The sequence below is a fragment of the Burkholderia sp. AU45388 genome, assembly GCF_030481585.1.
GTDB lineage: Bacteria > Pseudomonadota > Gammaproteobacteria > Burkholderiales > Burkholderiaceae > Burkholderia > Burkholderia sola.
The window spans coordinates 1-176,915 of record NZ_JAUJPV010000016.1; the positions used below are offsets into that span (position 1 = coordinate 1).

General features: G+C 67.5%; 154 protein-coding genes and 5 pseudogenes. 75 read left to right on the top strand and 84 right to left on the bottom strand.

What is annotated here, in order from left to right:
- Positions 1-279: 279 nt before the first annotated feature.
- The 8 genes from QZM72_RS23170 to QZM72_RS23205 all read right to left on the bottom strand — a co-directional run bounded on the left by QZM72_RS23170 (position 280) and on the right by QZM72_RS23205 (position 5,483).
- Positions 280-702: a DUF6691 family protein gene (locus QZM72_RS23170; RefSeq protein ID WP_301739336.1), complete on the bottom strand. Its 423-nt coding sequence runs from the start codon at positions 700-702 to the stop codon at positions 280-282.
- A 1-nt stretch (position 703) separates the two neighbouring features.
- Entirely contained in the window at positions 704-1,138 is a 435-nt protein-coding gene (locus QZM72_RS23175) for a YeeE/YedE family protein (protein WP_301739337.1), read from the bottom strand.
- Positions 1,128-1,478: a helix-turn-helix transcriptional regulator gene (locus QZM72_RS23180; RefSeq protein ID WP_301739338.1), complete on the bottom strand. Its 351-nt coding sequence runs from the start codon at positions 1,476-1,478 to the stop codon at positions 1,128-1,130. The genes QZM72_RS23175 and QZM72_RS23180 overlap by 11 nt, the downstream gene beginning before the upstream one ends.
- 99 nt (positions 1,479-1,577) lie before the next feature.
- Entirely contained in the window at positions 1,578-1,712 is a 135-nt protein-coding gene (locus QZM72_RS23185; protein WP_301739339.1) for a hypothetical protein, read from the bottom strand.
- Between the two features lie 88 nt (positions 1,713-1,800).
- Entirely contained in the window at positions 1,801-3,069 is a 1,269-nt protein-coding gene (locus tag QZM72_RS23190) for an FAD/NAD(P)-binding oxidoreductase (protein WP_301739340.1), read from the bottom strand.
- Positions 3,066-3,299: a 2Fe-2S iron-sulfur cluster-binding protein gene (locus QZM72_RS23195; RefSeq protein WP_012338331.1), complete on the bottom strand. Its 234-nt coding sequence runs from the start codon at positions 3,297-3,299 to the stop codon at positions 3,066-3,068. The genes QZM72_RS23190 and QZM72_RS23195 overlap by 4 nt, the downstream gene beginning before the upstream one ends.
- 127 nt (positions 3,300-3,426) lie before the next feature.
- Positions 3,427-4,554, bottom strand: coding sequence for an FAD-binding oxidoreductase (locus QZM72_RS23200; protein ID WP_301739341.1), 1,128 nt, complete (start codon positions 4,552-4,554; stop codon positions 3,427-3,429).
- Entirely contained in the window at positions 4,551-5,483 is a 933-nt protein-coding gene (locus QZM72_RS23205; protein ID WP_301739402.1) for a 4-hydroxyproline epimerase, read from the bottom strand. The genes QZM72_RS23200 and QZM72_RS23205 overlap by 4 nt, the downstream gene beginning before the upstream one ends.
- A 251-nt stretch (positions 5,484-5,734) precedes the next feature.
- Here QZM72_RS23205 and QZM72_RS23210 point away from each other — a divergent pair, with 251 nt between their 5' ends.
- The 5 genes from QZM72_RS23210 (at position 5,735) to ilvD (ending at position 13,431) form a co-directional block, all read left to right on the top strand.
- The gene (locus QZM72_RS23210; protein WP_089469594.1) at positions 5,735-6,655 is read left to right on the top strand and encodes a dihydrodipicolinate synthase family protein; all 921 of its coding nucleotides are present in this window, start codon (positions 5,735-5,737) and stop codon (positions 6,653-6,655) included.
- 226 nt (positions 6,656-6,881) lie between these two features.
- Positions 6,882-8,507, top strand: coding sequence for an APC family permease (locus QZM72_RS23215; protein ID WP_301739342.1), 1,626 nt, complete (start codon positions 6,882-6,884; stop codon positions 8,505-8,507).
- A gap of 84 nt (positions 8,508-8,591) precedes the next feature.
- Positions 8,592-10,184, top strand: a complete 1,593-nt coding sequence (locus tag QZM72_RS23220) for an aldehyde dehydrogenase (NADP(+)) (protein WP_301739343.1) — start codon at positions 8,592-8,594, stop codon at positions 10,182-10,184.
- Entirely contained in the window at positions 10,177-11,199 is a 1,023-nt protein-coding gene (locus tag QZM72_RS23225) for an Ldh family oxidoreductase (RefSeq protein WP_089469591.1), read from the top strand. Before QZM72_RS23220 ends, QZM72_RS23225 begins: the two co-directional genes overlap by 8 nt.
- 372 nt (positions 11,200-11,571) lie before the next feature.
- A complete protein-coding gene (ilvD, locus tag QZM72_RS23230; RefSeq protein ID WP_089469590.1) occupies positions 11,572-13,431 on the top strand; it encodes a dihydroxy-acid dehydratase in 1,860 nt (619 codons plus the stop codon).
- A gap of 108 nt (positions 13,432-13,539) precedes the next feature.
- Here the strand turns inward: ilvD and QZM72_RS23235 are convergent, their stop codons facing one another.
- On the bottom strand, positions 13,540-14,379 hold the full coding sequence (locus QZM72_RS23235) for an SH3 domain-containing protein (RefSeq protein ID WP_301739344.1): 840 nt from the start codon (positions 14,377-14,379) through the stop codon (positions 13,540-13,542).
- A 33-nt stretch (positions 14,380-14,412) separates the two neighbouring features.
- Positions 14,413-14,853 carry a hypothetical protein gene (locus QZM72_RS23240; RefSeq protein WP_089469588.1) on the bottom strand — a complete coding sequence of 147 codons (441 nt, stop codon included), beginning with the start codon at positions 14,851-14,853 and terminating at the stop codon, positions 14,413-14,415.
- 297 nt (positions 14,854-15,150) lie between these two features.
- Here QZM72_RS23240 and QZM72_RS23245 point away from each other — a divergent pair, with 297 nt between their 5' ends.
- Together QZM72_RS23245 and QZM72_RS23250 are read left to right on the top strand one after the other, a co-directional pair.
- Positions 15,151-16,680 carry a sigma-70 family RNA polymerase sigma factor gene (locus QZM72_RS23245; protein ID WP_089469587.1) on the top strand — a complete coding sequence of 510 codons (1,530 nt, stop codon included), beginning with the start codon at positions 15,151-15,153 and terminating at the stop codon, positions 16,678-16,680.
- Between the two features lie 180 nt (positions 16,681-16,860).
- The gene (locus tag QZM72_RS23250; protein ID WP_301739345.1) at positions 16,861-17,742 is read left to right on the top strand and encodes a helix-hairpin-helix domain-containing protein; all 882 of its coding nucleotides are present in this window, start codon (positions 16,861-16,863) and stop codon (positions 17,740-17,742) included.
- A gap of 137 nt (positions 17,743-17,879) precedes the next feature.
- Here the strand turns inward: QZM72_RS23250 and QZM72_RS23255 are convergent, their stop codons facing one another.
- The gene (locus tag QZM72_RS23255) at positions 17,880-18,305 is read right to left on the bottom strand and encodes a helix-turn-helix domain-containing protein (protein ID WP_089469585.1); all 426 of its coding nucleotides are present in this window, start codon (positions 18,303-18,305) and stop codon (positions 17,880-17,882) included.
- Between the two features lie 140 nt (positions 18,306-18,445).
- Between QZM72_RS23255 and QZM72_RS23260 the strand changes: the two genes are divergently transcribed.
- Positions 18,446-18,943: a DUF2938 domain-containing protein gene (locus QZM72_RS23260; RefSeq protein WP_301739346.1), complete on the top strand. Its 498-nt coding sequence runs from the start codon at positions 18,446-18,448 to the stop codon at positions 18,941-18,943.
- A gap of 116 nt (positions 18,944-19,059) precedes the next feature.
- Here QZM72_RS23260 and QZM72_RS23265 read toward each other — a convergent pair whose 3' ends face one another.
- On the bottom strand, positions 19,060-19,500 hold the full coding sequence (locus tag QZM72_RS23265) for a MarR family winged helix-turn-helix transcriptional regulator (RefSeq protein ID WP_011547936.1): 441 nt from the start codon (positions 19,498-19,500) through the stop codon (positions 19,060-19,062).
- A 135-nt stretch (positions 19,501-19,635) separates the two neighbouring features.
- Here QZM72_RS23265 and QZM72_RS23270 point away from each other — a divergent pair, with 135 nt between their 5' ends.
- Positions 19,636-21,165: a DHA2 family efflux MFS transporter permease subunit gene (locus QZM72_RS23270; RefSeq protein WP_301739347.1), complete on the top strand. Its 1,530-nt coding sequence runs from the start codon at positions 19,636-19,638 to the stop codon at positions 21,163-21,165.
- Positions 21,166-21,215: 50 nt separating this feature from the next.
- Here QZM72_RS23270 and QZM72_RS23275 read toward each other — a convergent pair whose 3' ends face one another.
- Positions 21,216-22,730 (bottom strand): acetyl-CoA hydrolase/transferase family protein, encoded by a 1,515-nt coding sequence (locus QZM72_RS23275; protein WP_301739348.1) that lies wholly within the window; start codon positions 22,728-22,730, stop codon positions 21,216-21,218.
- 653 nt (positions 22,731-23,383) lie between these two features.
- On the opposite strand from QZM72_RS23275, the gene QZM72_RS23280 reads away from it, so the two are divergent.
- From QZM72_RS23280 to QZM72_RS23325, 10 genes are all read left to right on the top strand, one after another.
- Entirely contained in the window at positions 23,384-24,079 is a 696-nt protein-coding gene (locus QZM72_RS23280; RefSeq protein WP_089469581.1) for a CDP-alcohol phosphatidyltransferase family protein, read from the top strand.
- Positions 24,076-24,891, top strand: a complete 816-nt coding sequence (locus QZM72_RS23285) for a 2OG-Fe(II) oxygenase (protein ID WP_301739349.1) — start codon at positions 24,076-24,078, stop codon at positions 24,889-24,891. The genes QZM72_RS23280 and QZM72_RS23285 overlap by 4 nt, the downstream gene beginning before the upstream one ends.
- Complete coding sequence (locus QZM72_RS23290) at positions 24,888-25,889, top strand: HpnL family protein (protein WP_089469579.1); 1,002 nt, start codon at positions 24,888-24,890, stop codon at positions 25,887-25,889. Before QZM72_RS23285 ends, QZM72_RS23290 begins: the two co-directional genes overlap by 4 nt.
- Positions 25,890-25,924: 35 nt before the next feature.
- On the top strand, positions 25,925-26,692 hold the full coding sequence (locus QZM72_RS23295) for an NTP transferase domain-containing protein (protein WP_089469578.1): 768 nt from the start codon (positions 25,925-25,927) through the stop codon (positions 26,690-26,692).
- The gene (aepX, locus tag QZM72_RS23300; RefSeq protein WP_301739350.1) at positions 26,689-28,374 is read left to right on the top strand and encodes a phosphoenolpyruvate mutase; all 1,686 of its coding nucleotides are present in this window, start codon (positions 26,689-26,691) and stop codon (positions 28,372-28,374) included. The genes QZM72_RS23295 and aepX overlap by 4 nt, the downstream gene beginning before the upstream one ends.
- The gene (gene aepY, locus QZM72_RS23305; RefSeq protein ID WP_301739351.1) at positions 28,371-29,552 is read left to right on the top strand and encodes a phosphonopyruvate decarboxylase; all 1,182 of its coding nucleotides are present in this window, start codon (positions 28,371-28,373) and stop codon (positions 29,550-29,552) included. Before aepX ends, aepY begins: the two co-directional genes overlap by 4 nt.
- Positions 29,552-30,616: a 2-aminoethylphosphonate aminotransferase gene (locus QZM72_RS23310; RefSeq protein ID WP_069618296.1), complete on the top strand. Its 1,065-nt coding sequence runs from the start codon at positions 29,552-29,554 to the stop codon at positions 30,614-30,616. The genes aepY and QZM72_RS23310 overlap by 1 nt, the downstream gene beginning before the upstream one ends.
- Positions 30,617-30,807: 191 nt before the next feature.
- The gene (locus tag QZM72_RS23315; protein ID WP_301739352.1) at positions 30,808-31,215 is read left to right on the top strand and encodes a hypothetical protein; all 408 of its coding nucleotides are present in this window, start codon (positions 30,808-30,810) and stop codon (positions 31,213-31,215) included.
- Between the two features lie 137 nt (positions 31,216-31,352).
- A complete protein-coding gene (locus QZM72_RS23320; protein ID WP_301739353.1) occupies positions 31,353-32,021 on the top strand; it encodes a Type 1 glutamine amidotransferase-like domain-containing protein in 669 nt (222 codons plus the stop codon).
- 143 nt (positions 32,022-32,164) lie between these two features.
- Complete coding sequence (locus tag QZM72_RS23325) at positions 32,165-32,983, top strand: multidrug ABC transporter ATPase (RefSeq protein ID WP_301739403.1); 819 nt, start codon at positions 32,165-32,167, stop codon at positions 32,981-32,983.
- A gap of 29 nt (positions 32,984-33,012) precedes the next feature.
- Here the strand turns inward: QZM72_RS23325 and QZM72_RS23330 are convergent, their stop codons facing one another.
- Positions 33,013-34,164 carry an acyltransferase gene (locus tag QZM72_RS23330; RefSeq protein WP_301739354.1) on the bottom strand — a complete coding sequence of 384 codons (1,152 nt, stop codon included), beginning with the start codon at positions 34,162-34,164 and terminating at the stop codon, positions 33,013-33,015.
- Between the two features lie 331 nt (positions 34,165-34,495).
- On the opposite strand from QZM72_RS23330, the gene pip reads away from it, so the two are divergent.
- Positions 34,496-35,428: a prolyl aminopeptidase gene (gene pip, locus QZM72_RS23335; protein WP_301739355.1), complete on the top strand. Its 933-nt coding sequence runs from the start codon at positions 34,496-34,498 to the stop codon at positions 35,426-35,428.
- A 10-nt stretch (positions 35,429-35,438) separates the two neighbouring features.
- Here the strand turns inward: pip and QZM72_RS23340 are convergent, their stop codons facing one another.
- The 8 genes from QZM72_RS23340 to QZM72_RS23375 all read right to left on the bottom strand — a co-directional run bounded on the left by QZM72_RS23340 (position 35,439) and on the right by QZM72_RS23375 (position 47,662).
- A complete protein-coding gene (locus QZM72_RS23340) occupies positions 35,439-36,335 on the bottom strand; it encodes a hypothetical protein (protein ID WP_301739356.1) in 897 nt (298 codons plus the stop codon).
- A gap of 74 nt (positions 36,336-36,409) precedes the next feature.
- Positions 36,410-36,682 (bottom strand): hypothetical protein, encoded by a 273-nt coding sequence (locus tag QZM72_RS23345; protein WP_089469567.1) that lies wholly within the window; start codon positions 36,680-36,682, stop codon positions 36,410-36,412.
- Positions 36,683-36,859: 177 nt separating this feature from the next.
- The gene (locus tag QZM72_RS23350; protein ID WP_301739357.1) at positions 36,860-37,897 is read right to left on the bottom strand and encodes a transglutaminase family protein; all 1,038 of its coding nucleotides are present in this window, start codon (positions 37,895-37,897) and stop codon (positions 36,860-36,862) included.
- Entirely contained in the window at positions 37,891-40,497 is a 2,607-nt protein-coding gene (locus QZM72_RS23355) for a circularly permuted type 2 ATP-grasp protein (protein WP_301739404.1), read from the bottom strand. The genes QZM72_RS23350 and QZM72_RS23355 overlap by 7 nt, the downstream gene beginning before the upstream one ends.
- A gap of 214 nt (positions 40,498-40,711) precedes the next feature.
- Entirely contained in the window at positions 40,712-44,125 is a 3,414-nt protein-coding gene (locus QZM72_RS23360) for a DUF2126 domain-containing protein (RefSeq protein ID WP_301739358.1), read from the bottom strand.
- Between the two features lie 93 nt (positions 44,126-44,218).
- Positions 44,219-45,232, bottom strand: coding sequence for a transglutaminase family protein (locus QZM72_RS23365; protein WP_301739359.1), 1,014 nt, complete (start codon positions 45,230-45,232; stop codon positions 44,219-44,221).
- 8 nt (positions 45,233-45,240) lie between these two features.
- Positions 45,241-46,182 carry an alpha-E domain-containing protein gene (locus QZM72_RS23370; RefSeq protein ID WP_089469562.1) on the bottom strand — a complete coding sequence of 314 codons (942 nt, stop codon included), beginning with the start codon at positions 46,180-46,182 and terminating at the stop codon, positions 45,241-45,243.
- 64 nt (positions 46,183-46,246) lie between these two features.
- Positions 46,247-47,662, bottom strand: coding sequence for a circularly permuted type 2 ATP-grasp protein (locus QZM72_RS23375; RefSeq protein ID WP_301739360.1), 1,416 nt, complete (start codon positions 47,660-47,662; stop codon positions 46,247-46,249).
- 583 nt (positions 47,663-48,245) lie between these two features.
- On the opposite strand from QZM72_RS23375, the gene QZM72_RS23380 reads away from it, so the two are divergent.
- The 3 genes from QZM72_RS23380 to QZM72_RS23390 all read left to right on the top strand — a co-directional run bounded on the left by QZM72_RS23380 (position 48,246) and on the right by QZM72_RS23390 (position 51,131).
- Complete coding sequence (locus tag QZM72_RS23380; protein ID WP_089469560.1) at positions 48,246-49,241, top strand: LysR substrate-binding domain-containing protein; 996 nt, start codon at positions 48,246-48,248, stop codon at positions 49,239-49,241.
- A gap of 632 nt (positions 49,242-49,873) precedes the next feature.
- A complete protein-coding gene (locus QZM72_RS23385) occupies positions 49,874-50,299 on the top strand; it encodes a hypothetical protein (protein ID WP_301739361.1) in 426 nt (141 codons plus the stop codon).
- Positions 50,300-50,351: 52 nt separating this feature from the next.
- Positions 50,352-51,131 carry a hypothetical protein gene (locus tag QZM72_RS23390; RefSeq protein ID WP_301739362.1) on the top strand — a complete coding sequence of 260 codons (780 nt, stop codon included), beginning with the start codon at positions 50,352-50,354 and terminating at the stop codon, positions 51,129-51,131.
- An 86-nt stretch (positions 51,132-51,217) separates the two neighbouring features.
- On the opposite strand, the gene QZM72_RS23395 is transcribed toward QZM72_RS23390, so the two are convergent.
- Positions 51,218-51,454 (bottom strand): hypothetical protein, encoded by a 237-nt coding sequence (locus QZM72_RS23395; RefSeq protein ID WP_301739363.1) that lies wholly within the window; start codon positions 51,452-51,454, stop codon positions 51,218-51,220.
- 15 nt (positions 51,455-51,469) lie between these two features.
- Between QZM72_RS23395 and pgaA the strand changes: the two genes are divergently transcribed.
- From pgaA to QZM72_RS23430, 7 genes are all read left to right on the top strand, one after another.
- Positions 51,470-53,755, top strand: a complete 2,286-nt coding sequence (gene pgaA / locus QZM72_RS23400; RefSeq protein ID WP_301739364.1) for a poly-beta-1,6 N-acetyl-D-glucosamine export porin PgaA — start codon at positions 51,470-51,472, stop codon at positions 53,753-53,755.
- A 13-nt stretch (positions 53,756-53,768) separates the two neighbouring features.
- Positions 53,769-55,862, top strand: a complete 2,094-nt coding sequence (pgaB, locus tag QZM72_RS23405; RefSeq protein ID WP_301739365.1) for a poly-beta-1,6-N-acetyl-D-glucosamine N-deacetylase PgaB — start codon at positions 53,769-53,771, stop codon at positions 55,860-55,862.
- Complete coding sequence (gene pgaC / locus QZM72_RS23410) at positions 55,859-57,130, top strand: poly-beta-1,6-N-acetyl-D-glucosamine synthase (RefSeq protein ID WP_089469555.1); 1,272 nt, start codon at positions 55,859-55,861, stop codon at positions 57,128-57,130. Before pgaB ends, pgaC begins: the two co-directional genes overlap by 4 nt.
- Complete coding sequence (locus QZM72_RS23415; protein ID WP_089469554.1) at positions 57,108-57,596, top strand: Biofilm PGA synthesis auxiliary protein PgaD; 489 nt, start codon at positions 57,108-57,110, stop codon at positions 57,594-57,596. Before pgaC ends, QZM72_RS23415 begins: the two co-directional genes overlap by 23 nt.
- A gap of 118 nt (positions 57,597-57,714) precedes the next feature.
- Positions 57,715-59,538, top strand: a complete 1,824-nt coding sequence (glmS, locus tag QZM72_RS23420) for a glutamine--fructose-6-phosphate transaminase (isomerizing) (protein WP_301739366.1) — start codon at positions 57,715-57,717, stop codon at positions 59,536-59,538.
- Complete coding sequence (locus tag QZM72_RS23425) at positions 59,535-60,800, top strand: hypothetical protein (protein ID WP_301739367.1); 1,266 nt, start codon at positions 59,535-59,537, stop codon at positions 60,798-60,800. The genes glmS and QZM72_RS23425 overlap by 4 nt, the downstream gene beginning before the upstream one ends.
- Before the next feature lie 275 nt (positions 60,801-61,075).
- Positions 61,076-61,912: a cytochrome c gene (locus tag QZM72_RS23430; RefSeq protein WP_301739368.1), complete on the top strand. Its 837-nt coding sequence runs from the start codon at positions 61,076-61,078 to the stop codon at positions 61,910-61,912.
- Positions 61,913-61,947: 35 nt separating this feature from the next.
- On the opposite strand, the gene QZM72_RS23435 is transcribed toward QZM72_RS23430, so the two are convergent.
- The 3 genes from QZM72_RS23435 to QZM72_RS23445 are packed head-to-tail and all read right to left on the bottom strand — an operon-like array spanning position 61,948 to position 64,929.
- A complete protein-coding gene (locus QZM72_RS23435; RefSeq protein ID WP_301739369.1) occupies positions 61,948-63,204 on the bottom strand; it encodes a Zn-dependent hydrolase in 1,257 nt (418 codons plus the stop codon).
- Complete coding sequence (locus QZM72_RS23440; protein ID WP_089469549.1) at positions 63,197-63,721, bottom strand: L-2-amino-thiazoline-4-carboxylic acid hydrolase; 525 nt, start codon at positions 63,719-63,721, stop codon at positions 63,197-63,199. Before QZM72_RS23440 ends, QZM72_RS23435 begins: the two co-directional genes overlap by 8 nt.
- A 41-nt stretch (positions 63,722-63,762) precedes the next feature.
- Positions 63,763-64,929: a branched-chain amino acid ABC transporter substrate-binding protein gene (locus QZM72_RS23445; RefSeq protein ID WP_301739370.1), complete on the bottom strand. Its 1,167-nt coding sequence runs from the start codon at positions 64,927-64,929 to the stop codon at positions 63,763-63,765.
- Between the two features lie 178 nt (positions 64,930-65,107).
- Here QZM72_RS23445 and QZM72_RS23450 point away from each other — a divergent pair, with 178 nt between their 5' ends.
- The 5 genes from QZM72_RS23450 (at position 65,108) to ahpF (ending at position 69,195) form a co-directional block, all read left to right on the top strand.
- Positions 65,108-66,004, top strand: a complete 897-nt coding sequence (locus tag QZM72_RS23450; RefSeq protein ID WP_301739371.1) for a LysR substrate-binding domain-containing protein — start codon at positions 65,108-65,110, stop codon at positions 66,002-66,004.
- A gap of 89 nt (positions 66,005-66,093) precedes the next feature.
- On the top strand, positions 66,094-66,312 hold the full coding sequence (locus tag QZM72_RS23455; RefSeq protein ID WP_089469546.1) for a ribbon-helix-helix protein, CopG family: 219 nt from the start codon (positions 66,094-66,096) through the stop codon (positions 66,310-66,312).
- A complete protein-coding gene (locus QZM72_RS23460) occupies positions 66,306-66,671 on the top strand; it encodes a type II toxin-antitoxin system VapC family toxin (RefSeq protein ID WP_089469545.1) in 366 nt (121 codons plus the stop codon). Before QZM72_RS23455 ends, QZM72_RS23460 begins: the two co-directional genes overlap by 7 nt.
- Before the next feature lie 238 nt (positions 66,672-66,909).
- On the top strand, positions 66,910-67,473 hold the full coding sequence (gene ahpC / locus QZM72_RS23465) for an alkyl hydroperoxide reductase subunit C (RefSeq protein ID WP_034179823.1): 564 nt from the start codon (positions 66,910-66,912) through the stop codon (positions 67,471-67,473).
- A 123-nt stretch (positions 67,474-67,596) separates the two neighbouring features.
- Positions 67,597-69,195 (top strand): alkyl hydroperoxide reductase subunit F, encoded by a 1,599-nt coding sequence (gene ahpF / locus QZM72_RS23470; protein WP_089469544.1) that lies wholly within the window; start codon positions 67,597-67,599, stop codon positions 69,193-69,195.
- 95 nt (positions 69,196-69,290) lie between these two features.
- On the opposite strand, the gene QZM72_RS23475 is transcribed toward ahpF, so the two are convergent.
- The 9 genes from QZM72_RS23475 to QZM72_RS23515 form a co-directional block, all read right to left on the bottom strand.
- Positions 69,291-70,067, bottom strand: a complete 777-nt coding sequence (locus QZM72_RS23475) for an extensin (RefSeq protein ID WP_301739372.1) — start codon at positions 70,065-70,067, stop codon at positions 69,291-69,293.
- 166 nt (positions 70,068-70,233) lie between these two features.
- Positions 70,234-71,133 carry a lipid A hydroxylase LpxO gene (gene lpxO, locus QZM72_RS23480; protein ID WP_301739373.1) on the bottom strand — a complete coding sequence of 300 codons (900 nt, stop codon included), beginning with the start codon at positions 71,131-71,133 and terminating at the stop codon, positions 70,234-70,236.
- A 207-nt stretch (positions 71,134-71,340) separates the two neighbouring features.
- Positions 71,341-71,895, bottom strand: a complete 555-nt coding sequence (locus QZM72_RS23485) for a carboxymuconolactone decarboxylase family protein (protein WP_089469541.1) — start codon at positions 71,893-71,895, stop codon at positions 71,341-71,343.
- Positions 71,896-71,920: 25 nt separating this feature from the next.
- Positions 71,921-73,255, bottom strand: coding sequence for an aspartate aminotransferase family protein (locus QZM72_RS23490; protein WP_301739374.1), 1,335 nt, complete (start codon positions 73,253-73,255; stop codon positions 71,921-71,923).
- 15 nt (positions 73,256-73,270) lie between these two features.
- Positions 73,271-74,320, bottom strand: a complete 1,050-nt coding sequence (locus tag QZM72_RS23495) for a C45 family peptidase (protein WP_301739375.1) — start codon at positions 74,318-74,320, stop codon at positions 73,271-73,273.
- 20 nt (positions 74,321-74,340) lie between these two features.
- On the bottom strand, positions 74,341-75,069 hold the full coding sequence (glnQ, locus tag QZM72_RS23500; protein ID WP_011547980.1) for a glutamine ABC transporter ATP-binding protein GlnQ: 729 nt from the start codon (positions 75,067-75,069) through the stop codon (positions 74,341-74,343).
- Complete coding sequence (glnP, locus tag QZM72_RS23505) at positions 75,066-75,773, bottom strand: glutamine ABC transporter permease GlnP (protein ID WP_179233505.1); 708 nt, start codon at positions 75,771-75,773, stop codon at positions 75,066-75,068. Before glnP ends, glnQ begins: the two co-directional genes overlap by 4 nt.
- Positions 75,774-75,788: 15 nt before the next feature.
- The gene (gene glnH, locus QZM72_RS23510; RefSeq protein WP_301739376.1) at positions 75,789-76,541 is read right to left on the bottom strand and encodes a glutamine ABC transporter substrate-binding protein GlnH; all 753 of its coding nucleotides are present in this window, start codon (positions 76,539-76,541) and stop codon (positions 75,789-75,791) included.
- 518 nt (positions 76,542-77,059) lie between these two features.
- Positions 77,060-80,599: an ABC transporter ATP-binding protein gene (locus QZM72_RS23515; RefSeq protein WP_301739377.1), complete on the bottom strand. Its 3,540-nt coding sequence runs from the start codon at positions 80,597-80,599 to the stop codon at positions 77,060-77,062.
- Positions 80,600-80,717: 118 nt separating this feature from the next.
- Between QZM72_RS23515 and QZM72_RS23520 the strand changes: the two genes are divergently transcribed.
- Positions 80,718-81,665 (top strand): LysR family transcriptional regulator, encoded by a 948-nt coding sequence (locus QZM72_RS23520; RefSeq protein ID WP_089469535.1) that lies wholly within the window; start codon positions 80,718-80,720, stop codon positions 81,663-81,665.
- Between the two features lie 49 nt (positions 81,666-81,714).
- On the opposite strand, the gene QZM72_RS23525 is transcribed toward QZM72_RS23520, so the two are convergent.
- Positions 81,715-82,086 (bottom strand): MAPEG family protein, encoded by a 372-nt coding sequence (locus QZM72_RS23525; protein ID WP_089469534.1) that lies wholly within the window; start codon positions 82,084-82,086, stop codon positions 81,715-81,717.
- A 274-nt stretch (positions 82,087-82,360) separates the two neighbouring features.
- Here QZM72_RS23525 and alr point away from each other — a divergent pair, with 274 nt between their 5' ends.
- Positions 82,361-83,482, top strand: a complete 1,122-nt coding sequence (gene alr, locus QZM72_RS23530; RefSeq protein WP_089469532.1) for an alanine racemase — start codon at positions 82,361-82,363, stop codon at positions 83,480-83,482.
- A 300-nt stretch (positions 83,483-83,782) separates the two neighbouring features.
- Here alr and QZM72_RS23535 read toward each other — a convergent pair whose 3' ends face one another.
- Positions 83,783-84,577, bottom strand: coding sequence for an enoyl-CoA hydratase (locus QZM72_RS23535; RefSeq protein WP_089470549.1), 795 nt, complete (start codon positions 84,575-84,577; stop codon positions 83,783-83,785).
- A gap of 193 nt (positions 84,578-84,770) precedes the next feature.
- The gene (locus QZM72_RS23540; RefSeq protein ID WP_301739405.1) at positions 84,771-86,210 is read right to left on the bottom strand and encodes an MFS transporter; all 1,440 of its coding nucleotides are present in this window, start codon (positions 86,208-86,210) and stop codon (positions 84,771-84,773) included.
- Between the two features lie 137 nt (positions 86,211-86,347).
- On the opposite strand from QZM72_RS23540, the gene QZM72_RS23545 reads away from it, so the two are divergent.
- Complete coding sequence (locus QZM72_RS23545) at positions 86,348-87,226, top strand: LysR family transcriptional regulator (protein ID WP_179233504.1); 879 nt, start codon at positions 86,348-86,350, stop codon at positions 87,224-87,226.
- A 23-nt stretch (positions 87,227-87,249) separates the two neighbouring features.
- On the opposite strand, the gene QZM72_RS23550 is transcribed toward QZM72_RS23545, so the two are convergent.
- From QZM72_RS23550 to QZM72_RS23585, 8 genes are all read right to left on the bottom strand, one after another.
- Positions 87,250-88,203, bottom strand: coding sequence for a hypothetical protein (locus QZM72_RS23550; protein ID WP_089469530.1), 954 nt, complete (start codon positions 88,201-88,203; stop codon positions 87,250-87,252).
- 40 nt (positions 88,204-88,243) lie between these two features.
- Entirely contained in the window at positions 88,244-88,696 is a 453-nt protein-coding gene (locus tag QZM72_RS23555; protein ID WP_089469529.1) for a DUF3592 domain-containing protein, read from the bottom strand.
- A gap of 9 nt (positions 88,697-88,705) precedes the next feature.
- Positions 88,706-89,290, bottom strand: coding sequence for a hypothetical protein (locus QZM72_RS23560; protein WP_144030142.1), 585 nt, complete (start codon positions 89,288-89,290; stop codon positions 88,706-88,708).
- 142 nt (positions 89,291-89,432) lie between these two features.
- The gene (locus tag QZM72_RS23565) at positions 89,433-89,798 is read right to left on the bottom strand and encodes a response regulator (RefSeq protein WP_089470548.1); all 366 of its coding nucleotides are present in this window, start codon (positions 89,796-89,798) and stop codon (positions 89,433-89,435) included.
- 36 nt (positions 89,799-89,834) lie between these two features.
- Entirely contained in the window at positions 89,835-90,794 is a 960-nt protein-coding gene (locus QZM72_RS23570) for a chemotaxis protein CheX (RefSeq protein WP_089469527.1), read from the bottom strand.
- Positions 90,795-90,816: 22 nt separating this feature from the next.
- On the bottom strand, positions 90,817-91,398 hold the full coding sequence (locus QZM72_RS23575) for a hypothetical protein (protein WP_089469526.1): 582 nt from the start codon (positions 91,396-91,398) through the stop codon (positions 90,817-90,819).
- Positions 91,395-92,123, bottom strand: coding sequence for a methyl-accepting chemotaxis protein (locus QZM72_RS23580; RefSeq protein WP_089470547.1), 729 nt, complete (start codon positions 92,121-92,123; stop codon positions 91,395-91,397). Before QZM72_RS23580 ends, QZM72_RS23575 begins: the two co-directional genes overlap by 4 nt.
- 22 nt (positions 92,124-92,145) lie before the next feature.
- Positions 92,146-94,533, bottom strand: coding sequence for an MCP four helix bundle domain-containing protein (locus tag QZM72_RS23585; protein ID WP_089469525.1), 2,388 nt, complete (start codon positions 94,531-94,533; stop codon positions 92,146-92,148).
- A 585-nt stretch (positions 94,534-95,118) separates the two neighbouring features.
- Between QZM72_RS23585 and QZM72_RS23590 the strand changes: the two genes are divergently transcribed.
- The gene (locus tag QZM72_RS23590) at positions 95,119-95,802 is read left to right on the top strand and encodes an alpha/beta hydrolase (protein ID WP_089469523.1); all 684 of its coding nucleotides are present in this window, start codon (positions 95,119-95,121) and stop codon (positions 95,800-95,802) included.
- Positions 95,803-95,885: 83 nt separating this feature from the next.
- Here QZM72_RS23590 and QZM72_RS23595 read toward each other — a convergent pair whose 3' ends face one another.
- Positions 95,886-97,391 (bottom strand): amino acid permease, encoded by a 1,506-nt coding sequence (locus tag QZM72_RS23595; RefSeq protein WP_089469522.1) that lies wholly within the window; start codon positions 97,389-97,391, stop codon positions 95,886-95,888.
- 77 nt (positions 97,392-97,468) lie between these two features.
- Positions 97,469-98,875: an aspartate ammonia-lyase gene (gene aspA / locus QZM72_RS23600; protein ID WP_301739378.1), complete on the bottom strand. Its 1,407-nt coding sequence runs from the start codon at positions 98,873-98,875 to the stop codon at positions 97,469-97,471.
- 142 nt (positions 98,876-99,017) lie between these two features.
- Here aspA and QZM72_RS23605 point away from each other — a divergent pair, with 142 nt between their 5' ends.
- Complete coding sequence (locus tag QZM72_RS23605; RefSeq protein ID WP_089469520.1) at positions 99,018-99,992, top strand: LysR family transcriptional regulator; 975 nt, start codon at positions 99,018-99,020, stop codon at positions 99,990-99,992.
- A 57-nt stretch (positions 99,993-100,049) separates the two neighbouring features.
- On the opposite strand, the gene QZM72_RS23610 is transcribed toward QZM72_RS23605, so the two are convergent.
- Entirely contained in the window at positions 100,050-101,120 is a 1,071-nt protein-coding gene (locus tag QZM72_RS23610; protein ID WP_089469519.1) for an asparaginase, read from the bottom strand.
- A gap of 986 nt (positions 101,121-102,106) precedes the next feature.
- Here QZM72_RS23610 and QZM72_RS23615 point away from each other — a divergent pair.
- Positions 102,107-102,208, top strand: a pseudogene (locus tag QZM72_RS23615) (nuclear transport factor 2 family protein); the annotation flags it as partial.
- Positions 102,209-102,249: 41 nt separating this feature from the next.
- Here the strand turns inward: QZM72_RS23615 and QZM72_RS23620 are convergent.
- The 4 genes from QZM72_RS23620 to QZM72_RS23635 all read right to left on the bottom strand — a co-directional run bounded on the left by QZM72_RS23620 (position 102,250) and on the right by QZM72_RS23635 (position 105,374).
- Positions 102,250-102,573, bottom strand: a complete 324-nt coding sequence (locus QZM72_RS23620) for a hypothetical protein (RefSeq protein ID WP_089469517.1) — start codon at positions 102,571-102,573, stop codon at positions 102,250-102,252.
- A gap of 122 nt (positions 102,574-102,695) precedes the next feature.
- Positions 102,696-103,718, bottom strand: a complete 1,023-nt coding sequence (locus QZM72_RS23625; protein WP_089470546.1) for a DUF2891 domain-containing protein — start codon at positions 103,716-103,718, stop codon at positions 102,696-102,698.
- Between the two features lie 19 nt (positions 103,719-103,737).
- Positions 103,738-104,688, bottom strand: a complete 951-nt coding sequence (locus QZM72_RS23630; RefSeq protein WP_301739379.1) for a DUF979 domain-containing protein — start codon at positions 104,686-104,688, stop codon at positions 103,738-103,740.
- On the bottom strand, positions 104,685-105,374 hold the full coding sequence (locus QZM72_RS23635) for a DUF969 domain-containing protein (RefSeq protein WP_301739380.1): 690 nt from the start codon (positions 105,372-105,374) through the stop codon (positions 104,685-104,687). The genes QZM72_RS23630 and QZM72_RS23635 overlap by 4 nt, the downstream gene beginning before the upstream one ends.
- Positions 105,375-105,649: 275 nt before the next feature.
- Between QZM72_RS23635 and QZM72_RS23640 the strand changes: the two genes are divergently transcribed.
- Positions 105,650-105,874, top strand: coding sequence for a hypothetical protein (locus QZM72_RS23640; RefSeq protein ID WP_050013757.1), 225 nt, complete (start codon positions 105,650-105,652; stop codon positions 105,872-105,874).
- A 54-nt stretch (positions 105,875-105,928) separates the two neighbouring features.
- On the opposite strand, the gene QZM72_RS23645 is transcribed toward QZM72_RS23640, so the two are convergent.
- Positions 105,929-106,357, bottom strand: coding sequence for a hypothetical protein (locus tag QZM72_RS23645; protein WP_301739381.1), 429 nt, complete (start codon positions 106,355-106,357; stop codon positions 105,929-105,931).
- Between the two features lie 315 nt (positions 106,358-106,672).
- Between QZM72_RS23645 and QZM72_RS23650 the strand changes: the two genes are divergently transcribed.
- Together QZM72_RS23650 and QZM72_RS23655 are read left to right on the top strand one after the other, a co-directional pair.
- On the top strand, positions 106,673-107,671 hold the full coding sequence (locus tag QZM72_RS23650; RefSeq protein WP_089469513.1) for a chemotaxis response regulator protein-glutamate methylesterase: 999 nt from the start codon (positions 106,673-106,675) through the stop codon (positions 107,669-107,671).
- Positions 107,672-107,738: 67 nt separating this feature from the next.
- Entirely contained in the window at positions 107,739-108,800 is a 1,062-nt protein-coding gene (locus QZM72_RS23655; protein WP_301739382.1) for a diguanylate cyclase, read from the top strand.
- Between the two features lie 28 nt (positions 108,801-108,828).
- Here QZM72_RS23655 and QZM72_RS23660 read toward each other — a convergent pair whose 3' ends face one another.
- Complete coding sequence (locus tag QZM72_RS23660) at positions 108,829-111,078, bottom strand: bifunctional diguanylate cyclase/phosphodiesterase (RefSeq protein WP_089469511.1); 2,250 nt, start codon at positions 111,076-111,078, stop codon at positions 108,829-108,831.
- Positions 111,079-111,543: 465 nt separating this feature from the next.
- Between QZM72_RS23660 and QZM72_RS23665 the strand changes: the two genes are divergently transcribed.
- Positions 111,544-112,266, top strand: coding sequence for a haloacid dehalogenase type II (locus tag QZM72_RS23665; RefSeq protein WP_089469509.1), 723 nt, complete (start codon positions 111,544-111,546; stop codon positions 112,264-112,266).
- Positions 112,267-112,332: 66 nt separating this feature from the next.
- Here the strand turns inward: QZM72_RS23665 and QZM72_RS23670 are convergent, their stop codons facing one another.
- Both QZM72_RS23670 and QZM72_RS23675 read right to left on the bottom strand, forming a co-directional pair.
- Positions 112,333-113,124, bottom strand: coding sequence for a uracil permease (locus QZM72_RS23670; protein WP_089469508.1), 792 nt, complete (start codon positions 113,122-113,124; stop codon positions 112,333-112,335).
- A 93-nt stretch (positions 113,125-113,217) separates the two neighbouring features.
- A complete protein-coding gene (locus tag QZM72_RS23675) occupies positions 113,218-114,177 on the bottom strand; it encodes a LysR family transcriptional regulator (protein ID WP_301739383.1) in 960 nt (319 codons plus the stop codon).
- A 155-nt stretch (positions 114,178-114,332) separates the two neighbouring features.
- On the opposite strand from QZM72_RS23675, the gene QZM72_RS23680 reads away from it, so the two are divergent.
- From QZM72_RS23680 to mmsB, 3 genes are all read left to right on the top strand, one after another.
- Positions 114,333-115,652 carry an MFS transporter gene (locus QZM72_RS23680; RefSeq protein WP_301739384.1) on the top strand — a complete coding sequence of 440 codons (1,320 nt, stop codon included), beginning with the start codon at positions 114,333-114,335 and terminating at the stop codon, positions 115,650-115,652.
- Between the two features lie 115 nt (positions 115,653-115,767).
- The gene (locus QZM72_RS23685) at positions 115,768-117,294 is read left to right on the top strand and encodes a CoA-acylating methylmalonate-semialdehyde dehydrogenase (protein WP_301739385.1); all 1,527 of its coding nucleotides are present in this window, start codon (positions 115,768-115,770) and stop codon (positions 117,292-117,294) included.
- A gap of 17 nt (positions 117,295-117,311) precedes the next feature.
- Positions 117,312-118,202, top strand: a complete 891-nt coding sequence (gene mmsB / locus QZM72_RS23690) for a 3-hydroxyisobutyrate dehydrogenase (RefSeq protein WP_301739386.1) — start codon at positions 117,312-117,314, stop codon at positions 118,200-118,202.
- A gap of 114 nt (positions 118,203-118,316) precedes the next feature.
- Here mmsB and QZM72_RS23695 read toward each other — a convergent pair whose 3' ends face one another.
- From QZM72_RS23695 to QZM72_RS23710, 4 genes are all read right to left on the bottom strand, one after another.
- Positions 118,317-118,649 carry a hypothetical protein gene (locus QZM72_RS23695; RefSeq protein ID WP_089469503.1) on the bottom strand — a complete coding sequence of 111 codons (333 nt, stop codon included), beginning with the start codon at positions 118,647-118,649 and terminating at the stop codon, positions 118,317-118,319.
- 226 nt (positions 118,650-118,875) lie between these two features.
- The gene (locus QZM72_RS23700; protein ID WP_301739387.1) at positions 118,876-121,290 is read right to left on the bottom strand and encodes a c-type cytochrome; all 2,415 of its coding nucleotides are present in this window, start codon (positions 121,288-121,290) and stop codon (positions 118,876-118,878) included.
- On the bottom strand, positions 121,280-121,783 hold the full coding sequence (locus tag QZM72_RS23705) for a (2Fe-2S)-binding protein (RefSeq protein WP_089469501.1): 504 nt from the start codon (positions 121,781-121,783) through the stop codon (positions 121,280-121,282). Before QZM72_RS23705 ends, QZM72_RS23700 begins: the two co-directional genes overlap by 11 nt.
- A 178-nt stretch (positions 121,784-121,961) precedes the next feature.
- Positions 121,962-123,119: an FAD-dependent monooxygenase gene (locus tag QZM72_RS23710; RefSeq protein ID WP_301739388.1), complete on the bottom strand. Its 1,158-nt coding sequence runs from the start codon at positions 123,117-123,119 to the stop codon at positions 121,962-121,964.
- A gap of 298 nt (positions 123,120-123,417) precedes the next feature.
- On the opposite strand from QZM72_RS23710, the gene QZM72_RS23715 reads away from it, so the two are divergent.
- The 5 genes from QZM72_RS23715 (at position 123,418) to QZM72_RS23735 (ending at position 129,300) form a co-directional block, all read left to right on the top strand.
- Positions 123,418-124,170, top strand: a complete 753-nt coding sequence (locus QZM72_RS23715) for an Asp/Glu racemase (RefSeq protein ID WP_048246304.1) — start codon at positions 123,418-123,420, stop codon at positions 124,168-124,170.
- 27 nt (positions 124,171-124,197) lie between these two features.
- Positions 124,198-125,028: an alpha/beta fold hydrolase gene (locus QZM72_RS23720; RefSeq protein WP_301739389.1), complete on the top strand. Its 831-nt coding sequence runs from the start codon at positions 124,198-124,200 to the stop codon at positions 125,026-125,028.
- A 47-nt stretch (positions 125,029-125,075) separates the two neighbouring features.
- Positions 125,076-126,116 carry a 2,5-dihydroxypyridine 5,6-dioxygenase gene (locus tag QZM72_RS23725; RefSeq protein WP_301739390.1) on the top strand — a complete coding sequence of 347 codons (1,041 nt, stop codon included), beginning with the start codon at positions 125,076-125,078 and terminating at the stop codon, positions 126,114-126,116.
- A 19-nt stretch (positions 126,117-126,135) separates the two neighbouring features.
- Positions 126,136-126,783 (top strand): isochorismatase family protein, encoded by a 648-nt coding sequence (locus QZM72_RS23730; protein ID WP_301739391.1) that lies wholly within the window; start codon positions 126,136-126,138, stop codon positions 126,781-126,783.
- 231 nt (positions 126,784-127,014) lie between these two features.
- Positions 127,015-129,300: a xanthine dehydrogenase family protein molybdopterin-binding subunit gene (locus QZM72_RS23735; RefSeq protein ID WP_301739392.1), complete on the top strand. Its 2,286-nt coding sequence runs from the start codon at positions 127,015-127,017 to the stop codon at positions 129,298-129,300.
- Positions 129,301-129,318: 18 nt separating this feature from the next.
- Here QZM72_RS23735 and QZM72_RS23740 read toward each other — a convergent pair whose 3' ends face one another.
- A complete protein-coding gene (locus tag QZM72_RS23740) occupies positions 129,319-129,765 on the bottom strand; it encodes a MarR family winged helix-turn-helix transcriptional regulator (protein ID WP_089469495.1) in 447 nt (148 codons plus the stop codon).
- A gap of 538 nt (positions 129,766-130,303) precedes the next feature.
- Between QZM72_RS23740 and QZM72_RS23745 the strand changes: the two genes are divergently transcribed.
- On the top strand, positions 130,304-131,611 hold the full coding sequence (locus QZM72_RS23745; protein WP_089469494.1) for an MFS transporter: 1,308 nt from the start codon (positions 130,304-130,306) through the stop codon (positions 131,609-131,611).
- A gap of 294 nt (positions 131,612-131,905) precedes the next feature.
- Positions 131,906-132,667: a DUF4397 domain-containing protein gene (locus QZM72_RS23750; RefSeq protein ID WP_089469493.1), complete on the top strand. Its 762-nt coding sequence runs from the start codon at positions 131,906-131,908 to the stop codon at positions 132,665-132,667.
- A 98-nt stretch (positions 132,668-132,765) separates the two neighbouring features.
- Here the strand turns inward: QZM72_RS23750 and QZM72_RS23755 are convergent, their stop codons facing one another.
- Together QZM72_RS23755 and QZM72_RS23760 are read right to left on the bottom strand one after the other, a co-directional pair.
- Positions 132,766-133,317 (bottom strand): DUF3005 domain-containing protein, encoded by a 552-nt coding sequence (locus tag QZM72_RS23755; protein WP_301739393.1) that lies wholly within the window; start codon positions 133,315-133,317, stop codon positions 132,766-132,768.
- A 193-nt stretch (positions 133,318-133,510) separates the two neighbouring features.
- Positions 133,511-133,774, bottom strand: a complete 264-nt coding sequence (locus QZM72_RS23760; RefSeq protein WP_179233503.1) for a hypothetical protein — start codon at positions 133,772-133,774, stop codon at positions 133,511-133,513.
- A gap of 250 nt (positions 133,775-134,024) precedes the next feature.
- Between QZM72_RS23760 and QZM72_RS23765 the strand changes: the two genes are divergently transcribed.
- Positions 134,025-135,206: a LysR family transcriptional regulator gene (locus QZM72_RS23765; RefSeq protein WP_256979726.1), complete on the top strand. Its 1,182-nt coding sequence runs from the start codon at positions 134,025-134,027 to the stop codon at positions 135,204-135,206.
- A 35-nt stretch (positions 135,207-135,241) separates the two neighbouring features.
- On the opposite strand, the gene QZM72_RS23770 is transcribed toward QZM72_RS23765, so the two are convergent.
- Positions 135,242-136,813, bottom strand: a complete 1,572-nt coding sequence (locus QZM72_RS23770) for an MFS transporter (RefSeq protein ID WP_089469490.1) — start codon at positions 136,811-136,813, stop codon at positions 135,242-135,244.
- A gap of 100 nt (positions 136,814-136,913) precedes the next feature.
- On the opposite strand from QZM72_RS23770, the gene QZM72_RS23775 reads away from it, so the two are divergent.
- The 4 genes and pseudogenes from QZM72_RS23775 to QZM72_RS23790 all read left to right on the top strand — a co-directional run.
- Entirely contained in the window at positions 136,914-137,792 is an 879-nt protein-coding gene (locus tag QZM72_RS23775; protein ID WP_089469489.1) for a LysR family transcriptional regulator, read from the top strand.
- Between the two features lie 42 nt (positions 137,793-137,834).
- Positions 137,835-137,939, top strand: a pseudogene (locus QZM72_RS23780) (ABC transporter substrate-binding protein); the annotation flags it as partial.
- A 242-nt stretch (positions 137,940-138,181) separates the two neighbouring features.
- On the top strand, positions 138,182-138,589 hold the full coding sequence (locus tag QZM72_RS23785) for a DUF427 domain-containing protein (RefSeq protein ID WP_069230921.1): 408 nt from the start codon (positions 138,182-138,184) through the stop codon (positions 138,587-138,589).
- A 7-nt stretch (positions 138,590-138,596) separates the two neighbouring features.
- A pseudogene (locus QZM72_RS23790) lies at positions 138,597-138,894 on the top strand (ABC transporter substrate-binding protein); the annotation flags it as partial.
- Here QZM72_RS23790 and QZM72_RS23795 read toward each other — a convergent pair.
- Entirely contained in the window at positions 138,852-139,448 is a 597-nt protein-coding gene (locus QZM72_RS23795) for a putative glycolipid-binding domain-containing protein (protein WP_089469487.1), read from the bottom strand. The pseudogene QZM72_RS23790 and the gene QZM72_RS23795 overlap by 43 nt on opposite strands.
- Before the next feature lie 197 nt (positions 139,449-139,645).
- On the opposite strand from QZM72_RS23795, the gene QZM72_RS23800 reads away from it, so the two are divergent.
- A complete protein-coding gene (locus QZM72_RS23800; protein ID WP_089469486.1) occupies positions 139,646-140,542 on the top strand; it encodes a LysR family transcriptional regulator in 897 nt (298 codons plus the stop codon).
- A 15-nt stretch (positions 140,543-140,557) separates the two neighbouring features.
- On the opposite strand, the gene potE is transcribed toward QZM72_RS23800, so the two are convergent.
- Together potE and QZM72_RS23810 are read right to left on the bottom strand one after the other, a co-directional pair.
- Positions 140,558-141,943, bottom strand: coding sequence for a putrescine-ornithine antiporter (potE, locus tag QZM72_RS23805; RefSeq protein ID WP_089469485.1), 1,386 nt, complete (start codon positions 141,941-141,943; stop codon positions 140,558-140,560).
- 78 nt (positions 141,944-142,021) lie between these two features.
- Positions 142,022-144,285 (bottom strand): annotated as a pseudogene (locus QZM72_RS23810) (Orn/Lys/Arg decarboxylase N-terminal domain-containing protein).
- Positions 144,286-144,827: 542 nt separating this feature from the next.
- On the opposite strand from QZM72_RS23810, the gene QZM72_RS23815 reads away from it, so the two are divergent.
- The gene (locus tag QZM72_RS23815; protein WP_301739394.1) at positions 144,828-147,008 is read left to right on the top strand and encodes an ornithine decarboxylase; all 2,181 of its coding nucleotides are present in this window, start codon (positions 144,828-144,830) and stop codon (positions 147,006-147,008) included.
- A 41-nt stretch (positions 147,009-147,049) separates the two neighbouring features.
- On the top strand, positions 147,050-147,571 hold the full coding sequence (locus tag QZM72_RS23820) for a hypothetical protein (RefSeq protein ID WP_089469482.1): 522 nt from the start codon (positions 147,050-147,052) through the stop codon (positions 147,569-147,571).
- Positions 147,572-147,608: 37 nt separating this feature from the next.
- Here QZM72_RS23820 and QZM72_RS23825 read toward each other — a convergent pair whose 3' ends face one another.
- The 3 genes from QZM72_RS23825 to QZM72_RS23835 all read right to left on the bottom strand — a co-directional run bounded on the left by QZM72_RS23825 (position 147,609) and on the right by QZM72_RS23835 (position 150,058).
- Positions 147,609-148,766 carry an iron-containing alcohol dehydrogenase gene (locus tag QZM72_RS23825; RefSeq protein ID WP_089469481.1) on the bottom strand — a complete coding sequence of 386 codons (1,158 nt, stop codon included), beginning with the start codon at positions 148,764-148,766 and terminating at the stop codon, positions 147,609-147,611.
- Positions 148,763-149,098 carry a putative quinol monooxygenase gene (locus QZM72_RS23830; protein ID WP_089470544.1) on the bottom strand — a complete coding sequence of 112 codons (336 nt, stop codon included), beginning with the start codon at positions 149,096-149,098 and terminating at the stop codon, positions 148,763-148,765. The genes QZM72_RS23825 and QZM72_RS23830 overlap by 4 nt, the downstream gene beginning before the upstream one ends.
- A gap of 240 nt (positions 149,099-149,338) precedes the next feature.
- A complete protein-coding gene (locus QZM72_RS23835) occupies positions 149,339-150,058 on the bottom strand; it encodes an SDR family oxidoreductase (protein WP_089469480.1) in 720 nt (239 codons plus the stop codon).
- A 133-nt stretch (positions 150,059-150,191) separates the two neighbouring features.
- Between QZM72_RS23835 and QZM72_RS23840 the strand changes: the two genes are divergently transcribed.
- Entirely contained in the window at positions 150,192-151,169 is a 978-nt protein-coding gene (locus QZM72_RS23840; RefSeq protein ID WP_089469479.1) for a LysR family transcriptional regulator, read from the top strand.
- A gap of 21 nt (positions 151,170-151,190) precedes the next feature.
- Here QZM72_RS23840 and QZM72_RS23845 read toward each other — a convergent pair whose 3' ends face one another.
- Positions 151,191-151,742 (bottom strand): SDR family oxidoreductase, encoded by a 552-nt coding sequence (locus QZM72_RS23845; RefSeq protein WP_256979725.1) that lies wholly within the window; start codon positions 151,740-151,742, stop codon positions 151,191-151,193.
- Between the two features lie 107 nt (positions 151,743-151,849).
- Here QZM72_RS23845 and QZM72_RS23850 point away from each other — a divergent pair, with 107 nt between their 5' ends.
- Positions 151,850-153,238, top strand: coding sequence for a nucleobase:cation symporter-2 family protein (locus QZM72_RS23850; protein ID WP_089469477.1), 1,389 nt, complete (start codon positions 151,850-151,852; stop codon positions 153,236-153,238).
- A 214-nt stretch (positions 153,239-153,452) separates the two neighbouring features.
- On the top strand, positions 153,453-153,878 hold the full coding sequence (locus tag QZM72_RS23855) for an NUDIX hydrolase (protein ID WP_089469476.1): 426 nt from the start codon (positions 153,453-153,455) through the stop codon (positions 153,876-153,878).
- A gap of 57 nt (positions 153,879-153,935) precedes the next feature.
- Here the strand turns inward: QZM72_RS23855 and QZM72_RS23860 are convergent, their stop codons facing one another.
- Positions 153,936-154,142, bottom strand: coding sequence for a hypothetical protein (locus QZM72_RS23860; RefSeq protein ID WP_089470543.1), 207 nt, complete (start codon positions 154,140-154,142; stop codon positions 153,936-153,938).
- Between the two features lie 239 nt (positions 154,143-154,381).
- Here QZM72_RS23860 and QZM72_RS23865 point away from each other — a divergent pair, with 239 nt between their 5' ends.
- Both QZM72_RS23865 and tkt read left to right on the top strand, forming a co-directional pair.
- Positions 154,382-154,534, top strand: coding sequence for a hypothetical protein (locus tag QZM72_RS23865; RefSeq protein ID WP_179233501.1), 153 nt, complete (start codon positions 154,382-154,384; stop codon positions 154,532-154,534).
- Between the two features lie 98 nt (positions 154,535-154,632).
- The gene (tkt, locus tag QZM72_RS23870; protein WP_301739395.1) at positions 154,633-156,687 is read left to right on the top strand and encodes a transketolase; all 2,055 of its coding nucleotides are present in this window, start codon (positions 154,633-154,635) and stop codon (positions 156,685-156,687) included.
- Positions 156,688-156,829: 142 nt separating this feature from the next.
- Here tkt and QZM72_RS23875 read toward each other — a convergent pair whose 3' ends face one another.
- The 6 genes from QZM72_RS23875 to mdlC form a co-directional block, all read right to left on the bottom strand.
- Positions 156,830-157,648, bottom strand: a complete 819-nt coding sequence (locus tag QZM72_RS23875) for a hypothetical protein (protein ID WP_089469474.1) — start codon at positions 157,646-157,648, stop codon at positions 156,830-156,832.
- Positions 157,649-157,696: 48 nt separating this feature from the next.
- Entirely contained in the window at positions 157,697-157,906 is a 210-nt protein-coding gene (locus QZM72_RS23880; protein ID WP_089469473.1) for a hypothetical protein, read from the bottom strand.
- Positions 157,907-158,298: 392 nt separating this feature from the next.
- Positions 158,299-159,645 carry an MFS transporter gene (locus tag QZM72_RS23885; protein ID WP_089469472.1) on the bottom strand — a complete coding sequence of 449 codons (1,347 nt, stop codon included), beginning with the start codon at positions 159,643-159,645 and terminating at the stop codon, positions 158,299-158,301.
- Positions 159,642-159,866 (bottom strand): hypothetical protein, encoded by a 225-nt coding sequence (locus QZM72_RS23890; protein WP_144030140.1) that lies wholly within the window; start codon positions 159,864-159,866, stop codon positions 159,642-159,644. The genes QZM72_RS23885 and QZM72_RS23890 overlap by 4 nt, the downstream gene beginning before the upstream one ends.
- 40 nt (positions 159,867-159,906) lie before the next feature.
- A complete protein-coding gene (locus QZM72_RS23895) occupies positions 159,907-161,358 on the bottom strand; it encodes an aldehyde dehydrogenase (protein WP_089469471.1) in 1,452 nt (483 codons plus the stop codon).
- A gap of 55 nt (positions 161,359-161,413) precedes the next feature.
- Positions 161,414-163,003 (bottom strand): benzoylformate decarboxylase, encoded by a 1,590-nt coding sequence (mdlC, locus tag QZM72_RS23900; RefSeq protein WP_301739396.1) that lies wholly within the window; start codon positions 163,001-163,003, stop codon positions 161,414-161,416.
- 311 nt (positions 163,004-163,314) lie between these two features.
- Here mdlC and QZM72_RS23905 point away from each other — a divergent pair, with 311 nt between their 5' ends.
- On the top strand, positions 163,315-164,253 hold the full coding sequence (locus QZM72_RS23905) for a LysR family transcriptional regulator (protein ID WP_301739397.1): 939 nt from the start codon (positions 163,315-163,317) through the stop codon (positions 164,251-164,253).
- Between the two features lie 43 nt (positions 164,254-164,296).
- Here the strand turns inward: QZM72_RS23905 and QZM72_RS23910 are convergent, their stop codons facing one another.
- Positions 164,297-165,343: an AraC family transcriptional regulator gene (locus tag QZM72_RS23910; RefSeq protein ID WP_301739398.1), complete on the bottom strand. Its 1,047-nt coding sequence runs from the start codon at positions 165,341-165,343 to the stop codon at positions 164,297-164,299.
- A 278-nt stretch (positions 165,344-165,621) separates the two neighbouring features.
- Complete coding sequence (locus QZM72_RS23915; RefSeq protein WP_089469467.1) at positions 165,622-166,530, bottom strand: LysR family transcriptional regulator; 909 nt, start codon at positions 166,528-166,530, stop codon at positions 165,622-165,624.
- Positions 166,531-166,643: 113 nt separating this feature from the next.
- Here QZM72_RS23915 and QZM72_RS23920 point away from each other — a divergent pair, with 113 nt between their 5' ends.
- The 5 genes from QZM72_RS23920 (at position 166,644) to QZM72_RS23940 (ending at position 172,675) form a co-directional block, all read left to right on the top strand.
- Positions 166,644-167,993, top strand: coding sequence for an MFS transporter (locus QZM72_RS23920; protein ID WP_089469466.1), 1,350 nt, complete (start codon positions 166,644-166,646; stop codon positions 167,991-167,993).
- Positions 167,994-168,001: 8 nt separating this feature from the next.
- Positions 168,002-169,030: a hypothetical protein gene (locus QZM72_RS23925; protein ID WP_179233500.1), complete on the top strand. Its 1,029-nt coding sequence runs from the start codon at positions 168,002-168,004 to the stop codon at positions 169,028-169,030.
- 24 nt (positions 169,031-169,054) lie between these two features.
- Positions 169,055-170,707, top strand: coding sequence for a tannase/feruloyl esterase family alpha/beta hydrolase (locus QZM72_RS23930; RefSeq protein WP_089469464.1), 1,653 nt, complete (start codon positions 169,055-169,057; stop codon positions 170,705-170,707).
- A 309-nt stretch (positions 170,708-171,016) separates the two neighbouring features.
- The gene (locus QZM72_RS23935; protein WP_089469463.1) at positions 171,017-172,072 is read left to right on the top strand and encodes an aldehyde reductase; all 1,056 of its coding nucleotides are present in this window, start codon (positions 171,017-171,019) and stop codon (positions 172,070-172,072) included.
- 126 nt (positions 172,073-172,198) lie between these two features.
- A complete protein-coding gene (locus tag QZM72_RS23940) occupies positions 172,199-172,675 on the top strand; it encodes a RidA family protein (protein WP_089469462.1) in 477 nt (158 codons plus the stop codon).
- A 352-nt stretch (positions 172,676-173,027) separates the two neighbouring features.
- Here QZM72_RS23940 and QZM72_RS23945 read toward each other — a convergent pair whose 3' ends face one another.
- Positions 173,028-174,581, bottom strand: coding sequence for a carbohydrate porin (locus QZM72_RS23945; protein WP_301739399.1), 1,554 nt, complete (start codon positions 174,579-174,581; stop codon positions 173,028-173,030).
- A gap of 347 nt (positions 174,582-174,928) precedes the next feature.
- Here QZM72_RS23945 and QZM72_RS23950 point away from each other — a divergent pair.
- A pseudogene (locus QZM72_RS23950) lies at positions 174,929-175,018 on the top strand (ATP-binding cassette domain-containing protein); the annotation flags it as partial.
- Positions 175,019-175,025: 7 nt separating this feature from the next.
- Here QZM72_RS23950 and QZM72_RS23955 read toward each other — a convergent pair.
- Positions 175,026-176,291 (bottom strand): MFS transporter, encoded by a 1,266-nt coding sequence (locus QZM72_RS23955; RefSeq protein WP_301739400.1) that lies wholly within the window; start codon positions 176,289-176,291, stop codon positions 175,026-175,028.
- 127 nt (positions 176,292-176,418) lie between these two features.
- Positions 176,419-176,915: hypothetical protein (locus QZM72_RS23960; protein WP_301739401.1), on the bottom strand; the 497-nt coding region annotated here is incomplete at its 5' end.

Here is a 176,915-nt window from a genome sequence, read left to right on the forward strand (position 1 = left end):
CTGGGGACGCGCCGCGCACGACTGGAAGGCGGCAATGAACCAGTTTGCCATCCTCTACGAAGAACGTTTTGTCCGGCCATCCGTGTGATGCTCAACCCGCCTCGAACACGGAAATTCTGACAGGCCCCGTTCGAGTGACGATCGCGGCCGCGCGCCGCGCCTTTTACCACACGAAACGTAATTTCAAAGCGGTGCCGATAAATCCAGCCAACGGCCCACGGAATCCCGGATTTATCTCACTCCCCATCAGCAACCGTACCCAGCGAGCGCACCCCTGCCTCACCGCCCCTTCCGCCGGCGCTCGATCCACTCGAACACCGCCATCCCGGCCAGCATCGCGACGACGAACCCGATCCCCTTGGCCGACCCGAAGCCGATCGACACGATCGCGGGCCCCGGGCAGAACCCGGCAATCCCCCAGCCGATGCCGAACACGGCGCTTCCGGCGACGAGGCGCACGGTAATCGTCCGGGCGGCCGGCAACTGCATCGGCAGGCCGAGCCACGACCGTGTCCGGCGCTTCGCCCACGCGAACGCGAATACCGCGACGCCGATCGCGCCCGCCATCACGAACGCGAGCGACGGATCCCAGCGGCCCGCCAGGTCGAGAAAACCCAGCACCTTCTGCGGATTGGCCATGCCCGACACGATGAGGCCGATGCCGAACAGCAACCCGGCCAGAAACGCGAATCCTGCCTGCATGTCAGCCTCCCGGCACGTGCAGCCGCACGAAGACGGTCGCGAACCCCGCGACCATGAAAATCGCCGTCGCGACCACCGAACGCAACGCCCCGCGCGATATGCCGCATACGCCGTGACCGCTCGTGCAGCCGCCCGCGTACCGCGTGCCGATCCCCACCAGCAGCCCGGCCGCCAGCAATTCCGGCCAACTGGCGTCGACCTGCGGCGTCCGGCCGCTCCCGGCGAAACGCATCGCGACGGGCGCGGCGATCAACCCGGCGACGAACGCGACACGCCAGCCGCGTGCTGCGTCGCCCGCCGTCAACAAGCCGCCGACGATCCCGCTGATGCCGGCAATCCGGCCGTTGAACGCCACGAGCCACGCGGCGGCAAGCCCGATCAGCACGCCGCCGGCCAGCGACAGCCAAGGCGTGAAATGAAGCGCATCAAACTGCATCGCGCGCCTCCTTCGCGGTCGCCCCGCAAAACTGTTCGTACAGCACGCCCATCACCGCGACCACGGCCGGACTGTCGAGCGAATAGCGGATGGACTTGCCTTCTCGGCGCGTGCGGACTAGCGCGTTGTCCCGCAACACGCCGAGCTGCTGCGACAGCGTCGGTTGACGGATGTCGAGTCGCGCCTCGAGATCGCTCACGCCGCGCTCGCCCTGAGACAGTTCGCACAGCAGCAGCAGCCGGTCGGGATTCGACATCACCTTGAGGAGCGCGCACGCCGATTCGGCGGCGGTGCGCATCTGCTCGGGCCCGGGCAACCCGGCGGGAAAATCGTCGTTCATCGGAGCAGGAATACGATTAAAGAATGAATATTCTATAACTTTATATATTATTTTATTCCGCTGCTTGCCGAATCGGCAGTCCGAGCGCCCTTCCTTCTATCAGGCCTGCTTGCCCACCATCCCGTCGGCAGCCACCGCGCATACCGCACCGGCGCGAACCACGCCGCGCGCCAGCCCTGCAACCGCCGCGATCACGCATGGCGCGGCAACGACGGCGAACGCGGTCGACGGCATTGCGTCACCCGCCATCGATGCGAAGTGAAGGAAGAGTGAAGACGCGGCCCGCCCTGAACCGGGCCGCTTCACCGCGGCGCTGCACGCGTCATGCGCCGTCGCAAGGCCCCGTACCGTCGAGCATCAGCGTGCCGACCCGCGCGGGCACGAGCGGCGTGCGCGGCGCCGGCGGCGTCCAGCCGAACAGCGCCTGCGCGGCCGCGCCGCACACGCGGCCCTGGCATGCGCCCATCCCGCAGCGCGACTGCAGCTTGGCGGCCGTCCAGCCCGGTTCGCGTGCGACCGCATCGAACCGCACGTCTTCGCAACGACACAGCAGCGTGTCGGGCCGCGCGAGCCGGCGGATCGGTTCGCGGATCGCGAAGCGCTCGCGTACCGCATCCGCGAATGCCTGCCAGTGCGCGCGACGTGCGACCAGCGCGGCCAGTTGTACGGTCTGCCCCGTCGCCGCGTATCCGGCGATCTCGCCTTCAACCATCGCCAGCTCGCTGCCGCCGACGCCCGTGCACTCGCCCGCCGCGAAACATCCGTCGCGGCTCGTGCGCTGGTGCGCGTCGACCGCCACCGCGCCGTTTTCGATCCGGCAGCCGAGATGGCGCGGCAACACGGTATTCGGCACGAGGCCGAAGCCGCACGCGAGGCGGTCGCAGTCGACGTCGAATTCGCGATCGCCTTGACGGATCCGCACGCGTTCGAGCCGCTGGTCGCCAAATGCCTCGACGACGTGCGCATCGGGCCGATACGCGGCCGTGACGAGCTTCGCGGCCTGCGCGAGCTTCGACGGCCAGCGCCACAGCCCCGCACCGAAACCCGCCACGTCGCCCCATGCCGCCTGTTCGAGCACGTGCGACACGCGCGCGCCGGCCTGCCGGGCCGTCGCCGCACTCGCCAGCAGCAGCGGCCCGCTGCCCGCGATCACCGTGCGCTGCCCGCGCACGTCGAGCCCGTACTTGATCAGCGCCTGCAAGCCGCCCGCGCCGGTCACGCCCGGCAGGGTCCAGCCCGGAAACGGCAGCAGCAGCTCGCGGGCGCCGCAGCAGAGAATCAGCGTCCGGAAATCGAGCAGCAACCCGCGTTCGTCGTCTTCGAGCAGCAGCGTGCCCGGCTGCGTTTCGGCGACGATGCGCGTCGCCGCGAGATGCGTGACGTTCGGCCGCCGCAGCACGGCGAGGCGTTCGGCGGCGGCCGGCGTCGGTGCGGCCGCGGCCGGCTGTCGCCAGATCTGCCCGCCCGCGCGCGGGTTGTCGTCGACGATCGCAACGGTCGCGCCGCTTCGCGCGGCGGCCCGCGCGGCCGACAGCCCGGCCGGGCCCGCGCCGACGATCGCGACGTCGACGCTCAGTCGTTCCTGTTTCATCGCGTGCGCTCCACCTGCATGCCGTCGCGGCACAGCGTCTGGCACGCCAGCCGGCGCCGGCCGTCGATCGTCATCCGGCATTCCTGGCAGATGCCCATTCCGCAAAACGGCGCGCGCGCCGCACCCGTGCACGACACGCGCGTCGTGTCGTCGCCGCTCGCCGCGACGGCGGCCGCGACGGTCGCGCCGTCGGCCACCGTCAGCGCGCGGCCGTCCAGATGAATGATCATGTCAGCCTCCGCCGGGCCGCCCCAAGGAGGCTGACAACCCACTCGCGAGGCGCCTTGCATGGGACCGGAGTAAGCGCTGAAGCGCCACCTCCGGTCGCCAGCGAACGCAGTGAGCGTAGGGGTCGTTTCATGTCAGCGCTCCGGTGACGAGGGACGCGGTCAGGAAGCGTCCCGGCAAATACGGTTCGATATCGATGGGCGGCCGCTCGCCGGCCATCAGCGCGGCGACGAGCCGCGCGCTGCCCGGCGCGGTCGTCACGCCGAGCCCTTCGTGCCCGACCGCGAGCCACACGCCCGGCCGCGCCGGGTGCTCGCCGAGCAGCGGCAGGCCGTCGGGGCTCGCGCAGCGGAAGCCGGTCCATGCGCGGATGCCGTTCAGGTCGGCCAGATCCGGCAGATAATCGACCGCGCGACGCAGCATGCGCGCGAGCACCGGCGGCTCGACCTGCGCGTCCTCGGTGTCGAACTGGCGCGACGAGCCGATCAGCAGCTGGCCGGTCGGCCGCGGCTGCACGTTGAACGCGACCGAGGTGCCATCGCTGGCGTGCGCGCTCGCCGCATAGCCGAGCTCGACGAGCTGGTGCGACACGTGGCCCGGATAGCGGTCGGTAATCAGCAGATGGCCCTTTTTCGGGCGCAGCGGCAGTTCGGGCAGCAGCGTGCGCGCCGCGACGCCGTTCGCGACGATCACACGCTCCGCGCGCAGCACGTCGCCGCTCGCGAGCGTCACGCTCGGGCCGTCGACCGCGACCGCCCGCTCGCGGCGCAACGTGACGCGCGGCGCGCGCTGCAGCAGCCAGTTCGCGGTGACGGGCGCATAGAGAATCGCATCGCCCGGAATCTTCAGCGCGCCGCCGAGGCCCGCGCGCAGCATCGGCTCCAGTCGCGCGAGCGCCGCCGCATCGATCAACTCGCCGGCCACGCCGTGCGCGCCGAGCGCCGCCTGCTTCGCGCGCGCGAGATCCATCTCGTGCGCATCGGCCGCGAGCCACAGCGTGCCGCAGTTGCGATACGCGCAGCCGTCGGGCATCTCGCCGCTCAACGCGCGCCACAGTTCGATCGAGTAATGGCTCAGCGCGAGCTCGGCCGCGTTGTCGTCCATCGCGACGAGGTGCCCCATGCCCGCGCCGGTCGCGCCGCCGCTCGCGTCGTCGACGACGAGCACGCGCAGCCCGCGCTGCGCGAGTTCGTGCGCGCACGCCGCGCCGACGATGCCGGCGCCGATCACGACGACGTCGGTCTTCGTTTCGCTCACGCCCCGATACCCCAGCCGAACGGATCGTCTTCCTCGATCAGCAGCGTCGCTTCCGCGCTCAGGTGCGCGCTGCCGCGGATCGTCGGCACGATGCCGCCGTCGGCCAGCTCGTAACTTGCATGAAACACGCTGCCGATCACGCTCGCCTGCCGCCACACAGCGCCGGGCGCAAGCTTGCCGTCGGCCGCGAGACACGCGAGCTTCGCGCTCGTGCCGGTGCCGCACGGCGACCGGTCGTACGCGAGGCCCGGGCATAGCACGAAGCTGCGGCTGTCGTGCGCGGGATCGTCGGCGAACAGCTCGATGTGATCGATCTCGCCGCCGTTCGCGCCGGTGATGCCCGCGCGTTCGAGCCCTTCGCGCACGGCCGACGCATATGCGGTGAGCGCCGCGACGTTGTCGCCGGCGACACGCTGCCCGTGGTCGCTGATCAGGAAGAACCAGTTGCCGCCCCACGCGACGTCGCCCTTCACGGGGCCGTATCCCGGCACGTCGAGCGCGACGCCTTGCGCGTGGCGATACGCGGGCACGTTGCGCACGCTGACCGACAGGTCGTCGTGCAGCGTCGCCTCGACGGTGCCGACCGGCGTCTCGATCCGGTGCACGCCGGGCGCGATGCGCCCCATGTGATGCAGCGTGCGCACGACGCCGATCGTGCCGTGCCCGCACATCCCGAGATAGCCGCTATTGTTGAAGAAGATCACGCCGGCCGCCGCGTCGGCCGACACCGGGTCGCACAACAGCGCGCCGACCAGCACGTCGCTGCCGCGCGGCTCGAGGATGCACGCGGTGCGGTAACGGTCGTGCTCGCGCGCGAGCACGTCGCGTCGCTCGGCCATGGTGCCGTTGCCGAGCGACGGAAAGCCGGACACGACGAGCCGAGTGGGTTCGCCGCCCGTGTGCGAATCGATGATCTGGATGCGCTTCATCATGAGCCGTCCGAAGTGGGGAAAGGAGCATAGCTTCCTCCGTCGCGCGTCCGTCCGCTTGTGGCTTTTCGATGAGGACGACGACGAAATCGGCATAGTGCGACGCGCCCTTCGCCCCCCTGCCGGCCGCTGTGCCGATTTCGTCATTTTGCTCCGCGATACGACTCAAGCGTGATGGGCGTTTGCGCGGCGATACTGGTTGCCACACCGACATACCCGTCGGCCGACCGATACGAACGTAGGAGATTTCAGTGAGCCGAAACGCCATTCAGTGGACCGGGGTTTTCCCGGCCGTCAGCACCCAGTTCAAGCCGGACTTTTCCCTCGACATCGACGCCACGCACCGCGTGGTCAAGAACCTGGTGAACGACGGCGTGTCGGGCCTCGTGGTCTGCGGCACGGTCGGCGAAAACACGTCGCTGTCGACGAGCGAGAAGCTCCAGGTGATCGAGGCCGCACGCGACGCGGCCGGCGGCAAGATTCCGGTGATCGCCGGCATCGCCGAATTCACGACCGAATTCGCGCGCAATACGGTGCGCGAAGCGCAGCGCGTCGGCGTCGACGGCGTGATGGTGATGCCCGCGCTCGTCTACTCGGCGAAGCCGCACGAAACCGCCGCGCACTTCCGCGCGGTCGCGACGAGCACCGACCTGCCGGTGATGGTCTACAACAACCCGCCGATCTACAAGAACGACGTGACGCCCGACGTGCTGATCGCGCTGCAGGATTGCGAGAACATCGTCTGCTTCAAGGATTCGTCGGGCGATACGCGCCGCTTCATCGATCTGCGCAATGCGGTCGGCGATCGCTTCGTGCTGTTCGCGGGCCTCGACGACGTCGTGGTCGAGAGCATCGCGGTCGGCGCCGAAGGCTGGGTGTCGGGCATGTCGAACGCGTTCCCGAAGGAAGGCGAGACGCTGTTCCGCCTCGCGAAGCAGAAGCGCTTCGACGAAGCGCTCGCGCTGTATCGCTGGTTCATGCCGCTGCTGCACCTCGACGCACGCCCCGACCTCGTGCAGTGCATCAAGCTGTGCGAGGAACTGGTCGGCCGCGGCAGCGCGGTCACGCGCCCGCCGCGCCTCGCGCTGCAAGGCGACACGCTCGCTGAAGTGAAGGCCATCGTCGCGAAGGCGCTCGACACGCGCCCGGCGCTGCCCGACGTCGGTCTCTGATCGACGCCCCGCGGCGGCGCACGGGTTTGCACCGTGCGTCGCCGTCCGCGGTCCGGCATGGCTCGCGGCCCCGCTCACCCCGGCGCCACCCCACGCAGCGCGTGAACGGGCCGCGGCCCGCCCCGGTCGTTCGAACCGGGCGACGCCGGCCGGCAGGCGTGCGCACTGCTCCGTCGGAGCGCGCGCCACGCGCGCCTGCACCGACATTCCCCCAGGAGACACGCCCATGCCAGGCCAAGGCAATGCACACCCGTCTGTCCCGCTTTCCCGTTCCGCGCGCCCCGGCGCGGGTCACGGCAAGTTCAAGAAACAGCTGTCGCTGACCGATCTCACGTTCATCGGTCTGGGCGCCATTTTCGGTTCGGGGTGGCTGTTCGCCGCGAGTCACGTATCGACGATCGCGGGCCCGGCCGGCATCTTCTCGTGGCTGCTCGGCGGCTTCGCGGTGCTGCTGCTCGGCATCGTCTACTGCGAACTCGGCGCCGCACTGCCGCGCGCGGGCGGCGTGGTGCGCTACCCGGTGTTCTCGCACGGCCCGCTGCTCGGCTACCTGATGGGCTTCATCACGCTGATCGCCTTTTCGAGCCTGATCGCGATCGAAGTCGTCGCCGCGCGCCAGTATGCGGCCGCGTGGTTTCCGGGCCTGACGGTCGAAGGATCGAGCGACCCGACCACCGTCGGCTGGCTCGTGCAGGCCGCGCTGCTCTGCTTCTTCTTTTACCTGAACTATTCGAGCGTGAAGACGTTCGCGAAGGCGAACAACGTCATCAGCGTCTTCAAGTTCATCGTGCCGCTCGCGGTGATCGGCGTGCTGTTCACGTTCTTCAAGCCCGCGAACCTGACCGTGCACGGCTTCGCGCCGTTCGGCATGCCGGGCATCGAGATGGCCGTGTCGGCCGGCGGCATCATTTTCGCGTATCTCGGACTCACGCCGATCGTGTCGGTCGCGAGCGAGGTGCGCAATCCGCAGCGCACGATCCCGATCGCGCTGATCCTGTCGATCCTGCTGTCGACGCTGATCTACGTGCTGCTGCAACTCGCGTTCATCGGCAGCATTCCCACCGACATGCTCGCCGCCGGCTGGCACGACGTGAGCAAGGCGTTCTCGCTGCCGTACCGCGACATCGCGCTTGCGCTCGGCGTCGGCTGGCTCGCGGTGATGGTCGTCGCCGACGCGATGATCTCGCCGAGCGGCTGCGGCAACATCTACATGAATGCGACGCCGCGCGTGGTCTACGGCTGGGCGAAGACGGGCACGTTCTTCAAGGTGTTCACGCGCGTCGACGAAGCGTCGGGCATCCCGCGCGCGGGCCTGTGGCTCACGTTCGGCCTCGCGATCTTCTGGACACTGCCGTTCCCGTCGTGGGAAGCGCTGATCAACATCGTGTCGGCCGCGCTGGTGCTGAGCTATGCGGTCGCGCCCGTGTCGGTCGCCGCGTTGCGCCGCACCGCGCCCGAGCTGCCGCGGCCGTTCCGCGCCAGCGCGTTCGGCCTCACCGGCCCCGCGTCGTTCGTGATCGCCGCGCTGATCGTCTACTGGTCGGGCTGGAGCACGGTGTCCTGGCTGCTCGGGCTGCAGATCGCGATGTTCGTCATCTATCTCGCGTGCCGCCGCTGGGTGCCGACCGCGCACCTGAGCCTCGCCGAGCAGGTGCGTTCGTCCGCGTGGCTGATCGCGTTCTATGCGGCGATGATCGTGCTGTCGTATCTCGGCGGCTTCGGCGGCACGGGCCGGCTCGCGCATCCGTACGACACGGTCGTCGTCGCGGCCGTCGCGCTCGTCATCTACTACTGGGGCGCGAATACCGGCGTGCGCGCCGACAAGCTGCAACTCGACGACGACGAGGACTGACGCGCCCGCGCACTTTTCCCGTCCTTTTCCCCTTCCATCGGCCGGGCGCACCACGCCCGGCCCTGCTTTTTTCCGAGGAAAACCATGCAACTCACAGGTCAGCTCCTGATCGGCCAGTCGGCCGTCGCCGGACAGAACGGCACCCTCCACGCGCTCGCCGCCGCCACCGGCGAACCGCTCGACCCCGCGTTCGGCGGCGCGAGCCTGCACGATCTGGAAACGGCGTGCGCGCTCGCCGACGACGCGTTCGACACATATCGCGAAACGTCGCTCGAAGCGCGCGCCGCGTTCCTCGACGCGATCGGCCGCCGCATCATGGCGCTCGGCGACGACCTGATCGAGCGCTGCGTCGTCGAAACGGGGCTGCCGCGTGCGCGCATCGAAGGCGAACGCGGCCGCACGGTCGGCCAGCTCGCGCTGTTCGCGTCGCTGGTGCGGGACGGCGGCTTTCTGGACGCGCGGATCGACCCGGCGCGCCCCGAGCGCAAGCCGCTGCCGCGCGTCGACCTGCGCCTGCGCAACGTCGCGGTCGGGCCGGTGGCCGTGTTCGGCGCGTCGAACTTCCCGCTCGCGTTCTCGGTGGCCGGCGGCGACACGGCGTCGGCGCTGGCGGCCGGCTGCCCGGTGATCGTCAAGGCGCATTCGGCGCATCCGGGCACGTCGGAACTCGTCGGCCGCGCGATCCAGCAGGCCGCGCGCGAATGCGGGATGCCGGCCGGCGTGTTCTCGCTGCTGTTCGACGCGTCGCGCGAGATCGGCCAGGCCCTCGTCGCCGACCCGCGCATCAAGGCCGTCGGTTTCACCGGCTCGCGCCGCGGCGGCGTGGCGCTGATGCATATCGCGGCGGCGCGAGCCGAGCCGATTCCGGTCTACGCGGAAATGAGCTCGATCAATCCCGTGCTGCTGTGTCCCGCCGCGCTGGAGGCCCGTCACGACACCATCGCACCGCAGTTCGTCGCGTCGCTCACGCTCGGCGCCGGCCAGTTCTGCACGAATCCGGGCCTCGTGCTCGCGGTCGACGGCCCCGCGCTGCGCGCGTTCGAAGCCGCGGCGGCCGACGCCGTGCGTACCGTAGCCGCGCAGACGATGCTGACTCCGGCCATCCACGCGAGCTATGCGCTAGGCGTCGCGGCGCTGCGCGATCACGCGGCCGTCGAACTGTTGGCCGAAGGCGTCGGAGGCGGCCCCCATCAGGCCCGCGCGGCGCTGTTCGCCACCTCCGCCGACGCGTTCATCGCCCACCCCGAACTGCGCGACGAAATGTTCGGCCCCGCGTCGCTGATCGTGCGCTGCCCGGACGCCGACACGTTGCATCGCGTGCTGAAATCGCTCGAAGGCCAGTTGACGATCGCCGCGCATCTCGCCGACGGCGACGCGGCGCTGTTCGCCGCGCTGCGTCCGACGCTCGAACGCAAGGCCGGCCGCATTCTCGTGAACGGCTTCGGCACGGGCGTCGAAGTCGGCCACGCGATGGTGCACGGCGGCCCGTTCCCGGCGACGTCCGACACACGCACGACGTCCGTCGGCGCGCGCGCGATCGAGCGCTTCCTGCGCCCCGTGTCGTACCAGGACGTACCGGACGCGCTGCTGCCGGACGCGCTCCGCAGCAGCAATCCGCTGCACGTGCCGCAACGCATCGACGGCGTGCCCGCCGCGCGCGAGGTGGAGCATGTCTGAGCACACCGCCGAAGTCGTGCTGTCGCTCGACGAAGTCCACGCGCTCGCGCTGCGCGTGCTGACGCACCACGGGATGTCCGACGCGCACGCGCGGGCCATCGCCAACGTGATCACGCAGGGTCAGCGCGACGAATGCCATTCGCACGGCGTGTACCGGCTGCTCGTCTGCGTGCGCTCGCTGAAGAAAGGCAAGGTCGATCCGCAGGCCGTGCCGACGTTGCGCAAGCTGTCGTCGTCGATCGTCGCGGTCGACGCGCATCGCGGCTTCTCGCTGCTGAGCTTCGAAACCGGGCTGCCCGTGCTCGTCGAGATGACGAAGCAGCACGGCATCGCCGCGATGACGATCAACCGCTGCTACCACTTCTCCGCGCTGTGGCCCGAGGTCGAGGCGATCGCGGCCGAAGGGCTGGTCGGCATCGCGATGAACCCGAGCCATAGCTGGGTCGCGCCGGAAGGCGGCCGCGAACCGGTGTTCGGCACCAACCCGATCGCGTTCGCGTGGCCGCGCCCGGGCGGCGAGCCGTTCGTGTTCGATTTCGCGACGAGCGCGATCGCACGCGGCGACATCGAACTGCACGCGAAACAGGGCAAGGCGATTCCGGCGCACTGGGCGATCGACGCGGACGGCCAGCCGACCACCGACCCGAAGGCCGCGCTGCAAGGCGCGATGCGCACGTTCGGCGGCCACAAGGGCTCGGCGCTCGCGGCGATGGTCGAGCTGCTCGGCGGCGCGCTGATCGGCGACATGACGAGCCGGGAATCGATGGACTTCGACGAAGGCGTCGGCGCGACGCCGTGCCACGGCGAACTCGTGATCGCGTTCGATCCGAAGGTGTTTCTCGGCGACGATCTCGACGCGGGGCTCGCGCGCGGCGAGCGGATGTTCGAATCGATCGTCGCGCAGGGCGCGCGGCTGCCGTCGCAACGGCGCTTCGACGCCCGCGCGCGCAGCATCGCGAACGGCGTGCGGATTCCGAAGCCGCTATACGACGAGATCCTGACGCTGCTCGACTGACGCGCGATCGAGCGGCGCGACGCGGCTCCGTCGTCGGGGCAACCGGCGATGAAGCCGCCGCCCGGTTGCGCCGGGGATGGCCTGCGTCGGGCCGCTACCTGCTTGGTGGGCTTGCTGGCCTTGCTGGCCTTGCTGGCCTTGGGGGCCTTGGGGACCTTGGGGACCTTGGGGGGCCTTGGGGCCTCGGTGCACTCGGCCGCCCCACCCGCGCCGCTCGCCCGCTCCCGCCGCCGCCGCCGCGGGCCCGGCGGCTGTGGGATAATCGTGGAGTTTGCCCAGGGCGCAGCTCAAGAGGTTGTTCGCACGGGCGCGAGAGAGGCCTTTATTCCGGTGCCTCCACCCTTTTCCCGCGATATTTCTTCAGCCATCACCATGCCCACTTACCGTTCCAAAACCTCCACCGCCGGCCGCAACATGGCAGGTGCGCGCTCGCTGTGGCGCGCCACCGGCATGAAAGACGACGATTTCTCGAAACCGATCATCGCGGTCGTCAACTCGTTCACGCAATTCGTGCCCGGGCACGTGCACCTGAAGGATCTCGGCCAGCTCGTCGCGCGCGAAATCGAGGCCGCAGGCGGCGTCGCGAAGGAATTCAACACGATCGCGGTCGACGACGGCATCGCGATGGGCCACGACGGCATGCTCTATTCGCTGCCGAGCCGCGACATCATCGCCGACTCGGTCGAATACATGGTGAACGCGCACTGCGCGGACGCGATGGTGTGCATCTCGAACTGCGACAAGATCACGCCGGGGATGCTGATGGCCGCGATGCGCCTGAACATCCCGGTGATCTTCGTGTCGGGCGGCCCGATGGAAGCCGGCAAGACGCGCCTCGCGAACCCGGTCACCAAAGCCATCGAACTGAAGAAGCTCGACCTCGTCGACGCGATGGTGATCGCGGCCGACCAGTCGTATTCGGACGCCGACGTCGCCGAAGTCGAACGCTCGGCGTGCCCGACCTGCGGCTCGTGCTCGGGCATGTTCACCGCGAACTCGATGAACTGCCTGACCGAAGCGCTCGGCCTGTCGCTGCCCGGCAACGGCACGGTGGTCGCCACCCACGCCGACCGCGAACAACTGTTCAAGCGCGCCGGCCGCCGCATCGTCGAACTGACGCGCCAGCATTACGAGCAGGACGACGAACGCGTGCTGCCGCGCTCGGTCGGCTTCAAGGCATTCGAGAACGCGATGACGCTCGACATCGCGATGGGCGGCTCGACCAACACGATCCTGCACCTGCTGGCGATCGCGCGCGAAGCCGGCATCGACTTCACGATGAAGGACATCGACCGCCTGTCGCGCATCGTGCCGCAGCTGTGCAAGGTCGCGCCGAACACGAACAAGTACCACATCGAGGACGTGCACCGCGCCGGCGGCATCATGGCGATCCTCGGCGAACTGGACCGCGCCGGCAAGCTGCACACCGACGTGCCGACCGTGCACGCGCCGACGCTGAAGGATGCGCTCGACCAGTGGGACATCGTCCGCACGCAGGACGAAGCGGTCCGCACGTTCTATCAGGCCGGCCCGGCCGGGATTCCGACGCAGGTCGCGTTCAGCCAGAACACGCGCTGGCCGAGCCTCGACCTCGACCGCGCCGAAGGCTGCATCCGCTCGTACGAACATGCGTTCTCGAAGGAAGGCGGCCTCGCGGTGCTGACGGGCAACATCGCGCTCGACGGCTGCGTGGTGAAGACGGCCGGCGTCGACGAAAGCATCCTCGTGTTCGAAGGCTCGGCGCACGTGACCGAATCGCAGGACGAAGCGGTCGAGAACATCCTGAACGACAAGGTCAAGGCCGGCGACGTGGTGATCGTGCGCTACGAAGGCCCGAAGGGCGGCCCGGGCATGCAGGAGATGCTCTACCCGACCAGCTACATCAAGTCGAAGGGGCTCGGCAAGGCGTGCGCGCTGCTGACGGACGGCCGTTTCTCGGGCGGTACGTCGGGTCTGTCGATCGGCCACTGCTCGCCCGAAGCGGCAGCGGGCGGCGCGATCGGCCTCGTGCGCGACGGCGACCGGATCCGCATCGACATTCCGAACCGCACGATCGACGTGCTCGTGTCGGACGAGGAACTGGCGCGCCGCCGCGACGAGCAGAACGCGAAGGGCTGGAAGCCGGCGCAGCCGCGTCCGCGCAAGGTGTCCGCAGCGCTGAAGGCGTACGCGAAGCTCGTCATGTCGGCCGACAAGGGCGCGGTGCGCGATCTGTCGCTGCTCGACGACTGACGCGTGACGGCCGGTCGTGCGAACGGCCTGCCCCGCCCGATCGCAAAGCCGCTCTCCGGAGCGGCTTTTTTTCGTCCGGAGCCCGGCGCGCCCGCGGCGCCGGCGCGATCAGTGCCGGGGTTCGTCCGGGCCGCCGCCGTGGTTACCGCCGCCGTTTCCGCCGCCCTGCGGCCGCGCATAACCGTCGCCGCCCCTGCCGCCCTGCCGCACCGGTGGCATCGTGCGGACCTCGCCGCCCGGCGCGGGCGGCGGGCGCAGCACGGCCGGCGGCGGACCGGCGGGACGCGCATTGCCCGCGCCACCCGGCATCGGCGTCGGCGCGGGCGCCGGACTGGCCGGTCGCGCATTGCCGGCCCCGCCCGGCATCGGCGTCGGCGCGGCCGGCGGCGGCATGCGGTTCGCACCGTTCCAGCCGCCGCGCGTCGCCGACGGCCGCGTGTCATGCACGGGCGGCGGCCCGCCCGGCGCGACCTGCATCGGCGCGCCCGGTTGCGGACGCCCTTGCCCAGGCGGCATGCCTCCTGGGCCGAGCCTCGGCTCGGGACGATGCGCCCACCGATCGCGCTCGGGATACCACGGGCGGTGCCGGTAATAGCGATCCCAATACGCGCCGATCGCGAATCCGGTCACCGGCACGCCGATGATCGCGCCGTACTCGAGCAACGGCACGTAGCTGCCCTGGTACGGATAGTCGAGCAACTGCGCATCGATCCAGCCGCGCACGCCCGGCAGCGCGACGTCGCACCACGTGTAGTCGCTCAGGCAGCCGAATACGTCCAGCGCGGTGCCGGGCGGAATCTGCGCGACCACCGGATAATCGGGCGCCGGCCCCGCAAACAACTCGGCCGGCGAGTTCGTGTAAGCGCTGCTCTGCGCATCGGCCACGCCCGGCGCGGCCACCAGGCCGGCCAGGACGACACACAGACTTCGGATAATCGTGTTCCTCATGATGCTCTCCCGCGCAGCGCCGCCGCGCGCCGGTCAGTGTCGATGGCCGCCGCCCCAATGGCCACCACCCCCGCGGCCCCCGCCCCAATGCCCGCCGCCCCACGGACGATGCCAGTAGCCACCTCGCCCGCCCCAGTATCCGCCACCGCCCCAGCGGCCCCAGAAGCCGATCGTCACGGGCGGCCCGTACCAGCCGGAGTAGTACGCCGGGTAGTAATACGGATACGGCGGCGGCACGTAGGCCGGGGCGACATACACCGGCACCGCCGTGCCGGCGTCGACCTGCGCCTGCGGCACGGTCGACGGGGGTGGACCGGGCGCAGTCGGTGCGGCCGGAATCTCGCGCTGCGTCACCGTGGCGGGCACCGGCGCGTAATAAGGTGCATAACCATAAGGGCTCGTGTAGTAGCAGCCGCCAAGCGTCAATGCGGCCAGCGCGACGACGGCGGGCCTCGCGGCGGAAATCGGGTTCATCTCGTACTCCGGCAGAATCGGCGCGCCGCCGCCGGGCGCGCGCGTCACTCTAGCTTACGTCCGCTGCAGATTTCCGCGCGTATGATCGGTTACTTTTTGTTTCCTGCTCCGGAAGGCTGCGCGGGCACGCCGCGTGCTGGCCCGTCCGCGGCGCCGGCGTTGAAGTTGGCGCAAATGCCCTCAACTTGAACGATGTCGGGCTGACCGGCGCGGACGGGCGTCCGCGACCCACCGGCACCCGCAAACCGGCGAGCTTCGGCCCGCCCTGACAGGAACGCGGCTCGCGCCGCCATCGACATGACTACGCCACGCCCCACTCCCCGGGCGGACACACCGCTCGATCCGATCATCCAGCTGCTGGCGCTCGCCGGCGAGCAGGGTTATCTGACGCACGCCGATCTCGTCGACGCACTGCCGCCCGAAAGCGACAGCCCCGACGCGCTCGAGGTCGTGCGCGCCGCGCTGGCCGACATCGGCATCGCGGTACTCGACGAGCCGGCCGTGCCTGCACCGTTCGCCGGCGCGGCGCCGGCCGAGGTCGATCGCGACGCGCTCGACGAAGGCCGGGCCATGCTCGGCGACCTCGCGCGCGGCACGAGCGCGTCGACCGATCCGCTCGCGCTCTACATGCGGCGCATGCACGCGGTGCCGCTGCTCACGCGTGAAGGCGAAATCGTGCTCGCGCGCGAGATCGAGACGGGACGACACCAGGTACTGCATGCGATTGCCGGTTATCCGCCCGCGGTCGACGCGCTGCTACAGCGCCATCGCGCGACGGGTACAAGCGGATCGTCCGATGAAGAGGATGGCGAAACGCCCGCGCCCGCCCGCTACGACGCGCTGCACGCAGCGGTATCGGCGTTGCGCGGCGCATTGCATGCGCAGGGCAGCCGTTCGGCCGAGTACCGCGACGCGCGCAACCACGTGGCGACCCTGCTCGGTTCGCTCGCGTGGGTGGCGCCGGCCGTCGACGACGCTAGCCGTGCCGTGCGCACGCTCGCCACCGCTCGCGACGATCCGTCGGCGGCCGACGACGCCGCGTGCTTCGACGCGGTCGCGCGGCGCGCACTCGCAGCCGCGTTGAGCGACGGCCAGCAGAAAGTGCGCGATGCCACGCGCGCGATGCTGGAGGCGAACCTGCGGCTCGTGCTGTCGATCGCGCGCAAGTACCTGAACCGCGGCGTCGACCTGTCCGACCTCGTGCAGGACGGTTGCCTCGGCCTGATGCGCGCGATCGAGAAATTCGAATACCGGCGCGGGTTCAAGTTCTCGACCTATGCGACCTGGTGGATTCGCCAGGCGATCGCGCGCGCGGTCGCGGATCGCTCGCGCACGATCCGCGTGCCGGTGCACGTCGGCGACCAGTACCAGCGCGTGCAGCGGCATGCGCTGCGCTTTCGCCAGCGCACCGGCCGGCGGGCCACGCCGGCCGAGCTCGCGGCCGAAGCCGGCCTCGACGAAGGCAAGGTGCGCGCGGTGCTCGCGCTGCCGGCCGAGCCGGTCTCGCTCGACACGCCGCTGCCCGACGCGGACACCGGCCTCGTGGAGCTGATCGAGGATCAGGCATCGGCCAGCCCGTTCGAGCAACTGGCCGACACGCGCATGCGCGAATGCGTGCGGGCGCTGCTGCGCTCGGTCACGCCGACCGAGGCCGACGTGCTGCGCCGGCGGTTCGGCCTCGGCGGCGCCGAACCCGACACCTACGACGCAATCGCGCAGGATGCGGGGATGTCGCGCGAGCGCGTGCGGCAGATCGAGAAACGGGCGCTCGCCGCGCTGCGTACGGCCGCCGAGGCCGAGAACGCGCAGTCGTTTCTCGACGCGTAACCGCCTCGCGCAGCGCACGGTCATGCCCCATTCCGGCACGACCGTGCGCTGCGCGCCTGTGTTACGTTTGCCATTGACGCGCATCAAGTTTCCTTGATCGCGCGTCGCGACAATGGTTGACAGCCGACCGGCGCATCGTTCGCCGCGTCCATTCCGTTTGAGCTTTCCGGGTCCCTTGCCATGCAGTCGACCGTCAGCCAGACGTACGAGGAAAACCGGCCTGTCGCGGCCTGCCTGCGCGAGGCCGCGCAGTGGCTCGTCGACCAGGGCGCGAACCCTTACCGGGCCGCCGCGTACCGCGCGGCAGCCGATACGGTCGACGCGCTCGACCGCGACATCCGTACCGTGTTCGATACCGGCGGCGTCGAGGCGCTCGGCGCGCTGCCCGGCATCGGCGCGGGCGTCGCGCAGGCGATCGCCGAACTGCTGGTGACGGGGCGCTGGCGCCAGCTCGACCGCTTGCGCGGCGACGCGGAACGCGCGTCGGCCTTCGAAGCGGTGCCGGGCATCGGCCACGCGCTCGCGCTGCGCATTCACGATGCGCTGCACATCGATACACTGGAGGAACTCGAGCGCGCGGCCCGCAACGGCCAGCTCGAAACGATCGCGGGCGTCGGCCCGCGACGCGCGGCCGGCATCCGCGCCGCGCTCGACGACGTGCTGAGCCGCCGCCGGCGCTGGCAAGGTCACATGCAACACGCGGGCCGCGGCACGGAACCGCCCGTCGAACTGCTGCTTTACATCGATCGCCAGTACCGCAACAAGGCGGCAGCCGGCGTGCTGCCGACGCTCGCGCACCGGCGCCTGAACGCGGACGGTTACGTGCCGCCGCCCGTGATGCACATGACCAAGGGCGGTTGGCATTTCACGGTGCTGAGCCAGCATGCGGCCATGCGCACGCCGGAAGCCGAGCGCCCGACCGACTGGGTTTCGCTCTACTTCTACGACGCCGTGCAATGCGAGCATCAGCGCACCGTGTTCACCGAAACGGACGGCGCGCTCGCCGGCAAGCGGATCGTGCGCGGGCGCGAGATGGAGTGCCGCGTGTATTACGCGGGGTGAATCAGGCGTCTGCGGTTTCGAGGCGGTACGGGGGGCATCGCCTTCTCACGATTCGGCGCGTCGCCGCCGTTAGGTCGCACGTCGCCGCCCTCCTGCCGAACCGCTACCGTATCGCCCGCCTCGCGCCCGCTCGCCGCCTACGCACCTTCCGCCTTCGCGCGGCGCGCCGGATGACGATGCGCGGCAATGCGCAGCAGCTTCTGGAACGACGGGCATTCGAGATGGTTCGCGGCCGGGCACACGGCCGCATGCCGCAGCGCATCGCGCACCGCGCCGAGACGGCGGATCGTGCGGTCGAGCTCGTCGGCCTTCCCGTCGAGTTTCGCACGATCGATCGCGGGCCGCCCGTCCGCGCCGACCATCGCGAGGATGTCGTCGAGCGAGAAACCGGCCTCGCGGCCGAGCGCGATCAACGCCAGGCGTTCCAATACCGACGCGTCGTATTGCCGCCGCAGCCCGTGCCGGCCGATCGGAACGATCAGCCCCTTTTCCTCGTAATAGCGCAGTGTCGACGCGGGCAATCCCGTGCGCCGCGCGACGTCCGCAATATCCAGTCGGCTCATGCTTGACCTCAAGTGAACTTGAAGCTGCAAGATAGTCGCCCGAGTCCATGAAGACAAGCCCGGCCCATCATGAAACCGCTGAATCCGCGTCGTATTCCGCTGTACTGCATCCCCATCGCCGCCCGCTGTGGAGGGGCGCGATGAGCATGCCCGACGTCCTGCTCGAACTGCCGTTGATCGGCGCGGGGGCCACGCTCGTGATGGATCTGTGGACGCTGTTCCGGCGGCGCGCGTTCGGCATTCCGTCGCTCGACTACGCGCTGGTCGGCCGCTGGCTCGGCCACATGACGCACGGCCGGTTCCGGCATGCGTCGATCGTCGCCGCCGCACCCGTGCGCGGCGAACGCGCACTCGGCTGGATCGCGCATTACGCGATCGGCATCGCGTTCGCGGCACTGCCCGTGCTGATCGCCGGCCCCGCGTGGATCAGCGCGCCGACGCCGCTTCCCGCACTCGTCGCCGGGCTCGCGAGCGTGGTCGCGCCGTTCTTCGTGATGCAGCCGGCGTTCGGCTTCGGTATCGCGGCGTCGCGTACGCCGCAACCGGGCGTCGCGCGCCGGCGCAGCGTCGTCACGCATCTGTCGTATGGGGTGGGACTCTATCTCGCGGCGTACACACTCGCGGCGCTGGCCGGTTGACCCGCGCCCCGGCGTACGCCCAGCCGCCCGTGCGGCGCGCCTTCACTGTCGTTCTACGCGCGGCCGAGACTGCATAAAGCATTCTCGCTGCCCTGTGCACCGACCGGGCGCCCACGTCACTCGCCGCCGCAGTCGATCAGGTTGCGGCGCACGCGCCCGAGCAACCGCACCAGCGTATCGCGCTCGTCGGGCGTGAAGCCGCGCAGCCCGTCGTCGGCGACCGTATCGCCCACCTCCAGCATCTGCGGAAAGATCTCGCGCGACTTGTCGGTGAGCCGGATCACGAACGCGCGGCGGTCGTCGTCGTTCGCGATGCGTTCGATCCAGCCATAGCTTTCCATCCGATCGAGCAGCCGCGTGAGCGAGATCGGCGTGATCTCGAGCCATTCGGCGAGGCGTGCCTGGTTCATCTCGCCCTTCCACGTCAGGTAAGCGAGCACGCGGCTTTGCGCCCGCGTCAGCCCGATGCGCTTCGCGCGCCGGTCGAACAGGCGACCGTTCAGGCGGGCCACGTCGGCGATCAGATAACCGATCCGGTTCTCGTAGGTCTTGTCCATGCGGCGATTATAGGGTCAACCCGGAACCGGCCCACGGCTCGCGCCCCGGACATAAGCGAATATATAATAAGCACACTTATAATTTGCGCCACACCGGATCGCCGACCACGCCGACCACCCCACGGAGACACGCGCTTGAACCCCGCCGCCGCCGCGCCCGCCGCGCCCGCCCTGAACCGGCCGATGCTGACCTTGTCGATCATGCTCGCCACGCTGATCCAGACCCTCGACAGCACGATCGCGAACGTCGCGCTGCCGCACATGCAGGGCACGCTGTCCGCGTCGCAGGACGAGATCACGTGGGTGCTGACCTCCTACATCGTCGCCGCGGCGATCGCGACGCCGCTCACGGGCTGGCTGTCCGACCGGTTGAGCGTGAAGCGGCTGCTGATCGTGTCGATCGCGGGCTTCACGGTGGCGTCGGCGCTGTGCGGTCTGTCGGAGACGCTCGTGCAGATCGTCGGCGCGCGATTGCTGCAAGGCGTGTTCGGCGCCGCGCTGGTGCCGCTGTCGCAGTCGATCCTGCTCGACATCAACCCGCGCGAGAAACAGGGCCAGGCGATGGCGATCTGGGGAATGGGCGTGATGGTCGGCCCGATCCTCGGCCCGACGCTCGGCGGCTGGCTCACCGACAGCTACAACTGGCGCTGGGTGTTCTTCATCAACGTGCCGATCGGCGCATTCGCGCTGGCCGGCGTGATGACCTTCCTGCCCGGGCGCCCGCCGCGCCCGCACGTGAAATTCGACGCATTCGGCTTCGCGACGCTTGCGCTCGCGATCGGCGCATTCCAGGCGATGCTCGACCGCGGCGAACAGCTCGACTGGTTCGGTTCATACGAGATCCGCATCGAGGCACTCGTCGCGGCGCTCGGCTTCGCGTTCTTCCTCGTGCATACGGCGACCGTCGGCAAGGCGTCGTTCTTCAAGTCGGAACTGCTGCGTGACCCGAACTTCGCGACCGGCACGCTGTTCATCTTCGTGGTCGGCGCGGTGCTGTACGCGACCCGCGCGCTGCTGCCGCCGATGCTGCAGAACCTGATGGGCTACCCGGTCGCGACGACGGGCCTCGTCACCGCGCCGAGCGGCGCCGGCACGATGATCGCGATGCTGTTCGTCGGGCGATTGTTGAAGTACGTGGACGCGCGGGCGCTGCTGTTCGCCGGGCTGGCGATTTCCGCGCTCGCGCTGTGGCAGATGATGCAGTACACGATCGTGCTGTCCGAGGCGGACATCGTGTGGCCCGGCGTGATCCAGGGCTTCGGACTCGGGCTCGTGTTCGTGCCGCTGAGCGCGCTGTCGTTCTCGACGCTGCCGCCCGAGCTGCGCGCGGACGGCACGGCCACCTACAGCCTGATGCGCAATATCGGCAGCAGTATCGGCATCTCGATCGTGCAGACGCTGATGACGCGCAATACGCAGGTCGCGCACGCCGACCTCGCGACCCACGTCACGCCGTTCGACCCGGCCGTGCAGGCGCTGGCGGGCAGCCGCGTCGACATCGCGCTGCTCGACCGCACGATCAACCAGCAGGCGGCGATGATCGCGTACCTGAACGACTTCAAGCTGATGTTCGTCGCGACGCTGCTGATGATCCCGCTGTTGCTGCTGATCCGCCCGCCGCAGAAAACGGCGAGCGTCGACGTCGCGCATGCGGCGATGGATTGACGATGCATAGGACGTGCGCGCAGCGCGTGCGCCGCACGCATGCCAGTCGCTCAGGCCTTCATCGAGCCGGTCCGCACGTAGCGCTCGTGCCACGACAGCGCCTCGGCGAGCAGATGCGGGGTGTGCTTGCCGAAACTCTCGCGCGACGCGCGCTCGAAATAGTCCTCGAGCATCGGCCGGTAGTCCGGGTGCGCACAGGTCGCGATGATCTTGCGCGCGCGCTGCTTCGGCGACAGGCCGCGCAGGTCGGCCAGCCCCTGCTCGGTGACGACCACCGCGACGTCGTGCTCGGTATGGTCGACGTGGCTCGCCATCGGCACGATGCGCGAGATCGCGCCGCCCTTCGCGGTACTCGCCGACATGAAGCACGACAGATAGCCGTTGCGCGCGAAGTCGCCCGAGCCGCCGATGCCGTTCTGGATCTTCGTGCCCATCACGTGCGTCGAGTTCACGTTGCCGTAGATGTCGGCCTCGATCATCCCGTTCATCGCGATGCAGCCGAGCCGGCGCACGAGTTCCGGATGGTTGCTGATCTCCTGCGGGCGCAGCACGATCTTCTCGCGGAACGTCGCGATCTCGTCGGCGAAACGCTGCACGGCGGCCGGACTCAGCGACAGCGCGGTGGCCGACGCGAAGCTCAGCGTGCCGTCGTCGAGCAGGTCGAGCATGCCGTCCTGGATCACCTCGGTGTAGGCCGTCAGGTTCGAGAAGCCGGCCGAGCTGAGTTCCGCGAGCACCGCGTTCGTGATGTTGCCGACGCCCGACTGCAGCGGCAGCAGGTTTTCCGGCAGGCGGCCGCGCTTCACTTCGTGGCGCAGGAAGTCGATCAACTGCAGCGCGATCTGCTTGGACGTCGCATCCGGCGCGGAGAATGCATTGCTGCGATCGGGCGCGTCGGTCTCGACGATCGCGACGATCTTGTCGGCCGGGCAACGCAGATACGGCTCGCCGATCCGGTCGTCGCTCTTCGTCAGCGGAATCGGCTTGCGGTGCGGCGGCAGCGCGGTGCCGTAGTAAATGTCGTGCATCCCGTCGAGGCCGAGCGGCTGGCGCGTATTCACTTCGAGGATCACGTGCTTCGCACGCTCGAGCCAGGTCTTGTTGTTGCCGATCGACGCGGACGGGATCAGCAGCCCGTCCTCGCGGATGCCCGCGACTTCGACGATCGCGACGTCGAGATCGCCGTACAGCCCGAACCACGCGTATTGCGCGACGTGGCTCAGGTGGACGTCCTGGTAATCGACTTCACCGCCGTTGATCTTGTCGCGCAGCGTCGGGTCGGACTGGTACGGCAGCCGCATCGAGATGCCGTCGGTGCGGGCGAGCGCGCCGTCGAGTTCGGGTGCGGTCGACGCGCCCGTCAGCACGTTGATCCGGAAGTCCTCGCCGCGCGCGTGCGCCGCGTCGATGTGGGCGGCAAGCGCGGCCGGCACGGCCTTCGGATAGCCCGACCCGGTGAAGCCGCTCATGGCGACGGTCATGCCGGGGCGGATCAGCGCGGCGGCTTCGTCGGCGGTGCGGACGAGCGAACGCAGGGCGGGAGCGAGGATGCGTGAAGAAGACATGGCTGGTTATCTGACGCTTTGGTCTGTCGTTGACGTCGCGGGGGGTGTCTCCTGAGCGACGCGAAGCCCTTGAGGCCGCGAGGGGCGGCCCGGCACCACGGGCACGGTCGGAGTATCGCAGAGGCCATCGCCGCGAAATGTCCGCCGGATGCAAAAGATCCTTGCCGGATTTGCCGGGTATCGAACGAGCGTTCTGTGACAGGCGATCCGCCCGCGCCGGACGCGCGCGAAAGGGACGCGAAAGCATCGGGCGAATCGCCGGTTCGCGATCGCCGGCCGTCGCGTATCGATCGGCCGATTTGAATCGACATTGACGACCTTTGGCTCGGTAATCGCCGATACCCGCCCGGCGCGGCCGATTGTCGCCCGATGCGGTTTTTCCGGCGCTGACGGAGATCAAGCTCGCATGGGCTGCGCCACACCCGCCGGGCGGCGCGAAAAACACCGCCTCGTCGGCCCGCGAGGGCCGTCCGGCCTTGACAGGCGCGCGACGCGAACCACACTGGAAGCGGGCCCGGCCGCCGGGTTGGCCGCCTCGTTCGCAGGTGCGTTTTTGAACCGGCCGATGCCTGCAAGACGCGGTAACACTCCCGCATGTCAGGACATTGATCGAATAAAAAGCACCAAATTACAATTCCGTATATATTTCGCCGATGGACCAAAGAAAAACCGCCAAACGCCCCGAGCCGCCCCCGCCACGCACCTGGGATGCGCGGCTCGCGCGCTCGCTTGTCCGGCCGCTCGTCGATACGCCGGTCACGCCGAATCACCTCACCACCCTTCGTCTGCTGATCGGCCTCGCCGGCGCCTGGTGCCTCGCGCACGGCGGCTTCGGCTGGAGCAATGCAGGCGCGTTCCTGATCGTGCTGTCGAACTTCGTCGATCACACCGACGGCGAACTCGCGCGCATCAGCGGCAAGTCCAGCAAGATCGGTCATTTTTACGACCTCGCGGCCGATGCGCTCGTCACGGTCGCGCTATTCGTCAGCATGGGCGTCGGCATCGTCGCCCAGGGCGGCCAGATGGCCGCGTCGCCGGTGCTGCTCGGCGCGGTCGCCGGCGCGGCCGTCGCGCTGATCTTCTTCCTGCGCATGCGGATCGAATCGATCGCCGGCAAGGCCGGCACGAAGCAGGCGTTCGCCGGCGGCTTCGAGACCGAAGACGTGCTGTACCTGCTGCCGATCGTGACGCTCGTCGACGGCGTCGAGCCGTTCCTGCTCGCGGCGTCGATCGGCGCCCCGCTGTTCGCCGCCTGGGTCGTGATCGACTGGTGGCGCATCGTGCGGCGCGGCAACCTCCCGCAGAACCCGGCCGCGCAGAACCCAACCGAAATCCAGGCTTCCAAATGACTCCTAGCACGCGCGACGATTCCGTGCTGAGCCCGGCACGTCCCGCGCCCACGCCCGTGCGCGCGGCCGTGGCCGATCCCGATCGCACCGTGGCCGACCGCGTCGGCCAGCTCGACCTCGACCGCCTGCGCGGCGACTACACGCGCCAGGGTTCGTTCCTCTACCTCGACACCTTCCTGCCGGCCGACGCGCACGCGAAGCTCGCGAACGCCGCCCGCGCGATGCAGGCCGGCCTGAACCGCAACTACCTGCCCGGCCACAAGCAGGGCGGCAGCGTGAGCCGCCATACGATCGACGAGCAGGCGCCGTACATCGCCGAGCTGTATCGCTCGAAGGCGCTGATCGGCTTCCTCGAGAAAATCACGGGCGACAAGCTGATGCTGTCGCCGGACGACGATCCGCACGCGTACGCACTGTATTACTACACGAAGCCCGGCGACCACATCGGCTGGCACTACGACACGTCGTACTACGATGGCCGCCGCTACACGCTGCTGATCGGCGTGATCGACGAATCGTCGTGCCGGCTCGACTACGAGCTGCATACGCGCAACCCGGACGTGCCTGACCAACCGGGCTCCGTGCAGATCGCCGACGGCGGCATCGTGCTGTTCGACGGCGACAAGCTGCGCCACCGCATCACGCCGCTCGGCCAGAACGAGATGCGCGTGTCGCTCACGTTCGAATACGTGACGAACCCCGGCATGCGGCCGTGGAAACGCTTCATCTCGAACATGAAGGACGCGATCGCGTATTTCGGTTTCCGCCAGGTGTTCAAGCAACTGGCCACGCGACGCACGAGCGGGTCATGACACGCGCGGGCCTCATCCTGCTGTCCCTCGGGACCGCACTCTTCGTCGCACTGCTGGCCTGGCAGGGCGTCGGCGCGGTGGCGTCCACGCTGCTCGCGGCCGGCTGGGGCCTCGCGCTCGTCGCGGCGTTCCACGTCGTGCCGCTCGCGATCGACGCGGTCGCGATCTCCGTGATGTTCCGCCGCGGGCAGCCGGGCGCCGAGTTCGGCAACGCGCTGCGCGCGCGCTGGGTCGGCGAATCGGTGAACAGCCTGCTGCCCGCCGGGCAGATCGGCGGCCCCGTGCTGATGGTGCGCTACCTCGCGCAGCGCGGCACGCGGATGGCCGACGCGGCCGCCGCCATGACCGTCGGCACGACGATGCAGGCGCTCGCGCAGATGGCGTTCGCGCTGATCGGCATCGCCGCGTTCAGCCTGTATGCGACGCACGAGTCGGTCGCGTACCTGCGCACGCCCGCGCTGATCGCCACCGGCGTGCTCGGCGCCCTCGCCGTCGCGTTCTACGCGGCGCAGCGGCGCGGGCTGTTCGGCCGCGGCCTGCGTCTCGCGTCGAAGCTGCTCGGCCCGCGCGACTGGTCGTCGCTGGCCACGCGCGCCGACGCGATCGACGACGCGGTCGGCGCGCTGTACCGCGATCGCGCGAAAGTCGCGAAGACCTTCGCATTCAGCCTCGTCGGCTGGATCGTCGGCACCGCGGAAGTGTGGCTCGCGCTGCACTTCCTCGGACACCCGGTCAGCTGGCTCGACGCGCTGCTGCTCGAAAGCGTCGGCCAGGCGATTCGCGGGGCGGCCTTCGCGATCCCGGGCTCGCTCGGCGCGCAGGAAGGCGGCTATCTGCTGCTCGCGCCGCTGGTCGGCCTGCCGCCCGACGCGGCGCTCGCGCTGTCGCTCGCGAAGCGCGCGCGCGAACTCGCGCTCGGCCTGCCCGGCCTGCTCTATCTGCATTTCAGTGAAAGAAACTGGCAGCGGCGCCGTGCGCCGCAGCCGCTCGCCGACTGATCGTTCAGATCGCCGGCTTTTTGGTTGGAGAACCCATGCGAGCCATCATTCTTGCGGCAGGCCTAGGCTTGCGCCTGCAACAACCGCCCGAGGCGCAGTTCCCGAAGTGCCTGCTGCGCTTCGACGACGTGTCGCTGCTCGAGCGCCATCTGCGCGTGCTCGACGCCGCGGGCGTCGACGAAATCGTGCTCGGGCTCGGCTTCCAGCACGAGAAAGTCGAGCAGGAGCTGAAGCGCCTCGGCCGTACCGCCGAGATCGTGATCAACGACCGCTACGACCTCGGCAGCGTGCTGACCGTGCATACCGTCGCCGATGCGATGACGCGCGGCGGCGACGTGCTGCTGATGGACGCGGACGTGCTGTACGACGAGAACATCCTGCACGCGCTGGTGGCCGATGCCGACAAGACGGTCGACCGCCTGCTGATCGACCGCGACTTCGAGGCCGGCGACGAGCCCGTCAAGCTGTGCCTGAAGAACGGCGTGCCGGTCGAGCTGCGCAAGCAGCTCGCGGTCGACCTCGACTACGACACGATCGGCGAATCGGTCGGCTTCTTCCGCTTCACCGAAGGCACCGCGCGCCGCCTCGCGACGATCGTCGCGGGCTACGTCGACAGCGGCCGCGCGAACATGCCGCACGAGGAAGCCGTGCGCGACCTGCTGCTCGAAGGCGGCCATTCGTTCGACGTCGCCGACGTCACCGGCTCGCCGTGGATCGAGATCGACTTCCCGAACGACGTCGCACGCGCGACGCAAGACATCCTTCCCCTGATTCAACGCACCACTGCCGGAGCCGCACGATGAACGCACGCGAACCCAACTTCACCGAATCGCGCAGCGCGCGCCTGCGCCGCATGCTCGTCAGCAGCGATCTCGAATTCCTGATGGAAGCGCACAACGGCCTGTCCGCGCGGATCGTCCGCGAGGCCGGCTTCAAGGGCATCTGGGCGTCGGGCCTCGCGATCTCCGCGCAGTTCGGCGTGCGCGACAACAACGAAGCGAGCTGGACCCAGGTCGTCGACGTGCTCGAGTTCATGGCCGACGCGAGCGACCTGCCGATCCTGCTCGACGGCGACACCGGCTACGGCAACTTCAACAACGTGCGCCGCCTCGTGAAGAAGCTCGAACAGCGCGGCATCGCGGGCGTGTGCATCGAGGACAAGCAGTTCCCGAAAACCAACAGCTTCATCGGCGGCGAGCGCCAGCCGCTCGCGGAGATCGACGAGTTCTGCGGCAAGATCAAGGCCGGCAAGGATTCGCAGACCGATCCCGACTTCTCGATCGTCGCGCGCGTCGAGGCGCTGATCGCGGGCTGGGGGATGGACGAGGCGCTGCGCCGCGCGAACGCGTACGCGGAAGCCGGCGCCGACGCGATCCTGATCCACAGCAAGCTGTCGCGCCCGGACGAGATCCTGCAGTTCGCGCGCGAATGGAGCGGCAAGGCGCCGCTCGTGATCGTGCCGACCAAGTACTACAGCACGCCGACCGACGTGTTCCGCCAGGCCGGCATCAGCACCGTGATCTGGGCGAATCACCTGATCCGCGCGTCGGCATCCGCGATGCAGGCGACCGCGCGCGAGATCCACGAAAGCGAAACGCTGATCAACGTCGAGGACCGCGTGGCATCGGTCAACGAGATCTTCCGCCTGCAGGACGCCGACGAGTACTCGGCCGCCGAGCGTATCTACCTGTCGTCGTCGTCGCGCGCGTCGAATGCCGCGATCGTGCTTGCCGCGAGCCGCGGCAAGGGCCTCGAAGCCGTGACCGAAGACAAGCCGAAGGTCATGCTGCCGGTCGCCGGCAAGCCGCTGCTGCGCTGGCTCGTCGACGGCTTCAAGACGCACGGCGTGAACGACATCACCGTGGTTGGCGGCTATCGCGCCGATGCGATCGATACGTCGGGCATCAAGCTCGTCGTCAACGAGCGCCACGCGCAGACCGGCGAGCTCGCGTCGCTCGCATGCGCGGCCGAACGCCTGACCGGCGACACCGTGATCTCGTACGGCGACCTGCTGTTCCGCAGCTACATCGTGCGCGACCTCGCGGAGAGCGAGGCCGAGTTCAGCGTGGTGGTCGATTCGTCGCTCACCGAGACCAATCAGAGCGTGCGTGACTTCGCCCTCTGCTCGGCGGCCGACGACCGCGGCCTGTTCGGCCAGAAGACCTATCTGCAACGCGTGTCGAGCGACGTCGCGACGGGCACGCCGCACGGCCGCTGGATCGGTCTGCTGAACGTGCGCGGCGCCGGCGTCGATCGCCTGAAGGCGATGCTCGCGACGCTGCAGACGCGTCCTGACTTCGACACGCTCGACATCCCGTCGCTGCTGAACGAACTGATCGCCGCCGGCGAGAAGATCGAGGTGCAGTACGTGCACGGCCACTGGCGCGGCGTCAACGATCTGGAAGACTTCCGTCGCGCGGGCGACTTCGCGCACGGCCAGACGCCGCTGTCCGAACCGGGCGCCGGCAACGGGGGCGCGCAATGATCGAAGCGGCCCAGTTCGTCGAGGCCGCGCGTGAACGCGGCTTCGACTGGTACGCGGGCGTGCCCTGCTCGTACCTGACGCCGTTCATCAATTACGTGCTGCAGGACCCGACGCTGCACTACGTGTCGGCCGCGAACGAAGGCGACGCGGTCGCGCTGATCGCGGGCGCGACGCTCGGCGGCAAGCGCGGGATCGCGATGATGCAGAACTCCGGGCTCGGCAACGCGGTGAGCCCGCTCACGTCGCTCACGTGGACGTTCCGCCTGCCGCAGTTGCTGATCGTCACGTGGCGCGGCCAGCCGGGCGTGGCCGACGAGCCGCAGCACGCGCTGATGGGCCCGATCACGCCGGCGATGCTCGATACGATGGAGATTCCGTGGGAGACGTTCCCGACCGACCCCGAACAGGTCGGCCCGGCACTCGACCGCGCGATCGCGCACATGGACGCGACGGGCCGCCCGTACGCGCTCGTGATGCAGAAAGGCAGCGTCGCGCCGTATGAGCTGAAGGCGAACCCGGCCGCGAAGCCGCGCGCGCACGTCGCCGCCCAATCGTCGTCGCGCGCCGCATCGGCCGACGCATGGCCCACCCGTCACGACGCGCTGCAGCGCGTGATCGCGCACACGCCGGTCGATTCGACCGTCGTGCTCGCATCGACCGGTTTCTGCGGCCGCGAACTCTACGCGATCGACGATCGCCCGAACCAGCTGTACATGGTCGGCTCGATGGGCTGCGTGACGCCGCTCGCGCTCGGTCTCGCGCTTGCGCGCCCCGACCTGCGCGTGGTCGCCGTCGACGGCGACGGCGCCGCGCTGATGCGCATGGGCGTGTTCGCGACGCTCGGCACCTATGGCCCGGCCAACCTCACGCACGTGCTGCTCGACAACGGCGCACACGAATCGACGGGCGGCCAGGCAACGGTGTCGCAGCATGTGTCGTTCGCGGGTGTCGCGGCCGCCTGCGGTTACGCGTCGGCGGTCGAAGGCGATACGCTCGACGTGCTCGATGCGACGCTGGCCGCGTCGGGCGATGGCGCGCAATTCGTTCGCGTGGCGATCCGCACGGGCGTGCCCGACGGCCTGCCCCGCCCGACCGTCACGCCGGTCGAGGTCAAGACGCGTCTGATGCGGCACATCGGCGCCGAGCAGGCCGAAGCCCACGTTGAAGGAGCCCATTGATGCTGCTGCTGAACCCCGGCCCGGTCACGCTCACCGAGCGCGTGCGCCGCAGCCTGCTGCAACCCGATCTGTGCCATCGCGAAGGCGAATTCTTCGACCTGCAGGATGAAGCGCGCGCGCGCCTCGTCGCCGCGTACGAGCTCGATCCGGCCGAATGGGCCGCCGTGCTGATGACGGGTTCGGGCACGGCCGCCGTCGAGAGCATGATCGCGGCGCTCGTGCCGCAGGACGGCAAGCTGCTCGTGATCGAGAACGGCGTGTACGGCGAGCGGATCACGCAGATCGCCACGCAGTACGGCATCGCGCATGACGTGTTGAAGCATGAGTGGATGCAGGCGCCGGATCTCGCGCAGATCGCCGCGAAGCTCGATGCGGGTGGGTACTCGCATGTCGCCGTGATCCATCATGAAACGACGACGGGCCGGCTGAACGATCTCGATGCGATCGCCGAAGTCTGTCGCGCGCGCGGCGTGAAGATGCTAGTCGATGGCGTCAGCAGCTTCGGCGCGGAAGCGATCGATTTTGCAGGCGGCGTCATCGATGCGGTTGCCGCGACCGCGAACAAGTGCCTGCACGGCGTGCCGGGCGCGGCGTTCGTGATCGTGCGCCGCAGCGCGCTCGTGAAGGCCGCGAGCCGGACTTACTACCTCGATCTCGGCCGGCTTGCGAAGCTGCAAGATCAGCGGAATACGCCGTTTACGCCGTCGGTGCATGCGTATTACGCGCTCGTCGAGGCGCTGCGTGAGTTCGATGAGGCCGGCGGCTGGCGCGCGCGGCATGCGCATTACAAGGCGCTTGCCGATCAGGCGCAGGCCGGGCTTGCGGCGCGCGGGATGCCGCTGGTGCTGCCGGAAGGTGCGTCGTCGGTCGTGCTGCGTGCGTATCGGCTGCCGCCGGGTGTGACATACGAAGCGCTGCACGACGGGCTGAAGGCACGTGGCTTCGTGATTTATGCGGGGCAAGGCGGGCTGTCGAAGGAACTGTTCCGGATCTCGACGATGGGCGCGATTCAGGCGGCCGATGTCGAGCGGTTGCTGGAAGGGTTTACGGCGCTGACGCGGTAAGCGTTGTCCGTAACTTCGTCGACGAAAGGCCCGCAAGGGCCTTTTTTGTTGTCATTTGCACATTCTTGGGGCGTGGAACACGTTGTCGGCATTCGGCCAGACGCTGCCATCCGACGACCCTGCCTCAAAGGAGTCGCTCATACTTCCGATAGGCTCGAAGTCGGCGCCCTGCAACTGAGATGTAGAACGATATGGTTGAAGGCTGGCACGGAGACGATTACATCGTCCTATTTGTAGACGAAGAGGCATCGGCCACGGCGAGCGCCTGCGGATTCAACACGGCGCTTCCCGGCTTCTCACTTCTGGGGCTCCGAGGTTGGCAAGATTTCATCGTCGAAGATGAGGCCGGGGCGACTTTCACGATCCCCTGTGTTCCGCTGGATACACGTTACCTTGCATCGTTCAATCTTCCGGTTCCGGATGACCTCGAGCCTGATCCGCGACTCGCTGGAAAGGTCAAATGGCTGGTAAAGCCACTGATTTTCGGTGGACGCGCAGACGCCGAGGAGAACGTGTCATGGATCACGCATCAGCAGCACGGAGAACTCGTGCGATGGTGGAACGAGCAGTACAGGTTCGCCAAGACCTCGCAGACTTAACGAAGCCAACGCCTCGGATCGGCCACTAAGAGCCATTCGACCGAAGTGTTAGGATGAACGACATTTCACGGTGACGTGAGCGCGCCGCGTGCCTCGGCAACAAAATCCAACCAGTTCGAAACGAATTCGAGAACCGCATGTCCTTTTATCGAAAACTGGCGTTATACAGTGACCAGGAGATTCCAGCTAATGAAGAAATGGATGATCGCCTTCTACGGTTGATCGGGCGACCGCAGCCAAGGATTGGGTATATCCCTGCGACAAGTGATCTCGAGCGCGCTTACTTCCAGCGTAAAGCTGACTACTATGCTGGGATCGGTGCGAATTTGGCTGTGTACGTAGACCCTAGTCAAGAGACATCGGAAGCAGAATGGAAAACTCTGTTGTCATGTGATGCGATCCATCTCTCAGGCGGAAATACGTTCTCGTTCTTATCGTGGCTACAGCGACAAAACGTACTGCCGATCCTGACCCGATACGTATCGGAAGGAGGCGTGCTGGTCGGTGTAAGCGCGGGTGCTATCTTGATGACACCAAGCGTGGATTCGGCGTTACTGTGCGGCGACGTTCGGGATGAGCCGTTAATCGATCATGCGGGACTTGGCCTTGTCGATTTCCATTTTTGGCCACACTTCAATTCTGACAGTGTTACCCGAGATCAGTTGAGATTGTCTTCTACAATCCCGCATCTCTATGCATGTCCTGACGGTGCAGGGATTGTCATCGATGGCAACGAAGTCGAGCTATTCGGACAGGTTCATCGATACGATTTCGGAGAAATTCGTCCTACGTCGCATGAGGATTGAAGTTGCCCCTTCTCTCGCATCAATTGTGCGGATGGACCGTGTTCGGTTTTTGAATGTTTGCTTCGTAGAAAAGCGACTGTCCCTTGTGGGTCGGTAAGCGACTCTCACGCATATCAATGAAAACAACATCTCCGATCACGACAATGAGAATCCTTCGCTTCGCCCCGCTGCTGGCGCTCGCCGCCGCCCCCATGGTTCACGCCGCCGACAGCCAGTCTTGCAGCGACGAAACCGTCACCGCCGTCGCCCGCTGGGCCGGCATCGCGAGCGCACGCATCGCCACGCGCGACGCGGACCGGCTCGTCGTTGCGTCGGCGTGCAAGGCCATGCCGAATGCACCGGAAACGACGATCGCGGCCGTCGCGTTCGATTCGCTGCCGAAGAGCAAGAACCCGGACGAAAGCAAAAAGGTGCAGGTCGTCGCGCTCGTCGAGGGCGGCAAGGTTATGGCGGCCGATCGGTCGCTGGTTGAAGAGGATGCGGCGACGGAGATCGGCGAGAACAGCTATCGGATCGACACGGCGCCCTACCGTTTGTCGCCCGACGTGCGCGCGTTCGGCGTCGTGTTTACCAGCAGCGCACGCGGGCCGAGTTGCCCGGATGCCAACGCCGGTGAAGAGTTGACGCTGTGGGTGCGCGAAGGCGACCGTATCCGCCCGGTGTTCGGTACGAATCTGTACGGCTGGGTCAGCGTCGAAGGCGACGCCTGCGGCCCCGGTGCCGGCGATGCGCGCAGCGAAGAGGCCCGCATGACCATCGCAGTCGAGAAAACGTCGAGCCATGGCTTCGCCGATCTATCGATCACGGCACACATCACGAAGACGCAGCGCAAGAACGGCGATTACTCGGATACGGGCAAGCGCACGGCGCGCACGATCGTCCGCTACGACGGCAAGTCCTATGGAATCGACATGTTCCGGACCTTCTGGTATTCGCCGGCCGCGATGAAACTTTTCAAGTAACGCCATGGGCACGACGTCACTCCGCCCGCCTACTCCACCACCTTCGGCCCGATCGCCTCGGTCGGCGCCGGCATCCGCAACGCGTCGTCCCGCACGCGTCGCGCCTCGCGCGCCGTGTAGCGATCCTTCAGCCGCAGGAACGGTTTTTCGACGAGAAAATAGCTGGCGGTCGCGGCCATCGACGCCCACACGATGCCGAGCGGAAACCCGTGCGGCACCGGCAATCGCGGGTTCGCAAAAGGCTGCTGCCACAGATACAGGCTGAACGAGATCGTGCCGACGAACACCACCGGCCTGGCGCGCAACCAGCGCGCGCACCAGAACTCGCCGCGAAAATTCAGCACGACGATCACGATCGCGATCAGCGCGGCTTCGAGCGTCACGCCATACGTCGCATTCCAGAAGCCGCCAAGCCGGTGTTCGGCGAGCGGCATGCCGAGCAGCACGCTGAAGACGAGCGCCGTCACGATGCGCGCCTCGCCGCGCCACGAGCCGATCCATGCTTCGAGCCGCTCGCGGTTGAGCGACGCATAGCAGCCGATCAGGATCGGATCGACACCCGTATGCAGCATCATCCCGAGTTGTCCGCGCAGCGCGGGCGCGAGGAAATACGTGGTCGCACGCACCAGCGGCACGATCAGGATCAGTGCGGCCAGCCAGCGCGTGCCGGCGCGGCGGATGCCGAACACGAACAGCAGCGGCCAGAACCAGTAGAACTGCTCCTCGAGCGCGAGCGACCAGAAATGGCCGAGGTACCACGCGCCGTCCGGATGCAGCGCGTTGTCGCCGGTCAGCCCGAACCACGCCGAGTAATTCCACAGGTGTAGCGCAGCATAAAGCCACTGCCGGCGATCGACGTCGAACCCGCCGGCGAACGCCACGATCGCGACGGCCGCGAGATAGACGTAGCAGGCCGGCCAGATCCGCAGCGCGCGGCGCACGTAGAACGACGTCAGCGCGATGCCGCCCGTGCGCGCGAACTCGGCGCGCAGCACGTTGGTGATCAGGAAGCCGCTCAGCACGAAGAAGATCAGCACGCCGAGCCGGCCGTCGGCGATCAGCCGCAACGGCGCGTACCAGCCGGTATAGCCGCCGGGCAGCACATGCTCGGCATGACCGACGACGACCATCGCGACCGCGACGGCGCGCAACCCGGTCAACTGCGTGACGCGATGGTTCATCGGCTGGTTTCCGTTGGCACGGTGAAGGAGCGGGAACGGGCCGGCGCCCAATCAGCCCGCCGACCTGCCGCCGGATTTTGTATGAAAAATATCGGAATGAAATTGCTTCAAAAATCCACGTGATACGTGCCGTCGACGAGGCGACGCCGCGCCACGACGCACCAACGTCAGTCGCGACGAATGGGCATAATGACGAACCTTGTCCGACGGCGGCCGGTCCGATGCCCACGCAACGATTTTTGCGGTGCAGCAATCTCCGCGGCACCGTACCGGCCCGCACACCGGCCCGCGCCTCGTCGGCGCCCTGTCGCCCCTCATCCGGAGTCTGCCTGTGTATCCACCGATCGAACCTTACGCCCACGGCCACCTCGACACCGGCGACGGCCACTGCCTCTACTGGGAGCGCTGCGGCAATCCGGCCGGCAAGCCCGCCGTGTTCCTGCACGGCGGCCCCGGCGCCGGCTGCGGCCCCGACCATCGCCGTCTGTTCGATCCCGAGCGCTACGACATCCTGCTGTTCGACCAGCGCGGCTGCGGACGCTCGACGCCGCATGCGAGCCTCGAGAACAACACGACGTGGGATCTGGTCGCCGATATCGAACGCCTGCGCGAAATGGTCGGCGCCGAGCAATGGCTGGTGTTCGGCGGCTCGTGGGGCAGCGCGCTGGCGATCGCGTACGCGGAGACGCACCCGGAACGCGTGAGCGCGCTGATCGTGCGCGGCATTTTCACGATGCGTCGTGCGGAACTGCTGTGGTACTACCAGGAAGGCGCGTCGTGGCTGTTCCCCGATCTGTGGGAAGACTTCGTTGCGCCGATTCCGGAAGCGGAGCGCGGCGACCTGATGGCCGCCTACCATCGCCGGCTGACCGGCGACGACGAAGCCGCGAAGCTGGAAGCCGCACGCGCGTGGAGCATCTGGGAGGGCCGCACGATCACGCTGCTGCCCGATCCCGCGCTCGCCGCGCACTTTGCGGACGGCCATTACGCGCTCGCGTTCGCGCGGATCGAAAACCACTACTTCGTGAACAAGGGCTTCGTCGAGGAAGGCCAGTTGTTGCGCGACGCGCATCGTCTCGCCGGCATTCCGGGCGTGATCGTGCAGGGCCGCTACGACATCGCGACGCCGGCGCGCACCGCATGGGAGTTGTCGAAGGCGTGGCCGGACGCGACGTTCGACATCGTGCCGGGCGCCGGGCACGCGTACAACGAGCCGGGGATTCTGGAGGCGCTGGTCGCGGCGACGGACCGGTTCGCGAGCTGACGGCTCGGTATCAGCGAGTCGTTTCCCGGCGCGTCGACTCCGCTGACGCGTCGGGATGGAGGCCTTGCTCCCAGTCACTCCGTTTCGGCGGCTTCGTCACGCGAATCGACACCAGCGCAACGCAGAACGTGAGGGCCGCGTACTGCGTGATCGGACTCCACGGAATCGCCACACGCGAATATTCGTGCGGCATGTAGCGAATCAGCGACGTCGCCACCGGCACGTAGCTCAACAGCATGGACAGCATCGCGATGGCGGACGTCATCAACGACATGCCGCAATACCATGCGCGCTGCCCGCGCGGCGCAACGGCGGTGCCGAGGAGCAGCGTTGCCGCGGCCGCAATCAGCAAATCCATCGGCGGCGTATTCGGCAACACGTAGCCGAACGTGCCGGTGCGCATCGTCGCGTACGCGATCGCCCAGTAATGCAGCGTGGACGACGCAACCAGCAGGCCGACGAACGCGAAGCGCCGAGCGGTCGGCGCTGTCGTGGCGTGCGGCAGGCTCAGAAAGTCATTGCTCGTCCGGTTGTATATCAGCGCGAACGTCGCAAGACCCAGCGGCAACGCAATGACCACCGCGATCCACGACGACAGCATCAGCATCGCGGCACTCAACGCGATCCAGACCGCCACGTTCAGCGTTCGACCCCAGCGGCGACGCAATGCAAGCGCGACGTAACCGATGAGGCCTGCAAGCATCGCCGCGAACGACACCCCCTGCAGCGCCCAAAGCTGCCACGACCACGACGGAAGCGCGGCCATCGACCGATCATGCAGGATGAACCTGGCGAACGGGACGAAGGCCAGCAAGGCCGTGACGTTTTGCAGGATGCCATGATACGCGATCACGCGAATCGTCGTATAGCGGCGAGTACCAGGAATGGCGGCGTCGGTCGTGGACATCGGACAGGCAGGAATGAGCGGATCGGACCCGCAGCATACTCCTCGATCCGCCCCCTTCGCAGCCGCCTATGGCATCACAGGGCGGCTTCGACGATCGTCCGGCCGCTGATCGCCCGCTCGACGAGCTGTTCGTCGCCGACCTTTCGGATCGCGTCGTCGAGCAGCCCTTCCGGTTCCTCGGTCGCGACCTTCAGCAGGCCCGATAGCCCGCGCGCATCGAGCACCACGAGCGTTTCCATCGAATCCGCACGGCTCACGAGCACGCGGCGGAATGCCGGGCCCGCGCCGAAGCTCGCGCAAAGCTCGATCGTCTCGTTGCCGAGCGTGTAGTCGAAGTTCTTGATCATGTCCGCCGCCGTTGCATGAAAATGGCGACGCGCGACGGCGCGGCGCCGTGACGTCGACGCACCCGCGCGTGCCGCCGGCGCGCCGGACCAGAGGCCGGACCGTTCGCCGACATCGCCATGGTAGGCGTGCAGAATTAACGAAGACTTAAAGCGGGCGAGCCCCGTCCTGCGGTACCGTCAAGCCGCATCGAGCGGCTCGACCGTCACGCCGACCTTCAGCTCCTGATCCGCGCCGCCGCCGCGGATCACGCCGCGCAGCGGCGTCACGTCGGCATAATCGCGGCCGACCGACAGCATCACGTAGTCGTCGCCGGGCGCTCGATCGTTGGTCGGATCGAGTTGCAGCCAGCCGCCGTCCTCGGGCCACGCCGGGTCGTACACGTCGACCCACGCATGCGACGCGTCGGCGCCGATCAATCGCGGCTGGCCGGGCGGCGGCTGCGTGAGCAGGTAGCCGCTGACGTAACGCGCGGCCAGCCCGAGCGAGCGCAGCGCGCCGATCATCACGTGCGCGAAATCCTGGCAGACGCCCTTGCGCAGCCGCAATGCGTCGAGCGCCGACGTCGTGATGTCGGTGCTGTTCGGCGTGTACGCGAAATCGGCATGCACGCGCCGCATCAGGTCCCACGCCGCCTGCACGAGCGGGCGTTGCGGCGTGAAGCTCGCGGCCGCGTACGCGGCGAGTTCGGGGTCGCACGCCACGTGCGGCGACGTGAACACGAACTCGCTCGCCGGGTCGTATGGCTGCCCCGCGCGGAACCGCAGGCGGTCGCGCACGGCCTCCCATGCGGTGGCATGCGCGGCGTCCGGGTTCGCGATCGCGGGCGGCGGCGCGCCGCGCGCGCCGCGCGACCATACGGGCGGCGTCACGCGCACGGTGCTGCGGCTGCGCACCAGCAGCGTGTCGTGCGGCAGGTTCAGCGCGAACGACGCGCGCGCATTGCCGAACGCGTCGACTTCGGTGCAGACCGATTCCGGTGCGGGTTCGATGTCGAGCGAGAACGACAGCACCTGCTGGCGCGGGGTCGCGAGCGGTTGCAGGCGTGCCTGGTGCTGCGCGGATTCGACGCGCGCCGCGTACCGGTATTCGGTGTCGTGCGTGACACGCAGCAACCGGCCCGGCGCGACGGGGGCCGGTGCGGCAGCCGGGGCGGCTGCCTGCCGTGCGGCGCCGGAACCGGGCGGCGTCCTGGCCGCGCCTTTCGTCGTCACCATAACGTCCTGCCCGCCTCGCGCACGTGGCTGAAATAGCGCTCGCCGATCCGGTTCGACAGTTCCCAGACGGCCTTCACCGCCGTGTCGAGCGCGGCGAGCAGCTTGTCGTGCCGGCCGTCTTCGGCGGTCTCGCACAGCTCGTGCAGCGACCACGCGGGGATGTCCGGAACCGTCTCGGCCAGCTCGGACAGCGCGTAGCCTTCGCCGCGCTCGACCTTCGTCAGCCGGCCGCGCAGCGCCTGCACGACCCAGCCGAGCGAGCGCGGGTTGTCGGTATCGAGCACGACGAGCGACAGCAGCGGCGCGACGTCGAAGCCGCGCTGAAATCGCGAACGGAACGTGATCGTGCTGTCGAACAGTTCGAGCACGAGTTCGAAGCCGTCCTGACGATGCACCGCGCCTTCGTCGAACGCGAACTTCAGCACGCTGCACAGGAAGTCGAGCCGGTCGATCTGCCGGCCGATCGACAGCAATCGCCAGCCGTCGTCGCGCGTCATGTTGTCGGTCTGCGCGCCGGTGATCGCGCCGAGCAGCAGGCCGAGGCGCTCCAGCAACTGCAGCGCGTCGTTGCCGACCTGCTCCTCCGCTTCCTGCTGCCCTGCGCTGTCGGCGAACAGTTGGGTCGCGTCGTCGATCAGCCGCCACTGATCACTCGACAGCCGCTCGCGGATCGCGGCAGCCGCGCCGCGCATGCCGAACAGGCACGACGCGATCCCCGACGTGCGGTCGGCGCCGCGCGTCAGCGACGTCGCCAGCTCATGCTGGAACGCGCGCGGCGCATCGACGGCGTGCGGCGCATCGGCCACGATCAGCCCGGTGTCGCGGCACAACGTGTCGATCAGTTCCAGATGCGCGGGGCTGTCGACGTCGTCCTCGCCGCGCAGACGTTCGAGCGCGGCGCGCGCCAGGCGCATCAGGTTGGTCGCGCGCTCGGTGTAGCGGCCGAGCCAGAACAGGTTCTCGGCCGCCCGGCTCGCGATCGCGCGGGGCCGTTCGACGAGGTCGTCGGGGCCGAGGTGCGTTTGCAGCAGCGTCGTCGAATCGACGATGCCCTCGGTCATCACCCACGTGTCGACGGTGCTGCCGCCGCGCGGCATCGGCGCATTGAACAGCGTGTCGCGCGTGCCGACCCGCGACAGCCCGCCCGGCAGGAGCCGCCAGCGCTGCGCGCCGTCGGCGAGCGCGAACACGCGCAGCAGCAGCGGCTTCGGCACGATGCGCGCGCTGTCGTTGCCGTCGGGCGCGTCGGGCCGCGGCCACGTCGGCGCCTGCGACAGCGGCAGGTCGGCCTGCACCGTGTAATGTTCGGGCTGCGCGAGAATCCGCGCGCGCCATTCCGCCAGTTGCGCCTGCGTGAGCCGCGCGCCGATCACCGGCTCGAATGCACCGCCTTCCTGCACGTCGGGTGGATAGGTTGCCTTGACGATGCCGCGCGCGACCTGCGGCAGCGCATCGTCGCACGCGGCCGCCTCGCCGCACCACCACGAATGCACGGCCGGCAGCGTCAGCGTTTCGCCGAGCAGCGCTTCCGCGAGACGCGGCATGAAGCCGAGCATCGCCGGCGACTCGAGGAAGCCCGAGCCCGGCGCGTTCGCGAGCAGCACGTTGCCCGCACGCACGGCCTGCAACAGCCCCGGCACGCCGAGCATCGAATCGGGCCGCAGTTCGAGCGGATCGAGCCATGCATCGTCGACACGCCGCAGGATGCCGTGCACCGGTTCGAGCCCGCTCAGCGTCTTCAGGAATACGCGGTTGTCGCGCGCGGTCAGGTCGCCGCCTTCGACCAGCGTGAGGCCGAGATAACGTGCGAGATACGCGTGTTCGAAATAGGTCGCGCTGTGCGGCCCCGGCGTCAGCAGCACGATCCGCGAATTCTTCGCGGCGGGGCTGAGCGACTGCATGCTCTGCAGCAGCGCACGGTACGCGGACGCCAGCCGCTGCACGCGCAGCCCGCGAAACCCGCGCGGAAAGAGCCGCGACACGATCAGCCGGTTCTCGAGCAGGTAGCCGAGCCCGGCCGGGCCCTGCGTGTGCTGCGCGACGATCCGCCATTGGCCGTCGGGGCCGCGCGCGAGATCGAACGCGACGACGTGCAGCCAGGTATCGCCCGGCACGCGCGCGCCGCGCATCGCGCGCAGATAGCCCGGGTGGCCGGTGACGAGCGCGGGCGGCAGCAGCCCGCGCGCCAGGATCGTCTGCGGCCCGTACAGGTCGGCCAGCGTCGCATTGAGCAGCCGCACGCGCTGCAGTACGCCGCGCTCGATCCCGACCCAGTCCTCGGGCGTGACGATCAGCGGCAGCAGGTCGAGCGACCACGGGCCGACCGCGCCGTCGCCGGCGCGCTGCTCGTGCAACTGGTAGAACAGGCCGTTCTCGCGCATGCGCCGGTGCAGCGCGTCGGCGCGGCGGTCGAGGTCGGCCACGCCGTCGCTGCCGACCGACGTGAAGAAGCTGCGCCACGCGGGCGCCAGCGCAGGCGCGGTCAGGCCGGCCGCGCTGCCGCGCAGTTCGTCGTAGCGGCCGGCGGCGGCCGGCGCCGCGAGCGCGGCGGCCAGTTCGGCGGCGTCCGGCTGCGCGCCGGTATCGAAAAGCGTGGGCATCGCGTCGAAGGCGGCGGGATGGTCGAGGTCAATGGGCGGCACGATGTCGTTCCGTCGTCAGGGTGCGGCCGCGCATGCGCGCCGCCAGTCAGGCGGCAAGCCGCAGCGCGGAACCGCATTCTGCCCGCATCCTAGCATTCCGGCGGGGCCGCGACCGCCCGGTGCGCCGGGCAGTCGCGAACCGCGCATCGTCGTCCGCCCTGTCATCGATCGATCACGGCCGCCGCAAGTCGAGCGTGAACGGGAATTCACGGCTCGGCGAGGCAGCCGCGACGTCCATCCTGCCCGGCGTGTGCCCGATCTCGACGAAGCGCGCGAGCCGGCGGCTCTCGGCCTCGTACGCATTGACCGGGAACGTCGCGTAGTTGCGCCCGCCCGGATGCGCGACGTGATACCGGCAGCCGCCAAGCGAGCGTTGCAGCCACGTATCGACGATGTCGAACGTGAGCGGCGCGTGCACGCCGATGGTCGGATGCAGCGCCGACGGCGGCGACCAGGCCTTGTAGCGCACGCCCGCGACGTATTCGCCGACGGTGCCGGTCGGCTGCAGCGGCAACGCGCGGCCGTTGACGGTCACGACGTGCCGGTTGTCGTTCAGCCCCGTCACGCGCACTTCGAGCCGTTCGACCGACGAATCGACGTAGCGCACCGTGCCGCCTGGCGCACCCTCCTCGCCCATCACGTGCCACGGTTCCAGCGCGCCGCGCAGCGACAGCTCCATCCCATTCACCGCGATCTGCCCGAACAGCGGGAAGCGGAATTCGAAGTGCGGCGCGAACCATGCCGGGTCGAACGCGAACCCGGCGTCGCGCAGCTCGGCCAGCACGTCGTCGAAATCCATCTGAAGAAATTCCGGCAGCATGAACCGGTCGTGCAGCGCGGTGCCCCAGCGCGTGAGCGGCGTCGTGTACGGCGCGGCCCAGAAGCGCGCGACCAGCGCGCGCAGCAGCAGTTGCTGCACGATGCTCATCCGCGCATGCGGCGGCATCTCGAACGCGCGCAGTTCGAGCAGGCCGAGCCGCCCGGTGGACGAATCGGGCGAATACAGCTTGTCGATGCAGAACTCGCTGCGGTGCGTGTTGCCCGTCACGTCGATCAGCAGGTTGCGCAGCACGCGGTCGACGAGCCACGGCGGCATGTCCTGCCCGAACAGCAGCTTGTTGCGCTGGATTTCCGCGAACGCGATGTCGAGCTCGTAGAGCTGATCGTTGCGTGCTTCGTCGACCCGCGGCGCCTGGCTCGTCGGCCCGATGAACAGCCCCGAGAACAGGTAGGACAGCGACGGATGGTTGTGCCAGTACGCGATCAGGCTCGCGAGCAGATCGGGGCGGCGCAGGAACGGGCTGTCGGCCGGCGTCGCGCCGCCGAGCACGAAGTGGTTGCCGCCGCCCGTGCCGACGTGCCGCCCGTCGACCATGAACTTCTCGCTGCACAACCGCGATTGCCACGCGGCGTCGTACAGGAATTCAGTGTGGTCGACGAGTTCGTCGAAACTCGCGGCCGGGTGGATGTTCACTTCGATCACGCCGGGATCGGGCGTCACCTGCAGCAGCTTCAGCCGCGCGTCGCGCGGCGGCGGATAGCCTTCGAGCACGAGCTTCACGCCGAGCGCATGCGCGGTCAGCTCGATCGCGCCGAGCAGGTCGAGATAATCCTCGAGCGCGGCGAGCGGCGGCATGAACAGGTACAGGATGCCGTTGCGCACTTCGACGCACAGCGCGGTGCGCGTGATCCATGCGGCCGATTCGAAGCGCTCGGGCCGGCGATGCGGGTCCGCGGCGCCCGGTCGGCCGTGCGCGGCCGCGCCGTCGTCGCGCCACTGCATCACGGTCTGCGCGGACGCTTCGCGATGCACGCCGGCCAGATACCGCGGCGCGTCGGCCGGGCCCGCGTAGCGGGCGCGAATGGCGGCGGCGTCCGGCAGCACGTCGCGCGGCGCGAACGGATCGCGCTCGACGAGGTACGGATAGTCGGCGCGCGCCGCCCACGGCAGCGAATCGAGCGGCAGCCGATAGCCCATCGGCGAATCGCCCGGCACGAGATACATCCGCTCGTCGCGGAAGAACCACGGGCCGGTCTGCCAGCGCGGCCCGTCGAGGCTTGGCTCCCCGTCCGTGCGCTTCACCGGCAGCACGTAGCCGACCACGCTGTCGAGCTGCTGCTCGAACACCTTGCGCAGTCGCGCGCGTTCGAGCTCGTCGTCCAGGCGCGCGTCGAACGGATCGACGTTGACCGGCAGCCGGCGCTCGCGCCACAGGTAGTACCAGACGTCCTCGTAGCCGGGCTGGATGAATTCGCCGGTCAGGTTCAACCGCGCGGCGAGCGCATCGATGAAGCGCTTCGCGTCGTCGGTGGTGTACGACGACGGCTCGCGCTCGTCGGCGAACAGCGACGGATCGTGCCACACGGGCTGGCCGTCTGCGCGCCAGAAGATCGACAGCGCCCAGCGCGGCAACTGCTCGCCCGGGTACCACTTGCCCTGCCCGAAATGCAGGAAGCCGCCGTCGCCGTATTCGGCGCGCAGCCGCTGCACGAGTTCGGTCGCGTAGCCGCGCTTGGTCGGGCCGAGCGCATCGGTGTTCCACTCGGCGCCGTCGCGATCGTCGATCGACACGAAGGTCGGCTCGCCGCCCTGCGTGAGCCGCACGTCGCCGGCGGCCAGCGCGCCGTCGACCCGCGTGCCGAGCGCGAGCACGGCTTCCCACTGCGATTCGGTATACGGCTTCGTCACGCGCGGCGATTCGTACACGCGCGTCACGCTCATCTCGTGCTCGAACGACACCTCGCACTCGTCGATCAGCCCTTCGACCGGCGCGGCGCTCGTCGGCTGCGGCGTGCACGCGAGCGGGATGTGCCCTTCCCCGGCGAGCAGGCCCGACGTCGGATCGAAGCCGATCCAGCCGGCGCCCGGCAGGTAGACCTCGCACCAGGCATGCAGGTCGGTGAAATCGACCGACGTGCCGCTCGGGCCGTCGAGCGATTTCACGTCAGGCGTGAGCTGGATCAGGTAGCCCGACACGAAGCGCGCGGCGATGCCGAGATGGCGGCACAGCTGCACGAGCAGCCACGCGCTGTCGCGGCACGAGCCGGACGCGAGTTCGAGCGTTTGCGCGGGCGTCTGCACGCCGGGCTCCATCCGCACGAGATAGCCGATGTCGTGCTGAAGCTGCTGGTTCAGCGCGACGAGGAAGTTCACGGTGCCGGCCGGCGTGCGGTCGACGCCGTCGAGATACGCGCGAAACAGCGGCGCGGCGCTCGTCTGCGGATCGCATGCGAGATACGGCGCGAGTTCGGTCTTCAACGCGTCGTCATAGCTGAACGGATATTGCTCCGCGCTCGCTTCGAGAAAGAAGTCGAACGGGTTGTACACCGACATCTCGGCGACGAGATCGATCGTGATCTCGAAGTGCTCGGTGCGCTCCGGAAACACGAGCCGCGCGAGATAGTTCGAGAACGGATCCTGCTGCCAGTTGATGAAGTGCTGCGCGGGCTCGACCGTCATCGAATACGCGAGGATCGGCGTCCGGCAATGCGGCGCGGGCCGCAGCCGCACGACCTGCGGGCCGAGATTGACGAGCCGGTCGTAGCGATAGCGGGTGGTGTGATGCAGCGCGACGTGGATGGACATGGGAGCTCGAGTCGGGTTGGGCCGGCCGCGCACGCCGCGTCGATTGCGACGCGGCGGCCCGGCATGGCGGATGCGGCGAAGGCGCGCCGCGGGTCAGACGAGTTCCGGCGTCTGCACGACGCTGATCTCGACGCCGACGGCCGTCGCGCCGAGCCCCGTCACCGGCTGTGCGTCGCGATGGTCGAGACCGACCGCGATGCGCACGTAGCGTTCGTCCGGGCAGCGGTTCATGAACGGATCGAAACCGACCCAGCCAAGGCCTTCGACGTATGCCTCGGCCCATGCATGGCCGGCCGGCTGCTGCGTCAGCACCGTGGGCTGCGGCTGCGCGCCGAGCGCCGCGTGCGGCCGCCCCTGCGATTGCGACTGCGACTGCGATTGACCTTGCGACTGCGATTGCGCGGCATGCGATGCACCGAGCACCTGCTGCATCCCGTCGCCGCTCTGCAGCGCGAGCGCTTCCTCGTCCTCGACGTCGGCCCCATTCTGCTTCGCGTCGGCGATGCGCTGCATCGCGCTGTCGGCCAGCACGTAACCCGAGATGTAGCGCGCGGGGATCTTCAGCACGCGAGCGGCCGCGATGAACGCATGCGCATGGTCGCGGCTCGTGCCCTCGCCGCTTTGCAGCGCGGTTTCCGCATCGACGGGCGCGTCGGCGGCCAGGTTCGGCGCATACGCGATGCGGCCGTGCACTTCCGTCATCAGCCAGTGCAATGCGTCGAGGCCGTACGGCTCGATCGGCAACGCCTGCGCAAGTGCGCGCACGGTATCGCCCGCCTTCGTGAGCGCGGTCTCGCGCTCGAAGATCCACGGCGGCGCATAGCCTTCGGGATTGCCGACGATACCCGCCCGGTCCTGCGTCTCGACGACGCCGGCCGCCACGACGACGACCTCGGCCTTCTCGCCGCGATCGTGGCGCACGAGGTCGATCCGGTTGCCGAGCCCGTCGGCGTAAGACAGCGTCGGCTCGACGCCGTCGATCGTGACCTGCCACGCGCGCACCGTCTGCCCGGGGCCCGACTGCGGGCGCAGCCGCAACCGTTGCAGTGCATGGGTGGCCTGATCGTCGAACTGATAACGCGAAATGTGTCGGATGGCGAGTCGCATGGCAAGTCTCAGTCGAAGTTGTAAGCCTGGGCGATTTCGAGCCCGAGGCTGTTGTTGCGGCCGATGAAGTCGGTCAGGAACTCGTGCAGGCCGCTCTTGAAAATCCGCTCGACCGACGTATCGGACAGCATTTGCAGGATCTTCGTAGCCGTGTCGTGACACGGGTGTGTCACGCCGTAATCCTTCGCGAGCAGGTTCAGGCTCGACACGACGCGCCCGTAGCAATAGCGCAGCGAACGCGGCATGCGGCCGTTCAGGATCAGGTAGTCGGCGATGTTCAGCGGTTTGTACTGCACGTCGTACACCCAGCGGTACGAGCGATGCGCGGCCACGCAGCGCAGGATCGTCTCCCATTGGTAGTTGTCGAGGATCGTGCCGACGTGCGATACCGACGGCAGCAGCAGGTGGTATTTCACGTCGATGATCCGCGCGGTGTTGTCCGCGCGTTCGATGAATGCGCCGATCTGCGCGAAATCGAAGATCTCGTTGCGCAGCATCGTGCTGTAGAAGCTGCCGAGGATCAGCGCGGTTTCGCGCTTCACTTCGTCGAGCACGGCCGGCAGTTCGCTTTCCGGCACCGGCTGCGCCAGTGCGCGGCGCAGCGCGAGCCACGCGCCGTTCACGCTTTCCCACGCCTCTCGCGTCAATGCCGTGCGCACCATCCGCGCGTTCGAGCGCGCGGCCTCGATGCACGACAGCACGCTCGACGGGTTGTCGCGGTCGCGCAGCAGGTAGTCGGTCACGGTATCGGCCGCATACGCGTCGTATTTCTGCCGGTAGCCGTCGTCCGCGCCCGAGCTGACGAGCACCGACGACCATTCGGCCGGCGCGTCGGCCGTGCGCGTGAGCGCCATCCGCAGCCCGGCATCGACGATGCGCGCGATGTTCTCCGCGCGCTCGATATAGCGGTACATCCAGTAGAGACCGCTTGCAGTACGTCCCAGAAGCATCTCGTGTCCACTCCGTCTTCGTTCGGTTCGCGCGCCGGCTCCGGCGCGCGCGGTCGTGCCCGGCTCAGTCGGCCAGCACCCAGGTGTCCTTGGTGCCGCCGCCCTGGCTCGAGTTGACGACGAGCGATCCTTCCTTCAGCGCGACGCGCGTGAGCCCGCCCGGCGTGATGCGGATCCGGTCCGACACCAGCACGAACGGCCGCAGGTCGACGTGGCGCGGCGCGAGGCCGGCGTCGGTCAGGATCGGCGTCGTGGACAGCGCGAGCGTCGGTTGCGCGATGTAGTTCGCGGGACGGGCGCGCAGCTTCGCGGAAAACGCGTCGAGTTCGGCCTTCGACGCGCACGGCCCGACCAGCATCCCGTAGCCGCCCGAGCCGTGCACTTCCTTCACGACCAGTTCGTCGAGATGCGCGAGCACGTACTTGAGGCTGTCGGCCTCGCCGCAGCGCCAGGTCGGCACGTTCTCCAGCAGCGCCTTGCGGCCCGTGTAGAACTCGACGATCTCGGGCATGTACGAGTAGATCGCCTTGTCGTCGGCGATGCCGGTGCCCGGTGCGTTCGCGATCGTGATGTTGCCGGCGCGGTACACGTCCATGATGCCGGCCACGCCGAGCACCGAATCGGGGCGGAACGTGAGCGGATCGAGGAACGCGTCGTCGACGCGGCGGTACAGCACGTCGATCTGCCGGAAGCCTTCCGTCGTGCGCATCGCGACGCGGCCGTCGACCACCTGCAGGTCGCTGCCCTCGACGAGGTGCACGCCCATTTGATCGGCGAGGAACGAATGTTCGTAGTACGCGGAATTGTGGATGCCGGGCGTGAGCACCGCGATGGTCGGGTTGTCGGCGTTGCCGCCCGGCGGGCACACGGCCGCGAGCGACTGGCGCAGCATCTGCGGATAGGTTTCGACCGGACGCACCTTGACCTGCTGGAACAGCTCGGGGAAGAGCTGCATCATCGTTTCGCGGTTTTCCAGCATGTACGACACGCCGGAGGGCGTGCGTGCGTTGTCCTCCAGCACGTAGAACTCGTTTTCGCCGGTGCGCACGATGTCGACGCCGATGATGTGCGTGTAAACGTTTCCGGGCGGCCGGAAGTCGATCATCTCGGGGATGAATGCCTCGTTGTGCGCGATCAGGTGTTTCGGCACGATGCCCGCGCGCACGATTTCCTGGCGGTGGTAGATGTCGTCGAGGAACGCGTTCAGCGCCATCACGCGCTGCTCGATGCCGAGCGACAGCCGGCTCCATTCCGCCCCCGCGATGATGCGCGGGACGATGTCGAACGGAATGAGCCGCTCGGCGGCCTCCGCGTCGCCGTAGACGGCGAACGTGATGCCCGTCCTGCGGAATACGCCTTCCGCGTCGTGGGCCTTCTGGGCGAGGCTCGCAGGGTCCTGCGTGTCGAGCCATTGTTTCAGGCGCGCGTAAGGCGCCCTCACCATGTCGCCGGATTGCAGCATTTCATCGAATGGCTTCATCGATCTTCTCTCCATCGATCGTTTTCCCCGGCATTGCGCATGCCGGACCGGCGTACTGATTGCTTTGCAAGGAACGTGCCTTGCTCGATCCCTTCGATATCCCCCTGTTTCGCGCCGCCCAGGCACGCCTGCGCGGCATCGCGCACCACAACGGTGCAACGGCGGAGGCGACGGGCGCTCGCGGTGCGTCGCGAGCGCGCACGGCCGATGCTGCGCCGCATCCGACGAACATAGTTCCCCCGCGTGTCACGAATGTGCAATCTGCACTGCACCAAAAACGGCGAGCCGGGCCCCCGGAACGACCGTGAACGGGCGGGCCGGCACGCACACGGCGCAGCCGGCCCTTGGGAAAGCGCCGTCCCGGCGGCCGGGACAGTCCGACGCGGTGAACCGTCCGGTTAACTGGTCCGGCCCCTCAACGCTATGCAGCCGTAATCCCGCCGACAACGCCCATGCATATTTCGACTGACACCGATCGAAAAAAAACATCGGCCCGACCGGCGCGATGCGGGGTACGCTAGAACGTTGGTGCAGCAGACGGCGCCGCCTTTCAGGCGCCCGACTATAAAAAGCGAAGATCGAAATGGAAGCAAAGTGGCTGGAAGATTTCCTGAGCCTGGCGGATACCAAGAGCTTTTCCCGGGCCGCGCGTCACCGGCACCTGACGCAGTCGGCGTTCAGCAGACGAATCGCCGCCCTCGAAACCTGGATGGACGCGAAGCTGGTCGACCGGAGCATCAACCCGGTCGCGCTGACGCCCGCCGGCCAGATGTTCCGCGGGCTCGCCGCGGACATCCTGCGCAGCATGTATGCGGCGCGCAATCTCGTGAACGGCTACGACCAGTTCGCGGCGAGCGACCAGGTCGTGCGCTTCGCCGTCGCGCACACGCTCGTGTTCACGCTGTTTCCCGAATGGCTCAAGCAGCTCAATAGCGAGGTCGGCCACGTGACCGCCCGCGTCAATGCGGTGAACGTGCCGGAAGGCGTGCAGCAACTGGTCGAAGGCGAATGCGACCTGCTGCTCGGCTATCACCACCCGCAGTTGCCGATCGTGCTCGACCCGAACCATTTTCCGTTCGTCAGCCTCGGCGTCGAGCGGATCCTGCCGGTGTCGTCGCCCGACGCGCGCGGCAAGCCGGTGTTCCAGCTGCCCGGCACGGCCGACGCGCCGCTGCCGCTGCTCGCGTATTCGTCGGGCGCATTTCTCGGCAACATCGTCGAGATGCTGCTGCTGAACGCGACCGAGCCGTATGTGCTGCACCGGTGTTTCGAGACGCACATGTCCGAGGCGCTGAAAGGCATGGTCGTGGCCGGGCACGGCATCGGCTGGCTGCCTGAAAGCTGTGTCGCGAAGGAGCTCGCGGACGGCACGCTCGTGTGCGCGGGCAGCGGCGACTGGATCACCGAGCTCGAAATCCGCCTGTATCGATCGGCGCGCAAGCGCGGGCTCGCGGCCGAACAGCTGTGGGCCTACATCATGAACCGGCCGCGCACGGCGCTCGACGGTGCGATCGGTATTGAAGAGGCGGCCGCGCCGCCGATGCGCGGCGCGCGGCGAAGCGCGGGCGGCAGCCGCTGACCGCGCATTCGCGCCGTGAACGTCCACGGCGCGAATGCGCGTGGTTTCAATAGCATTCGATAATCCTGCCCGACTCCATAAAATCCCTCGCCGACCTGTAATCGATCTGGAGAAAACGCAAACGTTTGCGATTCACGTCGTATTTTTTACTGTTTTCCGTATTAAGTAAGAATATTCAGCCTTATTTTCAGGCAGAAATACCTTGTTACACAAGTTTCCAATTACCTGTAACCACTGGAATCATAGAAAATATCGCACCCTCATTTCTCAATCCGTGACCTGTATCCCGACATTCATAGATTCTCCTTGAATACAGACGCAATAGTTTCTTTTATCAGTCGTTATTCTTCGGCATGAAAGTCGATACCTCCGACGTGATTCAAAGCGTGCTCGATCATCGCTACCGGCGAGCAATTTCCATGATCGGAATTATCGACTTTATTCATAATTAACAAATCCTCACCAATCCGCCTTAATCCTATTTAGATAGGATCTTTTCACCTCGTCCCATTCGGGCCACACGCGGTTGTTGGTTCAAAAACCATCGTGTATCAATAGCGTGTCGCAAAAAGAACGTTGGCAAATTCGACTCGACGTCGATGCGCGTCATCGCGTCTGGACGGGAGATTGCAATGTCACCCTCGCTTCGACAGCAGGCTCGCCCTTTCTTCGGCATCGTGCTTTCCACGCTGTGCATGAACGCCCTGGCCCAGACACCGGCGGCCGCGTCGCCGGCGTCCGGGCCGGGGGCAAACCGGTACGTGATTTCGTATATCTGCGGCGATGCGCGGATCGACGGCACCGCGCCGCTTCCGCCTGACGGGCGCCCGTACAACCTGGGCGTGTCGTTCCTGTCGGGGAGCACCGGACAGCCGCTCTCCAACGTGCAGGTGCGCCTGCGCCGGCATGGGCGCGTGCTCGTCGAATTCAATGCACCGGGGTCGCGCTGCCTGTTCAGCGTGCCGGATGCGAGCTACCGCGTCGAAGGGACCTATCAGGGCGCAACCCAGTTCGCGATCGTCGAGACGGGCACGCTCACGACGCAGTTGCGATGGTGAGCGTCGCGCCGATCGCGTCATTCGTCCAACGTATCGAATCAAGGAGTCTTGCATGTCCCGTGCAGAACGACCGGACGACTCGCCCGCCCGTGAGCCGAAACCCTCGTGGGGTCCGGGAAAGAATGCGGCGCTCAGCGTCGCCGCATTTGCCGCGATCTTCGGCGCCTTCGCGTATGTCGAGCGAGACACGAGGGTCGGCCATGCGAGCGTGACGCACGATGTCGCCGGCGTGATCGAAAACGCCGTCGGCAAGTACCGCGAGTTCATCGTGGCGGCGACGGGCGGCGCGTCCGGCAAGGCAGCGCCCGCGGGCTCGACGGCGCCAGCCGGCTCGATAGAGGCCGTCGCGCAGGCCGGGCCGGTTCCGCCGTCTGCCTCGGCGACGCCGGCCATGTCGGCCGCAGCCGCACCGCCCGCACCGCCGCCAACGACGAGGGCCCGTGCCGACGTGAAACCCGCACCGCCCGCGCACGTGCCGGCGACGACGCTCGCCGCCGAGCCGCATGCCGCCTCGACCGTCAGACGCACGGCGCGCCCGGGCGACGCGCACCGGACGTCACGTTCGCAGGCGCTGGCGCGGACGAGAAAACGCCCCGCCCCCTTGCCGAAACAGCAACCGCAGTCGTATCTCGCCGGCACGTCGCACATGGAAAACGCCCGCGTCACGCACGACGATCTGGAAGGCGCCCGCGCGCTGGCCAAGGCACGCTGGTGCGCACAGATCGACGAATGGATCTGTGTGGAGCAAAACGCGAGTCGCGCGCTCGCCATCGACCCGACGAACAGCGAATCGCGCGCGCTGCTTGGACAGGCGATCCGCAATCGCCTGTGAGCCGGTCGAATGCCGCCGGGCCTCGCCGCCCGGCGGGACGACGGCCGGTGACGCGCGCCGTCGGGCGTGCAACGGATGTGAACGTTTCACAGTGAGGAGACATCGTGGCTAACAATCGTCAACAACAATGCACCACCGTCGTTCCGCCGACCCGGCGGCTCCTCCTGCATGCGCCGCTGCTGTGCCTGCTCGTCGCGTCCGGCCCATGCCTTGCCGCCGAAGGCGACGCGAAGCCGCAGGTCGCCCTGGGTTCGGGTACGCAGCCTCCTCAAGCGCCGACGCCGATCGCGCGGGCCTCGGATGCGTCGATGCGGATAGCCCATGGAGCCGCTCCGGCGATGCCGACCACGGTCGTGGTGGACCCCGATGCGCCGCAGCCGAGCGCACCATCATCGGATGCACCCATGCTGCTTGCGCAGGCATTCGTCGACACCGCGCCGCCGGATGCGCCGGCGCCACGTGCGCGCACGTCGGATGCCCCACAGCAACTCGCCCAAGCCGCGCCCCCCGCCTCGCCGGATACGCGCACTACGCCGACGCTCATCGCGCAGGCATCCGGCACGCCGATGCCGAATTCGCCCGCGCCCGTGACCCAGCCATCCGGCGCCGAGCCGCCATCGTCCCGGCAACCGAATTCGCAGTCGCCGGGCGCGCAGCTCCCCGGCGAGCCGATCCAGCGATCGCAAGGACCCGACGTCGAGGCGCCGAATGCGCAGGCGCCGAATCTGCGCACCGCCGACGTCGCGACGGTGCGCAACGACGTGTTCGGTCTTGCCGCGAGCGGCGGCGCGGTCAAGGCGCTCGAAGAAGCGAAGGCCCGGCCCGATGCGTTCTCCCCCGTCGACATCGCGCAACTGGAAGAACTGTCGATTCGCCAGCAAGTGCGCGGCGGACGCGACAAGTCGCGTTCGATGACGAGTTCGGACCGCTTCGACGGCATCGACAATGCCCTGCGCGAGGCGAACGACCTCGACAAACGGATCCCGCCCACGCCCGAGTACACCCCGGTCCGCACCGCACTCGCGGGCGACCGGGTCGTCGCCCTTGCGGCGCGCGGCGACATGAAGCAGGCCGTCGCGACGTTCGAGACGATTCCGTCCAACGCGGAGATCTCGATCGACGCGCTCGCGGCCGTCGGCGATGCGTACCTGTACCTGAGCGAACCGGCCAAGGCGAACGCCGTCTACGCGCGGGCGCTGCAGCAAGCCACCGCGTCGCCGACCGATCGCGCGACCCGCGGCTTCCAGTACGGCGCCCGCACGCAGCCGATCGAGCTGCGCGAAGGGCTGTTCTGGTCGTACGTCGACCAGGCGCGCGCGCCGGAAGCGAAGCAGGTGCTCGACGACATGGAGAAATCGCTGCCGCCGGTCAAGCAGGTGACCAACGTCGGCCCGGGAGAAAGCGACTATCTGCGCTACTACCGGCTGCGCGCGCAGTACCTGATCTTCACGGGACACGTCGATCAGGGAATCGCCGCGCTCGAAGCGCTCGAGCAACAGGTGCCCTTCAACGCGGAAATCCGCGCCGCGCATGCCGACGCCGTGTCGGGCCAGTCGCATCCGCGCCAGGCGATCTCGATGTATCGCGCGTCGCTGACCGATCATCCGGACAGCGTCGAAATGCTCGCGGGCCTCGGCCGCGCATCGCTCGTGGCGGACGACTACGCGAGCGCGAAGACCGTCGACCAGACGCTCGGCGACACGTTCCCGGACAGCGGCGCCGTGCGCGGCTTCAAGCGCGACTACAAGGCTTACCGCAGCCCGGTGTTCACGACCGACCTGAGCTTCGAGCACGGCAACAGCGCGCTGGCCGACAACAGCTTCACGTCGGACAGCTATGTGTATTCGCAACCGTTCGGCGACAACTGGCGCGTGTTCTCGCACACGTTCTACGGCTTCGCGCAGACCGACGGCGGGAACCTCAGCCGCACGCGCACGGGCATCGGCGGCGACTACCGGCACGGGCCGCTCACGGTGCTGGGCGAAGTCACGCGCTCGCTGGGCTCGGACGGCCGAACCGGCGGCCGCGGGACGATCGCATACGCGCTGAACGACTACTGGACCGTCAGCGCGGGGCTCGACACCAACGACAACTCGCTGCCGTGGAAGGCTTATGCCACGCACATCTGGGGCCGCTCCGCGAACGTCGAGGTCGTGTATCGCCAGAACGACCGGCGCGAAGTCAGGCTGAGCTACGGCGTGAGCCGCTACAGCGATTCGAACTTCCACCAGGAGATCTCGGCGACCGCCACCCAGCGCGTATACACGGCCGCGAACCAGCTCGTCAACGTCTCGCTGAATCTGGGCACGGACAGCAACACGCGTCAGGACGCGCCCTACTTCAGCCCCGGTCGCGACTACGCGGCCGCCGCGACCGTCATGCATCAGCTGACGCTGTGGAAGAAGGGCGACATGGGGCTGCGACAGCGCGTGTCGGTGTCGGGCGGCGTGTACAACGAGCGCGGCTTCGGCACCAGCCCGCTGTGGAGCGCGCGCCTCGAGCACGCGTGGACGTTCAAGCACGACATCACGCTGAGTTACGGCGTCGAGGTCAGCAGTCACGCATACGACGGCCAGCGCGAGCGCTCCGAAACCGGCTTCCTGTCGCTCAACCTGCCGTTTTAGCAAGGAGCTCTGAATGCAATCCAGACGGACCTTCATATGCGGATGCCTCGGCACGTTCGCCGCCTGTTCGCTGTTCCCGAGCGTGACCGGCGCCAAGATGATCGACTTGCTGCCGCCGTCCGATCCGGCCGACGGCAAGACGTTTCGCGTGATCTGCATGCACGACGTGCGCGACAACCTGATGGCGTCGTTTTCGTCGCCGTCGGCCATCATCGATCCGTTCGCGGTCGACACCGGCACGCTCACCGCGATCTTCTCGTGGCTGCAGACCAACAATTACCACACCATCACGGTCAAGCAGATCGAGGAATCGCGGCGCGGCGGCAAGCCCCTGCCGCCGCGCTCGGTGCTGCTCACGTTCGACGACGGCTTCCGCAGCCACTACACGAAGGTGCTGCCGTTGCTGGAGCGTTTCAAGTATCCGGCCGTGATGGGCCTCGTCACCGCGTGGATCGACACGCCGCCGGATACACCGATCCGCATCAGCGACAAGGTTCAGGTGCCGCGCGACTACTTCCTGTCGTGGGACGAGGTGAAGAAGCTCGGGCAGTCGGAATTCGTCGAGCTCGGCTGCCACACCCACAACCTCCATCACGGCGCGGTCGCGAATCCGCAAGGCAACGAGCTGCCGGCGACCACGTCGCATCTCTACCTGCAAGACCAGAAACGCTATGAGACCGACGCGGAATTCCATGCACGCGTGCACGACGACCTGCAGACGTGCGTCCGGCAGATTCGCGAACGCACCGGCATCGTCGCGCGCTCGATGGTGTGGCCGTACGGCGCGGAAAACCAGCCCGTGCGCCAGATCTCGACGTCGCTCGGCATGGACGTCCAGTTCAGCCTCGACGCCGGCCCGAATACGCCTGACGTGCCGCTCGACCGGCTGAGACGGATCCTGATGATGTACGACGTCGACATCGGCGGGTTCGAGCGCTCGATGCGCGAGCCGGCGTCGAACCGCGGCGACGTCGACGTGCCCGAGCGCACCGTGCAGGTCGACCTCGACCAGGTCTACGATCCCGATCCCGCGCGGCAGGAAACGAATCTCGGCAAGCTGATCGAGCGCATCTACCGGATGCAGCCGAAATCGGTGTACCTGCAAGCGTATGCGGACCCGAAGGGCACGGGCGTGGCCGAAGCGGTGTATTTCCCGAACCGGCACCTGCCGATGCGTTCCGACCTGTTCTCGCGCGCCGCATGGCAACTCAATACGCGCGCCAACGTGCAGGTGTACGCATGGATGCCGGTGCTCGCGTTCCGGCCGCCGGCCGACAAGCAGCGCGGCCTCGAGGCCGTCACCGCATACGGCGGTGCGCCGGCCCGCGAGAACGGCACGCGCGTGTTCCGGCTGAGCCCGTTCGATCCCGATGCGCGACTGATGATCCAGCAGATCTACGAGGATCTCAGCAAGCACGCGTCGTTCAGCGGCATCCTGTTCAGCGACGATGCGGTGCTCGACGACTACGAGGACGCGAGCCGGCATGCGCTGCGCGTGTATTCGCAATGGGGGCTGCCGGCCGACGTCAGCAAGATCCGCGAGAACCCCGATCTGATGAAGCGCTGGACGCGCCAGAAGACGCGCTACCTGATCGACCTGACCCGGCAGCTCGAACAGATCGTGCTGGCCCATCAGAACGTCGGCGACGTGCTGACCGCGCGCAACATCTTCGCGATGCCGGTGCTCAAGCCCGAATCGGAAGCGTGGTATGCGCAGAACTACGACGATTTCCTCGCCGCCTACGACTACGTCGCGCTGATGGCGATGCCGTACATGGAACAGGCGAAGGACCCGGAAGGCTGGCTCGACCAGCTCGTGAAGGCGGTACGCACGAAGCAGCGCGGGCTGCAGCGCACCGTGTTCGAACTGCAGTCGTACGACTGGCACGGGCGGAAGGCGGTGCCCGCCAGCACGCTGCTCGCGCAGATGCGGAGGCTGCGCGGCGAGGGGGCCGTGAATTTCGGCTACTACCCCGACAACTTCCTGAACGGCCAGCCGGAGCTCGACGCGATGCGGGACGTGATGTCGCTGAAGTCGCGCCTCGACCCCACCTCGATCAACGCGCTGATGCAGATGCAGCACACGCAGGGAACCAAGACGCCATGACCTCCCACAGCCTCATCCAGCGCCTGCAGGATTTCGTCTTCTACTATCCGTTCTTCATGTCGTATCTGTGGATGATCGGTGGCGTCGTGCACTACTTCCTGCTCGAGGAAGGCCGCGAGCTGTCGACGCGCACGATCGCGTCGAGCGGCATCCCGAAGGTCTCGATCGTCGTGCCCTGCTTCAACGAAGCCGCGAACGCGCGCAGCGTGATCACCCATCTGAACGGGATGCAGTATCCGAACTACGACATCATCGCGGTCAACGACGGCAGCAAGGATCGCACGGGCGAGATCCTCAACGCGCTGGCCGTCGAGATCCCGCGGCTGCTCGTGATCCATCACGCGCGCAACGAAGGCAAGGCGGTCGGGCTCACGACCGCGGCGGCCGTGTCGAACGCGGAGTACCTGCTGTGCATCGACGGCGACGCGCTGCTCGCGCACGACGCGATCGGCTGGATGCTCGAGCACTTCCTGACCGACCCGGGCGTCGGCGCGGTGACCGGCAACCCGCGCATCCGCACGCGCACGTCGCTGCTCGGCCGCATGCAGGTGGGCGAATTCTCGTCGATCGTCGGGCTGATCAAGCGCACGCAGCAGGTGTACGGCCGCATCTTCACGGTGTCGGGCGTGATCACGATGTTCCGCAAGACCGCGCTCGCCGACGTCGGCTACTGGAGCTCCGACATGCTGACCGAGGACATCGACATCAGCTGGAAGCTGCAATGCCGCGACTGGCGCATCGTGTACGAGCCGCACGCGCTCAGCTGGATCCTGATGCCCGAGACGATCAAGGGGCTCTACCGGCAGCGGCTGCGCTGGTCGAAGGGCGGCATCCAGGTGCTGCTCAAGTATGCGGGCACGCTGATGCGGCCGACGCAGATGATGATGTGGCCGCTGTTCGCCGAGTACCTGATCGGCATCGCATGGGCGTACTCGATGACGTTCATCCTGCTGCTCGCGCTGATCGACGTCGTCTACCCGCTTCCGCCGAACTGGCATGTGTCCGTGGTGCCGCACTGGCACGGGATGCTGCTGGTCGCGACCTGCATCCTGCAGCTGATCATCGGCAGCATGATCGATCGTCGTTACGACGAAAAACTCCTGATGTACTTCCTTGACACCATCTGGTACCCCGTCGCGTTCTGGCTGATCAGCATGATCACCACCGTCGTCGCCCTGCCCGCCGTCGTACTGCGGGGCCGCGGCAAGCGCGCCGTTTGGGTCAGTCCCGACCGAGGCATTCAACATGAAGAACGCGCCGATTATTGATCTCTCCCTGCGTGCACCGCGCGACATGATCGCCGAACGCGGCAGCATCGTCGGGCCCGTGCTCGTCGCGTGGTTCCGCCTCGTGCGGCCCGCGCTGGTCGGGGGCGTATGGGCATCGATCTGCATTTATACGTACCGCTACCTGTTGCCGTTCAACGAGGCCGAGATGCCGATCGAACAGATCGTGTTCTACGTGACGAGCATCGCGCTGATCGCCGGCACGATCGTCATGTGGCTGATCGCGGGGCGCGTCGTGCATCCCTTCGCCTATCGGTTACGCGTATCGAAGATGCTGCGGCGCTCGGCCAGCGTGAAGGTGCGCTCGGTGCCGCCGACCGCGTTCGCGAGCGCGCGCCGGCGCGGCGCGCGGCGCACGACGCGCATTCTCGTCGCGTCGCACGATGCGAACGGGTCGATCTCGGGCATCGAGTGGATCGCACACGCGGAGCCGCAACCCCGCGAATAGCTCGCCGAAGACGTGTCGCGCCGGGCGCGACACCTGCCGCGCGACGCGGCACCGCTTCTGACAATGTGCTGGCGCGCGTCGCGCGCCTGCCGGCAACTTCCTGGAGACGAGGTGAATCATGTGCGGAATCGTCGGAGCAAGCGGCCTGAACAATCAGGTGCCGCAACTGGTCAATGCGCTGAGCCGGCTCGAATATCGCGGCTACGATTCGTGCGGCATCGCCGTGCAGGGCGACGGCCGCCTGCGCAGCGAACGTACGCTGCGACGCGTGACGGACCTGCAGGATCGCGTGCTGACGCTCGGCCTCGAAGCGCGAACCTGCATCGCACATACGCGCTGGGCGACGCACGGCGCGCCGTCTGAAATGAACGCGCACCCGATCATGTCGGGCGACACGATCGCCGTCGTGCACAACGGGATCATCGAGAACCACGACACGCTGCGTGCCGAACTGAAGCAACGCGGCTATACGTTTCGCGGACAGACCGACACCGAGGTCATCGCGCATCTGATCCACAGCCTCTATCGCGACGACTTGTTCGACGCGGTGGTGCGCGCCGTCAAACGGCTGCACGGCGCATACGCGATCGCGGTGCTCGGCGCGCGCGAGCCGCAGCGCCTCGTCGCCGCGCGCGCCGGCTCGCCGCTCGTGATCGGCATCGGCGCCGAGCAGAACTACCTCGCGTCCGATTGCGCGGCGCTCGGCGACCTGACCGACCGCTTCGTGTACCTGGAGGACGGCGACGTCGCGCTGATCACGCCGGATCGCATCGCCGTGGTCGACGCAGGCGGGCAGGAAGCGCGGCGCCCGTTGTGCGAGGTGAAGGCGCGCGCGGACGACGCCGCGCTCGGCCCGTACCAGCACTTCATGCAGAAGGAAATCTTCGAGCAGCCGAAGGCGATCGACAGCACGCTCGACGGCATCGACGCGATCTCGCCGGCGCTGTTCGATGCGACGGACGGCACGCGCGCGCTGCTGTCGCGGGTCAGAAGCGTGCTGCTGCTCGGCTGCGGCACCAGCTACTACGCGGGGCTGACCGCGAAGTACTGGCTCGAGAGCATCGCGGGCGTGCCGGCCCAGGTCGAAATCGCCAGCGAATACCGCTACCGCGACACGGTGGCCGATCCGCGCACGCTCGTCGTCGGCATCTCGCAGTCGGGCGAAACGGCCGACACCATCGGCGCGATCGAGCAGGCGCGCGCGATGGGCCAGGAATTGTCGATGGCGATCTGCAACGTCGCGACCAGCACGATCGCGCGCAACGCGCCGCTGCGGTTCCTGACGCGAGCCGGAGCCGAACTCGGCGTCGCGTCCACCAAGGCGTTCACGACGCAGCTCGTCGCGCTGTTCGTGCTGACACTGACGCTCGCGCAACTGCGCGGCCGGCTCGATGCCGTGCAAGTCGCGACGCACCTGAAGCAATTGCGCGCGCTGCCGGACCGCATCGGCCATGCGCTCGCGCTGGAAACGCAGATCATGGGCTGGGCCGCGAAATTCGCGCGCACCGAGAACGCGCTGTTCCTCGGCCGCGGCATCCATTTCCCGATCGCGCTGGAAGGCGCGCTGAAGCTCAAGGAAGTGTCGTACATCCACGCGGAAGGCTATGCGGCCGGCGAGCTGAAGCACGGGCCGCTCGCGCTCGTCACGAGCGCGATGCCGGTCGTCACGATCGCGCCGGATGACCGCCTGTTCCAGAAGCTGAAGTCCAACATGGCCGAGGTGCGTGCGCGCGGCGGCCGGCTCTACGTGCTGGCCGGCAATCAGCTCGAAATCGACGCCGACCGCGACACGCACCTGATCCGCGTGCGCGAATCGGGCGACCTGCTGTCGCCGATCGTCAACGTGATCCCGCTGCAACTGCTCGCGTATCACGTCGGCTGCGCGCGCGGCGCCGATGTCGACAAGCCGCGCAACCTCGCGAAATCGGTGACCGTCGAATGATCCGGCGAACGCGCCCGGTACGGGCGCTCACGCGGCTGGCCGCGGCCGTGCTCTGCGGCGCGGGCGGCATCGGCGCGGCGTCGCCAGGCTTAGCCGGCGCGCCGGCCGTGCATACGGTCACCGTGTCGAGCGCCCCGTCGCCGCGAGACAGCGGCGACCCGCGGCGCTTCATGCACGGCATCGGCGTGGCCGACGCCGGCGACGGCAAACGCTGGGTGTTCTTCAGCAGCTCGGGCATCGTGCCGCGCGGTGCGTTGCGCAGCGGCAACTGGCCGCACAACGTGTACGTCGGCGAATGGCGGCCCGGCGAGCCGCGCCTGCTGCACGTGCGCACGTTCATCAGCCGCCCCGAGGCGCAGGAACCCGTGTCGATCGCGCAGAACGCGCGCGGCGATATCTTCGTCACGTTCGAGGACGGCTGGAACGCGCCGCAGGAAGTCAGCCAGCGCTACGGCGTCTACCGACGCGACCTGAAGCCGATCAAGCCCTACCCGAACGACGTCGAATCGGGCGGCCATTCGGGGCACGTCGCGACGGTCGCCGACCGCTTCGTCGTGTTCTATTCGGCCGACTGGGTCAACGGCGGCGGGGTCGACAACCTCGGCAGCGGCAACGGCGTGTACCTGAAAACCTACGACGCGGCCGGGCGCGTGCTGAACCACGTCGCGGTCGCGCCGCACCGCCGCGAGTGGTGGCCCGTGATCGCGGGCTCGCCGCGCAACGCGCTGCTGGTATGGCAGAAGTTCATCGAAGGCAGCACGGACGCAATGCTCGAATATGCGATGTTCGACCCGGTCACCGCGAAGCTGCAAACGTTCGGATCGCTGAACGGCGCGATCCAGTACTACGTGTATTCGGCCGCCTATGTGCCGGAGATCGACCGTTTCATCGTCGTCACGACGACGGCGGACGATCGCGGCGTCGCGACGCTGATCGCACCGGACGGCCGCCGCACGGCGACGCTCGATTGCCTGCCCGCATCGGTGCGCGAATCGGACATCGGCGTGTCCGGCACGCACGCGTACGTGCCGACCCGCGACGGGCGGCTGCTGACGCTCGCACTCGCGCCGGCGGACATCGCGGTGAGTGGCGTACAGCGCTCGCCGATTCCGTGGGGCTCGACCGGCATCGCCGGTTTTCCGGCACGCGGCACGGCGATGCATTTCGTGTCGCTGACGCCGTCGGGGATGCGCGAAGCCGATGTCGAACCGAAGCAGGACACGCCGATGCCGAGGAACGACGTGTCGTGCTCGAATCATTGACGGTGGGCCGATAACGCAAGGGCGTCGTGAACGCGGGCGGGCCGCGTGTCGCCGGCGTGCGCTTCGTCTTCCGCGGCCCGAACTGCGCTGCGCCCCCCTTCGCCAACCCGGTAGTCGGACGCGCCGTCGCGGGCCTGCCGACCACGACCGCCGTGCCTTTCCTCTGCCGAATTCGCCAGCGCCGCCCGTACCGGATAGACTGTCGCCCGATTCCTTCCATCGGCCGCGGCGTCCCACCTCCTGCCGCCGCCGGAACGCCCCTTCCCGGAGAACGAATGCTGAAGCGCCAGTGGTTTTCGCTCGTGCTGCTGACGGTTTGCCTGCTCGGGCAACGCGCGTCGGCCCAGTCCACGCTCGAACTCGACACCGACGGCACGGCCCGCGCCCTCACCCGCCAGACGCTGCTCGCGCGCGCCGATGCGACCGACATCCACGTGCCGCGCGACATCGCATACGGCCGGCCGATGACGTTCCGCGCGGTGCCGTTCGCCGCGCTGCTCGGCGACACGCCGCTGCCGGCCGACGGCGTGCTCGAAACGCGCGCGGCCGACGGGTTCGCCGCGCAACTGCCGCTCGATCTCGTGCGCCGCCGCGCGCCGGCCGGCGCGACCCCGTGGCTCGCGATCGAGGACCCGGCTCATCCGTGGCCGAAGCTGCCCGGCAAGCAGGTCGGCGCGGGGCCGTTCTATCTCGTCTGGCTTGGGCCGGACGCGTCGTCGGTGCGCGGCGAGCAGTGGCCGTACCAGATCGTGCGCATCACGATCGAATCGTCGCCGCTCGCGCGCTGGCCGTCGCTCGCGGTCGACGCCGCATTGCCGGCGACCGATCCGGCCCGCGCGGGCCAGCGGCTGTTCGTCACGCAATGCCTCGCGTGTCATCGCATCGACGGCGCCGGCAGCAGCCGCGCCGGCCCCGACCTGAACACGCCGATGAACCCGGTCGACTACTTCCAGCCCGCCGCGCTGCGCCGCTACATCCGCAACCCGGCGTCGGTGCGCGACTGGCCGGGCCGCAGCATGCCGGCGTTTCCGCCCGATCAGCTGAGCGACCGCGAACTCGACCAGATCGTCACGTATCTCGCGTATATGGCGCGGCGCAAGGCGGCAAAGTAACGCGCGTGGCCGCCGCCCGGCCGCACGCGTCGCGCTTACGCTTCCCGCGCGCTCTGCAGCACCGCGCGCAACAGCACGTCGGCGCCGGCCGTCGCCCATTCCGGCGTAATCGCTTCGGCCTCGTTGTGGCTCAGCCCGTCGACGCACGGCACGAAGATCATCCCGGTCGGCGCGACACGCGCGACATAGCACGCGTCGTGGCCCGCGCCGGACACGATGTCCATGTGCGACAGCCCGAGCGAGCGCGCCGCATCACGCACCGTGTCGATGCAGCGCGGCGCGAACGGCACCGGCGCATACGTGAAGATCTGCTCGATCCGCGCGCCGAGGCCGGCTTCGTCGGCCACACGTGCGAGTTCCGCGCGCAGCGCCGCGTCCAGTTCGTCGAGTACCGCATCGTCGGGGTGACGGAATTCGACCGTGAAGAAGCAGCCGCCCGGCACCGTGTTGCGCGAATTCGGCCGGGCCTCGATCATACCGACCGTTGCGCGCGCATCCGGTGCGTAACGGCGGCCGAGCAGTTCGATGAACGAGATCATCCGCGCCGCGCCGACCAGCGCGTCGCGCCGGAACGCCATCGGCGTCGTACCGGCGTGCGCGTCGACACCGGTAAGCGTCACCTCGTACCAGCGCTGCCCCTGCCCGGCCGTCACGACGCCGATCGTCTTGCCGGCCCGCTCGAGAATCGCGCCCTGCTCGATATGCAGTTCGTATGCCGCGTGCACCGGATAGCCGCCGACCGGCTCCGCGCCCGCGTAGCCGATCCGTTCGAGTTCCTCGCCGATCGTCCGGCCCCCGCCGTCGGTGCGCGACAGCCCGTATTCGAGCGTATAGACGCCCGAGAACACGCCGGCCGACACCATCGCCGGCGCGAAGCGCGAGCCTTCCTCGTTGGTCCAGATCACGACGTCGATGGGGCGTTCGGTCTCGACGCCCGCGTCGTTCAGCGCGCGCACGACCTCGAGCCCGCCGAGCACGCCGTAGATGCCGTCGTAGCGGCCGCCGGTCGGCTGCGAATCGGCGTGCGAGCCCGTCATCACCGGCGCGGCGTCGGGGCGGCGGCCCGCGCGGCGCGCGAACACGTTGCCCATCCGGTCGACGCGCACCGTGCAGCCGGCGTCGCGCGCCCACTGCACGAACAGGTCGCGCGACTCGCGGTCGAGATCGGTCAGCGCGAGACGGCAGACGCCGCCCTTCGGCGTCGCGCCGATCTGCGCCATCCGTTCGAGCGACGCCCACAGGCGCTCGCCGTCGACGCGCGGCATGCTCGCCATATCGGTATCGTCACGCATCGCCGTTCTCCTGCGCGTGTTGCAGCGCATAGCGGAAATCGCAGCGCTTGCCGCCCTGCATGATCGTGCTCGTGCGCGTGAGCGCGATGTCCGGCGCATAGCCCTGGATGAAATAGCTATCGCGCGCGCAGCTCAGCAGATGCCCGATCTCGCCGAGCCCCATCGCGTGATACATCTCCGCATAACTGCAGCGATGCACGTCGTAGTCGTAGTGCGCGTCGTCCGCGCGCCGCACCTCGACGTCGAGCGCATCGTCCTTCTCCCACAGCACCTGCAGCGCGACGAACGACTTCACGCTCGTGCCGTCCGGCTCCTGCGCGGCGAACGTGCGGCCCGCGTCGACGGCCGCGCCGCGCACGGCTTCCGCGATCACGGCCTGTGCGCGCTCGGCGCCGAATTCGCGCTTCATGATCTCGTAGATCGGCTTGATGATTTCCGCTTCGATGCGGCGCCGCGCGAGGATCCCGAGGCGCGTGTCCTCGGGTGCGGCGGCGGATGTCGGGTTCGCTTCTGTCATGGGAATCGTCTCGGTCGTTGTGTCGTTGTGTCGTCGTGTCGTCACTGGGCCGCGGTGCGCGAGCCGCCGAGCACGTCGACGACGGCCCACTTGCCGCCGCGCACCCGGTAGATCGTGAAGGCCGGGTCCTTCAGGTTGCCTTCGGCGTCGAACGCGATGCGCCCGGTCACGCCGGGCCGCTCGATGGCACGAACGGCCGCGACCAGCTTCGCCGGCTGGGTCGTGCCGGCCTTCTGCGCGGCCGCGATCAGCGTGGCGGCCGCGTCGTACGCGAACGGCGCATGCAGCTCGATCGGCGCGTGAAAGCGTGCCTGGTATTGCGTGTCGAACGCCTTGCCGCCCGGCATCCGGTCGAGCGGCAGGCCCGGTTCGAGCGCCGTCACGCCGTCGCCGTCCTTGCCCGCGAGCGACAGGAAAGTCTGGCTCACGAAGCCGCCCGCGCCGAGCAGCGGCGCGTTCACGCCGAGCTGACGCATCCGGCGCGCGATCGGCGCGGCCTGCGCGTCGAGGCCGCCGAAGAACACGAGATCCGCGCGCTTGCCCTTGATCGCGGTCAGCACGCCGCTGAAGTCGGTCGTCTTGTCGTTCACGTACTGACGATCGACGATCGCGCCGCCGTTCGCCTGCACGCCCTTGATGAACTGGTCGGCCAGCCCCGCGCCGAACGACGTGCGATCGTCGATCACCGCGATGCGCTTCGCCTTCAGCGTCTTCACCGCGTACGCACCGGTGAAGTGGCCACCGGCATCGTCGTGCCCCATGATGCGGAACGCTGTCGCGTAGCCCTGCTGCGTGTATTGATGGCCGGTGGACGCCGGCGCGATCTGCGGGATGCCCGCATCGCGGTACACGCGCGACGCCGGCACGCTGCAGCCCGTGTTCCAGTGACCGACGACGCTGATCACGTGCTGGTCGACGAGTTGCTGTGCGACCGCGACGGCCGTGCGCGGGTCGGACTGGTCGTCGGCCGCGACGAGCTTGTAAACGACCGGCTTGCCGCCGATGGTGGGATGTTTCGCGTTCGCGTCGTCGATCGCGAGTTGCGCGCCGTTCTGCAGATCCTTGCCGATCCGCGCGGACGGGCCGGTGAGCGGCGCGGCGAGACCGATCAGGACGGTCTGGGGCGCGGACTGCGCGGACGCGGGAGCGGCGACGACCAAGGCGGCCGTCGAGAAGGCGAAGCTGGCGGAGAGGAAAGCGATTTTCATGTGCTGGGATCGGTCGGCTGGAACTTAAACATGAAAAATATTAAATATTCGACATCCAAACCCCAAATACCCAATTGTTGGATGCTTATGCCGTTCCCGCCACATTAACGTATCACCCTGTAAATAATGGATATTTTTGTGTTGTCGCTCGCCATGACTTTTCGATAAAATTCTATACATGAAAAATATCGAACAATTGCCGTACGATCCCCCACTGCGCGCGGTGCGTGCGTTCGAAGCGTTCGCGCGTCTCGGCTCGGTCACCGCGGCGGCAGGCGAACTCGACATCACGCCGTCGGCGGTCAGCCATCAGCTGCAACTGCTCGAGGCGTTCATCCAGACGCCGCTGACGGTACGCGAAGGCCGGCTGCTCGCGCTCACCGACGAAGGCCGCGACTACTACCGGTCGATCAGCGCGGCGTTCTCGGTGCTGCGCAGCGCGACGCGCTTCGTGCGCGACCGTTCGTCGCTGCGCCAGATCACCGTCAGCCTGATTCCGCTGCTCGGCATCGGCTGGTTCATCCCGCGGCTGCATGCGTTCCTCGCCGACAACACGGATGTCGACGTCACGGTGCTGTACGCGCACCACCGCAACTACCGAAGCGACGCGTCGGACCTGTCGATCCGCTTCGGCACCGGCGACTGGCCCGGCTATCGCTGCGAGCGGCTGCTGCCGGGTGCGATGGTGCCGATGTGCAGCCCGTCGTTCCTGAAGCGTCACGGGCCGTTCCGCACGCCGGCCGATCTCTCTCGCGCGCCACTCGTGCACGACGAGGATCGCAGCACGTGGGTCAACTGGCTGCAGGGCGCCGGCGTGCGGCACGTGTCGCACGCGGTAGGGCCGATGTTCGAAGATGGCCAGCTCACGCTGAGCGCCGCCCGCGCGGATCTCGGCGCCGCGTTGCTGCGCGCGCCGCTGGTTCAGCGCGAACTGGCGAACGGCGAGCTCGTGCAGTTGTTCGATCACGCGCTCGACGACGGCCGCGATTACTACCTGTGCACGCGCGAGGACGCGGACATGCCGGACGGAGCGCGGCGGCTGGCGGCGTGGTTGCGGAAGATGGCGGGGATTTGAGCGGGGCCCCATGCCGCGTCGTCCTGGCGGGGCCTTGCATGCTTTCAAACTCGCATATATGATATGCATATCATATATCGGAGGTTGCCATGAGCCGGATTCTGGTCGATCTGTCGGATGGCCAACTAGACGCGTTGGCCGTCATCGTCGAGACTCAACACCGTCCCCGCGCCGCCATCATTCGTGACGCGATCGACGCCTACATTGCCCTGAACAAGCACCGGCTTGCCGACGACGTCTTCGGTCTCTGGAAAGATCGCACGATCGATGGGCTCGCCTATCAAGAGGAATTGCGCTCGGAATGGTAAAAGCCCTTTTCGACACCAACATCCTGATCGATTATCTGGGCGGTGTGGAATCCGCTCGTGCGGAGCTAGGCCGCTACGACTATCGCGCAATCAGCATGATCTCGTGGATGGAAGTCCTCGTCGGGGCGCCCGCAAGTGACGAAGCACCCATTCGCGCATGGCTCTCGTCGTTCGATGTCATCGCCCTCGACAGCACAGTTGCGAATCGCGCCGTGACGATTCGCAAAGACCGCCGGATACGCCTGCCTGACGCGATCGTGTGGGCATCGGCGCAAGTGAACGGTCTGCTGCTCGTATCGCGCAACACGAAGGACTTTCCCGCCTCCGAACCCGGCGTTCGCGTGCCATATCAGATCTAAGCCGACGTACGCGAGCGCATACGCCTTCCCAGCACATCTGCCAGCCGGGCTCGTGCCGAGCAGGTGCCGCCCGCATCAACGTCCGCCGCCCTTCCCGCCCCCGCCCCCCGCCAATCAAAGGCCGGAAGCAGATAGAAAATCCCGATACCCCGGATTGAAACAAGCAATTTCACAAGTTCAGGGTGAACCCGGATACTGGCAACACTCCACTCACCCCTGACGAAAAGGAATTGTCCAGATGCCGATCATCAACACCCAAATCAAGCCGTTCAAGGCAACCGCTTACCACAACGGCGAATTCGTGCCCGTCTCGGAAGAGAACTTCAAGGGCAAGTGGTCCGTCGTCGTGTTCTACCCGGCCGACTTCACGTTCGTCTGCCCGACCGAACTGGGCGACCTCGCCGACCGTTACGCGGAATTCCAGAAGCTGGGTGTCGAAATCTACGGCGTGTCGACCGACACGCACTTCACGCACAAGGCATGGCACGACACGTCGGACACGATCGGCAAGATCAAGTACCCGATGATCGGCGACCCGACGCTCACGTTGTCGCGCAACTTCGACGTACTGATCGAGGAAGAAGGGATGGCGCTGCGCGGCACGTTCGTGATCAACCCGGAAGGCGAGATCAAGCTGTGCGAAATCCACGACAACGGCATCGGCCGCGACGCGGGCGAACTGCTGCGCAAGGTCCAGGCCGCGCAATACATCGCCGCTCACCCGGGTGAAGTGTGCCCGGCCAAGTGGACGCCGGGTGCGGAAACGCTGACCCCGTCGCTCGACCTGATCGGCAAGATCTAAGGGTCGCCGCGCGCCTCGCACGGGGCGCGCGACATGCATCACCCCGGGCCGCCTCGCACGGCCCGCGCCCTCCTCCGGCACGACGTGCCCGACCAGAATCATCAATACGGAATCCGAAACGCCATGCTCGACGCCAATCTCAAGAACCAACTCAAAGCGTACCTCGAAAAGATCACGCGCCCGATCGAACTCGTCGCCTCGCTCGACGACAGCGCGAAATCGCAGGAACTGCTGGCGCTGCTGACCGAGATTGCGTCGCTGACGGATCGCGTGACCGTAGCCGAACGCCGCGACGACGCCGAGCGCAAACCGTCGTTCTCGATCGGCGAGCCCGGCAAGCCGGCCGGCATCCGCTTCGCCGGCATCCCGATGGGCCATGAATTCACGTCGCTCGTGCTCGCGCTGCTGCAGACGGGCGGCCATCCGATCAAGCTCGACGACGACGTGATCGAGCAGATTCGCGCGCTCGACGGCGACTACGCGTTCGAAACGTATTTCTCGCTGTCGTGCCAGAACTGCCCGGAAGTCGTGCAGGCACTGAACGTGATGTCGCTGATCAACCCGCGCATCCGCCACGTCGCGATCGACGGCGCGCTGTTCCAGAACGAAGTCGAGTCGCGCCAGATCATGGCCGTGCCGACGATGTTCCTCAACGGTGCATCGTTCGGCCAGGGCCGCAGCAGCGTAAAGGAAATCCTCGCGAAGCTCGACACGGGTGCGAGCGAACGCGCGGCGAAGTCGCTCGAGAACAAGCCGGTGTTCGACACGCTGATCGTCGGCGGCGGCCCGGCAGGCGCGGCCGCGGCGATCTACTCGGCACGCAAGGGCATCGCGACGGGTGTCGTCGCCGAGCGTTTCGGCGGCCAGGTGCTGGACACGATGGCGATCGAGAACTTCGTATCGGTGCAGGAAACCGAAGGGCCGAAGTTCGCGACCGCACTCGAACAGCACGTGAAGCAGTACGACGTCGACATCATGGACGTGCAGCGCGCCGACGCGCTGATTCCGGGCGACGTGCACGAGATCCGCCTCGCGAACGGCGCGGTGCTGAAAGCGAAGACGATCGTCCTCGCGACCGGCGCACGCTGGCGCGAAATCAACGTGCCGGGCGAGCGCGAATACCGCAACCGCGGGGTCGCGTACTGCCCGCACTGCGACGGGCCGCTGTTCAAGGGCAAGCGCGTCGCGGTGGTCGGCGGCGGCAACTCGGGTGTCGAGGCCGCGATCGACCTCGCCGGCATCGTGAAGGCAGTCACGCTGATCGAATTCGGCACGCAACTGCGCGCGGACGAAGTGCTGCAGCGCAAGCTGCGCAGCCTGCCGAACGTGACGATCGTCACGCAGGCGCAGACGACCGAGCTGACCGGCGACGGCAGCAAGCTGAACGGGCTCGTATACAAGGATCTGCGTTCGGGCGACACGCAGCGCATCGATCTCGAAGGCGTGTTCGTGCAGATCGGCCTCGTGCCGAACACCGAATGGCTGAAAGGCACGGTCGAACTGTCGAAGCATGGCGAGATCGTCGTCGATGCGCGCGGCGCGACGTCGGTGCCGGGCGTGTTCGCCGCCGGCGACGTGACGACGGTGCCGTTCAAGCAGATCGTGATCGCGGTCGGCGAAGGCGCGAAGGCGTCGCTCGGTGCGTTCGACCACCTGATCCGGCAGGACGTGGCGCCGGTGGCAACCGCTCAACCGCAGGCCGAAGAAGCGGTCGCCGCCTGACGGACGTCAGCCCGACGACATCGAAGTTTGTCTCTCTTGGCCCCGCATGCTTTGGTCGGCGTGCGGGGCGTTTTTTATGCCGGCGGCGTTCGCGATTACTTGGTCGCGGTCGAGCCGCCGTCCGCTGGCGCAGGCGCCGTCGATTTGAAACTGCTCGACTGCCTGACCAGTTGCTCGGTCATCGCGGCCGCCACGGGATTCGCGCCGGACGACGAACCGCCCTGCCGGTACGAACCCGTGCTCGCCGGCATCGACGACACCGTCGACATCGACGGCGGCGGCAACGCCGGATCGAGCTTCGCCGACTCCCTGACGAGCGCGGCCGTCTCCGGCGTTTCGGATTTCGTCGCGGCCGGCGACGCGGCGGCGGCGTGGCGTTCGAGGCCGTCGCGCTTGCGCGGCGCGCGTTGCGTGACCTGTGCGGCGGGAGCCGACTGAGCGGGTGTCGCGGCCGGGGCCGGGACCGATGGGGTCGAATCCTGTGCATCCACCGTCACGACATTGACCTTCGGCGGCGGTGCGGCCGGCTTCGTCACCGGTTGCGGCTTGTCGCTGACGACCGGCACGGGTGCGGGCGCGGCGTCGACGCGCGCGATTGCGGCCGGCGCGGGCGTGGGTGCGGTGGGTGCGGGAGGCGGCACGGCGGCCGCCTGTTTCGGCGCTGTCGCGGCAGCCGGCGCCGGCGGCACGATCGCGCCCTGCACCGCGTGATCGTTGCCCGCGGGCGCCGCGGCAACAGGTGCGGCCGAATCGGCGATGCCGGCGTCTTCGATCACACGGTGGTCCGCGCGCAGGAGCATCACGTACGCGGTGCCGGCCGCGGCTACCAGGAGCCCGCCGGCGATCAACATGGTTTTACGGGTACTCGTCATGCTTGCTCACCGACATATCGATGTGAACAGGCCATCATACGCGGCCAATGCGCGTTGATCTCGCACGAATACATTTGGTTGCATTGATGACGGCGTGGGGCCGCCGACGCCGCGCGAGGCCGCGCCGCCTATCGTCAGACGAGAAGAAACCGCTCGCCCTCGCCGGTCAGATGCAGAAAATCGCGACCGCGATCCCGCCGAACAGCAACCACTTGACGATGTAATACACGGTACGATTCCACGCCTTGAGCCGCTTGCCGGCGCGGCGAATCGCATACAGGTACCGGAACGCGCGATTGAGCCCGCCCGTGCGATCGCCCGTTTCGTTCGGCGATGCGGCCGCGCGCATCAGCAGTTGCCCGACCGCATCGTTGACGCGCTGCGCCCAGCGATATTTCATTGGGCGCGCGACGTCGCAGAACAGGATCACGCGATCGTGCGCGGTGCGGTTTTCGGCCCAGTGCAGGTACGTCTCGTCGAACATCACGGCGTCGCCGTCGCGCCACGCATACGATTCGCCGTCGACGACGATCCGGCACGCATCGTCGTTCGGCGTATCGAGCCCCAGGTGATAGCGCAGCGAGCCCGCATACGGATCGCGATGCAGCCCGAGTTGCCCGTCCGGCGGCAACTGCGCGAACATCGCCGCCTTGATCGACGGAATCCGCGACAGGATCTCGACCGAGCGCGGACACAGCGCCTGCGCGGACGGATGCGGCGCGTCGTACCACTTCAGGTAGAACCGCTTCCAGCCGCGGCGAAAAAACGAATTGAAGCCGATGTCGTCGTACTCGCCCGACGCCTTGATCCGGCTCGCGTCGCGCAATGCGAGCGCTTCGCGGCGAAACGTGCGCCATTCGCGTTGCAATACCGCGAGCTCCGGAAAAAGATCGGTGTCGAGAAACGGCGTGGTCGGCACCGACGAGAACGCATACGAAAAGCAGTTCAGCGGTGCGGTAAAGGTCGAGTGGTCGGATAGTTGCCTGAACAACCGGTGCCGAACCTTGCCGCGCCGATGCGTGTAGACGACACACGCAATAAACACGATCAACAGGACCCAGCGCATCGATATTTCCCCCGTAAGCCGTTTGCGAGAATTCTAGGTACGGGAAAAATTTCTTGCTCTGACGGTGAGATCGCGTGGTGTAGGTCTCGCAACGCGACGAGATGGCCGATCGATCCGTGCCAAAACGCCGAAAAGCCCGTATCTACGGGCTTTTCGGGCAATCTGCATGCATGCGCGGCAGGCTACCGACGCACACGCCGGCGGCGATTATTCCGGAAACGGCAAATCAGTTTGTCCGTCCGCGCGCATCCCGAACGTGTTGAGCGTCATCGCGACGAGCGCGTAATAGCCGAGCAGCGCGACGAGATTCACGACGGTCTCGTGCCCGAAGCGCGCCTGCGCACGCGCGAACGTGGCATCGCTCACGCGCTTCGTGTCGTACAACTCCGTCGCGAACGCATGGATCAGCGCGTCGTCGTCCGATTCGAATGCGGGCGCGACCCCAAGGCGGATCGCATCGGCCGTCGCGGCCGGCACGCCGGCATCGAGCGCGATCGGGTGATGGATGTGCCACTCGGCCTGCGAGCGCCAGCGCGCGGCCGTCACGAGAATCGCGAGTTCCGACAGACGCAGCGGCAGCCCGGTGCGATAGCGACAGAACGCACCAAGCTTCTGTGCGTGCTGGGCCAGTTCAGGGCTCGCGATCCAGCCGAGGAACGGCCCGTTCAGGTTGCCGCGCGGGCCGCTGAGAATATCGGCGAGCACGGCCTTCTGTTCGTCGGTGGCCGATGCGGGATCGAAAGGAGGCAGTCTGTCTGTCATGGCGAGGAATCGTTGAAGTCGGGGTTCACGCGCCAGCCGACGCGAGCGCCGCGCCGATCGCGCCCGACAGCCGCTCGACGATCGTGTCGATCTGCTGCGCGGTGCACACGAACGGCGGCGCGATCAGGATGTGATCGCCGTGCACGCCGTCGATCGTGCCACCCATCGGATACACCATCAAGCCGCGCTGCATCGCTTCGCGCTTGACCGCCGCATGCAGCTTCAACGCGGGGTCGAACGTCGCCTTGGTATCGCGATCGCGCACGAGTTCGACGCCGACGAACAGCCCGCGGCCGCGCACGTCGCCGACATGCGGATGCGTGCCGTAATGCTCGCGCAACGACGCTCGCAACTGCTCGCCGCGCGCCTTCACGTTGTCGAGCAGCTTGTCTTCCGCGATCACGCGCTGCACTTCAAGCGCGGCCGCGCATGCGGTCGCGTGGCCGAGGTACGTGTGACCGTGCTGAAAGAAGCCCGAGCCGTCGACGATCGTGCGATAGATGCGGTCGCTCACCAGCGTCGCCCCGATCGGCTGATAGCCGGCGCCGAGCCCTTTCGCGATCGTCAGCAGATCGGGCGCGACGTCGTCTTCATCGCATGCATACAGGTAGCCCGTGCGCCCCATCCCCGACATGATCTCGTCGAGGATCAGCAGCACGCCGTACTTGTCGCACACCGCGCGAATTTTCTTCAGGTACGTGCGCACCGGCGGCACCGCGCCGGCCGTCGCGCCGACCACCGTTTCCGCGACGAACGCCGCGACGTTTTCCGCGCCGAGTTCGACGATCTTCCGTTCGAGCTCGTCGGCCAGACGCTGCGCGTACGCTTCGTCGGTTTCGCCCGCCTGCTGGTCACGGTATGCATAGCACGGGCTCACGTGGTGCGCTTCGATCAGCAGCGGCAGGAACGGCTCGCGCCGCCATGCGTTGCCGCCGATCGCGAGCGCGCCGAGCGTATTGCCGTGATAGCTCTGGCGCCGGGCGATGAAATGACGGCGCTGCGGCTCGCCCTTCTCGACGAAATACTGGCGCGCGAGCTTCAGCGCAGCCTCGATCGCCTCGGAGCCGCCCGACACGAAATACACGTGGTCGAGCCCGGCCGGCGCGCCGTCGACGAGCCGGTCGGCCAGTTTCTCGGCCACCTCGGTCGTGAAGAACGACGTATGCGCGTAAGGCAATTGCTGCGCCTGCCGCTTGATCGCGTCGATCACGCGCTGGTTGCTGTGGCCGAGACACGAGACGGCCGCGCCGCCGCAAGCGTCGATATAGCGTTTACCGGTCGAATCGATGATCTCGATGCCGTCGCCTGCGACGGCAACGGGCAAGGTGGCGCGCGGGGCGCGATGGAAAACGGTCGTCATGCGTTGCCTCAAGGATCAGGACGCGCTGGGCGCGTGCGCGGACGGCACGATGTGCGTCGCGAAGCGCTGCGTGCCGTGTTGATGAACGGTGAAGTCGATCGCGGTGTCATGAATCTCGAACACCGCGGTCGCGAGCGTGTTCTCGTCGTCGGGATCGGCCGGATCGTCGCGATAGATCGGCAGCCCTTCCGGCGCGCGATCGCCGAGCACGCGCAGCAGCGCGGCTGCGTCGATCGTGTCGATGCCGGGCGTCAACGCGTCGACGCGTCGCTGACGGTCGCCCGACGACTGCGTGATGATCTGCGCTTCCGCGTCGCAACCGGCATGCACGAGATGGTTCGCGTGTCCACTGAGATGCGCGACGTCGATAACCGAACAGCGCGCGACGCTCGCCTCGATGCTGAGCACTCGCGCATCGCCGGTCGCAGCGATCGTGTGATGAAAGCCGCTCGCGCGCGCATGCGAACGCAGCACGTCGGCCGCCGCATCGAGCGACGTCGCATCGAGCACCGCGCGCGCCAGGATCATCCGCGGCACGCCAACCGCCGGCGTGCGAATCCGCAGGTTGTTGATCGCCTGCGCGATGCCCGCGCGGTTCGCGGCGAACGTATGCCCGGGCAGCGAGCCCGGGTAATAGAAGCTGATGAAGCCGGGCTTCCCCTGCGGCTGCACGTCGACGAGCAGGCAGCGTTCGCGCAGATACGGATCGCCGTCCTCGTTGTGCGCGATCCAGCGCGTGCCGTTCGCCTCGCGCGCGGCGAGCGTCGTGCAGCCGTCCGGCGCGTTGTGGATCAGTTCGCCGCGGCAATTCCACAGGAAGATATCTTCGGCCGGCCAGCCGATACCCGCCGCGATCCCGTCCAGTTCCGCGACGAGATCGGGGTACGCGGCGAGCGCGGCCTGCCGCAATACGTCGACGAACGGATGGCCGCGCCAGCGGCGCACGGCCTGCCATGCGCTGCTCTGCTGCATGTACGCGTCGAACACCGGGCGGGCAAGCTCGCCGAGGCGCACGCCGATGTCGAACGGCGTGCCGGCGATGACGGGGGAAAGGGAAAGCGGCATGTCGGTGGATTCGGTTCCGTTCAGGACACGTGTTTCAGGAATTCCTTCAGACGCGGCGTCGGCGGCCGGTCGATCAGGTCGACCGGATGGCCGTCCTCGGCAATGCCGCCCTGATCCATGAACAGCAGCCGCGTGCCGACCCGCTTCGCGAAACCGATCTCGTGCGTGACGACGATCATCGTCATCCCTTCGGTCGCGAGATCCTGCATCACTTTCAGCACTTCGTGACGCAATTCCGGATCGAGCGCCGACGTCGGCTCGTCGAACAGCATCAGCCGCGGCCGGATCGCAAGCGCACGCGCGATCGCGACACGCTGCTGCTGGCCGCCCGACAGCTCCGACGGATAATGATTCGCGCGCGATTCGAGGCCAACCTTGTCGAGCAGCGCCATCGCCTGGTCGCGCGCGTCGGCGCGCGACGCGCCGCGCACCTGCATCGGCCCGAACATCACGTTCTCGAGCGCGGTCATTTGCGGGAACAGATTGAACTGCTGGAACACCATGCCGGCTTCGAGCCGGATGTTGCGGATCGTCGTCGCGTTGCCGCGCACGCTCTGGCCGTCGACCAGCAGCTCGCCGCCGGTGATTTTCTCGAGCGCGTTGATACAGCGCAGCATCGTCGATTTGCCCGAGCCCGACGGCCCGACCACGACGACCACCTCGCCCGCGTCGATCTTCAGATCGATGTTCTTCAACACCGGCACGTGGCCGAAGCTCTTCGACACGTTCTGGAATTCGATCATGCTCATAAGATTTTCATCCGCTTTTCGACGATCCGAAGCGTCAGCGTCATCGCGCCGGTCAGTATCAGGTAGATGACGGCCACCGCGCTCCAGATCTCGACCGCCTGGAAATTGCCCGCGATGATTTCCTGCCCCTTGCGCGTCAGCTCGCCCACGCCGATCACGATGAACAGCGACGTATCCTTCAGGCTCACGATGCATTGGTTGCCGAGCGGCGGAATCAGCCGCCGGAACGCCAGCGGCCCGACGATCTTCAGCAGCACGCGCGGCATCGACAGCCCCATCGCGAGCCCCGCTTCCGTCAGCCCCTTCGGGATCGACAGCAGCGCGCCGCGCACCACTTCCGCGAGATACGCGCCGGAATTCACCGTGATCGCGATGATCGCGGCCGTCAGGCCGTCGATGCGGATATGCGCGAGCAGCGGCAGCGCGAAATACAGGAACATCACCTGCACGACGATCGGCGTGCCGCGAATCAACTCAATATAGATTTGGGCGAGCACGTTCATCACCTTCGGTCCGTATGCGCGGAACATCCCCGCGATCATCCCGACGATGAAACCGCCCACCAGCCCCACCAATGCGATGAACACCGTCAACCGGACCCCGTCCATCAGGTCCGGCAACGCCGCCCAGATCGCCGACCAATCGAAATTCACTTGTCGCTCCCCGTTCGATTCAAGACCGGCGCGGCCGCTCGGCCGCGCCATGGCGCATGGTCACGCTCACATCTTCGGCGGCTCGGCGCCGAACCACTTCTTGTAGATCTGCGCGTAGCGGCCGTCGGCCTTGATCTTCACGAGCGACGCATTGACCTTCGGCACGAGCGGGCTGCCCTTCGGGAAGCCGATCCCGTACTTGTCGCCGCTGACCGGCTGGCCCGCGACCTTCACCTTGCCCTTGCCTTCGTTGTTCACGAAGAACAGCACGTTCGGCGTGTCGTGCATCGCCGCGTCGACGCGGCCGGCTTCGAGCGCGAGGTACGCCTGGTCGATGTTCGGGAACTGGCGGACTTCCTTCGGCTTCAGGTGCGCCTTGATCCAGTCGATCGTCGCGGTGCCCGTCTTCGCGGCGATCACCTTGCCGTTCAGGTCGTCGATCGACTTGATCGACGTATTGCCGGTTTGCACCATCGCGGCGAGGCCGCTGTCGTAGTAGGGCGCGGAGAAGTCGATCGCCTTCTTGCGCTCTTCCTTGATCGTCATCCCGGACAGCGCGACGTCGATGTTCTGCGTCTGCAGCGCCGGGATCAGGCCCGCGAAATCCATCGGCTGGATCGTGTATTTCCAGCCCTGGTCCTTCGCGATCTCGGCCCACAGGTCGAGATCGAAGCCGACGTACTTGTCGCCCTGCTTGAACTCGAACGGCATGAACGACGTATCGGTCCCGACGACGAGCGTCTTGGTGTCCGCGTGGGCGAGGCTGGCGCCGAGCGCGGCGACGACCGCGACGGCTTTCAGGAAGGAACGGCGACTCATGGTTTCTCTCCGCATGATTGAGCGATGTAACCGGCCACCGGGCCGGCGGAACGACGACAGCAAGCCGCACCGCAACATGCGATGTTGAATTAGACCTTAGTGCAACAAGTGTTGTCAATGACGATACTACGACAACAAAAAAGTCCGCAACAAATAAATGCGTCGAGACAAACCCGAGCCGCGCGGCGCGGATAGATCGGAGGAAAGCGGCGGACGGCGGTTGAAATGCACGGTCCGGGGGGGCGGGCGGCGGAGGCAGGCTCCAGGCAGCGGGCTGAAGGGAGGGTTGCAGCAGCGCGTGCGCGCCGGCACGAGGGCCATCCAGTGCAACGCGGGCGGCGGGATGACGGCCGTGCCATCGCCGCCCCCGCACATCGGTTTGCGCGGACGGCCAGCGATTCAACCAGGCTGCTTGTCGGGACGGCCGTGCCGCCAGGCCGGCAACCGCCGGCGCGGCTCAACGCAGGTTGCGGGATGCGCGCGGCATCGCCGAACGCGGCGCACCGCTCCCGCGTCGTTCACGCCGCAACCCCGCTCGCCTGATGCGACACGAGCCGCGCATACGCACCCTGTCGCGCCATCAGTTCCGCGTGGCGGCCGGACTCGATCACCGCGCCCTGCTCGATCACGAGGATCAGGTCGGCATTGCGCACGGTCGACAGGCGGTGCGCGATGATGATCGACGTGCGCTGCGTCATCAGATCCTCCAGCGCCGCGCGGATCTGATGTTCGCTGATCGTGTCCAGGTGCGACGTCGCCTCGTCGAGGATCAGCACCGGCGCATCCTTCAGGAACGCGCGCGCGATCGCCACACGCTGGCGCTGGCCGCCCGACAGCTGCACGCCGCGCTCGCCGACGCGCGTCGCGAGCCCGTCCGGCAGCCGCGCGACGAAGTCGCCGAGCGCCGCATGGTCGATCGCGCGCTGAACATCCGCGTCGGACGCGTCGTTCGCGGCGAGCCGGATGTTCGCCTCGAGCGTGTCGTTGAACAGGTAGGTATCCTGCGCGACGAGCGCGATGTGCTGCCGCAGATCGTCGAGCCGCAGGTCGCGCAGGTCGATGCCACCGAGCGTCACGCGGCCCTGCTGCGGATCCCAGAAGCGCAGCAGCAGGCTCGCGATCGTCGACTTGCCGGCGCCCGACGCGCCGACCAGCGCGACCGTGCTGCCGGCCGGCACCTCGAAGCTCACGCGGTCGATCGCGGGCACGCTGCGCCCCGGATACGTGAACGACGCCGCGTCGAACCGCACCGCCGAATCGCCCGGCATCGCGTGCGCGCCGTCCGTCACCGTCACGGGCTCCTTCTCCAGCGCGCGCAAGCGGCGCGTCGACGCGATCGTGTCGGCAAGCTGGCGCGCGACCTGGCCGATCTCGGCCACCGGCATGAACGCCGCCACCGCGATCAGCACAAGCAGCGGCAACGATTCGCGCGGGAACCCGCCGCGTGCGCACAACCACGCGCCGAGCGCCGCGACGGCCAGCCCGCCGAGCCCGCTCGCGACTTCCAGCGCGGCGCTTTGCGTCGACAGATCGTCGAGCAGCTTCGCGCGCTGCCGGCGATACGCATCGACTTCGGCGACGAACGCCGCGCGCCGGCGATCGATCGCCTGGAACGCGGTCAGTTCCGCGAGCCCCTGGATCGTTTCGGTCAGGTGTGCGCCGAGCTGGCCGAGCGCCTCGCGCGCGCCGGTGCCGAGCCGGTCGACGTCGCGCCGGGCCAGCACGGGCGCGAGCCCGGCCCACAGCAGGAACGGCAGCAGCACCAGCGCGAGCGGCCAAGCGACCGACGCGAGCAGCATCAGCACGCCGGCCGGCACGAGCACCGCGACGAACGCAGGCGCGAGCGTATGCGCGTAGAAATATTCGACGGTCTCGACGTCCTGCGTCGCGAGCGCCACGAGATCGCCGGAACGGCGGCGCAGCAGCCCGGCCGGCGCGAGCCGTTCGAGCGTCGCGAACAGCGCGATGCGCATTTCCGCGAGCAGCCGGTACGCCATGTCGTGCGCGAGCCACGATTCGAGCCAGTGCAGCACGGCCGCGACCGGCGCGATCACGAGCAGCGCGGCCACCAGCCCGGTGCCGACATGGCCGGTCGGCACCGCGCCGACCACCATTGCGCCGATCACGCCGACGCCGATGAACGCGAGCACGCGGCCGATCCCGAACAGCACGGTCAGCGCAACCTTGCCCTGCCACGGCCGCACGAAGCGCAGCAGCGTCTGCAACGTTTCCCGCCAGCCGATCGTCGCCGCGTCGTCGTTCAGCGGCCGCACCTGTGGGCCCGACGACGCGCGCGCGGTCGCGCCGGCCGCCGCCGTCGCGCCGACGGATTCGGCGACCGCTTCCAGCTGCGGGCCCATCAGCCGGCGGTACGGGCCGTCGCGCGCGATCAGCGCCGCATGCGTCCCTTCGTCGACGACCTGCCCCTGGTCGAGCACCAGGATGCGATCGGCGCCGATCACGCTGGACAGCCGGTGCGCGAGCACGAGCGTCGTCCGTCCGCGCGTGAGCCGGTCGAGCGCCTGCTGGATCAGCGCTTCGTTCTCCGCATCGACCGACGACAGCGCCTCGTCGAGCAGCAGGATCGGCGCGTCGCGCAGCAGCGCGCGGGCAATCGCGATGCGCTGGCGCTGGCCACCCGACAGCATCAGCCCGCGTTCGCCGATGCGCGTCGCGTAGCCGTCGGGCAGCGCCGAGATGAAGTCGTGCGCGTTGGCCGCGCGCGCGGCCGCGATCATGTCCGCGTCGCCCGCGTCAGGGCGGCCGAGCCGCAGGTTGTCGGCGACGCTGCCGTCGAACAGCGTCGCATCCTGCGCGACGACTGCGATCATGTCGCGCACCTGGTCGGCATCGAGCGTGCGCACGTCGTGGCCGCCGATCCGGACCATCCCGCCCTGCGCGTCGTGCTGGCGCAGCAGCAGGCGCACGATGGTCGACTTGCCGGCCCCGCTCGGCCCGACGATCGCGACCGTCTCGCCCTCGCGCACCGAGAAACGCAGCGCCGCATGGGCGTCCGCACGGCGCCCCGGATACGCGAAGCTGACGTCGTCGAATGCGATCTCGGGCCGCAGGCCCGCCACGCGCGGCGTGTCGACGGCACGCGCATGGCCGCCCGCATCGAGCAGCGCATGGATCGCATTCGCCGCCGACTGGCCGATCATCCCCTGATGCAGCACCGCGCGCAGGTCGCGCAGCGGCCGGAAGATCTCGCTGCCGGCCATCAGCACGATCAGCAGCGCTTCGAGGCTCATGTCGCCGTGCTGCACGCGCCACGCGCCCACCGCGATCGCCGCGGCCGCGCCGAGGCCGGTGCCGAGATCCGTGAAGAGCCGCGTCAGCAGCCCGAGCGCGAGCACCCAGAACGTGCTGTCCGACAGCGCGCGCGCCTTCGCGGCCAGCTTCGCGCCGAACGCGCTGCTCTGCCCGAACGCCTTCAGCGTCGGCAGGCCCTGCACCGCGTCGAGAAACTCCTCGCCGAACGCCTTGAACGCGGCCGAGCGCGCGAGCGCCGCGCGCTTGTCGGCGCGATGCACGAGCTGCGGCAGCGCGAGCGTGACGAGCGCCGCGACGAGCAGGATCGCGGCCGTCGGCACGTCCCACCACGCGAGCACCGCGAAGATCATCAGCGGCGCGCACGCGGCGATCACGAGCTGCGGCAGATAGACGCCGAAGAAGGTCTGCAACTGCTCGACGCCGTCGACGACGGCCAGCATCACGCCGCCCGTGCGTTCGCCGCTGAACCATGCGGGGCCGAGCGCGGCGATCCGGTCGAACAGCCGCGCGCGCAGCGTCGCCTGCACGCGGCCCGCCGTATGCTGCGCGAGCACCGTGCGGCGATGGTCGAGCCATGCACGCAGCAGCACGCAAGCCGCCGTTGCGGCGACGGCCTCGCCGATGCCGCGCGCCGGCGCGCCGGAAAACACCAGCGCCAGCACGCGGCCGAGAAACACGAAGCGCAGGATGCCGACCCCCATCGCGAGCAGCCCGAGCGCGACGGCCGCCGCCACCCGCCAGCGCAGTCCCGCCATCATGGCCCATAGTCGTCGGTCGAAATACATGCAGCCCTCCGGTCGTGTTTCGTTGCGTTTTTCTGGACCGGATCGAGGCTACCCGCGCCGCCCCCGCGCGGCAAAAGATGATTTTTCAACGGGTGTTGAGTCAACTACAATACCCCGCATGTCGCACCTCCCTCCCCTCAGCGCACTGCGTGCTTTCGAGGCGGCCGTCCGCCTCGGCGGGTTCGCGCGCGCGGCGGCCGAGCTGAACGTGTCGACCAGCGCGGTGAGCCACCAGATTCGTTCGCTCGAGGAATCGCTCGGCGCCCGGCTGCTCGAACGCAGCACGGGGCTCGGCGGCATCAGCCTCACGCCGGCCGGCGCGCGTCTGCTGCCGGCCGTCGGCGATGCGCTGTCGCGTCTCACCGACGCGTGCGCCGACATTCGCGGCACCGCGCAACGGCTCACCGTGTCCGCCAACGCGCCGTTTTCGTCGATGTGGCTCGCGCGCCGGCTGGCGGAATTCTCGTCGCTGCATCCCGACACCCCGCTGCATGCGGTCGTGCTCGACGACGAGCCGGATTTCGCGCGCAGCAGTGTCGACCTGGCGATCGTGCACGTGCCCGCGCACCGGCTGCGGGCCGACGACGACGTGCTGATGCGGGAAACCGTGTTTCCGGTGTGCAGCCCCGAACTGTTTCCGTACGCATCGGAGCACGTATGCCGCTCGCGGCTGCTGCAGGAAATGCACGAGGACAGCCCCGAGATCGACTGGCGCAACTGGGCCGTGCATTTCGGCTTGCCGGACGACTTCGACACGAAGATCGTCCGCTACAGCAGCTTCAGCCAGGTGATCGGCGCGGCCGTCGGCGGCGCGGGCATCGCGCTCGGCCGCGTGCCGCTGATCGAACCCGAACTGCGCAGCGGGCGCCTGGTGCCGCTGGTGCCGGGCCTCGCGCGCGAGGCGTCATGGCGCTTCGTGCTGCGCCGCCATCCGTCGACGCGGCACCGGCTGCTCGATCCGTTGATCGCGTTCCTGCGCAGCGAAGCGGGCGCGCCGCCGTTCGTCGCGAAAAAGGTTGCGCCCGCATCCAACGACAGTCACGCACGGGGCGCGGGCGGCGCCTGACGGCGCGAGCATGCAACGCCGGCTGCACGTTTTGCGCATGAACGGCCGCTTACGGCGTCGCGAAGAACAACCCGACGACGCACGCCATGCCGCCGAACCACACGAGCGAACGCAGCGACGCCCAGTTCAACAGATACATCAGCGCATAGACGACGCGGATCGCGACGAACGCGATCGCGAGCTGGTCGACGCGATGCACGTTCGCGCCGTTGTGCCACGCCACCACCAGCGCGACCGCGAACAGCACGAGCGCTTCCCACGCATTCTGATGCGCGGCCTGCGCGCGTGCGCGCCAGCCTTCAAGCTTCGCCAGATAGTCGCGCGGCATACGGTTGTCGTAACCCTTGCGGGCCTTGGCGAGAAACGTCATCGGGAACGGCAACAGCGCCACGATGAACAGGCACAGCTGGGACGTCGTCATCAAAGTCTCCTCCGTTATGATTACATTGATCAATGACAAGATCGCCGAGAGCTTAGCACTGCATCGTGCTGTCCGCGCACCGGTTTTCTAGACGGGAGGCTCGGCCCGCGACGACGCCACAATTTCCACCAAATCACCGATAAATACGTTAATTAAAACTGGTCGAACACCCATAACATAGCGCTCGACACTGGCTTGACGCGCCGCCGCGCCCGGCCAGCCGGTTTCCCCCGCGCCGCCGCGCGCCGAACGACATCCGACCCGAGCCCTTGCCATGCCCCGTCCCATCGTCGCCCACATCCGCCCCGACGCCGTTCGCCACAACCTCGACTTCATCCGCCGCACCGCCGCGCAATCGCGCGTGTGGGCCGTGATCAAGGCCAATGCGTACGGCCACGGCATCGAACGGATCTACGCGGGCCTCGCGGCCGCCGACGGCATCGCGCTGCTCGATCTCGACGAAGCCGTGCGCGTACGCGAACTCGGCTGGGACAAGCCCGTGCTGCTGCTCGAAGGGATCTTCGAGCCGGCCGACGTCGAGCTGGCCGATCGCCATCGGCTGACGGTCGCCGTGCACTGCGACGAACAGCTCGACCTGCTGATCGCCGCGAAGCCGCAGCAGCCGATCGACATCCAGCTGAAGATGAATTCCGGCATGAACCGGCTCGGCTACCGGCCGGCCGCGTTCCGCGCCGCGTGGGAGCGCGCGGCGAGCGCGTCGCCGATCGGCAAGATCACGCTGATGATGCATTTCGCGAACGCCGACGAAGGCGAAGTCGACTGGCAGCTCGGACAGTTCGACGCGACCACGGCCGGGATTCCGGGCGAGCGCTCGATATCGAACTCGGCGGCCGTGCTGTGGCATCCGCGCGCGCACCGCGACTGGGTGCGGCCCGGCACGATCCTGTACGGCGCGTCGCCGACCGGCGCGGCGCGGGATATCGCCGACACGCCGCTGGCGGCCGCGATGACGCTGACCAGCAAGATCATCGGCGTGCAGACGCTCGCGCCCGGGGAAACGGTCGGCTACGGCCGCCGCTTCACGGCCGACCGGCCGATGCGGATCGGCGTCGTCGCGTGCGGCTACGCGGACGGCTATCCGCGCCACGCGCCGACCGGCACGCCGATCGCGGTGGACGGCGTGATGACGCGCGTCGTCGGCCGCGTGTCGATGGACATGCTGACCGTCGACCTGACGCCGTGCCCGAACGCGGGCATCGGCGCGAGCGTCGAGCTGTGGGGCGACCAGGTGAAAGTGGACGATGTCGCCGAAGCCAGCGGCACGATCGGCTACGAGCTGATGTGCGCGCTCGCGCGCCGCGTGCCGGTGGTGATCGTGCCGCCCGGCGCGTCGACCGTGCAGCCGGCGCTGCGGACGGGGAGCTACGGCCGCTGACCGGCGCCGCCGCGGCGGTGCGGCGGTGCGGCGGTACGGCGGTACGGCGGTGCGGCAGTACGGCGGTGCGGCAGTACGGCAGTACGGCAGTACGGCAGTACGGCAGTGCGGCAGTGCGGCAGTGCGGCAGTGCGTGACCGCGTCGCCGCGCATGCCGTTCCACTTGCTTGCGGGCCGCCTTGGCGGCCCGTCTGCTTTGCGGCGAACCGCCCTCTCGCGCCGGCCACGACGCGCTACGTCGTTGCGCGTTGCACCCACGGTGGGATGACAACGCGCGCCCTGCCCGCTCCCGTCACCGCATCACGAACGCCACGTCGGCTTGCGCTTCTCGAGGAACGCGTCGATCCCTTCGACCGCATCCTCTTCCATCATGTTGCGCGCCATCACGTCGCCCGCGTACGCATACGCTTCGTCGAGCGGCAATTCGCGCTGACGGTAGAACATCTGCTTGCCGACCCGCACCGCGGCCGGGCTCTTCGCGACGATCTCGGCGACCTTGCGCGCGACGGCCGCATCGAGCGCGTCCTCGGGCACGGCTTCGTTGACGAGCCCCCACGCGGCGGCCGTCGCCGCATCGACGAAACGGCCGGTCACCAGCATGTCGAACGCGCGCTTGGCCGCGACGTTGCGGCTCAACGCGACGGCCGGCGTCGAGCAGAACAGCCCGACGTTGATGCCCGACACCGCGAAGCGCGCGGTATCGGCCGCGATCGCGAGGTCGCATGCCGCGACGAGCTGGCAGCCGGCCGCCGTCGCGATGCCGTGCACGCGCGCGATCACCGGCACCGGCAACGCGCGCATCGCGAGCATCACGCGGCTGCACTGCGCGAACAGCGTGCGGTAGTAGTCGAGTTCAGGCTTGGCGCGCATCTGGCGCAAGTCGTGGCCGGCGCAGAACGCCTTGCCTTCGGCGGCCAGCACGACGCAGCGCACGTGCGGATCGGCAGCCAGCGTATCGAATGCATCGTGCAGCGCCGAGAGCATCGCTTCGGACAACGCGTTGAACTGCTGCGGGCGATTCAGGCGCAGCTTGACGACGCCGTCGTGCGCATCGCGCAGCAGGATCGGCTCGGCTGTCTCGTGAATGGGTTCCATGGTGTTCCGCTCGACGGGGTTCGACAGGATTCGATGCGGCGCGGGCGGACGAAACGCGTATCCGGCCGCCCGCGGCAGCGTCACGAAATGGTCCTCCACATTCCGCACGGCGTCCAGCCGCGGTGCCGCACGCGCGTGCGCGACGGCCTGCCGGCCACGGCGCAACGACCGTGCCCGTCTCGCGTCAACGGCGTCAACGGCGTCGTCGCGCGGCTTGCGCGGCTTGCGCGCGGCCTGCCGTCCTCGCGGCCAGCGCGGCGATCGCATAGGCGACACAGCCGAGCGCCGCGACCGCCCACAGCGCACCGGTCAGGTCCGGCAACAGGATCGTCGCGGCGCCTGCGACGGCCACGCCGAGCAGGCTGCCGGCCTGTCGCGCCGCGTTGAGGAACCCGGATGCCACGCCCGCCGCGTCGGCAGGCACCTGTTCGAGCACCGTCGCGATCATCGGTGCGACCGACAACGCGGTGCCGGTGCCGAACGCGGCCATCGCCCCCCAGACCACCGGCCACGGCCCATGCAGCGCGAGCGCAATCGCGATCGCCGGAATGGCGAGCGCCGCCATCGCGAGACCGTTAGCCATCAGCGTGACCGGACGAACGCGGCCATGCAGTTTTCCCGACAGCAGATTGCCGAGCGACAGACTCAACGCGAACGGCAGCAGCGTCAGCCCGATCTGCCGCGCGCTCATGCCGAAGCGCCCGTGCAGGTACAGGCTCAGCACGAACAGCAATCCGAAGTAGCCGACATAGACGAGGCTGCCCATCAGGTTCATCGCGACGAAGACGCGATTGCGAAACCATGCGAGCGGCACCATCGGATGGCGCGCACGCCGCTCGACGACGACCAGCACTCCGGCGGCGAGCGCGGCGATCAGCAACGCGGCGCGGACCTCCGCGGCGCCCGCGCCGCGTGTCGGCAATTCGATCACCGCGAAACACAGCGCGCCGAGCGCCGCCGCACCGACGCCCTGGCCGGCCCAGTCGAAATGGCGCACGTCCCGCGCGACCGACGCGCGAACGCACGCCGCCGCGCCGGCAAACGCGACCGCGCCGGTCGGCACGTTGATCAGGAACGCGCTGCGCCAGCCGAAATCGTCGACCAGGATGCCGCCCAGCACCGGCCCCACCGCGACCGCGACCGACGCGATGCCGGCCCACACCGCGATCGCCCGCGCCCGCTCGGCCGGCACGTCGAAGGTGCTGCGCACGATCGCGAGCGACGCGGGCAAAAAGAGCGCGGCGCCCATGCCCTGCGCGAACCGCGCGGCCACGAGGATCGCCACCGACGACGCGCCGCCGCACGCCGCCGATGCGCCGACGAACAGCGCCAGCCCGGCAAGGTACACGCGCTTCGCGCCGAACCGGTCGGACAGCGCGCCGCCCGCGAGGATCAGCGCGGCGAAGCTGAGCGTATAGGCGTCGACGATCCACGCGAGCTCCGCGACCGTCGCGCCGAGGCTGGTGCGCATCGCCGGCAGCGCGACGTTGACGATCGTCGAATCGAGCACCGCCATGAACATGCCGACCGCGACGAACGCGAGCGTCAGGCGCTGCTCGCGCGCCGTCGCGCGGCTCGGCGCCGTCGGCGCGACGGAAGAAACCGGGACGGAAACGGAATGGCACTCGGACATGACACCTCCCTGCAGATGCCGGAAGTCTAGGACCGGGCGCGCGATGCGCAAAAGTGATAATTTCGCATTTCCCCGATGCAAATCTGCATCACCGTTTCCTGTCCGTCGCCGCCTGTCCGATGCCACAATCGATCCGCATGAACTGGGACAACGCCCGCTTCTTCCTTGCACTGGCGCGCACCGGCACGCTGCGCGGCGCCGCGGCGCAACTGAACGTCGATCAGGCAACGGTCGGACGCCGGATCGCCGCGCTCGAGGACGAACTGGCGGCCCGGCTGTTTCTGCGCACACCGTCCCTCTATGTACTGACGACCGCGGGCGAAGCGCTGCTCGAGCCGGCCGAAACGATGGAGCGCGCGTCGCTCACGATCGAACGCCGGGTAATGGGGCTCGACGAGCAACTGGCGGGATCGGTGCGGATCGCGACGACCGACACGCTCGGCAAGCGCTTCGTCGTTCCCGCGATCGCCCGCGTGCGGCGCCGGCATGCCGGCATCGACGTCGTGTGCGTGACGTCGGCGCAAATCACCAACCTCACGCGCCGCGAGGCGGATCTCGCGATCCGCACGTTGCGGCCGGAATCGCCGGACCTGATCACCCGGCGGCTCGGGCATCTCGAAACGGGCATCTACGCATCGCGCGGCTACCTGGCCGAACGGGGCGAACCGGTCGCGGGCAGCGCGTTCGACGGGCACGATCTGGTGATGTATCAGCAGCCGGTGGTGCCGACGATGTGGGACGCGCTGTGCGGCGAGCCGACATCGCGCGGCCGCGTGATGTTCCAGACCTCGTCGACGATGATGCTGGTGGAGGCGACGCTGGCGGGGCTCGGGATTTCGGAGTTGCCGTGCTTCCGCGCGGACACCGAGCCGGAACTGGTGCGGCTCATGCCGCAGCGGTGCAATCATTTCGACGTGTGGCTCGTCGCCCATGCCGACCTCTACAAGACCGCGCGCGTGCAGGCGGTGATCGAGGCCGTCGTCGACGAATTCGCGACGGCGGCGGCGGGCCGGTAGTGGCCCGCTAACGGGCCGGTGCGTCAGCGCGGCCGATACTCGCCATCGGCAGCAGACCAGCGAAACGTCTGGCGCCATTTGCCGCCGCGCTCTCGCAACTGCAAGTCGTGGAAGCCGTCCGTCGAGGACGACAGCACACTGAGCGTATTGCTGCCTTCCGTGATGTCGTGATCTCGCGTGCCGTTGCGATGCCAATCCCCGGCGATATCCCGGTAGAACATCATCGGCTGCGCGAACACCACGCGCAGCGTCTTGCCTTCGATCCGGAACAGGTACAACGCCTCGAACGATGCGCCGCCGCCGGCATAGCCGATCGACCAGCCGGCTCGCACCCCGAACGCGGCATCGCCCGCCCGCAGCACATACGGCGCGAGATCGAACCGCGACCACCGCTCGGGCCGTAACGCGCGGTCCCCCGACTGCTTCGTCTCCTCGAGATAGTCGGGAGCGTCGAGATTCGTGTTGCTCCAGTCGGTCGCCTGGTCGAGCGGCTGTTCGGTACGCGCGACCAGGCGCGGCACGCCGTCCGGGCCGCGCTCGAATACGCCCAGCCAGACCCGCTCTTTCCGGTCGTCGGCGTCGGCGCCGCGCGCGAAATCTTCGCAATCGGTAGGCGCACGGAATCGCAGCACGTCGCGCGCAATATCGTCGGTCGGTGCCACGCACACGATCGCGACGAACGCACCGGGGCGTTGCGGCCACGGTTTCGCGCCGGCCAGCACGACTCGCGCAAGCGGCTGGCCCGGGGCAAGTTGCGCCACCAGCCCCTCTCGCGTGAAGCCGGGCGGCAGGTGCACGCCGAAGCCATCCGCTTCCGGCGCGCCGCCCATGTCGCGCGCATACGCGGCGCGTGCTTCGGGCGAATCGAACTTGCCGGACACCTGGTCAAGCGAATGCGCGGTACCCGCCGCGTACGCGGGGAAGCCCGCGAATGCCGCGCCGATCACGACGAGCCACGGCATCAAGCGAATTGTCATGTTGGAATGTCCTGTGAAGAGTTCGGTGCACAACGGGCGGTCACATTCGCTTGCGCCCGCCGCGCCACCTGCGCACGCCCGACCACAACTGTCCGACGCCCGCGACGAAAAAGACCGCGCCCATCCCGCCGATTGCCAGCGCATCGCCCCAGATCGCGCCGAACGTGTTCATCCGCGCGGTCATCCTCGGCGCGTCCGGCGCATAGCGCACCTCGACCGTCGCGCCGTCCTCGACACTGACGTCGCCGCCCTGCGCATATTCGACGTGCTCACCCGCGAGCGTCGTGAACGCGATCTCCGGATGATGCGGGCCCGCGTTCAGCTTGACGACACGCCCCGGCACGACGGCCGACGTCCGCATGAATTCCCGCGTCGACTGCGCGTACAGCGCGGCGCCGATCAGCATGCACGCGCCCAAGATGGAAAAAACGATGCCCTTCGCGATCAGCATCTCGATGGGTTGGGCCGCAGCGCGGCCGGATCCGGTCATCATCGGTTCGCGCTACGGACGCGACGGGTAGAACGACACGTCGATCCGGGACTGTGTCTTGCAGCGATACATCACGCCGCGCCCCGTTTCGTCGGTCACGCCTTCGTACGGCCCGTTACAGCCCACCACCTTGTACCGCGCGAACGGGATGCGCTTGCCGTCCGTCGGGCGGACCCGCACCGGCATGCGCCCCGTCGGGCCATCGCCGATCATGCGCACGAGCACCATGCGCGCCGCATCGATCGGCGCGGCGGAACGCATGTAGATCGTGCGTCCCTGCGCGTCGGTCGTGCCTTCGACTTCGAGTTCCCGGCTGTCCTGGGCCGCGCTGGTGTAAAGCGCGAACGCATAGCGCGTATTCGGCAGCGCCTGCCGGGTGGCCGGATCGTGCAGCACGAAATAGCAGCCGTTTGCGCCCCGCCCGGCCGACGCCTGCCCGTCGGCCTGCGCGGGATGGCACGTGTACGACGAGCCGCTGTCCGCGGCCGCCGCTTGTGCGTTCTGTTGCGCTGTGTTCGCGCATCCGCCCGCCAGCGCGGCGACCAGCGATACGCACGCGCCGCGCAGGAGCGCGGCCCGACCCATTCCGGTTTTCATTGGAGGGTGTTCCGTTCCCGATGTTGTCACTGCCGGGCGTGCCGCGCATGGCAAGGCACGCCGCCCTCGGCATCCGGCAGGATACGGACATCCCGGCGCGCTGTAAATCGCGCACGCAACCCCTCGACGTCCCGCTGGTGCGTCAGCCCGCGAGCTTCTTCAGCGCGTCGAGCACCGCGTCGCCCTTGAACGGCTTCACGATCCAGCCCTTCACGCCGGCGGCCTTGCCGCGCTCCTTCATCGCCGGGCTGCTTTCGGTCGTCAGCATCACGACGTTGACGGCCGTGTTCGCCAGTTCGCCGCGAATCTTCTCGACCATCGTCAGGCCGTCCATGTTCGGCATGTTCACGTCGCTGATCACGAGGCGCACGCCGGGCGTCGCCTTGAGCTTCGCGAGCCCGTCCTTGCCGTCGACTGCCGTCGCGACGTCGAGCCCGTGATTGCGCAGGAAGCCCGCGACTTCGTCGCGCACCGTGCCCGAATCGTCCACCACCAGAACCTTTGCCATGTCGTATTCCCCTTTCGTCGTTGCCGACTTCAACATTCAAAACAGTTCGAGTTCGCCCGCTTCGACCATCGGCCCGACGTCCTGCACCGATTCGCGGAAATCCTCCGGCGACCAGCTCAGGCTGAACACGAAACGCTGGTCGAGACGGACCGAGCGCCCCGAGGCCGGGTCGGTCATCCGGTACTTGAAGCAGAGCTGCGGACAGTCGCCGCCAAACGAGATGAACTTCTGCTTGTGATTGACGACGAGCGGCACCTGCACCGGATGGCGCGCCAGCGCCTCCGCATCGCCGAGATAGCGGTTCTTGAACGCGCCCCACACGAGGTTGGTCAGCTCGCCCAGCACGCTGTTCACGTCGCGGAAATCCGGTGCGCGGCCGTCGTCACGCGTGCCGCCGAGCATGTCGAGCAGCGGCTGCTCGCTCGTCTGCAACAGCATGTAGCCGCGGCACCATGCGCTTTCGAGCGCGATCAGGCTGAACACCTCGCCGAAGATGATCTGGTCGCGGACGATGCACGGCGTGTCGTGCTCGATCGTCATGCCCGGGAACAGGCTGTCGAGGCGCGCCTCGGTGATCTCCGAGATGCCGCGCACGAGCGCGTTCGGGTAGTCGCGGCCGAACAGGTATTCGTCGATCGCGCGCTCGAGCGGCGTCATGTCGTCGGCGACGTAGGCCGCGCACGCGACACGGGCGAGCGCATCGGGCAGCCCGTCGCGCGACGCGAGCGATTCGCGCCGCAGGATGATCGGCAGCTCGGGCCGCAGCGCGTCGATCTGCGTCGCGACGATCGCGCTCTCGGCCGGCGAGCCGCCGTAATCCTCGGCGAGCAGGATCGCGCCGAGATCGATGTTCGAGCGCAGCACCTTCAGCAGCCGGCTGCGCCGCACGGTCAGGCCGACCAGGTGGTGCGCGTCGCAGAAACGCTTGATCGCGTCGGCGTGCACGCGGCTGTCGTCGAGTACGAGCACCTTGCTGACGGGTCGGTCTTCGGTCATCTGATGGATTCCTGATGGTCGGTCAGAACAGTTCGAGCTCGCCGCCGGTGTCCAGCGTGGCCGTCTCCGCCACGTGGAAGTCGACCGGCGCGTTCGCGCACACGCACAGCGTCGCGCCGATCCGCACGCCGCCGTCGAGCGTCAGGTCGTACGCGGCCACGTAATCGGGCGAGAGCGCGTGCATGAAGTCGATGCTCGCGCCGCTCAGCAGGTAAGGCGTCGACATCCCGAGATCGGGAAACGGCGCGGTCAGCGCCTGGTTGATCGCGCCGCAACACAGGTTTGCGACTTCCATGAACGCGTCGGTCAGCGGCCGCTGGCTGTTCGTGCCCGCCGTCGCGCCGGCGAAATGGCGGCGCGTCGCATCGTCGTCGCTGAAGCGCAGCGCGAGCAGCAGGCGGAAGTGCAGCGCGGAGATCGTCAGCGCGACCCCATGCTCGGCCACCTTCGGCTTCGATCGCGACTGCGCGTGCACACGGTCCGGCGCGTCGTGTTCGTGATCGGCGGCCGGCTGGATGTCGCACGCGCCGCCGGCGGCGAGCCGCGTGCGCGCGGCATCGAAAAAGATCCGCTCGAAACCGGCCCTCGCCTGCGCGCCGATCACGCGGCCTCTCCTTCGATCCGTGCATGCAGTTGCCCGGCCAGCGTCTCGACGGTCGCGAGCGCGGCCGTGATCATCTTGCCGCCGGCCTGGATGTCCTGGAACGTCGCGGCCGTCACGAGATCGTTGCGGTTCAGGCTGTCGCGATAGCTGTTCGACAGTTCCTGCGAGCGCGCAGCCAGCCCGCGCACTTCGCTCGCGACGATCGAGAAGCCGCGCCCGGCCGTGCCTGCACGCGCGGCCTCGATCGACGCGTTCAGCGACACGATCGACACGTGCGCGACGATCGCCGACAGTTCCTGGTTCTTCGCGCGCATGTCCTGGTTCTGCGTGGTCAGCGAGATCATCTGCTCGTGCCAGCGCTCGAACGTGCCGGCGAGCCCGCGCAGGCGCACAGCTTCGTCGGCGATCTTCATCGCCTGCTGCGCGAGCGCCGCGCGGTCGGCCGACAGCGCCTGCACCGCGTCGCGCTGCGCGCCGTTCGCGGATGCCTCGTTCGTCAATGCCTCCTCGAGCTGCGCCTCGCGTTGCGCCCATGCGTCGGCCGCCCGCGCATGCGCCGACGCCGCCTCTTCCGCCCGCGCATCGGCCGCGCGGAGCGCATCGCGCAACGCGTGCGCGTCGCGCGCCATCGACGCGACGAGCCGTCGGCGCATCACGCGAAACACGATCGCCGCCGCCACCGCGACGACCACGCCGCCCGCGAGCGCGGCGGCCATCTGGATCATCCACGCCTGCACGATCACGCCGTCACTCCGCCGCGCCGATAGCCGCGCTGCGCGCGCGCGGCGCGTGCCCCGCGCCGTGCGCGGCACCGTCTGCCGCGAAGCGCGCCGGCAGCGACACGATCGTCTCGAACGCGCGATACGGCGCACCGACGCGGTCGTCGGTGAAGCGCAGCGCGATATCGCCGCCGTCGCGCTTCAGGAAATTGCGCACCGCGTCCATGCCGACGCCGCGCCCCGATACTTCGGTCACCGCCTGCGCGGTCGAGAAGCCCGGCCGGAAGATCAGCTCGGCGACGTCCTCGTCGGACAGCGCCGCCTCGCTCGCGGCATCGATCCAGCCGCGCTCGCGCGCGATGCCGCGAATCCGGTCGAGCGCGAGGCCGCGGCCGTCGTCGCCGAGCACGAACCACAGTTCGCCGCCGCCCACGCCGACCGCGATGTCGATCGTGCCGGACGCCGGCTTGCCGGCCGCGCGCCGCGCGTCGGACGATTCGATCCCGTGGTCGATCGCATTGCGCAGCAGGTGCATGAACACGTTCCTCAGCGTCGCGACGATCTCGCTGCGCACGCGCTGGCCGTGGCTGTCGATGTGCACGACGGGCGCCGGCTTGCCGAGCTCGGCCGCGAGCGACGGCAGCGACTCGATCACGCCGCCGAGCGCGTCGCCGATCCCTTGCGTGCCGAGCTGGCTCAGCATGCGGCGCACCGCATCGCGCGCCACGTGCCAGTCGGACGCGTTCGCGGGATCGGCGCCATCGAGCACGCGCAGGCTCTCGCTGATGTGCGCGCGCTCGACCATCAGGAAATCGGCGCCATTCTGCGCCGGCTCGCCGCTGCGGCCGAGCGTGACCGCATTGATCGTCGCGTAGTGGTCGACGGCTTCGCGTACACGCGCCAGGTCATCCATCAGCGCATCGCGGTTCCACTCGGGGCCGCTGTCCGCGCGGCGCAGCGATTCGTACGCCTGCTCCGCTTCGTGGACGATGTTCGTCAGATGCTGAAGGCTGTACGTGCGCGCATTGCCCTTGATCGTGTGCATGTTGCGGAACAGCGCCGCGACGATCGAGTGATCGGCGCGCTCGTGCTGGCGGATCATCCGCTCGTTCTCGCTGAGGAAGCCCTTCGCGCTGTGCACGAAGTCGTGGAACTTGTCCTGGCTGATCGACAGAATCTCGCCGATCATCTCGAGGCGCCGCTGCTGTTCGCCGGCCTGCGCGGTCAGCTCGCGGATCTCGGTCACGTCGCGCACGCACAGCATCAGGCGCACCACCGTGTCGGTCTCGTCGGTGATCGCCGACCAGCTCAGGTCCAGCCACTTCTCGCGGCCATCCGGCATCCGCTTCGCGACTTCGTTGACGAGCAGGTGTTCGTTGAAGCCGAAGTTCATGCTGTCCTCGCCGAGGCACGCATGCACGGCCGCATCGACCTGCGAGCGCGCGTCGGCGCCGATCGACGAATCGTCGAACACGAGCGCCATCAGGTCGCGGCCGGCGATGTCGTTCGTCTCGAAGATGGTTTCGAGGTACGCCGAATATTCCGCATGCACGACGCCGCCTTCGACGACGGTCAGGATGCCCTGCTGCATGTTCTGCAGCATCGCCTGGATGTCGGCCGTCTTCTGCTTCAGTTGCGCGGCGTTCTCCTGGATCTTCTCGATCATCCCGTTGAACGCCACGATCGAATGGCCGATTTCGTCCATCCGTCCCACCGGCACGCGGCGCGTGAAATCCTGGCTCGTCGCGATCTCGCTCATCGCCGTCTGCATCCCGATCAGCGGGCGCGTGATCTGGCGATACAGCACGAAGCCGAGCGCGGTCAGCAGCACGATCACCGTGCCGGCGACGCCCGCGATCGCGGTGGCCGTGGTCGCCAGCATCCCGTTCAGCGCGCCGATCGCGTCGTCCTTCTGGCGGTTCTTCTCGACGCGCAGCGTGTCGACGATGCTTTCGAGTTCGTCGCGATACTGCGCGACGTTCGCGAACAGGTAGGCCTGCGCCATCTCGGCCTTGCCGTCCGTCTTCATCTTCACGGTGTCGGCGATCGCCGCGAAATAGTTCGCAGCGCTGTCTTTCGCCTGCGCGACGAGGCCTTCCTGCGCGCGGCCGACCGCCGATTTCGCCTGCGCGTCGAGCGCGGCGCGCAGCGCGGCCTGCTTCGCCTTCAGCTCGTCGCGCGCCTGCGCGGCGGTGTTCGCGTCGGGCGCGTAGACGAGCGTCATCGTCGCGATCTGGATGTTCTTCACGTCGGCGACGAGATCCGCCGACGCGAGCGCGCTCGGCACGATTCCCTGGGTGACCTGACGCACCTCGGACGCGCTCTTGCGCGTCTGGTACACGGCGTAGACGCCGATCGCGGACAGCGCGAAGAACGTCAGGACGACTAGCAGCGTAATGCGATGACGGATGGTCATGAACACGGCTCCCCGCGGCGATCGGGTTTCGATCGCCCTTTGGTCTATTGAAAGAATGTGAGCGCCGAATTATCGGGGATGGTGTATGACTGTCCGATGACCGAAAATCAATCGTTCATTGAGGAAATTGAAATGAATAATTGCACGCGGAAAAGTCTAAAGTTTTTCGCGGATTGGCCGTTAACTTCCCGCCACCCTGCTCCAGGCGGCCGAGGCCCTAGACGAATCGCCGGAATAGTGGAAATTCATTGTTTTATTCATGCTCCGCAGCATTCGTTTTATTGAATGCCGGAAAAACGGCCGCGCATTATCGACGAGCGGGTTTGTTTTGGTATTTTTTATAATCTTGCAATATTGCCCGGCTGGTTCGCTGATGTCGAACCAGCATGATCGACCGTTCAGCCTTCGCTCGGGACTGCCGGGCCGTCGGTCCCTGCCTGGGCCGCTTGATGCCGCGACCGGCGCTCGAAACGATCGAAGCCCCGATTCATTCCCGACAGGAAACAATCAATCCCGCCCCGGCGATTCCCCTCCCGATCCGCCCGCTCTAGACTGTCGCATCGTTCCCCCTTCCGGACCCATGCGATGACCGACGTCCTGCCGCTGACCACCGAACCCGAATCCGGCCTTCAATATCTGCTACGTCCGGCCACCGGCCGCCCGGCCGCCCGCCTGTTGCTGCTGCATGGCGTCGGCGGTAACGAGACCAACCTGCTGACCGTGGCCGACACGATCGATCCGCGCATCGAAATTGCATTCCTGCGCGGCCCGCTCACGTTCGGGCCCAATCAGCATGCGTGGTTTCCGGTGCGGTTCGGCCCGAACGGCCCTGAAATCGATGCGGCGCGCGCGGACGAGAGCCGCGTGCAGCTAATCACGCTGCTACATGCGCTCCGCGCGCGGGATGGCTCGGCGCCCGCATTGCCGACCGTGATCGCCGGCTTCAGCCAGGGCGGCATCATGAGTGCGAGCGTCGGCCTCACGTCGCCGGGCGACGTCGGCGCGTTCGCCGTGCTGTGCGGGCGCATCCTGCCGGAAATCGATCCGCTGGTCGCGCCGCGCGACGCGCTTCGCCCGCTTCATGCGCTGATCGTGCATGGCCGCTTCGACGACAAGCTGCCCGTCGCTTGGGCGAGCAAGGCCGATGCGACACTCGCGGCGCTCGGCGTTGCGCACGACACGCGGCTGTATGCGGCCGGCCACGAACTGACCGCGGAGATGGCCGGCGATTTCGGCCGATGGGTCGGCGAGCGCGCCGGGTTGAACTGAAGTTGCATTGAACGGAATCGAACGCACCGGAGCGCCGGCCCGCGAACGGACCGGCGCCCCGGGCGCATGACGTCAAGCGTTCGTCACGCGTTCCGCGCGGGATCCGCGACGGCACGCATGGATGCCGGCATCGCCGCCGCCCGCTCGCGCTCGGCGCCGCGTTTCGCCAGCTTCCAGCCGATCACCAGCGCGAGCACGACGACCGGAATCATCGCGACGGTCCACGTGCCGCCCGGGTAGTCGAACGCCATCAGCACCAGCACGCCGACGAGGAAGGCGAGCGTGAGCCACGACGTGAACGGTGCGCCGGGCATCCGGAACGACACGGCCTTCATCTCGCCGCGATCGACCGCGCGACGGAACAGGATCTGGCACATCACGATGAAGCCCCACGTCGTGATGATCCCGAGCGACGCCATGTTCAGCACGATCTCGAACGCCTGCGCCGGCACGATGTAGTTCAGCGGCACGCCGATCGCGTTGATCGCGACCGTGATCAGGATCCCGCCGTACGGCACGCCGCGCGCGTTCATCCGCGACACGAAACGCGGCGCCGAGCCGCCCATCGCGAGCGAGCGCAGCACGCGGCCCGTCGAATAGAGCCCGGAATTCAGGCTCGACAGCGCGGCCGTCAGCACCACGACGTTCATCACCGTGCCGACGTACGGCACGCCGAGCTTGCTGAAGAACGTGACGAACGGGCTTTCGTGCGAGCTGTACGCGGTCCACGGCAGCAGCAGCGTCAACAGCACGACCGAACCGACGTAGAACAGCGCGATACGCCACATCACGCTGTTGATCGCCTTCGGCAGCACCTTGCGCGCGTCGGCCGTCTCGCCCGCCGCGACGCCGACGAGTTCGATGCTCGCATACGCGAACACGACGCCCTGCACGATCAGCACGGCCGGCAGAATCCCGTGCGGGAAGATCCCGCCGTGATCCGCGACGAGATGCAGCCCCGTCATCTGCCCCGCCACCGGATGGCCGCTCGCGAGAAACACGGCGCCGACCGCGAGAAACACCGCGAGCGTGCCGACCTTGACGAGCGAGAACCAGAACTCCATCTCGCCGAACACCTTCACGCCGATCATGTTCATCACCGACACGATCCCGAGCGCGCCCAGCGCGAACACCCATTGCGGCACGTCGGTGAACACGGCCCAGTACTTCATGTAGATCGCGACCGCGGTGATGTCGACGATGCCGGTCGTCGCCCAGTTCAGGTAGTACATCCAGCCCGCGACGAACGACGCGCGTTCGCCCATGAACTCCCGTGCGTACGACACGAAGCTGCCGCTGGTCGGCCGGTGCATCACGAGCTCGCCGAGCGCGCGCATGATCAGGAACGCGAACACGCCGCACACGAGATACACGAGCGCGAGCGCGGGCCCCGCGCTTTGCAGGCGGCCGCCCGCGCCGAGAAAGAGGCCGGTGCCGATCGCACCGCCCATCGCGATCATCTGCACGTGCCGCGGCTTCAACTGCTTCGCATAGCCGGCTTCGTGCGACGCGAACATCGCATCGGGATCGGCATGCGCGGCATCCGCGCCGCCGGCCGGACCGGCCGGGCGCTCGCTGGGGTGTTTCATCGTGAGTCTCCGTTGTTTGTAGATGTATCGCGCCCCGCTCCGTGGGCGCTTTCGGTACGACCGCGCACCGGCTCGCGTCAGAACGCGCGCGGCCGGATCAGCGCTTCGGGGTGCAGCGCTTCGTCGAGTTGCGCCTCGGTCATCAGTTCGCGCGCCAGCACGACCTCGCGGATCGACTTGCCGGTCGCATGCGCCTCGGCGGCCACGGCGGTCGCGCGCTTGTAGCCGATGTACGGATTCAGCGCGGTCGCGAGCGCCACCGAGCGCTCCATCGTTTCGCGCAGCCGCTCGGGATTCGCGGTGATGCCGCTCACGCATCGCTGCGCGAGCGTCGTGCACGCGGCCGTCAGGTGGCTGAAGCTGCGGAACAGCGCGCTCGCGATCACCGGTTCGAACGCGTTGAGCTGAAGCTGGCCGGCCTCGGCCGCGAAGGTGATGGTCACGTCGTTGCCGAACACCTCGAACGCCACCTGGTTGACGACTTCCGGGATCACCGGGTTCACCTTGCCGGGCATGATCGACGAGCCGGCCTGCACGGGCGGCAGGTTGATTTCGCCGAAGCCCGCGCGCGGGCCGCTCGACAGCAGCCGCAAGTCGTTGCAGATCTTCGACAGCTTGACGGCGATCCGCTTGAGCACGCCCGACACCTGGACGAACGCGCCGCAATCCTGCGTCGCCTCGATCAGGTTCGGCGCGGTGCTCAGGTCGAGGCCGGTGATGCGGCGCAGCGCGGCCAGCGCCTTCTCCGCGTACTGCGGATGCGCGGTGATGCCCGTGCCGATCGCGGTCGCGCCGAGGTTGACCTCGCGAATCAGCCAGCCGGCTTCCTGCAGCCGCGCGATGTCTTCCGTCAGCATCACCGCGTAGGTCGAGAATTCCTGGCCGAGCGTCATCGGCACCGCGTCCTGCAACTGCGTGCGGCCGAGCTTGAGCAAGCCGGCGAACGCGTCGGCCCGCTCCGCGAAGGCATCGCGCAGCCGCGCCATCGCTTCGAGCAGATGTTCGACCGCGAAGCACGTCGCGATCCGGATCGCGGTCGGATAGACGTCGTTGGTGCTCTGCGCGAGATTGACGTGCTCGTTCGGATGCAGGTATTCGTACTGCCCGCGTGCGTGCCCCATGATTTCGAGCGCACGGTTGCAGATCACCTCGTTCGCGTTCATGTTGGTCGACGTGCCGGCGCCGCCCTGGATCACGTCGACGACGAACTGGTCGTGCAGCCGCCCTTCGCGGATCTCGACGCATGCGGCGGCGATCGCGTCACGGTACGGCCGCGGCAGCAGCCCGAGTTCGCAATTGGCGTCGGCCGCCGCTTCCTTCACCGACGCGAGCGCCATCACGAGGTACGGCAGCGATGCGATGGTGCGGCCCGAAATGTCGAAATTCTCTTTCGCGCGCAGCGTGTGGACGCCGTAATAGGCGGTATCCGGAATACTTCGTTTGCCTAAAAGATCCGCTTCGACGCGGAAGCCGTTTTCTGCCATCGTGCCCTCCTGAAATGTCTCGTGCCGCTCGCCGGCCGCCGCTTGCCGACGCGACGGGTTCGCATTCTATGCCTTTGCAAAAACAAGCTCCCTTCTGTATTATCGAAAGCGGTTTTGCGTGGGACGCAATAGCGAGAATCGAATGAAAAAAGGCGCGAGAGAACCCGGCATCGATCATCTGGGCGCGATGCGCGCGTTCGTGCGGGTGGTCGAAACGGGAAGTTTTTCGGCGGTCGCGAAGGAGATGCACGTGTCGACGTCGACGGTCGCACGCAAGGTGACCGCGATCGAGGAGGTGCTCGGCGTCGCGCTGCTGCACCGCTCCACGCACAGCGTGACGCTCACCGAAGCCGGCCACATCTATCTGGAGCGTGCGGTCACGCTGATCGCCGATCTCGACGACACGCTGCGCGTCGTCGCCGAGCTGAATGCGCAGCCGAGCGGCCCGTTGAAGCTGACCGCGCCGGTCGCGTTCGGCCGCCGCCATCTCGCGCCGCTGATCGCGCCGTTTCTCGCGCGCTATCCGACGATCCAGCTCGACGTGCGGCTCACCGACAACCACAACGACCTCGTGGCCGGCGGCTTCGACCTCGATATCCACGAGGGCGAGAACTACCTGGACAACCTGGTCGTCCACCGGCTGTCGCGCAACGACAGCATCCTGTGCGCGACGCCCGGCTACCTCGACCGCTGCGGGCGCCCGGCGACGCCGGACGACCTGAAACACCACAACTGCCTGCGCTACGTGCACCCGGAAGGCGATCCGCGCTGGGAACTCGTGCGCGGCGACGCGCGGCACAGCGTGCTGCCGGCCGGCAATCTCGTCACCGACCATTCGGAGCTGCTGCTGGAGGCGACCTGCGCGGGGCTCGGCATCGCGGAATTCGAGATCTGGCTGGTGCGCGATCTGCTCGCGAGCGGCCAGCTCGAAGCCGTGCTGCCGCGCTACCGGCTGCAGAACCGGCTGACCGGCGAATTCATCTACATCGCGTATCTGGCGAACCGGCGCAGCTCGGCGAAGCTGCGTGTGCTGAAGGATTTTCTCGCGGAACACCTCGCGCAGATCGGCGAGCTGTCGGATCGGGAACTGGCGAAGATTCGCGACGCCCGCGCGTAGCGTGCGCCGATGCGCGGCCCGGACCGCGGGCCGGCGGCATCGGCGCGGCGACCGCGTTCAGGCTGCCTGCAATTCGAACGGGAACGTCGCGTGCCCGAACTCGACGCCCTGCGTGTTGAGCATCGGCGGCCGGTGGAAGCCGGCCAGTTGCCCGCGCTGCGCGGCCGTGCCGATCCGCAGCCGCTCGAGGATTTCGCTGACGACCATATAGAGCACGTCGAGATTGCCGTCCTCGATCTTCACCGAGATGCCGAGCGCGCCGTCCGCACCGAGTTGCCGCGTGCGTTCCGACGCGCGCACGCCGATGCCATAGCACGCATCCGCGCCGAGCTTGCCGACCACCTGCCCGCCGAACGCATTCATCAGCACCGTGCAATAGCGCCCTTCGCCTGCGACCAGTTCCGGATGGGCGGTCATCGCACGGTGAATGCGCGCCAGTGCGCGAATGCGGTCCGTGAGCGCGCCGCCCGTTTCCACCGCTTCCACCGCGTCCGCGCCGTCGGCCAGCGACGCGTACAGGCGCGCCAGGCGATCCAGCGAGAACGCCGGCGTCGGCAGGTTGCAGCCGTCGATGCCCCATTCGACCTCGTCGTCGCGCAGGCCGCATGCGTCGGCCATCACCCGCTTCACGCGCACCTGCATCGGATGGTCGGGCAGATGGTAATCGGCGATCGCGGCGCCGATCGCCCGCGCGCCGGCCAGCATCCCGACATGCTTGCCCGAACAGTTGCTGCATACGCCGGTCGGCGTGTAGTCGCGCTTGATCCACGCCCGGTACACCGCGTCGGACAACGGCGGATGGCCGCCGCAGCGCAGATCGGATTCGTGCGCGGCGACCTTCGCGAGCATCGCGCGCGTGCCTTCGATGTGACGATCCTCGCTGCTGTGCGATGCGCACATCAGCGCGATGTCCGCGTCGTCGAAGCCGAAGCGCTCCGGCGCGCCCGTCTCGATCACCGACAGCGCCTGGGCCGGCTTGGCCGCCGACCGCGCGAGCGTCATCCGGAACGGATCGCCGAACCGGGCCAGCAGCCGGCCGCGTGCATCGACGACCGCCACATGGGCGATGTGCGTGTTCTCGATCGCATTCCCGCGGTACGTGACGACCGCTGCGCGTGGGGTGTCCATCCTCTTCTGTCTCCTTGCTCGCGGGCCTGATGCCGGGGCCCGTCCAACCGGTACGGCAGTGTAGCGAGTCGTCGCCGCCGCGCGTCGGCCGTCGTCATGGAAAGCGGTGTTGCATGCGACGCAAAGGCGGTCGCCTTCCACGAAAGATTGACTGAATTAGTACAAAGACGCTCCGATCGGTCAGCTATTTACCGCTCAGCGGCGCGCTGCAGCGGGAACTGCCGGCAAGCTCGCGCCTGTGCCGGGGCCGGAGGGGGATCGAGGTACGCGCGTCGCGTCAGGCGTCACGGAAACGCCAGCAGCCGTGGACGCTATCGATATTCGTCGATCTCGATCACTGCCCCGACTGATTCAATCAGCTGGCCGCCACCGCTACCGCCACCCTCGCCTACCGTGCGGTCAATCTCGACCGCTACGCGACCGATTTCTATGGCGGATTTTAGCGCGTCAAGCGGCGTGCCCTGAAGCACGTCCAGAGAACCTGGGGCGCGAGTCAACGTCGCGCGTTTTCCTGAACCTAAATCGAGAGTTACCGAGGCATCCCTGGTGCTCCGCTTTTTAGATCAATCTGCATTGCAAAACGGGATAACACAATAGAGCTATTGACTGCCCTCCCCGGTACCCGATGGTTTCGTGGTATTTACCTGCGGCAATCCGTTGTGCATCTGGACCACCTGCATACCGATCAATGGATGGCTCGCCGCCCGCGAAGCAGCGGCAATCGGCAAGCGCGTGCGCCCAAGGTGCTTGCCGCTTCCTCGAGGGCCAGTACCATTCCCCGGCACCTGGCATACATTAGGCGGCAGGCCTTTTTATTCATCGTCTCTGTTGGCAATCTTGCTCGAAGAACACCAGCAAACTCATTGCCATGAGATCATGGGGAAAATTTAAACAATTGTTGAATATCGGAAATTTAAAAAGCAATATATTTATAACTTATCCGACTGATTTTCAAAAAATCAACTTAATCATCCCGTCCCGAGCTCAGTCGGCATGACGCTCACGCGCTGATGGGCTTCATGACCGAGGACTGCGTGTTCGACGACACCGGCGGCGCCGACACCCCCGGCACGCGCTTCGTCGGCCGCAGGACTGATGCGGCCTCAAGCACGCATGCATGCGCGCACGTTCACGCGAGGGGGTACCGCAGCCAGAAGGTTTCGCGGCACGCGTTGTCGAACGTCAACCGCGACGGGTTGATCGGCTGCGCATCGGGATGGCGCAGCACGTCGTAGTCAATCCAGCATTCGGCGCACAGCAGGTCGGAAGGCGCACGGTCCTGCTCGACCGAGCGGCGCACGATCGCGCCGGTGTCGAACCGGTATTCGGTTTCCTCGCGGGTGACCTCGACGTCCTCGTCGGTCCAGCGATCGTGCGATGTCGCGTGCGACACGATCGACACGGAGCCGGCGAGCCCGTGGATCGCGGCGACGTAGGAAATAAGCTTGTCCATGGCATGGCGGCGAACTGGCGGATGGCGCGTTTCGCGCCACGCATGCAGCGCGAAGCGGTCCGAGCGGCGAGTATAGCCGCGCGTCGATGACCTTGCCGCCGGCAGGGTTTCGCCCTCGCGCGCTACGCGTCCAGCGCGAGCAACGCGAACGTCGCGAGCCAGTGCTCGCCCATGTAGTCGCCGGCCACGTGCGCGAGCGCGCTCGCGAGATGCCGGTCGGCCGCCTCGAGCAGCTTCGCGCGCCGCGCATCGCCTTCCGGCAGCGCGCCGGCCAGCGAACGCTGGCACCACGCGCGGCTCAGGTTCAGCCCGTCCAGATGCGCGATCTTGCCGTCGCTGCGGTCGCTGACCGTCGCCGGCTCGAACAGCGTCGCCGGCTGGCCGCGCGCGAGGTCGGGCAGGAAGCGCGCGAACCAGCCGTCGAATTCGGCGGCCGGCAGCACGCGCCGCATCAGTTCGGCTTCCATCAGCGCGGGCGACAGGAATTCGTCGCCCGACGGCTCCCACGCCTGGCAGGCGACGTCGTTCAGGTGCCAGCGCTTCGCGGTATCGACGATCAGCGCGGCGAGCCCGTCGCGCTGCGTATCGCGCGCGAAATCGAGCGTGAGCGCCAGCGCGAACGCGGTGTTGAAGTGGGTGCCGACGCGCAGCGGATAGGTCGCCTTCGGCAGGAAAGTCTCGAAGCGCGACACGAACAGGTCGGCCAGCGGCGCCATCGTCTTCGCCCAGCGCGCGGCCTGCGGCAGCACGCCCTTCAGCGCGAGCCGCTCGAGCTGCGCGACGAGCGCGAGCAGCCATGCCCAGCCGTACGGCCGCTCGAAGCCGGCGTTGTGCGGCAGCGCGAGATACGCGCGCTCGCCGGCGACGTTCGCGTCGGTGAAGTGCGCGTCGACGATCGCGACGATGCGCTCGGCCTCCGGCAATGCCGGATAGCGTTCGAGCACGCGCAGCACGAGCCAGTAGCCGTGCACGCACGAGTGCCAGTCGTAGCTGCCGTAGAAGATCGGGTGCAGCGCGCGCGGCCCCTGCACGTCGTGCGGACCTTCGAGCGCATGCGCGAGCTTGTTCGGATATTCGCGGGTCAGGTGCGCGAGCGCGAGCGACGCGAATTTCGACGCGAGTTCGGGGGTAAGTCGGTCGGTCATGAGGATCTCGTCCATCGAATCAGAAGCGGAATACGAACGCGTACATCAGCAGCGTGTTCACGGCCAGCAGCAGCACGGCGGTCGGCCACTGCGCCTTGATCACGCCGTTCTTGTCCTTCAGTTCGAGCAGCGCCGCGGGCACGATGTTGAAGTTCGCGGCCATCGGCGTCATCAGCGTACCGCAGAAGCCGCTCAGCATCCCGATCGCGCCCATGATCGCCGGATTGCCGTGGAACTGGTGGACGATCAGCGGCAGGCCGATGCCGGCCGTCATCACCGGGAACGCGGCGAAGCCGTTGCCCATGATCATCGTGAACAGCGCCATGCCGACCGTATAGGCCGCGACCACCGCGAACGGCGAATCGATCGGCACCCACTCCTTCACGAGCCCCGACACCACGCCGCCGACGCCCGCGACCGCGAACAGCGCGCCCAGCGCCGCGAGCATCTGCGGCAGGATCGCGGCCCAGCCGACCGCGTCCATCGTGTGGCGTGCTTCCTTCAGCGCATGCACGGGCGAATCGCGCAGCATCGCGAGGGCGACGACGAACGCGACGATCGTGCCGAGCACGAGCGAGATGAGCGTCACGCTCTTCGGCTCGACGAACGGCACGAGTTTCAGCGCGAACGTGCCGATCAGCGTGACGAGCGGAATCAGCAGCGCGGGCAGGAACAACCGGTTGCCGAAGCGCTGCGCGAGCGTCTCGCGCCGCACGGCCGCCGCTTGACCTGCCTCGTCGGACCGGCCGCGGCCGAGCTTGCCCGAACCGGCGATCAGCGCGAGCGCGATCGCCAGGCAGCCCGTCACGAAATGCGGCAGCAGCGCACCGAACAGGAAGGTGGCCGCGTAGACGGCCCAGAACGCGAAATTGACGACGCGCCGCGGGTTCGTGCGGTCCGTCAGGTTGAAGTACGCGAACGCGGCGAACATCAGCCCCGCGAGCGTGTACAGCGGTTCGAGGCCGATCATCGCGCGCCCTCCTGCTTCACCAGGCCGAAGCCGCGCGCGAGCCGGCGGTCGAGCAGCGCGAGGCGCGTGCAGTGAATCAGCAGCGCGGCGATCGCGGTCGGGATCGCCCACACCGACAGGTGCAGCGGCTCGATGGCGATGCCGTTCTGTTCGAGAAAACCCTTGATCAGCAGGATCGACTGGATCGCGATGAAGATGTCCTCGCCGAAGAACACGGCGACGTTGTCGGCGCCCGACGCATGCGCGCGGATCTGCTGGCGCACCGCCTCGGGCAGCTCGCCGTGCCGCCCGACCGCGGCGGCCTCGGCCATCGGCGCGATCAGCGGCCGCACCATCTGCGCGTGGCCGCCGAGCGACGTGAGGCCGAGTGCGGCGCTCGCCTGGCGCAGCACGAAGTACAGCATCAGCACGCGGCCTGTGGTAGCCGCCTGCACGCGCGCGATCATCCGCTTCGCCTGCTCCTTGAGCCCGTTGCGCTCCAGCAGCGCGATCACCGGCAGCGTGAGCCAGATCAGCCCCATGTAGCGGTTCTCGGTGAATGCCTTGCCGAACGCGCTGACGATGTCGACGAGATTCAGCCCGCCCGCCAGCCCGGTCGCGAGCCCGGCGATCGTGACCACCAGCAGCGCATTGAAGCGCAGCGCGAAGCCGATCACGACGATCGGCACCCCAATCAGCACCAGCATTTCCCCTCCTTGTGTCTGGACGCGCGGCACGTCGGCCGTGCGCTGCCGGCCCGGTTTGCCTCGGGCTCGGACGGCGAAATCTAACACGAGACTTTATCGATAAAAAGTCGACAATTTGGCAGTTCGGGTAAACGTTGAAGCCGCCGGACACCGTGCACGCGGCACGTGTCGACCGTGTTTCATCGGACGAATCGGGCGGGCCGGGCGGCGCGCGTGGCGCGGCCGCGGGACGCCGACTACACTGGAAAGCATCGGCAACGTAAGGGAGAGCCGCCATGATTGACGTATTCCAGACCATCGGCAGCCGCGCGTTCTCCGCGCATCTGGCGAAGGACGGGATGGTGACGCTGATGGAGCAACGCCATGAAGTCGACCGCGTGACGCTCGCGACGGCCTATGCCGCGCTCGTCGAGGAAGCCGAGCAGGAAGACGACCTGCGCGACGCGACGGTCGAGGGGATGATGCGCGCGCTGATCCAGGGCTACGCGCGCAGCCATTGACGGCGCGGCGGCGGCGCGTCCGCCGCGCGGCCCCCGATGCCACGGCGCGGCCCGCTACGCGGCCGGCGTGCCCGCGCCCACGCCGAACCACCGGCCCTCGCGCGGTTGCCGGTAGTCGGCCTGCGTGAAGATCCTCGGCAAATTCGCCACCGCGCCGTTGCTGGCGCGGTCGAGCGCGGTCATGAACGCTTCGACCTCGTCGCGGCCGGCAAACAGGATCGTGCTGAAATAACGCCCGCGCTCCGCGTCGGAGAGGTTCGTCGCGCTCAACTGGTACGGATGGTGAAGCGCCGCGAACAGGAAGTAATAGCGTTCGGCGGCGTCGCGCAGCACGCGCACCACCTCGAGGTCGACCGGAAAATCGCGGTAGAACGACGCGTGTCCGCTCTCGATGTAGATCCGGTACAGCAAACAGCCGTCCTGCTCGATCACGATCGGCGCGTACGGGTCGCGGCTGACGAGGACGGTATCGGGCGCGGTCATCCGGTTCTCTCCTGTCCTTTTTGTCGATGCCGGCACGGTAACATGCGGGCTTTTGCGGCCGGTCCGGACAGGATCGACTGGCCCGCTTGCACGCAATGCGGCATCGCCATAGAGGAAACGCACTGAAACGGCACAATGCGCAAATTTTTCGATTGCCGCCGCCCGCGCCGCATGACAGCATTCGGGCGTCGCCAACCGAAAAGAATGCCGCGCCGCCCGGCCGCCGATGCCGTCCGGCCGCGCCGAACAGGCTGCACCTTCCATGAACCCGGCCCACCTCCAACAACACGACGAACCGACCGGAGAATTCCGCTTGTGAACATCGGCATCGTCAACGACCTCCCGCTTGCCGTCGAGGCGATGCGCCGCGCGATCGCGCGCCGGCCCGAGCACCGCGTGCTGTGGGTCGCGACCGACGGCGCGCAGGCCGTCGAACTGTGCGCCGCGCAGCCGCCCGACATCGTGCTGATGGATCTGATCATGCCGAAGTTCGACGGGATCGAAGCGACGCGGCGGATCATGCGCTCCGAACGACCGTGCGCGATCCTGATCGTGACGAGCTGCATCGGCGCGAACGCGTGGCGCGTGTTCGAGGCGATGGGCGCCGGTGCGCTCGACGCGGTCGATACGCCACGGCTCGGCGACGGCGCGGCCGGCGACACGACGAAACTGCTGCTCGCGAAAATCGACCAGATCGGCCGCCTGCTCGACGCGCCGGCCGGCGCGCGCGTCGCGGGCGCGGCTGCGCGCGGCGGCCCGCTGGTCGCGATCGGCGCATCGGCCGGCGGCCCCGGCGCGCTCGCGTCGATCCTCGGCAGCCTGCCGGCCGATTTCAACGCACCGATCGTGATCGTGCAGCACGTCGATCGCGCATTCGCCGAAGGCATGGCGCAATGGCTCGACGGTCAGACCCGGCTCGCCGTACGCGTCGCGCACGAAGGCGACCGCCCGCAGCCGGGCGTCGCGCTGCTCGCCGCGACCGACGATCACCTGCGCATCACGCGCGACGGCACGCTCGAATACACGCGGGAACCGGCCGCCACGCCGTACCGTCCGTCGGTCGACGTGTTCTTCAACAGCCTGACCGAGCACTGGCCCGGCCGCGTGATCGGCGTCCTGCTCACGGGGATGGGGCGCGACGGCGCGATCGGCCTGAAGGCGCTGCGAATGAAGGGCTACCATACGATCGCGCAGGACGAGGCGACCAGCGCCGTATACGGGATGCCGAAGGCGGCCGCCACGCTCGGCGCGGCGCGCGCGATCCTGCCGCTCGGGCGCATCGCGGGCGAACTGGCGGCGCTCGCGCGAATCTGAGCCCGACGATGACCGCGCGCGACGCCCATGCCTGCCCCTGCAACGACCGCAACAACCCGCATCGACCATGACGATTGACCTGACTCGCCCGCCGGGCGGCCCGACCGCGTCGCCCGCCGACGCGCCGGCCATGGTGCTGCTGGTCGACGACCAGACGATCGTCGCGGAAGCCATTCGGCGCGCACTGGTCGACGAGGAAGGCATCGATTTCCACTACTGCCCGCGCTCCGACGACGCGATGGCCGCCGCGATCGAGACGCGCCCGACCGTAATCCTGCAGGATCTCGTGATGCCGGGCACCGACGGGCTGAGCCTCGTGCGCGCGTACCGCGCGAATCCGGCGACGCGCGACGTACCGATCATCGTGCTGTCGACGCAGGAAGAACCGGTGATCAAGAGCGCCGCGTTCGCGTCCGGCGCGAACGATTACCTGGTCAAGCTGCCCGATCGCATCGAGCTCGTCGCGCGCATCCGCTACCACTCGCGCTCGTACATGAGCCTGCTGCAGCGCGACGAAGCTTATCGCGCGCTGCGGCAGTCGCAACAGCAACTGCTCGAGGCCAATCTCGAGCTGCGGCGCCTCACGCATTCCGACGGCCTGACCGGGCTGTCGAACCGCCGCTATCTCGACGAATACCTGGCCGCCGAGTGGCGGCGCGGCACGCGCGAGCGCAGCGAACTCTCGCTGCTGATGATCGACGTCGACAACTTCAAGCTGTACAACGACACGTACGGGCACGTATCGGGCGACAGCGTGCTCAAGCAGATCGCATCGACGATCGAGCGCTGCCTCGGGCAGTCGGGCGATCTCGCCGCCCGCTTCGGCGGCGAGGAATTCGCGGTCGTGATGCCGGCCACGTCGCCGGGCGCCGCGCGGCTGCTCGGCGAGAAGATCCGGCTCGCGGTCGAGGCGCTGCGCGTGCGGCACGCGCATTCGTCGACGGGCAACCAGATCGTGACGATCAGCATCGGCGGCGCGAGCATCGTGCCCACACCCGGCCTGCCGACGACCGTGCTGATCGAGGCGGCCGACCGCGCGCTCTATCGCGCGAAGCACGCAGGCAAGAACCGGGTCGAGATCGATCCGTCGCCGCCGCCGCCGGGCGCCGGCGGGTTCGGCGCACGCTAGCGCGCTACGTCCGGCGAGCGCGCCGCGCTCATGCGGCGCCGAGCCGGCGCGCGTAGTCGTGCGCGTCCAGCGGGCGGCTGAACAGGTAGCCCTGCTGCATGTCGCAGCCGATCTGCTGCAGGAACCGCGACTGCGCCTGCGTCTCGACGCCTTCGGCCGTGACCTTCATCCCGAGCGAATGCGCCATCGCGACGACCGCCTGCGTGATCGCGACCGAGTCGTGATGATCGGGCACGCCCGACACGAACGAACGGTCGACCTTCAGGTTGTGCAGCGGAAAGCGCTTCAGGTACGCGAGCGACGAATAGCCGGTGCCGAAATCGTCGACCGAGATCCGCACGTTCATGTCCGTGAGCGCTTCGAGCATCGGCAGCACGGTGTCCGTATCGTTCATCAGCACGCCTTCGGTGATCTCCAGTTCCAGCGCGGACGGGTCGAGCCGCGTTTGCGCGAGACAACGGGCGACCGATTCGACGAGCCCTTCGTGAAACTGCCGCGGCGACAGGTTGACGGCCAGCATCAGGTCCGGCGCGATCGTGCGGCGCCACTCGGCCGCCTGCCGGCACGCGGTTTCGAGTACCCATTGGCCGATCGCGACGATCAGCCCCGTGTCTTCCGCGACCGGAATGAATTCCGCCGGCGACATCGGCCCGAGCTCGGGGCTCGTCCAGCGCAGCAGCGCTTCGGCGCCGACCGTGCGGCCGGTGCGCGCGTCGACGACGGGTTGATACGCGAGTCGCAGCATGTCCGACGCGAGCGCGCGCCGCAGCGACTGCTCGATCGCGAAACGGCGCTGCAGCCGCAGGTTGAGCTGCGCGGTGAAGAACGTGAAGTGATTGCGGCCGTGCTGCTTCGCGTCGTACATCGCCGAATCGGCGTTGCGCATCAGCGTCACGGCGTCGTCGCCGTCGCGCGGCGCGACGCTGATGCCGATCGATACGCCGAGCCAGTATTCGTTGTTCGCGATCGCGAACGGCTTCGCGATCGCGTCGATGACCTCGCGCGCAAGCGCCGCGAGACGCTCCGGATCGTCGCAGTCGTCGACGAGGATCACGAACTCGTCGCCGCCGACGCGCGTGAGCGCGTAGCGGCCGTCCGCGCAGCCCGCGAGCCGCGCCGCGACGCTGCGCAGCAGCGCGTCGCCCGCGTCGTGGCCGGCCGTGTCGTTGACCTTCTTGAAGCCGACCAGATCGATGAACAGGATCGCGACGCGCGCGGGCCCGGCCGCCGCATCGCGCACGCCGAACAGTTCGCGCATGCGCTCGCCGAGCCAGCGGCGGTTGTAGAGGCCCGTCAGCGCGTCGCGGGTCGCCAGATACCGCAACTGCTGCTGCGCTTCGCGCACCGGGCCGATGTCGTTGAACGACACGAGCACCGAATCGGCCTGCATCTCGCCCGGCCTCACGATCGGCACCGCGTTGCCGCGCACCCAGATGATGTCGCCGTCCGCGAGACCGAAGCCGACCGTGTAGTCGAGCATCGGCGTGGCCGTCTCGAGCGCGCGCCGGCTCGGCCAGTCGTGCGGGTCGATCGGCGTGCCGTCCTCGTGCAGCTTGCGCATGATCACCGTGGACAGCCGGCGGCCGACGAGCTCGCCCTTCACGCGTATCATCCGGTTCGCGCTCGGATTGCTCGCGATCACGACGCCTTCGCGCGACACGACGAGGATGCCCTCGCTCAGGCTGTTGACGACGAGCCGGTGATGTTCCTCGCTACGGGCGAGCTGCCGCGCGATCCGGTCCTGGTGCACCGCGAGGCCGACGCTGTTGCCGATATCGCGCAACAGCGCGGTTTCCTCGTCGCTTGGGCGGCACGGCCAATGATGATAGACGGCGAACGCGCCGAGCACGACGCCCGCCTCGTCGAGGAACGGCACCGACCAGCACGCGCGCAAGCCCAGCGGCAACGCGATGGCCCGATAGTCGGCCCACAGCGGATCGGTTTCGATGTCCTCGACGGTGACCATCCGGCGCTCGTACATCGCGGTGCCGCACGAGCCGGCCGCAGGGCCGATCGTCGCGCCGTCGATCGCCGCGCTGTACTGCGCGGGCAGCGAGGGCGCCGCGCCGACGCGCACGTGCACGCCGTCCGTATCGAGCAGCAGGATCGTGCACGACGCGCCGTCGCCGAGCAAACCCTCGGCACGCCGGCAAACCTCGACCAACAGTTCCGGCAGCGGCGTGTTGCGTGTGATCAGCCTCAGTACGCTCTGCTCGGATGCGAGCACTTCCGCGGCGAGCCCGAGGCTGTAGCGAGAACTTTGCGGTTCGGTATTCAAGTGAATCCTGCCGTCTGTCCGACCGGGCTGATGCGCCCGGTTCGTTTTCGATATTTCGTGCCCTGTTCCGCTCCGGGTTTACGCCGATCCCCGGGTGCGCCCCGTTTGCGCGCCGAGCCAAGGCGCGCCGAAATATATTTAACACCAATCTATGACGATCGGCGTGCCTGCTTGCATCAGGGGTTTACGCTCGGTTGCCGCGCGGCTTGCAGGCGGCGGCCGGTGCGCCGGCAGGTTACTGCAGCGCACGAAAAGCGAACGCGCGGCAGCCGGGGCTGTCGGGCGGGCTGCCGCGCGCCCTGGCCCCGCTCGCTGCCGCCGGCGCGACCGGCGCGCGAGCGATGCACGTCGCGGCCTGCCCGGCCGCGTTTGCGTATCCGTGATTCAATGTCGATCGAACCGGCGCCGCGCCATCCGGCGGCACGGCGATGTGAACCCTCATCGAACGACCTTCACTGGATCACCATGACGAACCCTGCCGAAATCAAGGCGCTCGTTTTCGATGTCTTCGGAACGATCGTCGACTGGAGAAGCGGTGTCGCACGCGCCGCGGCCGCCTTCCTGGACCGCCACGCGCCGACGCTCGACCCGCTCGCGTTCGCCGACGCGTGGCGCGCCGAATATTCGCCGTCGATGGAAGAAATCCGCAGCGGGCGACGCCGCTACGTGCGACTCGACGTACTGCATCGCGAGAACCTCGTCCGCACGCTCGACCGTTTCGGGATCGTCGACGTGCCCGAAGCCGACATCGACACGCTCAATCTTGCGTGGCACCGGCTCGATCCGTGGCCCGATGCGGTCGCCGGGCTGCGCCGGCTGAAGCAGCGCTACATCATCGCGCCGCTGTCGAACGGCAATATCCGGCTGATGGTCGACGTCGCGAAGCACGGCGGGCTGCCGTGGGACGCGATTCTCGGCGCCGAGGTTGCGCGTGCGTACAAGCCGTCGCCGGCCGTCTATACCGAAGCGGTCGAGATTCTCGGCCTCGCGCCGGCCGAGCTGTGCCTGGTGGCCGCGCACAACGGCGATCTGGCGGCCGCGCGCCGGCTCGGGCTGTCGACCGCGTTCGTGCTGCGGCCGACCGAGCATGGGCCCGGCCAGACGACCGACCTGCAAGCCGACGAGGCGTGGGATTTCGACGTCAGGGATCTGAACGAATTGGCGGATCGGCTGGGTTGCCCCGGCTGAACGCCGGCGGCGCGGCTTGCCCCCGCGCTGCGATCGCGAGGCGGGCACAGGCATGCCGCGCCTTCGTTACCTCACCACCGCCCGCCATGCGGTTCGCGCATAGACGAGCAGCAACGGCAGCAGCGCCAGCGCGAACAGCAGGCACAGCGCGAGCACCCACACCGGCCATTGCTGCGGATTCCCGTGCGCCCAGTAACGGTACGGCACGCTCAGGAAGGCGATTTCCATCAGCAGCGCACCGAGCGGCACGAGCCCGTTCAGCACCGCCGCCACGCCGAAGCGGGCCGCGCCGTCGATCTTCTTCCCGGCCCCGTATGCCGCGATCAGGTAAACGAAATACCCGATGATCGCGACCATCACCGCGCCGCCGGCCAGCAGGCCGATACTGCGCACGCTCCGTTCGTGCCACTGCCGGGCGCCTTGCGGCAACACGACATCGACCTTCTCGCCGATGTCGGGCACGGCGCCCGAGCGGATGTTGCCGGGTAGCGTGATGCGTTCGCCATCCGGCATCACGGCTTCCAGGATCGACGTGTACTTGATGCACCGATACGACGAGGTTCGCCCCGAACTGTCGCGGCGCTCGCAGGTATCCCACCCGGACTGGTAGGACACGACGGTCGCCTCGTATTTCGGCGACACCATCAATGCGTAAAGCTCGTCGCCGATCCAGTACGCGAACGGAAAAAACAGCGACACCAGGCAAAAACACACGAGCCACCAGAACGCGACCGCACCGCCGGAGCCGCGCTGGCCGCCCGTCTGTCGGCGCACCATGCGCGACGCGAGCCAGTAGGCGGCCACGCCGAATACGACCACGCACACCACGAAGACCTTGCCCGCATGCGTCAAAGCCATTTGCTCTCTCCCCGATAGCCGGTCGAATCGCCGCCGGCCGTGTTGTCATCCAGATCGATCCTCGCATCGCCGTCGCGCCCCGCCCGTCGACCGCTATTCCGGCTCGCCGACGAACCTCGGCGTCCCCGACTCCCCCGACAGCAGCGCGCGGTTCGCGTCCGCCGCCGCGCGCAGGTAATCCCACAGCGCGGTCACGCGCCGCAGCTTGCGCAGATCCTCGCGGCACGTCAGCCAGAAACACCGCGTGACGACCACGTCGTCCGGCAGCACGGGCACCAGCGCCGGCTGCGTGGCCGCGATGAAGCATGGCAGGATCGCGAGGCCGCCACCCTGCAGCGCCGCGAAAAGCTGCGCGATCACGCTCGTCGTGCGCAACCCGGCCGTCGCGCCGGGCACCGCGCGATCGAGGTACAACAGTTCGTTGCTGAACGCGAGATCGTCGACGTAACTGATGAACGCGTGCCGCGCGAGATCGTCCGTGCACGCGATCGGCGCGTGGTTCGCCAGATAGTCGCGCGTCGCGTAGAGCCGCAACTGGTAGTCGCACAGCTTCGTGACCACGTAAGGCCCGCGCTCGGGGCGCTCGAGCGTGATCGCGAGATCGGCCTCGCGCTTGGGCAGGTTGACGAAATGCGGCACCGGCAGCAGGTCCACCGTCACGTGCGGGTGCGCCGAGCGAAACCGCGCAAGCTGCGGCGCGAGGAAAAAACAGCCGAACCCTTCGGTCGACCCGATCCGCACGTGGCCCGACAGCGCCTCGCCGGTGTTCGCGACCTGATCGCACGCCGATTGCACGGTCGTCTCCATCGCATCCGCATACGCGACGAGCCGCTGCCCTTCGGCCGTCAGCGTGAAGCCGCCGGAGCGCGACTTGTCGAACAGCAGCGTGCCCATCGCGGCCTCCAGCGCGCGGATGCGCCGCGCGACGGTCGTGTAATCGACACCGAGCCGTTTCGCGGCGCCGCTCGCGCGCTGCGTGCGCGCGACTTCGAGGAAAAAGCGCAGGTCGTCCCAGTTCAGGTTGCCGGATACCGGCTCGGTGGCATGTCGCATCGGCGAGGGAAAAAAGCGGGGCTCCGGGCCGGCCGTCGATATGCATAAATGCACATCCAACCGGTTTCTTTATCGGTACATCATGAATCTGCGCATAACTATACTCGACCGTGACCTGCGGACCATGAGCCGCGGGCAATAAAACCGGAGACACCATGCAGACCCGATCCACCCTCGATGAGCATGCGACCATCGCGACGCCGGCGCCCGAGCGCACCGCGAAGCACTACCTGCTGGCCGGCTGGGCCAGCATGGCCGGCACCACGATCGAGTGGTACGACTTCTTCCTCTACGGCACGGCCGCCGCGCTCGTGTTCAACCGCATCTTCTTCCCGTCGCTGGACCCGGTCGTCGGCACGCTCGCCGCGTTCGGCACGTTCGCGGTCGGCTTCATCGGGCGGCCGATGGGCGGCATCGTGTTCGGCCACTTCGGCGACCGCCTCGGCCGCAAGTCGATGCTGATGATCACGCTGCTGCTGATGGGCGTGCCGAGCATGATCATCGGGCTGATCCCGTCGTACGACAGCATCGGCTACTGGGCCGCCGCGCTCCTGATCGCGATGCGCTTCCTGCAGGGGATGGCGGTGGGCGGCGAATGGGGCGGCGCGGTGCTGATGGCCGTCGAGCACGCGCCGAAGGGCCGCAAGGGGCTGTTCGGCAGCCTGCCGCAAACGGGCGTCGGGCTCGGCTTGATCCTGTCGTCGGTCGCGATGGCCGCGGTGGCCGCGCTGCCGGAAGCCGACATGCTGTCGTGGGGCTGGCGCGTGCCGTTCCTCGCGAGCATCGCGCTCGTCGGCCTCGGCTGGTTCATCCGCGCGAAGGTGCCGGAATCGCCCGACTTCGAGAAAGTCCGCAAGCAGGGCAAGGCCGAGAGATCGCCGGTGACGGCCGCGCTGCGCCGCCATCCGCGCGAAGTACTGACGATCGTCGGCGCGCGCGCCGCCGAGAACACGTGGTTCTACATGGTCGTCACGTTCGCGCTCGCTTACGCGACGCAGCAGCTGCATCTGCCGAAGGCCGAGATGCTGCACGCGATCACGGCCGGCGCCGCGCTGTCGCTCGTCACGATGCCGCTGTGCGGGCATCTGAGCGACTGCATCGGCCAGCGCCGGATGTTCGCGATCGGCCTCGTGCTGATGTGCGCGTTCGCCGCGCCGTTCTTCACGATGCTCGGCACGCAGCAGACGTCGACGGCATGGTGGGCGATCGTGCTCGGCCTCGGCATCGTGTTCCCGATCCTCTATGCGCCGGAATCGCTGCTGTTCGCGCAGCAGTTTCCGGCGGAAATCCGCTACAGCGGCATCTCGCTGTCGGTGCAGCTGGCCGGCGTGATCGGCGGCGGCTTCGCGCCGATGATCGCGACGTCGCTGCTCAAGGCCGGCGGTGGCCAGCCGCACTACGTGATCGCGTACCTCGTCGGCTTCGGCGTGTTCGCGCTCGTGTGTACCGCGTTGATGCGCCCGGCGCGCGCCTGAGCACGCCGGCCGGCATTCGATCTTCAGTTCGCCCTGCCGCCCGCCGCGCCTGCACGCGCGGCGGACGCGGGCTCCCCTTTGTCATCGCCACACCGTTTCCCCCGGAGAGAGTTCCATGAACGCCGCAGTTCCCCAGACCACCCTCGCCCTGCCCACCGCCAAGCTGCTGATCGACGGCGCGTTCGTCGAATCGCGAAGCGCCGAATGGGGCGACATCGTGAACCCCGCGACGCAGGAAGTGATCGGCCGCGTGCCGTACGCGACGCTCGACGAGGTCGATGCCGCGATCGCATCCGCGCAGCGCGCGTTCCAGACCTGGAAGACGACGCCGATCGGCGCGCGGCTGCGCATCATGCTGAAATTCCAGGATCTCGTGCGCCGCAATCTCGAACGGATCGCGCACACGCTGACGGCCGAGCAAGGCAAGACGCTGCCCGATGCGCAAGGCGACATCTTCCGCGGCCTCGAAGTGGTCGAGCACGCGTGCTCGATCGGCACGCTGCAGCAAGGCGAATTCGCGGAGAACGTCGCGGGCGGCGTCGACACCTACACGCTGCGCCAGCCGATCGGCGTGTGCGCGGGCATCACGCCGTTCAATTTCCCCGGGATGATTCCGCTGTGGATGTTCCCGATGGCGATCGTGTGCGGCAACACGTTCGTGCTGAAACCGTCGGAGCAGGACCCGCTGTCGACGATGCAGCTCGTCGAACTGGCGATCGAGGCCGGCGTGCCGCAAGGCGTGCTGAACGTCGTGCACGGCGGCAAGACGGCGGTCGACCGCCTGTGCACGCACCCGGACGTCAAGGCGATCTCGTTCGTCGGCTCGACGCGCGTCGGCACGCACGTGTACAACCTCGGCAGCCAGCACGGCAAGCGCGTGCAGTCGATGATGGGCGCGAAGAACCACGCGGTCGTGCTGCCCGATGCGCACCGCGAGCAGTCGATCAATGCGCTCGTCGGCGCGGGCTTCGGCGCGGCCGGCCAGCGCTGCATGGCGACCTCCGTCGTCGTGCTGGTCGGCAACGCGCGCGACTGGCTGCCCGATCTCGTCGAGAAGGCGAAGGCGCTGAAGGTCAATGCGGGCGCGGAAGCCGGCACCGACGTCGGCCCGGTCGTGTCGAAGGCGGCGAAGGCACGCATCCTGTCGCTGATCGACGCCGGCGTGAAGGAAGGCGCGACGCTGCTGCTCGACGGTCGCGACGTGACGGTGCCCGGCTACGAGCACGGCAACTTCGTCGGCCCGACGATCTTCTCGGGCGTGACGACCGACATGTCGATCTATCAGGAAGAAATCTTCGGGCCGGTGGTGGTCGTGATGGAAGCCGCGACGCTCGACGACGCAATCGCGCTCGTCAACGCGAACCCGATGGGCAACGGCGTGGGCCTCTTCACGCAGAGCGGCGCGGCGGCGCGCAAGTTCCAGAGCGAGATCGACGTCGGCCAGGTCGGCATCAACATCCCGATTCCGGTGCCGGTGCCCTACTTCAGCTTCACCGGTTCGCGCGGCTCCAAGCTCGGCGATCTCGGCCCGTACGGCAAGCAGGTCGTGCAGTTCTACACGCAGACCAAGACGGTCACCGCGCGCTGGTTCGACGACGACGCGACGGCCGGCGGCGTGAACACGACGATCGCGCTGCGCTGACCCGACGGAGCCCGGACATGGAAATCGCCTTCATCGGACTCGGCAACATGGGCGGCCCGATGGCCGCCAACCTGCTCAAGGCCGGCCACGCGCTGACGGTGTTCGACCTCGACGCGCATGCGGTCGACGCCGCGGTGCGCGCCGGCGCGGCGGCGGCGACGTCGCCGCGTGAAGCCGCCGCGCGCGGCTCGTTGATCATCACGATGCTGCCGGCCGCGCAGCACGTGCGCGCCGTCTACCTCGGCGACGACGGCGTGCTGGCCGGCGCACGCGCCGGCGCGCCGCTGATCGACTGCAGCACGATCGATCCCGGCACCGTGCGCGCGGTGGCCGACGCCGCCGCGCAGCGCGACTTTCCGCTCGCCGACGCACCGGTGTCGGGCGGCACCGGCGGCGCGCAGGCCGGCACGCTGACCTTCATGGTCGGCGCGGACGCCACGCTGTTCGAGCGCATCCGCCCGGTGCTGCTCGACATGGGCAGGAACGTCGTGCACTGCGGCGGCACCGGCACCGGGCAGATCGCGAAGATCTGCAACAACCTGCTGCTCGGCATCTCGATGATGGGCGTCGCGGAAGCGATGGCGCTGGGCGCCGCGCTCGGCATCGAGCCCACCGTGCTGGCCGGCATCATCAATACGTCGACCGGCCGCTGCTGGAGCTCGGACGCGTACAACCCGTATCCGGGCGTGAGCGACACGGCGCCGGCCGCGCGCGGCTATGCGGGCGGCTTCGCGGCGAATCTGATGCTGAAGGATCTCGGGCTCGCGACCGAAGCCGCGCGCGGCGCGCATCAGCCGGTCTGGATGGGCGCGCTCGCGCAGCAGTTATATCAGTCGATGAACCAGCAGGGGCTCGGCACGCTCGACTTCTCCGCGTGCGTGAAGCTGTACGAGGCGCAGCCGGCCTGACCCGCCCGGCCGACGCCGGACGTGCGCCGACCCGCGATGCGCCGGTACGGCATCGCGGGTCGGTTTGCATGCGGGGAGAGAAAACGCGGGCGGCGCGATCATGCCGCCGTTCGATCAACCGCGCGGGTTCGACGCCGTCTCGAAGGTCGGATGGCACTCGAACGCGAGTTCGGAGCGCGCGTCGACGCGGCGGCCGCCGGTCAGCGATTCCTGCTTCATGCTCGCGCGCATCCCGCGCTGCGAACAGTAGTTGGTGGCTTCGCTGACGGCCTTCTCGTGGGCGTCGGCCCACGTCGTCGACACGCCCACCGTGCGCGTCGTCACGGTGAACACGTTCGGGTTCGACGTCGCGGTCACGTCGGAAGCGGTCGAACACGCGGCGAGCAAGCATGCAGTCGCCGCAATGGTCAACCATCGCAGGGTTCGAAAAGAGACTGGAATGGACATGGAGGGCAAGCGCACGCCGGTTGACGTGCATTGAGCAACATAGGCGACAGTATGCCCGCTCGATCGCCGGAGATCATGCCCCTTTTGGTGAACACATTGTTTCGAATGGTTAAACGATGGCCGAATCAGGCAAGATTTACGGCCGTCGCCGGTGGCCATTTCAGCCCGGCAGGTCATTTTGCCCGGCCGGCCCGCGGGCCAGGGCCTGTTCACGCCGGCGCGACGGTCAATGCGCGCCCGCCTGCCGGATGCTCGCGGATACTTCCGCGAGGTTGCGCCACGCCGGCTGCCCCGGCGCATAGCGCGCGCGGATATAGGCGGCAAGCTCGGCCATCTGGCGGTCGTCGAACGCGTCGCCGAAGCCCGGCATGTAGCCGAGCCCCTCGGTGGCCGGCTGGTCGATCCCGTGATGCAGCACGCGCAGCAGGTTGTCCGGCGTCGCCTGGCTGACGCTCGTGTTGAGCCCCATCAGCGGACGCACGCCGAAATGCCCGACGCCGCCCGATTCCGCATGACAGACCGCGCATGCCGCGTCGAACGCGCGGCGGCCGTTCTCCAGGCCGAGCGTCGCGACGGTTTCCGCGCCGTGCGCGTGGCGGGTGGCCGCGTCCGCGACGACTGCCGCCTCGACGGGCGGCGACAGCGACGCCAGATAATGCGCGATCGCCCGCACGTCGGACGCCGGCAGCGCCGCGAGCCCCGCGACGACGGGCGCCATCGGCCCGGCCGCGACGCCGTGCTGGGCCGAAAACCCCGTGCGCAGATAGTCGAACAGCGCGCCTTCGGTCCACGGCACGGGCGAAGCCGCCGACGCGACGAGCGGCGGCGCGACCCAGCCTTCCGCTTCGCCGCCCGACAGGTACGCGCGGCCGCCCTTCTCCGCACCGAGCGCGTTGCGCGGCGTGTGGCATGCGCCGCAGTGCCCGGCGCCGTCGACCAGATACTTGCCGCGATTCCACGTCGCCGAGCGCGCGGGGTCCGGCACGAACGGCCGCGCGTCGTGAAACAGCCAGTTCCAGCCGGCCACGAGCCGCCGCTGGTCGAGCGGGAACGGCAGCTTCGTCTTCGGCGGCACGTGTTTCACCGGCGGTTGCGACATCAGGTACGCATAGAGCGCGAGCAGATCGGGCTCGCTCAGTTTCGCGAATGCGGTGTACGGGAACGCCGGATACAGATGCGAGCCGTCGCGCGAGATACCTTCGCGCATCGCGCGGGCGAACGCCGGATACGACCAGTTGCCGATGCCGGTTTCCGGGTCGGGCGTGAGGTTCGTCGTGTAGATCGTGCCGAACGGCGTATCGAGCGCAAGCCCGCCCGCGTTGGTCGCGCCGCCGGGCGCCGTGTGGCACACCGCGCAATCGCCGGCGAGCGCGACCTGGCGGCCGCGTTCGAGCATCGCCGCGCTCCACATCGCGCCGTCCGCGCCGCCGGGGGCCATGGACGCAACAGGCGCGATCGGCGCGGGGCCCGGCAGGACCGCGCACGCCAGCCCGATCAGCCCGCCGACCACGCCGCCCGCGCCCCCGCCGGCCAGCCAGCGGCGCCAGCGGGACGCACGGCGCGGGGCCGACCGCGGCCCGTCGCCGGCATCGGCCGGCACCGGCTGGGCGAGCGCCGCGCGAATGTGCGCGGCATCGAACGGCGGTGCACGAAAACGCACGCCCGTCGCGTCGTACAGCGCGTTGGCGATTGCGGCGGCGGCCGGCGCGGCGGCCCGCTCGATCCGCCGCGCATCGTGTGCGGAAAGTTCGCCGTGCGCGCGATGCGTCGCTGCATCGACTGCAAGCAGCTCGTGCGCGATCGCGTCGGGTCGCGCGCCGGCATCGGTCTCGTCGTGCGCGGGCCGCGCGGACAACCGCGCGCCCATCACGCGGGAAATCGCGGCCTCGATCTGCCATGCGGGCAGGCCGGCCAGCGACGCGTCGCCGGGCTCGCCGCTGCCCTGCCCGGCCACCACGCGCTGCACCGAAACGTCGCCCGTCGCGCAATCGACCTCGAGATCGACCACCCACGCGGACCAGCTCTGGTCGCCGTCACGGTCGGCATCCTCATCGGAGGCGGAGGCGTGCGCATCGGCGCGCGCGCCATCGAATGCGAACCCGCGGCCGCCGACACGTGAAGCCGCATTCGCGCGAGCCGCCGCCGGCACGCCCCATGCGGCGCGTTCGCTGACCATCCTGATCGTCTCGCGCGGCCCCGCATCCCGCTCGGCATCGAGATGCTGCAAGCGCAACGCAACCGGATCGCGCCGTAACGCGCCCGCGAGTTCGTCGACGAAGGATTCGCGGGCAAAGACGTGCGCGTGACCGGAAATCGCGCCGTCTGCATCGGCCAGTTCGATCGACGTCTGCGCGTGCCGATAGACGAATGGCGATGCAGGGACGGGACGGGCGCGTTTTTCTGCTCCGTCAGAATCGCCCGGGCCGATATCGGCCGCCTGCGCGCGATAGCGCCAGGTCGTGATCCGGCCGTCGGGTGCGGTCCGGGTTTCGATATCGAACGATGCCTGCGTGCGCGCATCGCCGATCGGCCAGGCGTAGTGCGCGCGGTGCGGGCGCGATGCGTCGGTGGCCGCGTCGTCGTGCGGCTCGGTTTCCGTCACGCGCGCCGGGTCGACGGGCAGATCCGCGTCATGCTTCATCGCCGCCTCGCAGAGAGCGTGCGGCGCGATGCACCGCGCGGATGATCTCCAGATGCGTGCCGCAGCGGCACAGGTTGAAGCGCAATGCGTCGCGGATCGTCGCATCGTCGGGCGCGGGGTTGCGGTCCAGCAGCGCCTTCGTGCTCATGATCATCCCGTTCAGGCAGTAGCCGCATTGCGCGGCCTGCTCGTCGATGAACGCGCGCTGGATCGGATGCGGCGCGTCGCACGACCCGAGCCCTTCCAGCGTCGTCACGTCGCGCCCGTGCGCGGCGGCGGCCGGCACGACGCACGAACGCGTCGCCTGCCCGTCGACGAGCACCGTGCACGCACCGCACTGCCCGAGCCCGCAACCGTATTTCGGGCCATTGAGCGCGCAGTCGTTGCGCAGCACCAGCAGCAGCGGCGCGTCGGGCGCGGCGTCGGCGAAGGCGTGCGGCGTGCCGTTCACGCGAAACGCCAGCGGCCGTGACGGAGAAGCGGGATGGGACATGAATGGATCCGGAATACGGCGTGCGGGCCGGCGTCGGCCGGCGGCGGGCACGAGCCGCCGGCTGGCGCCCCCCGGCGCGCCTGACATATAACACGCCGAAATGCGCGCGTTACGGCGCATCGATTGCCGCGCGAACGCAGCGGCTCCAAAGCACCGGCCGGCGCAGGCGCCGCCCGCGTCAGGCCGCGGCCGCCACGTTGCCGCGCGACGGCGCCTCGAGCGGCACGTCGAACACGTCGTAGCCGAACACCCACGACGGATCCTCGTTCGTGCGCAGCCATGTGTTGTTGTGCGACACGAGCTGCACCTTCGACGCGCGCGCCGCGCGGTTCGCCTCGTACAGCGCGAACGCACCCGCATGGTCGCCGATGCCGACTTCGTCGAGACAGCGCGCGAGCATCGCCGCATCCTCGATCGCCATCGCCGCGCCCTGCGCCATGTGCGGCTTCATCGGATGGCATGCGTCGCCGAGCAGCACGAGCCGGCCGCGGCTCCACAACGGCAGCGGATCGCGTTCGAGCAGCGGCCATTTGGTGATCGACGGCGATACGTCGATCAGATGCTGGATGTCCGCGTGGAAACCGGCGAACGCTTCGCGCATCTCGTCGCGGCTGCTGTCGACCATCGACACGCCCTCGGGCCATTCGGCCTGCGGCACGCCCGTCACGTAGTAGTACTCGTCGCGCTTCTCGGTCACGTAATAGACCATCATGTGACGATCCTCCGACCACCACTTCACGCACATGTCGTACGGCTTGTTGCCGAGCAGCGATGCCGGGAACACCGCGCGGTGCGCGACATAGCCCGTGTAGCGCGGCGGTTCCGCGCCGAGCAGGTGCTCGCGGATCCGCGAATTCACGCCGTCCGCGCCGATCGCGATGTCGGCCGTCTCGATGCTGCCATCGGTAAACGTCAGGCGCACGTCGCTGCCCGTGTCCTCCACCGCCGCGAGCTTCTTGCCGAAGCGGATCGTGCCGGGCGTCACCGCCTGCGTCATCAGCGCATGGAAATCGCCGCGATGCACGGTCAGGTAGCTCGCGCCGTAGGCCTTGCGTGCGTAGTCGCCGAGCGGGATCTGCGACAGCACGTCGGCTGTGCGCCAGTCGCGGCTGTACCAGTAATCCGGATGCGAACCCATCGTCTCCAGCGCGTCCTCGCAGCCGATGCGCCGCATGATCTTCATCACGTTCGGGCCGAGATGGATGCCCGCGCCGAGGCGCGAAAAAGCGGGCGCCTGCTCGTACAGCGCGACGTCGTAACCGCCGCTCTGCAGCAGCGCGGCAGCGGCCGTGCCGCCGAGGCCGGCGCCGATGATTGCGATACGAGGTTTGCTCATGCGGATCTCCTGATCGTGGGCCCATTGCCGAACGCGGCGCGAGGACGGGCGGATTGAATGGCGTTTATTTAGCGTACACACTCAATTTATTCAGGACAAGCAGATTGTTTGATGCCGCCGGAGCACTCGGGTAAATACCAATAAATCACCTAAAACCCGCACGCAACAACAATCCACCTATGTCGATCCCAATTTTGATCCATTGCCATTTTCAAATGTACACACTAGACTTTGCCCAACATCCGGCGATCCCGCGCCAGCGTGCCGCCCCTTCCTTACCGACACGGAGCCTCCCGTCATGAGCAAGACCTACCGCATCGGCCAGATCGTGCCGAGTTCCAACACGACGATGGAGACCGAGATCCCGGCGATGCTGCGGCTGCGCGAAACCATCCGCCCCGAACGCTTCACGTACCACTCGAGCCGGATGCGGATGAAGAAGGTCGTCAAGGAAGAACTCGCGGCGATGGATGCCGAATCCGACCGCTGCGCGGTGGAACTGAGCGATGCGCGCGTCGACGTGCTCGGCTATGCGTGCCTCGTCGCGATCATGGCGATGGGACACGGTTATCACCGCGTGTCGCAGGCGCGCCTCACGAAGCACACGGCCGACAACGGCGCGCAGGCGCCGGTGCTGACGAGCGCGGGCGCGCTCGTCGATGCGCTGAAGGTGATCGGCGCGAAGCGCATCGTCGTCGTCGCGCCGTACATGCTGCCGCTCACCGAGCTGGTGGTCGACTACATCCGCAACGAAGGCTTCGACGTGCTCGCATACCGCGCGCTGGAAATCCCCGACAACCTCGACGTGGGCCGCCACGATCCGGCGCGCCTGCCCGACATCGTGAAGACGCTGCCGTACCAGGACGCCGATGCGATCGTGCTGTCCGCGTGCGTGCAGATGCCGTCGCTGCCGGCCGTCGCGAAGGTCGAGGCGATGACGGGCAAGCCGGTGATCACCGCCGCGATCGCGACCACCTACGCGATGCTGCGCGAACTCGATCTCGAACCGGTCGTGCCCGGTGCCGGCGCGCTGCTGTCCGGTGCGTACTGAACGCCGCCGCCACTTCGGAGCCTCCCCATGTCCTCGACCTTCCTGTACGGCGCGAACGTGCGCGCCAACGGCATCCGCCAGCACTATCTGCGCTACGGCGGCGCGACCGGCGCGCGCGCATCGCGCCCCGCGGTCGTGCTGATCCCCGGCATCACGAGCCCCGCGATCACGTGGGGCTTCGTCGGCGAAGTATTCGGCGCGGCATTCGACACCTACGTGCTCGACGTGCGCGGCCGCGGGCTGTCGGACGCGTCGCCGTCGCTCGACTACAGCCTCGATGCGCAGGCGGACGACGTCGCGGCGCTCGTCGCCGCGCTCGATTTGCCGCGCACGAGCCTCGTCGGCCATTCGATGGGCGCGCGGATCGCCGCGCGCGCGGCCCGGCGCGACATCCGCGGGCTCGCATCGGTCGTGCTCGTCGATCCGCCGGTGTCGGGCCCGAACCGCCGCGACTATCCGGGCAAGCTGCCGTGGTACATCGACTCGATGGCGCTCGCGCGCGCCGGCACCGACGCCGAAGGCATGCGCGCGTTCTGCCCGACCTGGACCGATGCCGAACTCCGGTTGCGCGCCGAATGGCTGCACACCTGCGACGAACGCGCGGTGCGCGCGTCGTACGAAGGCTTCCACACCGACGATTTCCACGCGGACGCCGCGCGACTGGCCGTGCCGTCGCTGCTGATCACGGCCGAGCGCGGCGACGTGGTGCGCGACGACGACGTCGCCGAACTGCAGCGCGCGACGCCGACGATGCGGCACGTGCGCGTGCCCGACGCCGGCCACATGATTCCGTGGGACAACGCGGCGGGCTTCTACGCCGCGTTCGGCGACTTCCTCGGCGCGCCGCTCGCGCCCTGAACGCGCGACGCCCGCCCCTTTCCTTCACGCCTTTACCGGAGCCGACGATGCCAGTCAGCGATACCCAACTGATCGACGCGTGGAAGCAGGTCCTCACGCTGTCGCGCCTCGAACCGGGCCAGACCGTCACGATCCTGACGAGCGCGGCCACCCATCCGCAGACGCTGTCGTGCGCGCTGATCGCGACGCAGGCGCTGGGCGCGATCGTCAACCGGCTCGACCTGCCGCCGGTGAACGGCGACAAGGCGTTCAGCCGCGACCCGCTCGCGTACCTCGGCACGACGCCTTTGACCGGCAACAAGGCCGCGATCGCCGCGCTGCGCGAGAGCGACCTCGTGCTCGATCTGATGACCCTGCTGTTCTCGCCCGAACAGCACGACATCCTGAAATCGGGCACGAAGATCCTGCTCGCGGTCGAGCCGCCCGAAGTGCTGGTGCGAATGGTGCCGACGCTGGCCGACCGCACGCGCGTGCTCGCCGCGTCGAAAAAAATCGCCGCCGCGCGCGAGATGCGCGTGAGCTCGGCGGCCGGCACCGCGCTCGTGTGCCCGCTCGGCGAGTTTCCGCCGACCGCCGAATACGGTTTCGTCGACGCGCCGGGCCGCTGGGATCACTGGCCGAGCGGCTTCGCGCTGACCTACCCGAACGATCGCACCGCACGCGGCACGATCGTGATCGATCGCGGCGACATCCTGCTGCCGCAGAAGCACTACGTGCGCGACCCGATCGCGCTGACCGTCGAAGGCGGCTACGCGACGCGCATCGAAGGCGGCGTCGACGCCGACCTGCTGCGCGACTACATGGAAACGTTCGCCGACCCCGAGGGCTACGCGATCTCGCATATCGGCTGGGGGCTGCAACCGCGCGCGCGCTGGTCGACGCTCGGGCTGTACGACCGCGAGGCGACGATCGGGATGGATGCGCGCGCGTTCGAGGGCAACTTCCTGTTCTCGCTCGGCCCGAACAACGAAGGCGGCGGCAATCGCACAACCACATGCCACATCGACATTCCGCTGCGCCGCTGCACGGTCGAACTCGACGGCGAGACCGTCGTGCGCGACGGCCGCGTGACCGACCAACCCGCCTGATAGACGAGGACCGGACACCATGAACGATCTTTCCCGTCACGCCGAAGCGAACGTGTATCGCCAGCAGGGTTTCGGCACGCCGCTGGCGCCGCACGGCAACATTGGACTGCTGATCGTCGATTTCGTGGTCGGCTTCGCCGATCCCGCGACGTTCGGCGGCGGCAACATCGCGCCGGCGATCGCGCGCACGACGCATGCGCTCGCGCTCGCCCGCGAACGCGGCTGGCCGGTCGCGCACTGCCGCATCGTGTATGCGGACGACGGCAGCGACGACAACGTGTTCTCGCTGAAAGTGCCCGGCATGGCGACGCTGACCGAGCATCATCCGAACAGCGCGATCGTGCCCGAGCTCACGCCCGCGCCGGGCGAACTCGTCGTGCGCAAGACCGTGCCGTCCGCATTCTTCGGCACGCAGCTCGCGCCGTGGCTTGCGCAGCGTGCGGTGCAGACGCTGCTCGTCGCGGGGGCCGTGACGAGCGGCTGCGTGCGCGCGAGCGTCGTCGACGCGATGTCGCACGGGTTCCGCCCGCTCGTGCTCGCCGATTGCGTCGGCGATCGCGCGATCGCGCCGCACGACGCGAACCTCTTCGACATGCAGCAGAAATATGCGGCCGTGATGCCGCTCGACGATGCGATCGCGGCGATCGACGCCGTGCAGGCGCGCTGAGCCGCCGCGTCGCGCGGATGGCGCCGGCCATTCGGGCGGTTCGGGCGCCTGGAGCGGTGGCTACGCCAGCACCCGCGCGCAATTGACGCTGCGGTTTTGGCGGCCTAGATTGACCGTATGCGCCGCCGCACCGCGGCCACCCGCCGTCTCGCGTGCACCGCGCGCTGCACGCCCGCCGCATTCGTCGTGGCCGGGCGCCGGCCGCGCCTTCCTCGACAGGATCTCTCCCCCGTGAACCGCTCCGAACTGCTCGCGCGCACCGGCTGCCTGACCGTGATCCGGCCGCCCGCACCGCCCGTGAAGCCCGCGCCCGGCCAGCCGGGCAGCCTGTCGTCGTACGTGCCGGCGCTGCCGGAAGTGTTCGTCGCGATTCTCGACGACGGCCGCATCCTCGCGTTCAACGGACACGTCGATCTCGGCACCGGCATCCGCACGTCGCTCGCGCAGATCGTCGCCGAGGAACTCGACGTGCCGGCCGCGCGCGTGACGATGGTGCTCGGCGACACGGCCGCGACGCCGAACCAGGGGCCGACCATCGCGAGCGCGACGATCCAGATTTCCGCGACGCCGCTGCGCTGCGCGGCCGCGCAGGCGCGCCACGCGCTGCTGGCGCTCGCCGCCGAGCGGTTCGGTGTCGATGTGGAACGGCTGAACATCGACGACGGCACGATTTCAACCGATGGACAGGCGGTCACGTTCGCCGCGCTCGTCGCGTCACGGCGGATCGCGCTGACGCTCGACCTGAACACCCGCACGAAGGACCCCGCGCACTACCGGATCGTCGGCCGCTCGTCGCCACGCGTCGACCTGCCCGCGAAGGCGACCGGCCAGCTCACGTTCGTGCACGACATGCGCGTGCCGGGCATGCTGCACGGCCGCGTCGTCCGGCCGCCGTATGCGGGCCACGACAGCGGCCCGTTCGTCGGCACGTCGCTCGTTGAAATCGATCGCGCGTCGGTGGCCGACGTGCCGGGGCTCGTGGCCGTCGTCGCGATCGGCGATTTCGTCGGCGTCGTCGCCGAACGCGAGGAGCATGCGATCCGCGCGGCGCGCCAGTTGCGCGTGACGTGGCGGCCGCTTCCCGCGCTGCCGCCGCTCGACGCGCCGGCCGCCGCGATCGCCGCCGCGCCGGCCCGACGACGCGTGCTGCTCGACGAAGGCGACGTCGACGCCGCGCGAGCGGAACCGGACACGCTCACGCTGTCGCGCACCTACGCGTGGCCGTTCCAGATGCACGGCTCGATCGGCCCGTCGTGCGCGCTCGCCGACTACCGCGCGCCGGGCGACGGGCGAATCACCGTGTGGTCCGGCACGCAGAACCCGGTATCGCTGCGCCACGACCTCGCGACGCTCGTCGCGCGCGACGAAGCCGATGTCGACGTCGTGCGGATGGAAGCGGCCGGCTGCTACGGCCGCAACGGCGCGGACGACGTGTGCGGCGACGCGCTGCTGCTGTCGCGCGCGGTCGGCCGACCGGTGCGCGTGCAACTGTCGCGCGCGGACGAACATCTGTGGGAACCGAAAGGCGCGGGCCAGTCGATGCAGGTGACGGGCACCGTCACGCGCGACGGCCGCCTGCTCGGCTACGACTTCACGACGCGCTATCCGTCGAACGACGCGCCGCTGCTCGCGGCGCTGCTGACCGGCGCGATCGCGCCCGAGCCGCGCGTGTTCGAGATGGGCGACCGCACGGCCGTATCGCCGTATGCGAGCCCGCATCGTCGCTTCGTCTGCGAGGATCTCGCGCCGCTCGTGCGGGCGTCATGGTTGCGCGGCGTGTCGGCGTTGCCGAACTCGTTCGCGCACGACGCGTTCGTCGACGAATGCGCGGCGCTGACCGGCGTCGATCCGCTCGCGTTCCGCATTCGCCATCTGCAGGACACGCGTGCGATCGAATTGCTGAAGGCCGTGGCCGAGCGCGCGGGCTGGATGCCGCGCGCGCCGCGCCCGCTGAACGAACGCGACGAAGCCCGGATCGTGCGCGGCCGCGGGCTCGCGTATGCGCGCTACGTGCACAGCCGCTTCCCCGGTTTCGGTGCGGCATGGTCGGCCTGGATCGTCGACCTGAGCGTGGATCGCATGTCGGGCGAGATCCGTATCGAACGCGTGACGGTCGGCCAGGACACGGGCACGATGATCAACCCCGATGGCGTACGCCACCAGATCCATGGCAACGTGATTCAGGTATTGAGCCGCACGCTGAAGGAACGCGTGCGGTTCGCGGACGGCAAGGTCGCGTCGCGCGAATGGGCGAGCTATCCGATCCTGACGTTCGACGAAGTGCCGGACGTCGATGTCGTGCTGATGCCCAGGCAAGGCGAGCCGCCGCTCGGCGCGGGCGAATCGGCATCGGTGCCGGGGCCGGCCGCGGTCGCGAACGCGTTGTTCGATGCCACCGGCGTGCGGTTCTACGCGCCGCCGTTCACGCCGGAAACCGTGCGCGCCGCACTGAGCGAAGCCGGCCGGCTTCTGAGCGCCGACACGGCCCGCGCATCGGTCACGGCGGGTGCGACGTAGGGCGGCCCGCGCCGCGCGTCACGCGTCGCCGTCTTCTTCCATCATCTTGCGCAGCAGAAACTGCAACGCGACCCGCTCGCCCGGATTGAGCGTGCCATACGTGCGCTCCGTCACCTGCCGCGCGAACGGCACCGTACGGTCGATCAGCGCGAGGCCGGCCGCGGTCGCGCGCACGATCAGCTTGCGGCCGTCGTTCGGATCGGGCAACACCTCGATCAGCGCGCGCGTCTTCAGGCGCTCGACGACGCCGCGTATCGTCGCCTGATCGATCGCGGTCGCCTTGACGATGTCGTTCAGCGAACACGCCTGCTGCGCCTTGACCGCGCACAGCGTCACGAACTGTGCGGCCGTCAGATCCGAGTCGGGGATCGCTTCCTGGAAAATCGAAACGTGCCGCTGGTACGCTCGGCGCAGCAGATGCCCGATCTGGTCGTGAAAATCGTACGAATCCTTGGAAGACGCCATGAGAGTGCGGGCCCGCGCCCGCGTGCAAATGAAAGACAAGCAGTGTACACCCTCAAATCGGTGCAGCCGGCGGCCGGCCGGTCGCGTCATTGCGGTGCATCATGATTCGCGGTGTCGCATGCGGCTGCGGGTGTCGATCGTCCAACCTTGTCGGGACGCTCCACCATCGCGACGGCGCGCCAGCCCGGCCGCGCGCGGTCGCAGCGGCGCCGAACAGGCATGGAATACGTGGGGGCGCACTTCCACGCATACACTTCAATTTTGAGCGCATACGCACGAATATCGTGCATGCCGTCACGCGCGTCGCAGCGTTTTCAGCACGTGCTCCATATCGCCCAATATCCCTTTTTAAACGCGGCTTTTGCCCGCATGAAACGCTTCGATCCAGGCGACCGGATTCATGCCAGTGCGCTTCGGTATTTTCTAGTGTGTACGCTACGTATTTGACGTGATATACAGATTCCTGTGCGCAGCGGAACGTCCGCTCGCGTCGATCGAGCCACCCATTCATCCGCCACATTCGAACAGGGGCATTCCCATGTCTACCGCACACCCGAGCGCCGCCGTTTCCCCCGACGACGCGCCCCACGGCCCTCTCTATCGCAAGGTCACGCTGCGTCTCATCACCCTCTTCTGCCTGTGTTACTTCGCCGCCTATCTCGACCGCATCAACATCGGGCTCGCGAAGCTCCAGATGCTCGATGCGCTCAAGTTCAGCGACACCGTGTACGGCCTCGGCGCCGGCCTGTTCTTCGCCGGCTACATCCTGTTCGAAGTCCCGAGCAATCTGGTGCTGCAACGGGTCGGCGCGAAGCTGTGGATCGCGCGGATCATGATCACGTGGGGCCTGCTGTCGGGCGCGACGATGTTCGTGCACACGCCGATGCAGTTCTACCTCGTGCGCTTCCTGCTCGGCGCCGCCGAAGCCGGCTTCCTGCCGGGCGTGCTGCTCTATCTGACGCAGTGGTATCCCGATGCGCGGCGCGCGCGGATCGTCGCGCTGTTCATGGTGGGCCTGCCGCTGTCGAGCATGATCGGCAGCCCGATCTCCGGCTGGATCATGCGCGCGTTCGACGGCGCACACGGGCTCGGCGGCTGGCAGTGGCTGTTCCTGCTCGAAGCGCTGCCGTCGGTGCTGCTCGGCTTCGCGGTGCTGCGCTGGCTGCCCAACGGCATCGAATCCACGCAATGGCTGAACGCCGACGAGAAGCGCGTGCTGCGCGCGAATCTCGACGCCGATCCGTCCGGCAACAAGAGCCACGCGCTCGGCAAGGCGTTCTCCGATCCGAAGGTGTGGGCGCTCGGCCTGATCGACCTGTGCGTGCTGCTCGGCCTGTACGCGGTGAGCTTCTGGCTGCCGACGATCTTGCGCGACACCGGCGTGAAGGACGCATATCACATCGGCTGGCTGATGGTGATTCCGAACGCCGCCGCCGTGCTCGCGACGCTGTACTGCGGCGCCAGTTCCGATCGCGCGCGCGAGCGCCGCTGGCATATCGTCGTACCGTTCGTGGTGTCGGCCGTCGCGCTGGCGATCGCGGCTTCGTCGTCGCACGGCACGCTCGGCACCGTGCTGCTGTTCTCGCTGATCAACGCAGGCGCGGCCGCCGCGATGCCGGTCGTGTGGGCGCTGCCGTCGACGTTCCTGAAGGGCTCGGCCGCCGCCGGCGGGATCGCGTTCGCATGCTCGATCGCGAATCTCGGCGGGTTCGGCAGCACCTATTTCATCGGATGGTTGCGCGACACGTTCCATTCGCAAAGCGCGGGGCTGTACGGTTTCGCCGCGTGCATGCTGGTCGGCTGCGCCCTCGCGCTCGCGTATCCGGCCCGGCTCGTGAACCGCTGACGCGTCGCGTCTCCGCCCCAACGCGACCTTTTTACAACCGCGACCATCGCGCGGCCCGCCCCGACGTTCCCCGTGTCGTCCCGCGCACGCCGCCCGCCCGGCGCGTGCGCGCTTCCAGCCCCCGTGCGGCCGTCGTTCAGCGGCTTTTTCTCCGCACAGGCACGTCGCTTGCGCCCTTTTCGCGCCCGCCATCCGGCGGACAGCCATCTTCCTTCCAACCGGCGCTGCGCCCCGCACGATCCTTCGCGCGGCGGTCCCGCATCGCAAGGCAGGTTTCCTGAACGAGAGGACGACATGAAATCAATACGAACGATAGTGGCCCTGTGCTCGGTCATTTCCGTACTCGCAGCGTGCGGCGGCGGCGACGACGCCGGGACCGAACTCGGCATCTCGAAGCCGCAGGCGCGCTTCATCAACGCGGTGCCGGCCGGCCCTAACCTCGACTACTACCTGAATGCGAAGATCGACCAGTCGGGCGTCGCGTACAAGGGCGTGACGCGCTATCACGACGTCGATTCGGGCACGCAGACCGCGAGCTACGACGTGTCGGGCACGACCGCGACCATCGCCTCCCAATCGTTCAGCGCCGCGAACGGGCACCACTACACGACCATCGCGCTGCCGAGCACGACGTCGCTGATCTCGGTGATCGACGATCCGTACGACAAGGGCCTGCTGTCGGACAAGGCGCGCGTGCGCAGCTTCAACGCGTCGCCGAATGCGCAGAACGTGGACGTGTACGTCGTGCCGCCGGGCACCGACATCACCACGCAAAGCCCGACGATGGCGGGTGCGGCCTACCAGAACGCCGTGCCGGCGACGACGCAGGATTCGGTCTACCTGAACGGCGGCACCTACCAGATAATCGTCACGACGGCCGGCAGCAAGTCGCCGATCCTCAAGACCGCGCCGGTCAACATCGGCAACAACGCCGACTGGCTGCTGCTGACGATTCCGTCCGGCGGCATCGGCGACGTGACGCCGAACGACATTCACGTGCTCGTCGCGCAGGGCAACAACGCCGATACGTCCGCGCAGGAGCTGGGGCCGCAGTAACGCAGCAAGGGTCCGAAAACACACGCGGCGGCCGGTGCGATCGCATCGGCCGCCGCGTGTCGTATACCGGCATCGAGCGTCGGTATCGGTGCCCGCTATCAGGCGTCGATCCGTTCGAGGCAGATCACGTGCTCGGCGCGCGTGCGCTCGCCATGCTCGACCTCGACGTCGCCGACATGGCGCACGCGCCAGCCCGGCCGCGTCGCGATCTGCGGCAGGTTGCCGGACGGCCGGCTCTCGATGCCGCCGAGCCCTTCGTCGGGCGTATCGACCGCTTCGTCGAGCGACGCGTTCGAATAGATCACGTTGTCCTGCAGTTCCGACGCGCCGGTACGCGCCTCCATGCCCTTGCCGTCGACGTCGACCGTGTTGTCGGTCATCGCCATGTTCGCGTTGTCGAGCGTGACGATCCGGCCGACCGCCCGGCGTACCGGGTCGCCGCTGTCGACCGCGTGCGCGTCGACGTCGATCGCCGGCAGGCCGGTCGGCATTTTCCCGGCGACCGCCTCCGGCGTCAGCGGACGCTGCGCCACCTGCGCGGCCTGGGTCGCCGCATCGGGCATGTCGCCGGCCGCCGGTGTCTTCACCGGGCTCTTCTGGATCTGTTCCCGCTGCTTTTCCGGGGTAGGGTTCGATTCCGCGTTCTGCATCGCACCTCCTTGCCCGGCCCGCGGACATCGGCATCACGCCATCGCCGCCGGGCCGGAATTCGCTACAACGGTCCTTGCAAATCTTTCATGCCCACGGACGCGCGCACGCCGTCCGGCGCGCGTCCCAGCCGGCACGGCACCTCCGCGGCGGACGGCGCGCTCACGCACCGCCCGCTCCGACGACTCGCGTGCGTCAGCCGCCGCTCGCGCCGCTCGGCGCGGAAGCCGCGCCCGGCAGGCTCGCGCCGGCATCGCCGCTGCCGCCGGCCGCGCCGCTGCTCGGCATGCCCGACGGTGCGGTCGAAGGCGCGGCCGACATGCCGCTCGCTGCGCTCGAATCCGAACTGGCCGCGCCGTTGTCGTCCTTCTTCTTGCAACCCGCGCCTGCCGCCAGGCCCGCGATCAGGATGCCGGCGAAGACGGCTCGCGATACGTGACGAATGGAATATCGCTGCATGACACCTCCGCTGATGTCGATGTGGATGGAACCCGCTGACTCGCAATATGCGTGCCGCCCCCCGCGCCGCGGCCGCCCGCCACTGCATTCGTTTTTCGAATGACACCCAGCCGAATATTTAATTTCCCATCGCGGTAGCCGCCGCTCATACTCGCGAACCAATCCGAGACATAACGTCCACCGGGTCCGGCCCGCGCCGCGTACGACATGCGGCCGGTTTCGCGCCCCGCATATGGAAGGAGACAACGGCGTGCAACGGGAAGCCATCCACCGCGCCGCGAGCGACGCCGCGGGCGCGCTCGACGTGCTCGATGCGCGGATGATGCGCATCCTGCTCGTGCTGCTGACCGAGCGTACCGTGTCGCGTGCGGCCGTACGCCTGAACATGTCGCAGCCGGCGACGAGCGCGGCGCTCAAGCGCCTGCGCACGCTGCTCGGCGATCCGCTACTGGTGCGCAGCCGCTACGGGATGGTGCCGACCGAGTTCGGCGCGCGACTGATCGAGCCGCTGCGCAACGCACTGCGCGTGATCGACTTCATCCGCGTCCAGCAGCCGACGTTCGACGCGCGCACGTCGGTGCGCACCTACCGGATCGGCTGCCCCGACTACCTGAACGTGCTGTTCGTGCCGAAGCTGGTCGCACTGTTCCGCGAGCGCGCGCCGAACGCGCAACTGGTGTTTCATCCGCTCGGCGACGGGTTCGACGACGAGCGCGCGCTGGCCGACGGCGAACTCGACGTCGTGATCGACAACCGGCCCGCTCGCCGGTCGCGCTTCCGGCAGGACGACCTGTTCGACGACCGCGTCGTGTGCCTGATGCGCGCGACGCATCCGCTCGCGCGGCACGGCGCGATGACGGCCGCCGGGTTCGCGGCGGCGCCGCAGCTGTGCCCGACGCCGTCGTGGCTCGAAGCGCGCGGCGCGATCGACCGGCAGCTCGATCGCGTCGGCCTGCAGCGGCGCATCGTCGTCACGCTGCCGCACTTCGAACTCGCCGCGCACGCGCTGGTGCGCAGCGACCTGATCCTCACCACCACGTACCGCCTCGCGCGGCACTACGCGAAGCTGCTGCCGCTCGCCGCGGTCGCGCTGCCGGCCGAGCCGCCGGACATCGCGTACCGGATGACGTGGAACGAATCGGGGACGTGCGCGGAAGGCGGTCGATGGCTGCGCGGACTGATCGCGGAAGCGACGCACGCATGGCTCGATGCCGACGCGATGCTGCCGGCCGTTGCAGCGATCGCCGCTGTTGCCGCGGTTGCCGCTTCCGAAGCCGATGCGGACGCTCCGGAAACCACGCCGGACATCGCCGATCCGCGCGAACTCGCCCGGCCCACGCGCGACAGGCCGGCCTCGCATTGTCATGCGTGGCCTCCGGCGCGCGTCGCGCAGGCGGCCCGCATTCATCGCATTCCGACGAAGTCGCACTGACCGGCCCAACGTCGACAGCGGGATCGCGCACGACGTCACGCGCCTCGGCGCATCGGTTGCGCAAGCAACTTGCCGGCAACGACGGCTGAACCGAGCGCCAGCACGCCGCTCACCGTCAACGCATTGGCGAATCCGCTCGCGAACGCGACGGGCGCGGCCCGCGCGAGCGCGCCGGCAGCCGACGACGGCACGCGGCCGAGCGCCTGCGCGAGGTCGCCGGCCAGCAGGCTCGACATGAACGACGCATCGGCAAACGCGCGCAGGCCGGGCGTCGCGGACAGCAGGCCGTCGAGCCGCGCATGCGTACTCGCCGCCAGCACCGCGCCGAGCACGCCGACGGCCGTCACGATCGCCGAGAAGCGCGTCGTCGTGCTGATGCCCGACGCCATGCCCGTGCGATCCGGCGGCACGCACGCCATGATCGCCTTCTGCGTGTCGCCGTTCATGATGCCCGCGCCGCACCCCGTCGCGAACATACCGAGCGCGACGAGCCGATAGTCGCCACTGGCCGTCAGCGCCGCGGTCGCGAGATTGCCCGCGCCGATCAGCGCGAGGCCGCCCGCCAGCACGCCGCCGGACGACACGCGCGCGGCGAGCGCGGCACCGAGCGACGGGCCGACGATCATCGCGAACGCGAACGGCAGCATCCCGAGCCCGGCATCGATCGCCGACATCCCGAACGCGTTTTGCAGGTACAGCGGCAGGAACGTCATCATCACCTGCGCGCACGCCGCATAACCGAACATCGCGAGCACCGCGCCGACGAAGCGCGGCTGGCGAAACAGCGCGAGATCGATCATCGGCCGCGCCTGCCAGCGCTCCGCGCCGACGAATGCCGCCAGCAGCGCCGCCGCGAGCATGAGCCGGCCAAGCGTCGCGGCCGACAGCCAGCCGTGCGACGGCGCGCCGATCAGCGCCGCGATCGCACAGGCGAGCGCCGCCCCGAACAGCAGGCTGCCGGCCGCGTCCACGCGTTTCGCATGCGGATCGTTCGATTCGTCGATCGCGACGCGCGCGCCGGCCGCCAGCAGCAGGCAGACGGGCAGGTTCAGCAGGAACACCCAGCGCCATCCGATCCATTGCGTGATCGCCCCGCCGACGAGCGGCGCGATCGCCGTCGCGATCCCCATGCACATGCCCCAGACCGCCCATGCGCGCGCCCGCTCGCGCCCGTCCGGGAAGCGGTTCGCGATCACCGCGAGCGCCGCGGTCAGCAGCAGCGCGGCGCCGCCGCCCTTCGCCGCGCGCGCGGCGATCAGCCAGCCGGCCGACGGCGCGATGCCGCAGCCGAGCGACGCGACAAAGAAGAGCGCGAGCCCCGCGAGGAGCATCCGCTTGCGCCCGAAGCGGTCGGCGAGGCCGCCGGCCGGCAGCAGGCACGCGGCGAATGCGGTCATGTACGCGCTCACGACCCATTCGATATCGGCGAAGCTCGCGTGAAAGCCGCGCGCGATGCTCGGCAGCGAGACGGCCACCACGTTCGTGTCGAGCACGATCAGCGCGCAGGTCGCAGACGCGACGGCGAGCGTCGCGGCGGCAGGCAGGCGGCCGCCCGTGCGCGGGGCGGCCGCCGCGCTCGCGCGCGACGCCGGTGAAGACTGGGACATCGGCCACTCCGGAACAGGATGAACGAGCCGTATGCTAGGCTTGGCCGCTATTGCCTGTCATTGACACTTCAATGCAGTTTAATTGACGAAAATTGCAACCATGAGCCAGCTCGAATTCCGTCACGTGCGCGCGTTCCTGAGCGTCGCGCAACACCTGCATTTCGCGCGCGCGGCCGATGCGCTCGACATGGCGCCGCCCGCGCTCACGCGGCAGATCCAGGAAGCCGAGCGCGTGCTGGGCGTGCGGCTGTTTCACCGGTCGCGCCGCGCGGTCACGCTGAGCGCGGCCGGCGAGGCCTATCTCGCGGAAGCGCGCGCCGCGTTCGACCATCTGCAGCGCGGTCGCGAGCTCGCCGCGCTGGCCGAACGCGGCGAGCTCGGCCGGATCGAGATCGGCTATGTGTCGTCGGCCGTCTATTCGGGCACGCTGCAGCGCACGGTCGGCGCGTTCCGCACCACGCACCCGCGCATCGAGCTGAACCTGCGCGAAGTGCCGATGGACGACGTCGCGAACCAGCTCGACGCGGGCCGCCTCGACCTCGCGTACGTGCGCCCGCCATTGCCGCTGCCCGGCGGCCTGCGGATCGTCACGCTGCAGCGCGACGTGTTCGTCGCGGCCGTGCCGGCCGATTCGCGCCATGCGGCGATGGCGGCCGTGCGCGCGGCCGACCTCGCCGACGCGCGCTTCGCGGTACCCGAACAGGAGCTCGGCACGCTCGAAGTCGCGCGCCGCGGCCGCTTCGCGCCGGTCGTGGCGGCGCGGCCGGGCGGCCTGCTGGCGGTGCTCGCGTGCGTGTCGGTGAACGGTTGCGTCGCGGTGATTCCGGATGCGCTCGCCGCTTGCGTGTCGCTGCCGGGCGTCGTGTACCGGCCGATCGCCGGCAAGCCGATCATGTCGGCGCTCGCGCTTGCGCACCGGCGCTTCGACAAGGCGCCGGCGGTGCGGGCATTCCTGCGCACGGTCGCGCCGGCCGCGTAAAGCGCTCGCGTGCTCGGCGACCAGGCCGGCGGCCCGCGGGCGCTGGCCGAAGCCGCACGCGTGCTCGACGGCACGCCGTACCGGTTCCGCTGGGCCAACTTCCAGGGCGCGGCGCCGCTGTTCGAAGCGCAGCGCGCGAGAGCGATCGAATGTCCATGCGAGCGCCGTAGACACGTTCGCGAGCCCCGCCCCGACGCCGCCCCCGCCCGGCGTCATGACGCAGCGCCATGCGCTCACGGCGGCGGGCGTCCTTCCGGCCCCCTGCACGTTCCGCCGAATGGGTGCATCGTATCGGTTGGCCAACGCCGGCACCGGTGCGCGGGAATCCGCCGGCGCACACCTGCCGGCACCGCGCACCCGCGGGTGCGCCCCGTTCCTGGAGGACCCCGATGTCGATCAACCCCGATACGCCCTCTCGTCCCGTGAAATCGCCGGGCCCCGATCACCCGATCCTGATCGAACCGCATTCGTCGCGCGTGGTCGTGAAGGTCGCCGGCAAGGTCGTCGCCGATACGCGCCACGCGCTGGTGCTGCGCGAGGCCAGTTATCCGGCGGTGCTGTACATTCCGCGCGAGGATGCCGACATGTCGCTGCTCGAACGCACCGACCACGCGACCTACTGCCCGTACAAGGGCGATTGCGCGTACTACTCGATTCCGGCCGGGGGCGAACGTTCGACCAACGCGGTGTGGACGTACGAGCATCCGAATCCGGCCGTCGAATCGATTCGCGGGCACCTCGCGTTCTATCCGGACCGCGTCGATTCAATCGAGGAAAGCCTGCTCGTCACCGAGTGAGCGCGGCGGCGCGATCGGCGTCGCCACGGCCGGCGAAACCCGCCGATCTTCGCGCAGGCCGTCGGCGTCGAGTTGTCTACGTCGGCGACGAGCCGCCCGCGCCGCAGGGCGAGGCGATCGTCGTGCTGCCCGATTCGCCGATCCGTACCGTCGCGCAACCGCGCGGCAAGAAGGTCGCGTTCAACAAGGGCTCGAGCGTCCACTACCTGCTGGCGAAGGCGCTCGAGCATGCAGGCCTCACGTATGCCGACATCCAGCCGATCTACCTGACGCCGGCCGACGGACGCGCCGCGCCGATGCGCCGCCATTCGTCGTAGTCGGTGACGAGGCCCACATCGTCGATTCCGATATCGGCCGCATACGTGCCGCTCTCGTAGCGGTACACGTGCGGCGCCGTGCGCGTATAGCGCTGCTCGCCGTGCACGATGTCGATATCCGGAAAACGCAACCACGCGGTGCGAATCTCGGCCGACTCGCCGACGGCGAGCGCCAGCCGGCGGATCGGCAGCGTATTGGTCGACGGACTGAAGCCGAGATCGATATCGGTCGCGCCCGCGAGCGCCTGCGCCTCGACGCCGTCGATCGTCCACTGCCCTGCGTCGCACGCGATGTCCCATTGCCGGGGCGGCGCCGTGCCGGTCCAATGCGTCACGCGCGCCGAGCGCGTGAGCCAGTCGGCGCCGCATGCGATCGCGTAGTCGATACGAAACGGCGTGCCGTCGATCGCGCCCGCCACCGCACCCGTTAGCGCGATACCCGTGCGCGACTCGTCGAGCCGGCACCATTCCGCCGCCTGCCACGTCTGCACGTTCTGCCACGCGACACAATGCGTCCGTCGCGCTTCATTCCGTTGCGTCATGTCGTGTCTCCTGTCGGTCGCCCGGAAGAAGGCCGATTTTCGCTCACGGCGCGGACGAACGCACGCGGCTTCGGCAGCCCCGTGAGCGCACCGGCCGATACTCAGTATCGGCTTCATGCACACCATCGCGTCGACGCCGCTTTGGTACCATCCATCGATCGGTAAAAATCGAACCGGAAGACACGAGGCGCGACTTCATGGATTTGTTGGCGACGATGCGCATCTACGTGAGAGTCGTGGAGCGCGGCACGATGTCCGGCGCGGCGCGGGATCTCGACATGGGCCAGCCGGCCGTCAGCGAGCGCATCGAGAAACTCGAAAAGCATCTCGGCACGCGGCTGCTGATGCGCAGTGCGCGCACGCTCGCGTGCACGGAGGAAGGCCGCCTCTTCTACGAACGCAGCAAGGCGCTGCTCGAAGCGGCCGAACTGGCCGTGGCGTCGGTGTCGAAGACGGAGAATGCGCTCGACGGCACGATCCGGCTCGCGGCGCCCCAGTGTTTCGGCGAGGTCGTGCTGCCGGCCGTGCTGATGCAGATCCGCACCGCGTATCCGAAGCTGCACATCGACCTGGTGCTGAACGACGAGATCGTCGATCCGGTCACCGAGGGCGTCGACATTTCGATCCGGATCGGCCCGCTCCGCGACGGCGGCTTCGTCGCCTACGCGCTCGGCGCAATCGGCCGCGTGCTCGTCGCAGCACCGTCGTATCTCGAGCGGCACGGCCCGCTCGACACGAAGGCCGATCTCGCGAACCATCCGTTCATCCGCGTGAAAGGCATGTTCGCGAACGAACAGGTGCCGCTGCAGCGCGACGGCGGTGCAGTCGAACACGCGCGCATCCGCACGGTCATGACCGCGAGCCACTGGCGCCCGATGTTCGACACGATCGCGGCGGGCGGCGGCATCGGCGTGGTCCAGCATCCGGCTTGCGCGGACGCGCTCGCGCACGGCCGGCTCGTCCGCCTGCTGCCGCACTACGACGTGCCCGACTTCGCGCTCAACGTGCTGGTGCACGCGCAGCGGCCGCTGCCGCCGCGCGTGCGCGCCGTCGTCGATCTGCTGAAACGCGCCCTGCCGCCGCTGCTGACGTAACGCCAGCGCTGGCCGTCACGCCTGCAGCGACTTCCCCGGCTCCTTCACGTGCGCGTCGACTTCCATCTGGTAGAAGCGCGCGCTGACGAAGCCGAACAGCGTCCAGCCGAGGAACACGCACAGGCCGCCGAGCATCAGCGCCTGCTCGCCCGAGCTGTAGAGCGCGTAAAAGCTGTACGCGGTCGCGACCATCGCGACCGCGTTCGTCAGCAGCGCCTTGCCCGGCGGCACTTTCGCGACCTTCTGGATCGTGATCAGTGCGGCCATCGACATCACGTAAGGCACGAGGTTCGTGACGACCGCGAGATCGACGATCTTCTGGAACTGGCTGCTCAGCTCCGGGCTGATCGTCATCAGCGCCAGCGCGACCTGCGCGATCAGCAGGATCACCATGCCGACGATCGGCGTGCCCGTGCGCGTCGCGCGGGCGAACACCGGCAGGAAGTAGCCGACGTCCGCCGAACTCTTGAACACCTGCGCCACCGTGAACTGCCAGCCGAGCAGCGAGCCGATGCACGCGATCACCATCAGCGCGGTGACGATCGTGCCGACGGTCGGCGTGAACATCGTCGCGAACGCGAGGCCGAACGGCGCGTTCGACGCCGCGAGGATCGCGTTGGGCACGATCCCGGCGATCACGTTGGTCGATACGATGTAGAAGATCGCCGACGCGATCGTGCCGCCGAGCACGGCGATCGGCACGTTGCGCTCCGGATTCTCGACGGCGTCCGCGTTCGCGCACGCCGATTCGAGCCCGAGGAACGCCCACAGCGTCACCGCGATCGAGCCGCCGACGGCCGGCCCGAACGGCATGTGGTGCGGATTCCACGCGGCGCCCCAGGTCGCGCCGCTGAACCAGAACCAGCCGACCAGCGACACGACGACGACCGGAATGATCACGCCCCACACCGTGACCGCGCCGATCCGGCCGGTGATGCGCGAGCCGCCGAAGTTCGCGACCGTCGTCAGCACGAGCAGGAAGATCGTCCACAGCCCCGTCTGCAGCGGCGACAACGTCGCGTCGAACAGCACGGTGCCGTAGCCGACCGCCGTGACGCCGATCGCGACGTTCGCGATCACGAGCGACAGCCCGTACGTGTAGTTGGCCATGTAGTTGCCGGCCTTGCCGAACGCGTATTCCGCGTAGCCGCCCATCCCGCCCGGTTTGCGGCTCAGCATTCCGCAGCGCGCGAACGCATAGGCCAGCGCGAGCGAGCCGCCGGCCGTGACGATCCACGACAGCAGCGAGATCGTGCCGACCTGCGCGAGCTTCGCCGGCAGCAGGATGATGCCGGAGCCCATCATGTTGACCGCGGTGAGAATGGTGAGCTGCCAGACGTTCATCCGGTGCTTCTGCGCGGCCGCCGGGGCCGCATCGGCCAGATGCGCTGCGTTGTCCATGGTGTTCGATCCTTCGATGTGAGGCCGCCGCGCGGCCGGTCGCTCGTTCGCCCGGTCAGGCTTCGGCGCTTCGGAGCTTCAGGCCGTCAGGCAGTACACGCGGTACGTGCCGTCCTCGACTTCCACGCCGTGCGTGTCGTGCGCGAAGCCCGGAAAACGCCGGTCGTACGCTTCGAGCGCCTTCAGGTAGCCGAGCACCGGGCCGCCGGCCGGCCCCGCGTTCTCGCCGGGCATCAGGAGCGGAATGCCCGGCGGATAAGGCACGACGCCGGTGGCCACCGTGCGCCCGGCCAGCTCGTCGAGCGTGACCTGCTCGACGCGGCCCTGCACGAGATGCTCGTACGCGCGCACCGGGCTCATCTCCGGCTTCGGCAGGATCGAGAACGCGTCGGACATCAGACGCGTCGTGCCGAGCTGCTCCATTGCCGCGAACATCGTGTCGGCCAGATCCTTCAGCCCCATGCCCGCATAGCGTGAACCGTGCTCCTTCGCGAGCGACGGAATCGCCATGTCGAGCGGCAGGTTCGCATCGTAGTCGCGCTTGAAATCGCACAGCGCGCTGACGAGCGAGCCCCACTTGCCCTTCGTGATGCCGATCGAGAACAGGAACAGGATCGTGAAATCGGTCGTCTTCTCGACGACGATCCCGCGCGCATCGAGATACGCGGTGACGACGCTCGCCGGGATGCCGACCGGCATCAGGCCGCCGGCCGGCGCCACGCCCGGCGTGACGATCGACACCTTGATCGGGTCGAGCATGCAGTAGCCGTCCTCGATGTTGCCGAAGCCGTGCCATTGCGCGCCGGGGCGCAGCACCCAGCACGCCGGGTCGGTCGCGAGCAGCCGGGCGGCGCTTCGTGGAACGGCAGCGTGCGGCCCGTGCGCGCCTCGAGCACGGTGTCGGGCTGCCAGCATTCGAAGAACCAGTCGCCTTTCGCGCCGAATTCGCCGTTCATCCGCGCGATCATCTGCCGGAACGCTACGGCCTCCTCGATCGATTCGCGCGTCAGCGCCGCGCCGCCGGGGCCGTCCATCATCGCGGCCGCGACGTCGTTCGACGCGATGATCGCGTAGTTCGGCGACGTCGACGCGTGCATCATGAACGTTTCGTTGAACTGGCCATGCGGAATCGGGCTGCGGCCGTCGCGCACATGGATGTACGACGCCTGCGACAGCGCGGTCAGCAGCTTGTGCGTCGACTGCGTCGCGAATACCGTCGGCCGATCCTTGTGGTGGTCGCGCGGGTCGCCGTGCATCGCATGGCGGTCGCGGTAGATCGGATTGAAACGCGCGTAGCCGTACCACGCTTCGTCGAAGTGCAGCCGGTCGACGCTCGCGCCGAGCAGCTCCTCGACGCGCGTCACGTTGTAGCAGAGGCCGTCATACGTCGAGTTCGTCACGATCGCATGCTTCGGCTGGCGATCCGGCAGCCCCGCCGCGAGCGGGTTCGATGCGATCGCCTCGCGGATCGCCACTTGCGTGAGGCGCTCCGATGCGATCGGCCCGATGATTCCGTAGCGGTTGCGCGTCGGCACGAGGTAGGTCGGAATCGCGCCCGACATCGTCATCGCATGCTCGGCCGACTTGTGGCAGTTGCGGTCGCACAGCGCGATCTGGTCGCGGCTCACGCTCGCCATCAGGATGATGCGGTTCGACGTCGACGAGCCGTTCGTCACGTGATACGTGCGATGCGCGCCAAATACGCGCGCCGCATAGCGTTCGCTTTCGCCGATCGGGCCCGAGTGATCGAGCAGCGAACCGAGTTCGCCCACCGAGATCGACAGGTCGGAGCGGAACAGCGATTCGCCGAAGTACTCGAAGAACGCGCGGCCGACCGGCGATTTCAGGAAGCCGGTGCCGCCCGTGTGGCCGGGCGTATGCCACGAGTATTCGTAGACGCGCGAGAACTTCGCGAGCGCGCCGAACATCGGCGGCAGGACGGTCGAGCGATAGCGTTCGATCGCCGCGTGGATGCGCCCGCCGATGAAGTCGGCCGTATCCTCGAGCAGCCACACGAAATCGTCGACCTTGCCCATCACCGCGGCCGGCACCGTCGACGCGACGCTGCGGTCGGCGAGCAGGAAGATCGGCACGCTGCCGTTGCGATGCCGGATCGCATCGACCACCGCTTCGGACGGCCCGTGACCGTCCACGCCGAGATCCCAGTCGAGCAGCACGCACTGGATCGACGGATCGGAGCGGATCAACACGATGGCATCGTCGGCGGACGTCGCCGTCAACACGTCGATACCGCGTTGCGCGAGTTCCGCGCTCAGCGTGCGAACCGCGCGCCCGGCCGCGGTTTCCTGCGCGATCTCGTCGTCGATCAGTAGCGCACGCATGCCGAGGCGGCGCATGCCGCCAATGGAAGTATTCACGTTGTTGCCCTCGCTGTTGCGTTGCTTCGATTGGTATCGTTCGTCTCACGAGCACGCGGACGGCAGCTCACGGGCAGCGGCACGGGACGCTCGCCATTCCGGCTTGATTCGCCATCCAGTTCGGAGCCGACTATGCCATGAACGCCTTTCGATGAAAAGCCGACGATTCGGTGAAACCATCGGCGCCTTTCCAATAGGATTTCAACATTGGATCATTTTTATATGCGCCGCGGCACGACAATTCCCGATCGATTGATCAGGCTCATTCGTCAATGACATTGACGATTGCGATTGATTGAATTCGCGTGCCTTTATTGCTACGATCGGCGGCGCCGGGCACTATCCGATCACGGCCGTGCCGCGCGGCTCAACGCTTGCCGGCGCAGTCCGCATTCGGCGTTCGGCATTCGCGGGAGCGTTTCAATCGGCTGCAGCGCGTGTCGTATCGACATCACACGCCGGCGCGAATGCGGCTCCCGCTTCAGGTCATTTACCGGAGAGTTCGCGTGAGCCTGTTGAAAATCGCAGTCGAGCCGGCGCTGATCGGCGCCTTCCTCACCACGCACGAACAGGTCGACGTATTCCAGACCGATTTCACGAATATCGCGGCAATCGTCGTCGGTATCGATGCCGCGGAAAAGGTGCTGAAAACCGTCGAGCGAACCGGCTTCGCGATTCCGTTCTTCGTCGCGGTCGAACCCGACCAGGAAGTGCCGCCGTCGGTCCTGCCGAGCGCGAGCGGCGTGATCCCGCTCCGGCACGGCGGCCGCCATTACCACGGCCGGCAGATTTCCGCCGCCGCCGACATCTACAGCGAGAACCTGCTGCCGCCGTTCTTCAAGGTGATGCGCGACTACGTGCAGCGCGGCTATGTCGAATTCGACTGCCCGGGCCATCAGGGCGGCCAGTTCTTCTCGAATCATCCGCTCGGCCGGATGTTCTTCGATTTCTTCGGCGAGACGCTGTTTCGCTCGGATCTCTGCAACGCGGACGTCCGGCTCGGCGACCTGCTGATTCACGAAGGGCCCGCGCTGGAAGCGCAGCGCAACGCCGCGCGCATCTACAACGCGGATAAAACCTGGTTCGTGCTGAACGGCACGTCGACGTCGAACAAGGTCGTCACGAGCGCGCTGCTCGCGCCCGGCGATCTCGTGCTGTTCGACCGCAACAATCACAAGTCGGTGCACCTCGGCGCGCTCGTGCTGTCCGGCGCGCGGCCGGTCTACCTCGAGACCGCGCGCAACGCGTGGGGCCTCATCGGCGGCGTCGACAGCGCGGCGCTCGGCGAAGCGCGCATTCGCGACGCGATCCGCGACGTCGCGCCCGAGCGCGCCGACCTGCCGCGCCCGTTCCGGCTCGCGGTGATCCAGCTCGGCACCTACGACGGCACGATCTACAACGCGCGCGAAATCGTCGACCGGATCGGGCATCTGTGCGACTACATCCTGTTCGATTCGGCGTGGGTCGGCTACGAGCAGTTCATCCCGATGATGCAGGACTGCTCGCCGCTGATGCTGACGCTCGGGCCCGACGATCCCGGCATCTTCGTCACGCAATCGGTACACAAGCAGCAGGCCGGCTTCTCGCAAACGTCGCAGATCCACAAGAAGGACAGCCACATCGAAGGACAGAAGCGCTTCTGCGATCACCGGCGCTTCAACAACGCGTACATGATCCACGCGTCGACGAGCCCGTTCTACCCGATGTTCGCGGCGCTCGACGTCAACGCGCAGATGCATGCGGGCCCGGCCGGCAGGCGCCTGTGGCGCGACTGCGTCGCGCACGGCGTCGATGCGCGCAAGTTGCTGCTGAAAACCTGCCGCCAGATTCGCCCGTTCGTTCCGCAGCAGGTCGACGGCCGCCCGTGGGCCGACCATCCGACCGAGCAGATCGTCGACGACCTGCGCTTCTTCCGCTTCCACCCGGCCGACACGTGGCACGGCTTCGAAGGCTATGCGGACGACCAGTATTTCATCGATCCGTGCAAGCTGCTGCTGACGACGCCCGGCATCGATCGCGACACGCACGAATATGCGCCGTTCGGCGCGCCGGCGCCGATTCTGGCGCGCTACCTGCGCGAGCACGGCGTCGTGCCCGAGAAAGCCGACCTGTATACGATCCTGTTCCTGCTCACGCCGTCGGAGAGTGCCGGCAAGCTGCAGCATCTGGTCGCGCACCTCGCGCAGTTCGAGCGCCATCTCGACCAGGACACGCCGCTGCGCGAAGCGATTCCGTCGCTGTGCGAAGCGTATCCGGAGCTGTACGGCACGATGCGTCTGCGGCAGCTGTGCCAACGCATGCACGATTTCTACCGCAGCCACGACATGAAGCATCTTCAGAAACAGATGTTCCGGCGCGCGCAGTTCCCGAAGCAGGCGATGCTGCCGCAGGCCGCGAACACCGAGCTGATCCGCAACAACGTCGAACTCGTCACGCTCGATCGCATCGAAGGCCGGATCGCGACCGAAGGCGCGCTGCCCTATCCGCCCGGCATCTTCTGCGTGGTGCCCGGCGAAGCGTGGGGCGGCCCGGCGCTCGACTACTTCCGTGCGCTCGAAGCCGGGATCAACGCGCTGCCGGGCTTCGAGCCGGAAATCCAGGGCGTCTACCTGCAGGCGAAGCCGGACGGCACGAAGCAGGCGTCGGCGTACGTGGTGGCCACCGGCGCCGACGCGTCGCGGGCCTGATCGCGATCGGTGCCCGCGCCGCGTGTATCATCGCCTCCATCATGCTCATCCGACCGCTTCGTCCACTCCTGATCGCCCCGGCGCTCGCCGTCTCCATCGCCGCGCATGCGCAGCAGGTCGGCGTGGTTGCCGACGGCGTCTACTACACGCCGAATACGCATCTCGCGGCAGGCACGTCGCTGCAAGTGCTGCCCGATGACGACAAAGGCGTCGCGCACTGCTGCGCGACAGTCACCGGCCCCGCCGGCAAGCCCGGCAACCAGATTCTCGACAGCCTGCACGACGACCGCACGATCGCCGCGTACGCACTGTCGCTGCCGAAATCGGTGCCGGCGGACACGCGCGGCTTCGGCATCGTCGGCGCCGCGCATTTCGTGCGCCAGGGCGCGCACCCGGAAGCCGTGCTCGACGGCGGCTTGCAGCTCGCCTTCTCGACCTGCACGTCGGTGGAAGGCACGCATTACCTCGGGCGCAAGGTCGGCGCCAACAAGTTGCTCGTGCACCTGTATCAGTACTTCGACGGCGAACTCGAGCCGACCTGCAAGGATCGGGACCTGAAATGACGGCACCCGGCCGGCGGGCGGCATCGCGCCCGCCGCGTCACCACGCGTGCCTGTAGATCGCCAGCGCGTCGGCCTCGGTCACCTCGCGCGGATTGTTCACGAGCAGGCGCGTTTGCAGCATCGCGTCCGACGCCATCCGCGGCAGGTCGTCCTCGCCGATACCGACCTCGCGCAGCGTGCGCGGAATGCCCGTCGCGACGATCAGCCGGTCGATCTCGGCGATCAGCGCGTGCGTTTTCGCTTCGTCGCTGCCCGTGGCCGACGGCGCGACGATCGCCGCCAGTTCCGCATACAACGGCGCGGCGGCCGGCGCGTTGAAGCGCAGCACGTGCGGCAGCACGAGCGCGTTCGACAACCCGTGCGGCACGTGAAAGATCCCGCCCACCGGATAGGCCAGCGCGTGCACGGCCGCGACCGGCGCGTTCGCGAATGCCTGCCCCGCGAACATCGCGCCGACCAGCATCGCTTCGCGCGCGTGCCGGTTCTGCCCGTCGTCGCATGCGGCCAGCAGGTTGCGCGACAGCAGCGTCAACGCGTGCGTGGCCAGCATGTCGGAGACCGGATTCTTCAGCCGCGCGGACGTGTACGCCTCGATCGCATGCACCATCGCATCGATGCCGGTGGCGGCGGTCGCCGCGCGCGGCAGGCCGAGCGTGAGTTCCGCGTCGAGGATCGCGACGTCCGCGAACAGGTGCGGCGACACGACGCCCATCTTGCGCGCCTCGCCGACCGTGACGATCGATACGGCCGTAACCTCGGAGCCCGTGCCGGCCGTGGTCGGCATCTGCACGAGCGGCAGCCGCGCGCTCGCGACCTTGTCGACGCCGTACATGTCGGCCAGCGCCTGCGGGCCCGGCGCGAGCACCGCGATCAGTTTCGCGACGTCCATCGACGAGCCGCCGCCCAGACCAAGCACGATCTCGGCATCGGCCGCGACGGCCCGCGCGGTCGCTTCGAGCACCACGTGCTCGGGCGGATCGGCGATCACGTCGTCGATCACTGTGACCTGCCAGCCGTGCGCGGCGAGGCTCGCCAGCGCGGGCGCGAGCACGCCGCTGCGATGCAGGAACGCATCGGTGACGACGCACAGCCGCGCGAGCGCCGGAAAGCGTTCGCGCAACAGCGCGCCGAGCCGGCGCGCGACGCCGAATTCGACGATCTGCGTCGGAACGGTGCGGAATTGAAACGGGTTCATCGGGCGCCTCCCGGGGGCGTCGCCGTGCCGGTGTCCGGCTGCACCATGTAGCGGATCACCTCGCGACGCTCGAGCAACGGCATGATCGCGCCGACACCGATCCGCTGGAAATGCGGCGTTTCCCGATGTACGTCGAGGCCGTCGGCCTCGCTGTAACGCTCGAGGATCACGATGTGGTCGGGATTCTCCGGCGACCGGAAATACGCGTAGTCGAGGTTTTTCGGCTCGGTGCGCGTGGCCGGCGCGAGTTCGGCCAGCAGTTCGACCACGCGGTCGCCGTTGCCGGGTTTCGCGAAGAAATGCGCGATGACCTGCAGATAGGGTTCGTTCATGCGGCGCTCCTTGTTCGACACAAGCCCGTCGCGACGGGAGCGCCCCCGATCCGCCATGAACCGGATGGATTCAAACGCGATGAGGCGGCACCGTATCGCTGACGCGTCGTCGCATTGTATTGAATCGGCACGGCCTGCGCAGTGCCGCGACCTGGCCGCGAACAGCAGGCCGAATCGCGCCGCACGTTCACGGCGAGCCGGAACCGGGCCGCCCGCCCAGCGCCTGCGCCGCCGCCCCGGCTACCACGGCACCGTCCGCCCCAGATAGTCGAGATATTCGAGCCCGGGCCGCGCCCGCTTCGCCAGCAGCACGTCGACGAGGCTCGGCACGCTCTCCTCGATGGTCAGGCGCGCGTCGGGCCCGCCGAGTTCGGTGCGGACCCAGCCGGGCGCCATCAGCGCCAGCGCGCGGCGCGTGCCGGCCTGACGCGCCGCGAAGCTGCGCATGAACTGGTTCAGCGCGGCCTTGCTACCGCGATACACCTCCCGCATCCCGCTGACGTTGTTGGTCACGCTGCCCTGCCCCGACGACATCGCGCCGATCAGCCCGTCGTCGGTCACGAGATCCTGCAGCGTCTCGATCGCGCGCATCGGCGCCAGCGCATTCGTGATCATCACGCGCACGAATTCGTCGGTCGTCACTTCGCCGATCGTTTCGTTCGGATCGTTGGTCGTGCCCGCATTCACGAACAGCATGTCGAAGCGCCGGCCCGACAGGCGCTCGCGCAGCGCGGCCAGTTGCGCGGGCTCGCAGATGTCGAGCGTGCCGATCTCGAGCCGGCCGTCGAACTGGTCGGCCAGGTCGTGCAGCTTCGTGCGCCCCGATCCTTCGCGCACGGTGCCCGTCACGTGCCAGCCCTTGTCCAGGAATGCCTCCGCCATTGCCAGTCCGAGGCCGCGCGACGCGGCGACGAGCAGGATCGCGGGGGCGTTTCGTCGATTCGATTCAGTCGATTGCATGGTTTTCGCCTTTGCCGTGTTTCGTCATGCGCCTACTATAGGCGCGCGCCAAGACAGGCGCCAGACGCACCCGATGCAATCCATCGTTGCACCGAACGCCATGCCAAACCTCGTAGTGGCGTATCCTGTCCGCATGGAAGACATCGACCTGAACCTCGTCACCGCGCTCGACGTGCTGCTGTCGGAGAGCAGCGTGACCGGCGCCGCGCGCCGGCTGGGCCTGAGCACGTCCGCGATGAGCCGCACGCTCACGCGGCTGCGCGTCGCCACCGGCGATCAACTGCTCGTGCGCGCCGGGCGCAAGCTCGTGCCGACGCCGCACGCCGCCGCGTTGCGCGAGCGCGTGCATGCCGTCGCGCGCGACGCGTGCGCGGTGCTCCGGCCGGCCACCGCCGACGTCGACTTCGCCACGCTCACGGCCACGTTCACCATTCGCGCGGCCGCGTCGTTCATGGAAATGCTGTCGGGCCCCGTAGTCGCCGCCCTGGCCGACGTCGCGCCGCACGTGCGGATCCGCTTCGTCCCGAAGCTCGACCGCGATCCGCAAGCGCTGCGCGATGGCACCGTCGATCTGGAAATCGGCAAGCGCGGCGACGACGCGCCCGAGCTGCACACGCGCATGCTCTTTCACGACTGGCACGTCGCGGTGGCGCGCGCCGGGCATCCGCTGTTCGCGTCGGCGCGGATCACGCCCGCGCGCTATGCGGCCTGCCGCCACGTCATTTCCGCACAGTTGGGCGATTTCGACGGGGCCGCCGACGACCCGGCCGGCGAGGCCGGCCCGGGCCCCGCCGTGCACGTCGTCGTGCCGGGCTATCCGGACGCGATGCGTGTCGCGGCCAGCACCGACCTGATCGCGCTGGTGCCGCGCTCGAGCCTCGGCAACGCGTGCTCGCCGGGGCTCATCGAAGCGCTCGGGCTGCGCAGCTTCGAGGTGCCGGTCCGCCTGCCGGCGATCCTCGTGTCGGCGCTGTGGCATCCGCGCATGCACGGCGACCCCGTGCATCGCCGCCTGCGTGACACGGTCATCGCCGTGTGCCAGCGCGCGTATCCGGATGCCCGCCCGCCACGCACGACGGCGCGGGGCAATGGAGCACGCGCCGCCGGCTGACCGTGGTTGACCTCACGCCGCTCAGACCAGCCGGCCGCCGCCGTCGATGTGCAGGATTTCGCCATTCATGAAACGGTTGCCCAGCAGGAACGCGATCGCTTCCCCGACTTCGTCGGCGCGGCCGACACGGCCGCCCGGCAACGCCGCGGCGGCGCCCGCGAGGATCGCATCGCGCGCTTCCGGGCCAAACGCGTCGTACAGCGGCGTCTCGACGAAGCCCGGCGCGACGACATTGACGCGCACCGGCTTCAGTTCCAGCGCGAGCGACTGCGCCAGCGCCTCGACGCCGCGCACGGCGGCGGCGATGACGGCCGTGCCTTGCGCGCCCGGACGATCCGACAGCTGCCCGCCGGTCAACACGATCGAACCGGTCGCGGGTATCAGCGGCAATGCGGCGCGGATCGCGTACACCGGCCCGGCGATGCGCTCGTCCAGCGCGGCGAGCAGATGATCGGGATCGGTCTCGTTCAGTTTGCCGGCAATGAAGCGACCGGCCGTGACGACCAGGTGATCGACCCGCGTCAGCGTATCGAATACGGCCTGCACCGCGTGCCGGTCCGCGATATCGGCCACCGCGATGCCCGCGCCGCCGAATCCTCCCTGTCGCGGCCAGGCCGGGCGGCGCCGGCGGGCCCTTCGGCTAAAATGCCGCACTTTCCACCTTGTCCGGCCCGCTCGCCATGCAACCCGCCTCCTCCGCCCCATCCGCCTCCCATGGCGCCGACGCCGCCGACCCGGCCCGCGACCTCGTCTACGGCCCGAACGACCGGCCGGCGCCGATGGTCGCCTTCGTCGCCGCGCTGCAGCACCTGCTGGCGATCATCGTGCCCATCGTCACGCCCGGCCTGCTGATCTGCCAGGCGCTCGGCGTGCCCAGCCGCGATACGACCCTGATCGTGTCGATGTCGCTGGTGATTTCCGGCATCGCGACGTTCGTCCAGTGCAAGCGCTTCGGCCCGCTCGGCGCCGGCCTGCTGATCGTCCAGGGCACCAGCTTCAACTTCGTCGGCCCGCTGATCGCCGGCGGCAGCCTGATGGTCAAGCAGGGCACGCCGGTCGAGACCGTGATGGCCGCGATCTTCGGCGTCGTGATCGCCGGGTCGTTCGTCGAGATGGGCGTGTCGCGTATCCTGCCGTTCGTGAAGCGCCTGATCACGCCGCTCGTCACCGGCATCGTCGTGCTGCTGATCGGCCTCACGCTGATCAAGGTCGGCCTGATCAGCATGGGCGGCGGCTACGGCGCGATGGCCAAGGGCACCTTTGCGAGCGCCGAGAACCTGACGCTGTCCGGCCTCGTGCTCGGCACGATCATCCTGCTGAACCGCGTGCCGATCGTCTGGGTGCGCAGCACCGCGCTCGTCATCGCGCTCGCGATCGGCTATCTCGCGGCCGCGTTCCTCGGCCGCCTCGACTTCACCGGCATGCACCAGGCCGCGCTGTTCCAGGTGCCGACGCCGCTGCATTTCGGCATCGGCTTCTCGTGGGCGCTGTTCGTGCCGATGCTGATCATCTACCTCGTCACGTCGCTCGAAGCGATCGGCGACGTGACGGCCACCAGCAAGATCTCGAACGAGCCGGTCGAAGGGCCGGTGTGGATGCAGCGGATCAAGGGCGGCGTGCTCGTCAACGGCGCGAACTCGCTGCTGGCCGGCGTGTTCAACACGTTCCCGAGCTCGGTATTCGCGCAGAACAACGGCGTGATCCAGATCACCGGCGTCGCGAGCCGTCACGTCGGCATCTGGATCGCGGGGATGCTCGTCGTGCTCGGCCTGTTCCCGGTCGTCGCCGGCGTGCTGCAGGCCGTGCCGGAGCCCGTGCTCGGCGGTGCGGCGATGGTGATGTTCGGTGCGGTGGCCGCGTCGGGCATCAACATCCTCGCGGGCGTCCACCTCGACCGCCGCGCGCTGCTGATCATCGCGGTATCGCTCGCGCTCGGCCTCGGCGTGTCGCAGGTGCCGGACATCCTGAACAGCCTGCCGCATGCGCTGAAGAACGTGCTGGAATCGGGCGTGGCGACGGGCGGCATCTGCGCGCTCGTGATGAACTGGTTCCTGCCGGAAAGGAAGTAACGGCAATCGCGGTGCGAACCGCATGACGACGTGGCGCGCGTGACGGGCCACGTCGGTCGTCGCGCCAAACGGCATCGGACGTCCCGCGCACCGCCCTGCCACCGGGCGCGCTCGCGCAGGCACGCGGCGTGCCGGCCGCGCATCGGCGGCAATCAATCGTCAAACCCGGTCAGGGCGCCTTGGCCGATCGATTTGTGCTGGTTAGAATCACGGCATGCCCCAAACCCTCGCGCCCGACCAAGCCCCCGAAACGACTGCCGTTCCGATCAAGGAACGCGCGACCGTCGTCTGCTATCGCGATGCGCGAGTGTTGCTCGTCACGCGTGCGGCGTCGCGCTGGGCCCTTCCGGGCGGCACGATCAAGCGCGGGGAAACGCCGCTCGAAGCCGCGCATCGCGAACTGGGCGAGGAAACCGGCATGACCGGCCAGGACCTGGTGTACTCGATGCAGTTCACCGGGCTCGCGAAAATCCATCACGTGTTCTTCGCGGAAGTCGGGCCGGACCAGACGCCTCAAGCGAGCAACGAGATCGAGAAATGCAAGTGGTTTCCGATCGACAGCGTCGACCGCCTGCGCGCGAGTATTCCGACGAAGCGAATCGTCGAGCTCGTCTACGACCACGAAATCCGCAAGGCGTAGCGCACCCCGAGCCGTGGGCCGGCTGAGTCGGGGCCGTGATCAGCGGTGCGCGGACGCTCAGTGCGCGCGCTTTCTTCGCAGTTCGTGCGTGGAATAGACGACGAGGAAGATGCCCAGCATCGCGGCGCCGGACGCCATGAAGTCGTTTGCGCTGTTGCGCAGCGCCGCCGGGAAAATACCCAGGCTCAATCCCGCGCCAGCAAGAAGCAATCCTGCCGCCACGCCCCAGATCGGTCCTGCGGTCTTGTCGATTTTGTTTTTCATACGGCACCCGTCTACGGTCATTACCTGAACGATATCGGCAAAAAACGCCGCGTCTACCTTCAGCGATTCCACTATAACCGGAAGAAAATACGCAAGCTTCTGGTGCTTTTCCCGATCAAGTTTCGGCGGCCGCAGCCGCCATGTTCGGCTCGGGTCGAGCAATACGATGCCGACCGTTGCGTGACGGACGGCCGAGGCGAAGCCGGACGATATGCATCAGCGGGCCACGAGAGCGTCTGATGCGTTGGATGCGCTTCGCGTTGAACGGCACTTGTCCGGCAGCAATGCCTTCATTGCGCCACGCACCCCACCGGGCGATGCCCATGACCGGGCGAATCGGCGACGATCCAGCGGATTTCCTCGACGGCGGCCGCGCCATCGGCCTCGATTGACGGTCATCACCCGACGTCACCGGACGTGACGGTCGCGCCGAAGAAGGTATGGATATTGCGCCGCGGCCTCATCTTTCCGACCTGACACAGGAGAACCGATGAGCGATCCCACCGCAAATTCCCGGGCGGCTCCCAAGGCCGTGCCGTCCCCACGCGATCCCCATCTTCGCGCGCTAGCGAACTGCATTCGCTTCCTTTCAATGGATGCCGTACAGAAAGCCAACAGCGGTCATCCCGGTGCGCCAATGGGCTTGGCCGACGTCGCGACGGTCCTGTTCAAGGAGTTCATGCAATTCGATGCATCCGCGCCCCACTGGATCGATCGAGACCGGTTGGTACTTTCCAACGGACACGCGTCGATGCTCCTCTACAGCCTCCTCTATCTGACGGGCTATTCCGACATGACGCTGGACGAGCTCAAGCGGTTCCGGCAAGTCGGCAGCAAGACGCCCGGCCATCCGGAGTACTCGCACGCCGAGGGAATCGAACTGACGACCGGCCCCCTCGGACAAGGCATCGCGGAATCCGTCGGCATGGCGTTGGCTGAGCGCATCATGAATGCGCGCTTCGGCGATGATCTTGTCGATCACTACACCTACGTATTTCTCGGTGACGGTTGCCTGATGGAAGGCATCAGCCACGAGGCCATTTCCCTGGCCGGCCACCTCCGGTTGGGCAGACTGATCGCGTTTTGGGACAACAATTCAATCTCTATCGACGGCGCCACCAAGCTCGCGGTCTCGGACAACGAGATCGAGCGCTTTCACTCGGCCGGATGGCGCGTCCTGGAAATCGACGGTCACGACACGGATGCGATACGGCATGCCATCGAGACCGCTCGAACGACGAATGACAGACCGACCTTGATCGCATGCAGGACGATCATCGGGTTCGGCTTTCCGACGAAGGCCGGGACCGAGCGCGCGCATAGCGACGCGCCGGGAGAGGATGAAATCGCGGGCGCACGACAGACCCTCGACTGGCATTCGCCGCCGTTCGAAATCCCGGACGACCTGCTGAAAGCATGGCGGGAGATCGGGGCGCGCGGCCGCAATGCAAGACTCGCGTGGGAAGAGCGCGTCGGCCGGGCGCCGCTGGCACTGCGTACCGAATTCGAGCGGCGCAATGCGGGCAAGCTTCCGGATGACTGGAAGCAGGCAATTGCCGCGGCACGGCAGGCTTTTATTGCCAGTGGTCGTGAAATGGCCACCCGCAAGGCCAGCGGTGAAGTGCTTGATCATCTCTTCGACGCGATTCCGGAATTGCTCGGCGGCTCGGCGGACCTCACGGTGTCCAACAATACGAAGACGAAGCATCAAATCGCGATCGAGCCGGGCCAGTTCAAAGGTTCGTACCTCCACTACGGCGTCCGCGAACATGGGATGGCCGCCGCCATGAACGGCATCGCCCTTCATGGCGGCCTGATTCCGTACGGCGGCACCTTCCTTTGTTTTTCGGACTACTGTCGCCCGGCGATCCGGTTGAGCGCGATGATGCGGGTGCGATCCATCTTCGTGATGACGCACGATTCGATCGGCCTCGGAGAAGATGGCCCGACTCATCAGCCCGTCGAACATCTCGCGGCACTTCGGGCGATTCCCCAGCTCGCCGTCTATCGGCCGGCCGATCCAATCGAAGCGGCAGAGTGCTGGGAACTGATTCTCGAACAGCCCCGCAGGGCTGCGCTCCTGGCGTTGTCGCGACAGCCGGTCCCGCTGCTGCGCAACGAACCCGGCAACGAAAACGAGTCGGCGCGGGGTGCCTACATTTTGCGGAAGGCCGAGGGTGGGCCGCGCCGACTCACGCTGCTCGCGACAGGCTCGGAGGTTCACCTCGCTGTCCAGGCTCGCGACATCCTGCAGAAGGAAGGTGTGCCGACGACCGTTGTATCGATGCCGTGCCGCCTGCTCTTCGAGGAGCAGCCACGCGATTACCAGGAGGCCGTGCTGGGTGCGTCTCCCGCGAGAGTCGCGGTCGAGGCCGCCGTCGAACTGGGATGGGAGCGATACATCGGCCCGAAAGGCCGATTCGTCGGCATGCACAGCTTCGGCGAGTCCGGAAAAATCAACGACGTATACGAGAAATTCGACATCACGGTAGATGCGGTCGTTCGCGCTGCGCGGGACGTACTGCGAGATAACGGCATGCACTGATCAAGCACGCGACAACGCTGTGTCCGGCGGCATGCGAACGGCCGCCTCCAGCGAACCCGAGTCAACGGGCAATCGTGCCGCAGTGATAAGTCGCCCTCCGCCCTGCCCTATCGAAGTAGCTGTTCGAAAATGAATGAGCCGCTCATTGAGCGGCAGTCGTTCGAGCGCGTACGGCCCATGCCGCGAACGTAAGTCCGCTGATACCCAAGACGATTGTCAGCAGGATGCTCTGAAACAAGCCTGACTGGAGCGTAGCACCCGTGGGCCACGCACGTCCGGCGATGAAGACTTTGACCTGCACACTTATCAGGGCGACGGTCACGGCCAACAATGCGGCTCCGATCTCACGGACAGAACGCCGCAGGTCCCAGCAGATAAGGGCGCTGAACACCAGGGCGGGTAGCAGAAAGAGCGCGGAGCTTCCCCACATGGCCGCCGCGTCCGGTTTCTTCAATGCGGCAAAGCCGATGCTATGGGCCGTAAAAACCGCAAAAACGAGCAGACCGGTACTAATCGCTCCTCGCATCGTGAATATTCGAGGGAGCCGGGTCGAGCGTGAGAAATAGACCTTCGCGCTGGGTGCGAAGAAGAGCAGCGCGCAGATGACGAGATTCAATGCCAGCACGAACACATATGATGGCGCTGCCCGCACGTCCCATAGGGGAGCCGATATTGCGCCAGCGACTACGAGCACCGCCAGCGCGAGCCATCTTGCCCAGCGCCAACCACGGAACAGCCCGACCGCGACAACCACGGTCAGAGGAATCTGGATCCAGTGCCACCTCCATTGCACCGAGACGGGAAACACGCTGCCGGGGTCGAGCGGAATCTTGCCAATGGGGGCCGCGGCGTCATACGCGCGAAGCAGCGTCATCGTGAAGGTCAGGAACAAATATGCCAGCCCCGTAACGATCGCGGGACGCGTCGCAGTCTTCGTTCCGTTCCCGATGTCATCGTTCATTGTTGGCAACCCGAGACGGTAGCTGGCATTTCTGTTCTTTTCTTATCGCTATGCACCGGTGCGGGTAGCGGTGCCTTCAACCGGCCAGCGGACGAAGGAAAAGACCCAGTACATCACCAGATTGATCACCGGCACCAACAACAGCAAGCAAAGCCAGCCCGAAAAGCCCGCTTTTCGGAGAATGCGAGCGGCGGGAACGAGATAGATGATCGGCAGGAGGATCAGGATAATCCAGTGCCAGACGCTGAAATTTGCCATGTCATTTTCCGGTTATTCGCCTTGACCGTCGCCGTCAGCCTGCGCGACCGAAATACAGCCGCCCGGATGCCTTCCGCCCGACTGCGTCACTCGTTCTGCAGGTACGGTCTTACTCTCTTTTCCTATTATCGGCATGCGCCGCGATTCCTTTATTCACCGCATGCCCGCGACCTTTGAGGCTGCCACATCGAAAGTTGCCGTGTACTCGCATCCGCCGACGTGTGCCGACCGCTCGATCAGGCGAGCCGAGAAATCAGCCTTTGCGGATGCCACGAAAACGCGAAGCGCTTTTCGCACCGTGTCAGCGCCTTCGAAGATTGAATCGTGATGCGAAAAGCTCGAGGCTCGCCGCCATCCGGTTTCGCTCGCCCCAGTCGGCCTGGAGACCGAGCTCAGGCGCCCTTGATCGGCGGAATATGGCGACGCACGATCATCAGGCAGATAAAGACCATCGCCATCGCGGCACCCAGCATGCCCAGGTACGCAGGCGCTCCGCCCTGCGTGATCACGAAGGCCCCCGCGAACGCGCTGAGAATCGCGCCGAGCCGTCCAAACGCGAGCGCGGATGCGGTCCCGGTCGCGCGAATCTCGGTCGGATAGACGTACGCGCAAAGGGCATACATCGTCGACTGGACCGCGTTGACGAAGAGGCCGTGCAAACCGATGCCGAACACGAGCAGCATCGTGTGGGCGGAAACGTCGAGACCGCGCAGCAAAAGCGCGCTCGCGGCTGCCATCAGGCAGCACACGAGCAAAGGCCGGCGCGACCCGAATCGACCGATCGCCACCGCGCAACCCATTGCGCCGAGTACGCCGCCGAGGTTGTAGGCGGTAAGACCCGAACCCGCCACCGAAGGGCTGAGCCCCTCGCCTGCAAGCATCGTCGGCAGCCAGCTGAATGCGCTGTAGACCGCAACCAGGTTCATGAAGAAAGCGACCCAGATTGCAAGCGTGTCTCGGCCCTGATGGTCGGCGAACAGCGCACGAAAGCCTGGACGCTGCCCAGCCTTCTGCTCCTTCTGATCGGCGAACACGGCGTCCGGCCGAATCGAGCGGGACATGCGGGTCAGCAGGTGACGCAGTTCGTTCCAACGTTCGTGACGGCGGGCCAGATAACGTGGCGATTCCGGCATGACGAAATACAGCAGGAACGCCAGCGCGACGGGAAGCGTGCCGCCAATCAGAAAGAGGCCGCGCCAGCCATAATGAGGCAGCACGACGCTCGCGAACAACCCGGCAAGCATGCCCCCCAGCGGTACGCAAACGATGGTTGCGGTCACGGCGAGCGTTCGTCGGCGAGCAGGCGTAAATTCCGCCGTCATGGTCGTCGCGCTCGGCAGTGCGCCGCCGATACCCAGTCCCGCGAAGAAACGCAGGATCGCAATGGTCATGACGTCCGGCGATAGCGCGATCGAACTCGTCGCCAGGCCGAATACCAGCACGCTCCCGATGATTGCCCAGCGCCGACCGAACCTGTCCGCAAACAGCCCGGCGAATGCGCTGCCTATCCCCATGCCGACGAGGCCCGCAGCAACGGCGGGTGCAAATGCGTTGCGCGTGATGCCCCATTCCTTGATCAGGCCGGGAATGGCGAATCCGATGAGTTGCCCATCGAATCCATCCATCACGATCGCGAGCGCGGCGAGCAGGACAACCATTCGCTGGAACGCCGAGAACGGTCCATCATCAAGCGTGCGGCCGATGTCTACGGTCGGAAAACCGGGATTTCGATCGTTCATTTCGCTCCCGCGGCCGGATTGGCGAATTCAAAATTGCAGTCCCGATTAATCCGCCTTCCAACGTGATGATCAAACTCGAACCGCGTGCGAGCGAGCGACGACTCGGCATTGACGACAGGCATTGCAGTCTCCTTGAGCCGATCGCTCGTCGTTCCGGGAGCGAAGGCTTTCCAACGATATAGGGTTGTTATTTTGTTCGCGCCCACCGTCAGGAAGCTCATCGCTTCCACGGCGAAACACGCGCGCTGGCCGCGGCAACGATCAGAACGGATAGTGACGAGGCGTCGTTTGCACGGTGATCCAGCGCAAATCGGTAAATTCCGCGACTCCTGCCTTGCCGCCGAAATGCCCGAAACCACTGGACTTTATCCCGCCAAACGGCATTTGCGCCTCGTCGTGAACCGTCGGGCCATTGACGTGGCAAAGCCCGGACTCGATACGCTTCGCTACCGTCAACGCCCGCGCGACGTCACGGCTGAAGACTGCCGCCGACAGACCATATTCGTTGTCGTTTGCACATGCGACGGCCTCTTCGTCGCCATTGACACGAACGATCGCCTTGACGGGCCCGAACGATTCCTCCCGGTAGATCTGCATGTCCGCCGTCACGTGATCGAGCAACGTGGCCGGCATGAGCGTGGTCTCGGCTTTCCCTCCGCATACCAGAGTCGCGCCTTTCGCCAGCGCGTCGTCGATCAGGTCGTTGCATCTCCTGACGGTCGCCATGTCCACGACGGAGCCGAGCACGGTCGGCCCCTTTCTCGGATCGCCAAGCGGCAGGCTCCGGGCCTTTTGCGCCAGTCGCGCGACGAATTCATCGGCGATCTTCGTGTCGACGACGATGCGTTCGGTCGACATGCAGATCTGGCCGGAATTGGCGAACGCCCCGAATGCCGCGCCTTGAACGGCAGCGTCGATATCGGCATCGTGAAGCACCAGAAACGGCGCCTTTCCGCCGAGTTCGAGTACCGAAGGCTTCAGATATTTCGCGCACTGGGTCGCGACGATGCGGCCGACGCGCGTCGAACCCGTGAAGTTCACCCGTCTGACCGCCGGCTCGGCAATGATCGCTTCGACGATGTCGCCCGCATTCGGCGGCGCGTTCGTGACGAAGTTCACGACACCGCGCGGCAGTCCGGCGTCCTGCAACGCCTCGATGATGAGGCCGTGGGTCGCGGGGCAGGTTTCGGAGCCTTTGAGCACGACGGTATTGCCGCACGCCAGCGGCAACGCGATGGCACGCACGCCGAGGATGACGGGCGCGTTCCACGGTGCGATCCCGAGCACGACGCCGGCGGCCTGCCTCACGCCGAGCGCGAGACTGCCCGGCACGTCCGACGGAATCACCTCGCCCGAAATCTGCGTGATCATCGCAGCCGCTTCACGCAGCCCGTCGGCCGCAAGCTTGACGTTGAAATCCGCCCACAGGCGGGATGCGCCCGTTTCGGTTGCCATGGCCAGCGCGAAAGCGTCGCCTTTTTCTTCGAGCGCATCCGCGGCCCGATTCAGTAGCGCGCGTCGTTCGCCGGGGCCCATCGCCGACCATGCGGGAAACGCGGCGGCCGCCGCATGCACCGCCGCTTGTGCATCGGCGACGGTCGCGGCCGGCGCCGTCGAGGCAACCGTGTCATCGAGTGGGTTGCGGCGCTCGAATGTCGCGCCATCGCGAGCCATCGCACGCTCGCCGTTGATCAACATCGTTACCTGATTCATTACCGTCTCCTGGAATATTATTGAAAAACCGGCCTGCCGAATCACCGACTCGCGGTCAGGCCACGACAATTTCGACGACGCGTGTTTTTCCCGAAGACAACGCGTCTTCCAGCGCGGGCTTCAGCGACAGCGCGTCGTTCACTCGAACGCCTTCGCACCCCATGCCGTTGGCCAAGGAAACGAAATCCAGCCCTGGCAGGTCGGTGCCCTGTACCGGCTCCGACGCGGCGAAGCCGAACACGGGCGCGAATTCCTGCAAGGCGGCGTAGCGCGAGTTATTGAGGATCACGAATGTGATCGGAAGATCGAGCAGGACCGCGCTATAGATCGCTTGCGGCGAATACATCGTCGAGCCGTCGCCGATGAGGCCGATCACGCGGCTACCGGGTTTGGCCAACGCCACGCCCACCGCGGCGGGCATGCCGTAGCCCAGACCGCCGCTTGCCATCGTGTAGAACGTCCGACTGCGCGTGAACGGCAGATAACGTTGCATGACGGGGCGCGAACTGGGCGCCTCCTCGACCACGATATCGGCTGCGTTGCGGACCTCGGACAGCGTCTGCAACGCAAAGGCGACCGACATCACTGCCGTGGGCTCGGCTCGCTCGACCGCCTCGCGCGGCGCCGGCAGCGGCCTGCCTCGCGGCGCCGGACGGGCGAGCAGGTCCGCCAGCCCCAGGCGAATGTTCGCCACCACCGACGTGCCGACCGGGGTCCACGCAGCGGTAGCCGGATCGTCGATGAGCTGGTACAACGCCGCGCCGTCGGGCACATGCGGGCCGCTGCCTTCGACGTGATACGCAAAAGCCGGCGCGCCGACGACGAAGATCAGGTCATGCCCGTTCAGCATCCGAACGATTTTTTCGCGCATCGCCGGCAGGAAGCCGGCGAAAAGCCGATGATCTTCAGGGAAGCTGCAGCGTGACGACATCGGCGCAACATAAACCCGCGCGTTGTGGCGCTCGGCCAGCTGGATGGCCTCGCTCCACGCATCGGCACGATCGAGTTCCGCGCCGACGACGATGGCCGGCCGTTTGCAGTCGTCCAGCGCGTCGCCGATCTCCGCGATCCGTACCGGATCGGGGCGGAACCGGGTGCTGACCCGGGTCGCCTCGACGAACTCGGCCGGCTGATCCCAGTCGTCGACCGGAACGGACACGAACACCGGGCCGCGCGGCTCCTGCATCGCCACGTGGTAAGCCCGGGCGAGCGCCAGCGGAACATCCGCGGCACGAGCCGGTTCGATGCTCCACTTCACATAGGGCCGCGGCAGCTCGGTGGCTTGCGATGCCGACAGAAACGGATCGAACGGCAGAATCGAACGGGCCTGCTGGCCGGCCGTGATGATCAGCGGCGTCCGGTTCTTGAAAGCCGTGAAGATGTTGCCCATCGCGTTGCCGACACCGGCCGCCGAATGCAGGTTGACCAGCGCGGCATTGCCGGTGGCTTGGGCATACCCGTCCGCCATACCGACCACCACTGCTTCCTGCAACCCGAGCACGTACCGGAAGTCCTCAGGGAAGTCGCGGAACATCGGTAGCTCGGTCGAGCCGGGATTGGCAAACACGGACGTCAATTCGAGGCGCCGCATCAAGTCCACGACGGCATCGCGAACGGTCGGCTGCCCACTTGTGTTTCGTTGCATCTCGAATCCTCTGCGGTTCGCCACTCAGGCTGGCGGTGATGGGATGAGCCGCAGTATGGGATTCGGCACCTTGTTTGAAAATTGCCAAAAAGGCTCAAAGTCATTACATTCAGGCATGAGTCTGTGGGATCGCCGGAGCGGCCCATTCCGCCCGGATGCCTTGTCGGACAAGGCTGTTCGCCGTCATCGGGGCTCGGCGGTCGCCGCAAGGAGCGGGCGCCGCGGTCCCTGGCAGGGAAGACACCTAGCAGGCGCCGGGCGGCCCGGAATCCCGTTCGCCCCCTTCACTCCTTTCAATCTGGTCCGCCACGATGAGTTTCAATCTGCAGCAGCTGATGATGTTCACCACGATCGTGTCCGCGGGTAGCCTGGGACGGGCCGCGGCCATGCTGAACATGACCCAGCCGGCGCTGAGCAGATCGATCAAGCGGCTCGAGGAGTCCGTCGGGGCGCCGCTTTTCGAGCGTCACACCAAAGGGATGCAGTTGACCGCGCTGGGCGAAGCATTGATGCCGCATGCGATGTCGCTGCAAAGGGAAGCCGAACAGGCGCGCGAGGAACTGGACGCGATGCGCGGCCTGGCGAAAGGCGTGATCAAGGTCGGCGCGGTGGGCAGCATAGCGAGTCTCGTCCTGCCGATGGCCATCGCATGTGTGCTCGAGAAATGGCCCAATCTGCGCGTCGAGGTGATCGAAGGCGTGTGGGATCGTCTCGTCGAGGGCTTGCTCGCTTATGAAATCGACCTGGCGCTTTGCACGTCGGGAATCGAAACCGAGGATGTCGCTGCGCTCTCCGATTGTTCATGGACCGACAGGAGTTTCGTGGTCGCGGCCCCCGATCATCCGCTGCGGGCGAAGCGCGGCCTTCGACTCGACGACACATTGACACAACGGTGGGCACTCACGCCCAAGGGAACCGGACCTTATGCCCACATGCAGGAAACCTTCAGGGCCCGCGGCCTGCCGATGCCGGCCATCGCGGTCGAGACCCGTTCGGTCACCGTGCTCAAAAGCCTCGTAGCGCGATGTGGCTTTGTCTCGTGGATGGCCGAACCGATGTACGACACCGAAAGCAAAGCGGGCGTCATCGACGCCCTGGACATTGAAGGCCTGGATGCGCCACGTACTTTGACGGCGTTCCGGCGCCGGCGAGGCACGCTACCCGCGCCCGCCGTCAAACTGCTGGACGAATTGCGTCATCTCACAGGGTCTTTGCGCAAGGAAGGGCAACGCCTGTCTCGAGGGCCGTGAATCGGACATGCCCGCGATCCGATCTGCGTGCCGCTCGCGCATTTCACCGAGGTTTCGATGGAAGCGACTGCAGCGTCGAACCGGTAGCCTCCACGTCCGCGCGAACGCCGCCGCGCTCACCGCCCACTTCTTCGGAAGCAGTCCGTACGATATGACGATATGCCGTCGGTGAATGCCCTGACATGCGCTTGAACGCGTTGCTGAATGCGCTTTCGGACGAGTAACCGAGCGACTGCGCAAGCAGTGCGACCGGGACGTTCTCGTCGCGCAAACGGCGCTCGGCAAGACGCATGCGCCACTCGCCAAGATAGGTCAGCGGGGCGACGCCGGCGCTCCTCCTGAAGTGAGAAGCGAACGTGGTCCGTGACATCGCACACGCGGCGGCAAGCTCATCCAGATGCCATGAACGCGCGGGATCGCCATGCATCAGCCGCAATGCCGGAGCGATGCGCGGGTTGCCGAACGCGCGCAGCCATCCCGTCAAGGACGCGGACGTCTTCAGATGGGCACGCAGTATCTGAATGAACAGCAGTTGTGAAAGCTGGGCCGATACGAGTTGCGCGCCGGGCAGATCGGCCGCACGCTCTTCCACGAGTTGCTCGAGAAGCCAGCGGACCCTCACTGCCTGCGGCGATACGGACGGCACGTGAATCCATGGCGGCAGAACGTCCGACAGCAAGCTGCCCGTGACCGGATCGAGCAGTACGTGTCCGCCGATCTGCGCGAAGTCGTCGCCGTCGCCCAGTTTCACCATCGACTTTCCGGCGCCCGAGAACAACGCCATCGCGTCGACGGGTGGCACGCAAGGATCGCTTGCGAGGACGAACGACCGTTTTGCCGTCAGCAACCCGACGTCGCCGCTCCCAAAGCGGATGGGCGTTTCCTCTCCGTCGATGGAAACCCAGCACGTGCCCTTCACCACCGCGAAAAACTTGATTTTGTCGGGCGCCGGGAATCGGACGGCCCAAGCGCCGCCGGCGGAGAAGCCCCCCGTCGTCAGCGATTCGGCGTTCGTGAGCCTCAGGATGTCGGAGAAAGGGTCGTCACTCATCATCGTACTGTCGCGCAAGCAAATCGCACTATAGAGCATTAACAAGCCGCGGGCCGGGTCTCAACCTGCCGGTTCTTCGTCCCGGACAATCAACGACATGGGCCGGGCATCCACTGTCAGTCAGTCGGCGTTGAGGTTCGTCGATACGCCGCATGGCGTCCGTTCGCGCGCTAATCGTGTCCGACGATTCCGCTAATGCGGGCGGCCAAGGTCAAGCGACCGAGCATCCGGGAAGGGGCCCGCGTGTCGGAGGATTTTTCGACATTGCACGAAGGCTGCAGAGCCCGCAATCCATCAGGCGCTTGCCCTTCCCGGGCTTATTCGCGATGTGGATGACGCTGGACGAACGTCAGCAACGCGTCACGGAAGTGCGATGCGGCGGGGTTTTGCAAGTCATGCCGGGTGACGAGATGCAACGGTGCTCGAAACGCGTGATCGCCGGCCACACGGCAGTAGTGCACGCTTTCCTGATGGTAACGTTGCATCGACGCGGGCACGAGCGATACGCCGCCGCCCGCCGCCACGAGATTGATTGCCGTCACCATGCGCGGCACCTCTTCCACGACGTGCGGCTCGAAGCCCCTGGCCTGACAAGCCCGGATGAAGTCCGCGTACATGCCGGGCGCACCGGGCCGACGCACGAAGATGAACGACTCGTTCGCCAGCTGTTTGAGCGACACGGAGCGACCGCCGATCAGCCTGTGCCCCACGGGCAGCACCAGCAACATGCGTTCTTCGGCCAGCAGTTCGAAGCGTAGGTCAGCCGGCGTTTCGACCGGTTTGCGGAGAATGGCTGCATCCGCGCGGCCGTTCAACATCATTTCGATGATCTCCGCCGCATTCACCTCGCTCATCTCTATCGAAATCTCGGGGTACATGTCCCGAAAATTGCGAATAGCGGTAGGCGTAAGCGGATGAAACGCAGCCGAACTCGTGAGCGCAACGCGCACCGTGCCGATCCGGCCTTGCGCCACCCGGCGCGCATGGACGACGGCGTTGTTCAGTTCGAGCAGCACCGTACGCGCGCGCGCGGCGAAGATCTCGCCGGGCGCCGTCAACACGACGCCGCGAGGCTGTCGCACGAAAAGCGCGAAGCCGAGTTCCTGTTCGAGGTCCTGAATTTGCTGCGACAACGGCGGCTGCTGGATATGCAGTCGCGCGGCGGCCCGAGTGAACTGACCTTCTTCGGCGACGGCGAGGAAATAGCGCAGCTGTCTGAGTTCCATCGTTTGTCTGGTATATGCGTTGGATATGGCAACCGTGTCTCATCTGTATTTTACATTCAAGACATCGACACGTACGCTTGCTTCGGAAGCTGGACAAGAATCAAAGGAGACACATGCAACCCACCTTGCAAGCGAACATGCCCGCGTCGGCCGCAACGGTGCTCAGCCGTTCGCAAACTCGCCGCGCGGTGCTCGCATCGGTCATCGGCAATGGCCTCGAGTGGTTCGACTTTCTCATCTACGGCTACTTCGCGAAGATCATCGCGCAGGTGTTTTTCCCTGTCGGCAACGGATTCGTGTCCATCACGCTGACGCTGGCAACGTTTGCCGTCGGCTTCGTGGTCAGGCCGCTGGGTGGCATCGTGATAGGCGCATGCGCGGATCGCTACGGGCGGCGCAAAACGTTGTCGCTGCTGATTCTGCTGATGGCAGCCAGCACGCTGATGATGGGCCTGACGCCCAGCTACGCGGCGATCGGCATGGCCGCGCCGCTCATCGTGATCCTCGCACGCATTCTGCAAGGGCTCTCCGTGGGCGGCGAGTTCGCGACAGCGGCCGCGATGCTGACGGAATACGCGCCGCCGGGACGCAAGATGTTCTTCGGCAGCTTTCAGATGACGTCACAGGCCGTCGCGCTGCTTCTGTCGTCGCTATGCTCGTACTTGCTCACCACGCATCTGTCGCACCAGTCGCTCGTGACGTGGGGTTGGCGCGTGCCGTTTCTGCTCGGCGCGCTGGTTGGCCCGGTGGGCTTCTACATCCGACACAAGGTCGGCGAGTCGCCGGAATTCGTACAGTTGCGGGAACGGCTCGGACATGCGCCACGCCAGTCGCTACGGACATTCATTCACGAGCGTGGCGATGCGGCGCTCTGCGCGATGGGCGTCATCGTCGTCGGAGCGGCGACCAATTATCTGTGGCATTCCTATATGCCGCTCTATGTCGAACATCAGCTGCATCTACCGCTGAAAAATGCGCTGTTCGGCACGGCGATCTCCGGATTGATCGGCATTGTCGGCTATCCGTTGGCAGGGAAGCTTGCCGACCGCATCGGCGCATATCGGCTGTTCTTTCCGGTGACGATCGGCTGGGTGTGCGCTGCCTATCCGCTTTTCGCATGGGTGCTCGCGGCGCCTTCGCCCGAACGCGTGTTCAGCGCGCAGATGATCGCGACGGTCGTGCTCAGCGTCATGTCGGGCGCGCACCCCGGCATGCTGACGCAGTTGTTTCCGACGGCCATGCGCTCGACGGGCGTGGCGCTGTCGTACAACGTAGCCGTCACGCTGTTTGGCGGGCTCGCGCCGCTCACCGTTTCGACCTTGATCGACGTCACCGGCTCGCGCATCGTGCCGGCGTGGTATCTGGTGTTCGCCGGCATCGTCTCGTTGCTGCTGGTCGGCTTCACGTCGTCCGGGCGACGCTTGCGCCGCGAGCCGAACCTGTGGCCGGGTGACACAGCGTGAGCGTCGCGATGTACCTTACTCGGAACCCCGAAGTGCGTCCACGTAACGAAGTACCCGTCAAAGTCGTCGCCAGTGAGCGGTTGACCGTTTCGACGTCGCGCGGCGAAGCCGGCGTGCCGCTGTTCACGGGCGGCAGCGTCGCGCCGGCCACCGCGACGCAGGTCGTCGTGATGCTGCACGGCCGATTGCGCGACGCCGACGCATACCTTCGTTCGACGCAGCGCGCGCTCGACTCGTCCACGGCCGATGCGAACAGCGTGATACTCGCCGTGCCGCAATTTCTCGCGACGGCCGACGTCGAGCATCACCCGTTGGCGGCCGACTGTCTGCATTGGGAATGGACCTCGTGGATGGGCGGCCTCGACGCCATCGGTCCAGCGCCGCTCAGCTCATTCGATGTGCTGGATGCGCTCATCGAACATTACGTTCAATGCATGCAGAGTGGCCGCTACCCGGAGCTGCGCGAGATCGTGATCGCAGGACATTCCGGTGGGGCGCAGGTCGCGCATCGGCACGCGATACTCAGCAACGCGACGGCATGCTGTCTCGCACGCGGTGTGAAGGTACGTTACGTCATTGCGAATCCTTCGTCGTACGTGTACTTCGACGCGTGGCGTCCGCATGGCGAGGGCATTGATCAAACCGCATGCGCCGGATTCAATGAATGGAAATACGGCACTTCGCGACTTCCCCGCTATGCGGACGGACTCGACGCGCAATCGCTCGAACGTCGTTACGTCGATCACGACGTCACCTATCTGCTCGGCACGCACGACGACGATCCGGCGCACCCGGCTCTGGACCGCTCATGCGAGGCGATGATGCAAGGCCCGCACCGCCTCGCGCGCGGCCGCGCGTACTACGCCTATCTGCGCGCCCGGCATCCGGAATTGCGGCATGCGCTGCATGAAGTTCAAGGCGCGGGACACAACGGCGATGCAATGTTCGTATCGCAGGCCGGCGTGTGCGCATTGTTTGGTCCGTCCGTTCGGCTCGCGGAATCACGCGTCGAACAGGAAGGCGGTGCGCTCGAATAGCAATCAATTCATCTGGAGACGACGATGGACAACAGACCGTTGTGGGGGGCGCTCGCCCTCTGCCTTTGCATCAGCGCGTGCGGCGGCAACGAGTCGGGCGGCGGCGCTTCGGCAAGCTCGCCGCCGCCCTCGGCCGCAACGCAATGCGCGGCATTGAACGGCCTCGCGATTCCGGCATCTTCGATTGCCGAGCCGACCGGCGGTGCGACGGTCACGAGCGCGACACTGGTGGAAACCGCCGGCGAATATTGCCAGGTGAACGGCGCCATCGCGCCCGTCGATCCCGCGGCGCCGTCGATCCGGTTTCAGGTCAATCTGCCGACCAACTGGAACCGCAAGGCGCTGCATTATGGCGGCGGCGGCTTCGACGGTACGCTGATTACCGGCGTCGACGCACTCGACATGGCCCCCACGGGCACGCCGACGCCGCTTGCCAGCGGCTACGCGACGTTCGGTGACGATTCCGGGCATCAGAGTTCCAGCATCACCGACGGCAAATTCGCCGCGAATGACGAAGCGCTTGCGAACTACGGCGGCCTGAGTCTGAAGAAAACACACGACGTCGCGATGGCGCTCATCAGAAAGCGTTACGCGAGCGCGCCCGGCAAAACCTATTTCTTCGGCAGTTCAACCGGTGGTCGGGACGGGTTGAGCGAAGCTCAACGCTGGCCCGCGGACTATGACGGTATCGTCGTGAATCGCCCGGCGCTCAACTATACCGGGCTGCGTTTGAGCAACGTCGTGCTGGGCCGCGCACTCTACTTGAACAACGGCGCAGGCTGGCTCGACGTCGCCAAAACGGTGCTGCTGCAAAATGCCGTCATGCGCGCGTGCGATGCGCTCGACGGCGTCGCCGACGGCATCGTGTCCAACGTGGCGGCGTGCAACGCGCAATCGGCGACGGTGCTGGCGTCCGTGCGCTGTCCGAACGGCGTGGATTCGGGCGACACCTGTCTGTCGGATGCGCAGATCGCGACCGTTCGGACCATCGCCGCGCCGTTGCAATTGCCGTATCCCCTTGCGAACGGCGTGACGCAATACGCTGGCTACAACATCCTCGCGGGTTCGGTGTTCGCGGGGCCATACACGACACGCGATCTCGGCGAATCGAAAGTACCCGCGAATCCTGCAGGAAAGAAAGACGCGAACCAGTGGGTGACGGGCGATCAATGGGTGAAGTACTTCGTCACGCGCGTACCCACGTTCGATTCGTTGACGTTCGATCCGGTCAATCCCGGTGCGTATCAGTCGCGCGTCCAGGCGCTATCGGCACTGACCGATGCAACGAGCACCGACCTGAGCGCCTATGTCGCGAAAGGCGGCAAGCTCATCATGACGCACGGCCTTGCCGACGAAATCGTGAGCACCGATTCCAGCACCGACTATTACAACGGTCTGGTGCAGCGTTTCGGACAAGGAACGGTCGACGGCTTCGTGCGGTTTTATCTGATGCCGGGGGTCGGCCATGGCACGGGGCCGTTTCACCCTGCCGTCGATTCACTCTCCGCACTCGATGAATGGGTGGAAAGCGGCAAGGCGCCCGAAACACTGACGATGAGCGACCTTAACGCAGCGACGCTCGGGAGGACGCGCCCGTTGTGCCGCTATCCACTGTGGCCCAAGTATATCGGCGGCGATGTCAACGCAGCGGCGAGCTTCCAGTGCACTCGCTCGTAGCGGACGGCCGTTTTTCTCGTCATTGCCGTTGCCCGGTTTCACCGCCGACTTTCCGGCGCCCGAGCACAACGCCATCGCGGCGGCGGCCGGAATGCAAAGATCGCTTGCGAGGACGAACGACCGTTTTGCCGTAGGTAATCCGACGTCCTCGCTTCCAAAACGATTCGGCGTTCGTGAGCCTCAGGATGTCGGGGAACGGATCGTCACTCATCATCGTACTGTCGCGCAAGTAAATCGCACGATGGAGCATTAACAAGCCGCGCGCCGAGCCTTAACCTGCCGGTTCTTCGTCCCGGGACAATCAACGACATGAACAGCAATACCCGCCTCCAATCGGTTCTCGTCACGGGCGGCACCGGCTTCATTGCACAACACTGCATCCTGGCGCTGCTGAATCACGGCTATCAGGTACGAACCACCATTCGCTCGCTCGCACGCGAGACGCAGGTGCGCGCGCAGCTCGAAAGAGGCGGCGCGGAACCCGGAGACCGTTTGTCATTCGTCGCGGCGGATCTCCTCGCCGACAACGGCTGGCAACAGGCAACCGCCGGCTGCGCCTACGTCGTGCATGGCGCGTCGCCCACGCCCACCGGCACGCAGACGAGCGAAGACGATTGGGTCAAGCCCGCCGTGGCAGGCACGCTGCGCGTGCTGCGTGCGGCGCGGGACGCCGGTGTAAGGCGTGTCGTGCTGACCTCCGCGTTCGGTGCGATCTGCGCCGGACACGGGCCGATGAGCCGCCCCTTCGACGAAACCGACTGGAGCAACCTGACGGCCGCCGACGTCTGGCCTTATCAGAAGTCGAAAACGTTGTCGGAACGCGCGGCGTGGGATTTCGTGGCGCGAGAAGGACGCGGCATGCAACTGTCCGCGATCAATCCGGTGACGGTTCTCGGCCCCGTGCTCGGCGACGACTATTCGCACTCCATCCGCCTGATCCGGGGCATGCTGGACGGCCAGCCAGGCAATCCGCGCATCAACTCCGGTTTCGTCGACGTGCGCGACGTCGCCGACCTGCATGTGCGCGCCATGACCCACGACGCCGCGAACGGCGAACGCTTCCTTGCCATTGCCGGCGAAAGCATGTGGCTCGCCGAAGTCGCCCAGCTGCTCAAGGCGCGCATGGGCGACGCCGCGCGCCACGTATCGACCCGGGTGCTGCCCGACTGGCTGGTACGCATCGGCGCACTCAGGGATCCCGCGCTGCGCGGATCGCTGCCGCTGCTCGGCCGCAATCTGAACGCCACCAGCCAGAAAGCCATCAGCTTGCTCGGCTGGTCGCCCCGCCCGCGCGAGGACGCCATCGTCGCGACGGCCGAAAGTCTCGTGCGCCTCGGGCTGCTGCGCGATGCCAGCCGGCGATAACACCCGCACCGCCCGCCTGCCTGCCCCTGCCATCTCGTTTCGGCCTGACAATAGGGGAGCTTCTGCGCGCCGAAAACACCGCAAGCTCGTGTCCCCGGTTTTGCTCCTTTCTTCCACGGAGGCTCCATGCCTGACACCACCACTGCCCGTCTCGCAGCACTCGGATGGGTTCTTCCGCAACCCGTCGCGCCGCTCGGTTCGTATCGGACCGTATCGGTCGTGGGCAATCATGCGCACGTTTCGGGCCTTGGGCCCTTCGAGAACGGCACACCCGTCACGGGCATCGTCGGTGAAGACATCAGCATCGAGCGCGCTCAAGCTTGCGCACGACTGACGATGCTGATGATTCTGGCCTGCCTCGACGAACGGTGCGGGCTCGATCGCGTCAGGCGCTGCGTACGGTTGACCGTTTATGTCCGCGCCTCGGCTTCGTTTGTCCAGCATCCGCTGGTGGCGAACGGTGCGAGTGACGTCCTGCTGGACCTGTTCGGAGCGGACGGGTTGCCGGCCCGCAGTGCGATCGGCGTGCACACGCTGCCCATGGGCATTCCAGTGGAGATCGACAGCGTATTCGAGTTGCACGGCGAAGCAGGCCGTGATTAGCTCGCCCGGCTCCGTCGCGCCGGGCGCGACGGAAGTCGCCGGAATGCGCGGGAAGCCATGACTGGCGGAAGGCAGCCAACTGCAACCATCGGTCGTGGAGACCCGCTAGATAAGACTCCCGGAGTTGCCGATGGCCTCCTACCCACAACCCTACCCATATTTGGCTCAGCGGCAAGCCGGAAATCTCGACTTCCGACTGGGACTAATTCTGGCTCAGGGTTCCCGGCGCAGGTCAATCCTGAAACAACGGCGCTCGCGGCCTCGACTTTCCCGCACGAGCCCCTCGGCGCTATCGTGCGGCGGCGGCTGGGTTGAGCTTCGCTTGAGTCACGTGCCCGACCTTGACAGTACCCTACTTGGGGCGCGCGAGACCACTGAGCACACCGAGGTCGATAATTAGGCCCACGCCCACCTGGATACCGCTGCGCGTAGGGCCGAGGGCCGCAAATATGCGTGCCCGGTCGGGATGCAGAAAATACTGCGCGAAACCATTGACCAGAATGCCCGGAGCAATCCCGTACTGAGCGTGGAGCTCAAAAGAGAATGTATTTTGATGGACGGCATCACTGCCCCACCCGCTTACCGTACTGAGCTGTTGCTCAAAAAGTGCGCGCTCGTGACTCAGGCGGATATAGCGTACCGTGGTACCGACCAGTGTCATCGGGCTGTTCTTCAGAAAGCCGCCGTACTCGGCCCCGCCAAAGGCCTCAACGGGGTATGACTGACCCACTCCGGGGGTGATGAAAGCACCTCCGTACAATGCGATGTTAGGATGCACTGGGCCCTCAGAACCCGCTGCGGTCCAGATCACTTTTCTCCCCTGACCGTAGAACCCCCATGTCCCACTCCCATGCTTGAGCGCAGTTCCAAAAGGATTGAGCGCCTGACTCGATCCGTCCACGTTGTAGAGGTCGTCCGTATAGGGGCTAGTGTTGTGATACACACCAACTTCGGCGTTGAGGGGATATCGGCTATCGGAAAAATCACCGGTGTACAACATGTTTGCGACACCGATGATGCCCGTCCTCGTCCGCGAACTCCAATTCCATCCGGACGATTTTGTGAAAAGGTCGCTGTTGTCTTCGATTGCGCCGAGCCCCAGCCGTATATTGTGCGACAGCTGGTAAGCAATCCGCGCCCCCCAGAGGGACTTCGTGAACCCCGGCACATTTACCGTTAGCGCCGGCGTCGATGCGACGCATCCATTACACATTGTCGGCACCATGAAGTCGTCGTTGATGTTCATACGACCGTACTCGATATGGAGCCGTTTATCGAACAGGTCATGTGAAAGTGTAAACTTGACAAGATCTGAGCTGACGGTTTGGACAGGAGCGAGCGCAAAGGCGGAGCCGGTCTGCAATACGTAAGAATATGTATTGTGAGAAGGCGGCTCCCATGCCTCGGTAATATGAAACTGTGTATTGGGAAGTCCGATGAGTTTGCTTAGGTCAACATCAGCGGACATAACCAGCGCGAAATAGTTTGCCCAATTATGGGGCGCGGTGCCCGTCGAAGGGTTAGCGAGAGTCAGGTTTGCCAAGACCAGGCCGAGGTTGATCCCGTACGCGTCCAGGGCATTTCCGATCCCGCTCAGCGGGCCAGTTCGGCGGCCCGGCATTTCACCTGTCGGAGGCGGTACGTTGACGCTCAGGCCTCGCGTGTTTTGGCCGGGTTCCGTGCTCGCTTGGAGGGGTAAGCTATCGGAGACGTATGTCTCTTGGGCGACAACTGTCGGACTATCAACGCTCGCAACAGTACTCCCATCCTTTGAGTAATTTTCTGTGTCAGCCGATAAGGTACTGGGTTGCGGTTCGGTATCTGCGGCCATCGCGGCGACCGATGAGAATGCAAGTGCGATGGCTAGTGCCTTGCCAGTGTATTTGAAGCCGGTGAAGTGTTTCATGTCTCCTCTATAGTCCTATTGAGCCAGATGGCTCTTTGCCCTTTGTCGCCATGCCTGGGTATCCCTCGTCGACTTCACGCAGAATATCGATCTATGAGGCTGGACACTTTCGTCAGACATTTATAGTTAATTAGTAAAACTAATTAGATATAGTAAGAATATTGAATCAATACTTTTCACCGCAGATCAGGTGCAGTCACATTGCGGTCCGGTTGAGCGGAACTTACGGTGTTGACTTCTTGCCCGACACACTATTGCAGAATGAAATACCTGGTGCCCCGATTACGTTGTGGAGAATCGGGGCACGGTTTGCGAGCCGTCGCTTTACGCTGACATGTCCACCATGTCCGCGTCAGCTCTCAGTCGGACAGCACCAGCGAGTCGCTATCGCGCGCGCTTTGGCCATTCTGCCGAAGCTAATATTGCTTGGCGAGCCTGCGAGAATTAGATCGAAGTCGACCTCGGTTCCACCTTATGTTGTTTCGGGTGCGGAGAAGTGGCCCACAATCCCAGGATCGCCAATACGTTCAGCGCCCCGATGACGAAGATCACCGGGAGATACGTCTGATGCGCGTCGAAATAGGCGCCGGCCAGGATCGCGACGAGACATCCGCCCACGGTCTGAATGAGCAGTACGACGGCAGTCAGCATCGGGAACAACCGGGTACTCCAATAGTGCCCCAGCATCCCCATCACGCCGACCTGCCCCGCGCCAAAACCTGCGCCCACCAAGCCGACGGCCACGTAAGTCGTTATCAGGTTTGGAGTGCGAAGGTTTGCCAGCGCGACGAAGCCAACGACAAAGACCCCCATTGAGATGATTTGCGCACGCCGCAAATCGGTGCTCGCGGCCAGCAGGTTAAACCCCAGGTTGCCGAGCACCATGGTCGCCGACAGGAGCGGCATGGCGAAGGCAGCGGCAGCGGCGCTAATCCCGATGCCGCGTAGATAGACCTGCGAATGGGCAATCATGAAGGCCTCCCCGGTGGCGATTGCAAGCATCGCAAAAGCAACGCTCAAGAGCAGCGGGGATCGCACCACCTTCGACAGCGACAGTTCACGCGTCGTCTGCGCCGCTTCTTCATGCTTCTCATCCCACCGGAGTTCGCTGGAGTTTGCATCGTCTCCCGTCGGGGCATTGCGGACAAAGAGCAGACTGGTCAACAGCCCCACGACGCCGGCCCCGACGAACACCCACCATCCGGAACGCCACCCCCCGGCCGACTCGACCACAGACCCAATGAGGGAGATGACGGCGAAACTTGCTGCGCCCACCACGGCAAAGAGGACGGAAATCGCCAGGGTGCGGCGGCGTACAAACCAGGCGGCGACTCCCGCCTGGCAGGGAATGATGCCGCTGAATGCACTGGTCAGGCCCATCAGCACGCTGAAGGCAGCAACGGCCTCCCACGGCTGGGTCGCCAGGGTCGCCAGCCATGCCCCACCGGCCACCATGGTCAGGCAGCCGATGACAAGGCTGTTGCGGATACCGATCCGTCCGACGACGTTGGCTGCCACTGGACTGAAGAGTGCTACCGTCACCATGTTCACGGAGGTCAGCAAACCGAGCGTTTGCCGGTTCCAATCCAGCGCCGTGGCCATATACGTATTGACCACGCTCGCGCCGTAAATGGGCAGCGACATGCTGATGCACATCATCACGGAGAGGGCGGTAAGCACAGCCCAACCTCGATAACCGAATAGCTTCAATTTCGTCTCCAAATGATCAGGCCAGCGTTATGGGGTCGCCGGCTCAACGTCGTTTCAAGAATGCATGCCTGAACGGCCTCGATTCCGATGCGTGCCCCGCCAATGTGCTCGAGGCCGCCTTGCGGACTTAGCGCTTGCTGCGAGCCCCACCCACCGCTTCCAGCATCGGAATCGGCAGACCGAAATGCGCCTGACCCACACCCTCGGCCGCCGTGTCGTACTGCGCAATCGGATGCGTGCGATAGGTGGCCATATCCCGGAAATAGCGGTTGAGCCGCTGACCTTTCTTGGCTGCAGTGCTGCCACCCGCGTAAAAAATCTTCTCGATCGACTCCGCGGCCATTTTTCCAGCCTGGGTGGCCATTGCGCCCTGCAAGAAATCTTTCTCCGCCGAATATGGGATACCGGCTTGCCACTGCTGGCAGGCCTGCGTGTACTGCCGCGCGACCTCGATCACCTGCACTTCAGCCGCACGGATCTCCATCACCACCTGTCCGACGGTGCGCTGGTATTCCAGCGACTTGTAGCGCTCGTGGAACGGCGGATTGATCGTCTTTTTGGTCCGCAGGATCTCTTCATATTCATCGAGTGCCGCCCAGGCCGCACCGACCATCACCGCACTGA

Bases quoted from the DNA above. Each gene is read 5' to 3' on its own strand.
- QZM72_RS23940 (WP_089469462.1), top strand. From the start codon at position 172,199: ATGCCTGACACCACCACTGCCCGTCTCGCAGCACTCGGATGGGTTCTT.
- QZM72_RS23240 (WP_089469588.1), bottom strand. From the start codon at position 14,853: ATGAACCCGATTTCCGCCGCGAGGCCCGCCGTCGTCGCGCTGGCCGCA.
- QZM72_RS23685 (WP_301739385.1), top strand. From the start codon at position 115,768: ATGAACGCCGCAGTTCCCCAGACCACCCTCGCCCTGCCCACCGCCAAG.
- QZM72_RS23875 (WP_089469474.1), bottom strand. From the start codon at position 157,648: ATGAACGATGACATCGGGAACGGAACGAAGACTGCGACGCGTCCCGCG.
- ahpC (WP_034179823.1), top strand. From the start codon at position 66,910: ATGCCGATCATCAACACCCAAATCAAGCCGTTCAAGGCAACCGCTTAC.
- QZM72_RS23455 (WP_089469546.1), top strand. From the start codon at position 66,094: ATGAGCCGGATTCTGGTCGATCTGTCGGATGGCCAACTAGACGCGTTG.
- QZM72_RS23490 (WP_301739374.1), bottom strand. From the start codon at position 73,255: ATGACGACCGTTTTCCATCGCGCCCCGCGCGCCACCTTGCCCGTTGCC.
- QZM72_RS23715 (WP_048246304.1), top strand. From the start codon at position 123,418: ATGAGCAAGACCTACCGCATCGGCCAGATCGTGCCGAGTTCCAACACG.
- QZM72_RS23680 (WP_301739384.1), top strand. From the start codon at position 114,333: ATGCAGACCCGATCCACCCTCGATGAGCATGCGACCATCGCGACGCCG.
- mdlC (WP_301739396.1), bottom strand. From the start codon at position 163,003: ATGCAACGAAACACAAGTGGGCAGCCGACCGTTCGCGATGCCGTCGTG.
- QZM72_RS23645 (WP_301739381.1), bottom strand. From the start codon at position 106,357: ATGACCGCGCCCGATACCGTCCTCGTCAGCCGCGACCCGTACGCGCCG.
- QZM72_RS23895 (WP_089469471.1), bottom strand. From the start codon at position 161,358: ATGAATCAGGTAACGATGTTGATCAACGGCGAGCGTGCGATGGCTCGC.
- QZM72_RS23890 (WP_144030140.1), bottom strand. From the start codon at position 159,866: ATGAGCTTCCTGACGGTGGGCGCGAACAAAATAACAACCCTATATCGT.
- QZM72_RS23570 (WP_089469527.1), bottom strand. From the start codon at position 90,794: ATGACCGAAGACCGACCCGTCAGCAAGGTGCTCGTACTCGACGACAGC.
- QZM72_RS23225 (WP_089469591.1), top strand. From the start codon at position 10,177: ATGTCTGAGCACACCGCCGAAGTCGTGCTGTCGCTCGACGAAGTCCAC.
- QZM72_RS23460 (WP_089469545.1), top strand. From the start codon at position 66,306: ATGGTAAAAGCCCTTTTCGACACCAACATCCTGATCGATTATCTGGGC.
- QZM72_RS23720 (WP_301739389.1), top strand. From the start codon at position 124,198: ATGTCCTCGACCTTCCTGTACGGCGCGAACGTGCGCGCCAACGGCATC.
- QZM72_RS23495 (WP_301739375.1), bottom strand. From the start codon at position 74,320: ATGCCGCTTTCCCTTTCCCCCGTCATCGCCGGCACGCCGTTCGACATC.
- QZM72_RS23800 (WP_089469486.1), top strand. From the start codon at position 139,646: ATGGATTTGTTGGCGACGATGCGCATCTACGTGAGAGTCGTGGAGCGC.
- QZM72_RS23580 (WP_089470547.1), bottom strand. From the start codon at position 92,123: ATGATCCAGATGGCCGCCGCGCTCGCGGGCGGCGTGGTCGTCGCGGTG.
- QZM72_RS23350 (WP_301739357.1), bottom strand. From the start codon at position 37,897: ATGGTGACGACGAAAGGCGCGGCCAGGACGCCGCCCGGTTCCGGCGCC.
- QZM72_RS23585 (WP_089469525.1), bottom strand. From the start codon at position 94,533: ATGACCATCCGTCATCGCATTACGCTGCTAGTCGTCCTGACGTTCTTC.
- QZM72_RS23665 (WP_089469509.1), top strand. From the start codon at position 111,544: ATGACGAACCCTGCCGAAATCAAGGCGCTCGTTTTCGATGTCTTCGGA.
- glnQ (WP_011547980.1), bottom strand. From the start codon at position 75,069: ATGAGCATGATCGAATTCCAGAACGTGTCGAAGAGCTTCGGCCACGTG.
- QZM72_RS23605 (WP_089469520.1), top strand. From the start codon at position 99,018: ATGAAAAAAGGCGCGAGAGAACCCGGCATCGATCATCTGGGCGCGATG.
- QZM72_RS23255 (WP_089469585.1), bottom strand. From the start codon at position 18,305: ATGAGCCGACTGGATATTGCGGACGTCGCGCGGCGCACGGGATTGCCC.
- QZM72_RS23445 (WP_301739370.1), bottom strand. From the start codon at position 64,929: ATGAAAATCGCTTTCCTCTCCGCCAGCTTCGCCTTCTCGACGGCCGCC.
- QZM72_RS23675 (WP_301739383.1), bottom strand. From the start codon at position 114,177: ATGCGACATGCCACCGAGCCGGTATCCGGCAACCTGAACTGGGACGAC.
- QZM72_RS23855 (WP_089469476.1), top strand. From the start codon at position 153,453: ATGCCCCAAACCCTCGCGCCCGACCAAGCCCCCGAAACGACTGCCGTT.
- QZM72_RS23245 (WP_089469587.1), top strand. From the start codon at position 15,151: ATGACTACGCCACGCCCCACTCCCCGGGCGGACACACCGCTCGATCCG.
- QZM72_RS23885 (WP_089469472.1), bottom strand. From the start codon at position 159,645: ATGAACGATCGAAATCCCGGTTTTCCGACCGTAGACATCGGCCGCACG.
- ilvD (WP_089469590.1), top strand. From the start codon at position 11,572: ATGCCCACTTACCGTTCCAAAACCTCCACCGCCGGCCGCAACATGGCA.
- QZM72_RS23375 (WP_301739360.1), bottom strand. From the start codon at position 47,662: ATGAAGCCATTCGATGAAATGCTGCAATCCGGCGACATGGTGAGGGCG.
- QZM72_RS23275 (WP_301739348.1), bottom strand. From the start codon at position 22,730: ATGTCTTCTTCACGCATCCTCGCTCCCGCCCTGCGTTCGCTCGTCCGC.
- QZM72_RS23630 (WP_301739379.1), bottom strand. From the start codon at position 104,688: ATGATCGGCCTCGAACCGCTGTACACGCTCGCGGGGCTGATGTTCGCC.
- ahpF (WP_089469544.1), top strand. From the start codon at position 67,597: ATGCTCGACGCCAATCTCAAGAACCAACTCAAAGCGTACCTCGAAAAG.
- mmsB (WP_301739386.1), top strand. From the start codon at position 117,312: ATGGAAATCGCCTTCATCGGACTCGGCAACATGGGCGGCCCGATGGCC.
- QZM72_RS23905 (WP_301739397.1), top strand. From the start codon at position 163,315: ATGAGTTTCAATCTGCAGCAGCTGATGATGTTCACCACGATCGTGTCC.
- QZM72_RS23415 (WP_089469554.1), top strand. From the start codon at position 57,108: ATGAAGAACGCGCCGATTATTGATCTCTCCCTGCGTGCACCGCGCGAC.
- QZM72_RS23565 (WP_089470548.1), bottom strand. From the start codon at position 89,798: ATGGCAAAGGTTCTGGTGGTGGACGATTCGGGCACGGTGCGCGACGAA.
- QZM72_RS23385 (WP_301739361.1), top strand. From the start codon at position 49,874: ATGTCACCCTCGCTTCGACAGCAGGCTCGCCCTTTCTTCGGCATCGTG.
- QZM72_RS23620 (WP_089469517.1), bottom strand. From the start codon at position 102,573: ATGGACAAGCTTATTTCCTACGTCGCCGCGATCCACGGGCTCGCCGGC.
- QZM72_RS23320 (WP_301739353.1), top strand. From the start codon at position 31,353: ATGTCCTTTTATCGAAAACTGGCGTTATACAGTGACCAGGAGATTCCA.
- QZM72_RS23250 (WP_301739345.1), top strand. From the start codon at position 16,861: ATGCAGTCGACCGTCAGCCAGACGTACGAGGAAAACCGGCCTGTCGCG.
- QZM72_RS23710 (WP_301739388.1), bottom strand. From the start codon at position 123,119: ATGAGCAAACCTCGTATCGCAATCATCGGCGCCGGCCTCGGCGGCACG.
- QZM72_RS23880 (WP_089469473.1), bottom strand. From the start codon at position 157,906: ATGGCAAATTTCAGCGTCTGGCACTGGATTATCCTGATCCTCCTGCCG.
- QZM72_RS23935 (WP_089469463.1), top strand. From the start codon at position 171,017: ATGAACAGCAATACCCGCCTCCAATCGGTTCTCGTCACGGGCGGCACC.
- QZM72_RS23825 (WP_089469481.1), bottom strand. From the start codon at position 148,766: ATGAACCCGTTTCAATTCCGCACCGTTCCGACGCAGATCGTCGAATTC.
- QZM72_RS23215 (WP_301739342.1), top strand. From the start codon at position 6,882: ATGCCAGGCCAAGGCAATGCACACCCGTCTGTCCCGCTTTCCCGTTCC.
- QZM72_RS23315 (WP_301739352.1), top strand. From the start codon at position 30,808: ATGGTTGAAGGCTGGCACGGAGACGATTACATCGTCCTATTTGTAGAC.
- QZM72_RS23730 (WP_301739391.1), top strand. From the start codon at position 126,136: ATGAACGATCTTTCCCGTCACGCCGAAGCGAACGTGTATCGCCAGCAG.
- QZM72_RS23775 (WP_089469489.1), top strand. From the start codon at position 136,914: ATGAGCCAGCTCGAATTCCGTCACGTGCGCGCGTTCCTGAGCGTCGCG.
- QZM72_RS23770 (WP_089469490.1), bottom strand. From the start codon at position 136,813: ATGTCCCAGTCTTCACCGGCGTCGCGCGCGAGCGCGGCGGCCGCCCCG.
- QZM72_RS23865 (WP_179233501.1), top strand. From the start codon at position 154,382: ATGCGTTGGATGCGCTTCGCGTTGAACGGCACTTGTCCGGCAGCAATG.
- QZM72_RS23355 (WP_301739404.1), bottom strand. From the start codon at position 40,497: ATGCCCACGCTTTTCGATACCGGCGCGCAGCCGGACGCCGCCGAACTG.
- QZM72_RS23395 (WP_301739363.1), bottom strand. From the start codon at position 51,454: ATGGGCTATCCGCATCGACGCATCCGAGGCCCGCGCGATCGGCGTCGG.
- QZM72_RS23475 (WP_301739372.1), bottom strand. From the start codon at position 70,067: ATGACGAGTACCCGTAAAACCATGTTGATCGCCGGCGGGCTCCTGGTA.
- QZM72_RS23195 (WP_012338331.1), bottom strand. From the start codon at position 3,299: ATGATCATTCATCTGGACGGCCGCGCGCTGACGGTGGCCGACGGCGCG.
- QZM72_RS23695 (WP_089469503.1), bottom strand. From the start codon at position 118,649: ATGTCCATTCCAGTCTCTTTTCGAACCCTGCGATGGTTGACCATTGCG.
- glmS (WP_301739366.1), top strand. From the start codon at position 57,715: ATGTGCGGAATCGTCGGAGCAAGCGGCCTGAACAATCAGGTGCCGCAA.
- QZM72_RS23260 (WP_301739346.1), top strand. From the start codon at position 18,446: ATGAGCATGCCCGACGTCCTGCTCGAACTGCCGTTGATCGGCGCGGGG.
- aepY (WP_301739351.1), top strand. From the start codon at position 28,371: ATGATCGAAGCGGCCCAGTTCGTCGAGGCCGCGCGTGAACGCGGCTTC.
- QZM72_RS23220 (WP_301739343.1), top strand. From the start codon at position 8,592: ATGCAACTCACAGGTCAGCTCCTGATCGGCCAGTCGGCCGTCGCCGGA.
- QZM72_RS23235 (WP_301739344.1), bottom strand. From the start codon at position 14,379: ATGAGGAACACGATTATCCGAAGTCTGTGTGTCGTCCTGGCCGGCCTG.
- QZM72_RS23525 (WP_089469534.1), bottom strand. From the start codon at position 82,086: ATGACGACGTCCCAGCTGTGCCTGTTCATCGTGGCGCTGTTGCCGTTC.
- QZM72_RS23745 (WP_089469494.1), top strand. From the start codon at position 130,304: ATGTCTACCGCACACCCGAGCGCCGCCGTTTCCCCCGACGACGCGCCC.
- QZM72_RS23635 (WP_301739380.1), bottom strand. From the start codon at position 105,374: ATGCTGGTGCTGATTGGGGTGCCGATCGTCGTGATCGGCTTCGCGCTG.
- QZM72_RS23590 (WP_089469523.1), top strand. From the start codon at position 95,119: ATGACCGACGTCCTGCCGCTGACCACCGAACCCGAATCCGGCCTTCAA.
- QZM72_RS23370 (WP_089469562.1), bottom strand. From the start codon at position 46,182: ATGCTTCTGGGACGTACTGCAAGCGGTCTCTACTGGATGTACCGCTAT.
- QZM72_RS23185 (WP_301739339.1), bottom strand. From the start codon at position 1,712: ATGCCGTCGACCGCGTTCGCCGTCGTTGCCGCGCCATGCGTGATCGCG.
- QZM72_RS23310 (WP_069618296.1), top strand. From the start codon at position 29,552: ATGCTGCTGCTGAACCCCGGCCCGGTCACGCTCACCGAGCGCGTGCGC.
- glnP (WP_179233505.1), bottom strand. From the start codon at position 75,773: ATGGCGCGGCCGAGCGGCCGCGCCGGTCTTGAATCGAACGGGGAGCGA.
- QZM72_RS23285 (WP_301739349.1), top strand. From the start codon at position 24,076: ATGACTCCTAGCACGCGCGACGATTCCGTGCTGAGCCCGGCACGTCCC.
- QZM72_RS23440 (WP_089469549.1), bottom strand. From the start codon at position 63,721: ATGACAGAAGCGAACCCGACATCCGCCGCCGCACCCGAGGACACGCGC.
- QZM72_RS23340 (WP_301739356.1), bottom strand. From the start codon at position 36,335: ATGTCCACGACCGACGCCGCCATTCCTGGTACTCGCCGCTATACGACG.
- QZM72_RS23930 (WP_089469464.1), top strand. From the start codon at position 169,055: ATGGACAACAGACCGTTGTGGGGGGCGCTCGCCCTCTGCCTTTGCATC.
- QZM72_RS23625 (WP_089470546.1), bottom strand. From the start codon at position 103,718: ATGACCGACCGACTTACCCCCGAACTCGCGTCGAAATTCGCGTCGCTC.
- QZM72_RS23435 (WP_301739369.1), bottom strand. From the start codon at position 63,204: ATGCGTGACGATACCGATATGGCGAGCATGCCGCGCGTCGACGGCGAG.
- QZM72_RS23290 (WP_089469579.1), top strand. From the start codon at position 24,888: ATGACACGCGCGGGCCTCATCCTGCTGTCCCTCGGGACCGCACTCTTC.
- glnH (WP_301739376.1), bottom strand. From the start codon at position 76,541: ATGAGTCGCCGTTCCTTCCTGAAAGCCGTCGCGGTCGTCGCCGCGCTC.
- QZM72_RS23840 (WP_089469479.1), top strand. From the start codon at position 150,192: ATGGAAGACATCGACCTGAACCTCGTCACCGCGCTCGACGTGCTGCTG.
- pgaA (WP_301739364.1), top strand. From the start codon at position 51,470: ATGCCGACCACGGTCGTGGTGGACCCCGATGCGCCGCAGCCGAGCGCA.
- QZM72_RS23190 (WP_301739340.1), bottom strand. From the start codon at position 3,069: ATGAAACAGGAACGACTGAGCGTCGACGTCGCGATCGTCGGCGCGGGC.
- QZM72_RS23860 (WP_089470543.1), bottom strand. From the start codon at position 154,142: ATGAAAAACAAAATCGACAAGACCGCAGGACCGATCTGGGGCGTGGCG.
- QZM72_RS23390 (WP_301739362.1), top strand. From the start codon at position 50,352: ATGTCCCGTGCAGAACGACCGGACGACTCGCCCGCCCGTGAGCCGAAA.
- QZM72_RS23915 (WP_089469467.1), bottom strand. From the start codon at position 166,530: ATGGAACTCAGACAGCTGCGCTATTTCCTCGCCGTCGCCGAAGAAGGT.
- QZM72_RS23670 (WP_089469508.1), bottom strand. From the start codon at position 113,124: ATGGCTTTGACGCATGCGGGCAAGGTCTTCGTGGTGTGCGTGGTCGTA.
- QZM72_RS23280 (WP_089469581.1), top strand. From the start codon at position 23,384: ATGGACCAAAGAAAAACCGCCAAACGCCCCGAGCCGCCCCCGCCACGC.
- QZM72_RS23795 (WP_089469487.1), bottom strand. From the start codon at position 139,448: ATGACGCAACGGAATGAAGCGCGACGGACGCATTGTGTCGCGTGGCAG.
- QZM72_RS23425 (WP_301739367.1), top strand. From the start codon at position 59,535: ATGATCCGGCGAACGCGCCCGGTACGGGCGCTCACGCGGCTGGCCGCG.
- QZM72_RS23725 (WP_301739390.1), top strand. From the start codon at position 125,076: ATGCCAGTCAGCGATACCCAACTGATCGACGCGTGGAAGCAGGTCCTC.
- QZM72_RS23545 (WP_179233504.1), top strand. From the start codon at position 86,348: ATGAACTGGGACAACGCCCGCTTCTTCCTTGCACTGGCGCGCACCGGC.
- QZM72_RS23325 (WP_301739403.1), top strand. From the start codon at position 32,165: ATGAGAATCCTTCGCTTCGCCCCGCTGCTGGCGCTCGCCGCCGCCCCC.
- QZM72_RS23705 (WP_089469501.1), bottom strand. From the start codon at position 121,783: ATGTCCCATCCCGCTTCTCCGTCACGGCCGCTGGCGTTTCGCGTGAAC.
- pgaB (WP_301739365.1), top strand. From the start codon at position 53,769: ATGCAATCCAGACGGACCTTCATATGCGGATGCCTCGGCACGTTCGCC.
- QZM72_RS23515 (WP_301739377.1), bottom strand. From the start codon at position 80,599: ATGTATTTCGACCGACGACTATGGGCCATGATGGCGGGACTGCGCTGG.
- QZM72_RS23365 (WP_301739359.1), bottom strand. From the start codon at position 45,232: ATGCGACTCGCCATCCGACACATTTCGCGTTATCAGTTCGACGATCAG.
- QZM72_RS23540 (WP_301739405.1), bottom strand. From the start codon at position 86,210: ATGTCCGAGTGCCATTCCGTTTCCGTCCCGGTTTCTTCCGTCGCGCCG.
- QZM72_RS23700 (WP_301739387.1), bottom strand. From the start codon at position 121,290: ATGAAGCATGACGCGGATCTGCCCGTCGACCCGGCGCGCGTGACGGAA.
- alr (WP_089469532.1), top strand. From the start codon at position 82,361: ATGCCCCGTCCCATCGTCGCCCACATCCGCCCCGACGCCGTTCGCCAC.
- QZM72_RS23175 (WP_301739337.1), bottom strand. From the start codon at position 1,138: ATGCAGTTTGATGCGCTTCATTTCACGCCTTGGCTGTCGCTGGCCGGC.
- QZM72_RS23450 (WP_301739371.1), top strand. From the start codon at position 65,108: ATGAAAAATATCGAACAATTGCCGTACGATCCCCCACTGCGCGCGGTG.
- QZM72_RS23835 (WP_089469480.1), bottom strand. From the start codon at position 150,058: ATGCAATCGACTGAATCGAATCGACGAAACGCCCCCGCGATCCTGCTC.
- lpxO (WP_301739373.1), bottom strand. From the start codon at position 71,133: ATGCGCTGGGTCCTGTTGATCGTGTTTATTGCGTGTGTCGTCTACACG.
- potE (WP_089469485.1), bottom strand. From the start codon at position 141,943: ATGGACAACGCAGCGCATCTGGCCGATGCGGCCCCGGCGGCCGCGCAG.
- QZM72_RS23830 (WP_089470544.1), bottom strand. From the start codon at position 149,098: ATGAACGAACCCTATCTGCAGGTCATCGCGCATTTCTTCGCGAAACCC.
- aspA (WP_301739378.1), bottom strand. From the start codon at position 98,875: ATGGCAGAAAACGGCTTCCGCGTCGAAGCGGATCTTTTAGGCAAACGA.
- QZM72_RS23920 (WP_089469466.1), top strand. From the start codon at position 166,644: ATGCAACCCACCTTGCAAGCGAACATGCCCGCGTCGGCCGCAACGGTG.
- QZM72_RS23610 (WP_089469519.1), bottom strand. From the start codon at position 101,120: ATGGACACCCCACGCGCAGCGGTCGTCACGTACCGCGGGAATGCGATC.
- QZM72_RS23430 (WP_301739368.1), top strand. From the start codon at position 61,076: ATGCTGAAGCGCCAGTGGTTTTCGCTCGTGCTGCTGACGGTTTGCCTG.
- QZM72_RS23740 (WP_089469495.1), bottom strand. From the start codon at position 129,765: ATGGCGTCTTCCAAGGATTCGTACGATTTTCACGACCAGATCGGGCAT.
- QZM72_RS23820 (WP_089469482.1), top strand. From the start codon at position 147,050: ATGCTCATCCGACCGCTTCGTCCACTCCTGATCGCCCCGGCGCTCGCC.
- QZM72_RS23925 (WP_179233500.1), top strand. From the start codon at position 168,002: ATGTACCTTACTCGGAACCCCGAAGTGCGTCCACGTAACGAAGTACCC.
- QZM72_RS23535 (WP_089470549.1), bottom strand. From the start codon at position 84,577: ATGGAACCCATTCACGAGACAGCCGAGCCGATCCTGCTGCGCGATGCG.
- QZM72_RS23555 (WP_089469529.1), bottom strand. From the start codon at position 88,696: ATGATGACCGGATCCGGCCGCGCTGCGGCCCAACCCATCGAGATGCTG.
- QZM72_RS23330 (WP_301739354.1), bottom strand. From the start codon at position 34,164: ATGAACCATCGCGTCACGCAGTTGACCGGGTTGCGCGCCGTCGCGGTC.
- QZM72_RS23945 (WP_301739399.1), bottom strand. From the start codon at position 174,581: ATGAAACACTTCACCGGCTTCAAATACACTGGCAAGGCACTAGCCATC.
- aepX (WP_301739350.1), top strand. From the start codon at position 26,689: ATGAACGCACGCGAACCCAACTTCACCGAATCGCGCAGCGCGCGCCTG.
- QZM72_RS23180 (WP_301739338.1), bottom strand. From the start codon at position 1,478: ATGAACGACGATTTTCCCGCCGGGTTGCCCGGGCCCGAGCAGATGCGC.
- QZM72_RS23595 (WP_089469522.1), bottom strand. From the start codon at position 97,391: ATGAAACACCCCAGCGAGCGCCCGGCCGGTCCGGCCGGCGGCGCGGAT.
- QZM72_RS23550 (WP_089469530.1), bottom strand. From the start codon at position 88,203: ATGACAATTCGCTTGATGCCGTGGCTCGTCGTGATCGGCGCGGCATTC.
- pgaC (WP_089469555.1), top strand. From the start codon at position 55,859: ATGACCTCCCACAGCCTCATCCAGCGCCTGCAGGATTTCGTCTTCTAC.
- QZM72_RS23760 (WP_179233503.1), bottom strand. From the start codon at position 133,774: ATGCAGCGATATTCCATTCGTCACGTATCGCGAGCCGTCTTCGCCGGC.
- QZM72_RS23560 (WP_144030142.1), bottom strand. From the start codon at position 89,290: ATGAAAACCGGAATGGGTCGGGCCGCGCTCCTGCGCGGCGCGTGCGTA.
- QZM72_RS23655 (WP_301739382.1), top strand. From the start codon at position 107,739: ATGACGATTGACCTGACTCGCCCGCCGGGCGGCCCGACCGCGTCGCCC.
- QZM72_RS23910 (WP_301739398.1), bottom strand. From the start codon at position 165,343: ATGCTCTATAGTGCGATTTGCTTGCGCGACAGTACGATGATGAGTGAC.
- QZM72_RS23785 (WP_069230921.1), top strand. From the start codon at position 138,182: ATGTCGATCAACCCCGATACGCCCTCTCGTCCCGTGAAATCGCCGGGC.
- tkt (WP_301739395.1), top strand. From the start codon at position 154,633: ATGAGCGATCCCACCGCAAATTCCCGGGCGGCTCCCAAGGCCGTGCCG.
- QZM72_RS23205 (WP_301739402.1), bottom strand. From the start codon at position 5,483: ATGAAGCGCATCCAGATCATCGATTCGCACACGGGCGGCGAACCCACT.
- QZM72_RS23345 (WP_089469567.1), bottom strand. From the start codon at position 36,682: ATGATCAAGAACTTCGACTACACGCTCGGCAACGAGACGATCGAGCTT.
- QZM72_RS23485 (WP_089469541.1), bottom strand. From the start codon at position 71,895: ATGACAGACAGACTGCCTCCTTTCGATCCCGCATCGGCCACCGACGAA.
- QZM72_RS23640 (WP_050013757.1), top strand. From the start codon at position 105,650: ATGATTGACGTATTCCAGACCATCGGCAGCCGCGCGTTCTCCGCGCAT.
- QZM72_RS23265 (WP_011547936.1), bottom strand. From the start codon at position 19,500: ATGGACAAGACCTACGAGAACCGGATCGGTTATCTGATCGCCGACGTG.
- QZM72_RS23295 (WP_089469578.1), top strand. From the start codon at position 25,925: ATGCGAGCCATCATTCTTGCGGCAGGCCTAGGCTTGCGCCTGCAACAA.
- QZM72_RS23380 (WP_089469560.1), top strand. From the start codon at position 48,246: ATGGAAGCAAAGTGGCTGGAAGATTTCCTGAGCCTGGCGGATACCAAG.
- QZM72_RS23170 (WP_301739336.1), bottom strand. From the start codon at position 702: ATGCAGGCAGGATTCGCGTTTCTGGCCGGGTTGCTGTTCGGCATCGGC.
- QZM72_RS23850 (WP_089469477.1), top strand. From the start codon at position 151,850: ATGCAACCCGCCTCCTCCGCCCCATCCGCCTCCCATGGCGCCGACGCC.
- QZM72_RS23520 (WP_089469535.1), top strand. From the start codon at position 80,718: ATGTCGCACCTCCCTCCCCTCAGCGCACTGCGTGCTTTCGAGGCGGCC.
- QZM72_RS23360 (WP_301739358.1), bottom strand. From the start codon at position 44,125: ATGTCCATCCACGTCGCGCTGCATCACACCACCCGCTATCGCTACGAC.
- QZM72_RS23750 (WP_089469493.1), top strand. From the start codon at position 131,906: ATGAAATCAATACGAACGATAGTGGCCCTGTGCTCGGTCATTTCCGTA.
- QZM72_RS23755 (WP_301739393.1), bottom strand. From the start codon at position 133,317: ATGCAGAACGCGGAATCGAACCCTACCCCGGAAAAGCAGCGGGAACAG.